198 protein-coding genes, 1 tRNA gene, 20 pseudogenes and 1 riboswitch (2 of these 220 cut by a window edge) are annotated in these 230,686 nt (G+C 40.5%); of the genes and pseudogenes, 112 read left to right on the top strand and 107 right to left on the bottom strand.

Annotated features, from left to right (window positions below; all coding sequences use genetic code 11):
- Window positions 1-1,070: the 5' portion of a tyrosine--tRNA ligase gene (gene tyrS / locus JCM15074_RS01615; RefSeq protein WP_025819554.1), read on the bottom strand. The gene continues 127 nt to the left of window position 1, outside the view; only the first 1,070 of its 1,197 coding nucleotides appear in the window; its start codon is at window positions 1,068-1,070; its stop codon lies beyond the left edge, outside the window.
- 128 nt (window positions 1,071-1,198) lie between these two features.
- On the opposite strand from tyrS, the gene JCM15074_RS01610 reads away from it, so the two are divergent.
- Complete coding sequence (locus JCM15074_RS01610) at window positions 1,199-2,608, top strand: peptidoglycan DD-metalloendopeptidase family protein (protein WP_025819553.1); 1,410 nt, start codon at window positions 1,199-1,201, stop codon at window positions 2,606-2,608.
- Complete coding sequence (locus JCM15074_RS01605; RefSeq protein ID WP_025819552.1) at window positions 2,608-3,717, top strand: anhydro-N-acetylmuramic acid kinase; 1,110 nt, start codon at window positions 2,608-2,610, stop codon at window positions 3,715-3,717. The genes JCM15074_RS01610 and JCM15074_RS01605 overlap by 1 nt, the downstream gene beginning before the upstream one ends.
- Window positions 3,718-3,720: 3 nt before the next feature.
- On the opposite strand, the gene JCM15074_RS01600 is transcribed toward JCM15074_RS01605, so the two are convergent.
- The gene (locus tag JCM15074_RS01600) at window positions 3,721-5,868 is read right to left on the bottom strand and encodes a winged helix-turn-helix domain-containing protein (protein ID WP_234400136.1); all 2,148 of its coding nucleotides are present in this window, start codon (window positions 5,866-5,868) and stop codon (window positions 3,721-3,723) included.
- A gap of 260 nt (window positions 5,869-6,128) precedes the next feature.
- Between JCM15074_RS01600 and JCM15074_RS01595 the strand changes: the two genes are divergently transcribed.
- From JCM15074_RS01595 to aqpZ, 3 genes are all read left to right on the top strand, one after another.
- The gene (locus JCM15074_RS01595) at window positions 6,129-8,882 is read left to right on the top strand and encodes a TonB-dependent receptor plug domain-containing protein (RefSeq protein WP_234400135.1); all 2,754 of its coding nucleotides are present in this window, start codon (window positions 6,129-6,131) and stop codon (window positions 8,880-8,882) included.
- A 67-nt stretch (window positions 8,883-8,949) separates the two neighbouring features.
- The gene (locus tag JCM15074_RS01590) at window positions 8,950-10,251 is read left to right on the top strand and encodes an alkaline phosphatase (RefSeq protein ID WP_037468813.1); all 1,302 of its coding nucleotides are present in this window, start codon (window positions 8,950-8,952) and stop codon (window positions 10,249-10,251) included.
- A gap of 150 nt (window positions 10,252-10,401) precedes the next feature.
- Window positions 10,402-11,094 (top strand): aquaporin Z, encoded by a 693-nt coding sequence (aqpZ, locus tag JCM15074_RS01585; protein WP_025819548.1) that lies wholly within the window; start codon window positions 10,402-10,404, stop codon window positions 11,092-11,094.
- Window positions 11,095-11,174: 80 nt separating this feature from the next.
- Here the strand turns inward: aqpZ and JCM15074_RS25370 are convergent, their stop codons facing one another.
- A complete protein-coding gene (locus JCM15074_RS25370; RefSeq protein WP_025819547.1) occupies window positions 11,175-11,645 on the bottom strand; it encodes a type II secretion system protein in 471 nt (156 codons plus the stop codon).
- 415 nt (window positions 11,646-12,060) lie between these two features.
- On the opposite strand from JCM15074_RS25370, the gene clcA reads away from it, so the two are divergent.
- From clcA to JCM15074_RS01560, 3 genes are all read left to right on the top strand, one after another.
- Window positions 12,061-13,515, top strand: a complete 1,455-nt coding sequence (clcA, locus tag JCM15074_RS01570; protein ID WP_148300709.1) for a H(+)/Cl(-) exchange transporter ClcA — start codon at window positions 12,061-12,063, stop codon at window positions 13,513-13,515.
- Between the two features lie 123 nt (window positions 13,516-13,638).
- The gene (locus JCM15074_RS01565) at window positions 13,639-14,019 is read left to right on the top strand and encodes a DUF2750 domain-containing protein (protein ID WP_025819544.1); all 381 of its coding nucleotides are present in this window, start codon (window positions 13,639-13,641) and stop codon (window positions 14,017-14,019) included.
- 19 nt (window positions 14,020-14,038) lie between these two features.
- The gene (locus tag JCM15074_RS01560; protein WP_025819543.1) at window positions 14,039-14,446 is read left to right on the top strand and encodes a hypothetical protein; all 408 of its coding nucleotides are present in this window, start codon (window positions 14,039-14,041) and stop codon (window positions 14,444-14,446) included.
- A gap of 90 nt (window positions 14,447-14,536) precedes the next feature.
- Here JCM15074_RS01560 and erpA read toward each other — a convergent pair.
- Window positions 14,537-14,886 (bottom strand): annotated as a pseudogene (erpA, locus tag JCM15074_RS20435) (iron-sulfur cluster insertion protein ErpA).
- A gap of 56 nt (window positions 14,887-14,942) precedes the next feature.
- On the bottom strand, window positions 14,943-15,659 hold the full coding sequence (locus JCM15074_RS01550; protein ID WP_025819542.1) for a DUF6776 family protein: 717 nt from the start codon (window positions 15,657-15,659) through the stop codon (window positions 14,943-14,945).
- An 81-nt stretch (window positions 15,660-15,740) separates the two neighbouring features.
- Here JCM15074_RS01550 and JCM15074_RS01545 point away from each other — a divergent pair, with 81 nt between their 5' ends.
- Together JCM15074_RS01545 and hemL are read left to right on the top strand one after the other, a co-directional pair.
- A complete protein-coding gene (locus JCM15074_RS01545) occupies window positions 15,741-17,450 on the top strand; it encodes a chloride channel protein (protein ID WP_025819541.1) in 1,710 nt (569 codons plus the stop codon).
- Between the two features lie 303 nt (window positions 17,451-17,753).
- Window positions 17,754-19,037: a glutamate-1-semialdehyde 2,1-aminomutase gene (gene hemL, locus JCM15074_RS01540; RefSeq protein ID WP_025819539.1), complete on the top strand. Its 1,284-nt coding sequence runs from the start codon at window positions 17,754-17,756 to the stop codon at window positions 19,035-19,037.
- A 55-nt stretch (window positions 19,038-19,092) separates the two neighbouring features.
- Here the strand turns inward: hemL and JCM15074_RS01535 are convergent, their stop codons facing one another.
- Both JCM15074_RS01535 and JCM15074_RS20430 read right to left on the bottom strand, forming a co-directional pair.
- On the bottom strand, window positions 19,093-19,971 hold the full coding sequence (locus JCM15074_RS01535) for a general secretion pathway protein GspB (protein WP_025819537.1): 879 nt from the start codon (window positions 19,969-19,971) through the stop codon (window positions 19,093-19,095).
- A pseudogene (locus JCM15074_RS20430) lies at window positions 19,971-21,556 on the bottom strand (ExeA family protein). The gene JCM15074_RS01535 and the pseudogene JCM15074_RS20430 overlap by 1 nt, the downstream one beginning before the upstream one ends.
- A 121-nt stretch (window positions 21,557-21,677) precedes the next feature.
- On the opposite strand from JCM15074_RS20430, the gene JCM15074_RS01525 reads away from it, so the two are divergent.
- From JCM15074_RS01525 to JCM15074_RS25545, 3 genes and pseudogenes are all read left to right on the top strand, one after another.
- Window positions 21,678-22,907: a multifunctional CCA addition/repair protein gene (locus JCM15074_RS01525; protein WP_025819536.1), complete on the top strand. Its 1,230-nt coding sequence runs from the start codon at window positions 21,678-21,680 to the stop codon at window positions 22,905-22,907.
- Window positions 22,908-23,075: 168 nt separating this feature from the next.
- Window positions 23,076-23,342, top strand: coding sequence for an Lpp/OprI family alanine-zipper lipoprotein (locus tag JCM15074_RS01520; RefSeq protein WP_025819535.1), 267 nt, complete (start codon window positions 23,076-23,078; stop codon window positions 23,340-23,342).
- Between the two features lie 285 nt (window positions 23,343-23,627).
- A pseudogene (locus JCM15074_RS25545) lies at window positions 23,628-24,867 on the top strand (Nramp family divalent metal transporter).
- A 44-nt stretch (window positions 24,868-24,911) separates the two neighbouring features.
- On the opposite strand, the gene JCM15074_RS01510 reads toward JCM15074_RS25545, so the two are convergent.
- From JCM15074_RS01510 to folB, 8 genes and pseudogenes are all read right to left on the bottom strand, one after another.
- A complete protein-coding gene (locus JCM15074_RS01510; RefSeq protein ID WP_025819533.1) occupies window positions 24,912-25,346 on the bottom strand; it encodes a hypothetical protein in 435 nt (144 codons plus the stop codon).
- Window positions 25,347-25,584: 238 nt separating this feature from the next.
- Window positions 25,585-25,710 (bottom strand): annotated as a pseudogene (locus tag JCM15074_RS23905) (type IV pilin protein); the annotation flags it as partial.
- A gap of 156 nt (window positions 25,711-25,866) precedes the next feature.
- Window positions 25,867-26,931, bottom strand: a complete 1,065-nt coding sequence (locus tag JCM15074_RS01500) for a preprotein translocase subunit SecY (RefSeq protein ID WP_051536799.1) — start codon at window positions 26,929-26,931, stop codon at window positions 25,867-25,869.
- Window positions 26,932-27,145: 214 nt separating this feature from the next.
- On the bottom strand, window positions 27,146-28,042 hold the full coding sequence (locus tag JCM15074_RS01495) for a L,D-transpeptidase family protein (protein WP_025819531.1): 897 nt from the start codon (window positions 28,040-28,042) through the stop codon (window positions 27,146-27,148).
- Window positions 28,043-28,065: 23 nt separating this feature from the next.
- On the bottom strand, window positions 28,066-28,899 hold the full coding sequence (locus tag JCM15074_RS01490) for a putative RNA methyltransferase (RefSeq protein WP_025819530.1): 834 nt from the start codon (window positions 28,897-28,899) through the stop codon (window positions 28,066-28,068).
- Between the two features lie 37 nt (window positions 28,900-28,936).
- A complete protein-coding gene (locus JCM15074_RS01485; protein ID WP_025819528.1) occupies window positions 28,937-29,737 on the bottom strand; it encodes an undecaprenyl-diphosphate phosphatase in 801 nt (266 codons plus the stop codon).
- Window positions 29,738-29,757: 20 nt separating this feature from the next.
- Window positions 29,758-30,255 (bottom strand): 2-amino-4-hydroxy-6-hydroxymethyldihydropteridine diphosphokinase, encoded by a 498-nt coding sequence (gene folK / locus JCM15074_RS01480; RefSeq protein ID WP_025819527.1) that lies wholly within the window; start codon window positions 30,253-30,255, stop codon window positions 29,758-29,760.
- A 2-nt stretch (window positions 30,256-30,257) separates the two neighbouring features.
- Entirely contained in the window at window positions 30,258-30,611 is a 354-nt protein-coding gene (gene folB / locus JCM15074_RS01475) for a dihydroneopterin aldolase (protein ID WP_025819525.1), read from the bottom strand.
- Window positions 30,612-30,884: 273 nt separating this feature from the next.
- Between folB and plsY the strand changes: the two genes are divergently transcribed.
- A complete protein-coding gene (plsY, locus tag JCM15074_RS01470) occupies window positions 30,885-31,466 on the top strand; it encodes a glycerol-3-phosphate 1-O-acyltransferase PlsY (protein WP_373278863.1) in 582 nt (193 codons plus the stop codon).
- 63 nt (window positions 31,467-31,529) lie between these two features.
- Here plsY and tsaD read toward each other — a convergent pair.
- A pseudogene (gene tsaD, locus JCM15074_RS20420) lies at window positions 31,530-32,545 on the bottom strand (tRNA (adenosine(37)-N6)-threonylcarbamoyltransferase complex transferase subunit TsaD).
- Between the two features lie 328 nt (window positions 32,546-32,873).
- On the opposite strand from tsaD, the gene rpsU reads away from it, so the two are divergent.
- The 5 genes from rpsU (at window position 32,874) to JCM15074_RS01440 (ending at window position 39,355) form a co-directional block, all read left to right on the top strand.
- Entirely contained in the window at window positions 32,874-33,089 is a 216-nt protein-coding gene (rpsU, locus tag JCM15074_RS01460; protein WP_006080725.1) for a 30S ribosomal protein S21, read from the top strand.
- A gap of 6 nt (window positions 33,090-33,095) precedes the next feature.
- Window positions 33,096-33,539 carry a GatB/YqeY domain-containing protein gene (locus JCM15074_RS01455; RefSeq protein ID WP_025819517.1) on the top strand — a complete coding sequence of 148 codons (444 nt, stop codon included), beginning with the start codon at window positions 33,096-33,098 and terminating at the stop codon, window positions 33,537-33,539.
- Window positions 33,540-33,625: 86 nt separating this feature from the next.
- Complete coding sequence (dnaG, locus tag JCM15074_RS01450; RefSeq protein ID WP_025819515.1) at window positions 33,626-35,362, top strand: DNA primase; 1,737 nt, start codon at window positions 33,626-33,628, stop codon at window positions 35,360-35,362.
- Between the two features lie 135 nt (window positions 35,363-35,497).
- Window positions 35,498-37,339 carry an RNA polymerase sigma factor RpoD gene (gene rpoD / locus JCM15074_RS01445; RefSeq protein ID WP_148300708.1) on the top strand — a complete coding sequence of 614 codons (1,842 nt, stop codon included), beginning with the start codon at window positions 35,498-35,500 and terminating at the stop codon, window positions 37,337-37,339.
- A gap of 546 nt (window positions 37,340-37,885) precedes the next feature.
- Window positions 37,886-39,355: an MFS transporter gene (locus JCM15074_RS01440; protein WP_199899763.1), complete on the top strand. Its 1,470-nt coding sequence runs from the start codon at window positions 37,886-37,888 to the stop codon at window positions 39,353-39,355.
- 56 nt (window positions 39,356-39,411) lie between these two features.
- Here the strand turns inward: JCM15074_RS01440 and JCM15074_RS01435 are convergent, their stop codons facing one another.
- Complete coding sequence (locus JCM15074_RS01435) at window positions 39,412-39,807, bottom strand: cupin domain-containing protein (protein WP_025819511.1); 396 nt, start codon at window positions 39,805-39,807, stop codon at window positions 39,412-39,414.
- Window positions 39,808-39,819: 12 nt separating this feature from the next.
- The gene (gene tpx / locus JCM15074_RS01430; RefSeq protein WP_025819510.1) at window positions 39,820-40,326 is read right to left on the bottom strand and encodes a thiol peroxidase; all 507 of its coding nucleotides are present in this window, start codon (window positions 40,324-40,326) and stop codon (window positions 39,820-39,822) included.
- A 269-nt stretch (window positions 40,327-40,595) separates the two neighbouring features.
- Here tpx and JCM15074_RS01425 point away from each other — a divergent pair.
- Both JCM15074_RS01425 and tsaA read left to right on the top strand, forming a co-directional pair.
- Window positions 40,596-40,672 (top strand) — tRNA-Ile (locus tag JCM15074_RS01425).
- 147 nt (window positions 40,673-40,819) lie between these two features.
- Window positions 40,820-41,293: a tRNA (N6-threonylcarbamoyladenosine(37)-N6)-methyltransferase TrmO gene (gene tsaA, locus JCM15074_RS01420; RefSeq protein WP_051536798.1), complete on the top strand. Its 474-nt coding sequence runs from the start codon at window positions 40,820-40,822 to the stop codon at window positions 41,291-41,293.
- Window positions 41,294-41,356: 63 nt separating this feature from the next.
- Here the strand turns inward: tsaA and JCM15074_RS25540 are convergent, their stop codons facing one another.
- The 3 genes and pseudogenes from JCM15074_RS25540 to JCM15074_RS01405 form a co-directional block, all read right to left on the bottom strand.
- Window positions 41,357-41,554, bottom strand: coding sequence for a cytochrome c3 family protein (locus JCM15074_RS25540; protein ID WP_373278860.1), 198 nt, complete (start codon window positions 41,552-41,554; stop codon window positions 41,357-41,359).
- A 207-nt stretch (window positions 41,555-41,761) separates the two neighbouring features.
- Window positions 41,762-43,407: pseudogene (locus JCM15074_RS20410) on the bottom strand (HAL/PAL/TAL family ammonia-lyase).
- Between the two features lie 20 nt (window positions 43,408-43,427).
- Complete coding sequence (locus JCM15074_RS01405) at window positions 43,428-44,981, bottom strand: flavocytochrome c (RefSeq protein ID WP_025819508.1); 1,554 nt, start codon at window positions 44,979-44,981, stop codon at window positions 43,428-43,430.
- Window positions 44,982-45,139: 158 nt separating this feature from the next.
- Here JCM15074_RS01405 and JCM15074_RS01400 point away from each other — a divergent pair, with 158 nt between their 5' ends.
- The 7 genes from JCM15074_RS01400 (at window position 45,140) to JCM15074_RS01370 (ending at window position 53,496) form a co-directional block, all read left to right on the top strand.
- Entirely contained in the window at window positions 45,140-46,660 is a 1,521-nt protein-coding gene (locus JCM15074_RS01400; protein WP_025819507.1) for a sigma-54-dependent Fis family transcriptional regulator, read from the top strand.
- 226 nt (window positions 46,661-46,886) lie between these two features.
- Window positions 46,887-47,549: a spondin domain-containing protein gene (locus JCM15074_RS01395; protein ID WP_025819506.1), complete on the top strand. Its 663-nt coding sequence runs from the start codon at window positions 46,887-46,889 to the stop codon at window positions 47,547-47,549.
- 425 nt (window positions 47,550-47,974) lie between these two features.
- Complete coding sequence (locus JCM15074_RS20405) at window positions 47,975-48,826, top strand: ABC transporter substrate-binding protein (RefSeq protein WP_051536796.1); 852 nt, start codon at window positions 47,975-47,977, stop codon at window positions 48,824-48,826.
- Complete coding sequence (locus JCM15074_RS01385) at window positions 48,823-49,830, top strand: FecCD family ABC transporter permease (protein WP_025819505.1); 1,008 nt, start codon at window positions 48,823-48,825, stop codon at window positions 49,828-49,830. Before JCM15074_RS20405 ends, JCM15074_RS01385 begins: the two co-directional genes overlap by 4 nt.
- A complete protein-coding gene (locus JCM15074_RS01380; RefSeq protein ID WP_025819504.1) occupies window positions 49,830-50,612 on the top strand; it encodes an ABC transporter ATP-binding protein in 783 nt (260 codons plus the stop codon). Before JCM15074_RS01385 ends, JCM15074_RS01380 begins: the two co-directional genes overlap by 1 nt.
- Complete coding sequence (locus JCM15074_RS01375; RefSeq protein WP_025819503.1) at window positions 50,609-51,418, top strand: class I SAM-dependent methyltransferase; 810 nt, start codon at window positions 50,609-50,611, stop codon at window positions 51,416-51,418. Before JCM15074_RS01380 ends, JCM15074_RS01375 begins: the two co-directional genes overlap by 4 nt.
- 50 nt (window positions 51,419-51,468) lie before the next feature.
- The gene (locus JCM15074_RS01370; protein ID WP_025819502.1) at window positions 51,469-53,496 is read left to right on the top strand and encodes a TonB-dependent receptor plug domain-containing protein; all 2,028 of its coding nucleotides are present in this window, start codon (window positions 51,469-51,471) and stop codon (window positions 53,494-53,496) included.
- An 85-nt stretch (window positions 53,497-53,581) separates the two neighbouring features.
- On the opposite strand, the gene JCM15074_RS01365 is transcribed toward JCM15074_RS01370, so the two are convergent.
- Window positions 53,582-54,625 carry a GMP reductase gene (locus tag JCM15074_RS01365; protein WP_025819501.1) on the bottom strand — a complete coding sequence of 348 codons (1,044 nt, stop codon included), beginning with the start codon at window positions 54,623-54,625 and terminating at the stop codon, window positions 53,582-53,584.
- A gap of 433 nt (window positions 54,626-55,058) precedes the next feature.
- Between JCM15074_RS01365 and JCM15074_RS01360 the strand changes: the two genes are divergently transcribed.
- From JCM15074_RS01360 to JCM15074_RS01345, 4 genes are all read left to right on the top strand, one after another.
- Window positions 55,059-55,475: a hypothetical protein gene (locus tag JCM15074_RS01360; RefSeq protein WP_025819500.1), complete on the top strand. Its 417-nt coding sequence runs from the start codon at window positions 55,059-55,061 to the stop codon at window positions 55,473-55,475.
- Window positions 55,476-55,621: 146 nt separating this feature from the next.
- Window positions 55,622-55,915, top strand: coding sequence for a DUF1707 domain-containing protein (locus JCM15074_RS23375; protein WP_051536795.1), 294 nt, complete (start codon window positions 55,622-55,624; stop codon window positions 55,913-55,915).
- 14 nt (window positions 55,916-55,929) lie between these two features.
- Window positions 55,930-56,292, top strand: a complete 363-nt coding sequence (locus tag JCM15074_RS23370) for a hypothetical protein (RefSeq protein WP_148300707.1) — start codon at window positions 55,930-55,932, stop codon at window positions 56,290-56,292.
- A 131-nt stretch (window positions 56,293-56,423) separates the two neighbouring features.
- Window positions 56,424-56,930, top strand: coding sequence for a type II secretion system protein (locus JCM15074_RS01345; RefSeq protein ID WP_025819499.1), 507 nt, complete (start codon window positions 56,424-56,426; stop codon window positions 56,928-56,930).
- On the opposite strand, the gene JCM15074_RS01340 is transcribed toward JCM15074_RS01345, so the two are convergent.
- Window positions 56,927-57,799, bottom strand: a complete 873-nt coding sequence (locus JCM15074_RS01340) for a hypothetical protein (RefSeq protein ID WP_025819498.1) — start codon at window positions 57,797-57,799, stop codon at window positions 56,927-56,929. The two genes, JCM15074_RS01345 and JCM15074_RS01340, sit on opposite strands and share 4 nt — an antisense overlap.
- Window positions 57,800-58,306: 507 nt before the next feature.
- Between JCM15074_RS01340 and JCM15074_RS01335 the strand changes: the two genes are divergently transcribed.
- The 5 genes from JCM15074_RS01335 (at window position 58,307) to JCM15074_RS01315 (ending at window position 62,569) form a co-directional block, all read left to right on the top strand.
- Window positions 58,307-59,527 carry a putative porin gene (locus tag JCM15074_RS01335; RefSeq protein WP_051536793.1) on the top strand — a complete coding sequence of 407 codons (1,221 nt, stop codon included), beginning with the start codon at window positions 58,307-58,309 and terminating at the stop codon, window positions 59,525-59,527.
- Window positions 59,528-59,727: 200 nt separating this feature from the next.
- Window positions 59,728-60,759: a cation diffusion facilitator family transporter gene (locus tag JCM15074_RS01330; protein WP_025819496.1), complete on the top strand. Its 1,032-nt coding sequence runs from the start codon at window positions 59,728-59,730 to the stop codon at window positions 60,757-60,759.
- Window positions 60,756-61,178, top strand: coding sequence for a MarR family winged helix-turn-helix transcriptional regulator (locus JCM15074_RS01325; protein ID WP_199899762.1), 423 nt, complete (start codon window positions 60,756-60,758; stop codon window positions 61,176-61,178). Before JCM15074_RS01330 ends, JCM15074_RS01325 begins: the two co-directional genes overlap by 4 nt.
- A 228-nt stretch (window positions 61,179-61,406) precedes the next feature.
- A complete protein-coding gene (locus JCM15074_RS01320) occupies window positions 61,407-62,015 on the top strand; it encodes a PGAP1-like alpha/beta domain-containing protein (protein WP_025819494.1) in 609 nt (202 codons plus the stop codon).
- A gap of 86 nt (window positions 62,016-62,101) precedes the next feature.
- Window positions 62,102-62,569 (top strand): carbohydrate-binding protein, encoded by a 468-nt coding sequence (locus JCM15074_RS01315; protein ID WP_025819493.1) that lies wholly within the window; start codon window positions 62,102-62,104, stop codon window positions 62,567-62,569.
- A gap of 56 nt (window positions 62,570-62,625) precedes the next feature.
- Here JCM15074_RS01315 and JCM15074_RS25355 read toward each other — a convergent pair whose 3' ends face one another.
- The 8 genes and pseudogenes from JCM15074_RS25355 to JCM15074_RS01285 all read right to left on the bottom strand — a co-directional run bounded on the left by JCM15074_RS25355 (window position 62,626) and on the right by JCM15074_RS01285 (window position 67,941).
- Window positions 62,626-63,138, bottom strand: coding sequence for a prepilin-type N-terminal cleavage/methylation domain-containing protein (locus tag JCM15074_RS25355; protein ID WP_025819492.1), 513 nt, complete (start codon window positions 63,136-63,138; stop codon window positions 62,626-62,628).
- A 173-nt stretch (window positions 63,139-63,311) separates the two neighbouring features.
- Window positions 63,312-63,572 carry a hypothetical protein gene (locus tag JCM15074_RS01305; protein ID WP_025819491.1) on the bottom strand — a complete coding sequence of 87 codons (261 nt, stop codon included), beginning with the start codon at window positions 63,570-63,572 and terminating at the stop codon, window positions 63,312-63,314.
- Window positions 63,573-63,669: 97 nt separating this feature from the next.
- The gene (gene gfa, locus JCM15074_RS24505; protein WP_234400138.1) at window positions 63,670-64,236 is read right to left on the bottom strand and encodes an S-(hydroxymethyl)glutathione synthase; all 567 of its coding nucleotides are present in this window, start codon (window positions 64,234-64,236) and stop codon (window positions 63,670-63,672) included.
- Window positions 64,222-65,334 (bottom strand): annotated as a pseudogene (gfa, locus tag JCM15074_RS25535) (S-(hydroxymethyl)glutathione synthase); the annotation flags it as partial. The gene gfa (JCM15074_RS24505) and the pseudogene gfa (JCM15074_RS25535), both read right to left, overlap by 15 nt.
- Window positions 65,320-65,916, bottom strand: a pseudogene (gene gfa / locus JCM15074_RS25530) (S-(hydroxymethyl)glutathione synthase); the annotation flags it as partial. The pseudogenes gfa (JCM15074_RS25535) and gfa (JCM15074_RS25530), both read right to left, overlap by 15 nt.
- A gap of 178 nt (window positions 65,917-66,094) precedes the next feature.
- A complete protein-coding gene (gene gfa, locus JCM15074_RS01295) occupies window positions 66,095-66,658 on the bottom strand; it encodes an S-(hydroxymethyl)glutathione synthase (protein WP_025819489.1) in 564 nt (187 codons plus the stop codon).
- 414 nt (window positions 66,659-67,072) lie between these two features.
- Window positions 67,073-67,564 (bottom strand): type II secretion system protein, encoded by a 492-nt coding sequence (locus JCM15074_RS23365; RefSeq protein WP_025819488.1) that lies wholly within the window; start codon window positions 67,562-67,564, stop codon window positions 67,073-67,075.
- A gap of 128 nt (window positions 67,565-67,692) precedes the next feature.
- A complete protein-coding gene (locus JCM15074_RS01285) occupies window positions 67,693-67,941 on the bottom strand; it encodes a GlsB/YeaQ/YmgE family stress response membrane protein (RefSeq protein ID WP_025819487.1) in 249 nt (82 codons plus the stop codon).
- Window positions 67,942-68,426: 485 nt separating this feature from the next.
- Here JCM15074_RS01285 and JCM15074_RS01280 point away from each other — a divergent pair, with 485 nt between their 5' ends.
- On the top strand, window positions 68,427-69,686 hold the full coding sequence (locus JCM15074_RS01280; protein WP_025819486.1) for an L-lactate MFS transporter: 1,260 nt from the start codon (window positions 68,427-68,429) through the stop codon (window positions 69,684-69,686).
- Window positions 69,687-69,767: 81 nt separating this feature from the next.
- Here the strand turns inward: JCM15074_RS01280 and JCM15074_RS01275 are convergent, their stop codons facing one another.
- Window positions 69,768-70,463 (bottom strand): toxin-antitoxin system YwqK family antitoxin, encoded by a 696-nt coding sequence (locus JCM15074_RS01275; protein WP_025819485.1) that lies wholly within the window; start codon window positions 70,461-70,463, stop codon window positions 69,768-69,770.
- A gap of 158 nt (window positions 70,464-70,621) precedes the next feature.
- Here JCM15074_RS01275 and JCM15074_RS01270 point away from each other — a divergent pair, with 158 nt between their 5' ends.
- Window positions 70,622-71,704, top strand: a complete 1,083-nt coding sequence (locus tag JCM15074_RS01270) for a TonB family protein (protein ID WP_051536792.1) — start codon at window positions 70,622-70,624, stop codon at window positions 71,702-71,704.
- Between the two features lie 94 nt (window positions 71,705-71,798).
- Entirely contained in the window at window positions 71,799-72,137 is a 339-nt protein-coding gene (locus JCM15074_RS01265; protein WP_025819483.1) for a DUF1904 domain-containing protein, read from the top strand.
- A 65-nt stretch (window positions 72,138-72,202) separates the two neighbouring features.
- Here JCM15074_RS01265 and JCM15074_RS01260 read toward each other — a convergent pair whose 3' ends face one another.
- The 3 genes from JCM15074_RS01260 to JCM15074_RS01250 form a co-directional block, all read right to left on the bottom strand.
- Window positions 72,203-72,544: a zinc ribbon domain-containing protein YjdM gene (locus JCM15074_RS01260; protein ID WP_025819482.1), complete on the bottom strand. Its 342-nt coding sequence runs from the start codon at window positions 72,542-72,544 to the stop codon at window positions 72,203-72,205.
- A gap of 195 nt (window positions 72,545-72,739) precedes the next feature.
- The gene (locus JCM15074_RS01255; protein WP_025819481.1) at window positions 72,740-73,966 is read right to left on the bottom strand and encodes a dicarboxylate/amino acid:cation symporter; all 1,227 of its coding nucleotides are present in this window, start codon (window positions 73,964-73,966) and stop codon (window positions 72,740-72,742) included.
- A 366-nt stretch (window positions 73,967-74,332) separates the two neighbouring features.
- A complete protein-coding gene (locus JCM15074_RS01250) occupies window positions 74,333-75,781 on the bottom strand; it encodes an NAD-dependent succinate-semialdehyde dehydrogenase (protein ID WP_025819480.1) in 1,449 nt (482 codons plus the stop codon).
- A 149-nt stretch (window positions 75,782-75,930) separates the two neighbouring features.
- On the opposite strand from JCM15074_RS01250, the pseudogene JCM15074_RS20370 reads away from it, so the two are divergent.
- Window positions 75,931-76,274, top strand: a pseudogene (locus JCM15074_RS20370) (DUF3634 family protein).
- 180 nt (window positions 76,275-76,454) lie between these two features.
- Here the strand turns inward: JCM15074_RS20370 and JCM15074_RS01240 are convergent.
- From JCM15074_RS01240 to JCM15074_RS01190, 11 genes and pseudogenes are all read right to left on the bottom strand, one after another.
- Window positions 76,455-77,000: a DUF3833 domain-containing protein gene (locus tag JCM15074_RS01240; protein WP_025819479.1), complete on the bottom strand. Its 546-nt coding sequence runs from the start codon at window positions 76,998-77,000 to the stop codon at window positions 76,455-76,457.
- Complete coding sequence (locus tag JCM15074_RS20365) at window positions 77,000-77,506, bottom strand: chalcone isomerase family protein (protein WP_025819478.1); 507 nt, start codon at window positions 77,504-77,506, stop codon at window positions 77,000-77,002. Before JCM15074_RS20365 ends, JCM15074_RS01240 begins: the two co-directional genes overlap by 1 nt.
- Window positions 77,499-77,999 (bottom strand): DUF2878 domain-containing protein, encoded by a 501-nt coding sequence (locus JCM15074_RS01230; RefSeq protein ID WP_025819477.1) that lies wholly within the window; start codon window positions 77,997-77,999, stop codon window positions 77,499-77,501. Before JCM15074_RS01230 ends, JCM15074_RS20365 begins: the two co-directional genes overlap by 8 nt.
- 3 nt (window positions 78,000-78,002) lie before the next feature.
- A pseudogene (locus tag JCM15074_RS20360) lies at window positions 78,003-79,231 on the bottom strand (class I SAM-dependent methyltransferase).
- 3 nt (window positions 79,232-79,234) lie between these two features.
- A complete protein-coding gene (locus tag JCM15074_RS01220; RefSeq protein ID WP_025819475.1) occupies window positions 79,235-79,978 on the bottom strand; it encodes a DUF1365 domain-containing protein in 744 nt (247 codons plus the stop codon).
- A complete protein-coding gene (locus tag JCM15074_RS01215) occupies window positions 79,975-81,228 on the bottom strand; it encodes an NAD(P)/FAD-dependent oxidoreductase (RefSeq protein WP_025819474.1) in 1,254 nt (417 codons plus the stop codon). Before JCM15074_RS01215 ends, JCM15074_RS01220 begins: the two co-directional genes overlap by 4 nt.
- Window positions 81,225-81,995, bottom strand: coding sequence for an SDR family NAD(P)-dependent oxidoreductase (locus tag JCM15074_RS01210; RefSeq protein WP_025819473.1), 771 nt, complete (start codon window positions 81,993-81,995; stop codon window positions 81,225-81,227). The genes JCM15074_RS01215 and JCM15074_RS01210 overlap by 4 nt, the downstream gene beginning before the upstream one ends.
- Window positions 81,992-82,447 carry a nuclear transport factor 2 family protein gene (locus JCM15074_RS01205; protein ID WP_025819472.1) on the bottom strand — a complete coding sequence of 152 codons (456 nt, stop codon included), beginning with the start codon at window positions 82,445-82,447 and terminating at the stop codon, window positions 81,992-81,994. The genes JCM15074_RS01210 and JCM15074_RS01205 overlap by 4 nt, the downstream gene beginning before the upstream one ends.
- A 24-nt stretch (window positions 82,448-82,471) precedes the next feature.
- Window positions 82,472-83,908 carry a deoxyribodipyrimidine photo-lyase gene (gene phrB, locus JCM15074_RS01200; RefSeq protein ID WP_025819470.1) on the bottom strand — a complete coding sequence of 479 codons (1,437 nt, stop codon included), beginning with the start codon at window positions 83,906-83,908 and terminating at the stop codon, window positions 82,472-82,474.
- 2 nt (window positions 83,909-83,910) lie between these two features.
- A pseudogene (locus JCM15074_RS23360) lies at window positions 83,911-84,776 on the bottom strand (MerR family transcriptional regulator).
- Complete coding sequence (locus JCM15074_RS01190; protein WP_037468801.1) at window positions 84,766-85,731, bottom strand: YbgA family protein; 966 nt, start codon at window positions 85,729-85,731, stop codon at window positions 84,766-84,768. The pseudogene JCM15074_RS23360 and the gene JCM15074_RS01190 overlap by 11 nt, the downstream one beginning before the upstream one ends.
- A 209-nt stretch (window positions 85,732-85,940) precedes the next feature.
- On the opposite strand from JCM15074_RS01190, the gene lplA reads away from it, so the two are divergent.
- Entirely contained in the window at window positions 85,941-86,957 is a 1,017-nt protein-coding gene (lplA, locus tag JCM15074_RS01185; RefSeq protein ID WP_025819468.1) for a lipoate--protein ligase, read from the top strand.
- 88 nt (window positions 86,958-87,045) lie between these two features.
- Here the strand turns inward: lplA and JCM15074_RS01180 are convergent, their stop codons facing one another.
- On the bottom strand, window positions 87,046-87,972 hold the full coding sequence (locus tag JCM15074_RS01180) for a polyprenyl-phosphate transporter (protein ID WP_025819467.1): 927 nt from the start codon (window positions 87,970-87,972) through the stop codon (window positions 87,046-87,048).
- Window positions 87,973-88,164: 192 nt separating this feature from the next.
- Here JCM15074_RS01180 and JCM15074_RS23355 point away from each other — a divergent pair, with 192 nt between their 5' ends.
- From JCM15074_RS23355 to JCM15074_RS01150, 6 genes are all read left to right on the top strand, one after another.
- Window positions 88,165-88,791: a DUF418 domain-containing protein gene (locus tag JCM15074_RS23355; protein WP_051536789.1), complete on the top strand. Its 627-nt coding sequence runs from the start codon at window positions 88,165-88,167 to the stop codon at window positions 88,789-88,791.
- Between the two features lie 29 nt (window positions 88,792-88,820).
- Window positions 88,821-89,273, top strand: a complete 453-nt coding sequence (locus JCM15074_RS23350) for a DUF418 domain-containing protein (protein WP_159105267.1) — start codon at window positions 88,821-88,823, stop codon at window positions 89,271-89,273.
- Window positions 89,274-89,313: 40 nt separating this feature from the next.
- Window positions 89,314-89,679: a cold shock domain-containing protein gene (locus JCM15074_RS24645; RefSeq protein ID WP_025819466.1), complete on the top strand. Its 366-nt coding sequence runs from the start codon at window positions 89,314-89,316 to the stop codon at window positions 89,677-89,679.
- On the top strand, window positions 89,604-89,912 hold the full coding sequence (locus JCM15074_RS01165) for a DUF1294 domain-containing protein (protein ID WP_025819465.1): 309 nt from the start codon (window positions 89,604-89,606) through the stop codon (window positions 89,910-89,912). Before JCM15074_RS24645 ends, JCM15074_RS01165 begins: the two co-directional genes overlap by 76 nt.
- 37 nt (window positions 89,913-89,949) lie before the next feature.
- Window positions 89,950-90,423: a BamJ family beta-barrel-assembly machinery protein gene (bamJ, locus tag JCM15074_RS01160; RefSeq protein WP_025819464.1), complete on the top strand. Its 474-nt coding sequence runs from the start codon at window positions 89,950-89,952 to the stop codon at window positions 90,421-90,423.
- A gap of 316 nt (window positions 90,424-90,739) precedes the next feature.
- A complete protein-coding gene (locus JCM15074_RS01150; RefSeq protein ID WP_025819463.1) occupies window positions 90,740-93,601 on the top strand; it encodes a TonB-dependent receptor domain-containing protein in 2,862 nt (953 codons plus the stop codon).
- A 58-nt stretch (window positions 93,602-93,659) separates the two neighbouring features.
- Here JCM15074_RS01150 and JCM15074_RS01145 read toward each other — a convergent pair whose 3' ends face one another.
- Window positions 93,660-94,880 carry a M24 family metallopeptidase gene (locus JCM15074_RS01145; RefSeq protein ID WP_025819462.1) on the bottom strand — a complete coding sequence of 407 codons (1,221 nt, stop codon included), beginning with the start codon at window positions 94,878-94,880 and terminating at the stop codon, window positions 93,660-93,662.
- A gap of 161 nt (window positions 94,881-95,041) precedes the next feature.
- Here JCM15074_RS01145 and JCM15074_RS01140 point away from each other — a divergent pair, with 161 nt between their 5' ends.
- Entirely contained in the window at window positions 95,042-96,829 is a 1,788-nt protein-coding gene (locus JCM15074_RS01140; RefSeq protein ID WP_025819461.1) for an aminopeptidase P family protein, read from the top strand.
- An 81-nt stretch (window positions 96,830-96,910) separates the two neighbouring features.
- On the opposite strand, the gene JCM15074_RS20345 is transcribed toward JCM15074_RS01140, so the two are convergent.
- Entirely contained in the window at window positions 96,911-98,443 is a 1,533-nt protein-coding gene (locus tag JCM15074_RS20345; protein ID WP_199899761.1) for a peptidoglycan-binding domain-containing protein, read from the bottom strand.
- 360 nt (window positions 98,444-98,803) lie between these two features.
- Between JCM15074_RS20345 and JCM15074_RS01130 the strand changes: the two genes are divergently transcribed.
- Together JCM15074_RS01130 and JCM15074_RS01125 are read left to right on the top strand one after the other, a co-directional pair.
- On the top strand, window positions 98,804-100,099 hold the full coding sequence (locus JCM15074_RS01130) for a DEAD/DEAH box helicase (protein WP_025819459.1): 1,296 nt from the start codon (window positions 98,804-98,806) through the stop codon (window positions 100,097-100,099).
- A gap of 75 nt (window positions 100,100-100,174) precedes the next feature.
- Window positions 100,175-100,807 (top strand): DUF2913 family protein, encoded by a 633-nt coding sequence (locus JCM15074_RS01125; RefSeq protein WP_025819457.1) that lies wholly within the window; start codon window positions 100,175-100,177, stop codon window positions 100,805-100,807.
- Window positions 100,808-100,816: 9 nt separating this feature from the next.
- Here JCM15074_RS01125 and JCM15074_RS01120 read toward each other — a convergent pair whose 3' ends face one another.
- The gene (locus JCM15074_RS01120) at window positions 100,817-101,440 is read right to left on the bottom strand and encodes an OB-fold-containig protein (RefSeq protein ID WP_084266924.1); all 624 of its coding nucleotides are present in this window, start codon (window positions 101,438-101,440) and stop codon (window positions 100,817-100,819) included.
- Window positions 101,441-101,579: 139 nt separating this feature from the next.
- On the opposite strand from JCM15074_RS01120, the gene JCM15074_RS01115 reads away from it, so the two are divergent.
- The 4 genes from JCM15074_RS01115 (at window position 101,580) to JCM15074_RS01100 (ending at window position 104,462) form a co-directional block, all read left to right on the top strand.
- The gene (locus tag JCM15074_RS01115) at window positions 101,580-103,058 is read left to right on the top strand and encodes a carboxypeptidase M32 (RefSeq protein WP_025819455.1); all 1,479 of its coding nucleotides are present in this window, start codon (window positions 101,580-101,582) and stop codon (window positions 103,056-103,058) included.
- 76 nt (window positions 103,059-103,134) lie between these two features.
- The gene (locus tag JCM15074_RS01110; RefSeq protein ID WP_025819454.1) at window positions 103,135-103,626 is read left to right on the top strand and encodes a GNAT family N-acetyltransferase; all 492 of its coding nucleotides are present in this window, start codon (window positions 103,135-103,137) and stop codon (window positions 103,624-103,626) included.
- A 46-nt stretch (window positions 103,627-103,672) separates the two neighbouring features.
- Window positions 103,673-103,924 carry a DUF2960 domain-containing protein gene (locus tag JCM15074_RS01105; RefSeq protein WP_025819453.1) on the top strand — a complete coding sequence of 84 codons (252 nt, stop codon included), beginning with the start codon at window positions 103,673-103,675 and terminating at the stop codon, window positions 103,922-103,924.
- Window positions 103,925-103,952: 28 nt separating this feature from the next.
- Window positions 103,953-104,462 (top strand): RDD family protein, encoded by a 510-nt coding sequence (locus JCM15074_RS01100; protein WP_025819452.1) that lies wholly within the window; start codon window positions 103,953-103,955, stop codon window positions 104,460-104,462.
- A 75-nt stretch (window positions 104,463-104,537) separates the two neighbouring features.
- On the opposite strand, the gene lptG is transcribed toward JCM15074_RS01100, so the two are convergent.
- Both lptG and lptF read right to left on the bottom strand, forming a co-directional pair.
- Window positions 104,538-105,596 (bottom strand): LPS export ABC transporter permease LptG, encoded by a 1,059-nt coding sequence (lptG, locus tag JCM15074_RS01095; protein WP_025819451.1) that lies wholly within the window; start codon window positions 105,594-105,596, stop codon window positions 104,538-104,540.
- Window positions 105,593-106,705 (bottom strand): LPS export ABC transporter permease LptF, encoded by a 1,113-nt coding sequence (gene lptF / locus JCM15074_RS01090; RefSeq protein ID WP_025819450.1) that lies wholly within the window; start codon window positions 106,703-106,705, stop codon window positions 105,593-105,595. Before lptF ends, lptG begins: the two co-directional genes overlap by 4 nt.
- Before the next feature lie 233 nt (window positions 106,706-106,938).
- Between lptF and pepA the strand changes: the two genes are divergently transcribed.
- The 4 genes from pepA to JCM15074_RS01070 all read left to right on the top strand — a co-directional run bounded on the left by pepA (window position 106,939) and on the right by JCM15074_RS01070 (window position 113,207).
- Window positions 106,939-108,447 carry a leucyl aminopeptidase gene (gene pepA, locus JCM15074_RS01085; protein WP_025819449.1) on the top strand — a complete coding sequence of 503 codons (1,509 nt, stop codon included), beginning with the start codon at window positions 106,939-106,941 and terminating at the stop codon, window positions 108,445-108,447.
- 146 nt (window positions 108,448-108,593) lie between these two features.
- Complete coding sequence (locus JCM15074_RS01080; protein ID WP_025819448.1) at window positions 108,594-109,058, top strand: DNA polymerase III subunit chi; 465 nt, start codon at window positions 108,594-108,596, stop codon at window positions 109,056-109,058.
- A 14-nt stretch (window positions 109,059-109,072) separates the two neighbouring features.
- Window positions 109,073-111,934 (top strand): valine--tRNA ligase, encoded by a 2,862-nt coding sequence (locus tag JCM15074_RS01075; RefSeq protein WP_025819447.1) that lies wholly within the window; start codon window positions 109,073-109,075, stop codon window positions 111,932-111,934.
- 100 nt (window positions 111,935-112,034) lie between these two features.
- A riboswitch (purine riboswitch) is annotated at window positions 112,035-112,134 on the top strand.
- A gap of 68 nt (window positions 112,135-112,202) precedes the next feature.
- Entirely contained in the window at window positions 112,203-113,207 is a 1,005-nt protein-coding gene (locus JCM15074_RS01070; RefSeq protein WP_025819446.1) for an adenosine deaminase, read from the top strand.
- 66 nt (window positions 113,208-113,273) lie between these two features.
- On the opposite strand, the gene JCM15074_RS01065 is transcribed toward JCM15074_RS01070, so the two are convergent.
- Window positions 113,274-113,576 (bottom strand): hypothetical protein, encoded by a 303-nt coding sequence (locus tag JCM15074_RS01065; protein ID WP_025819445.1) that lies wholly within the window; start codon window positions 113,574-113,576, stop codon window positions 113,274-113,276.
- 294 nt (window positions 113,577-113,870) lie between these two features.
- Here JCM15074_RS01065 and JCM15074_RS01055 point away from each other — a divergent pair, with 294 nt between their 5' ends.
- The 6 genes from JCM15074_RS01055 (at window position 113,871) to JCM15074_RS01030 (ending at window position 124,102) form a co-directional block, all read left to right on the top strand.
- Entirely contained in the window at window positions 113,871-115,169 is a 1,299-nt protein-coding gene (locus JCM15074_RS01055; protein ID WP_025819444.1) for an NAD(P)/FAD-dependent oxidoreductase, read from the top strand.
- A 256-nt stretch (window positions 115,170-115,425) separates the two neighbouring features.
- Entirely contained in the window at window positions 115,426-116,838 is a 1,413-nt protein-coding gene (locus tag JCM15074_RS01050) for a cytochrome c peroxidase (protein ID WP_199899760.1), read from the top strand.
- A 328-nt stretch (window positions 116,839-117,166) separates the two neighbouring features.
- Entirely contained in the window at window positions 117,167-119,074 is a 1,908-nt protein-coding gene (locus tag JCM15074_RS01045) for a BCCT family transporter (RefSeq protein WP_025819442.1), read from the top strand.
- 110 nt (window positions 119,075-119,184) lie between these two features.
- Window positions 119,185-119,730: a YbhB/YbcL family Raf kinase inhibitor-like protein gene (locus tag JCM15074_RS01040; protein ID WP_037468790.1), complete on the top strand. Its 546-nt coding sequence runs from the start codon at window positions 119,185-119,187 to the stop codon at window positions 119,728-119,730.
- Between the two features lie 371 nt (window positions 119,731-120,101).
- Window positions 120,102-122,339, top strand: a complete 2,238-nt coding sequence (locus JCM15074_RS01035) for a TonB-dependent hemoglobin/transferrin/lactoferrin family receptor (RefSeq protein ID WP_025819440.1) — start codon at window positions 120,102-120,104, stop codon at window positions 122,337-122,339.
- 212 nt (window positions 122,340-122,551) lie between these two features.
- Window positions 122,552-124,102, top strand: a complete 1,551-nt coding sequence (locus JCM15074_RS01030) for an MFS transporter (protein ID WP_025819439.1) — start codon at window positions 122,552-122,554, stop codon at window positions 124,100-124,102.
- A gap of 40 nt (window positions 124,103-124,142) precedes the next feature.
- Here the strand turns inward: JCM15074_RS01030 and JCM15074_RS01025 are convergent, their stop codons facing one another.
- Together JCM15074_RS01025 and JCM15074_RS01020 are read right to left on the bottom strand one after the other, a co-directional pair.
- On the bottom strand, window positions 124,143-124,853 hold the full coding sequence (locus JCM15074_RS01025) for a pseudouridine synthase (RefSeq protein WP_025819438.1): 711 nt from the start codon (window positions 124,851-124,853) through the stop codon (window positions 124,143-124,145).
- 5 nt (window positions 124,854-124,858) lie between these two features.
- On the bottom strand, window positions 124,859-125,479 hold the full coding sequence (locus tag JCM15074_RS01020) for a helix-turn-helix transcriptional regulator (protein WP_025819437.1): 621 nt from the start codon (window positions 125,477-125,479) through the stop codon (window positions 124,859-124,861).
- 141 nt (window positions 125,480-125,620) lie between these two features.
- On the opposite strand from JCM15074_RS01020, the gene JCM15074_RS01015 reads away from it, so the two are divergent.
- The 7 genes from JCM15074_RS01015 to JCM15074_RS00985 all read left to right on the top strand — a co-directional run bounded on the left by JCM15074_RS01015 (window position 125,621) and on the right by JCM15074_RS00985 (window position 130,860).
- On the top strand, window positions 125,621-126,211 hold the full coding sequence (locus JCM15074_RS01015) for an NADPH-dependent FMN reductase (protein ID WP_025819436.1): 591 nt from the start codon (window positions 125,621-125,623) through the stop codon (window positions 126,209-126,211).
- A 10-nt stretch (window positions 126,212-126,221) separates the two neighbouring features.
- Window positions 126,222-126,641: a VOC family protein gene (locus tag JCM15074_RS01010; RefSeq protein WP_025819435.1), complete on the top strand. Its 420-nt coding sequence runs from the start codon at window positions 126,222-126,224 to the stop codon at window positions 126,639-126,641.
- Window positions 126,642-126,808: 167 nt separating this feature from the next.
- The gene (locus JCM15074_RS20340) at window positions 126,809-127,528 is read left to right on the top strand and encodes a phosphatase PAP2 family protein (protein ID WP_025819434.1); all 720 of its coding nucleotides are present in this window, start codon (window positions 126,809-126,811) and stop codon (window positions 127,526-127,528) included.
- A gap of 70 nt (window positions 127,529-127,598) precedes the next feature.
- On the top strand, window positions 127,599-128,441 hold the full coding sequence (locus tag JCM15074_RS01000) for a MipA/OmpV family protein (protein WP_025819433.1): 843 nt from the start codon (window positions 127,599-127,601) through the stop codon (window positions 128,439-128,441).
- Entirely contained in the window at window positions 128,441-128,872 is a 432-nt protein-coding gene (locus JCM15074_RS25525; RefSeq protein WP_025819432.1) for a DUF3019 domain-containing protein, read from the top strand. Before JCM15074_RS01000 ends, JCM15074_RS25525 begins: the two co-directional genes overlap by 1 nt.
- Window positions 128,872-129,585, top strand: coding sequence for a response regulator (locus JCM15074_RS00990; RefSeq protein ID WP_025819431.1), 714 nt, complete (start codon window positions 128,872-128,874; stop codon window positions 129,583-129,585). Before JCM15074_RS25525 ends, JCM15074_RS00990 begins: the two co-directional genes overlap by 1 nt.
- 15 nt (window positions 129,586-129,600) lie before the next feature.
- Window positions 129,601-130,860 carry an ATP-binding protein gene (locus JCM15074_RS00985; protein WP_025819430.1) on the top strand — a complete coding sequence of 420 codons (1,260 nt, stop codon included), beginning with the start codon at window positions 129,601-129,603 and terminating at the stop codon, window positions 130,858-130,860.
- Here the strand turns inward: JCM15074_RS00985 and JCM15074_RS00980 are convergent.
- Window positions 130,857-131,159, bottom strand: coding sequence for a DUF1289 domain-containing protein (locus JCM15074_RS00980; protein WP_025819429.1), 303 nt, complete (start codon window positions 131,157-131,159; stop codon window positions 130,857-130,859). The genes JCM15074_RS00985 and JCM15074_RS00980 overlap by 4 nt on opposite strands.
- Before the next feature lie 114 nt (window positions 131,160-131,273).
- Here JCM15074_RS00980 and JCM15074_RS00975 point away from each other — a divergent pair, with 114 nt between their 5' ends.
- The gene (locus JCM15074_RS00975) at window positions 131,274-131,711 is read left to right on the top strand and encodes a DUF4136 domain-containing protein (protein WP_025819427.1); all 438 of its coding nucleotides are present in this window, start codon (window positions 131,274-131,276) and stop codon (window positions 131,709-131,711) included.
- 32 nt (window positions 131,712-131,743) lie between these two features.
- Here the strand turns inward: JCM15074_RS00975 and JCM15074_RS20335 are convergent.
- The 5 genes and pseudogenes from JCM15074_RS20335 to JCM15074_RS20325 form a co-directional block, all read right to left on the bottom strand.
- Window positions 131,744-132,705, bottom strand: a pseudogene (locus JCM15074_RS20335) (D-2-hydroxyacid dehydrogenase).
- 15 nt (window positions 132,706-132,720) lie between these two features.
- Window positions 132,721-133,362: an outer membrane beta-barrel protein gene (locus tag JCM15074_RS00965; protein ID WP_025819426.1), complete on the bottom strand. Its 642-nt coding sequence runs from the start codon at window positions 133,360-133,362 to the stop codon at window positions 132,721-132,723.
- A 110-nt stretch (window positions 133,363-133,472) separates the two neighbouring features.
- Window positions 133,473-134,252, bottom strand: a complete 780-nt coding sequence (gene djlA, locus JCM15074_RS00960) for a co-chaperone DjlA (RefSeq protein WP_025819425.1) — start codon at window positions 134,250-134,252, stop codon at window positions 133,473-133,475.
- Between the two features lie 17 nt (window positions 134,253-134,269).
- Window positions 134,270-134,940: pseudogene (gene murU / locus JCM15074_RS20330) on the bottom strand (N-acetylmuramate alpha-1-phosphate uridylyltransferase MurU).
- Window position 134,941: 1 nt separating this feature from the next.
- Window positions 134,942-135,940 (bottom strand): aminoglycoside phosphotransferase family protein, encoded by a 999-nt coding sequence (locus tag JCM15074_RS20325; RefSeq protein WP_037468783.1) that lies wholly within the window; start codon window positions 135,938-135,940, stop codon window positions 134,942-134,944.
- 143 nt (window positions 135,941-136,083) lie between these two features.
- Between JCM15074_RS20325 and lptD the strand changes: the two genes are divergently transcribed.
- The 6 genes from lptD (at window position 136,084) to JCM15074_RS00920 (ending at window position 142,947) form a co-directional block, all read left to right on the top strand.
- Window positions 136,084-138,426, top strand: a complete 2,343-nt coding sequence (lptD, locus tag JCM15074_RS00945; protein WP_025819424.1) for an LPS assembly protein LptD — start codon at window positions 136,084-136,086, stop codon at window positions 138,424-138,426.
- 91 nt (window positions 138,427-138,517) lie between these two features.
- The gene (surA, locus tag JCM15074_RS00940) at window positions 138,518-139,849 is read left to right on the top strand and encodes a peptidylprolyl isomerase SurA (protein WP_084266922.1); all 1,332 of its coding nucleotides are present in this window, start codon (window positions 138,518-138,520) and stop codon (window positions 139,847-139,849) included.
- 9 nt (window positions 139,850-139,858) lie between these two features.
- A complete protein-coding gene (gene pdxA / locus JCM15074_RS00935; RefSeq protein ID WP_025819422.1) occupies window positions 139,859-140,851 on the top strand; it encodes a 4-hydroxythreonine-4-phosphate dehydrogenase PdxA in 993 nt (330 codons plus the stop codon).
- Window positions 140,852-140,854: 3 nt separating this feature from the next.
- Window positions 140,855-141,661: a 16S rRNA (adenine(1518)-N(6)/adenine(1519)-N(6))-dimethyltransferase RsmA gene (rsmA, locus tag JCM15074_RS00930; protein ID WP_025819421.1), complete on the top strand. Its 807-nt coding sequence runs from the start codon at window positions 140,855-140,857 to the stop codon at window positions 141,659-141,661.
- Window positions 141,662-141,713: 52 nt separating this feature from the next.
- Complete coding sequence (apaG, locus tag JCM15074_RS00925; RefSeq protein ID WP_373278859.1) at window positions 141,714-142,103, top strand: Co2+/Mg2+ efflux facilitator ApaG/CorD; 390 nt, start codon at window positions 141,714-141,716, stop codon at window positions 142,101-142,103.
- 28 nt (window positions 142,104-142,131) lie between these two features.
- Window positions 142,132-142,947 carry a symmetrical bis(5'-nucleosyl)-tetraphosphatase gene (locus tag JCM15074_RS00920; RefSeq protein ID WP_025819419.1) on the top strand — a complete coding sequence of 272 codons (816 nt, stop codon included), beginning with the start codon at window positions 142,132-142,134 and terminating at the stop codon, window positions 142,945-142,947.
- 64 nt (window positions 142,948-143,011) lie between these two features.
- Here the strand turns inward: JCM15074_RS00920 and folA are convergent, their stop codons facing one another.
- From folA to rplU, 4 genes are all read right to left on the bottom strand, one after another.
- On the bottom strand, window positions 143,012-143,491 hold the full coding sequence (gene folA, locus JCM15074_RS00915) for a type 3 dihydrofolate reductase (RefSeq protein WP_025819418.1): 480 nt from the start codon (window positions 143,489-143,491) through the stop codon (window positions 143,012-143,014).
- A gap of 66 nt (window positions 143,492-143,557) precedes the next feature.
- Entirely contained in the window at window positions 143,558-144,733 is a 1,176-nt protein-coding gene (gene cgtA, locus JCM15074_RS00910) for an Obg family GTPase CgtA (protein ID WP_025819416.1), read from the bottom strand.
- Window positions 144,734-144,922: 189 nt separating this feature from the next.
- Window positions 144,923-145,177 carry a 50S ribosomal protein L27 gene (gene rpmA, locus JCM15074_RS00905; protein ID WP_025819415.1) on the bottom strand — a complete coding sequence of 85 codons (255 nt, stop codon included), beginning with the start codon at window positions 145,175-145,177 and terminating at the stop codon, window positions 144,923-144,925.
- A 14-nt stretch (window positions 145,178-145,191) separates the two neighbouring features.
- The gene (gene rplU / locus JCM15074_RS00900) at window positions 145,192-145,503 is read right to left on the bottom strand and encodes a 50S ribosomal protein L21 (RefSeq protein ID WP_025819413.1); all 312 of its coding nucleotides are present in this window, start codon (window positions 145,501-145,503) and stop codon (window positions 145,192-145,194) included.
- A gap of 293 nt (window positions 145,504-145,796) precedes the next feature.
- On the opposite strand from rplU, the gene ispB reads away from it, so the two are divergent.
- Window positions 145,797-146,768, top strand: a complete 972-nt coding sequence (ispB, locus tag JCM15074_RS00895; RefSeq protein ID WP_025819412.1) for an octaprenyl diphosphate synthase — start codon at window positions 145,797-145,799, stop codon at window positions 146,766-146,768.
- Window positions 146,769-146,829: 61 nt separating this feature from the next.
- Here the strand turns inward: ispB and mdh are convergent, their stop codons facing one another.
- Window positions 146,830-147,765 carry a malate dehydrogenase gene (gene mdh, locus JCM15074_RS00890; RefSeq protein ID WP_025819411.1) on the bottom strand — a complete coding sequence of 312 codons (936 nt, stop codon included), beginning with the start codon at window positions 147,763-147,765 and terminating at the stop codon, window positions 146,830-146,832.
- A 275-nt stretch (window positions 147,766-148,040) separates the two neighbouring features.
- Here mdh and argR point away from each other — a divergent pair, with 275 nt between their 5' ends.
- Complete coding sequence (gene argR / locus JCM15074_RS00885; RefSeq protein WP_037468850.1) at window positions 148,041-148,514, top strand: transcriptional regulator ArgR; 474 nt, start codon at window positions 148,041-148,043, stop codon at window positions 148,512-148,514.
- Window positions 148,515-148,597: 83 nt separating this feature from the next.
- Here argR and JCM15074_RS00880 read toward each other — a convergent pair whose 3' ends face one another.
- From JCM15074_RS00880 to JCM15074_RS00855, 7 genes and pseudogenes are all read right to left on the bottom strand, one after another.
- Complete coding sequence (locus JCM15074_RS00880; protein WP_025819409.1) at window positions 148,598-149,536, bottom strand: Dyp-type peroxidase; 939 nt, start codon at window positions 149,534-149,536, stop codon at window positions 148,598-148,600.
- Window positions 149,537-149,747: 211 nt separating this feature from the next.
- On the bottom strand, window positions 149,748-150,779 hold the full coding sequence (locus JCM15074_RS00875; protein WP_373278862.1) for an ABC transporter ATP-binding protein: 1,032 nt from the start codon (window positions 150,777-150,779) through the stop codon (window positions 149,748-149,750).
- A pseudogene (locus tag JCM15074_RS20320) lies at window positions 150,757-152,401 on the bottom strand (ABC transporter permease). Before JCM15074_RS20320 ends, JCM15074_RS00875 begins: the two are co-directional and overlap by 23 nt.
- Before the next feature lie 8 nt (window positions 152,402-152,409).
- A complete protein-coding gene (locus JCM15074_RS00865; RefSeq protein ID WP_025819407.1) occupies window positions 152,410-153,417 on the bottom strand; it encodes a Fe(3+) ABC transporter substrate-binding protein in 1,008 nt (335 codons plus the stop codon).
- A 146-nt stretch (window positions 153,418-153,563) separates the two neighbouring features.
- Complete coding sequence (locus JCM15074_RS24330) at window positions 153,564-153,806, bottom strand: glutathione S-transferase family protein (protein ID WP_159105265.1); 243 nt, start codon at window positions 153,804-153,806, stop codon at window positions 153,564-153,566.
- Window positions 153,807-153,817: 11 nt separating this feature from the next.
- The gene (locus JCM15074_RS23340; RefSeq protein ID WP_051536785.1) at window positions 153,818-154,159 is read right to left on the bottom strand and encodes a glutathione S-transferase N-terminal domain-containing protein; all 342 of its coding nucleotides are present in this window, start codon (window positions 154,157-154,159) and stop codon (window positions 153,818-153,820) included.
- 9 nt (window positions 154,160-154,168) lie between these two features.
- On the bottom strand, window positions 154,169-154,918 hold the full coding sequence (locus JCM15074_RS00855; protein WP_025819406.1) for a ferredoxin--NADP reductase: 750 nt from the start codon (window positions 154,916-154,918) through the stop codon (window positions 154,169-154,171).
- A 378-nt stretch (window positions 154,919-155,296) separates the two neighbouring features.
- Here JCM15074_RS00855 and JCM15074_RS24485 point away from each other — a divergent pair, with 378 nt between their 5' ends.
- Complete coding sequence (locus JCM15074_RS24485) at window positions 155,297-155,473, top strand: hypothetical protein (protein WP_199899759.1); 177 nt, start codon at window positions 155,297-155,299, stop codon at window positions 155,471-155,473.
- A 67-nt stretch (window positions 155,474-155,540) separates the two neighbouring features.
- Here the strand turns inward: JCM15074_RS24485 and aroG are convergent, their stop codons facing one another.
- Complete coding sequence (aroG, locus tag JCM15074_RS00845; protein WP_025819404.1) at window positions 155,541-156,596, bottom strand: 3-deoxy-7-phosphoheptulonate synthase AroG; 1,056 nt, start codon at window positions 156,594-156,596, stop codon at window positions 155,541-155,543.
- Window positions 156,597-157,227: 631 nt separating this feature from the next.
- Between aroG and JCM15074_RS00840 the strand changes: the two genes are divergently transcribed.
- Window positions 157,228-158,079, top strand: a complete 852-nt coding sequence (locus JCM15074_RS00840; RefSeq protein ID WP_025819403.1) for a lipase family protein — start codon at window positions 157,228-157,230, stop codon at window positions 158,077-158,079.
- Window positions 158,080-158,088: 9 nt separating this feature from the next.
- On the top strand, window positions 158,089-159,345 hold the full coding sequence (locus JCM15074_RS00835) for a DUF4785 domain-containing protein (protein ID WP_025819402.1): 1,257 nt from the start codon (window positions 158,089-158,091) through the stop codon (window positions 159,343-159,345).
- A gap of 47 nt (window positions 159,346-159,392) precedes the next feature.
- Here JCM15074_RS00835 and JCM15074_RS00830 read toward each other — a convergent pair whose 3' ends face one another.
- From JCM15074_RS00830 to nrfA, 4 genes are all read right to left on the bottom strand, one after another.
- A complete protein-coding gene (locus JCM15074_RS00830; RefSeq protein ID WP_025819401.1) occupies window positions 159,393-159,725 on the bottom strand; it encodes a hypothetical protein in 333 nt (110 codons plus the stop codon).
- Between the two features lie 88 nt (window positions 159,726-159,813).
- Window positions 159,814-161,052 (bottom strand): ammonium transporter AmtB, encoded by a 1,239-nt coding sequence (gene amtB / locus JCM15074_RS00825; RefSeq protein ID WP_025819400.1) that lies wholly within the window; start codon window positions 161,050-161,052, stop codon window positions 159,814-159,816.
- A gap of 11 nt (window positions 161,053-161,063) precedes the next feature.
- Window positions 161,064-161,402, bottom strand: coding sequence for a P-II family nitrogen regulator (locus tag JCM15074_RS00820; RefSeq protein WP_025819399.1), 339 nt, complete (start codon window positions 161,400-161,402; stop codon window positions 161,064-161,066).
- A gap of 214 nt (window positions 161,403-161,616) precedes the next feature.
- Entirely contained in the window at window positions 161,617-163,017 is a 1,401-nt protein-coding gene (nrfA, locus tag JCM15074_RS00815) for an ammonia-forming nitrite reductase cytochrome c552 subunit (RefSeq protein WP_025819398.1), read from the bottom strand.
- Window positions 163,018-163,284: 267 nt separating this feature from the next.
- On the opposite strand from nrfA, the gene narQ reads away from it, so the two are divergent.
- The 3 genes from narQ to JCM15074_RS00800 all read left to right on the top strand — a co-directional run bounded on the left by narQ (window position 163,285) and on the right by JCM15074_RS00800 (window position 166,969).
- Entirely contained in the window at window positions 163,285-165,000 is a 1,716-nt protein-coding gene (gene narQ, locus JCM15074_RS00810) for a nitrate/nitrite two-component system sensor histidine kinase NarQ (protein WP_025819397.1), read from the top strand.
- Window positions 164,993-165,616 (top strand): response regulator, encoded by a 624-nt coding sequence (locus JCM15074_RS00805; RefSeq protein WP_025819396.1) that lies wholly within the window; start codon window positions 164,993-164,995, stop codon window positions 165,614-165,616. The genes narQ and JCM15074_RS00805 overlap by 8 nt, the downstream gene beginning before the upstream one ends.
- A gap of 291 nt (window positions 165,617-165,907) precedes the next feature.
- A complete protein-coding gene (locus JCM15074_RS00800) occupies window positions 165,908-166,969 on the top strand; it encodes a DUF4331 family protein (RefSeq protein ID WP_025819395.1) in 1,062 nt (353 codons plus the stop codon).
- On the opposite strand, the gene JCM15074_RS00795 is transcribed toward JCM15074_RS00800, so the two are convergent.
- Both JCM15074_RS00795 and JCM15074_RS00790 read right to left on the bottom strand, forming a co-directional pair.
- On the bottom strand, window positions 166,966-167,838 hold the full coding sequence (locus tag JCM15074_RS00795; RefSeq protein ID WP_148300704.1) for a hypothetical protein: 873 nt from the start codon (window positions 167,836-167,838) through the stop codon (window positions 166,966-166,968). The two genes, JCM15074_RS00800 and JCM15074_RS00795, sit on opposite strands and share 4 nt — an antisense overlap.
- 187 nt (window positions 167,839-168,025) lie before the next feature.
- Complete coding sequence (locus JCM15074_RS00790) at window positions 168,026-168,661, bottom strand: hypothetical protein (protein WP_025819393.1); 636 nt, start codon at window positions 168,659-168,661, stop codon at window positions 168,026-168,028.
- Between the two features lie 341 nt (window positions 168,662-169,002).
- Between JCM15074_RS00790 and JCM15074_RS20310 the strand changes: the two genes are divergently transcribed.
- A complete protein-coding gene (locus tag JCM15074_RS20310) occupies window positions 169,003-169,788 on the top strand; it encodes a DUF364 domain-containing protein (RefSeq protein ID WP_025819392.1) in 786 nt (261 codons plus the stop codon).
- Window positions 169,789-169,904: 116 nt separating this feature from the next.
- On the opposite strand, the gene JCM15074_RS00780 is transcribed toward JCM15074_RS20310, so the two are convergent.
- Complete coding sequence (locus tag JCM15074_RS00780) at window positions 169,905-170,492, bottom strand: isochorismatase family protein (protein WP_025819391.1); 588 nt, start codon at window positions 170,490-170,492, stop codon at window positions 169,905-169,907.
- A gap of 85 nt (window positions 170,493-170,577) precedes the next feature.
- On the opposite strand from JCM15074_RS00780, the gene JCM15074_RS00775 reads away from it, so the two are divergent.
- Window positions 170,578-170,961, top strand: coding sequence for a winged helix-turn-helix transcriptional regulator (locus JCM15074_RS00775; RefSeq protein WP_025819389.1), 384 nt, complete (start codon window positions 170,578-170,580; stop codon window positions 170,959-170,961).
- A gap of 272 nt (window positions 170,962-171,233) precedes the next feature.
- On the opposite strand, the gene JCM15074_RS00770 is transcribed toward JCM15074_RS00775, so the two are convergent.
- Window positions 171,234-171,608 carry a YacL family protein gene (locus JCM15074_RS00770; protein ID WP_025819387.1) on the bottom strand — a complete coding sequence of 125 codons (375 nt, stop codon included), beginning with the start codon at window positions 171,606-171,608 and terminating at the stop codon, window positions 171,234-171,236.
- Between the two features lie 117 nt (window positions 171,609-171,725).
- Between JCM15074_RS00770 and JCM15074_RS00765 the strand changes: the two genes are divergently transcribed.
- The 5 genes from JCM15074_RS00765 to JCM15074_RS00745 all read left to right on the top strand — a co-directional run bounded on the left by JCM15074_RS00765 (window position 171,726) and on the right by JCM15074_RS00745 (window position 179,340).
- Window positions 171,726-172,691, top strand: a complete 966-nt coding sequence (locus JCM15074_RS00765) for a zinc transporter ZntB (RefSeq protein ID WP_025819385.1) — start codon at window positions 171,726-171,728, stop codon at window positions 172,689-172,691.
- A 129-nt stretch (window positions 172,692-172,820) separates the two neighbouring features.
- Window positions 172,821-173,900: an efflux RND transporter periplasmic adaptor subunit gene (locus JCM15074_RS00760; RefSeq protein ID WP_025819383.1), complete on the top strand. Its 1,080-nt coding sequence runs from the start codon at window positions 172,821-172,823 to the stop codon at window positions 173,898-173,900.
- Window positions 173,900-177,028, top strand: a complete 3,129-nt coding sequence (locus JCM15074_RS00755; protein ID WP_025819381.1) for a multidrug efflux RND transporter permease subunit — start codon at window positions 173,900-173,902, stop codon at window positions 177,026-177,028. The genes JCM15074_RS00760 and JCM15074_RS00755 overlap by 1 nt, the downstream gene beginning before the upstream one ends.
- 312 nt (window positions 177,029-177,340) lie before the next feature.
- Window positions 177,341-178,432 carry a PfkB family carbohydrate kinase gene (locus JCM15074_RS00750; RefSeq protein WP_025819380.1) on the top strand — a complete coding sequence of 364 codons (1,092 nt, stop codon included), beginning with the start codon at window positions 177,341-177,343 and terminating at the stop codon, window positions 178,430-178,432.
- Window positions 178,426-179,340, top strand: a complete 915-nt coding sequence (locus JCM15074_RS00745) for a pseudouridine-5'-phosphate glycosidase (protein WP_025819379.1) — start codon at window positions 178,426-178,428, stop codon at window positions 179,338-179,340. Before JCM15074_RS00750 ends, JCM15074_RS00745 begins: the two co-directional genes overlap by 7 nt.
- 46 nt (window positions 179,341-179,386) lie before the next feature.
- Here the strand turns inward: JCM15074_RS00745 and JCM15074_RS00740 are convergent, their stop codons facing one another.
- Together JCM15074_RS00740 and JCM15074_RS00735 are read right to left on the bottom strand one after the other, a co-directional pair.
- On the bottom strand, window positions 179,387-180,397 hold the full coding sequence (locus tag JCM15074_RS00740; RefSeq protein WP_025819378.1) for a DUF2955 domain-containing protein: 1,011 nt from the start codon (window positions 180,395-180,397) through the stop codon (window positions 179,387-179,389).
- An 8-nt stretch (window positions 180,398-180,405) separates the two neighbouring features.
- Window positions 180,406-181,473 (bottom strand): HlyD family secretion protein, encoded by a 1,068-nt coding sequence (locus JCM15074_RS00735; RefSeq protein WP_025819377.1) that lies wholly within the window; start codon window positions 181,471-181,473, stop codon window positions 180,406-180,408.
- 101 nt (window positions 181,474-181,574) lie between these two features.
- Between JCM15074_RS00735 and JCM15074_RS00730 the strand changes: the two genes are divergently transcribed.
- The 5 genes from JCM15074_RS00730 to JCM15074_RS00710 all read left to right on the top strand — a co-directional run bounded on the left by JCM15074_RS00730 (window position 181,575) and on the right by JCM15074_RS00710 (window position 188,155).
- Window positions 181,575-182,441, top strand: coding sequence for a LysR family transcriptional regulator (locus JCM15074_RS00730; protein WP_025819376.1), 867 nt, complete (start codon window positions 181,575-181,577; stop codon window positions 182,439-182,441).
- A 47-nt stretch (window positions 182,442-182,488) separates the two neighbouring features.
- Window positions 182,489-182,962: a LabA-like NYN domain-containing protein gene (locus JCM15074_RS00725; protein ID WP_025819375.1), complete on the top strand. Its 474-nt coding sequence runs from the start codon at window positions 182,489-182,491 to the stop codon at window positions 182,960-182,962.
- A 330-nt stretch (window positions 182,963-183,292) separates the two neighbouring features.
- Window positions 183,293-184,585 carry a cation:proton antiporter gene (locus tag JCM15074_RS00720; protein WP_025819374.1) on the top strand — a complete coding sequence of 431 codons (1,293 nt, stop codon included), beginning with the start codon at window positions 183,293-183,295 and terminating at the stop codon, window positions 184,583-184,585.
- A gap of 348 nt (window positions 184,586-184,933) precedes the next feature.
- On the top strand, window positions 184,934-185,839 hold the full coding sequence (locus tag JCM15074_RS00715; RefSeq protein WP_037468839.1) for a transporter substrate-binding domain-containing protein: 906 nt from the start codon (window positions 184,934-184,936) through the stop codon (window positions 185,837-185,839).
- Window positions 185,840-185,851: 12 nt separating this feature from the next.
- Complete coding sequence (locus tag JCM15074_RS00710) at window positions 185,852-188,155, top strand: putative bifunctional diguanylate cyclase/phosphodiesterase (RefSeq protein ID WP_234400134.1); 2,304 nt, start codon at window positions 185,852-185,854, stop codon at window positions 188,153-188,155.
- Window positions 188,156-188,258: 103 nt separating this feature from the next.
- Here JCM15074_RS00710 and JCM15074_RS00705 read toward each other — a convergent pair whose 3' ends face one another.
- The 4 genes from JCM15074_RS00705 to JCM15074_RS00690 all read right to left on the bottom strand — a co-directional run bounded on the left by JCM15074_RS00705 (window position 188,259) and on the right by JCM15074_RS00690 (window position 192,804).
- Window positions 188,259-189,644: an aminotransferase class V-fold PLP-dependent enzyme gene (locus JCM15074_RS00705; protein ID WP_025819371.1), complete on the bottom strand. Its 1,386-nt coding sequence runs from the start codon at window positions 189,642-189,644 to the stop codon at window positions 188,259-188,261.
- 361 nt (window positions 189,645-190,005) lie between these two features.
- Window positions 190,006-190,431, bottom strand: coding sequence for an OsmC family protein (locus tag JCM15074_RS00700; protein ID WP_025819370.1), 426 nt, complete (start codon window positions 190,429-190,431; stop codon window positions 190,006-190,008).
- 1 nt (window position 190,432) lies between these two features.
- Window positions 190,433-191,935 (bottom strand): putative bifunctional diguanylate cyclase/phosphodiesterase, encoded by a 1,503-nt coding sequence (locus JCM15074_RS00695; protein ID WP_025819369.1) that lies wholly within the window; start codon window positions 191,933-191,935, stop codon window positions 190,433-190,435.
- 29 nt (window positions 191,936-191,964) lie between these two features.
- Complete coding sequence (locus tag JCM15074_RS00690) at window positions 191,965-192,804, bottom strand: HDOD domain-containing protein (RefSeq protein WP_025819368.1); 840 nt, start codon at window positions 192,802-192,804, stop codon at window positions 191,965-191,967.
- 188 nt (window positions 192,805-192,992) lie between these two features.
- On the opposite strand from JCM15074_RS00690, the gene trhP reads away from it, so the two are divergent.
- Entirely contained in the window at window positions 192,993-194,363 is a 1,371-nt protein-coding gene (trhP, locus tag JCM15074_RS00685; protein WP_025819367.1) for a prephenate-dependent tRNA uridine(34) hydroxylase TrhP, read from the top strand.
- A pseudogene (locus JCM15074_RS20305) lies at window positions 194,363-194,610 on the top strand (YfhL family 4Fe-4S dicluster ferredoxin). Before trhP ends, JCM15074_RS20305 begins: the two are co-directional and overlap by 1 nt.
- Before the next feature lie 59 nt (window positions 194,611-194,669).
- On the opposite strand, the gene ubiT reads toward JCM15074_RS20305, so the two are convergent.
- Complete coding sequence (gene ubiT, locus JCM15074_RS00675; RefSeq protein ID WP_025819366.1) at window positions 194,670-195,179, bottom strand: ubiquinone anaerobic biosynthesis accessory factor UbiT; 510 nt, start codon at window positions 195,177-195,179, stop codon at window positions 194,670-194,672.
- 170 nt (window positions 195,180-195,349) lie between these two features.
- Between ubiT and ubiU the strand changes: the two genes are divergently transcribed.
- From ubiU to torD, 7 genes and pseudogenes are all read left to right on the top strand, one after another.
- Window positions 195,350-196,351, top strand: a complete 1,002-nt coding sequence (ubiU, locus tag JCM15074_RS00670; protein WP_025819365.1) for a ubiquinone anaerobic biosynthesis protein UbiU — start codon at window positions 195,350-195,352, stop codon at window positions 196,349-196,351.
- A gap of 11 nt (window positions 196,352-196,362) precedes the next feature.
- Entirely contained in the window at window positions 196,363-197,226 is an 864-nt protein-coding gene (locus JCM15074_RS00665) for a U32 family peptidase (protein WP_025819364.1), read from the top strand.
- A gap of 555 nt (window positions 197,227-197,781) precedes the next feature.
- Entirely contained in the window at window positions 197,782-199,059 is a 1,278-nt protein-coding gene (locus JCM15074_RS00660; protein ID WP_084266929.1) for a YjiH family protein, read from the top strand.
- A gap of 221 nt (window positions 199,060-199,280) precedes the next feature.
- A complete protein-coding gene (locus JCM15074_RS00655) occupies window positions 199,281-199,451 on the top strand; it encodes a nitrate reductase (protein WP_025819362.1) in 171 nt (56 codons plus the stop codon).
- Window positions 199,452-199,490: 39 nt separating this feature from the next.
- Window positions 199,491-200,672 (top strand): pentaheme c-type cytochrome TorC, encoded by a 1,182-nt coding sequence (gene torC / locus JCM15074_RS00650; protein WP_025819361.1) that lies wholly within the window; start codon window positions 199,491-199,493, stop codon window positions 200,670-200,672.
- A gap of 15 nt (window positions 200,673-200,687) precedes the next feature.
- Window positions 200,688-203,188: pseudogene (torA, locus tag JCM15074_RS20300) on the top strand (trimethylamine-N-oxide reductase TorA).
- The gene (torD, locus tag JCM15074_RS00640) at window positions 203,185-203,820 is read left to right on the top strand and encodes a molecular chaperone TorD (protein ID WP_025819359.1); all 636 of its coding nucleotides are present in this window, start codon (window positions 203,185-203,187) and stop codon (window positions 203,818-203,820) included. The pseudogene torA and the gene torD overlap by 4 nt, the downstream one beginning before the upstream one ends.
- A 297-nt stretch (window positions 203,821-204,117) precedes the next feature.
- Here the strand turns inward: torD and torS are convergent, their stop codons facing one another.
- On the bottom strand, window positions 204,118-207,003 hold the full coding sequence (gene torS, locus JCM15074_RS00635; protein ID WP_025819358.1) for a TMAO reductase system sensor histidine kinase/response regulator TorS: 2,886 nt from the start codon (window positions 207,001-207,003) through the stop codon (window positions 204,118-204,120).
- Window positions 207,004-207,079: 76 nt separating this feature from the next.
- On the opposite strand from torS, the gene torT reads away from it, so the two are divergent.
- Both torT and JCM15074_RS24155 read left to right on the top strand, forming a co-directional pair.
- The gene (gene torT, locus JCM15074_RS20295; RefSeq protein WP_159105264.1) at window positions 207,080-207,859 is read left to right on the top strand and encodes a TMAO reductase system periplasmic protein TorT; all 780 of its coding nucleotides are present in this window, start codon (window positions 207,080-207,082) and stop codon (window positions 207,857-207,859) included.
- A 41-nt stretch (window positions 207,860-207,900) separates the two neighbouring features.
- Window positions 207,901-208,164: a hypothetical protein gene (locus tag JCM15074_RS24155; protein ID WP_148300702.1), complete on the top strand. Its 264-nt coding sequence runs from the start codon at window positions 207,901-207,903 to the stop codon at window positions 208,162-208,164.
- Here the strand turns inward: JCM15074_RS24155 and torR are convergent.
- A pseudogene (torR, locus tag JCM15074_RS20290) lies at window positions 208,115-208,824 on the bottom strand (two-component system response regulator TorR). The gene JCM15074_RS24155 and the pseudogene torR overlap by 50 nt on opposite strands.
- Window positions 208,825-208,958: 134 nt before the next feature.
- The gene (gene radA, locus JCM15074_RS00620) at window positions 208,959-210,350 is read right to left on the bottom strand and encodes a DNA repair protein RadA (RefSeq protein ID WP_025819356.1); all 1,392 of its coding nucleotides are present in this window, start codon (window positions 210,348-210,350) and stop codon (window positions 208,959-208,961) included.
- A 275-nt stretch (window positions 210,351-210,625) separates the two neighbouring features.
- On the opposite strand from radA, the gene JCM15074_RS00615 reads away from it, so the two are divergent.
- A complete protein-coding gene (locus JCM15074_RS00615; protein WP_025819355.1) occupies window positions 210,626-212,650 on the top strand; it encodes a PilZ domain-containing protein in 2,025 nt (674 codons plus the stop codon).
- On the opposite strand, the gene JCM15074_RS00610 is transcribed toward JCM15074_RS00615, so the two are convergent.
- Both JCM15074_RS00610 and serB read right to left on the bottom strand, forming a co-directional pair.
- Window positions 212,574-213,512 (bottom strand): alpha/beta fold hydrolase, encoded by a 939-nt coding sequence (locus JCM15074_RS00610; RefSeq protein WP_025819353.1) that lies wholly within the window; start codon window positions 213,510-213,512, stop codon window positions 212,574-212,576. The genes JCM15074_RS00615 and JCM15074_RS00610 overlap by 77 nt on opposite strands.
- 38 nt (window positions 213,513-213,550) lie before the next feature.
- The gene (serB, locus tag JCM15074_RS00605) at window positions 213,551-214,519 is read right to left on the bottom strand and encodes a phosphoserine phosphatase SerB (RefSeq protein WP_025819351.1); all 969 of its coding nucleotides are present in this window, start codon (window positions 214,517-214,519) and stop codon (window positions 213,551-213,553) included.
- A gap of 80 nt (window positions 214,520-214,599) precedes the next feature.
- Between serB and JCM15074_RS00600 the strand changes: the two genes are divergently transcribed.
- On the top strand, window positions 214,600-215,301 hold the full coding sequence (locus JCM15074_RS00600; protein ID WP_025819350.1) for a YtjB family periplasmic protein: 702 nt from the start codon (window positions 214,600-214,602) through the stop codon (window positions 215,299-215,301).
- A 70-nt stretch (window positions 215,302-215,371) separates the two neighbouring features.
- Here JCM15074_RS00600 and deoD read toward each other — a convergent pair whose 3' ends face one another.
- The 13 genes and pseudogenes from deoD to rbfA form a co-directional block, all read right to left on the bottom strand.
- Window positions 215,372-216,082: a purine-nucleoside phosphorylase gene (gene deoD / locus JCM15074_RS00595; protein ID WP_025819348.1), complete on the bottom strand. Its 711-nt coding sequence runs from the start codon at window positions 216,080-216,082 to the stop codon at window positions 215,372-215,374.
- A gap of 99 nt (window positions 216,083-216,181) precedes the next feature.
- Window positions 216,182-217,398, bottom strand: a pseudogene (locus JCM15074_RS20285) (phosphopentomutase).
- A gap of 12 nt (window positions 217,399-217,410) precedes the next feature.
- Window positions 217,411-218,742 carry a thymidine phosphorylase gene (deoA, locus tag JCM15074_RS00585; protein WP_025819346.1) on the bottom strand — a complete coding sequence of 444 codons (1,332 nt, stop codon included), beginning with the start codon at window positions 218,740-218,742 and terminating at the stop codon, window positions 217,411-217,413.
- A gap of 145 nt (window positions 218,743-218,887) precedes the next feature.
- Entirely contained in the window at window positions 218,888-219,661 is a 774-nt protein-coding gene (gene deoC, locus JCM15074_RS00580) for a deoxyribose-phosphate aldolase (RefSeq protein ID WP_025819345.1), read from the bottom strand.
- A gap of 384 nt (window positions 219,662-220,045) precedes the next feature.
- A complete protein-coding gene (locus JCM15074_RS00575) occupies window positions 220,046-220,876 on the bottom strand; it encodes a nucleoside-specific channel-forming Tsx family protein (protein ID WP_025819343.1) in 831 nt (276 codons plus the stop codon).
- A 320-nt stretch (window positions 220,877-221,196) separates the two neighbouring features.
- A pseudogene (locus JCM15074_RS20280) lies at window positions 221,197-222,509 on the bottom strand (NupC/NupG family nucleoside CNT transporter).
- A 537-nt stretch (window positions 222,510-223,046) separates the two neighbouring features.
- Window positions 223,047-223,826: a TatD family hydrolase gene (locus JCM15074_RS00565; protein ID WP_025819342.1), complete on the bottom strand. Its 780-nt coding sequence runs from the start codon at window positions 223,824-223,826 to the stop codon at window positions 223,047-223,049.
- Window positions 223,827-223,907: 81 nt separating this feature from the next.
- Window positions 223,908-225,488 carry a peptide chain release factor 3 gene (prfC, locus tag JCM15074_RS00560; RefSeq protein ID WP_025819341.1) on the bottom strand — a complete coding sequence of 527 codons (1,581 nt, stop codon included), beginning with the start codon at window positions 225,486-225,488 and terminating at the stop codon, window positions 223,908-223,910.
- 83 nt (window positions 225,489-225,571) lie between these two features.
- The gene (nlpI, locus tag JCM15074_RS00555; protein WP_025819340.1) at window positions 225,572-226,489 is read right to left on the bottom strand and encodes a lipoprotein NlpI; all 918 of its coding nucleotides are present in this window, start codon (window positions 226,487-226,489) and stop codon (window positions 225,572-225,574) included.
- A gap of 195 nt (window positions 226,490-226,684) precedes the next feature.
- Window positions 226,685-228,795 (bottom strand): annotated as a pseudogene (pnp, locus tag JCM15074_RS20275) (polyribonucleotide nucleotidyltransferase).
- Between the two features lie 177 nt (window positions 228,796-228,972).
- Entirely contained in the window at window positions 228,973-229,242 is a 270-nt protein-coding gene (gene rpsO / locus JCM15074_RS00545) for a 30S ribosomal protein S15 (protein ID WP_025819339.1), read from the bottom strand.
- A 132-nt stretch (window positions 229,243-229,374) separates the two neighbouring features.
- Window positions 229,375-230,325 carry a tRNA pseudouridine(55) synthase TruB gene (gene truB / locus JCM15074_RS00540; protein WP_025819338.1) on the bottom strand — a complete coding sequence of 317 codons (951 nt, stop codon included), beginning with the start codon at window positions 230,323-230,325 and terminating at the stop codon, window positions 229,375-229,377.
- Window positions 230,325-230,686, bottom strand: partial view of a 30S ribosome-binding factor RbfA gene (gene rbfA / locus JCM15074_RS00535; RefSeq protein WP_025819337.1) — the 3' portion only. 55 nt of this gene lie beyond the right edge of the window; 362 of the gene's 417 nt are visible here — the last part of the coding sequence; the start codon falls outside the window, past its right edge; it ends in the stop codon at window positions 230,325-230,327. The genes truB and rbfA overlap by 1 nt, the downstream gene beginning before the upstream one ends.

Below are 230,686 nucleotides of genomic sequence, written 5' to 3'. Positions count from 1 at the left end.
ATACGCATTGCATCAGAAGTTGAACCTACTAGGCCTGCTTCTTTTAACACGTTGGCAATGGCGATACCTTCACCAGCAGCAATGGTGACTTCTTCGATATCATCAGGAATCGCGCCTTTTTGGAAACGATTGATGAAGTTCTGATGAGCAGTTTCAGCGGCAGCTTCATCATGGAAACGAGCAATGATCTCTTTCGCTAATGCAATTTTCACGTCACGTGGGTTTGAACCGTCAGCAACTTGTTGCTTGAATTCAGCAATTTCAGTCAATGGACGGAATGATAGCAGCTCAAAGTAGCTCCACATCAAGTCATCTGAAATCGACATAATTTTGCCAAACATCTCATCAGTAGGCTCACTCACACCAATATAGTTATGAGCAGACTTTGACATCTTCTTGACGCCATCAAGACCAACCAATAATGGCATCATAATGACAGTTTGCGGCTTTTGACCCGCAGATTTTTGTAATTCACGACCCATCAATAAGTTAAACTTCTGATCGGTACCACCCAGTTCAACGTCTGCTTCTAAAGCAACAGAGTCGTAACCTTGTAATAGTGGATACATAAACTCATGAATCGCGATTGATTGACCTGAGCCATAACGCTTTTTAAAGTCGTCACGTTCCATCATACGCGCTACAGTTTGCTGTGAAGCTAGACGGATCATACCGGCTGCGCCTAAGTCTTCTAACCAACTTGAGTTAAATTCGATACGCGTTTTTGCTGGGTCTAAGATCTTATAAACCTGTTGCTTATAAGTTTCAGCATTGGCTAATACTTGTTCACGCGTTAATGGTGGACGAGTACTATTTTTACCACTTGGATCACCTACCATACCGGTAAAGTCACCAATTAAGAAAATCACTTCATGGCCCAGCTCTTGGAATAAACGCAATTTATTCAAAATTACCGTGTGGCCTAAGTGGATATCTGGTGCTGTAGGATCAGCACCTAGCTTAATTTTTAGAGGACGATTCTCTTTTAATTTTTCCACTAAATCCGATTCAAGTAGAATTTCATCGGTTCCACGTCTAATTTCTGCTAATACTTGGTCTAAATCAGCCATTTCGGCAGCTACTCCTAAGAGCTTTTTCACAATAATAAGTATGTGCTATGTTACTTGTTAGCCAGCACAAATGAAAGTGTGTACACTATGCAGATCTGTAAAGATTTTATAAATTGGTACCGAGGTCAATGGCAAAGCTAATTACAATATTAAAATTGCTGCCAAAAAAACATCAGATACTTTTATTCGGGATTATATTAGTTACCCTAATCATTTTATTGATCCCATCTGATAAGGTAGCAGCATCAAAACAAACAAGGGAACATGCGGCTGAGCCACAAGCATTTGAAGTTCCGCTTGCCTTTCGAACACCTAATCATCCTAACGGGAGTGCTACGGCTAGCCCTGAGCCAGTGATTGACGCCAATGCGTTAACACCGCCTACGGCTGAAAGCGGAGCAGTCGTTCCTCAACCTACGGTTCAAGAAGCACCACCGCCAGCACAGGTTGAAAAATTACATACTGAAGAGTTTGTCGTAAAAAAAGGTGACAGCCTAGCCGCATTATTTGACAGGGCTGGACTTAGCGCCCGCCAAGTTCACTACATCAGCCAACTTAATATGGCCAAACGTTACCTGCTAAAAATTATGCCGGGTGACCAAATTAGTATTATAAAAAATGACAAAAATCAGTTTGTAAAACTGGAATTTGCCATCAATAACATCGAAACCTTAGAAATCAGTAAAATTACTGATGATGACTACAAGCAAACTATCCACAAGAAAACCATTGAGCTAAAAGATAAATACGCGAGTGCCACTATTACCAGTAATTTCTGGAATGCTGCGGTCACGGCTGGCTTAACCCCAAATCAAATTATGCAACTTGCTACAATATTTGGTTGGGATGTGGACTTTGCCTTGGATATTCGTAAAGGTGATAAATTCTCATTGATTTATCAACAAGAATACTCAGATGGTAAATTTATTGGTAACGGCGACATTTTAGCCGCAGAATTTACCAACCAAGGTGAGCAATATACTGCAATTCGATACACCGACGGTAAATACTATTCGAAAGAAGGTCGTAGCATGCGTAAGGCATTCTTACGCTCACCAGTAGACTTTACCCGTGTTAGCTCTAACTTTAACCCACGTCGCCTGCACCCTGTGACCGGTCAAGTAAAAGCACATAGAGGTGTTGATTATGTAGCGCCAATTGGTACGCCGATTAAAGCTGCTGGTAGCGGCCGAGTCATTAAGTCTGCTTATAACCAATACAATGGTAATTACGTTTTTATTAAGCATAACGACACCTACACCACTAAATATCTGCATTTAACCAAACGCATGGTTAAAACAGGCCAGAGTGTTAAACAAGGGCAAGTGATTGGTACCTTAGGTAAAACAGGCCGAGTTACCGGTGCTCATTTACACTATGAGTTTATTGTAAATGGTGTACACCGTAATCCACGAACCATTACCTTACCTAAAGCTAATCCTATTGGCCGTAGCCAGCGTGAAAAATTTGCCGTGATCAGTAAAGAGATGATGGCTGAACTGAACCGTCAACAGTTAACTCAGATGGCGGCTAAGTAATGACTCAATATTATATAGGCTTAATGTCTGGTACCAGCATGGATGGTATTGATGCAGTATTAGTTGATTTTGCCAATGCGCAGCCTCAATTAATCACTCAGCACTCAATCCCATTACCAAAGCAGGTTTTGTCTGGATTACACCGTCTTTGTGCCCCGAGCCAAGATGAAATTAATACACTTGGACAACTCGATAGGCAAATGGGTGAATGCTTTGCACAAGCCGTTAATGAGCTACTCGCTAAAGCCAATATCACCCACCAGCAAGTCATCGCTATCGGCAGCCATGGTCAAACTGTTCGGCATATGCCTAATTTGAACCATGGCTTCACCTTACAAATTGGTGATGCTAATACGATTGCAGTCAACACCAATATTGATGTCATCGCAGACTTTAGACGCAAAGATATTGCACTGGGCGGACAAGGCGCACCACTTGTACCTGCATTTCATCAAGCTATTTTTAGTCATCCACAAATCGATCGTATCATTCTTAATATTGGTGGCATTGCTAATATTACTTATTTACCGAAAGATAAAACGGTGGATGTGATTGGTTTTGATACCGGTCCAGGCAATACTCTAATGGATGCTTGGATGCGCCAAACCATGCAGCAAAGTTATGATAAAGATGGTGCATTAGCTGCCAGTGGTCATACTGATGACCAATTACTCAGACAGATGTTACTGCACCCCTACTTTAGTGAAGCTTTTCCTAAAAGTACTGGTCGAGAGCTGTTTAATCGAGTTTGGTTTGAACAACAGTTATCAGAATACACACAGCGCAGTGATGCTGATATTCAGTCAACGCTTTTAGATTTTACCTGCCATAGTATCGCTAATGATATTAAAAAACTGAGTAACGAAGCTGAAGTCTATGTGTGTGGTGGTGGCGCTTTTAATACCGAATTAATGCGGCGTTTAGCGGAGCTATTACCACAACATAAACTCGCTAATACTGCCAAACTTGGCGTTTCTCCCCAGTGGGTCGAAGCCATGGCCTTTGCTTGGCTCGCGATGCGCTTTAGCACTAAGCAAACGGCTAATCTGCCAGCGGTTACTGGTGCCAGTCGTCCAGCAATTCTAGGCGCACTCTACCCTGCTAATTAATCGCTAATATAAAAGTTTATGCTGTAATCGCATAATATCCCGCTGTGAATAATCCGCGAGCGTCAGCAATAATTGCTGACGCTTTGCCATATAATCGAGCGCACCAATATTACTGATTATTGAGCTAGGTATTTTTAAAATTGGCCTTACAGCTTCGGTCTGTGCATCCCAAAAACTAATGATCTGATACTGACTGGCCATTTGCCGAAAATAAACACCTTTCGCTGTGACCACCCAATTATAATAATCAGTGAATTTTTTACTGCTGATCACTAAACTCAATTGATCGGGAGTGTCTAATGACATTTTCCACAAGCCCTTACGGCCACTCCGACTCAACAGCAGTTCTTTATCATTAATAAACTCTCCATGCCGCACCCTAATATCTCCTAAAAACTGTGCTTGAGAATTATCAAGTCCAAACGAAAATAACCCAGCATCAGTCGATGTTAACACTCGCTTATTATCAAACGACCAAATGAGTCGTCGATGTGACACATAATTAGAGGCTAAAATACTAATATCACCCGTACTAATATCCAGAATATGGATCTTATTTCCTTCATTATTCTCATCTGGTGCTAAAAAAGCGATCATAGTGCCATCAGGAGACCAACGAGGATAAGCGACTCTACGTTTTAGCTGCGTATGTTGACGCCGACTATGACCAAGATCATCAGCTGTCCATATTTCATTATGTCCTGACTCATTGGAAACATAAGCAATTCGTTTCGCTATATCAGAATAATCGGGATTGCGGTGACTAAATTCAGAAACAATTAATGGAAATGGCATACTCGGGATCTGCTCAGCCACTGCAAGCTGAGCAATCTGATAAAGCTTACTGTAGCGAGCATAAACCAACTCAGTACCAGTTAGGTTATAACGGGGATAACTCAAACCATCAATATCAAGTGAAATAATCTCACCACTTACAGTATCAAGTACAAAGCCCTTACGGATCCCTGAGGTCTCTGTACTATATATCAACCGTTGATTATCAGTATGCCAAGTGAGTCCCCTAATATCCTCTAATCCTTGAGTTAATCTACGCTCCTTATTAGTCACTAAATCACGAACGAAAATATCTTCTGAGATATGACCAAATCGACGGGCGATTGCCAATACTTTACCATCTTGGCTAATGGCTAAATCACGGTCGACAAAATCACAATCCGTTTGGCATGATAAACGCTTAGGCTTAGCTTCTTTAGCCGTTAAACTCAGCTGGTAAATACCACTTCGAACAGCACCTTTGGCTCGCCAAATATAGTAAAGATGCTCACCATCAGGGCTAATATCAATCGCCGAATGATCACGATAACATTCGCCAATCACTTTGGTTTTACTACTTGCTAAAGCCAATTGAGTCAATTGGCATTCACCACTGCGGTTTTGCTCACTTGCATAATATAAATAGGCATTATCAGGACTCCAAACAGCACGCATCTCACTACTCGTATTGGCTGTTAAACGCTTACTCAACAAGCTGGAATCTTTCATACTTTGCAAATACAAACTGGTACTTTTACCATCTTTGCGACTGCCATACACCAACCAACGGCCATCAGGAGACACTATCGGGTAACGTTCTGCTCCCGGTAGTCGAGTCAGTTGTTCAATATAAGTTTGCTTTGATCTTTGTTTATCTTGATGGAGGTGCCAGACCGTACCCATCAATAGGATAACCACCAGAAGACTAAATAGCGCGATGCCATATTTCACTCGACTATGAGTTTGATCTAACTGTTGCTGTGTTTGTTCAAGTAATGGCTCAAGCTCATCAATCACTTCATCAAATATAGGTTCAATTAACAGTTGATAGCCCGTTTTCCTTACTGTTTCAATGACCTCTATCTGACTATCAAACAAATTGAATTGCTTACGCAAATGCCAGATGGCATTGGTCAATGCTTTACTGCCTACATAAGTATTACCCTGCCATATATGTTCAATCAACTCTTCTCGAGTCACAACCTCTGGATAACGGGAGGCAAGATAGGCGAGTACATCAATAAATTTAGGTTGTAGAATCGCTTTTTGGCACTCATCGGCTTGCGAATAAGTAATACAGTTTTCATTCGGTATCACCCGATATGAACCTAATTGAAAACTTACGTTTTGAGCGATTCCCACCATATGAACCATCATAATCTCCTGATTATTGCTGGTAACCATTCCAAATTAAACGCACATCCATGCACTTACTATTTAATTATTAACTGCCAAAGTAACAAGTTAACAGATTGTTATCAAATAATTTTTAGATAAATAGACATTTAATAGATATATAAACAACAAAGAAACGACCCTGATTTTATTGCTGTCAATTAACAATTTAATTACAACAAATGTAACCAACTTAAATGCGTTTATCGCAACAAACTAGAACTAAAATTAGGGACGCTATCATGAGAATGAAGTTATCAGCATTGACGCTAGCCATCAGCACCGCCTCACTAACAGCCCCACTCAATATTGCTCAAGCGGCTGAAACTGGCGCGACAGCTGAAATGGAAAAAGTCACAGTAACAGGCTCGCGTATTAAACGAACTGAGATAGAAGGTGTATCACCGATTACAATTATTAGCGCTGATGACATTGCTAACAGTGGCCTAGACTCCCTAACAGAAGTATTGCAAAACTCGATTGCTAATAACGGCTCATCTTTAAACGGTGAATCTGATGGCTATACCGACAGTGCTAGCTCAATTAACTTAAGAGGCATGGGAGCCAATAGGACTTTAGTCTTGATCAATGGTCGTCGTCAGGCATCATTTCCAACGGCATCAGGCGGCACCAGTAATTTTGTCGATATTTCAGATATTCCAACCGCAGCAGTACAAAGAGTAGAAATACTTACTGGTGGAGCCTCCGCAATTTATGGTTCAGATGCCGTTGGCGGTGTTGTAAATATCATCCTAAAAGAGGTATATGAAGGCAGTAAACTAGCTGCAAAATATTATGACCCAACCCAAGGGGGTGGTGAGCAATACGATTTATCATATATCCAAGGTCTTAATACTCAAAATAGTCAAACTATTATCATTGCAGAATACCGTAAAGTAGAAGCAATAAAAACCGAACAACGTGACGACCTATATAGTCCGAGTTATTACCAAAACGAAGAGGGTGATACCTTATGGGGTGCAGGGCCATTTAATGACGCATCACCATCAAGCTGGTCATCAAGAATTACGGACTACAGCAAAGTTTATCATGACAGTAAATATAACTTATTAGATGAAGCACAATGCGAAAATATCTTCGGTAATAAAGGTATTTATACCCCCTCTCGAAAATATGATTGTTATTATGACAAATATGCAGATAGAGGCTTAAAGTCTGCCTACGACAGAGTCAATTTGGTGATCAATAGCACCTACGACATTAATGATGATTGGCAGCTTTATGGCATGATCAATGCCTCATATAAAGAAGCTACAAAATATAAAGATGAGAAAGGCTTTGGTATCAGCATTTATGAAGACGAAGACACAGGCGCTTTTAGTTACGACAAATATGCTTTTGCCGATGACAACCGCTACTACTTAGCGAGACGTATGGAAGAGTTTCCAGGTACTCGAACTTATGAAACACAAAATACTAAAGCCGCATTTTCATTAGGTGCCAATGGTATTGTTGGAGATTATGAACTGGATTTATCTTGGTCTAGTGGCTTTAATATTTACAAAAAACAAAATCAACACATGGTTAATGGCCAAGCTTTATTATCCGTACTAACAATGGATCCCAATAATAGTGATCCCAATAAATGGTATCCACACCATAAGCTCACTTCTGAGCAGGTAAACCTGCTGATGGGGACCTCAAAAAAAGATTCAGATTCAAGTATGCATCAATTCCAAGCTGTATTCACTGGTGATTTAATGAGTCTACCAGCGGGTGAAGTCGCTTTTGCAACAACAGCCGAATGGGCAAGAGAGAGTTATGAAGATACGCTAGATGCGATTACCACTGATGGCGGATTTATTGGTATGGGGGGAACTGGAGGACAAGGAGATAGAGATCGTCTCGCAATTGCAGGTGAACTTCAAATTCCACTACTGAGCAATATTACCGGGGTTCAGCAATTAGATCTATCTGTTGCCTTGCGCTATGACCATTACCTTGACGACTCAGAAGTCTCAGGGGCTACAACCCCTCAATTAGGACTCAGCTACCGCCCAATAGATAATGTTATGGTACGAGCGAATTGGGGACAAAGTTTTAGATCACCTGATATGCATCGTTTATATGCTGGAGAAACAAGAGGTTTTGGTGGCATTGATATACCCCACCCAACTATACCCGATGAAATTTATGAAGATGATTACGTCTCTTATAACTCAGGTAATTTAGACTTAAATGAGGAAGAAGGAAAATTTTGGAATTTAGGTGTCGTTGCCAATATGACTGATGATATCGATCTCACTATCGATTGGTGGAGCATTCGTCTTGATAACGCTGTTAGAACTATTTCAACCTCTGAAATGCTACAAAGTGAGCAATACAATGTAACTAATCAATACAATGATTGCCGTGATATAAAAGGTGTCGGTTATATCAACGAACTCGATGACGATGGTATCACTAATATCGCATGTATAAAAAAAGGCCCAATTAACAGTGCTTATGAAGCATCAGAAGGAATTGATGCTAGCTTTAACTATAAATTACCAGAAACTAACTTTGGTCAATTTAAGCTAAAACTAGCGGCATCATATCTCATAGAAAAAGAATACCAAGAGAATCAATCAAGTCCTGTCGAACAACAAACAAAAACAGATTACGTTCCCCACTGGAAAGGTAATGCGAGTCTAAATTGGCGTTACCAAGACATCAGTGCAACTCTAGCTTATTACTATACGGGTACCGCTACGGGTGAAGATACTTTCGAATCCGTTAACGCAGATGGTGAGAATATCGCATGGCTTGCACAAGATACCTTAGCTGCTTATCAAACATTTAACTTAACAATGACTTACAGAGCACCGTGGCAAGGTAAATTTACTGCTGGTATAAAAAATATTACCAACGAAATGCCCCCTCTATTTAATGAATTAAATGATAAACATAATGACTGGCCATTTTTTGAGGATAGCAACAGCAGTTATTCAATAGAGGGGCGTAACTTATTTTTTGGTTATTCACAAAAATTTTAACTACCTCAATTTATATCAGCACTTAAGCACCTCCAATGAGGTGCTTAAATTTATATGGGATCTATCAATGAAATGGATAATCACAGCATTAATATGCTTAACATCAAGCATCAACTCAATGGCAATTGCAGCTGAAACAAAGCACCCTAATATTATTTATATTATTGGTGATGGCATGGGACCAGCTTATACAACGGCTTATCGTTATTTTGCAGATAACCCCGCCACTAAAACTGTCGAAAGCACTATTTTTGATCAATTACTCACTGGTATGGCGAGCACCTACCCCGATGATGATACCTATGTGACCGATAGCGCCGCGGCAGCAACTGCTCTTGCCACAGGTACAAAAAGTTATAATGGTGCTATCGCTATGGATCATGAAAAGCAGCACTTAACCACCCTATTTGAGCACGCGAAAGCAGCTCATTTTAATACAGGAGTGGTGGTAACCTCGCAAATTAATCATGCTACACCAGCCAGCTTTTTAAGCCACAATGAAAGCCGCCGTAATTATGATGACATCGCTGATAGTTATATCCACAACACAGTTAAAGGACGTCAAATTGCCGACCTTATGTTTGGTGGTGGGCAACAATATTTTATTCGCCCAAATCGCAACCTAGTACAAGAGTTCAATAACTTAGATTACCAGTATCAAAGCGACATAAATGATCTACACAAATTTACCCGTTTACCCGCATTAGGCTTATTTGCGGCAAAAGGTCTACCACCTGCGCTAGGCAGTGAACATCCAACTCGATTAAACCAAATGACCCATAAAGCATTGCAGTTGCTCACTCAAGAAAAAACACCTTTTGTACTGCTCATTGAAGCCAGTCAAATTGATTGGTGTGGCCACAGTAATGATATTAGCTGTGCGATGGCGGAAATGGACGATTTAGCCGCTACTGTCACCCAAGTAAAACAGTATATTGATAAGCATCCAAATACATTAATGGTGATGACGGCTGATCATTCAACCGGAGGATTAACACTCGGTAGCCAAAATAAATATCTATGGCAGGGGCCGATATTAAAACAGGTCAAATTGATGCCAGCAGCGTTAGCAGAGATGATGCAAAAGCAACCTGACCATGCATACCAAATTTGGCACAACAATACTGGCATCAAATTAACCGATATTGCACAGGCAAGCTTAACTAAGCTAAGTGCTGAGCCAGATCCAGAGTTGCTCACTCACTTTATCAAAACAAAAATTGACCAAGCAACTCTCACGGGCTGGACCACAAAAGGTCACACTGCAATTGATGTACAAGTATTTGCTTATGGTGTTGAAGCCGATAAATTCAGCGGTCATATGACCAATAGCGATATTGCTCAACGCCTGTTTAAGCTCGTTCAATAATCAGGCGTAACGTATATTAAACAGTCATATCAACCAGTTTTTAGCGTTAAAACCTATATTTTACTTGTCAAAGGCTATAGTTTTTAGATAAAAAGCGACACTTATCACATAAAGCGCCAATATCTTGACGCACTTCAAAGGATAATTGAAATGAATCTTATGCAAAAAATGCTCGCTGAAGGACTGGGTACTTGTTGGCTAGTATTAGGCGGTTGTGGAAGTGCTGTATTAGCGGCTGCCTATCCACATTTAGGAATTGGCTTTGCTGGCGTAGCGTTAGCATTTGGTTTAACTGTACTTACAATGGCATATGCTATTGGTCATATCTCTGGCTGTCACTTAAACCCAGCAGTATCGTTAGGTGTATGGGTTTCTGGCCGTATGCCAACATCTGAATTACTGCCTTATATGATTGCACAAGTTATTGGTGGCATTATTGGCGCAGGTATTTTATTCGTTATTGCTTCTGGTAACGCTGACTTTTCACTTGCAAATGGCTTTGCCGCTAATGGTTATGGCGCCCACTCTCCAGGAGGATATGACTTAACCTCCGCAGCAGTATGTGAAGTGGTAATGACTATGTTCTTTGTACTGATTATTTTGGGCGCAACAGATGAACGTGCACCAAAGGGATTTGCACCCATCGCAATTGGTTTAGGTCTAACCCTAATTCACTTAATCAGTATTCCTGTGACTAATACTTCAGTTAACCCTGCTCGTAGTACCGCTCCAGCATTATTTGTTGGCGACTGGGCAACATCACAACTATGGTTATTCTGGGTTGGCCCATTTGCTGGTGCCATTCTTGCTGGTCTAATCTACAAAGCGTTTAAAGCTAAATAACGTCCAAAATAAAAGGGAGAGCATTATGCTCTCCCTTGCTGTTAATGGCGCGATTAATTAAACCAAGTTAGCCGATAAACCTAACACTCATCACCTACTTCGACTTTTAAGGTATCACTCAAGTTACATGCCTCGGTAATACGTAAATAACATTTACTTGAATCACTGTCTTTGGGGTACCAAAGAATGCCTCGGCATGTCGCTGTATCGCCTTCCCATTTATAAGCTAAACTACTGTCTTTAGTTATACCAACAGCACTTGATACACTGATCCCTGAATTATAGCCTGTCACCATTGGGAAACCGTTTCTCATGCCCAGTACTGCGCCATCTTCGGTCACAATATTGGCTTCAGTTTGTCCATCAATTTGCCACTTCAAATGAGCTAAATTCGCCATAGATTTTACCGCGCCAGCATAACCTTTTAATACTGCAGCCTGCGCATCACCTTTTATATTTAGAAATTTTGGCGCCGCCACAACGGCCAAAACACCTAAAATAATGATCACTACAACTAACTCTATTAAAGTAAAACCTCGTTGTAACTTCATCAGCATTCCTTTGCTAATTTAAGGGTAATTAACTAATTTTAACGACAACCTCAACAGTAAAATAGAGCATTAGCATGAAATAGTACTAAAGCATTACTTAGCTGCAGTCCAGATTTTATACTACTTGTTTGCTCATTACTGACTAATTAAATTCCATTTAACCTGATACATATCGCAACACCTTTTAAATTTAATGATACAATTAGACATGTTCGAGTCATCTACATACTTTTATATGCAGAGGCTAGCAGCAAGTTCAATTCTTAGCGTATCGATATTGGCATTGTTTTCTCTTTGTTCACCTCGATTCGCCAACGTAATAGTTTGAATATAGTTTATGTTTGCCACAACAGTGATATCAAAAATCAGTGTTGCGAGCATTAATTAATAGCCCAAATATTAGTAGCCAAAATCCATGAATAGTGAAGCCCAAATCACTGAACCGAAACAAACTAAGGTCTCATTTCGTACACAACCGACCCGGATTGTGCGTCGATTCTTATCATTTCATAAGAACCCCGTCATCATCATCTTTTTGTCTGCCCTCATTGGTATTTTAGCTGGATTGTTATGTACCTATTTTGATATTGCCATCTCTTGGGTACTGGATGGACGTAAAGATTTTGTCGCATCGCAAGGTGGAGTGGGCTTTATCACCGTCATTGGTGTCGTTATTTCAAGCTCATTGCTCGCCTGTTTCGGTTTTTATCTGGTGCATCGATTCGCACCGGAAGCTTCTGGCTCTGGTATTCCTGAAATCGAAGGCGCACTAGATGACGTTCGCCCAGTACGCTGGTGGCGCGTTATTCCCGTTAAATTTTTTGGTGGTATTGGTACGATTGGTGCGGGAATGGTACTGGGTCGTGAAGGTCCATCGGTACAAATGGGCGGTAGCGTCGGTAAAATGATCTATGATATTTTCCGCGTTAAAGATAAAGAAGGCCAACACACATTAGTCGCTTCAGGTGCCGCAGCAGGTTTAGCCGCAGCATTTAATGCGCCGCTGGCAGGTATTATGTTTGTGGTTGAAGAGATGCGACCACAATTTAGATATAACTTGGTATCGATAAAAGCCGTGATGATTGCTGCAATTATGGCAACCATCACTTGCCGAGTATTACGTGGCCAAGATGCCATGATTACCGTCCCGATTTATGATGCAGCACCATTATCTTCATTAATACTATTTCTATTATTGGGCATGATTTTTGGCATTATAGGCGTGGCTTTTAATCGTATGGTTGTCATTACCATGGACGCATTTGCCCTATTTCATCGCAACGAACAAAAACGTTTTCTCCAACTAGGAGCCTTACTTGGTGCGTTTTTTGGCTTAATGTTGATGTTATTACCCAAACTCACAGGTGAAGGCGTTAACTTAATCCCTTTAGCCACCCATGGTAGCTTTAGTTTATCGGTTTTATTCTTACTCTTCTTTGCACGATTAGCGACCACTTTAGCCTGCTTTAGCTCCGGAGCACCCGGTGGCGTATTTGCACCAATGCTCGCGCTAGGCACACTCTTTGGAACCTGTTTTGGCACTATTTGTGCTGATCTGTTCCCACAAATGCACCTTGATCCTGGCATGTTTGCTATTGCAGGTATGGGCGCTTTATTTGCAGCGACAGTAAGAGCACCGGTGACGGGTATTTTATTAGTGATGGAACTCACCCATAACTATGATCTTATTTTGCCATTATTAATCACCACCTTGGGTGCAACAATGGCAGCTCAAGCTCTTGGCGGAAAACCTATTTATAGTCAATTATTGGCGAGAACACTTGCTAAACAAAAAGCCCAACAGGCTCAAGTCGAAGCTGACAAAGTTGATGCTCAAATGCAGCAGTCACAACCGCCAGCAGGTAATTAGACACACAAATAATCTGAGATAGCGAACTGCTATCTCAGATTATTAATTGATGGTAAACTGCCCACCAGCAAAACTTAGGTAAGCACTTAAGTCTATTTATTTTGTATCTAGAGATAAAACCCCATGAGCGATTCAGCAAAAATGTTAGCCAAAATCACCGCAATGACTCCAGAAGCACGTTACGACCATATGGTTGAAGAGATCAAAGCCAATAAAGTTATTTGGACACTACAAGATAACGATGGTTGCGTGATGCTAACCACTGAAGATGAAGATTGCATCCCAATGTGGCCAAGCGAAGAAGCTGCTGCATTATGGGCCGTTGATGATTGGCAAGATTGTGAGCCGTTAGCGATTGAGCTAGGCGAATGGCAAGAGCGTTGGGTATCTGGTATGGAAGATGACGAGTTATTCGTTGCAGTATTCCCAGTCCAAGATGACCTAGGCGTTGTTGTTGCCCCATTTGAATTAGATCAGCGCTTAACGCCTAAGACTCGTCACTAATTAAAAAAGGTTATAGTTAATGAGTTCAGACACTAATAAATTACCAAAACGCTTGCTTATATTGGCCATCATTTACTTCGTTATTGCAGTAGCTGGGTTAGCCATGAGTTCAAGTATTTTATTATGGTTATTATTAGCCCTCATTAATATCGCCGTACTTGGCAAACAAAAAGCCGGTCTAATGATGCTAAAGGCACTTGGGGTCGCTCAACTGCTGTTAGTCAGCTTTGTTTCGCTTATTTGGCTTAATCCAAGCAGCTTACAACAAGAGCCTTGGTTTGAGATCCTACAGCAACAAACTTGGCTACATCAGCCATTATTACTGGTTGCGATTATTGCCTTGGCAATTGCCACGTTATGGGTAAGTTTCAGCCATAAAGTCAGCCATTATTGCCAGCCCAATATTAATTTAAATATTATGCAGTAATAAATAATATCAGTGATATAAAAGAATTTGCCAATAAAAAAGCCGTCATAATGACGGCTTTTTTGATGTTGATATTTGCACTTAGCAAAGTTAAATAGAAAAACTCGCACCACAACCACAAGTTGTTGTCGCATTAGGGTTTTTCACAAAGAATCTTGAACCTTCAAGCCCGAAGTGTAATCCACTTCACCGCCCACTAAATACTGTAAGCTCATAGGGTCAACAACGAGTTGCACCCCTTGTTTCTCAACAGTAAAGTCACCTTCGTTAACTTTCTCATCGAAAGTAAAACCATACTGAAAACCAGAACAACCACCGCCTGTTACGTAAACACGCAATTTAAGCGCATCATTCTGTTCTTCTTCTAGCAAGCTTTTAACTTTTTCTGCTGCCGCATCAGTAAAGTGAATTGGCAAAGCATCTTGGGCTTGTTCTGTCATTACTACCTCTATACATCAGTTTATGCCGTGGATTATCTAATACCCGACTAATTTGTTCAAGTATTACGCAGAATATCTGCCACATTAAATACTTGTTCAGTCATGCCGACTTTCTTACCTCGGCCTGCTGGCACCTTGATCACTATCTCAACTTTACTCAATGTAAAATCTGTTGGCAGCACAAACTCCGCCTCAATGTTTTCAAAATACTTAAAACTAAACTTGCTCTTAATCTCAATTAATTCATCAAGTTTATAACGCTTAGCTGCGCTATTTTCAATACCAACCAATACAATTTCAGCATGACCTTTTATGGCCGATTTTTGTTTACTCAGCTGAGTTAAAATCAACTTTAGCTGATATTGATTCGGTAATAATCCTTGAGTTAATTCTACTCCGTGTATTGCCACACCGTTAACAATATTTTCAGGTGCCATAATGCTGCGATAAAAACCGAGTTCATGAGCTAACTGTTGTTGTTTACCAATCTCTTCGGCAAATAATTTTTGCATCTGTTCATTGGCTTGGCGCGATACGCTTAATGCGACTTCTCTTTTAGCCAGTAATTTTCTTAATTGGTCGTTTTCAGCTTCAAAAGGGTTAACCTCAACCACGGTAACTGCTGGCTTAGTTTGTAATTGTTGCCATCCCTTGTACAGCATAATACTGCTTAGGCCACCAATGATCAGTGCCACGGCAAAAAGCCAGCTGTAAGGTTTTAAATATTGGAGATGTACTTGCAGTCGCGCAGTATAACGCTGATAATTTGCCATTATAGCAACAATTCCTTATAACTCATTACTTAGCATTTACATTTAAATTAACGTATCCGCCATGGATTAGGTTGGGCTTAAGTGCAGCAAACAATAACAACAAAAATAGCGAATATAAAAACCTATTTGCGCACCAGACTCAAAGATCAACTTTCGCAATCTAAGATCACCGTCCAATTATGCTTATTGGCAGTGGTCTTTTCGGTGTTGGCTTCAGCGGTGATTGTATTGTTTCGGTTGCTTATCGAATGGGCCAATAACGCCACTCAAACCACAAATCTCGATTTTACGGTGATAAGTTATGACTGGCGAGTGCTACTGCCGCTTTTTGGTGCCTTTTTTATTTGGATTTTTGCAAAACTGGGATCAAAACGTTACAAACGTATGGGCATCGCTTATGTACTACATAAAGTAAAAATTTATTATGGCAAGATCCCACTGGCTTCAATTCCTGCGCAATTCTTTCAAGCCTTCTTCGCATTAGCAGGCAATTTTTCAGTAGGTAAAGAAGGTCCAGCAGTTCACTTAGGTGCAGCTTGTGCCAGTATTCTAGCAGAGCGCTTTCAACTGCCTAATAACAGCGTCCGCATTATGTGTGCCAGTGGTATAGCAGCGGGAATAGCGGCAATATACAATGCTCCATTAGCCGCCGTTATTTTTGTATTTGAAGTGATCCTTCGTGAGTACAAAATCCATTATTTTTTCCCGATTATGATTGCCGCTATTTGTGGCACCTTATCAAGCCGTCTATTTTTTGGTGATGTGCATGAGTTTGAAGCGATTCAAGTTATCCATATCCCATTAGATCATTACCCATTACTCGCTGTTGGTGGCCTTATTTTAGGCTGCGTTGCAGCGGCCTTTAATTACGGTTTACTGTTTGTTACCGCGCGCCATCAGCATAAACCCTTGTACCAACGTTTACTTCTCGCAGGTATCGTAACTACATTAATTGGCTTAATTTACCCACAAGCGCTGGGTTCTAGTGATTTAGCGATTGACCATGTATTAAGTCAAAATCCGGGCTTAATACTATTACTCGGATTACTGGTCGCTAAAGCCATAGCCACCATTGCCGCCATCGGTTTAGGGGTTCCCGGCGGCTTAATTGGCCCACTTTATGGATTGGGTGCGATCATTGGCGCGATTCTGTCGATGGCAATCGCCAGTATTTTCCCCTCTACCGCACCTTTTATCGGTTTATATACCGTAATAGGCATGACCGCAATGATGGGAGTTTGTCTAAGTGCACCACTTGCCGCTTTGGTTGCGCTACTTGAGTTAACCAATGATGCCTCGATTATCTTGCCTGCAATGTTTGTCAGTATTCCTGCTTACTTGCTGGCTTATCAAACCTTTAAAACTAAGCCCATATTTTTACAGCAATTAACCATTATGGGATTGGAATACAAAGTGCCAGTAGTGGAATTAGGACTACAAAAGATAGGTGTTCGTGCCGTGATGAATCGTAATTTTGTGGTGGTGAATCAACAGCCGCAGTTGCTACTTGAAGTGATGAAGCGCGCAGAGGGCCGTCCGGTATTATTTCGCAATAAACAGCATGAAATCGAAATGGTACAACTGGCAATGCACAATAATGATAACGCCTCCTCATTATCACACCATAAAATAGAGGGGGTCAGTGATAATATGACCCTCTGTGAAGTCTATCGCTTACTCGCACCAACTCGCACCGGTGAAGTCTATGTTTATCAAGATTCAACTGATAATATTATTGGGGTGATTGGCTGGCGCGATCTGTATCAGCAAATACGTCAAGCACAGGAATAAGCCATGCTTAAAAGTTGTAAATACAGCTCAATATTAGCCCAAATTTATATTTAAACGTCAAATATAACTAACTGTGAACTGTGACCTTGAAAACAATTTGAACAACTTCACAATAGCGACCAAGAAAAGATTATCGATAGCACGCATATCATTGTACTATCTATCGCTCAAATCAATGTTAACCAAAGCATCTTGCTCGTCTAACCTTGATACCCAATTTTTTTAGATAAGCAGCTCGTCACTGCTTGTTGGATATTTATAAAGTGGGAAGCCATTATCTCCCACCATAATTAAGGATTAACCATGACCCGTTCTGAAGCCTTATTTGAACAAGCTAAGCACTGCATTCCTGGTGGTGTAAACTCACCAGTTCGCGCCTTTAATGGTGTTGGTGGTACGCCTCCATTTATCGAAAAAGCCGATGGTGCTTATATTTTTGATGCTGATGGCAACAAATATATCGATTTTGTTGGCTCATGGGGCCCGATGATCTTAGGTCATAACCACCCTGCTATCCGTGAAGCAGTTCATCAAGCCGTTGAGAATGGTCTTTCTTTTGGTGCGCCAACAGAACTTGAAATTAAGATGGCTGAAAAAGTGATTGAGATGGTGCCATCAATTGAACAAGTGCGTATGGTAAGCTCTGGTACTGAAGCGACTATGAGTGCTATCCGTCTTGCTCGTGGTTTCACTAACCGTGATAAGATTTTAAAGTTTGAAGGTTGCTACCATGGCCACGCCGACTGCTTACTTGTTAAAGCAGGTTCTGGTGCATTAACACTAGGCCAACCAAGCTCTCCAGGTATCCCAGAAGACTTTGCTAAGCATACTCTGACTGCGGTATATAACGATTTAGAGTCTGTTAAAGCCCTATTTGAACAATACCCAGATGCAATCTCTTGCATTATTTTAGAGCCAGTTGCTGGCAACATGAACTGTATTCCACCAATCCCAGGTTTCTTAGAAGGCTTACGTGAGATTTGTGACCAATACGGCGCATTGATGATCATTGACGAAGTGATGACTGGTTTCCGTGTATCTAAGAGCGGCGCACAAGGCCACTACGGTATTACTCCAGACTTAACTACTCTAGGTAAAGTCATTGGTGGCGGTATGCCTGTTGGCGCGTTTGGCGGCCGTAAAGACGTAATGCAATATATTGCACCAACGGGTCCAGTATACCAAGCGGGTACTCTATCTGGTAACCCAATTGCAATGAGCGCAGGTTTAGCGCAAATGGATCAACTATGCCAACCAGGTATTTATGAAGACTTAAGCGCTAAAACAAAGCGTGTAGCTGAAGGCTTTAAAGCTGCGGCTGATAAGCATGGCATCCCGATGGCAATCAACTATGTTGGCGGTATGTTTGGTTTCTTCTTCACTGATGAGCCACAAGTGACCTCATTTGACCAAGTAACTAAGTGCAACATGGATCAATTCCGTGCGTTCTACCACGGCATGCTAAACGAAGGCATCTACTTAGCACCGAGTGCTTATGAAGCTGGCTTCCTATCTATGGCACATGGCGAAGATGAAATTGCAGCAACATTAGCCGCTGCAGATCGCGTGCTAGCAAGCATGAAGTAAATTCGATTTATTCGGATTTTAAAAGGGACCGAATGGTCCCTTTTTGCTATCTTGACTACAACACCGCTGGCACTTTAAATTGATAGCCATCAATCGCTAATACGATATCTCGCGGTCTAATTTCAATAATATCAAGCTTACCGTTAATCTTATCCCCTTGTTGTAACTCTTGACCATCAACATTCAACCAACGTTGACTGGGATCAGAAGCGTAAACATGGGCATTAATATTAAACTCTGGCACCTGTAGCTGTACTCCGGCAGGGAGTTGTCCATAACTTGGAATGGTATCTTTAGGCGTTGCCGGAATAGGATCAAGCGTCGGTTTCGTCACAGGTTTCGCCACTGATTTTTCCGCTTCGACCTCTTTTAACGCCTGCTCAAATGCGGCCAATAAATTATTGTCAGCGCCATGACGGCTCTCAGTTTGCTTTGCTTGAGTTTCAACTTTAGTCACTTCAGTTTTAGTCGATAAGCCGACATCTTTAGCCGCTTGCTGAACCTCATTCTGTAATGACGCTAATAATGCTTTGCCTTGCTCGTTAGCATTCGCGCCTAAAATCACAGGCTCTGCACTATTTTGTGAAGTAGCTTGCATCACAGGCTTAGGCTCTGGCACAGCGGTGATCACTGGCGCGGCCATCATGGCGGGTAACGCAACCGTCTGCGCAAGCTGCACACTATCTTGAGCGAGCCCTTTCACGTTACTGTTTTCATTTACTGTAGGCACAAGTGTTTTACTTTGTTGATAAACAGCTACCCCATAAGCGGTGCCAGCCCCTGCTAACGTTCCAGCAATCAATGCCGCAATCGTCATATAAAAAGGTCGGTAGTTACGCTTAACCGCAGTTTTATATAAGGGTCTTGGTGCACTTAATGGATCTTGATTGTGTTGCTGCTGCGATTTACTGACAGCATCTAATAAAATAGACATTAGTGATGCTCCTGCTTATCAGAAAGTCTTGGCCCTTGTTGACTCAAATATAAATTTAGCTGAATCAAGGTTTGCGCCCCTGCGATGCCATCATCAATTAAGCCATGCTGTCGCTGAAAGCGCTTCACTAATTGCGTTAACGCTACGTCGAACCCAGCTAATGGTCGATGGGGTAACTGATAAACTTGGGCTAATGCATCTGCCAGCCACTGTACTTTAGCCAAACTAGAATTGTGGCCAATCAAGCCTGATGGGGTGCTATCTGCTTTATAAAATAACTCAAAGGTGCCACTAAAATGGTGACTAAACCATGTTCGTTGCACCCAAAATTGTTGTGTTCCTAATTGCAATAACAACTGTTCACCTTTAACAGCCACTAAAGTGGCATAAAAAGGCTGTTCATTATCATCCAACATATAAACCACGGCAGGGTAATTTAATTTAGCTAATGTCAGCCAATTACCTTGCTGTTGATAACATTGCAAACCTTGTAGCATCGCAGACTGGCAGGCGGTTTTAGCTTGGTAAGGCACGGCATGCCATAATCCTAATAATGCTGTTAAAGCGGTGTCAGGTTGATGGTTTGCTGCGATCGCTTGGGTAAAGAATGCATCATCAGCAGTGCTATCATTGTTCACTTCTGAGGCTTCAGAGTTCATCGAGGTCGTCACTCTGGCATCAGTATAATGTTGATTAACAACAAAATAGCTCATGGTAAATGCCACACAAAAGAATATGCCAGCAAGCCAAGGCCAATAGCGAGTACGGTCGGTTTGCGATTGTGTTCCCAGCACCTCATTGGCGGCTAAATCAATCATGTAAGGAGAGATAGAGCTTCCCCTCTACCGTAAGCCGCCATTAATGCCCGTTCACAAAGTAAGTTCACTAAACGCGGTATGCCGCCACTGTATTTATGTAAGGCTTTTATCGCACTGCTGCTAAACAGAGGTTGATGCCGCCCAGCAACTTGTAATCTGTGCTGCACATATAAACCCACTTCCTCTTGGGTTAATGGCATAAGGTGATAACGAGCCGTGATCCGCTGCGCTAACTGTCGTAACTCTTGGCGCTGCAATAATTGTTGTAATTCAGGCTGGCCAATCAGAATAATTTGCAGTAGTTTCTTGGTGTCGGTTTCTAAATTGGTCAGTAATCGCAACTGCTCTAACACTTCAGCCCGCAGGTGCTGTGCTTCATCAATAATTAATAAGGTATGACGTCCCTGCTGATGATTGTTTAATAAAAATTGACTAATAAGATCGGTTAACTGCTTTAGCGTTGGCTTATCACCATATTGGATCCCCAGCTCATCACACAAGGTCGCTAGCAATTCAAGTTCAGTTAACGATGGATTTAGAATAAAGGCAGTATCAGTCGTCTCAGGCAACTGCTTTAATAAACAACGAGATACAGTAGTTTTACCGGTACCCACTTCGCCCGTTAATAATACAAACCCGCCGGTTTCCCCTAACCCGTAGGTTAAGTGGGTTAGCGCTTCTCTGTGTCTATCACTTAAAAATAAAAACTGTGGATTCGGCGCAATTGAAAATGGAATTTCATTTAGGCCAAAAAATGCCTGATACATGTCTCAAGCTATCCTTAAAAAACAATGACGGCTCAAGGTAAAGCCTACAGCTAAAGTTGTCAAAGGCTTTAATAACGGCTTATGGTAAACTAAATTCAATTATTTTGATTTGGATAAGCTCTTGAAAACATACTTAGTTGGCGGCGCAGTACGCGACTCTTTATTACAACTTGAGATAAAAGACAGAGACTATATGGTCGTCGGTGCAACTGTAGAGCAAATGCTTACTGCAGGTTATAGACAAGTCGGTAAAGACTTCCCTGTTTTTTTGCACCCAAAAACCTCGGCAGAATATGCTTTGGCGCGCACTGAGCGCAAAACAGCTGCGGGTTATGGTGGTTTTAGTGTCCATGCCGATAAAGATGTCACCCTTGAACAAGATCTCTTACGCCGAGACTTGACCATTAACGCGATTGCTCAAGATGAGTCGGGACAATTATTCGATCCTTATAACGGCATCGAGGATATCAATAACCGCGTTCTAAGACATGTATCAGACGCCTTTATTGAAGATCCACTTCGAGTCTTACGCGTTGCCCGTTTTGCCGCGCGATTTGCGCATTTAGGCTTTACCATTGCTGATGAAACCATGGCATTAATGCAACAGATTAGCCAAAGCGGTGAATTACAAGCATTAACAGCGGAGCGAGTTTGGCAAGAGCTTGAACGAGCATTAGCCACTGACAGTCCGCATTGTTTTTTTGAAGTACTACGTCAATGCGGTGCACTCAGCATTTTATTGCCTGAATTAAATAACTTATTTGGCGTACCGCAACCTGCGCAATGGCACCCTGAAATCGATACAGGCATCCACACTCTGATGGTATTAACCGCAGCAAGCCAGCTCTCATCACAAACCAAAGTGAGGTTTGCCGCTTTGGTCCACGATCTCGGTAAAGCCGCCACACCAGCAGAACACTGGCCAAAACATCATGGTCATGGCCAACTTGGCATTAAGCTCATTAAACAACTATGTGAACGTTTAAGAATTCCTAATGACTATAAAGAATTAGCAATTCTTGTTAGCGATCTACACCAAAACATCCATAACGCTTATGAATTAAAAGCTGAGACTATTATTAAACTGTTTGATAAAGCCGATATCTGGCGTAAACCGCAACGCTTGCAAGAGATCTTGCTCTGTTGTGAGGCCGATGCCAAGGGGCGCACAGGCTTTGAAAATAGTGACTATCCACAAGCTCACTATATCGAGCAATGTTATCAAGCAGCGCTTACGGTAGTGATAAAAGATATTATTGATGCAGGCTTTACAGGCGCAGCAATCAAGCAAGAATTAGCACAACAAAGAATAGAAAAGGTTAAATTAATAAAAGCTAATTTATGTAATTAACTGCAATAAAAATGAGTAAACATTGACTCAAATGATAAAAAAAACCACACAATTTGAAGGTTTAAGTTATTTTTCGTAGCAAAAAATAATAGCTATGACATAATTAGCGGGGTATCAGCTGCATTAGGTGGCTGGACCTCTATAATCTATTTGTAAGGGATGAACTCCATGAACAAGAAAATGATGATGCTTGCTGGTGTTGCTATGACTGCAATGTTAGGTGGTTGTGCTAACACTTCTGCGCTAGAAGAAAGTGTTGCAAACCTAGGTAACAAAGTTGATCAACTATCAACTCAAGTTGGTGCTCTTAAATCTGAGCAAAGCAACCTATCTGCAGACGTTAAAGACGCAAAAGCTGCAGCTATGGACGCTCAAGCTGAAGCTCAGCGCGCTAACGCACGTATCGACAACATTGCTACTTCTTACAAGAAGTAATATTGTTGATAGAGAATTAGCATTTCTTGACTAATTCTTGAGGCTTGGCTTTCATTGCTTATCGCAGTGGCCAAGCCTTAAATTTATCTGCTTGATTATATTCTTATTAATTAAAGATCATTCGACAACGCCACGCCTCAGTCACACACTTTAACCATTCTTGTTTAATATCGAAATATTAGAACAAGCTAATCGGTGCAGAACATACCACAACATTTTAAATGATATTGATTCTCATTTGCAATTGTAATAATCTGTATCCAGTTCAGTTATTAGGTTATTGCTATGCAAGTGATTACAGCGTCAAATTCAATTGCTCAACCCAAGTTTAAAATCCCATTAAAGCAAAAGTTGATGCTCATCGGCCCCGCATTTATCGCCGCGATTGGTTATATCGATCCGGGTAACTTTGCCACTAATATTGAAGCAGGCGCAAGCTTTGGTTATCAGCTACTGTGGGTGGTACTGTGGGCCAATCTAATGGCGATGCTAATCCAATATCTTTCTGCCAAATTAGGCATTATTACGGGTAAAGATCTTGCAGAACATCTACGAGATCACCTACCCAAATGGGCAATTGTACCTTATTGGTTACAAGCTGAAGTTATTGCAATGGCAACTGATTTAGCAGAATTTATCGGCGCAGCGGTAGGTTTCCAATTACTATTTGGTATCAGCTTAATGCAAGGCGCAGCGATTACCGCCGTTGTCACCATGACCATATTAATGATCAGCAACCGTGGTCAAAAGCCTCTTGAATTAATTATTGCCAGCTTACTTTTATTAGTCGCCGTCATTTATGTGGTTGAACTGTTTATTGCTAGCCCAAATGTCAGTCATATGGCACATGGTATTTTACTACCAACTAAATGATCCTAAGCAAGTCTATTTAGCCGCAGGTATTTTAGGCGCAACCGTCATGCCACATGTGATTTATCTACATTCAGCATTATTTAAAAATAGCTATGGTCTATCAAAACAAGTCCGCTTAAAGTCTACCCGAACAGATGTACTGGTCGCCATGTCGATTGCAGGTTTTGTTAATATCGCCATTATTGCGATGGCCGCTGCAGTATTCCATTACTCAGGCCACCAAACCGTTGCCGAAATAGAAACAGCCTACTTAACCCTAACCCCGCTTGTTGGTCACAGTGCCGCTATCCTATTTGGTGTATCTCTGGTTGCCTCAGGTTTATCATCAACCGTTGTTGGCACCATGGCTGGTCAAGTGGTCATGCAGGGATTTGTGAAGTTTAAAATTCCCATGTTATTAAGGCGTGTATTAACCATGCTACCTGCATTTGTCGTGATTGCGATGGGCATCAATACCACTGAAATATTGGTCATGAGCCAAGTGGTCTTAAGCTTTGGTATTGCACTGGCATTAATTCCATTATTGAAGTTCACTAATGACGTAAAATTAATGGGACAGTTTGCCAATAGCCACTGGGTTAAGTACGCAGGGATTGTAATTGTAGCTTTGGTATTAGCATTGAATGCATATCTACTGGTAACACTTGCCTAATAACCAACAAAGCCCACTCGTTGTGAGCTTTGTTGCATTAAAAATTAGCATCCAGAGTCAATAAGCTCTAGTGAATATTGAGAAGCCATGCCTGCTTGATAACGAATATAACAAGCAGTAGAAGTTATTTCTGCAACTGAACTGGGTTGTTGGCCTACTTTATTTAAAAAGCTGATATACAATGCCCACCATTGACTACCATCACCTAACGGATTGGCTTCTGGCGTATAAAAGACAACGATACCTTGATTTGCAAAATCAGGCATTGAAATAGCTTCTAGCAGTTCAGGAACCCCATTATTATCAGGGTCGTTTGCATAAGGTAAACCGTTTACCGTTGTCACTCCATTAATCACTAGCTCGTTATAAGTATCAAAATTAACGCCATCTATTCGAGCTTGCATCATCATTAAATTGGCCGAGCTAGCAATAGAACCTTTTAATGTTTGTAATACCAACTTGATTAAGAAAGTGATCATTCAGCGGGAGTTCAAGGTACTGTAGACAAGGCGGACATTTGAACGGAATAGTTATTCTATTTTGAAAATGTTCAACGCAGTATACAGTGCCTTGAAACCCGCACGAAGTGAGCTTTTCAGGCCTTTCCATTTCGATGTTGCATTGATTTGAAAGGGAATAGCCATTACTGCATCAATGCGCCTAGAACTGAAAAGGCTGACAAGCTCTGAATAGATCACATCTTTAATCAAATTGGTATAATACACTTCGCTGTGCATCACTGCTCATATTGATAAATTTAGGAGCAGCTACAACCGCTAAAATGCCTAATATAATAATAACAACAACTAATTCAATTAAGGTAAATCCATTTACTCTACGCATTCGTTATCCCATGCTCAATACAGCAGTCATCATGTACACTGTATTATGAATAAATTGCTCTTAAGGCTCAATTAGCCGAAATAACCAAATTTAATCGCTTGTATAAACAAAAGAGCCCACAATAATGTGGGCTCTTTGGTGTTAACAGCTATAAATTTAATTCTCAGCACTCATCTCTGCTTGACCTAACCATTGATAATGTTGATTAGGTTTACGGCTCACAAGACCTTCAGTCTGAAGCTGTTTAAATAGCTTATCAACTTCTTCGGTATTAAGCTTGAATAAGCGTGCAATTGCACGTTTTGAGCAATTAACGCGATTGTCACTTAATGCTTCAATGACTAATTCATAGGTTGATTTTTCAGGTTCTACCTCTGTCGACTGAGGCTCTTGCTGGCTATCCTCAGTCGCAAATTCCGTTTTCATCGGCGCTAATAGACGCTCTGTTGCTTCTGGCGTCATCGGTGTATAGGCATCAAATGTCATTGGTTGATTACGGTAGAACTGGTGTCTAAAACGAACCTCCTCACCAATTAGACCAACAAAGAAGGCCGCGAAAAAATCCAGTAAGACCGCAAGGAATACCACTAATCCTAATTGTGCGGCTTGGCTGGTGATATGCAATGATTGCGCAATACTATCAATTAACCCAATCACAGAACCTTGGCCAACAACAGGTAAACTGTCACGCTCCATCGCTAGCTTTTGTTGCTCTTCGCGTAGCTTAGCATTTTCAACCTGAATACGTTTTACGCCGGTGGCGATACGCTCCATCTCAATATACTTTTCTGCCGCTTCATTATTAAGTGCAATCTGCTTATCAATGGCAGTAATCTGCATATTAAACGCATCGACTTTACTTTGCTGAATATTGACATGCTCTTGCGCTTTATTGGTCGCACTATTGATACCACCAATTGAGCCACCAATCGAAATAGCCGCTAAAATGCCATAAAATACCAATGCCGTTAATGCGCCTGAGTAGTTACCTCTAGAGCGACGCTCACCCACTTCATACCAAGCAAAAAACTTACCGAGTTCAAAAATAACCGCTAATGAACCAAACAGGAACTTCATTAATGGATCATCGTCGATTGACAAGAATAGTAATAATGAAAACACAATTGAGGCAGCAATAGATGCGCCAGTAAAACTATAAACCGTCCACATCGCGAACGGTCCTTTAGGGTATCTAACAGGTATATTTTGATTGTACAGCATAGTAAAGAGATCTATCGTCGAGAGCTAAACGCAATAACTGCAATTATGCAGTCAGAAAAAGGCTTGCAGGATACCTTAAAATTAACTAACTCCCTAAAAAACAGCATAAAAAGCTGACACTTTGCCGATAATATATGCAAATTAACTATTTGAGTTCAATTTTAATACAATAAAAAACCACCCGTAGGTGGCTTTCTTTACATAACCGTATTGCTTAATTAAGTTGCACTTGAGCGGGCAAGCCACTTTGCGCAAGTAAAGCATCTGTCACTTTACGAGAATCTACGTCAGCTTGAGTAGTAAACTTAAGTGCTTGTTGCGAAAGCTTAATCACATTTTGGCTGCCATCAGAGCGAGAAAGTGGCGAGTAAACTTCAAAAATTTTAACGCCATTAGGCTCATTTGAAAATTTAACAGGCTGATTAATAATCCGTACCGGTTCGCCATATTTAACCTTATCAAACAACCATTCAATATCATCAGGGTTTAAGCGAATACAACCGGCACTGACACGCATTCCCACGCCAAAATCTTTGTTGGTACCATGGATCAAATAACTGCCATCACCATAAGCCAACTGCATAGCAAACTTACCTAATGGATTGTCAGGTCCCGCAGGTACGATACGCGGTAACACCTCTCCCCGTTCCTCTAAGTGCTCTTGACGAATACTGGCTGGAGGTGTCCAGCTTGGATTAGGAATTCGGGCTTTAATTTTAGTGGTCATTTCAGGCGTTTCCCGCCCGACACGACCAATACCAATTGGAAATACGTGCACTTCACGTTTATTTTTTGGATAAAAATACAAACGTAATTCAGGTAAATTGATCACGATTCCTTTATACGCGGTATCAGGCAATAACATTTGGGTTGGAATAATCAAATCCAATCCCGGCGTTGGAAGAAATGGGTCCACGCCAGGATTACTTTCCATCAACTCCAAAATACCGACATTATATTGTTTAGCAATCGTTTGAAAATATTCACCCTTTTGCACAATATGATGCTGGATTTCTCCGATTAACCGACTGCCATTAGTCGGCAAAGAATAAACGTTTGCCCACGTACTGGCAGACATTAATAATGCCAATCCCAAAATAATTACGCGCATAAATTGTACCTATTATTATAGTTTTAAGCCTGTTTTACAGCCAAGGTTACCACAAAATCAAACTCTAATTGATTAATGGCATGACTACCGATTTCATGTCTAACCTTATCATTTGCACGCCAAGCGTAAGGCGTTGTATCAAGTAGTGTTAACGCATTTTCACCACTAACATCAACGGTATATCGCACCTCTTTATTAGCAACCAATGACACTGTTTTAGGCAGATTTAAACTAAATGGTTTTTCAGTTAAATCAGGATAAATATGTTGTTTCAGTTGCCATAAATGACGAGGACCAGGTGACACTGTCAATAACAAGCCATTAGGCTTCAATACGCGAACAGCCTCTTTGCCTTTCAATTGCTGATCGATAACCGTCACTAAATCAAGACTATTATCAGCAAAAGGTAAGGTTTTATGACTGACTAAGAAATACTGACTGACACTATCAGTTTTAGTGGCAGCAAATAGTGCATTTTCAGCTTCACTCAAACCCCATTGTTGTAACGCTAACTGCGGTAATTGCAGTGCTAACTGCTCAGCAAGCGCACGAATATAAAAACCATCACCACAATTTAAATCACAATGTAATACTTGCTGATGCTGAGCTAATTGGTCAGCCAATAATGTCGCCATTTGCTCAACAACAGCATCAAACATGCCAGAAGCCAACATGAACTTTTTAGCACGTAAAACTTGTCTTGAGTCGGTATCTACCCGTTTTTTAGGTAAACCAAAGACCCAATAACCCTGCTGATTACGGTCAAAGTGATGTTTATTATCACAATGTAAACCTTGTGATTGCTGATGAATATGCAACGCTTGTTGGCACGTTGGACACTGAAATAAAGCTGACATTAAATAACCTTGTTAACGCCAAAATTGGCATCATTTATTACAGAAAAATAAAACCGCACAGGAATATCCCAAGCGCTAAACGATAAATCACAAATGGCATCATGCCCATCTTGCTAATCACTTTCAAAAACAAGTGAATACAAAGATATGCTGCGGCAAAAGACATCACTACACCAAGCGCTAATGCTTGATAGTCAATAGCAACACCTTCACTGACTAAATCTTTACCCATTAATAATGCCGCGCCTAAAATCACAGGAATCGACATTAAGAATGAAAAACGCGCGGCGGCTTCACGCTTTAGGCCTAACATTAATGCGGCAGTAATAGTTGCACCTGAACGTGAAGTACCAGGAATTAATGCTAACGCTTGCGCAAAACCAATTAATAAAGCCTTACGCCACCCCGTCTGATATTCAGTTAATTCATCACGCGACATTTTATCTGCCAACCATAATAATAAACCAAAAATCACGGTGGTAATCGCAATCACACCGGGACCACGTAAATGGGTTTCAATCATATCCTTAAAGGTGAAGCCCAGAATAACAGCGGGCAATGTCGCTAAGATAATCCACCAAGCAAGTTTGCTGTCATCACTGTGCTGACCTTTAAAAATGCTAGCCAGCCACGCCGTCAACATCGCCCAAATTTCTTGCCTAAAATATAATATTACCGCTAATAACGAACCAATATGTACAGCAACATCAAATGATAAACCTTGATCCTGCCAACCGAATAACTGTGCAGGTAAAATAAGATGTGCCGAGCTTGAAATAGGTAAAAATTCTGTCAATCCCTGAATTAACGCAAGAATAATAACTTGTAAGGTATCCATGTTGTTCCCTGAAAATTGAGTTATTGAGGTGCAACCCAATTAAACTCGATTGGCCATAATTGTTGTTTATTTTTATCGTAAGCTTGCCATAACTCTTGGTAAGTCTGGTGCGTTCCGGGATGACACATTTGCGGTGCAATATCCGCTAATGGCCATAGCACAAAAGCATTTTCAGTCACTTCAGCGCGAGGTAATACTATTGGTAATTGACACACTAAATCGTCATACAATAAAAGATCGATATCGACCGTACGAGAGCTGAACTTTTTAGCCCCTAAAATACGCCCATGACGGCTCTCTATCTGCTTAAACTCAGCAACAGTTTGCTCAATCGTCAATGTTGTTTTAGCAGCCACCACCATATTTAAAAAATTGTCGCCAGCAAAGCCAACAGACTCGCTCTCATACACAGGTGATAACGCGACTATCTCAAACGCGTCCGACAAATCATTTAATGCTAATGTCAAATGATGCTGTGGCTCAATATTACTGCCTAAGCTAATATAAATAAGCGCCATAATTAGCAATGGCCTCGTTCTATTTCAACACCAACTGCTGCCGCAGTTGGTACTGCACCAGGCTTCATTACTTTAACTTTAACCCATGGCACATTAAATTCGGTCATCACACAGCGCGCCACCATCTCAGCAATGGTTTCAATTAATTCAACAGGCTGTTCAGTGAGCAATGCCGTCAGTCTATTTGCCACAGTTTCATAACATAAAGCATGCTCATAATCGTCTTTAACTGCCGCTAAACGATTATCCCAAGCCATATCTAAATCCAGTAATAAGGTTTGATGAATTTGTTTTTCCCACTCATAAACACCAATAACGGTATCTACCCTAAGCTGACGTATAAGTACCTTATCCATCTCTACTCCAATCACAAAAACAATGAGGTCTGACAAGCTAGCGCGTTGAAAAGGGGTACAATAGCGCTAAATGCAAATAATTACAGCCAAACGGTTTCTTACCACGTTATAACACAGTAGGATAGTGCCACAATTGCTAACACCATCAATTTAGTTTGAGTGATTTAATGATAGCAATGACCGTTTCCCAACTGATGGCAATAATTAAGAGCGCGATAATACCCTAAGACGGATAAGGAAACCAATTTGAGCAGCATCGCTGTTACGATTTTAATGATATTGCTCGCATATCTAGCGGGCTCTATTTCAAGTGCTATCGTCGTATGTAAAATATGGCGCTTACCCGATCCTCGCACTCAAGGTTCAGGCAATCCCGGTGCCACCAACGTACTTCGCCTTGGTGGCGCGCTGCCAGCTATCACCGTTCTATTTTTTGATATGTTAAAAGGGGCGGTTCCAACCTATTGCGCTTATTTGATGGGGATCGATGCAGTCTCATTAGGCTTAATTGCAATTGCGGCATGTTTAGGTCATATCTACCCGCTGTTTTTCGGTTTTAAAGGCGGTAAAGGTGTCGCCACAGCATTAGGCGCAATGGCACCTATTGGTGGTGGTTTGGCACTTTGCCTAATTGCCACTTGGTTATTGTCAGTACTGATTACCCGCTATTCATCTGGCGCGGCGATAATTACCTCATTATCTGCGCCTCTTTTTACTTGGTGGCTAGATGATAGATTTACCATTCCAGTAGCGATGCTTTCAACACTGATTATTATTCGTCATAAAGATAATATAAAACGCTTACTGGCAGGTACTGAGCCTAAAGTCACCGATAAAAAATTAAACAAAAAATAGTCTTACTCCATTAGATACAATAAAGGCGCTCATTGAGCGCCTTTATTTATATTTACCTGCAGATTAATCTACAGCTGGTAACGTATCTAATGGCCAACGAGGCTGACCTTTAACGGCTAAATCTTCAAACACACCTGACTTTAATCGTTGCAGACCAGCATAGGCGATCATTGCGCCATTATCGGTACAAAACTCACCACGTGGATAATAAACTTGGCCACCAATGCTTTGCATCAAGTCGGCTAAAGAGGTTTGTAAACGAGTGTTGGCACTTACGCCACCGGCAATCACTAAGCGGGTATACCCCGTTTGCTTAAGCGCACGGCGACACTTAATCGCTAAGGTATCTACCACAGCTTCTTCAAATGCACGGGCAATATTAGCGCGGGTTTGTAAGTCATCAGGTTCTTTGGCAATGGTATTTGCGGCAAACGTTTTCAAACCTGAAAAACTAAAATCCAAACCAGGTCTATCGGTCATCGGACGTGGAAACTTATAACAATTTGGCTCACCTTGTGCAGCCAATTTCGATAAACGCGGACCACCTGGATAATCTAATCCCATTAATTTTGCATCTTATCGAATGACTCACCAGCAGCATCGTCAACCGACTCGCCCATCACTTCATAACGGCCAATGCCTTTGACATCAACTAACATGGTATGACCGCCTGAAACAAGCAGTGCAATAAATGGAAATTCAGGAGGGTTGTCTTCTAGCATAGGGGCTAACAAATGGCCTTCCATATGATGTACACCAACCGCAGGCTTATCCCAAGAAAACGCTAACGCACGCCCCACACAAGCACCTACCAATAACGCCCCAATTAAGCCAGGACCTTTGGTATAAGCAATGCCATCGAGATCTTCAATACGAGTATTGGCATCCGCTAATGCTTGACGAATTAAAGGCACAATTTTGCGCACATGATCACGCGAAGCCAATTCAGGCACCACTCCACCATAATCCGCATGTAACTTTACTTGGCTATATAATGCATGTGACAACAAGCCTTGTTGCTCATCATAAACAGCAATACCTGTCTCATCACAGGATGTCTCAATACCTAAAACCCGCATCGTATCTCGTCTATTTGTGTAAAAACGGTTAATTCTACTCTGTTACTATCAAGCACTTCAAGAGAGCAATTCCCCTTATAACATACAAATATCACTACTTTTAGCGTACTTTCGATAATAAATTAGCAGCTTAAGCATCTAGTCACTTGCGCCCAGATACAAACCAAATTATTATTCGCAATGGATTTGTATGTGACAAAATTCACCCTTGCAAATCACTTTAGGGGTTTACAAGGGGGGTGCAGTCAGTATAAAATTCCGCACCATTTTAAATCATCTTGAGTCAAGTCATTGACTCGCACAACCTACACCTAAGGGGTGATGGCGTATGCCAATTATTAAAGTACGTGAAAACGAACCATTCGACGTAGCACTACGTCGTTTCAAGCGCTCTTGTGAAAAAGCTGGTATCCTAGCTGACGTTCGCGCTCGTGAATTCTACGAGAAGCCAACAACTGCACGTAAGCGCGCTAAAGCGGCTGCAGTTAAGCGTCTTGCTAAGAAGCTTTCTCGCGAAAACGCACGTCGCGTACGTTTATACTAATCCGTTATGAGCCTAATTGATCAGCTAAAAGACCAAATGAAGAAAGCTATGTTAGCCAAAGAAAAGGCTAAATTAGGCACGATTCGTTTGGCATTAGCCGCCATCAAACAGATTGAAGTGGATACCCGCGAAACTCTGACTGATGACCAAGCTATAGCTGTCTTAACCAAAATGGTCAAACAACGCCGTGATTCGATTGCTCAATATGAAGCAGCAAATCGTCCGGAGTTGGCAGCAATTGAAGCAGCAGAGATTCAAGTAATTGAAACTTTCCTGCCTAAACCTCTGTCAGAGGAAGAAGTTGCTGCAATTATTGATGAAACTATCGCACAGGTAGGCGCATCGACTATGGCGGACATGGGCAAAGTAATGGGTGCACTTAAAGTAAAAGTTCAGGGTCGTGCAGATATGGGTGCCATTGGTGCTTTAATCCGTGCAAAACTGAAGTAAAACGCTTTTAGTGTTACAACAAGCCGTGCTTTTGCGCGGCTTGTTTGTTTTTAATCGCTACAAATGGCAGATAACACGATAATTACATGGCAATTCCTCGTGACTTTATCAATGAGCTAATCGCTCGCACTGACATCGTCGAATTAATCGACCATAAAGTGCCACTCAAAAAAGCAGGTAAAAACTACTCTGCTTGTTGCCCTTTTCATAGCGAAAAATCTCCATCATTTACCGTTAGCCAAGACAAACAGTTTTATCATTGTTTTGGTTGTGGTGCACATGGCAATGCCATCGATTTTGTCATGGAGTACGACCGTTTAGAGTTTCTTGATGCCATTGATGAATTGGCAGGCCAACATGGTTTAGAAGTCCCACGCGAGCAAGGCACCGGCACACGCCGTGATGAAGGTCTTAGCCGAGATTTGTATCAGTTAATGGAAGAAGCCAGTCTTTATTTCCAACATCAACTTAAAGCTGATACTGATAAACAAAAAGTGGTCGATTATCTTGAAATGCGTGGTTTAAGTGACGATGTAGTAAAACATTTCGGTATCGGCTTCGCGCCTGATAGTTGGGATGGTTTATTAAGCCGTTACCGCAGTAATCAAGATGCACAAGATAAACTATTAACCGCCGGAATGGTTATTGCCAAAGACAATGGCCGCCGTTATGACCGTTTTCGCGATAGGCTAATGTTCCCTATCCGTGATCGTCGCGGACGCGTTATTGCATTTGGTGGTAGAGTTTTAGGTGATGGTACACCAAAGTACTTGAATTCGCCGGAAACGCCCATATTTCATAAAGGCAATGAACTTTATGGCCTCTACGAGCTAAAGCAAAAGCATCGTGATGTCGATAAGATCTTAATTGTTGAAGGCTATATGGATGTGGTTGCACTGGCTCAATTTGGTGTCGACTATGCAGTTGCCTCTTTAGGTACATCAACAACAGCAGAACAATTACAGTTATTGCTTCGTAATGCTCACCAAGTGGTGTGTTGTTACGATGGTGATAATGCTGGTAAAGATGCTGCATGGCGTGCTTTAGAAACAGCACTACCACTGTTGAAACCGGGTGACCAGATTAAATTCATGTTCTTGCCCCAAGGGGAAGATCCTGATTCTATGGTGCGTAAAATAGGCAAAACCGCCTTTGAAGCATTAATAGAAAGTGCCCAAAATTTAGCTGACTTTTTGTTTGATACCTTGGCGCAAAAATACGGTACAGATAAAGGCAACTTGGCTAAGCAAGCCATTGCCCTCATTGAAAAAGTTCAAGACACTGTACTGCAAAATTTATTGCTCGAAAATCTTGCACATAAGCTCGGCATGAATAGTGGCGAAGATTTAAAAAAGAAAATTGGTTTTAACACCAAGGTCAGTACACAACCCTTAGCTAAAAAAGGCTTAAAAGGACGTGGAACCCCATTAAGACTGGCGATCGCATTACTATTACAAGACCCAAAAGTAGGTTTTGGTTTAGCCGTGCAACCAGCATTAAAACATATCAAAATGGCCGGTGTTGACCTCTTGATAACTTTGCTAGATATAACTCGAACGCAACAGCTTAGCAGCGCGCAACTACTTGAAGAATTCAGAAATAAACCGGAGCACGGTACTCTGAAAAAAATTGCCCAATGGGAGCATCAAGTGGCGGATGCCAACGTGTTACAAGAGTTTAAAAAGTCCCTGATTTGGTTGAACAATCAATATATTGAGCAACGCTATCAGGAATTGAGCCTAAAACAGACTCATACAAAAGAAGAAAAAGTCCAGCTATCTAAGTTGATCTCTATCATAAAAAATGCGCGTAACACAAAATAACTGTGTGAATCAAGCACTATGACTAGTAAAGAACAACCTAAATAGCCTATAATTGACGATTTGTGCGGCAGTTAAATATTACTGAATAATTAACTGACCCGTCGTTTTATCAGCTACCAAAATTGGATGATATCTATGGATCAAACTCCGCAGTCGCAACTCAAGCTGTTGCTCGCCAAAGGTAAAGAGCAAGGGTATTTAACCTATGCAGAAGTGAACGACCACTTACCTGCAGACATGGTCGATTCTGACCAGATCGAAGATATTATCCAGATGATAAATGACATGGGTATTCGAGTGTTTGAAGAAGCACCTGATGCCGATGACATGATGATGTCGGAAGACAACACAGACGAAGACGCTGCTGAAGAAGCCGCTGCCGCACTGGCTACGGTAGAAAGTGAGCTAGGTCGCACTACCGACCCTGTACGTATGTATATGCGTGAAATGGGTACTGTTGAGCTATTGACTCGTGAAGGCGAAATTGTCATCGCTAAGCGAATCGAAGAAGGTATTAATACCGTACAGAGCTCAGTAGCAGAATATCCTCAAGCGATCTCTATGATCCTTGAGCAATACGACCGTTATGAAGCTGACGAGCTGCGCTTGTCTGATATTATCTCTGGATTTATCAATCCTGATGAAGATGATATTGCCCCAACAGCGACCCACATTGGTTCAGAATTATCAGATGAACAACTTGATGATGAAGACGATGATGACGATGATGACGATGATGACGATTCAGATGATGAGGCGAACAAAGGCCCCGATCCTGAAGAAGCCAAAGAACGTTTTGGTCAACTACGTACAGCTTACGAGCACTCTTTAGCGGTTATTGCAGCTAAAGGCCGTGAGCACCCAGAATCTACACGTACCTTATTTGAAATTGGCGAGATCTTTAAAGAATTCCGCCTAATGCCTAAGCAGTTTGATAGCTTAGTTAGAAATATGCGTGAAATGATGGACAAAGTACGTGTTCAAGAACGTTTGATCATGAAGCTTTGTGTTGAACAAGCCAAAATGCCGAAGAAGAACTTCGTCAAATTGTTCAGCAATAATGAAAGCAGTATCGAATGGTTTAATGCTGAAATGTCAGCAGGCAAGCCATATTCAGACGGTTTAAAACTTGTTGCTGATGACGTTGAGCGTAGCCGCTCGAAACTAGAAGCAATTGAAGTTGAAACAGGTCTTGCAATCATTGCAATTAAAGATATCAACCGTCGTATGTCAATCGGTGAAGCAAAAGCTCGTCGTGCGAAGAAAGAGATGGTTGAAGCAAACTTACGTCTAGTAATCTCTATTGCTAAAAAGTATACCAACCGTGGCTTACAGTTCTTGGATCTCATTCAAGAAGGTAACATTGGTCTAATGAAAGCAGTAGATAAGTTTGAATACCGCCGTGGTTATAAGTTCTCTACTTATGCAACATGGTGGATCCGTCAGGCAATTACACGTTCTATTGCAGACCAAGCACGTACCATTCGTATTCCAGTACATATGATTGAAACTATCAACAAGTTGAATCGTATTTCTCGTCAAATGCTACAGGAAATGGGTCGAGAGCCTTCTCCTGAAGAGTTGGCAGAACGTATGATGATGCCTGAAGATAAGATCCGTAAAGTACTTAAGATTGCTAAAGAGCCAATCTCAATGGAAACCCCTATCGGTGATGATGAAGATTCACACTTAGGCGATTTCATTGAAGATACAACGCTTGAGCTACCTTTAGACTCTGCAACTAGTGAGAGCTTAAAGAGCGCAACTCACGAAGTGCTAGCAGGCCTAACAGCTCGTGAAGCTAAAGTATTGCGTATGCGTTTTGGTATCGACATGAACACTGACCATACTCTAGAAGAAGTGGGTAAGCAGTTCGACGTTACCCGTGAGCGTATTCGTCAGATTGAAGCAAAGGCGTTGCGTAAACTACGTCACCCTTCTCGCTCAGAGATCTTAAAATCATTCTTAGACGAATAGTCAGAGTTAAATGATTCAATAAAAGCCTGCCATCGTGCAGGCTTTTTTATTAGTCTGAATAAATGAAAAATACATTGTAGAGATAAATATTCCGTTCACTATTTATAGTAAATATGAAATTTATTGATAAATAACGAATAATAATATAAATAGCATGCAGTTAATATATATAAGCCTAGATATCATTTAATTTAAATTTAAACACATAATGTTATTTAAATTAACTCATTAATTCAATCTAGGTTAAATAGATGATACTTTTAAAAGGTTAAATATAAAAAACAAAGTCAATAAGATGATACCCCCTTACCCCATATAATTGTAAATATAGTTAACAAGATGTATCGATGGAAGTTCTCAAAACAAGGAATTATCTCAAACTACTGTTTTTTATAGAAAAAAAATTAAAACGCATTAGATAACTACTTATTTTAACAATATATAAGCCTTATTAAAACCAGCAACTTTAAAATAAATTCATTGACGAAGTTTAATGATTTACTATTTAATACCGCCATCAAAATAAGCTTATTTCACCTTCTTTATATGATGACAAATCAAGAAAAGATTGATTCCAACTCGGGTAAGAGTATTCAAAACTATATTGATGAAATACCAACCTGGAGTGACGGCACTGCTACTTTCTATGTTCCAATGACTAAAATTCAATGGAGAATTTGGTTACTTGCAACATCAGGAAAATTCTTTGAAGGCATGGTCGTATTTATGATGGGCTTAACACTCCCATTAATTACCATTCAATTTCATCTTTCTTCACTACAAAAAGGGCTTATCAGTTCTTCAATACTCTTTGGTATTTTAATTGGTGCCAGTGCACTTGGCGGATTAGCTGATATATATGGCCGCAAACGTATGTTCATCATCGAGATGTTCATATTCTCGCTATGCTTAATTGGCCTTGCATTAAGTCCATCAGTGTATTGGATTATATTCTTTAACTTCGGTGTGGGACTCGCATTAGGTTGTGACTACCCTACCGCACATTTAATGATCTCAGAAAATATTCCAACGAATAACCGCGGTAAACTAGTACTCGGTGCATTCGCTTTTCAATCAATTGGCGTATTTTTAGGAATTTTGGTAGGCATTGTCGTATTAAGCTACAGTGATGATATCAATGCATGGCGTATCATGTATGCAGTTGCTATTCTACCAGCCATTATTATCACAGTTGCACGCTGCTATATCCCAGAAAGTGCCCATTGGTTACTGAATCAAAATAAAGAAAAAGAAGCCGCACATGCACTGCGCACCTTATTAAAACGCACACCACAATATCCAATTAATATCAAAATAGACCGTACTATTGAAAAACCCGATATTGGTTGGTTGAAAGGTTATAAAAAGCTATTCAACAAAAAATACCGTCCAAAAACGCTATTAGCCTCACTACCTTGGTTTATTCAAGACTTAGGCACCTATGGTATTGGTATTTTCACGCCAGTTATTCTAGCAACCATGCTAACCAAAAATACTGTAGCCGATGACTCATTACACGGCACAATCAGCCAAATTATCTATTCAGCGAAAGGCACAGCATTAATTGATGCATTACTTATTGTTGGTGTAATTTTTGCGATTATATATTCAGATAAAATTGGTCGAATGAAATTGCAGATTTATGGGTTTATCGGTTGTGCAGTTGGTTTACTACTGGCAGTTATCTCAACCTACTCCAGCGATAGTGCTCATATATACCTTTTATTTGCAGGGTTCATGTTGTTTAATTTTATGAATAACTTTGGCCCCAATTCACAAACCTACCTAATTTCAGGGGAAGTATTCCCAGTGAGTATTAGAGCAAAAGGGGCAGGCTTTTCAGCTTCTATAGGTAAACTAGGGGCTATTACAACTGCGTTTTTATTCCCTATACTAATGAATACATTTGGCGTATCCCCCGTGCTTATCGCCCTTATATTTACTTCATTATTAGGCGCATGGGTCACCTATCATTATCGATTTGAAACCAGTGGCCAAAATATCGAAAATATCTAAAAAATAAAAAGGCCATACTGCTAAGGTATGGCCTTTTTATAGCGCAAATAGCTCGATTAAAGGTTTAATTCAACCTCAGTTAAATCAAACTCACCATCATGAATATAAACTAACTTAGTGTCTTCAAGATAACGTACTGAATGCACTTGAGTCGCCTTTAAATAAGCTGTTTCACCAACATGATAAACTTGCTCCTCACCATCATGTTGCCACTGACCATCAACCAATATATGAGGTTGAACAGCCATAATCCCAGCCATAACAATCGTCATATCATCACCAGGGTGAAAATGAGGTGTTTCAATCATTCCCTTATTCCAGTGTTCAATCATTAGCACAGCGCCATTTTCATCTGTAGGTAAACTGCCGCGCATTCTAAAACCGGCTGAACCTTCAGGTAACTCCACTAAATGCTTCCAAACGCCGCTATTAGTGATATCTACTTTTTGCATAACTATGTCCACTTACTGTTGAGTAAAAACAGCTAACGCAGCGTCATAGTTTGGCTCATTAGCTGTTTCAGATACTAACTCGCTATAAACCACATTTTGTTGTTCATCAATACAGATAACAGCACGACTGGTTAATCCGGCAATGGGACCATCAACAATGGCAACCCCATAATCTTTAGCGAAAGTTGGCGAGCGAAATACTGACGCATGTTGCACATTTTTAATTCCCTCTAGCTCACAAAAACGTCCTGCAGCAAAAGGTAAGTCAGCAGATATCGCAAGCACATAGGCATTGTCCATACTTGCTATTTTACTATTGAATGCACGTACACTCTGAGCGCACACACCAGTATCAATACTTGGGAAGATACTCAACACCAATTTTTTACCCGCAAAATCAGCTAAAGAGATAGGCGTAAGCTCTGTCGATGTTAAATTGAAATCCGGTGCTTTATCACCAACTTGAGGGAAATGGCCTAATACAGTAATAGGGGTTCCGCGAAAAGTCACTTGAGACATAAACCTATCCTTATAAATGATTGATACCATCAGTTATATACCTCATCACCAATAATAAACAATTAATTTTAGCCATCATGGTAATCGGAAAACTAAAATCCACATATGGATACTACAAATGCCATTGATTTTGTTATTTTTAAGTAATATTGGCTAACAGATAAGCAAACAAACCATTTTTCACAAATTCTTGCCTTTGCACGGGTGACAAGCGCAAATAAAGTTTATATACTCTTTCACGCTTTCGGTAGTGACGACTATCTTAAGTAGGCCCCTTAGCTCAGTTGGTTAGAGCACACGACTCATAATCGTTAGGTCCACAGTTCAAGTCTGTGAGGGGCCACCATGAATTAAACGAAAAAGCCTGCTTTCGAGCAGGCTTTTTTGTATCTGCAATTCAGGCAAGCTTCTATAAAAATGTGCGACAGTCATAAGTTAATCTTTGTCATTTCAGTTACAGTAATCATTAGATTCCAACTCGATATAAAAAATAATGATTGAATTTACTGCCATTGGTTTTGCTAAAACAGCTTATAAAGATATTAGTGATATGCCGATACAAGGTGCGGGTATTGCTAACAACCTTGCACAAATTGTGATTAATGAAGAGCTGCAAGCTGGACTACAAGATTTAGCTGAATTTTCACATATTTATGTTATTTTCCATTTACATAAAATGGGTCAATCGGCACTAACCGTGATCCCTTTTCTTGATACTAAACCCCACGGAATTTTTGCCACCCGGTCACCCAAAAGACCTAACCCAATTGGGCTATCTATTGCTGAGATCGATCATATTGAAGACAATATTATTTTTGTTAAAGATATCGATCTACTTGATGGCACACCGATCTTAGATATTAAGCCGTATATTCAAGCATTTGATAATATTAAACACACTAAAGATGGTTGGTATGAACAGGGAATGGATCCGAAAACAACCCGCTCGGATGATCGTTTCAAATAAATGATCGACTGTTGAAAATAAAAAGAGCCCATATAAATGGGCTCTTTTTAATAACTATTACAATTAACGCTTCATTTCAGGATAAGTAAATTCATGGCATTGATTACAATAAACTTCACTTTGTTTATGCTCTAAATGACAATAACTGCACGGTAAATCTGTACCATAGTGCAAACTATCATGTGGGTTAGGCTCAACACTATGACCTGCATTAGCAGGACGTTTAGTTGATTCAGCACCTCTTGTGCCGTGCCATGACATGCTTCGCATGCGCTCATCTCTGGAATAGTTTTGCGTTTTTGATCGCCATGACAAACACTGCATTCAACTTTGCCTGACTCATTGGTCATCACCTCTTTATGGTAATCTTTTACCCCAAATGCAGAAGCCGATAATGGCGATAAACTTAACACTAATACAGCACATAATAGATGTTTAAACATATAATTATCCTAGTTTTAATCACTATTATTTATAGTTAGCGATAAATTGAGTTGAAGCCTGAATATCTGGCGTAAATGGACGGTCTTGGCTGACAAATGGCACCACTTGACGATAGGCTTGATATAGCTTTCCAGTGCTATGGCCAATAGCCAATGACTGATCTGCTTGTTTTCTTAAATCAATTGCTTGGCTTGAGTGCAATACTTCTAACCCATAAATCACTTCAGTGTTATCAACAATCTTAATTAAGTTTTCTGATGCTAATGCTAAATTAGTAAAGGTATCTTCAATATTGCCTGCAATCGCAATACCATCAAATGACACTGGTTGAGCCAGCTGTTTGTTGCGCACTTGCATATCAACAAATGCTTTTTGAATCGCACCGAATGCATGCCCTTGGTTGTTAGGTGCACTTAAAAAGCGAGATAGCTGAGTAAAATGACTATCTGATAAATGAATGGTTCGCTGCACGCTATTATGCGCTACATGCGTTAATGCCACACTTAAACTCTGTACCGCTAACGCAACCGGAAGTGGTTCAAAGTTTGTGGTAGGGAACACACCACCTTGCCCTGCCACTAAGTACTGGGCAACCTGTGAATACTGGCTATATTGATCTGAAGCCCCCACCACGACAGCAGGATTATCATCTGAATGGTTAATTTGAATATCAATCACCTGCTTTAAATCAACCAGCGCTTTTTGCGCACTTGCAAGCGTATAACCCGTAGTGCGATAGCTTAGAGGATCTTGCAATGGACGCTTACTATTCGCTTGCCATAAGTAACTGCCATCTAATTGCGCCAGAATATCTGCGGCTGTCGCACCAATGTATGGGAATGGACGAATATCATTAGTTTGCGGTAAAAATGGCGCAATATTGCCATTTAAACCTTCTAAACTCAGGCCAAATACAGTTGGTGAAATCGCCAGTAAATGCTCAGCTTTTTGATAACCTTGCATTGCATAAGCAACTGAAACAGAGTTATTCGATAAAATTGATAACGCATCTTTACCCATCGGCTTTAATGGTTTGATATTGGCATCAGCCATTGCTTCAGCGCTACTCACCACTTTGCCTTTGTAGTTCACTTGCCACTCGCCAATCATGCTAAGCCAACATGGGACGACAACAAAATATCCGCTTCGCCAACGGTGCCTTTTGCAGGAATAACGGGCACTAACCCTTTGTTCAAATATGATTGATAGAGTTCTGCCACAACAGGTTGCACCCCAGTATGGCCAGCCAAAATAGTGTTGAGTCGCACCGCCATTGCTAATCGTGTCAAACGTACAGGCATAGCTTCGCCCACACCCGCACTATGCGCACGTAAGGTGCTGTAATTAAACTTTTGCGACGCTGCTAATACTGACGGGCTTAATTGCCCTGTGCTATCAAATAATTTATGGTCTTTGTTTAACCCAACACCAACGGTTAAACCATATACAGGCTTACCTAAACGTGCTGATTCCATAAGTAAATCATACGCAATTTGCAAGTTTTGGATTGATTTGGGTGCAATCTCAACTTTAGCCCCATCAGCAATGGCCCATGCCTGAGTTTGAGTGAGATTTTTACCATCAAGTAGCACATTGTCCATCGCGAATGCAGCATGTGAACTTACAGATAACGCCATAGTGGCAAGCAGTAATTTACGATTTATTTTCATTTTCATCATTCCAATATTAATTATGCAGTTTTAAGCGCTGCAGCATCAGCTGTACCGCAAATTCGACCAGCATTTCGGCCAGTTACAATACCTTCCGCCACCGCACAAGCCCCCAATCGACTTGCACCATGTACGCCACCAGTAACTTCCCCAGCAGCATACAAACCTGCAATGGCTTTATTGGTGACTAGATGCATCACTTCAGAACGGGTATTTACTTTGACGCCCCCCATGCAATAGTGCACTTTTGGCCACATGCGGACGCCATACCAAGGGCCGCTATCAAGTAAAATAGCCTCTTGCATTGGTCGGCCAAACTCTTCATCTTGCTTATTGGTTACTGCGTTATTCCAGCGTTCAACTTGTGCGATTAATTTGTCTGCAGGCATACCATAAATTGCGGCTAATTCTGCAAGCGTATCGGCTTTCTTAATAACGTTATATTTCATGCCCCACTCTAGCGTTTGCGCTTTAGCTGCGCCTTTCGCATTGGTAAAGCCAATGGGATAAACAGGACGTCCTTGCTCATCTCGACGGGTCATAATGGCATCAGCGCGCGCTTTACGGTCAGCCAGCTCGTTAAAGAATCGCTCGCCACTGCGTGCATCAACTACGATTCCGTGTGGATAAGTCGCAATCGTATTGAACTGAGATGCGGTGCCAAAACCTTTCTCGTCTGGTGAGGCCCAAGGTCCTAATTGAATTTGATCTAAATGAATCGGGTTAGCACCAATCAGCATCATCTGTTTTAATGCTTCTGAGGTTGCCCCAGCGTGGTTGGTTGAGTCTAAATCGGTATTAAGCTCTGGCATCTGCATCATGCGAAACTCAATATCACGAGAAAAACCACCGCTCGCCATAATCACCCCTTTGCGAGCCCCAAGGTGCTTAACTAAACCTGAATTAGGTTTCTTATAGAAATGATTTTCACGTACTTGAAGACCAATCACACGACCATTATCATCAACGATAAACTGCTCCATTTTGACCTGATTACGCATATCCACGCCATTTTGGCGCGCCGCTTTGATTAACGGTCTAATGATGCCAGCGCCCGAGCTCTCTTTGGTCTGCAATACTCGTTGAATTGAATGTCCACCAAAGTGCTGCACAAATGGTTTCCATTGCACTCCATGGGCCATTAGCCAATCACAAGACTCAGAAGTGCCATTGCAGATTAAACGCAACATCTCAACGTCGTTCATACCACGTCCAGCCGCCAACATATCGGCAACCATCACATCAACACTGTCTTGAATACCGGCTTGCTTTTGTAGTGGGCTTCCCGCCACGGCCATTGCGCCGCCGTTAATCGTAGAGTTGCCACCAAATACAGGCATCTTATCGATAACCATCACGCTGGCACCGGCTTCTCTGGCTTGCAAGGCAGCTGCCATACCAGCAAAGCCACTACCAACGACAATGACATCTACCACTTCATCAAACTGGGGTGATTGGGTCGACTCTGAGGCTAATACCGAATTAGAGGTTAAGGTTAAACTCGTTACCGCCAATGCGGCACCACCTTTTAATAAATTACGGCGACTTTTACTTAATAGCGCTTTATCAGTCATGGGGGATCCATCTATTTAATAATTTACGCTTTATATAGCGAATAATATGCCAAGTAATTTATTTATGAATAAAACAGCCATATTTATGAACTCACGCACGGAATCACGAAATATAACGATTTATGATCACGATAATTAACGGCATTAACTAAATATGAATGGAAAAAAATTTATTCTTTGAAGCTAATCAACAGCTATGTAACACATTAGAATTAAATGTGTCACTTAAAAATTATTTTGATCTTATGATTAAATACCTTCCTATGGATGGCATATTCATCAATAAATATCGCCCTCAATATAAAGATATTCAATTTCTAGCTCATGCCAATAAATCAACAGCTGAATTTCTAGAGCAACAGATCCCTTTGCCACAAGAATATATTGATAAACTGCAAGATCCACAGCGACCATTAATTCATATTATTAATGATATAACTCAAGATCCTGTGACTAATTATGTCGCTCCAAAAGTATTTCCCGATATAAAATCAATAATGTTATTACGTATGACTTGTGAACAAACACATTTAGGCGTTGTTGGTTTTTATTCAAAAAAAGCCGCGGCCTTTAACGCTTACCATGCTCAACTCATTGAACCATTTAGTCATACTTTTTCATTTATTAATGCTTTCCATTTAAAAAATCGCAACCAATTACAGCAACATACTTTAGCTGATAACCCGTGTAGCATTACAACTCAAACCGAACTGCAATTTGGTGTTATTGGTGCACATGGTGGCTTAAAACAAGTGATGCAACAAGTAACTGCCGTTGCCCAAGTCAATACCCATGTATTGTTACTCGGTGAGACAGGTTGTGGTAAAGAGGTCATTGCGAATAGTATCCATCAAGCCTCTAATCGTCACGATCGAGCTTTTGTTAAAATTAACTGTGGTGCAATCCCTGAATCATTAATTGATTCAGAACTATTTGGCTATGAAAAAGGGGCATTTACTGGTGCAGAAACCCGTAAAGCAGGTTGTTTTGAACAAGCAAATGGCGGCACTATTTTTCTAGATGAAATAGGCGAGTTACCGCTAAGTGCCCAAGTTAGACTATTGCGCGTATTGCAAAATAACACCATTACTAGAGTGGGTAGTACTGAGTCAGTCCAACTCGATATTCGCGTTATTGCAGCCACTCACCGTGATTTATACACCATGGTGCTCAATGGCGAATTTAGGCAAGATCTTTGGTATCGATTAGCGGTATTTCCAATTGATATTCCTGCATTAAGACAGAGAAAGCAAGATATCCCATTACTGATTCAGTTCTTTTTAGAACAACTGCAAATTAAATTTAATTTGCCATGCTTACCGCAAATTGCAACTGAACAATTAACCCAATTACAGCGATATTCATGGCCCGGTAATGTAAGAGAATTAATCAACGTACTTGAACGAGCAGTCATTCAAGCAGCTAATAAACCGCTTAATTTCGATTTTTTAAATCATTCAACCATACTCGTTAATAAAGTGACTGACACAACAGTTATCGTTGATCCTAGTCATGTCACAAATCAACTTATTCCACTAGATGAAATGACAAAAAAATATATTGAGCATGCTTTAAAAATTACAGGAGGGAAATTATATGGTCCAGCAGGTGCTGCTGAGTTATTAGATATTAATCCCAACACACTACGCAGTAAAATGAAAAAACTTGGAATAAACTAACGCTAGTTGACCATTAATGCTCTAATGGTCAACTACTTAATATCACGTTTTTGTTATTAACATTGACCAATATCACTTAATTAAATTTATATTGGATAATAATGCCTATATATATTTATAAGCTGCTGTGATTAAAAAATAGTTATTCTGTGAGAAATTCGTGACAAACGTTTTTTATAGTCAAAGAGAAATAAATAATCCCTACTATAAATATGAGAACCTTGTTATGAATAATACCATTAAATCAAGTTTATTAATCCTCACTTTAGCGGCATCCGCATCGGCTTTTGCGGATAATCAACGAGTATATGAAGTCACCGTTACCAATTTAACTAAAGGCATTGCCTTCACCCCATTTTTAGGGGCGACCCATAAAAAAGGCATGCAACTATTCAGATTAGGGCATGCGGCATCTGACAATGTTGCCAATGTCGCCGAAGGTGGCGATATCAGCGGCTTAAAAGATGAATTAGATAATACCTATAGCGTTGCCAGCACGGCTGCAAGTGCAGGATTATTAACTCATGGTCAAAGTGTGACTTTTACAATTGATGGCCAAGCTCGATTTAATCATTTGAGCCTGATTTCTATGCTACTGCCCACCAATGACACCATGGTGTCACTGCGCGGCAAAAAACTACCAAAACAGAAAGGCCAAGTGGTGCACTATCGAATGCATGCCTATGATGCCGGCACCGAGGTCAATAGCGAATTATGTAGCGATATTCCCGGCCCACAATGTGGTGGCAACCCATTTTCAGTTCCAGCAGCATCCGATGAAGGCTACGTTTACCCAAGTCCAGGCATTCACGGCGAAGCAGACTTAAGCCGATTTGATTATGGTTGGCAAGCTGCCGTTGCAAAAGTAAAAATCAAGCGAATTAATTAAATCATCCCTCCTCTAGTTAATTAGATTGTTCAATATTAAAGCGGCTATTGGCAATCTAATTAAAGCCTATTTAAGCTTTATTTATGCTAAAACCAAGCTCTTTTTAGCCATTACATTTCAATTACCTTTAAGTCCAAGTTGTTAAAAGTGTGAACTCGGTTGGTTGACTTTTTTTAGGTTCAACGTACTCTATCGCACTCGATATATAACTTAGTATATATCGCTTTAAAATATTGGATAGTGATGATAATGGATAGAAGAGATTTTTTAGCGGGTTGCATCGGTGTTGGGATTTGCTCTCTCCTGCCTAAGCTCGCTTATGCAAAAATCAATCTCAATTAATCCACCAGCTCGGACTTTCACTGCCTCAAGCGAATAAAATACAACGAATCGTCAGCGCCGGTGGCCCTGCAGATTCGCTGTTAATGGCACTCTGCCCGGAAAAACTTTTAGGTTATGCCAACCAAAACCCTGCGGCACTCATTCGCGCTGGACTCACCAACCCTATTTTTGATAAGCCCAAACTAGGACGTTTATCAGGTAAAAATACCTTGCTGTCGTTAGAGTCACTACTCCAGCTACAACCAGACTTAATCGTTGATTGTGGCAATGTATCCAACACGCACTTATCACTCGCGCACCGATTACAACAATTAACGGGTATCAATACCCTATTAATTGACGGTAATTTGCAAGATAGCGCGGCACAACTACAACAACTGGGACAAGTATTAGGGCTAGAGACAAGAGCTAATATCTTGGCTGAAAAAGCTAATAATATTCTTAATAATGCTAACCATTATGCGGCGACACATAGCAGTAAAAGCTTTTATTTTGCTCGCAGTCCTAATGGCCAACAAACAGGTTTATCTGGCTCTATTCATACTCAGGCAATAGAAGTGTTAGGTTTAAAAAATGTTGCTCAAAGCCAACATTTTTATGGTTTAGCACAGGTCTCTATGGAGCAAATTATTCAATGGGATCCTGATGTTATCATCACTCAGGAGCCATTATTTGCGCAACATATTCAACATCACCCAGTATGGCGTTCACTTCGAGCGATTAAAACTAATCAACTCTTAGTATTTAGCAATCAGCCTTTCGGCTGGCTTGATACTCCGCCAGGGATCAATCGATTACTTGGGTTGCAATACTTGCAAAATCGTCTTTTGAATATTTCCCCTCAACAAGTCGAATTAGATGTTCAGCAATTTTTTGAACATTTTTACCAAAGCCAATTATCACTACCACAAGTAAGGCAGCTACTCGCTATATGACCCTAACTCACATCAAATATCCGCTGCTTATTTGTGTCTGCCTCGGTTCATTACTACTGGCTTTCAGTAGTGGTCAATACCCTCTGAGCTTGCAACAACAAGGCATGCTGTTATTGCATTTTTTCAGTCAACACAGTAACGACATCAATGACAGTGCGGCTAATGTATTTTGGCATTTACGTCTACCACGCATTTTAGCCGCGATTATGATTGGTGCAGGTCTTGCTGCTGCTGGAGCCGCTTATCAAGGCATGTTTCGCAATCCGTTAGTTTCACCAGATATTTTAGGGGTTTCTGCGGGAGCTGGACTGGGCGCAGTACTTGGGATCTATCTTGATCAATCTATGTTAATGATCCAACTACTGGCATTTGGTTCCGGTATGTTGATGGTGTTATTAGTCTGCGCTATAGCAAGGCTTAGCCAGCAGCGAGACCCTATGCTATCACTGGTGTTGGTCGGTATTGCTTTAGCAGCACTATGTGGTGCGGGGATCTCATTAATCAAATTATTGGCCGATCCTTATAGTCAATTACCCTCGATTACATTTTGGTTAATGGGCGGATTGTCTGGCATTAGTTTGTCAGACTTACAAGCAACAATGCCTCTCATCTTAATCGGCTTATTACCGCTGTTTTTATTACGTTGGCGCATGAACCTCCTGAGTTTGCCTGATGATGAAGCTAAAACACTTGGCATTAATGTGCGTCAAACTCGATTAATCTTTATTGCTTCTGCAACCCTACTGACCGCCGCTGCGGTATCACTCGCGGGAATTGTTGGTTGGCTAGGATTGGTCGTGCCTCATATAGCCCGATTAATGGCAGGCGCAGACTTTAGACAGCTCCTGCCCACGTCAATGTTAACGGGTGCTGCGCTGCTGTTGTTTACAGATACCTTATCTCGCACTCTCGTCGATATTGAGTTACCGCTAGGCATTTTAACCGCTTGCATTGGCGCACCATTTTTCATTTTTCTGCTCATTCGTGGACAAGGACGACGCTAATGTTACTCGAACTCAAACAAGTAGCCATAGGCTACTCACAGCAGCAGCTTGCAACTGACATTAACATTCAAATAGCAGACGCTGAGATAGTCTGCTTATTGGGGCGAAACGGCAGTGGGAAAACCACCTTATTAAAAACCATATTAAACTTACAAGCCCCATTAACGGGACAAATTTATATTGCGGGAAAACCGTTATCTCAATGGTCAGCACCAGAGTTGGCACAACAGATAGCTTATGTCCCACAAGCACAGCATTACTGTTTTTCATTTAGCGTATTACAAATGGTGCTGATGGGTTGCCAAGCCAGACTCCGTTTGTTTGCGACCCCCTCAACTCAAGACACTCAACGTGCCTATCAAGCATTAGCTATCCTCGGGATTGAACATTTAGCCAAACAACAGATTGATCAAATTAGTGGTGGCGAACGGCAATTAGTATTAATTGCTCGAGCATTAACTCAGTCTCCAAAATTATTAATTATGGATGAGCCCGCTGCTAGCCTTGATTTTGGTAATCAAATAAAACTGCTGAATCAAATTCAACAGTTAAAACAATTAGGTATCGCGGTATTGATGTCAACTCATCATCCTCGACATGCTGAACTCGTGGCCGATAGCGTAGTGATTTTGCATAAACATACCCATGCTATCCAAGGTTTACCCTCAGCATTACTTACCGCGCTTGAATTAGCCAAGCTTTATGGCGTCAGTCAACACTCAATTGAACGCCATCTTTCAGGTGTTACCCCTCCTTTATTTAACACAAAGGTCTTACCATGATAATTGATGAAATCGACTTTAATGCAATGTATCGCGAACATTTACAACGCGCTAATCGTAGCCATAAAACTGCCGATCATTGGGATAATCGAGCAGAGGAGATGGCTCAAGTATGCGCGAATCCTAATGACCCCTACTTACAACAGTTTATCGCTATGATGGACTTTACTGATGCCGAATCATTACTAGATATGGGCTGTGGGCCGGGCTCCATTTGTGTGGCCGTGGCAGATAAATTTAAACAGGTATATGGCTTAGACTACAGCACCAAAATGCTTGCCGTCTGCCGTCGCCGCGCTCAACAGATGGGAGTCAACAATATCACTCTCATCCAACATGCTTGGGAGGATGATTGGAGCAATATTCCTCGCTGTGATATTACCGTCGCGTCTCGCTCTACCTTGGTTGGCGATCTCAAGCAAGCCATGTATCAATTAAATCAACATGCTCGTTTAAGGGTTTACACCACTCACACTATCGCACCAACATTTATTGACCCTGCAATTATTCGTGCCATTGGCCGTGAAGTGGTCACCTTGCCCAATTATCAATATGCAATCAATGTATTAGCGCAACTGGGAATTAATCCCAAGGTCGACTACATCAACAGCCCGAACACTCATCAACAAGCCATTGATTATGACCGCTTTGAACATAGTGTCAGTTGGTCATTAGGGGCATTAACCGAACTTGAAAAACAGCGGTTACAACAGTATTACGCCCAGCACAAACAACAAGGAAAGCCAATTTCTGCCGGTAATCATGGTTGGGCCATGGTTTATTGGGACAAAGTCGATTTAGCCTAACCCACAATTTTATCCCCGCATCATTACGCCTACACATAAAGGAATTAGAAATGAGATTGAACAAGTTATGCTGTTTGTTGCCTGCTATTTTAGCCGCTCAGCCTGCACTTGCTGCTACCGATACCTCTGACCCCATTACAGATAAAAATAACATAACAACTAAACAGATCTTTGACCAAGGTGTGGTGACGGTTTGGGGCAGCCCACTAACCACCAGTCAAGACAGTATTAGTCGCAATACGATTAAAGATCTAAACCTGCATAATGTTGCAGAAGCACTCAATACCATGCCTGGCGTGAGCTTACAAAAGTCCGGTCGTCGTAACGAGTTACAAGTTAAAGTAAGGGGCTTTGATAACCGTCAAGTCCCACTATTTTTTGATGGTATACCCATTTATGTTCCTTATGATGGCACTTTAGATTTAGGGCGTTTTCTCGCATCTGATCTTGCCTCAATTGAAGTTGCAAAAGGCAATGCTTCACTGCTGCAAGGTCCCAATATGATGGGGGGTGCAATTAACTTATCGACTCGGCAGCCTGAACATAAATTAGAGGGACATATTAGTGCAGCTCAAGGCTGGGCCAATGGTAAAGATAATGCTTACAGCGTTGATGCCGCCATTGGTGGTAAAAGCGATTTGGGATTTGTGCAACTCAGCGCTAATAAATTGAACCAAGATTTTTCTGGTTTACCTGATGATGTTAACAATCCAGTCGCAGGCAGTGACGGTCAACGGGCTAACTCAGCTTTTCATGATGATCGCAGCATGGCTAAAATTGGCTTCACCCCAAATGACAGTGATGAGTATATTCTGACTTATATTCATCAAAATGGTGAGAAAAATAGCCCTCCCTATGCAGGTGATGATGCCAAAGCGATTTCAAGCTACTGGCAATGGCCACAATATAATAAAGAAAGCATATATTTCAGTGGTTATACTCAGCTCAGCCAACGGGTGTCGCTGCAAAGTCGTGTATACCATGATAGCTTTCAAAATACCTTACTCATTTATAAATCATTAGCTAATTTACAGCATCAAAAAGGAGCATATAGCCATTATGACGATTTTAGTAATGGTGCTGGATTACAGCTGAGTATTAATATGCGTGACAGCGATATGCTCTCTTTTGCCACTCATTGGAAAGATGATGTACATCGGGAACAAAAAAAAGTGAATGCTGATTATGACCATTATAAAGATCGCACTTGGTCAAGTGCAATGGAATACCAATGGACTGCAACCGATCAGCTTGATGTTGTCAGCGGAGTCAGTTATGACACACGCAAAAGCCTACAAGGTTTTAAATTCAACAAGAATGGCAGTACCACTGTCTATGATGACAATAATCAATCTGCTTTTAACTGGCAATTAATGGCTCGTTATACACTTGAGAATAGCGATCAAATTGAACTGTCTTTTTCTGATAAAAGCCGCTTTCCTACATTAAAAGAGCGCTATACCACTCATCGACCAGCCTATGGTCAAACGGCATTGGTCAATCCATTTTTACAACCAGAACGGGCTAAAAATCTTGAGTTAACTTATAAAGCTGAAATTGCAGATAGCTGGAAGCTGGAAACCAGTGGTTATTACAACCAAATCAGTGACGCAATTTTAATTCACAATATTAGTGCCGATGTTATTCAAAATCGTAATAGTGGCAAGGTCGACTATATGGGCTTTGATGTTGGGCTATATGGTCAAATTACTGATATTGCAGATATTGGTTTTAGTTATAGTTACATTCACAGTGATGTAAAACAATTTGATATCGATGTAACGGGGCTACCGACACAGCAAGCCTACGCATGGGTTAAGTTAGCACTTACTGACACTTTAAATTTTACCGTTATAGAAGAAGTTAGAGGACAATCATTTAGTAACTCAGCAGGGACTCAAGTCGCTAAAGGCTTTGCTGTTACTGGCATTAAATTTGATTACGACTTGCTTAAAGGTTTAAAGCTAAATGCATCGGTCAACAATCTATTTGATAAAAATTATGCATATACAGAAGGTTTTATGGAAGAAGGCCGTAATTACTGGCTAGGAATTGATTATAAATTTCAAGTTAATTAGGTAATAACTAAACAAACTCCCGTCTAATATTCTAGACGGGAGTTTTTTGCTCAGCACAAACAAACTTGCGACTTAACAACAAAGGTTATTCTTTACCGAATACGTTATTTTCTTGCTCTTGTACGCGAATAAAAGTAGTACGCTTGGTCAGCTCTTTTAAGAACGCAGCCCCCACATAAGTACAAGTAGAACGCACGCCGCCCATAATGTCTAAAATGGTATTATCGACACTGCCGCGATAAGGTAATAATACTGTTTTACCTTCAGCTGCACGGTATTTAGCAACGCCACCAGAGTGCTTTGCCATTGCAGATTGTGATGACATACCGTAAAACTTAACCATCTTTTTGCCATCTTGCTCAACGACTTCGCCGCCACTCTCAGTGTGACCAGCTAACATACCGCCTAACATGACAAAATCGGCGCCTCCACCAAATGCCTTTGACACGTCACCAGCACAGCTGCAACCACCGTCACCGATAATTTGACCACCTAGACCATGCGCAGCATCTGCACATTCAATGATGGCCGATAACTGCGGGTAACCCACACCGGTTTTAACGCGAGTAGTACATACTGAACCTGGGCCAATACCCACTTTAACAATATCGGCGCCTGCAAGAATAAGCTCTTCAACCATATCGCCAGTCACTACGTTACCGGCACTGATGACCTTCATAGGGAAGGCTGCACGCACTTTACGCACATAATCCACTAAATGCTCTGAGTAACCGTTAGCAATGTCGATACAGATAAATTGAATATCATTTGAGAACGCTAAAATCTCGCCTAACTTAATAAAGTCAGCATCAGAAGTACCACTTGAAACCATGACATGTTTAAGTACTTCAGCAGGTTGCGATGCAATGAACTCAGCCCACTGCGCCACTGAATAATGCTTATGAACGGCCGTCATTACTTGATGTTTCGCTAGACTCTCCGCCATAGCAAAGCTAGCCACTGAATCCATATTTGCTGCAATAATTGGCACACCTGACCACGTTAGACCACTGTGTTTAAAAGTGAAGTGACGCGTTAAATCAACCTGTGAACGGCTTTTTAACGTTGAACGTTTAGGACGGAAAAGTACATCTTTAAAACCTAACTTCAAATCTTGTTCAATACGCATTACTTCATTCCTCACATCGGATTTTGCGCGCAGCAAAACCGCCGACAAAAGTATAATTTTATCGGCAATATATTAATTTCCTGAGTTTATTTCAGGCACAAAAAAACCGGAGCGTTTATGGGCGCTCCGGTTTTCAGCATTATAGGAACCAATTAAAAACTAGCAAGTTCTCAATTTAGAACACTGAATTCTGCAACATTTTATCCATTCATTTTTCGTAGCTAACGCATTGATATTAGTTTTTTTAGTTTTGTTATTCATCTTTAAAATCATTCAATTAAGAAAATCATAATATTCATTTATAAGACAAACGTCTTATATTGCCTTCACTGATTTATCTGGTTAGCTTGGTCACTGAGACATAAAAATGAAATGGATATTCACTAATAATATGACATCAGTGTCACTTATTAGATAAACAACGGAGCATATTATGCCACCCAAAATGTTGTTAAATGGAGTTGTCAGCGCCGCTATCAGTTTATTGGCACCTAATGTGTGGGCTGAAATGCCTGAACATCATCACCCAACTCAAACTCATGCCAGCAATTTGAACACACAACCCATTAAATTAAATGCTGACAATATGATCCACAGCCAAAGTAAAACTGAAATTACCACCTTGGTTAACCACCGATATCAATCTTTCGAAAGTATTACAGGCCAAGCAGCTTTGGCACAGGGAATAACTAAACAACAACTAACCACGCATGAGTCATGGTATCAAGACAGTAAAGGCCAATATTGGTATGCATGGTATGTTACTGAGCAAGGTAAAAATAAAACGCTCAAAGTGGTCAATCAAGGGTTAGCCAAGCAAGGTAGTATGCAATTTAAGGCACTAGAATGACGTTGGTCAAAACAATTATTATATTGTAAATTTCACTAAAATATTTAATGAATATAACAATCATTCTAGTTAACTTATTGTTTTTATTATACTGGTATAGCTCTTGCTTTAAGCTTATCGTCCATCGAAAATTATAGGGAGCTACCATGCCTGTCAACCTAGAAGATCGCCCAATAGAAACAGTCAGACAACAGGTCATTGATCAACTCATGTTCAATTATAGTCATGGTGAGTTATCTGAAACGGCATTTGAACGCCGTTTGGACCAAGCGATGGACAGTCAGTCCAATCAAGAATTAGTCGACCTTGTTGCAGATTTAGAGTTACAAACGGATAGCCAATATCAAGCCTTAAGACAACAAGCAAGTGCAGTGCAATACAGTACGATAAAAGGTGAGCACCAAAAAAACTTGTTTACCATTTTTCTAGCGAAAAAGTGAGTGGAACTTGGTTAGTGCCAAATAACATCACCATCTATAGTCTATTTGGAGGGAGTGAAATAGATTTCAGCCAAGCAAAATTTCAAAGCCCTAATGTCAACATCAAGATCTATAGTCTGTTTTCTGGCAATGAGTTTTTCTTACCTGAGCAAATAAATGTTAATACCAGTACCGTCAGTATTTTTAGTGGCGTCGAAAATCATACAGCCAGTCACCATAGCCAACATAGTCCTATCCTACATGTGGAAGGTGTAATCCTTTTTAGCGGCTTAAATTTTAAGATCAAAACGCCATTTAAGGAACAGTTTTTTAATCTAGCTAAAAGTATTAGAGCGCTATTTGTTGACTCATCTGATAGCAAATACAAAAATAGTTAACGGCTAAAATCGCGGTATAAATTGCCCCTTAAAGTCACTGCAACTTTAATCTGAAAATCAACTAATGCAGTGACATGTTACGCCTTAATCCCCTATTATCCTTGGTTCTAATATGCTTATAGGGAGATAACATGTTACGCAATAATCTTGGTTTTACGCTGCAAGAAGTCGTGGTGGTTATCACTCTAATGGGGATATTATCCGTTGCAGCTGCACCGCAAATCATCAACCTCAATAGTGATGCAAGAGTCGCAACACTTCATGGCATTCAAGATAGCATTGCAGGGGCTAATAATATTATTTATTCAAAAGCCGCCGCCAATGGTCAACAGCGCCAAACCAACTCGAGTTTAACCATAGGTTCAGGTAACACCAGCAGTCAAATTAATATTGGTCATGGTTATTTAACGGCTGATATCGCCAATTTAGCGAAAGTGTTGGATGCCAATATTGCAGGACATTTAGATTCTGCCATCACACAAGCTAAGGCAGATTGGATCATTACCAGCAATAGCCATAGTGATGACACCTTGATTATCAGGCAAAACGGTGCACCTGAAACTGACTGCCATTTGGTTTATACGCAAGCAACTGCCACCAGCACACCTAATTTCACACTCAATACTAAAGGTTGTTAAGCTGCTTTAGTTGCTTTAGTTTGAGTGGTCATGATAATTTGCCCAGCTTGATCCAGTTTAAGCTGCACCGTTAATGATATAAGTTGGGCAAGACTGTTGATATGAGTACCGCCACATGGCATGCAGATCTCAGTTGCATCAAGATTAATGGTCCAATAACGTGAATCGGTTAAATACGGCCCTTTACACACCATCTTAATTTCAGCTTGAGTGACTAACCAAATCGCCAGCTGTTGATTAACTAGGGCTTCAATCACCGTTAAATTAGTGACGACATCATCACTATTTAAACCACGTTTACGCAAGGTTTTACCTAATCGATAAGTATCAATGCAAGTATCAGGGCTGACAAAACTGGTTTCCTCAGCATAACGATGAAAATGATGATGCCCCAGCTCATCATTGCGATCAGGCTGTTTACGCCAATAATCTTGATGTAGCACTTTGTTCAAAGCTAATGCCGCTAAATGTGCACCGCTATGAGCACGGCTTAAACTGTCTTGATAATCTTTATCGACTCGCAGCATGACGGTTTGTGATGGCCGTAACTCAATTAATGCATCGATTTGATGTACGACCACAAATTGCCAGCCAGCCTCTTCTCGCTTTACTGGAATATCTGCACCAATAAATAACTCACCCGTTCGATCAATTGCGCCAACAACACAATCAGTCACAGTGAATATTTGCTCATCAATAATCAATTCACCACGATCTGCAGGATGATCTGGCCAAATATGAGAAACAGGATGAAATGGAGTCTCTTCAGTCACAATATAAGTGTGATTAAGGTGAGTTTTATACAGCAGCAGTTGACTACTGATATTTATTTCACCATAAGGAAACACCACAACGGTAGGGTTAAGCATAAATAATTCTTCTTAAAATAGGGCTCGGTGGCAGCATAGCAGATCCATTATTTAACTAAAATCAATCCTTCAAACAAACAAAGGTTGAATCCAATTCAATATAGGCCTAATGTAGTATATTGTTAACTAGTTGTTACTAATGAATAATGCTGAAGTTGGCAATACCCAATAATATCCAATTTCAAACTTGATCAATAAAATGGGTCCGCTATACAGAAAGCATGATAAATAGCGACATAAACAGGCCAACTAAATTAGTCGCTATTGATTAATAAACAGAAATAACTAGAGTCAATAATGAGAGTTATTATTTAACCCGTTATTAACAGACTGCTCAACTAAAAAGGTTAATAACACCTTAATGGTGATTCTCTAGAACACGTCTATAAGTTAGATAACGACCAAACGTCGGCGCAGCCCTTAGAGGCAATGCTTAATTATAAAATCTAATTAAGTATTAATAACTTATTTATAAATTAGTTCTGTAAAAATAGAGGGAGACACCCCATGCTACACCGGATGATGATAGGCGCTCTAGCTTGTTTACCTGTGATGGTACAAGCAGCTGAAGATACTGATGCTCGTATTGCGGCGCTAGAAAAAGAACTTAATGCCCTAAAACAAGAAGTACAGCAGGAAGATAAAACTGTTGATAAAAAAATTGAAAGCGCTAAACCTAATATTACAGTAGGCGGTGCGGTACGTTTTCAATATTCATTTGAAGACTATAGTGAAAGTAATCGGGATCGTGGTGGCGATATCGATATGGATGTCTTCAGACTCAATTTAGATGGCTCAATTGGCGATGTTATTTTGTCAGCAGAGTATCGCTGGTACCAATATATGGATGTTATTCATCATGCTTATGTTGGCTATCAATTTAATGACAACTGGCTCGGTAAAATTGGTATCACTCAAGTCCCTTTTGGTAACCTAAAATATAACTCTAATAGTTTCTTTTTTAGTACTAACTTCTATTTAGGCTTAGAAGATGACTATGATGCAGGTATCGTCTTTACTGGTGACTATGGTAAGCACAATATCGATTTAGGTTTCTTCAAAAATGATGAACTAGGCGGTATTGACGGTTGGATGGGGAGTAATAGTCGGACAGATCGATACTCCTATGACATCGTAGGAAAATTTGAGAAAGATCAAGATGGTAATAACGTCTTATTCGCTCTAGCAGAAAGTAATACCTTTAATTTACGTTATACCTATGACTTTGATAATGTCCAGTTGGGTGCTTCAGCCATGTATGGTGAGCTGGAAAACAGTACTGGTGATGCAGGAGATCGCACTGCCTATGCGTTGCATTTAAAAGCCAATATGGGCAAAAACTGGGGCGCATTACTGCAATTTACCGATTATGAGTACAACCTAAACCAGCATCGCGACTTTATTGCCGTGGGTGCCTGGGCATTCTATGACACTATCCCAACCTCAGCACAATCCTATACTGGTAGTTTAACTTACTCAATGGATGTTAAATGGGGACCTATCACTAATCTCAAATTCTATGATGATTTAGGATTCGTCACTAATAAATCTGGCAATGCTGAAGATACGATAATGAACGTGTTTGGTGTAGCGGTTAGCTCTGGTGGTCTTTACACTCAGATTGATTTAATTACAGCGAAGAACCAACCCTTTATTGGTGGTAGCTTAGCTGGTAGCGCCGAGGATTATAACACCCGCATTAATATCAACTTTGGTTATTACTTCTAATAATTAAATGTGTTCAATTTTAATTAGACATAGCTGATACAAGTTATCTCACTCACCACTGCCTTGTGGTCTATAGCAAATATAAGAAGGCAGTCGGTTATATCACTAGCCCATCTTCCTTACCGTATTAAATTTATAGATTGACATCATTCTTGATGTTCAAATAACATGATCATCAAATATTTTGATAATCAAACAATATGCAAGAATCAACTCATCGTAGCTCATCAGCGTTACATTTAAGTCATCAGCACAATTTTAATCGTCACCAACATCAAGGTGAACAACGCACTCTCTATGTCTTAATATTAACCATCGTCATGATGATTGTAGAAATTACAGCGGGTACGATTTATGGCTCAATGGCCTTATTGGCAGATGGCTGGCATATGGGAACCCACGCAGCCGCTTTTAGTATTACTCTGTTTGCTTATTGGTATGCTAAAAAGCACCGATTTAACCCACAATTCTCATTTGGGACAGGTAAAGTCAGTGTATTAGGTGGCTACACTAGTGCCATTGCACTTGGTATTGTCGCCATTATGATGGCAATTGAATCAATCCATCGGTTAGTTAATCCAGATCAAATTCAATTTAATGAAGCCATCTTAGTCGCTATTATTGGTTTAATCGTAAACTTAGTCAGCATGTTGCTCCTGCATAATCATGGTCACCACCACAGCCATGAGCATCATGAACATGAACATGAACATGAACATGAACATGAACATGAACATGAACATGAACATGAACATGAACATGAACATGAACATGAACATGAACATGAACATGAACAGCATGATAAACCACATCAAGATCACAACTTAAAAGCGGCTTATTTACATGTTCTAGCCGATGCTCTTACCTCATTATTAGCGATATTCGCATTAATCATTGGCAAATATTTAGGCTGGACTTGGCTAGATGCAGTCATGGGAATTGTCGGCGCCATTGTTATCACAAAATGGTCCATTGGTTTAATGCAACAAACCAGCCCAATCTTGCTCGATGCCAGTATCAACGAAGATTATAAACAACGAGTTATCCAACAGCTTGAACAAGATGGTAGCAAAGTCATTGACCTACATATTTGGCGCATAAGTGCCGATCATTACTCCGCTGCCATCAGTATATTAGCGCCGTCAAATAAAACTGTAGCAGACTATAAACATCAACTAGAAAAATTTGATAAAATTAATCATCTGACAATTGAACTCAATAAAGCTCAATGAATATCCAACAGCTAAAACAACTCAACCAACTATTGGTAGAATTTTACGATAAGTTATCGTCATGGGAACATTCGGTCGTTAAAGAAACTGGCTATTCATTAGCACAGATCCATACCATTGAAGTACTTGGTTGTCATGGTGCAATGCGCATGAAAGAACTAGCTGAAAAGCTCGGGATCACCACGGGAACATTAACCGTGCAAGTGGAAAAACTGGTAAAAGCAAAGTTACTGACTCGTTCAACACAAGATGATGATCGCCGTGCAATTGTGGTCGACTTGACTGAAACGGGTCTGGCATTACATAAGCATCATAATGAATTACATCTTGCTTTAGTTAAAGAGCTTACGCGCAATATTGAACCAAAGAACGCTGCAATATTGATTGAATCTATGACACTTATTAACCGCGAGTTTTAAAACCAATAACGGGGCTAATTATTAGCCCCTCCACGCTATCCCTCTACCATCACAACCAAGCATTTCAACAATAGTAAAATAAATCAACTTAGATTTGGTTAATAAATATTTTCTTCACCAAACAGCTAAGCTATCGATATAAAGCAAATCACATATTTAAAAATTACTTCGGTACTGTTAAATTAAATCAATAACATAAGCGCTCTATAGCAACATCAAGGAATAACAATGTCCGCCACCCAAAAAGTGATTATTCTGCATGGTTTATATATGTCGGGCTTAGTGATGTGGCCATTAGCAAAATACATTGAGCGACAAGGATTTGAAGTCTTAAATCTGAGTTACAACACTCTCAATCCCAATAAAGAACAAATTTTTGCAACAATAGATGCTTTTATTGATGAACAACCCAGTGTATTTGTGTGTCATTCCATGGGAGGCTTAGTTGCCAGAGCATACCTTGAGGCCGATAGTCATCAATCACAATTTATCAATAAGGTCATCACACTTGGCACGCCGCATCAAGGCTCAAATATAGCTAAACAGATACAGGAACGGGGCCTTCAACGATTACTTAATAATAGTGTTGATTACTTACTCCCCTACCACCAAACTTGGCCCTTTGCTGCCAAGCTCTATAGTATTGCAGGTGATTTCGCTTTAGGGATAATGCCACTTATCCATAAAGATAGTGCGTCTGATGGTACCGTGTTATTAAATGAAACAAAGCTAACAGGTATGACTCAGCATAAAGTGTTTCATTTAAGTCACACAGCTCTGATTTACTCTAAGCAAGTGATGCGATATGTAGTACAAATTTTACGTGACGAGCAATAACTCAATCCATCACTGCTGTATTTAAGATTGTCTTAATTCAATACTGAGATGATCTGCGCATAATACCATTCACTATTTTCACTTTTATGCATAAATTTTCTCTGACGGGGCTGCTGCTTATATCACTTGGTAGCATCACCTTTACCGCTCCTGTCTCCGCCAATACGCCAACAACACTGCCAAGCGAACGTCCATCTGGTTTGGCTAAATGGGATAAGCAAACCATCTATGAAAAAGGCGATACTGCACGCTATTTAGGGCGTCTATGGCGGGCAAAGTGGTGGACTCAAGGTGAGCGACCACAATTTGATCATGAACATGGCCCATGGAAATTAATCAAGCTCACAACTAATAATTCCAAGCCTGAACTATTACCTCATTTTAAAGCGCCACGCTATCGTGCAGGTATTAAGTATCAAGCGGGTGATAAGGTCACGGCCAAAAACGGCCGTATTTATCGCTGTAAAGATTGGCCACAAACACCTTGGTGTGAACTAAAAGCTTACGCACCTGGTGATAGCCAGCATTGGCGTCAAGCTTGGGATAGAATCTAGCTTATAAATGAAAAATGCGCTCATTGAGCGCATTTAATTTACGTATGTACATCGATTTAGCAGCCATTAGTCACTAACGAATAAACTGGAACTTCAAAATTCATTTTATTAAATCCATACGCTAAATAACATTGCGAAGCTTCAATATCTGAAACGTTTGTAGACTCAAATGCTGGAGCGGACTTTGGGGTAAGATAAGCCGTGGCAAATACTCCACCAGTACTTCTGATATTCCAATCCTTTTTACTCACATTTAAGATGCCTCCAACATTCCATGCAGTTCCTAACACATATCCGTAATGAAGGCTTATTTTCTTACCATCAATAATTAACCAATTATCGTAATCATTATGATAATTGCCGTACTCTAATCCTGCCAAACCTTTTAATGATGCTTTGTTATACACTAACGAATTAGCTGATTTTAAACTCGCTTCTATTCCCTTTAAATCTGCAATACGAGCATCTTTTTGCAAGTTAACAAACTTAGGGATAGCAATCACGGCTAAGATCCCAACAATAATGATCACGATAACCAGCTCAATAAGGGTAAAACCTTTCTGCTTCATATGTTGCCAAGATAATAACTAGGTTATTAAATTTTAGCATTAGGTTAAAAGGTTAACAAATTGATCACTCCATACTCTCCGTTCTCACAATGCACAAGCGATACCAATATATTCAACGGCAAGTTGTATTAAAAAAGTAAACTTAGCCAACAAATCAATACACTATAACAACCTTAGTTATTAGCTTGTTTTTTACCAAACCAAGCACCAATCGCAGCAGCAATAAACAGAGATAGCCAGCCCAAACCAATTGCAATCGTTTCTGGCACGCCTAATCCCCAAGCTAAACTAAATGATAGACCTCCCACAGCACTAACAGGGTCAAGCAAACTCACAATATATTCAGTTAACGGCATGCCAGATGGCATACCGGTTAAATTAACAACAGCGACCCAAATTAACGCAAATAAAACGGCAAAAATAAACGATCTCACTTTAGACTCTCTACTCAATTAAAACCTTATTGTTACTAATATTTAGCGATAAAAAAAGCCCCCAATAAATTGGAGGCTATCTAACTTAAAATGACGATTAAGATTGCTTAGCTACATGTGCCGCTATAGCATCCATTAAATCCGCAGAAAGACAATCATACGGCTCTAAACCAAGCTCAAGCAAACGCTCGCGGATTGCAGCCATATCAGCAGGATTAGTGCCTGTTTCAATGATTGATGAAACAAACGCTGCAAATTGTGCAGGTGCCCAACCGCCCTTATCGCTCAGTTCAGTATGAACAAAGTCTAAACCGAAAAATGGATGTGCCTCATTATGAATGCGACCATACATATGTACGCCACATTCCTTACATGCATATCGGTTAATTGCAGCAGCACTATCAACAACAGCTAGCTTGTTTTCATTTGCGGTCACTTTGACATTGTCACGTGAGATAACAGCAACTTGTGAAAACAATGCACCTTCAGGCTTCCAACACTTTGAGCAGCCACAAACATGATTATGCGAGGTTTGTGCAGTTAGCTGTACTTTGACTTTATTACTCTGGCAATGACATGCAAGCTCACCACCATTAAAGCCAGTGATGGCCGGCTTAACGCCATTATCGACTGCTGGATGGATTTTTACTTTACTACTCGCCACATGTGTCGCAATAGCATCCATCAAGTCTTCAGAAAGACAATCATATGGTTCTAAACCAAGCTCAAGTAAACGCTCACGGATTGCCGCCATATCAGCAGGATTAGTGCCGGTTTCAATTATTGATGAAACGAATGCTGCAAATTGTGCTGGCGCCCACCCTTTCTTATTACTTAGTTCAGTATGCACAAAGTCTAAACCGAAAAATGGATGTGCCTCATTATGAATGCGGCCATACATATGAACACCACATTTCTTACAAGCATAACGATGGATAGCAGCACTATCGTCAACGACTTGCAATTTATTGTTATTCGCTGTGACGGTTAAATTTTCACGCCCAATAACGGCAACTTGTGAAAATAGCGCGCCTTCAGGTTTCCAACACTTTGAACAACCACAAACATGGTTATGTGCTGTTTGACCATTCAGTTTTACTTTGACGCGATTTTTATTACAGTGACACTGTAACTCACCACCATTAAAATCAGGTGATGCAGGCTCAATACCATGATCAACTGCCGGGTGAATTTTTACTTTTGCATTGGCAACATGAGTAGCAATAGCATCCATCAAGTCTTCAGAGAGGCTGTCATATGGTTCTAAACCAAGCTCAAGCAAACGTTCGCGGATTGCCGCCATATCAGCAGGATTTGTACCCGTTTCAATAATTGATGAAACAAACGCTGCAAATTGTGCTGGTGCCCAACCGGATTTATCACTTAATTCTGTATGAACAAAGTCTAAACCGAAAAATGGATGCGCTTCGTTATGAATGCGGCCATACATATGCACACCACACTCTTTACATGCATATCGATTAATTGCTGCAGCACTGTCAACAACAGCTAGCTTGTTTTCATTTGCGGTCACTTTGACATTGTCACGTGAGATAACAGCAACTTGTGAAAACAATGCACCTTCAGGCTTCCAACACTTTGAGCAGCCACAAACATGATTATGCGCGGTTTGTGCAGTTAGCTGTACTTTGACTTTATTACTCTGGCAATGACATGCAAGCTCACCACCATTAAAGCCAGTGATGGCCGGCTTAACGCCATTATCGACTGCGGGATGGATTTTTACTTTGCTATTCGCCACATGCGTTGCAATGGCATCCATCAAATCTTCAGAAAGACAATCATATGGCTCTAAACCAAGCTCAAGCAAACGCTCACGGATTGCCGCCATATCAGCAGGATTTGTACCGGTTTCAATAATTGATGAAACGAATGCTGCAAATTGTGCTGGCGCCCAGCCCGATTTATCACTCAGTTCGGTATGAACAAAGTCTAAACCGAAAAATGGATGTGCTTCATTATGAATACGGCCATACATATGTACGCCACATTGACGACATGCGTAACGGTTGATTGTAGCTTTACCATCAACCACGGTTAATTTTGATTCGTTCGCAATAACTTTGACATTATTACGTGAAATAACGGCCACTTGCGAAAATAGTGCGCCTTCAGGTTTCCAGCACTTAGAACAACCACAAACATGGTTGTGTGCAGTTTGCCCTGTTAATTGTACTTTGACTTGATGATCACGACAGTGGCAACTTAATACACCACCTTGAAAGCCAACAGCAGCTGGTTTCATACCAAAATCAATTGCAGGATGTAACAGCACACTTGGTGCTTTGTTTCTTTTAAAGAAATTTAATAGAGTTGAAATCATAATTTATATCAGTAGGTCATGGAGTGGGAATAGGCATATATCCCCAAAAGATGCTGCTATTGCTAGGCGTAACATCATTCAATAAAAAACCCTTAATCAAATGAGATTAAGGGCTTCTTAACGTCTTTAGCTAAATAAATAAAGACTCGAGACAAATAATCAATATATTGCTAAAAGATTACTTAGCTTGATTAGCAATATGAGTTGCAATAGCATCCATTAATGCTGGAGATAAGCAATCATATGGCTTTAAACCAAGTTCATTTAGGCGAGCACGAATCGCAGGCATATCAGCAGGGTTAGTGCCAGTTTCAATTATTGATGAAACAAATGCAGCGAACTCAGCAGCAGCCCAACCTTGTTCTTTACTTAGTTCAGTATGAACAAAGTCTAGACCAAAGAATGGGTGAGATTCGTTAGGAATACGGCCATACATATGTACGCCACATTCTTTACAAGCATAACGATTGATAGCAGCAGCGGTATCAACAATCACTAACTTATCTTCGTTAGCCGTTACTGTTAAATTATCACGAGAAACGACAGCAACTTGTGAAAATAACGCGCCTTCAGGCTTCCAGCACTTTGAACAACCACATACGTGGTTATGAGCAGTTTGGCTAGTTAAACGAACAGTTACTTTATGATCTGCACAGTGACAGCTTAGTTCTCCACCTTGAAAACCAGCGATAGAAGGTTTAACGCCATTATCAACAGCAGGATGGATTAATACTTTAGACATCAGTCTTCCTTAAAACATAAAAACAGATAAAACGAATAAAAAATACACGAGAAGAATTGTTAACTTCATAAATCACACTTCATCAATCATAAGCGCCTCATCACTTATCATCGCGATTACATCCCATTAAAAATGATCAGTCTTTAATGCGTTGAAACCAGTGTGTCTCCAGAAGATGGCGCCAAGTATATGCCTATCAGATAAGATGATAATACGATAGAAAGGTAAAAGATTATTACCATACAGCAACAATCCACAGTTCAATGAAAGTTACAGGTTATTTTAAGAAATAACAAAAGTATTAATAACTCTATGATTATAAAAATCAAAATACAGAGTACATTTAATAAAGATGCATTATTATTACCAAATAATGTAGTAATTAACTATTTAAAGTAATTTTAGCGATAATCACTAACAGCCACTATAATCCATTTCGATTGTTGGTTTACTCATCTCCTGCAATGCTTCTGTATATGAAATGAAACAGCTTTCTTTTTGACGAGTATTTTTTGGATAAATAATAATTTGAGTTTTATCTGCATCTGTAATGGGTAAACGTTCAATATCATATTCTTGTTCATTTAATCCCAGTAAATATGCAATGCCCTGCCCCATATCTCCAATAGGTTCATTTTTGACATGAGGATAACCATTTACGCTATAAACCAATTGCCCTTGAACTTGCGCAGGTTGAGCACCGTCAAGTTTTCCTTGTAGCTGTTGTTTAATATGAAATGTGCGAGTCTGACCAATTAATTTAGCATGCAATTGTTTAACCATTGCAATATGGGCATCAGAGGAGAGATTGATAAATTTCGATGAAATAAATGCCGTCACTATGCCTGAAATAATAATGACCAACACAAGTTCGATTAATGTAAAACCTTTAGCATCCTGCTGCATGCATCATCTCCTTGACGACGTTTATACTTGTATCCTAATGGATGCAATCATAGAGTGCAATCAAGTAATGTCAGTCATAAAAAAGCACTGCATTTTGATACAGTGCTTAGTTTCACAAATAACGTAAATTATGACTTAATCTTACCAATAATAAAGATCAGCAAAACCGCACCAACAGTCGCAGTAATAATAGAGCCTATGAGCCCTGCAGAACTAAAGCCTAGTAATCCAAATACAAAACCACCAATAACTGATCCAACGATACCGATAACAATATTCCCCAACAAACCAAAACTGCCACCGCGCATAATATTACCCGCTAACCACCCTGCGACAGCACCGATAACCAAAAAGATCAATAATGAAGTTAATGTCATAAAATATTCCTTACTCTAAAGTAGTAAAATAAGTATAGATTGAATATAGGAATTTATTATTTTATTTCTAATAAGATAATTTTAAAAATTAAACTTATTATAATAACTCTATATTTAAGATTAATATTAAAATATTCATCATTTCAATTAAATGCTAATAACAAATCACAACACCAACAACAAAACAAACCATTAACAAATATGAGATTAAATTAAACATAGCTGCATACACGACCCGTTTTAGAGAAAGACAACTCTCATAATCCCATATATGAAATTAAAAATAAGGCTATGATTTTATTGTAGATAACATTCAACAGCAGCCAAGCTGTTACATTCTGCCTCATCTGTGTTTTGTTTGTTTAGATTTTACTGATAGACTCGCCGCGTTAAATTACTCGCAATTAAATTACACCTATGACTTATGTTGAGAGTGTAATAAATAAGTGCTCACAAAATAGAGCACACACTATATAAGAGACATTATGAAAATCTTAGACAGAGCTAAACAGATCCTGCTTGCTGGGTTCTGTATCAATTTATGTATTGGTATTTTATTTGCTTATAGTGTTTTTAAAAAAGCACTAGTAACAGATTTAGGTTGGACCAATGCCCAAGCTTCAATGCCATATACCACCGCAATTATTGTGTTCTCAATTGCATTATTACTGGCTGGTATCATTCAAGATAAATTTGGTCCGCGTCGTGTGCTCATTGCAGGCACGATTCTTTCAGGTCTAGGATTAATAGCATCTGGTTTTGCAACCACACCAGATCACCTTATTATCAGTTTTGGTATTCTTGCAGGCGGCGGCATTGGTTTCAGCTACGCTTGTTTAGCACCAGCAGCAATGAAATGGTTCCACCCATCAAAGCGCGGCTTAGTTAACGGTCTAATTGCTGCAGGCTTTGGTCTTGCAGGTGTTTATCTTGCACCATTAATGACTCGCCTCATTGATGCTAATGGCGTTGGCTATACCTTTATTGTACTTGGTGCAGCCTTACTATTAATTGCAGTCCCACTAGCTTGTACCATTAATAACCCTCCAGCAGGCTATGTGCCAGAAGCAGGAGCAAACCATGAAGTTAAAGCATTACCAAAACAAGCTGAGATTAACTGGCGCGGTATGCTAAAAACCAAACAGTTTTATATGATTTGGTTAATGTACCTTGCAGCATCATCTACAGGCCTAATGATTATTGGTAACATCACTTCAATTGCTGCAGCTCAAGCTGATATGACTGACGCTGCGCATCTAGTGGTTATCCTTGCATTATTTAATACTTCTGGCCGTGTTGCGGCAGGTATGCTGTCAGACAAAATTGGTGGCATACGTACACTAGCACTATCATTCGTGCTACAAATTGCCAATATGCTGATGTTCCCACATTACCAAGGTGAATGGGGCATGTTATTAGGCTCTGCACTTGCAGGTGTTAGTTACGGTACCTTGCCAGCAGTATTCCCATCACTTACCGCAGCATTCTATGGTCTAAAAAATTATGGTACTAACTATGGCGTAGTTTATACCTCATGGGGTGTAAGTGGTTTTATTGGTCCTGTCATCGCGGCATTTTCAATGGATCATTATTTAAACTTTGATTTTGCTTACCATGTCTCTGCGGTCATTATGCTAGTGGCATTATTTATCTCGTTTATCACTAAGCCATTAGACCAAGTCTCTGCAAGAATGATTGCAGAAAATAAAGATGATGTTGAACTAGCGCCAGCCGCTAACAACTAATTCTTTAACGCGAGTAACATCATCACAAACAAGGCGCTATTTTAAGCGCCTTGTTTGTTTATGCTGTTGTTTCAAAATAACTTAGGTGTATAACGTCTGCCATTCCTCTTTAATCAGTACCGATTCTGGCGAGAAATAACGAAAATGAGCGAGTCCATGAGCTAAATATTCAATTAATAATTGGATCGTACCATTAGGATAAAAATATTGATGAATACCTCGCTCGATACCCGCTTGGTAGTAGCCTTGAAATATCATCTCACCTTGCGCATTATATCGTTCACATAATCCATTTTTAAGCCCCCAATAATCTTGCTCTATAATGGCACTGTATAGCTTGTTATATTCAGTTACCGTCACCTTATCTAAAGCAAAACTATAGTTCTTTGTATGGGTACCAATATGGCTATCATAATAATCAATATCACTGATTAATTGATTATGCTCTCCTAGCTGAAAAACGACTCTATATTGCTGCGGATCCATATATTCAAATTGAGTAATATTAGCACCAGCTTGATTCTCTATTAAATAGCGCTTAGCAAGGCAGTTATCAATCGTTAAATAACACATTACATCTATCATTTTACCAGCACGATATACTTGCTCAATATACTGATATTTAAAGTCAATATTAGGTATTACCTCAAGTTTTTGAGGACCAATAAGAGCAATAAGCCGTAACTGCTGTTTGGCATCAACAAACACTATCGAAGGCGTAAATATTTTTAAACTGACTCTTTGCAACACATCAAATAAAACCATAACCTTACTCATATTTCACTTGCATTTCTATGCAGTTAAAATAACATCCCCAAAGAATCAAAAAACAAACAACTAAAATTAGCCATGCTAAATATACTGTTTTATTTAGATAATACTGTCGTTATATCTTATCGCATGTAATAAAGAAAATAATAACCCAAGGATGAATTATGCATAAATATATATTAATAATAGCTAGTTATATTTTTGCCCACCAGCCATTAATGGCGCAAGAACATCATGACAAGAACTTTAATGATGCCTACGCAGCATATCAAAAAGCGATTACAGCCGAAGACCCAAGGTTAATAATAAATACTGCAAAACAAGCATTTAATCTGGGTGAAATCAAATTTGGAGAGAGTATAAACACGGCTAATCTGGCTGTTAATTATGCTAATGCGCTGGCCGAACAAACTTATGTTAGTCATGAGCAGCAACAGCAAGTATCAGACTTAAGGCTAGCGCTATATCAACAAGCATTAACCTTATTTGAGCAATATAATGGCCAACAACATCTTAGTTTAATCGATCCCCTTATTGGCCTCGCCACCATAGAAACTAAACAAATAAACGCGAAAAAAGCCAAAAAGCACTTATTACGAGCAGTTGACATTGCCCAGCACCATAATCAACCACAGTTAGAAGCAGATCTATACTTAGAAATATTTGAACAACTTAAACAACCAAAATATATCAGTAAAGCTTATGCTATCCACCAAACATCATTACCTGAAAATAGTTTGGCAAGATTAAAATCGACATTTTATATGGCGAAATATGAGCAAGCTAAAAACAACCCTAAACAAGCCATCACGCTATATAACCAAGTGATTGAACAATTAGAGATACTCGATTTTAGTCACCCCTACTTACTTGCAGGACATGCAGCTTTAGTTAAGTTATATCAAGATGAAGATCAATCTGAGCAAGCAACCGCACATTGTATTGCAATAGGCAAGATGAGTCCTTGGGATGATGAGCAAGAACAAACAGCGCTTTATCGAGTGCCACCTAAGTATCCTTTAGCTTATGCCAAACGCAGTAAAGAAGGTTCTGTGCAACTTAGCTTTACGGTGACTGAACAAGGATTTGTTAAAGATCCCAAAGTGATTAGCGTTAAAGGTGGTGACAGTTTTATCAAACCAAGCTTAGCTGCACTCAAGAATTGGCGTTATGCGCCTAAGTTCGAAAACGGCAAAGCGGTCGCAGCACAATCAACTGTACAATTGGATTATCGCATTAATAAATGAGAGTAAGCTCCAACAATTGTGGATAGATATTGGGTTTTAGCTAAGCAAATGCTATTGTGACAGCGATTTTGAACGGCAGATATTAGGAGTACTTATGCCCCACTTTCGTTTTCGTGCAATCGATGCAGATAAAGTTCAGCAACTATCAAAACCATTAGTAGATGCGTTAGCTGAACTGATGGAAAGCCCACGTGAACATTTCACTATTGAGCATATTCCTGCGAGCTTTTTCTTTGAAGGTGAAGCATTTGCAGCTTACCCATTTGTTGAAGTACTTTACTTTGACCGTGGCCAACAAGTACAAGATGAGATTGCAATCCGAGTCACTCAGATTGTACGTGATGCGTTAGCAAAGCCAGAGCAAGATGTGGCTGTGATCTTCACTAAACTGGATCCTGCTGGCTATTATGATAATGGCAAGCACTACGCTTAAAAATTAAGCATAAAAAAAGCAGCTATTAAGCTGCTTTTTTATTATTCATACTGCAATTTGCAAGATTATACTTTCTTAACAAACTCAGATTTTAATTGCATCGCACCGATACCGTCGATTTTACAATCGATATCGTGGTCACCGTCTACTAGACGAATGTTTTTCACTTTAGTACCCACTTTAACAACAAGTGAAGAACCTTTGATCTTAAGATCTTTGATTACTGTGACAGTATCGCCATCTTGTAAAACATTGCCATTTGAGTCTTTGATTACAGCCTCATCTTCTGCAACTTCTGTTTCTTCGTTTTGAGACCACTCATGTGCACACTCAGGGCATACAAGCATGGTACCGTCGAAGTAAGTATATTCTGAATCGCACTTAGGGCAATGTGGAAGAGCTGACATTTAAAAAACCTCTGTCGTTAGCAAACGCGTAAAGAGAGAATTTTATCGCATGGCTGGCGATAGCGCCAATTTTATCTGCTTAAATAAGCAACAAATTACCTTGCATGTACACTTGCTTTACATCTAGATTACAGACGCACCATTTTACAAACAATAAAGGGAGCCGAAGCTCCCTTTATTGAATAATAATTATTCTTACTGTTGCTTATCAGCACCGATAAACTTGTCCATAACCACTGCACAAACAGCATCACCAGTGATGTTAAGTGAAGTACGGATCATGTCAAAAATACGGTCTAGTGCGAACAATAATGGTAAGCCATCAATTGGAATACCAGCGGCTAATAATACCGCGACCACAAGGAATGATGGACCCGGCACACCTGCTTGACCAATCGCACCTAAGGTAGAAGTAAAGATGATAGCAATATAAGCCGCCATACTTAAATCAATGTGGTACATCTGGGCGAAGAACACTGCCACCAAACCGTAATAGATTGCGTTACCACTCATGTTAATGGTCGCACCTAACGGCAGTACAAATGATGAAGTCGCTTTAGATACTTTAAGGTCTTCTTCACATGTTTCCATCGTCACAGGCAATGTCGCCATTGAAGATGCAGTAGATAATGCCATTACTTGCGGCTTTTTCATTGCTGAAATGAATTTAAGCGCAGGTACATCAGACAGGAACTTGACCATTAGAGGGAAGAAAATAAAGCCGTAAATTAAGATTGCAGCCACAAATACAATCACCAGCTTTAATACAACACCTAATGCATCAAAACCAAAAGTACCGACAGATTGTGCCATCAGACCAAATACACCGATAGGCGCAATAATCATGACGCAGTTGATCATCCATACAAACGCATCAACAACAGTATTAAGACCAGCAAGAATAGGTTTAGCGCCATCGCCTTTAACCTTAGTTAAGGCAATACCGAAGAAAATACAGAACACTAAGATTTGCAGGATATTACCGCCAATTAACGATTCAAATACGTTAGTTGGGATCATACCAATCACAGTATCAACAAAACCAGGAATCGCACCTTGCTCTTGAGTTACCGCAGCAAGACCTGCGCCATGGGCACTAAAGTCAACACCCGCACCAGGTTGGAAGATATTGCCCATCACTAACGCTAAACCAACAGCCAGTGCTGAGGTTGCAATAAAGAAAGCAAAAGTACCCACACCAATTTTACCGGCAGATGGACTGTTACCTAAGCTTGCCGCACCGGCAATGATAGATACCACAACCAATGGGATAACAAGCATTTTAACTAAGTTAATAAAAATGGTACCAAGTGGTGCAAACATAGTTGCACTATCACCCATTAATAAACCGACTACAGCACCAATGATCATTGCGATAACGACTTGGACGCCAATATTCCCCAGTAATTTTCCCTTAAACACGACCTTCTACCCCGTTTGCTGATGACTCAGCTTATAGTTGTATTTTCAAATTAGCGCTAATTTACCACATGGAGCACTAGGCTATCTGTGAAACTTCACTACAATCGTTTAATTTTTAACTAAAACTCAAAAATAACCACTAGCAATTGAATATTTTTCAATATTAATAGGATATTTACATGATCTATTAATTTAAAACCAAAAATTCAATGTTTAATTAAACAATCAATAGAAATGTACAATTAACATACGTTCCATACACTGCATTAGCAACCACTAATCAATTGTATCAGTCAAAAAAATACCCACAATCGTGGGTATTTTTAAAGTGTAATGTCCTATTAGGTCAATCCAGCTAAACGTCGCTTAAATCGCCATACACAGATATTTCATTTCAGTGTATTCCTCAATGCCATATTTAGACCCTTCACGGCCTAATCCAGATGCTTTAATACCGCCAAAAGGTGCCACTTCATTTGAAATAGCACCGGTATTAATACCGACCATGCCATATTCAAGCGCTTCAGCAACTCGCCAAACTCTGCCGATGTCACGGCTATAAAAATAAGCCGCTAAGCCAAACTCGGTATCATTAGCAAAATCAATCACCTGCTGTTCATCACTAAATTTAAACAGCGGTGCAACCGGACCAAATATTTCCTCTTTGGCTAACAGCATTTCAGCGTTCGCTTCAGCAATAATGGTTGGTTGATAAAACGTGCCTCCGAGTTGATGTACTGCCCCGCCGCACAACAGTTTACCGCCATGGTTTACTGCATCAGCCACGAGTGACTCAACCTTATCAAGCGCAGCCTGATTAATTAATGGGCCGGTAGTAACATCTTGATCAGTCCCTTTACCCACAACTAATTGCTTGACCTTGTCGGTTAACTTACGAGCAAACTCATCGTAAACCTTATCCTGTACATAAATACGATTTGCGCAAACACAGGTTTGACCGTTATTTCTAAATTTAGCCAACATAGCGCCATCAACTGCCGCATCAATATCTGCATCTTCAAAAACAATAAATGGCGCATTGCCACCCAATTCTAACGATAATTTTTTTAAGGTTGCAGCTGATTGCTGCATCAATTTAATACCGACACCAGTTGAACCAGTAAATGACAACTTACGCACATCGGGATGCTCACATAAGGTTTGCCCTATTTGAATTGCATCACCAGTAATTACATTAATCACACCGGCAGGAATACCCGCCATTTCAGCTAACTTGGCTAATGCTAATGCTGAAAATGGGGTTTGTGGCGCAGGCTTAATAATCATGGTACAGCCAGCCGCTAACGCTGGTGCGGCTTTGCGAGTGATCATCGCCGCAGGAAAATTCCACGGTGTAATAGCAGCTGTGACCCCAATCGGTTGTTTAACCACCAGCAAACGTTTATCAGCTTGCGGTGCTGGTATGATATCGCCATAAACCCGCTTAGCTTCTTCAGCAAACCATTCAATAAATGATGCTGCATAATTAATTTCGCCAATCGCTTCTGCAAGTGGCTTGCCCTGCTCAGCGGTCATAATCTCCGCGAGTTGTTGTTGATGCTTAAGTATCAATAAATGCCAGCGCTTAAGTAATTGGCTGCGCTCATGACCTGACAATTCACGCCAACTTGGTAATGCCCGTTTAGCGGCATTAATCGCAGCTAATGTATCCACCTTATCCATATAAGGTACATGACCAATCACAATGCCAGTGGCGGGATCGCAAATTGTTTCAGTTTGCTCATTTTGAGCATGGCACCATATCCCACCAATAAAACATTGCTGCTGCCATAATGAATCTGGACTAACTTGCATAAAAAACTCCTACCTAATGGTAACTTGCTGAAAAATCATTCAGACTACTAAAATTAATGATTTAAATTGTTTAAAAATGCGACTAAGGCAAAAGTCTTAACTGCTAACAAACTATAAATTTAGCGTATCTTAGGTAAGGGAGATAGTGAATGACTGTCGATATTTTAAAAATAGTGTTCATCCTAATCGCTGTATTTTTTATTTATAAATTAATATTCAGCAAAAATCAGGCTACACCTTGATGAAAATGCAGTTCAAACAAGGACGATTGGTGAGCCATAAGGGTAAGATCCAAGATAAATTTTTGCGTGAATGTAAAGCGCTGGCAAAAGTAGAAAAAACCACAGGTACATTGCGCGCCTACCGTGATGGCACGGTAAGATTACACATCTCTGCCAGCATCAACGACAGTCTTGCCCAGCGGATGCGCAATATGTTCCCATTTGAATACTATGAACATAAGCAAGTCGATATGTCGAAAAAACGCGGCTAATAATGTAGATGAGTAAGGACTAATCGGTCACTTTTGCATTAAAGGTTTAATCTGTAGTTATAGATTAACTTACTCGTTTATTCAGCTTCTTTGATATCACAAGAAAACGATTTAGTTTAATGAACGGCTAAATCGTTATTCAAAAGCACTTACCTCATTAAATTGCAAAATAGTGAATCACTAAGCTTGCTTATTGATCACTAAGGTCACGCTGGCAACCTTAACCCCAAACTTAATAATATCGCTTTTGTTGATGATGGTATTGTCATCCACAAGGAACATCCAATCATCAAAGCTGACTTGATAATCAGTGCCATCAACATTCAATATCATCTCATATCGCCATTGCAGAGCATTACCCGCAGACACGCCTGTGGCAGTGCCTAGAATATCATTTGCAGTACCAGTGTATTGCCCCGGCGCTTGTCTGGTTATCTGCCAAATGCGCTTTTGTTTTTCGCCGTCATTAAAGATAAAGTCTTCATCAATCACGCCTTGATTACCTTGCCAACTGGCTTGCATCGTCACCGTAAAGGTACGGGTCACTTTGCCTGAAAAATCTTGTACGATACCTGCCGCCGTTAGCTTGCCATTAAAGAAATCCGCTAGCACCAACTTAGGTGTGGTCGCTTGATAGTCGTCAATACTGGCACTGCTACAACTGGTTAGTCCTAACAGACTGACAATAACTAACAGTGACTTAATCGTTCCATTGAATAATCGCATTATTTCTCTCCTATCAACTCTGCTCGCCTTGCTAACTCTGAACTTTGTGGCGATAACCAAATGGCTAAAAATTGCTGGCTAAATTCAGCGCTACTTTGCCAATCAATGGCCTGTTGATTATAAAAAAACTGACCAACACCCTGCTTGTCTACGACAAATGTTAATGAGTCGCCTTCGCTGACATCTGGCCACACTTGTTGTAACTGTGTCAGCCACACTTGCTGTTGCTGGTCATCCACTTGTAGGTGTTGCCATTGTTCTGCGGTAGCCTCAATTAAATGTGCCGCTTCAATGTCTCGCAGATAGGTAATCTCTAATGTCATCGGCCACTTTTGCCATGTAAACTCACCATCTTCGGTCAACAACCTTGCTTGATATAAATCCCAAAACAACCAACTCATTTGGGTGCGTCCTACTTCAATAAGCGGCGTTGGCTTTGCATAAGTGACAGGGGCAACACAAGCAATAAGCAATAGATAAACACCAGGCCACAGTTTATTAGTCATATTGCAGTCTCCTCGTTTGTGCGACGCTCCACAGTAAAAAACAGCCCCAGCACAGCATTAAGATGGCGCTACTCATCTGCCACCCCAGCGGCAAATTCACCGCATTAAAATTGGCTCCGGCTAAATAACTTAAACAGCCAAATACACTGCCAAAAGCAAAGGTAAATACTGGCGAGAAAGCTTTTAAAAACAGTAAACTATGTGGCAGACTCATGGCAAAGCAGAGCCACAACAATGCGAGCCAAATCGGAATTTGAGCAAACTGAAATACCCCTAAAACAGTCAGTATAGTGTCCATAACAATACCGGCAACACTCACTTTACCCATCAATATTAAGTCTGCTTTGCGGGTTGGGCTCAACCAGAGATGTAAAGCCAACATCAGCACTAATAATGGAATGGCAGCGTTTTGCCACAATACCGCGCTCCACCAACAGACTTGGAACATAATGGCATTTATCATAAAAAAATATTGCTTGGTAATATCTGACATAGGCTAACCTTGGTAGTCTCGGCCAACGGCAACATAGTGCACAGTATTCGTGGTACCCGCTAAAAAACCGCCTTCACAATAGCCCAGATAGAACTGCCACATTCGAATAAATTGCTCGTCATAACCTAGGGCTTTGACTTGGGGTAAAGCATGATTAAAGCGCTGTAACCAATCATTTAATGTTCGCGCATAGTCCAAACCAAATTCATCAATTGACCACAGCTTCATTTGAGTTTGTTGAGCAAGATGTTGATTCATCATTGCGACTGAAGCAAACAGCCACCGGGAAAGATATAGCGCTGAATAAAATCGACATTATTACGATAACTTTGATAACGTTCATCATTAATCGTAATGGCTTGGATCAACATGCGACCATCATGCTTTAAATGACGATTCAGTACCGTAAAGTACTCTGCCATATACTCATGCCCAACGGCTTCAATCATCTCAATGGAGACAATACGGTCAAACTCACCGGTTAATTCACGATAGTCTTGTTTTAACAGGGTAATTTTATGCTCTAGGCCAGCCGCAATAATGTGTTGTTTGGCATAATTGTATTGCGCATCAGAAATAGTGGTCGTCGTCACATCAACATCAAAGTGCTTGGCGGCATAAATCGCCAATGCGCCCCACCCCGTGCCGATCTCTAATAAACTCTGCCCCGCTTGCAAGTCTAATCGCTCACAAATCAGCTGCATTTTATTCTCTTGCGCTTGCGCTAAACTACTCTGTTCATCCGCATAAATCGCACTGGAATAAAGCATTAAAGGATCGAGAAATAACTGGTACATCTCGTTACCTAAATCATAATGCGCTAAAATATTACGCTTTGAGCCAGCAGTAGAATTATGTTGGCGCACATGCTTGAATCGGTTAATCATGGTTGATGCCCAAGCAAATCGACGCTCAATTTTGTCTAATAATGTGAGATTCAGCGCAAATAGTTTGATCACATTCGTGACACTTGATGATTGCCAATGTCCATCCATATAAGCTTCACCTGCGCCAATCGAGCCGCCCCACAACACTTGCCGATAAAATTGTGGATTTATCACATGAATGTCAGCACAAAACTCGCCGCGACCAAACTGAAACTGTCCTGTTTTATCAGTGATGGTTAATTTGCCGTGACTCATTTTGCCCAAGGCAGCAAACAATATTGCTCGAGCAATATTATCGTTAATAGACATGCGCCCTTGATGTTGGGTGGCTACTGAATATTCCATAATTTACTCCTTACCTTGTGTGGGATGGACAACAAAGGGCACACGCTTTAACCAAAGCTTTAAAGCTTGCCAATAAATTTTGCTCACAATAGAAAATGTCATTAACGGGAATTGCATCAGCGCTTTAAGCACTTGTTTAGACGAGAAGGCCTGTTGTTGTAGCAACATTGCCGCAGTGAATATTTTGTTAGGATTAAGATTATTAATCATTAACTTAAACTGTTGTTTGGGAGCACTCACGCGCCACTGATATTGCATATCTAGAGTCATAAACGGTGACACATGAAATGCTTTATCTGTTAACTGACTAGACTGCGTCATATCAATTAAATAATAATGTCGCTCATTCCATGGGGTATTACTGACCTCTGCGAGGAGATATTTAAGTTGCTCTCCTTGATAGCAGAAAAAACAGTTAATCGGACTAAAATAGAAACCGAAATGACGTCCCTGTCCGATAAATAACACCCGCTGACAATCTTGACCGCCTAAATGCTTTACCTGCGCTAGCACGCGACTTTTTAAACCATCTAACCGAGCCTGATAAGGTAAATAGTCGGCTTGATAAAAACTTAATGGCGCAAACTTATCGACACTAAAATATCGGCTAATACCGTCAACCAGCTCAAGCTCATCCAAATCCAATGCGAGCATCATTATCGGATAATCAAAGCCGTGTTTAACCGGAGTCAACCTTTGATGATTAACGCGGCCATAATAAAAATGACTGTTAATTAAAGCGCTCATAAGCTCACCCCAAAGCGAGCACACACATCCAGTGCACTTCTCACCCCATCTTCATGAAAACCGTTGTACCAATAAGCGCCGGCAAAATGCGTACTACCGATACCGCAAATTTCATTACGACGTTGCTGGGCCACGATACTGGTATGATTAAAAACGGGATGCGCATAATTAAAACGGCGTAAAATTTTGTTTGGATCAATTTGCTCAGTTTGATTCAAGGTCACGCAAAAAGTGGGCGTACCTGCAGGTAATTGCTGCAAAATATTCATGTTGTAAGTCACACTGGCTGGGTGCTGGTTATTACCATCTAAACGATAATTCCAACTTGCCCATGCGGCCGACTCTGACGGTAATAAAGCGGTATCGGTATGTAATACCACTTCATTATTTTGATATGGCATTGCCGCTAGAATTTGTTGCTCTTTAATGGTGGCATCATCAAGTAAGGCTAATGACTGATCGCTATGGCAGGCCAAAATAACATGATCAAATAAATGCTCATCGCCATTTTGTAGTAGGATTTTGACCCCATCATTACAACGTGAAACTCGACTGACGGCAGCGCTTAGATGAACATTATCTTTAAAGGGGGCAATTAAAGGTTCGATATATTGCCGAGAGCCCCCCTTAAGCACATACCACTGCGGGCGGTCACTGACATTTAATAAACCGTGGTGTTCAAAAAAACGGACAAAAAAAGGTAACGAGAAAGCACGCATATCATCGATGCTTGCAGACCAAATGGCAGCGCCCATTGGCAAAATATAATGCTCTGCAAAGAAATCTGAAAATTTATTAAGCTGTAAAAACTCACCTAGGGTTATCGCCGGGTATTGTTGTTGCTGATAAAGTTGTTTCGCCAATTTATTAAAACGTATAATTTCAGCCAAAAAGCGCCAAAATTGCCAATTAACAAGATTACGTTTTTGCGCAAATAAAGTGGCCAAAGTATGGCCGTTATACTCAAGTCCCGTCTGTTGGTTATGCACACTAAAACTCATTTCTGTCGGCAATGGTGTGACATTAATCCGTGCCAGCAACTTGTTAAAGTTAGGGTAAGTGCGATCATTAAATACGATAAAGCCGGTATCAATCGCATAATCTTTACCATCAACCTCAACATCAACCGTCGCGGTATGTCCGCCAATATAATCATTCGCTTCAAACAATTCGACTTGATGTTGTTGGCTCAATAGATGACCACAAGTCAACCCTGAAATACCGCTACCAATGATTGCAATACGGCTCATGATCCTTGCTCTCCTTCAATTGTTACATCGGCAGACTTACTCGCCATTAATTTTTGCCACCAAGCACGCGGCAACCAAGACACCATTTTTAATAACCAAGTAAATCGTTTAGGAAAATGAATTTGATATTGTTTTTTATGCAAGCCATTAATAATTCGACTCGAAGCTTGCTGTGCGGTAATTCGCATCGGCATATCGAATTGATTTTTATCTGTTAAAGGGGTTTTGACGAAACCTGGACAAATCACACTAACCTCAATATGGTGCGGTGCGAGATCAAGCCGTAGCGTATGACCTAAATAATCGATGGCGACTTTTGATGCCCCGTAAGCTTCAGCTTGTGGGAAGGGTAAATAGATAGCACTTGAACTCATTAATGCTAAATGCCCATAAGCCTTTAACTTGGGTAAAAAGGCCCCTAAGCAATAGCCCATCGAAATAAGGTTAACGTTAATGACTCGGGCAAATAACTCGGCATCAAACTGACGTGCATCAGTGATATATTCGCAGTTACCCGCATTTAAAATAATTAAATCAAACTGTAATTGCCCTAATTTATCTAAATCTTGCTGACACCGATTAGCAGCATCAATCACCTGCTGATTATCTGTGACATCAAATGAATAAAGATAGGCATCGGTTAATTGATTAAGCGCATCAAGATTGCGACCACAAGCAAACACACTCCAGCCTTGTGCCAGATAGTCTTTTGCTAATTGCAACCCAATTCCCGAACTGGCACCGGTAATTAATACTGTTTTGCTCATGAGTTGGCCGCCTTATGCTTAATAAAGCTAATAACATTGCCTATGCAAGGAATGTGCTCATACAACATTTGTCCAACATCAAAATAGTCGCGGTGATAATAAATTTTGTGGTTAAACTTGAGGTGACTGACACCTTCAACCTTAATGGTTTTCCCTTGAGCCAATTTAGGGTGAGTAAAGTACATGCTCCAAAAAATAGATGCTCTACCTTGGCCTTGCTGTACATCGGCAATATCAAACTTGATGCTGTTAATATTTTGATAAAGTTGCTCAAAATATTGGGTAAGCTGTTCGAGTCCCGATAGCTGATGCAAAGGATCAACAAACACCACTTCAGGAGCATAAATATCAGCTAATAAATCCAAGTTATCCTTATGCAACTTTTGGTACATAGCGACAAATTGCTCAATAATCGTGTGTGACATGCTAGTGTCATCAGCCTGAGATAACATGATTAATGCTCCTTAATGAATAATTTAGCTGGCTTTTATTGCCGCCAAGCAAGATAGTGCTCGTTGCCGAGCAAATTGATGTTCTACGATGGGTTCAGGGTAATTAGCTAATAACAAATTGCCGTTTACCTGACTTTTTGCCGAAGATAATGGTTGATGAATAGCGGCTAATGCTTGATGAGTCAGTTCTGGTAAATAATGACGAATAAATTGCGCGTTCGGATCGAACTTCTTACTCTGATTGGTGGGATTAAAAATACGAAAATAAGGTTGAGCATCACAACCTGTTCCAGCAGCCCATTGCCAGCCACCATTGTTATTAGCCAAGTCGCCATCAATCAGTTTCTGTCTGAAATATCGCTCACCCCAACGCCAATCAATTAATAGATGTTTAGTCAAAAAGCTAGCACATACCATACGTAACCGATTATGCATCCACCCCGTCTGATTTAATTGCTGCATTGCAGCATCAACAATGGGATAGCCCGTCTTTCCTTGGGTCCACGCAATAAACTCTTGTCTATTGTTACGCCAGACAATAGCATCGGCTTTATGATTAAAATTTTGCGAACGAGATAATTTGGGAAAAGCCACTAGCAAATGGCGGTAAAATTCACGCCACACGAGTTGATTAAACCAAATGGATGCTGACTCATGGGTGTTTTGCAATAGCTGAGGTGAATGGATTAATAGCAAGGCTAATACTTGCCGCGGACTTAAGATACCCACCGCCAAATAGGGGGATAATAGACTGGTACTCGCTAAAGCGGGGTAATCTCGATCACGACTATAATTATCAATATGTAGCTGCATAAAAGTGATTAACTGTTGTCGAGCATCCATCTCACCAACAGGCCAATGTTCACTGCTTTGTTTACTGCAATTGAAGGTAATTGACTCAAATTTAATGGGTTGAGCCAACGCGGCGGGCATAGGCGCACATACAATTTGTTGTTGCACCACTTGTGACCGCCATGCATTAGCAAAAGGTGTAAATACCTTATACATTTGCCCCGCTTGATTAAGCACCTGACCATGTTCAACAATGCAATCTTGGCTCACTAAGCGTAGATCAATACCAGCGGCGATGATCGCTTTATCACGTTGCTGTTCATTAAACTCGATATCCTTACTGGCAAACATTTGATCGATATTATGCTGCTGCATAAACTGCAACAACAATGACGGCACCTGACTAAAGTCTTCACACTCAAGCAGGGTTAAACTCACCCCGAGCGCGGCCAGTTGTAAACCTAGACGATTTAACTGACGTTCGATAAAGTCTAATTGTATTGGAGCGACATCATGCTTTAGCCATTGTGTTGGCGTAGCAATATAAACGGCAAATAGCTGGCTAGTATTAGCTTGGTTCATCTCAGATTGCACCGCTAACGCAGCTTGCAATAACGCTTGGTTATCATGCAGTCTTAAATCATTCCTAAAACAAAATAACTTATTCATTGTTATTTAGCCTTAATGCCTTTAGGCAAGGTATCAACAAGTGTCGCCAACTCTTCAATGACAACCATTGCGGGTGATGATGGCCCCTCGCCAATATAAAAATACTGACATTCAAGTTGAGATGATAAATGTGCTAACTGCGCTAAAGCCTGCTCATATGAACCCGCAACAACGAGTAGATGAGCAATCTCAGTTCGATTGAGTAACAGCTGTAATTGAGTCGAATTGATATCGCTAAACAACTGCACTTTAACCCCCAGTATCGTCAACTCAATGGCATAAATTAAACTTTGCCATTGGCATATCGGGTCATCATCCCAAATACCAATACAGGCTTGACGCTTAAATTGCGCGTTAAAACGGCGCTGACCTAGACGTAAAAACAGCTCTTGTGTTAGCCATTGCCCTAGCACTTGGCCATCTAATTGTTGAGCTAAACTTTGACTTAGTTGACTAAACCAAGGCCGGTACAAAGACTGCTGCCGGATCCGATACGGGTACTCTTGCTCAAGCTGACTCAATTGCTGCTGTAACTTCTGACTGTTTAAGCTGAATAATGATTGATTTAATGCCGTAATTTGCTGTTGCCAAAACGACCCTGTTTCAGCTTGTATATTCGTTGTAACCTCTGCTTCATTCGATAAAAGTGGTTTCACTTTACTAATGGCAATACCTTTATCTAACCAAGTAGTAATTTGCCTAATATTATCGATATCAGCTTGGCTATATAAACGATGCCCTTTTGCCGTACGTTGTGGCACAACAAGGCATATCTACGTTGCCAAGCTCTTAGTGTTACCGGATTAACACCTGTAATTTGAGCAACATCGCGGATTGGATATAAAGCTTGTTTGTTATCAGTAGGCATAACGTAACCTCAAACTTTCAGGGTGAGGATTTAAATAAACTTGCTGTTCAATATAAGCATTGGGATATTCTTTTAAATAATGATTAATCAAGGTAATAGGCACCAATAAAGGTTGCAGGCCTTGATGATATTTAAGTACAGCTTCCGTTAATTCAGCTTTTTGTTGGGGCGTTAGATACTTTTTAAAATATCCCTGAATGTGTTGTAAGGTCGACGTATGATTTTTTCGGCTCGCTTTGCGCTTTAACGCCGCCATAAATCCAGTAAAATATTGGTTACCGTTATCAGCAATAGCTTGCTCTCTATCCGCTACCAATTGCCCTAATTGACGATATGACACCGGATGATGGGCCATCAGTAAATATTTATAACGAGAATGAAATTGCACTAATTTTTGTATGGTCAATCCAGACTGCTGCATGGTGCTAAAATCATGATAAGCATATACCCGAGTAAAGAAGTTTTCTTTAATCACCAAATCATTAAGGCGACCTTCCTCTTCAACGGGCAATAACGGATATTGTTTCATTAATTCTTGTGCAAAAATGCCAATACCAATCTTGCTGCCTTGATTGGTACCTGATTTATATACCGTTACCCGCTCCATTCCACAAGTAGGAGACTTAGCACATAAAATATAGCCACTTAATTGCTGCAGCTGTGACACTTTTGCTTCACTGAATGCTTGCAGTTGCCCGGTATAATCATGTTGCTCATCACCGGTACGAACAAAAATTCGATGCTGCTCTTGTACAAGCCTAATACTTGCTCTTGGTGTCCCTAATCCAATCGCAACTTCAGGGCATACTGGCACAAAATCAAAAAAATTAGTCAGTTGCTGCTGACAATATTTAGAGTTCTTATGACCGCCATCAAATCTCACTTTTTCACCTAATAGACATGCACTTATACCAATTTTTATCGATTCATTTTCAGATTCATTTATGGTCAACATCTTAAGCACCACCACTTAGTTAGCTAGAATGAAAAATAATAAAAAATGAATTCATTCATTAAGTCTTATATAAAACTTATACAACAAATTTAATTTTGTACAACTTTTTTTATTATTTTATTTAACATCAGTAAAATGTTGTAGTCTCTTTACCTATCTCCTAGCTTCGAGTACATTTGCAGGCATTATTCCCAATCGAAGATCATCAAATGTCACAAATACGTGTGTTGCTATCAGAATCAACCAATCCCCATTTCAACCTAGCAGTAGAAGATACTATTTTTAGAGCGATGGGCACTGAGCAACGAGTGCTATTCCTGTGGCGTAATTTTGATACTGTCGTGATTGGTCGTGGCCAGAATCCGTGGAAAGAATGTAATACTCAAAAAATGGCAGATGATGCGGTAACACTTGCCCGCAGACAAACCGGTGGCGGTGCGGTATTCCATGATTTGGGTAATACCAATTTCACCTTTATGGCGGGCAAACCCGAATACGATAAGACCATTTCGACCCAAATCGTATTAGATGCATTAACATCACTGGGTATTGAGGGAAAAGCGACGGGTCGCAATGACTTAGTGGTAGAAGATGGTGAAGGCGAACGTAAATTTTCAGGCTCTGCTTATCGAGAAACCAAAGACCGCGGTTTTCACCATGGCACTTTACTGTTAAGCGCTAATTTATCGCGCTTAGCTGATTATTTAAATCCAGACCCGAAAAAACTGGCTGCAAAAGGGATCGATTCAGTCCGTTCAAGGGTGACAAACTTAAATTTAATCAAACCAGACATTGACCACCAGCAAGTATGTTATGCCATTATGAATGCCTTTTTTAAGCATTATGGCGAGCAAGTCGAGATTGAGTTCATTTCGCCAGAATCACTACCGGATTTACCCAACTTTGAACAAAAATTTGCTGAACAGCAAAGCTGGCAATGGAACTTTGGCTCAACACCAGAGTTTATGCATACCTTAGATGAGCGTTTTAGCTGGGGTGGAATAGAGATACACCTTGATATTATCAAAGGCAAAATTGAGCGTTGCCAAGTATTTACTGACAGCCTAAACCCGACACCATTTGAAGCGTTAGCCAATGAATTAGTCAATTGTGCTTATCAACCACAAGCCGTGGCAGAAGTGATAGCCCATTTAAGTTTAAAGCATCCGCAACAGCAGCAAGAGTTAGCAGAATTAAGCCAGTGGCTGATAGAGCAAATTGTATAACCATGCAACACTAATAGTATTGAACTCAATACGCTGTTAATCGCCAACAAAAAAGCCCCAAACTGGGGCTTTTTGCTATTTGAAGTGGTTATTCTTCATTAAGTCTGGTTTTTGCAAATTTCTCTAATCCCCAAACCAGCAAGATACCCGCTAGCATTGCTGCAATAGCCCAAGCCATATGAGCGGGTTGTTGCATCACATGCTCAAACTGCCAAGGTGATAGATTATGCTCAGCTAATGGTACTTGTTCACCGGCTGAATTAGTACGCCATGAGATCACTTGTTTCCACGGCCAAATTTTACCTAGCGTGCCTAGCATTAAGCCGGTTAAAAACAAAATGGTCGCATCATGATATTTGCGCAGTAACGCGGATAACACATGACTAAAACTCAAAATACCTGCCATACAACCCAAAGCAAAGGTTGCCATCACAGCCAAATCTAAACTCTTAACGGCACCAAGTACAAAGGTGTATAAACCCAGTAGTAATAGAATAAAACTGCCTGATATACCCGGTAAGATCATGGCACAAATTGCAATCGCACCGCCAAAGAATATATTGATATAACTAGGCTCTAGTGCAATAGGATTCAACATAGTGATCCCCCAAGCAATCACCACGCCAATGGCAAAAAGCGCTAACTTGGCAATACTAAAGCGATTCACCTGCTTTAGCATATGCACCACTGAAATTAAGATTAAGCCAAAGAAAAATGACCATACTGGAATAGGATGAGTCACTAATAACCAAGAAATAAGCTTAGCCAGTGTAATAATGCTAGTTAAAATGCCGGCAAATAATGGCACTAAAAATGGGCCATTAATATGAATAAAAGCCGCCTTAATGCCCTGCTCTTTTATTATAGTGATAAGCGACGGTCTGATACGACGAATACTGTCGAGTAAGGTATCTAAAATACCGGTAATAAATGCAATAGTACCGCCAGACACACCGGGAACAACATCCGCAGCGCCCATAGCCATACCTTTTAGATAAGTCCAAAAGTAATTCAAAAGTTAACCCTTACCATCATAACAAAAGATAAAAAATTGCTCGGATTATACGGTTAAAGTAACAAAAACATCAGTATTTATTAGCAAATATTCTTACCATAAGATTATTGATTTTTCACTTACTGGCTTTAACCCTATTAAAGGCATAGAGTTAAACAATAAAGTCATATTATTAGGGAGTACTCAACCATCATGGTGCAACCAACAACAATATCATCACGAAATTATAATATTGATGCTATTCGAGGGTTAGCCATGTTGGGAATATTGTTCATTAATGTATATGCGTATGCAGGTATATTTGAGCATTATGTCGCTTCCTCTTTTGCTCCATTCTCTGATCGCATCATAGGCTTAATTAAAGTCAGTTTTATCGAAAGTCGATTTATTAGTTTGTTTTGTATGTTGTTTGGTGTCGGGCTTTATATACAACTGCAAAAATATGATGAACTCGAAAGTCCATTGCTAAAAGTTAAATCAAGACTGATCATTTTGATGATTTTTGGTATTTTTCATAGTGTCATCATTTGGTATGGAGACATTTTGCTGACCTATGCCATCGCAGGTATTTTTGTGATGCGTTATATCAATAACGATCAAACTAGCCTATTAAAGTGGAGTAAGATTTTTATAAGTGTTGGTCTAATCGGCTTATTTATTATCTCTTTCATCCCCACTGAACCGATAAGTCATCGCGGCTCGGAACTATTTGCAGAACAAATTGGCATTTTTCAAAGTAGTATTGGCAACATCATTCTTTACCAGCTATTTGTCACATTAACCAATATCTTTACCCTACACTGTGTTTACTCTGGTTAAGCGCCGGCCTTATGCTGTTAGGTGTTTACTTGTATAAACAGGGTGTATTTAGCCAAGGATTAAATAAAACCATATTTAATCAAGCTCTACTCGCCAGTTTAATACTGATAGCGATTCATATGCTCTACCTACACATCTATCCTACTGGCCGCTTTAGCTATTTACTCAGCACCATCAGCGCTATCCCAATGGCACTGCTTTATATCCACTTCATCGTCAAACTGTGCCGAAATCGCGCCAATAAACTCAAACCACTACAAGCGGTGGGCAAAATGGCACTGACTTGCTACTTACTGCAATCCATCGTCGGCGTATTACTGTTTAGATATATTTACCCGCACTGGGTATATGAATTTAATCGTATTGATTATCTACTTTATTTTATTATCGGCAGTGTGTTGCAGTGTCTATTTGCCATGAGCTACCTTTACTTTTTTAAACAAGGACCCATGGAAAAATTGTGGCGCATTTTGGCTAAATAACCTTATGATAGCCATTAAAATCATAACCAAAGCTGTTTAAGTGAAAGTATTACAAGGTAAAGTTGTCAGTTGGGACCAAGCTAAGGGTTTTGGTTTTATTCGTCATCAAGCATATAAAAACGATATTTATATCAATCAGCGCGAACTCAACAATCCATCAAAGCCCCTCCAAATAGGCAGTAAAATCCAATTTGTTTGCATCAGTAAAGGGCAGCAAATATGGGCGGTCGATGCCGCTAAATATAAACAACATCATGCTTATCAACGTAAATTGCTGCTGCAGATTATATTGGCATTAGTCTGGTTAATTGGTTTGATCACTGCAGGATATTGGCATTATCTAAGCCTAATTTCGCGCTTTACTATCTTGCTTGCAGCGGCATCACTTTTATTGCCTATGGCGTAGACAAAAATGCGGCTAAAAAGGGTCGTTGGCGAACCAAAGAAAAAACCTTGCAATTATTAGCATTAATAGGTGGTTGGCCTGGGGCAATTATTGGTCGTCACTGGTTTGCCCATAAAAGACAAAAACTCAGTTTTAGAGTAATATTTTGGCTAGCGGCAATAATCAATATTATCGCTTTTGTGTTTATACTTGAGCCACAATGGTTATTGACTCTTACCCAGTCAATGGCTTAATCAATTTTATTCTCTCATATTATAAGGTTAGTCATTAATGAAAGTATTACTTGCTGTTGTTGTTATCGCCTGTGTAATTTTTTATGCCTACACTACTTTTAACAGTAGCAAGGTTGCAGCTGAAAACATCAAAATTGGCGAACAATTCTTAGCACAAAATAAAGCTGAAGCAGGTGTACACACCACAGCAACAGGCCTGCAATATAAAGTACTTGAGCAAGGTACGGGCACACAACATCCAAGCGCTACAGATAAAGTGACTGTTCATTACACAGGAAAGCTACTTGATGGCACGGTTTTCGATAGCTCAGTTGAACGTGGCCAGCCAATTACTTTCGGCTTAAATCAAGTGATTAAAGGCTGGACTGAAGGTGTACAACTCATGGTTCCAGGTGAAAAAGTCCGCTTTTATATTCCAAGCGCATTAGCTTACGGCAACCGCTCTGCAGGAAAAATTAAACCCGGTTCAACCCTTATTTTTGATGTGGAATTAATCAGTATTGGTCAATAATACCAATCACAATACCGAATCAACCAAGCCCTGCAATGCAGGGCTTTTTATTGTTCATAATAAACGACAAAAGTTAAATGCTAATTTATGAATATGTAATTTATCTTTATTAATCATCATGATACAAATTGTAGCAAGACGATTTAAACACATTTCTACATACTTTTTTGTTTATAAATCAACCTTATAGATTAATATGTAAACACCCCCTTACTTTATCGTATAAAAAATACGCATTGTCAGTTATTTTGCGCAACATTAGTATCATTTGGCTACACCAAAAATAATACTAATAAACGATATGAAGGAATGATGAATGATGCGGGAAAGCAGTATCTCTCGGGCAGTAAAAACCTCCCTTATAGTTGCCTTCGGAGTGAGTGGTTATGCCACAACGACCTCTGCCATGGCAGAAGAAGATCAAAACATAGAACGAATAGAAGTCACTGGTAGCCGAATTATTCGTGAAGGTGCGATTGCACCAACACCGGTAACGGTTATAACAGGTGAAGACTTGCTCAACACGGGTGCGATTAACATTGCAGAAGTCCTTAACGAACTCCCACAACTCGCCAGTACCGATACTTTAGGTAATTCAGGTACCCATATTGGCACCGCGGGTCTTAATATTCTAAACCTACGTGGAATGGGCACCAATAGAACCTTAGTCCTCGTTGATGGTAAGCGCCATGTCTCTTCTGTACCGGGATCAGCAGCTGTTGATATCAATAGTATTCCAACAGAATGGATTGATAGCGTTGAAATCATTACTGGTGGCGCATCGGCAATTTATGGTGCAGATGCGGTAACTGGTGTAGTTAACTTTAAGCTTAAAGAGCGCATTGAAGGCTTTAATGCTCAAGTTAATACCGGTTGGGCTGAAGACAGTGGCTACAACAATCAAAAACTCTCAGTCTCTTACGGTACTAACTTTGCGGAAGATCGCGGTAACGTAGCCGTTTCGGTTGAGCACGCTCAGCAAGCAAGACTTGGTATGACTGAGCGGGATCGCGCAGGTACTTCATGGGTACGATTTGCCAACCCAGATGGGGATACCGTCTATGAACACGTCCCTAATGGCGGCCATTATCGCATTAGTAACGGCGGTACGACCATGATTGGGGATAAATACTATACCTTCAATCCTGATGGCAGTATGCGTGAAGTTAACAAAGGCGATAAATTTGACGGCTCTTACTGCGCAGGTGAATGTGACTATATCAATCTAAAGCAATGGGAAGAGTTACAGCCTGAATTTGATCGCACCACGGCAAACTTTAAATTAAGTTATGACGTTACTGATGAATTAACGGCTTACGGTGAAGCTAAATACTCTGTGACCAATGCCACCACATCAGGTCAACCCGCGTTCTTCTTCTTCAACCCGATCACAACGATCTCACGTGATAATGCTTTCTTATCACAAGAAGTCGCAAACGCAATGGATGCTGCGGGTGAAGACAGTATCACCATTAACCGCTTTATGACGGATATGGGTCCTCGTATCGAAGATGATAAACGTACGACGCAACGTTATGTATTAGGCATTAAAGGCGAAGTTGGCGATGGCTGGGATTTAGATGCCTATACCCTTTATGGTGAAACTGAGCATAAACGCACTAACTATAACAACCTTATCTACTCTAATTTCAAAAACTCGGTAGATGCAGTATTCGATGCTGACGGTAATATTGTTTGTCGTGATGAAGAAGCAAGAGCTAATGGTTGTGTAGCCACTAATCTATTTGGTAACGGCAGTGTATCAGCCGCAGCACGCGACTATATATCAACCACGACGGTCGGTACTTCAACGATTGATCAATTTGTAGCGGGTGTATCATTAGCCAACTCTGCACTATGGGAACTACCAGCAGGTTATGTTGGGGTTGCAACGGGTATTGAATACCGCCGCGAAGCCAGTGAAACTGAAGAAGATCCTTTTATTGCCACTGGCGACACTTTCTTTAATACCCTATTAAGTGAATCGGGCAAATTTAACGTTAAAGAGGTCTTTGCCGAAGTGTCGGTACCTGTTTTAGCGGATTTACCCGGTATTCAAATGTTAACTGTTGATGGTGCGGTGCGTTATGCCGATTACTCATCAATTGGCGATGCCACGAGTTGGAAAGTCGGTTTAGACTGGGCAATATTTGATGATTTACGTATTCGCTCCACCTTAACCACTGCGATTCGCGCACCTAATATCAACGAACTTTACAGTGCTCAATCAGGTAACTTCTACTCAGCCAAAGACTCATGCAAAGTCAGTGAGCTCGATAAATTGGCGCCAGAAGCTCGGGCGATTCGCGCAGCCAACTGTGCAGCTCTAGGTGTTGCAGCTGACTTTGATAGTGATTATGACAGTTCTCGATTACCGGGTGTTTCTGGTGGTAATGACAACCTTGATGCGGAAACCTCTGATTCATTTACAGCAGGTTTTGTATATCAACCAAGCTTTATTGATAATTTAGCGTTAACCGTTGATTACTGGCGCATAGAAATTACTGATGTTATTTCAGCTATTTCAGCACAAACCATCATTAACCGCTGTATTGACTCAAAGACAGGTATTGATAACGAATACTGTAAACTGATCACTCGTGCGACCACCAGCAATCCAGCCGATGGTACTGAAGTCAGTGAAATCACCAATATTCAAGTTCTCCCACAAAACCTGGCTAAATCAGAAACTGAAGGCGTTGATTTCCAATTAACTTACGATATCGAAGTGGGTTCAGGTGATTTAAAAACTAACCTATTAGCAACGTACTTAATTAAAGAAAGATCTTATCCATTCCAAGAAGATAACTCTGATTACCGCGATTATGATGGCTTAATTGGTTCACCTCAATGGCAAGGGCAGTTGCAATTAACCTATAAGATCGAAGATTGGCAATTTAACTGGAAAACAACCTACACTGATGGTGTAGAGCTCTATAGCGACACGACTAAATCACAATATGACAAACCATACTCTAATATTATGAGTTATGGTTCGTATGCAACTACGGATTTATTTGGTACCTACAACTTTGATAATGGTTTAACCCTTGGTTTAGGTGTCGATAATGTCTTTGACCGTGACTTACCACTAATGGCGACAGGCAATGGTGATGGTGAAGGTGCATATGACAATATTGGCCGTTTCTATTACATCTCGGCTAACTTCAAGATGTAATCGCTAACTAATAAAACGCTAACCCCATCGGTTAGCGTTTTTATTTGGATATTTTGTATTATTTTACCGTCACAGCAAATGGATCATCAATGCTATAGGCTGGCTGAGTAAACCAACGCGCACCATCGGCGGTCATATAAAAATGATCCTCATGCCGTACACCAAATTCACCCGGTACGCACAACATAGGTTCATTACTAAAACACATGCCTGCGGCTAACTGAGTCATGTCACTCTTGACTAAATATGGCCACTCATGAATATCTAAGCCAATTCCATGTCCAGTTCTATGTGGTAAACCCGGCACCTTATAATCTGGGCCAAAACCAGCCAGCTCCAATACACTACGAGCAGCCACATCAACACTGCCGCAAGCTACGCCTAACTGCGCCGCTTTAAATCCGGCTAATTGTGCTTGTTGTTCTAATTGCCATAACTGACGTTGACGGACATTAGGCTCACCAAATACATAAGTGCGGGTAATATCTGAATTATAGCCTTGTAGCTTACATCCCGTATCAATCAGCACAATATCATTAGCGGCAAGCGCTTTAGGTGATTTGACGCCATGAGGATAAGCACTGTCTTCGCCAAATAGCACAATACAAAAATATGAACCTGCGGCTGCGCCCACTTTTTTATGGGCAGCATCAATGAAAGCTTCCACCTCTGCAGTGGTAATACCTTCGTATAAAATACCCGCGGCGGCTTGATGCACCACTAGTGTCATATCCATTGCTCGCTGAATTAACGCCAACTCATGTGCAGATTTAATCATCCGACACACCGCAGTAACTGACTTGCTATTAATGTATTGATATTGCGGTGCTAACTTAGCAATACCATCTACCACAAAGAACGCGGTTGATTCATCAATTGCAATCTGTCCCTGCGTAATACCTAATCTTTGTAAGCAATCGACAAATAATTGATATGGACTCTCATCTTCATGCCAAGTATTAACATGACCTTTAATGGTCATAAAACCTTCAAGCGTATCCAATTCAAAAGCGGGCGCAATATACTCAATATCACCGACCGCAGGCAAAATAGCCCCTACCATACGCTCGCTTGCGTACCACTGAGTTCCTGTAAAATAATATAAATTTGTACCCGCATTAAGGTATAAGACTGCAATGCCTTGAGCTTGCATTAATTGCTGTGCTTTCACTATACGCTGTTGATATTCTGCCGCTGCTACTGGCTGAATATCCGTGGTCATATCTTGTAATTTAGCTAATTCAATGGCAGCAGTTGAGCCACCCACACCTATTGTCATTGTAGGATCCTTGATGTTGTTATAATGATAGAGATAGCTTATTGCATACAATATACATTAATAGGCTATTGTAAATAGCCGTTAATGATTGCGATAATCGAACTCATATTTCGCAATCAAATGGTTTCGATTGCACATCGCTTTTTTAGATGGAGTTAACTATGTCTCAACTTATTGCGCAGCGACTTGATGCTGTTCGCCTTGATATGGCTAAAGCAAATATAGATGCTTTTATTATTCCGCGCGCCGATGAATATTTAGGTGAATATGTCCCCGCCTGTAATGAGCGTCTACTGTGGGCGACGGGGTTCACGGGGTCAGCGGGGTTGGCAATTGTATTAAAACAAACAGCCGCAATATTTGTTGATGGCCGTTATACCGTACAAGTACGTCAACAGGTAAGCAGTGAACTATTTAGCTATGAAAGTCTTACCGACACACCGCAAATAGAGTGGTTAATCGACCAACTTCCGCAAGGTGCACGTATCGGCGTTGACGCAAAAGTGCATACGCTTGCTTGGTTTAATCAGGCTCAAAAACTATTACACAAAGCGGGTATGGAATTAGTTGTATTAGAGCACAACCCAATTGATGCAAACTGGCATGACCGCCCTCTCGCACCAACTGATGCCATTAAATTATTTAGCAATACTAGTGCGGGTAAAAGCAGCGCAGAAAAACGTACCGAAATTGGTCAGTTGATTGCTAAAGAAGGCGCTAACGTAGCACTAATTTCAGCACTAGATTCAATTTGTTGGTTACTTAACATCCGTGGTAGCGATATTCCATGTTTACCGGTTGTGCTTGGCTCTGCGCTGCTCAATAGCCAAGGTGAAATGACCTTATTTACCGACTTAAATAAACTTCCTACTGATATTGAACAACATGTTGGAGCCAATGTAACCTTTGCAGCAGAAGCAGAGTTAGCTTCACATCTTATTGCGCTTAGCGAGCAGAAATTATTAGCAGATGCCAATAGCTGTAATGCATGGTCGCAACTCACCGCACAAAATGCTGGTGCAATTTTAATTGACGGTATGGATCCTGTTGCCCTCCCTAAAGCACAAAAAAATACCGCTGAGCTTAATGGCATGCGTGCTTGCCATATTCGTGATGGTGTCGCCGTTAGCCGATTCTTAGCGTGGTTAGATGCTGAAGTTGCCGCTAATCGTTTATACGATGAAGCGCAATTAGCTGAAAAGCTAGAAAGCTTCCGTCTGCAAGATGCGCAATATCAAGAGCCAAGTTTTGATACCATTTCTGCGGCGGGTGCAAACGCGGCAATGTGTCATTACAACCATAACAATGGTACGCCTGCCATGCTAACCATGGATAGCATTTACTTAGTCGACTCTGGCGCACAATATCTTGATGGCACAACTGATGTAACTCGTACCATTGCTATCGGTGATGTGACTGATGAACAGCGTAAAATGGTGACCTTAGTATTAAAAGGTCATATTGCGGTTGATCAAGCTAAATTCCCTGTTGGTACTTCTGGTCAACAGCTTGATAGTTTTGCACGTCAATATTTATGGCAATATGGTTACGATTATGACCATGGTACAGGCCATGGTGTAGGTCACTTTTTAAGTGTCCATGAAGGCCCACAGCGCATTGCTAAAAACAGCAATAATGTCGCCTTAAAACCCGGAATGGTGTTATCAAATGAGCCAGGTTATTACCGCGCAGATGCATTTGGTATTCGTCTTGAGAACCTAGTTGCAGTGCGTCCATGTGAGCAATTACAGGGTATTGAGCGTGAAATGCTTGAATTTGAAGCTTTAACTTTTATTCCTATGGATAAGCGTTTAATTGATAAATCACTACTGACGCAAATGGAAGTGGATTGGTTTAATCAATACCACCAGCAAGTATTTGCTAAGTTATCACCATTGATGGATGGTGATGACCTCGCTTGGTTAACCCAAGCGACAGCAGCTATCTAATCAATTAATTGCATCATCGATATAAAAAGCGGTATTACCTGAGTAATACCGCTTTTTTGTTGCCAATAAAACAAATTAGGGTTATTTAGGCGACACACCTAATTTCTTAATGGTGGCAATATTCAATAACTCATCGACAGGTAAGTCATTATCACGCTGGAATTTATTCACCGCCATCATAGTATCCACACCGACAACACCATCGATTTTACCCGGATTATAACCGCGAGACTGTAGTGCGCGTTGAATATCCATAATGCGGCTACGAGTCATATTGGTTTCACATAAAATTGAACGCCACTCCATATATCCTTCTTTAACTAGCTCCTCAGAAGTGACCGTTTTATATTGAGCAGGAATATCTGTAGTTAACTCTTTAGCTGGCGTCACTAACTTCTGCACTGATACGGTTTTATATGCGGCAGGAATATCTACTGTCTTATAACTTGCCGGTGTCATCACGGTTTTCACATTAACGGTTTTATATTTAGCTGGCACTTCCACTAAACAGATTTCATTACCCGTACGTGAATGTTTCGACAAACTACGGTCATGCACCTCATGCCAGACAAACTCGCCATCACTTAGCTTAACCTGTTTACTTACCGAGCCATATTTAGCCGGAATGGTTGTACGCGTTTCTTTAGGCGCAGCAATCTGCTCTTGTACTTTCACGGTTTTATAAACGGCAGGAATTTCGATTTCACGAGTAGTTGCAGGGGTTTTTAATACTCGTTTGGTAATGGTCTTATAGGTTGCAGGCACATCAACCAAACACATAATTTCGCCTGTTGAGCTATCGATGCGTTGAATCGGCCCCTTACCTTTTTTCCATATTTGATGAGCCGGTTTATCTATTACTTGTTCTGATACCGTTTCAAACTCAGCGGGAATTTCAACTAATCGTGAAGAGGCCTCTTTAACTAACACTCGTTTGTCGACCATTCGATATTTAGCTGGGGTCGTGGTGATAGTTTCACTGGCTTCACTTAATAATACTTGTTCATCTTCATGGCCATATTTAGCCGGTCTAAAATGTTCATGATAACAAGTGCCCGGACGAGTACCATCAAGATTAACACCGTATTGTTGCGCTTTATCTAGCAAGTCTTGACTCGCTTTCGGCGATGTCATATCGGGTCTAATATGCCATGAGCGATGTGATTCAGACACTAAAACTCGCTCCTGTTTAGTCCCATATTTAGCTGGAATAGGAATTAACTTTGATGATGCTTCTGATACTAAGACTTGCTCTTGAACTGTTTCATATTTCGCTGGCAGCACCTCAACATGAGTAGATGCAGACTTAGCTAATACTTGCTCACTTCGAGTTCGGTAAACGGGATCCACCCAAAGCCTTGCGTAACATTCCCCCGGTTTGGCATGAGGGGGTAATAAAGGGGATTCAACGGTTTTGTCGGCGTTAGCAGCATTAGCTGCCGCTTTAGCTTGCTGCTCTGCAAATGCTTTCTCACGCAGCATTAGGTCTTGCTCTTGTTGCTTTAACTGTGCTTTTTCGTGATCAAAATCTGCAGTAGAGGTACATGCGCTAAGCGCCAAAGATGACAGCACGAAGATGCCGACCTTTGTTAACGTTAAGTGACTTTTCATCATACAATTCCTTACTATCAATTTAAAAAACAACTTTAAAATCATTGATGTACTGAACCGTTAAATCATCATTATAGTTAAGGTTCTGATGACGTAAATAACAGTCTTTTATCTATTAGTTCCATAACGCTTACCACAACACGGATGTAAGATTATTAATACTAGTCGGCGATATTAGGCTATTCAAGTTAACGACTTTATATTGTTAATTCTGGCCTTTTACGGATAAAAGCACATAATAAATTCAGCAAATATCAATATCTTTGCTATACTTCCGCGCTCGATTTTTGAGTAGTGGTAAATCACTACAAAATTGACTATCGTTTTTATATTTACTTCATTGGTTTTAGATAGGATCACCTGATGAGATTTGAATCTTTTAGTTTTGCCCCTGAGATTTTACGCGCAGTCTCTGAATGTGGTTACCAAACCATGACACCCATTCAGCAGCAAGCAATACCTGTCGTTCGCCGTGGCCAAGATGTACTGGCTAGCGCGCAAACGGGTACAGGTAAAACAGCTGCATTCTCGCTGCCAATTTTACAAAAAATGTTCGACAATCCGAGCAAGACTGAGAATTCACAAGTACGTGCATTAATTCTTACGCCAACTCGTGAACTTGCTGAGCAAATTGGCGACAACATTAAAGCTTACGCAAAATATACCTCAACTAAAGTATTAACTTTATTTGGCGGTGGCAAAATGGATACCCAAGCGCAAAAGCTTAAGCGTGGCACTGACATTATTGTTGCCACCCCTGGCCGTTTACAAGAACATTTAACCGCTTGTAATTTAAGTCTAGCTAACGTTGAATTTTTAGTGCTAGACGAAGCGGACCGTATGCTTGATATGGGCTTTATTGCTGATATTCAAAAAATTCTTGCTAGCGTAAACAAAAATCGCCAGAACATGATGTTTTCAGCGACCTTCTCAGGGCCTGTACGTAAACTTGCTAATGACATGATGAACAAACCAAAGATCATCAGTGCGGATAAGCAAAACACAACTGCGAATACCGTTAGCCAAGTGGTTTACCCTGTAGAGCAACGCCGTAAACATGAACTATTATCAGAATTGATTGGTAAAAAGAACTGGCAACAAGTGTTAGTCTTTACTGCAACACGAGATGCGGCCGATCAACTCGTAAAAGAGCTTAACCTTGATGGTATCCCAGCTGCTGTAGTACATAGTGAAAAAGCCCAAGGCAGCCGTCGCCGTGCACTACGTGACTTTAAAGAAGGAAAAGTTCGCGCATTGGTTGCAACAGAAGTTGCTGCACGTGGTATCGACATTCAAGATTTAGAGTACGTGGTAAACTACGATTTACCTTTCTTAGCAGAAGATTATGTACACCGTATTGGTCGTACAGGTCGTGCAGGTAAAACCGGTGTTGCCATCTCATTTGTGAGTCGTGAAGAAGAGCGTACACTACGAGATATCGAAAAACTGATTGGTCAAAAGCTAAAGCGTATTGAGCTACCAGGTTACGAAGTGAGTAGTCGTGATCTATTATTAAAGCAACTTCAAAAGCGTCGTAGCTTTGCTAAAAAGCAGCCACGTGAAGACAATGCTGGTGAGCAGGTTACCGCAGAAAGAAATATGGCTGGCCGCCGTGTGACTGTCGGTAAGAAAGGCGTTACCTACAAGAAACTTAAATAATCTAAGCCGATGTTAAGTTATAAAAAGGCGCTACGGCGCCTTTTTTAGTATATCAACACTCAAAGAATAATAATCATGACTGAACTGACTTATAACCAATCTATTCTAAATGTAGCAACTGAAGGCTTAGCAGCACTCAGCGCAGCTCAAACCAAAAATACCGCATTGCAAACACCTACTGCTGAAAGTCATTTCCTTTGCAGCTGGATGGCACAATCTTTAAAAGAGAAGCGCTTTAATAAATCAGTCGCAGACGACCTAACTTTTTGGGTACGCCAAGGCCGCAGCTTAGGCGTTAATGCGAATTTAAAACAACAACTTACTCGTGTACAAAGTCAGTATCAACAACTAGATAACGGCACGGGTTTAGCGGCAAAGTTACAGCAAATGTTAACCGAACTGCAAGCGCAGCAATGGTTAGTTTTTACTGATACTGAACTGACAGGCAAATTAAAATTAGATGGTGATGGGTTAAGTAGCTTAGTGATTAGCTGTGATGAATATCAAGCCGCAATTGACGGTGATGAGTTAGTCAAACCGCTTTACCTATATATTCGCGCCAATGAAGTTGAATTAGCCAATATCGCCTTTAAACATGGTCTAATGTTAGGACAAGGCAATAAAAAAGCCAGCTTAATTAAACATCATAAACGTTACATTATTAAGCCTTATAACCAGTTATTAAAACTGGCCTTATTAGCCGAATAAGGTAATAAATTAAGGTGTCGGTTGCCACTCTACCACCAACCAGACACCTTGATGGCGACTTAATAACAACACTTGTGTCCCTGCTTTTATTTGTTGCAGCTCATCTTCAGGTTCAACTAATAATAGGTGCATCTGATTAAATTTATCTTGCACAACTGCTTCTGATGGTTCACCTCGTTTAGCACAACCAATGGTCGTAGTCGCAATTTCCCCTGCTAACTCATCGACCTCAAAATCAGTCGCCTCAGCTTTAGGCAAAATAGTAGATAGCTGATTACCTAAAAAATGACAGCCATACAAACCAATCAATAAACTCACTAATAGTGATTGCCATAACACCATGCTGTGGTAACTGTGCTCAATGCTTAAAAAGTTAATCATCCAACCAGATAAACCAAAACAGATTAGAAATAGTACCAACCAAATCATCAGGGGCAAACGGGTAATACACAACCAATTAAGCAGAATATATATGCCCTTATTAGGGCGTTTAGGCTGCACCGAGTTGTCTTGGGTTAAAATACTAAACCCAAGTAATATGCCGGCACCTTCGGTTATAGCCAACACGACGACAAGTATCAATGCCATATTGTAGATGCCATTTTGCGGCAAAAGAAAAAATGACTCTAGCATTTACCTTGCCCCCATAATAATCTTACAACCAAAATGCAACATATCAATAGCAACTGTCAATAGCCCATTTGGGATACGTTACATTTAATACTAAGCTCATGATAATATGCTGATATTCTCTTATAGCGAGGCTGTTTAAATGACCCCATACCAACGACTAACAGAACACTTCAAGCGTATCTACCATTTCGAACATTTTAGCGCCCTTGGAGATTGGGATATGGCGACTATGATGCCGGATGGTGGTAGCTCTGGCCGGGCTGATGCGATGGCAACATTAGCAGGTCATATTCATCAACTAAAAACAGCACCACAAATTGCTGACTGGATTGATGCCGCTAAGCAGCAAGAATTAAACATAGAACAAACGGCCAATTTGCGAGAAATTAATTACCATTACCAACAAGCAACAATGATACCTGCAGATCTTGTTGAAGCTAAAACTCAAGCCTGTTTTGCCTGTGAACACGCATGGCGCCAACAAAGACAAGAAAATGATTGGCAAGGTTTTAAACCTAATCTAGAAAATATTATCGAACTCACCAAACAAGAAGCACAAATTCGCAGTGAAGCATTGGGAATAAGTCCATATGATGCGTTATTAAATAAGTTTGAACCAGGAATGGGCACTGCGCAACTTGATGATATTTTTAACCAATTACAAACTTGGTTACCCGACCTAATCCAAACGATAACAGACAAGCAAGCAGGCCTATCACAGCCAGATTTAAGTGGTCATTACCCAGCAGAACAACAATTTGAATTGGCCAAAGCGGTAATGACTCAGCTTGGATTCGACTTTAATCAGGGCCGAGTTGATACCAGCATCCACCCATTTTGTGGTGGCGTTACAGGTGATATTCGGTTAACAACTAAATTTGAACCACAAGATTTCAGCCAAGGCCTGTTGGGGGTTATTCACGAAACGGGTCATGCCTTATATGAACAAGGATTACCAAAAGCTTGGTATGGTCAACCGGCAGGTATGGCGCGTTCAATGGCGGTACATGAAAGCCAAAGTTTATTTTTTGAAATGCAACTAGGTGCGAGTAAAGGTTTATTGAATCAATTTGAACCTTTGATTAATCAGCATCTCAATGTCAACTTTAGTAGCCAAGCACTGCGACAACACTTTACCCGAGTAAAACCAGGACTGATCCGTATTGCCGCTGATGAAGTCTCTTACCCTTGCCATATTATGTTGCGCTTTAGAGCTGAAAAAGCAATGTTAGATGGCAGCCTGCAAGTGGCAGATTTACCCGATTTTTGGGATCAGCAAATGCAACAATTATTGGGGATTTCAACTAAAGGCAACTATAAAGATGGCTGCATGCAGGATATTCATTGGACCTTTGGTGAGCTAGGATATTTCCCCTCTTATTCATTAGGTGCCATGTATGCAGCGCAATTACGTTTTGCCTTAGAACAACAATTAGGTAGTTCAATTGACGATCTATTGGCCAATAATCAATTAGATAAAATTGTCGGTTTCCTACGCGATAACATCTGGTCAAAAGCATCGCTATTTAGCACCGATGAACTACTTACCCAAGCCACGGGACAGACACTTAATAGCGACTTTTTTAAACGTCATTTGACTCAACGTTATATTGACTAGTAACTATTTGAAACAAAGTTACTGCTGCTAATTTGATATAATGGTTAAATAATTCTCTATTTAACCATTATTTTTTATGTTATTGCAACGTCCAATCCAACCACAAGACTGGTCGACCATTTTAGATATCCAAGCGGAGTGCTATCAAGATTTTGAGCCTGAAAGGCTTGAAGTACTACAAAGCAAAGCTAATATTATCGATGATTCCTGCTTTGTAATTGAACATAATCAACAAATTGTTGGTTACTGTTTAGCTCATCCTTGGCAAAGCATGCACCCTCCCGCACTCGATCAGGTCATTATTGCGCATGCGAGTCCTGATTGCCTGTATCTTCACGATATGGCTATTTCAGCCAAAGCAAGAGGGCTAGGCGCAGGCAGTTTTGCAATTCAACACTTATTCCAATTAGCACAACAATTGGGTTATCACAAAATGGCCCTTATCGCAGTACAAGGTGCTGATAAATATTGGCAAAAGTTTGGTTTTGAAATTGTCGCCATTGATAAATGTTTACGCTGTTATACCGATGATGCGGTTTATATGCAGTTAACCCTTACCCAAGCGTAAAAAAAACTTTAGAATAAGCGCCAATTTGCTCAATTAGAGAATCAATATGGCACGCCAAGTTGCATACCAATACAAAGGTAAAGCCAAAGTTATTAACTTTGCCTATGATAAATTCCACGATATGTTTGAAGCTGTTGCAGCAGCGGAAGGGATCGATTTAACGCGCTTTTTAATCATGGAACAACAAGTTGCCATGACATCAAAAGGCAATAAAGCAGTTAAAGATTTCCGCTTTAATGAATTTGCACGAATGGGGTTTAGTAATATCCATTTTGTCCGCGAAGAAGAACAAGAATAACTTAAGATCGATTGAGTAAGGATGCCAAATGATCAATAGCGAACATGCCAACTTTCCTCGAGCAAGTTTTTTAAGGCGTCTAGGCGCCATGATTTATGACTCGTTATTAGCGATTGCGGTCTATATGTTTGCCGGTGCAATCGGCTTTGGCTTATTTACTGCCATGGTAAAATTTGGCTTAATCAATAATCCATATCAAGTTGATATGGCGGTATTATTAAACGACACTGCGTTATATAAAGCCTGTTATCAAGGCTGGATTATGCTGTGTGTTAGCCTCTTTTACATTACTTTTTGGAGTAGAGGTGGGCAAACATTAGGTATGCGTGCTTGGCGTTTAAAGGTGCAACATCCTAATGGCCAAAATTTAAGTTTTGTTACTGCAGCGGCAAGATTGGTGTGGTCACTACTGGGTTTAGGTAATCTACGTATTTTACTTAATGGCGATAAGTTAGCACTACAAGATGATATGACACGTTCTGAAGTGGTGGTGTTATCAGTAGAAGCCAATAAGATGCGCAATTGGCATGGTGCTTAAACTAGCAACACAAATTTTATCTAATAAAAAACCACTGAAATTTCAGTGGTTTTTATTAGATAACAATATCCGCTATCAGCGCCGGATAAAGTAAAGCGCAACCCCAGTAAACAATATACTTGGCATCACCGCTCCAACCGCTGGCGGTAAGTTATATACCATGCTCATCGGCCCAAAGATTTCATTACAAATATAGAAGCTGAAACCCGCAACCACACCTAACAATACGCGCGCACCCATGGTGACTGTACGTAATGGCCCAAACACAAACGATAACGCCACCAACATCATCACAGCAATCGTCACTGGCTGCATAATCTTACGCCACAGTGCTAACTCATAACGACTGGTATCTTGGTTGTTCACTTTCAAATAATCTAGATAGTTAACCAAGCCCGATATAGATAATGCTTCCGGCTTAACCGACACCACATTGAGCTTGTCAGGAGTCAATGTCGTCTGCCAATTAAACTCATTAAGCTTAGTAATATCAATACGTTCAGGGGTGATCTTAGTCTCTTTTACATCATATAAATGCCATAAATTTTGACTAAACTTGGCCTGCTGACCATGAATAACGGCATTTAACTGCAACTCATCATCAAACTGATATAAGGTCACATCGGCAAGGGTATCGTTATTAATCACTTGTCCAATATTAACAAAATATTCGCCATCACGAGCCCATACACCGCGGTGTGAGCTAATCACACTGCCACCATAAACTTGTGTAGCTTTGACTTCATAAGCCTTATGCTCTGCCACAGGGGCAACCCACTCACCTAACGCCATCACCATTAGCATTAATGGAATCGCGGTTTTTAATGCTGATAAGGTAATTTGTAAACGCGATAAACCCGATGCTTGCATTACCACTAATTCAGAATTAGAGGCTAGCATTCCCATCCCAATCAGCGCACCTAACAGCACCGCCATTGGGAAAAACATTTCAATATCACGTGGGACGAGAAACAGTACATAAATACCTGCGTCCATCATGCTATAGCTACCACGACCCACAACTCGCAGCTGATCCACCCACTTAATGATACCTGATAGACCCGTTAAAATAAGCAGGCATAACGCAGATGTGCTCAGCAATACTCGGGCAATATAAAAATCTAAGATCTTCATGCTATTGCCCTCTTTCGTTTAAACAATGCAAAAAACTTGGTTCCTAGCGGTCGACCTTTTGCCAACAAGAAAATACCAATAATGAAGGCTAACGCATGGATCCACCACATGCCTAAATACAGTGGTATCACACCATCTTCTAGCGCTTTGCGCCCTGCCACCATTAAGCCGAAATAGCCTAGGTATAACAAAATAGCAGGGAACATTTTGGCAAATTTACCCTGCCGTACATTAACCCGTGCTAATGGCACAGCAATTAGCGTCATCAATGGAATAGCTAACGGAATCGCTAAACGCCAATTAAATTCAGCCACCGCTTCCGGCGTATTAAGCTTCATCACTTCATGCATTGGCATCGCAGATAATTTGCGACGACGCTCATCCACTTGTTGCTCTTTAATCTGCATTTGATAACCACCAAATTGGATCACTTGGTAGTCTTTATTATCTGGTCCGGTTTGATAGCGCACACCATCATCTAATTGCAATTGTTGACTGCCTGATGCGTTTTCAACCACTTTGCCGCCTTTAGCAACCACAATATTGGTTAAACCAGACTCATGTTCTGGATCAGGAAGTTGTGCTACAAACACCTTTTTTAATTGATTATCTTTGCCAATTCGCTCGACAAATAATACTGCGCGGCCATCAGGACTAGTTTGAAAGCGTCCTTGTACCAGCGCGGCTAAACCCGCTTCAGATTGGGCTTTTTCTAACACCACATTCTGTTGTTCTTCAGCCCATGGTGCCACATAGACTGATAGTACGGCGGTAATCACCATATTGATAACAGCCACCAGTAAGGTGACTCGGGTGACATACCATTCACTGACACCGACACTATGCAATACCACCATTTCGTTTTCGGCATACATGCGGCCATGAGCCAGTAAGATCCCTAAAAACAAACTTAACGGCAGCACTAACACGGTTAATGCAGGTAAATTTAAGCCAAGCAGGGTCATTACCAAAGATGCAGGAAATTCCCCATCAGAAGCATCGGCTAACACCCTAACAAAATGCTGGCTAATAAAAATGGCTAACAACACAAGTAGTACTGCTACTTGAGCTTTTACTACATCTCGAATCAAGTATCTAAAGATAATCACAGGCTGGATCCGGTCTCTAAACTTATCTTTTTGCTGGTATCAGATAAACTTTCATGTAAACTGTCTACTTTTGATAGTTTTCTGACCAGCCACTGGCACTTTTGACGTTTTAAAATAGTCGAAAGCAGTCTACTATATAACTAAATATGGTAGAAACTTTAGCCCATTAATGGACTAAAGCAGACATTATCTAATAAATATAAAACTTTGTCTTTAATAATCTAGGAGTGCTCATGGAGTTTAGTGTAAAGAGCGGCAGCCCTGAGAAACAACGTTCAGCCTGTATTGTCGTTGGCGTCTATGAACCACGTCGTCTTTCGGGAATTGCTGAGCAACTGGATAAAATCAGTGAAGGTTACATCAGTAACTTACTTCGCCGTGGCGATCTAGAAGGCAAATCTGGCCAAATGCTACTGCTACATCATGTACCCAATGTCCTAAGCGAACGCGTTTTGCTTGTTGGTTGTGGTAAGGAACGTGAATTAGACGAGCGTCAATATAAGCAGATCATTGCCAAAACCATCAACACCTTAAATGAAACAGGCTCAATGGAAGCGGTTTGTTTCTTGACAGAATTACATGTCAAAGGTCGTGATACTTACTGGAAAGTTCGTCAAGCAGTCGAAACCACCAATTCAACTCTTTATAGTTTCGATTCTTTAAAAACCCGTAAGGGTGAAACTCGCCGCCCACTGCGCAAACTGGTATTTAATGTACCAACACGTCGTGAGCTGACTGTTGGCGAGCGTGCTATCGAACACGGTAATGCGGTATCAGAAGGCGTATCACTATGTCGTGATGTTGCCAATATGCCACCTAACATTTGTAACCCTGCATATTTAGCGTCACAAGCACGCCAAATGGGCGAGGTTTATGACACGTTAACAGTAACCACTGTTGGCGAAGAGCAGATGGAAAAATTAGGCATGAACAGCTATTTAGCTGTTGGCCGTGGTAGCGCTAACGAATCTATTATGACAGTAATGGATTACAAAGGTGCTGCTGACAGCGCGCAAAAGCCAATTGTGCTGGTTGGTAAAGGTTTGACCTTTGACTCTGGCGGAATTTCATTAAAACCAGGCGAAGCCATGGACGAAATGAAATACGACATGGGCGGCGCAGCTGGCGTTATTGGTGCGATGAAAGCCATCTGTGAAATGAAATTGCCTATCAACGTAGTAGGTGTACTTGCAGGTTGTGAAAACATGCCATCAAGTCACGCTTATCGTCCAGGTGACATTTTAACCACTATGTCTGGTCAAACTGTTGAAGTCTTAAATACTGATGCAGAAGGCCGTTTAGTGCTTTGTGACGTATTAACTTACGTGGAGCGCTTTGACCCTGAACTAGTGATTGATACCGCGACCCTTACTGGTGCTTGTGTGATTGCACTAGGTAAGCACGCTTCAGGTCTATTCTCTTCGCATAACCCATTAGCACATGAAATGCTAAATGCAGGTGAGCAAAGTGGTGACCGAGCATGGCGTCTACCATTATGGGATGAGTATCAAGATCAGTTAGAAAGTCCATTTGCTGACATGACTAACTTAGGCGGTCGCGCCGGTGGTTCAATTACCGCGGCTTGCTTCTTATCACGCTTTACTAAGAAGTATAACTGGGCCCATCTTGATGTGGCTGGTACGGCTTGGTTAAGTGGTGCCAATAAAGGTTCTACTGGTCGTCCAGTACCTTTATTAACTCAGTTTGTCATCAACCGCTCTGGTGTTGAACAAGGCGACTAATTCGCCCTGTTTTAACTCAGCAATTTAATAAGGCGAGTCCAATCGGACTCGCCTTATTTGTTTACTGTCAGCAAGTAAGGAAAATTGGTATAACACTGCCCTGATAGTGTAGAATTGACAGATTGTTCAGTAAACTATCGTTCACAATGAGCCAAGCCGTTTTTTATCTTATGCCGCCAGCCAAGTCGCAGGCTCCCTTAGATGAGGTTTATCATCTTGGTTGCCAATTGGCACAGCAGCACTATGTGCAAGGTCAATGGATCTATATTCATTGCCAAGATAAATCTCAAGCGCTTAATATTGATGAACTTTTATGGCAATTTGAGCCACAATCTTTTGTCCCTCACAACTTAAAAGGTGAAGGACCTCAAGGTGGTGCCCCTGTTGAAATTGGCTTTGATCCACTAGGTGCCAATAAAAATCGCCAATTACTGATTAATCTTGCTGAGCAAACACCGCAATTTGCGGTAAACTTTGCCCACATTATCGATTTTGTTGCAAGCGATGATAGCCACAAAGCTATTGCGCGCTACAGATATCGCCAATATCGAGAATTAAATATCGAATTGACGACCCATGATTTAGTAACAAAGCCCCTTAATTTTGTTTGAGAACCCAGTCTCCCATGGAAAAAACATACAATCCGCAGTCTATTGAACAGAGTCTTTATCAGACCTGGGAAGAAAAAGGCTACTTTAAGCCTCACGGTGATGAATCTAAAGGTAACTATTGCATCATGATCCCGCCACCAAACGTGACGGGTAGCTTGCACATGGGCCATGCCTTCCAAGATACCATTATGGATACCTTAACTCGCTACCAGCGTATGAAGGGTAAAAATACCCTATGGCAAGTGGGTACAGACCATGCGGGTATTGCAACTCAGATGCTAGTCGAGCGTAAGCTTGAAGCTGAAGAAGGCAAAAGTCGCCATGATCTAGGCCGTGACGCCTTTATGGATAAAGTATGGGAATGGAAAAACCAATCTGGTGGCACCATCACAAGTCAGCTACGCCGTATGGGCGCATCAGTTGATTGGGATCGTGAACGTTTCACTATGGATGATGGTTTATCTGACGCGGTACAAGAAGTATTCGTACGTTTATACGATGACGAATTAATCTATCGTGGTAAGCGTCTAGTAAACTGGGATCCAAAATTACACACTGCAATTTCAGATCTAGAAGTTGAAAACAAAGAGAAGCAAGGCCACATGTGGCACTTCCGCTACCCTCTTGCTAACGGCGCATTAACTGCTGATGGCAAAGACTATCTAGAAATTGCAACTACTCGTCCTGAAACCATGTTAGGTGACAGTGCCGTTGCAGTACACCCAGATGACGAACGTTATCAATCATTGATTGGTAAGTTCATTATGCTACCAATCGTCAACCGCCTAATTCCAATCGTGGCTGACGATTATGTGGATATGGACTTCGGTACAGGTTGTGTAAAAATCACGCCTGCGCATGACTTTAACGACTATGAAGTCGGTAAGCGTCATCAATTACCTATGTATAACATCATGACCATGAATGCGGATATCCGTAGCGTGGCAGAAGTTGTAAATACAGATGGTACAGCCAACAACGAATTAGACGGTAGCCTACCTGAGCGTTACGCAGGTATGGAACGTTTTGCTGCGCGTAAAGCGATTGTTGAAGAGCTAGACACATTAGGTCTGCTAGGCAAAATTGATCCACATTCATTAAAAGTACCATACGGCGACCGTAGTGGCGTAGTCATTGAGCCATTACTTACAGACCAATGGTATGTTGCTGTTGCTCCAATGGCGAAAACAGCAATTGAAGCTGTTGAAAACGGTGCCATTAAGTTTGTACCACAGCAGTATGAAAACATGTACTTCTCTTGGATGCGTGATATCCAAGACTGGTGTATCTCGCGCCAATTATGGTGGGGTCACCGTATTCCAGCTTGGTACGATGAAGCAGGCAAAGTCTATGTAGGCCGTAATGAAGCAGAAGTACGTGCTAAGCACAAACTTGCTGATTCAGTGGTATTACAGCAAGACAATGACGTACTAGATACTTGGTTCAGCTCTGCATTATGGACTTTCTCTACGTTAGGTTGGCCACAGCAAACACCAGAACTTAAGATGTTCCACCCAACTGATGTGTTGGTGACTGGTTTTGACATCATCTTCTTCTGGGTTGCACGTATGATCATGATGACCATGCACTTCATCAAAAATGAAGATGGCACTCCACAAGTACCATTTAAGACAGTGTACGTAACCGGTCTAATCCGTGACGAACAAGGTCAGAAAATGTCTAAATCTAAGGGCAACGTGCTTGACCCACTAGATATGATTGATGGTATTGATCTTGAATCTTTAGTGACCAAGCGTACTGGCAACATGATGCAGCCACAGCTTGCCGCTAAGATTGAAAAGAGTACTCGTAAAGAGTTCGCTGAAGGTATTGAAGCACACGGTACTGATGCATTGCGCTTTACCCTTGCTGCAATGGCCTCAACTGGCCGTGACATTAACTGGGATATGAAACGTTTAGACGGTTATCGCAGTTTCTGTAACAAGCTATGGAACGCTTCTCGCTACGTGTTAATGAACACTGAAGAGCAAGATTGCGGTCAAAACGGCGGTGATATGGAATTATCACTGGCTGATCGTTGGATTATTGGTCTGTTCAATCAAACCGTACAAACCTTCGACGAGCATATGGAAGCATACCGTTTCGACCTAGCGGCTAACACGCTATATGAGTTCACTTGGAACCAATTCTGTGACTGGTACTTAGAGCTAACTAAGCCAGTATTACAAAATGGTAGCGAAGCGCAAATGCGCGGTACCCGTCATACTCTAGTGACCGTACTTGAGCAGTTATTACGCTTAATGCACCCAATTATGCCATATATCACTGAGACCATTTGGACTCGTGTTAAGCCATTAGCAGGCGTTGAAGGCGAAACCTTAATGCTCGCTGCATTCCCTGAATATCAAGCTGACAAAGTTGATACTCAAGCGATGGCAGATCTTGAGTGGGTTAAGCAGGTGATTGTTGCTGTACGTAATATTCGTGCCGAGCTAAACATCGCCCCATCTAAGCCATTAAATGCATTGCTACGCAGTGTAAGTGCTGAAGATCAAGCGCGTATTGAAGCTAACCAACCTTTCTTCAAGACCCTAGCAAAACTTGAATCTATGACGATTCTTGCTGACGGTGAAACTGCACCAATGTCGACTACTCAGTTAGTGGGCAATATGGAGCTATTAATTCCAATGGCAGGTCTAATCGATGTTGCTGCTGAAATGGCGCGTATTGATAAGCAGTTAGAAAAGCTATCACTAGATGCTAAGCGCATCGAAGGTAAGTTATCTAATGAAGGTTTTGTGGCTAAAGCACCTGCAGTCGTTATCGACAAAGAGCGTGCTAAGCTAGCTGAGTTTACCCGTGATATGGATAAGCTTAACGAGCAAAAAGCAGAACTTGCTAAATTAGAAGCATAAACTGCATCACAAATCTGTATAAGGGGCTGTCATTGACAGCCCTTTTTGTTGTCTAAAGCACACTACTTGTGTCATATTATTAGCACGCTATTAGTTTTAAACTAATTAGCAAAAGTTTTTTCGTATAACCCCAATGATATGGTTTGGGGGTCTCTACCAGAAACCAATAATTTCTGATTACGAAGAGTTGGCCTACGCCTGTCTCTTTGTATGCAAAATCGATTATCGGCAAAGTAGATGGGCATTAATGGAAAATTAATCGCATACTATGAAAAAATTTATTGAGAACCTACCTAAAGTCGAGCTTCACCTCCACATTGAAGGCAGCCTTGAGCCTGAGTTGATGTTTGAGCTTGCACAACGTAACAATATCGCTATTCCATTCGATTCAGTTGATGCTATCCGCGCCGCTTATCAGTTTGAAAACTTACAATCCTTCCTTGATATATATTATCAAGGTGCCAATGTATTGATCAACGAGCAAGATTTTTATGACTTAACTTGGGCATATCTATTGCGTTGTAAGCAAGACAATGTGATCCATACTGAAATATTCTTTGATCCACAAACTCACACTGACCGAGGTATCGCTTTTGATACGGTAATCAACGGCATTCACCGTGCATTAACTGATGCCCAAAAAGAGCTGAACATTAGTAGCCAGCTTATTATGAGTTTCTTACGCCACTTAGATGAAGATTCAGCGATTGCAACACTAGAGATGGCAAAACCGCATTTAGATAAAATTGCAGCGGTTGGCTTAGACTCATCTGAAGTAGGCAATCCACCAGAAAAATTCGCACGAGTATTTAAACAAGCCATTGAGCTTAGTCTATTGCCCGTTGCCCATGCGGGTGAAGAAGGCCCTGCAGATTATATCCATCAGGCATTAAATCACTTACAAGTGAAACGCATTGACCATGGCGTACGTTGTGTTGATGACGCACAATTAGTGCAACAGTTGATTGAAACAAAGATGCCATTGACGGTATGCCCATTATCAAACATCAAGCTCAAGGTGTTTGAGCAGATGACAGACCATAATATCGTTGAATTACTACGCCAAGGATTACAAGTCACGATTAACTCTGATGATCCAGCTTATTTTGGCGGTTATATGACCGATAACTTTATCGCTGTTGCAGATGCACACCCAGCCACTAAACAAGAGTTAGCTCAATTTACTATAAACGCTATTGAAGCGAGCTTTATTAATGAACAACAAAAGCTTAATTACATTAATCAAGTTAATAATTATTTAGTTAACGCTTAATTTTAATTGCCGCCATTCATCTCGTATGGCGGCCATTAATTAAACAAATTTGATAATAAATAATCATTACATCTGCAAATGGGATATTAACGAGCGATTAATCAATATCGTATCAATTAATTTAGCCACTCTATTAGCCAATAAAATAAGTAATACGAAACTGGCAAGTAACCCTAGCATACTAAATTCTATTTCTAGAAATAGTTGTATAGACTTAAACAGCCCTATCAAGATAATTGCCAATATAAATCTAAGAAAAATTCTTATTCCAAGTGTCTGCTGCTTAGCAACAACTAATAATTCAACTTTGCGGTCATCATCGATATTGATCTGATTAATATCGAAGTTAAGCCATTGGTTATAATTCATACTTACCCCCAGCTAACTCAATTATCTAGTAAATAGCATTACGCTAACCAATCGATATGTAAACTACTTTAAGCGCCATCACTCAAATTAAAAACAAATAACCAACAATAGACAAATAAACAACCCATACAGCCAAATTTATCAACTTTATTAAAACAATGTTTCATCCGATATGATGAATATTAATAATAATTAATGCTAATTAAGCGAATAACCACAATATTTAAATGACATAGATCAATAAAAGGCTCAATATATTTAAAAACTAATATAAATTTATTAGAGTGTGATCAAATGCAAAATATTCCTAAAATTGTAATCATTGGTGGCGGCGCAGGCGGCTTAGAATTAGCGACTCAACTTGGCCACAAACTCGGTAAAAAGCAACGTGCCGAAATCATTTTAATTGATAAGAACCGTAGCCACATATGGAAACCACTACTACACGAAGTAGCAACAGGTAGTATCGATGCCGATCTCGACGGTGTCATCTATTCTGCTCACGGTGTAAAGCATGGTTACCGCTTTGAATTAGGTGAATTTTGCGATCTAAATAGTGAACAGCATACCGTTACTTTAGCAGCAGTAAACGACAACGAAGGTAAATTATTATTACCTGAAAGAACGATATCTTACGACAAACTCGTGCTTGCTATTGGCAGTGTCAGTAATGACTTTAATACCCCTGGCGTGAAGCAATATTGTCACTTTTTAGATTCACACAAACAAGCACAAGAATTTCAACACGAATTACTGAACCACTTCACCCGTCTGCATCAATTAAAATCTGAACAACCGCTACGTATTGCGATTGTTGGTGCCGGTGCTACAGGTGTTGAGCTATCAGCAGAACTATTCCATATTGCCCATATGGCAAAACAGTATGGTTTAGCCAACGGCCATGCAGTACAACTGGAAATTGATTTAATCGAGGCTGGTCCGCGTATTTTACCTGCTCTGCCAGAAAAGCTCAGTGCCACAGCCAGAAATGAGTTAACTCAACTGGGTGTTAATGTGCTTGAAAACACTCGTATTAGTGAAGCGACAGAGCAAGGCTTTATGACCTCTGAAGGTAAGCTAATTGATGCAGATATGATGCTTTGGGCCGCTGGCGTAAAAGCCCCAGACTTCTTAAAAAATATCGATTGTCTGGAACTAAATCGTGCTAATCAAATCTTAGTAAGCGGTGATTTAAAAGCCCGTAACCAAGATGATATCTTTGTATTCGGCGATTGTTGCGCATTTTTGCAAGCAGATGGTAGTTTCGTTCCCCCTAGAGCGCAAGCAGCACACCAGATGGCAAAACTGTTAGCGCATAACGTTGCCAACGATTTAGAGCATCGACCACTTAAGCAATATCATTATGTTGATCGGGGCTCATTAGTTAATTTATCAGGCTATAGCACTGTTGGTAGCTTAATGGGTAACCTCAGTAAAAACGGTATGTTTATCGAAGGTAAAATTGCCCGTTTAATGTATATCTCATTATACCGTATGCACCAAATGGCGATTCATGGTCTCGCTAAAACGGGTGCACTGTTTATTGCAGAAAAGTTACTACGTGTCGTACGTCCAAAAATGAAATTGCATTAAAAAATTATTCAATTTCAGATACAAAGGTGCCTTCGGTACCTTTGTATCAATTTGATCCATATCAACTTAATCTCACGTTTCTGCCAAGTTAATATTTACACTCCCACAACTTAAAAACATCAAACATTTGATTACATTAGAGAATAATTGTTAATTAAATAATGCATCGATTTTACCTGTTAAAACCTTAGATTATTCCGTTTGGACTCGATTTAATAACATAGATATTGTGCGCCCATTAAATTTCTAGGGGATTATGATGCATAAAATAAAGTTATTAGCAGTTGGTGGTATTGTCGTAGGCGTAATCGCCTACTTAACAACGGTATTTTTAGTTGATAAAGAAGATCAACAAACAACTAAAACCAAATTAATGGCAGTACAACTCACAACAGAGCAGCCATTAGCTCGCCAGACTTACCAATTACTTATAAGCAACGGTTGTGAAAACTGCCATAGTCAGCAAGCACAACTGCCATTTTATGCCAAAATGCCTGTTGCAAAACAATTGATTAAACAAGATATGGATATGGGTTTAGCCCATTTCGATATTATGCCGCTTTTAAAAAATCTAGCAAAAAACCAACCAGTATCAGAGGTTGACCTAGCTAAGCTAGAAGTGGTGATCAGTAATAACACGATGCCGCCAGCACGCTATACAGCCCTACACTGGCGCTCAAGCCTATCAGCTGAAAATCGCCAAACATTACTTGACTGGATCAAGCAAGCACGTGCGCGTCACTACCCTCAGCCAGTGAGTGCTCCACAATTCCATAATGAAGCGATTCAACCAATCAGTACCGTATTCAATGTTAATCTTGAAAAAGTCGCACTAGGCTCAGTGTTATATCACGATGTGCGTTTATCTGGTGACGATACAGTGACCTGCGCCAGTTGCCACGGCTTAGATAAAGGCGGGGTTGATGGCTTAAAAACATCAACAGGTATTGGTGGTGCTAAAGGTCCAATTAATGCGCCAACCGTGTTTAATTCAGCGTTTAATATTCACCAATTCTGGGACGGTCGCGCAGAAGATCTACAGGCTCAAGCAGGTGGCCCCGTACTTAACCCGAAAGAAATGGGCTCAACCTCATTTAAGCAAGTCATTACCAAACTTGAAACTGATCCAGTGATCGTTAGCCAATTTGCTAAAGTTTACCCAGATGGTATTACCGAAAAAAATATTACCAATGCCATTGCTGAATTTGAGAAAACATTAACCACTCCAAATAGCCGCTTTGACCAATATTTAAAAGGCAACGACAACGCGCTTAATAGTGAAGAAAAGCAAGGTTATGCGCTATTCAAGAAATATGAGTGTCAAACTTGTCACGTGGGCCAAGCAATGGGTGGTCAATCATTTGAAATCTTAGGTCTGCAAGGTAATTACTTTAAAGATCGTGGTAATACCACAGAAGTTGACCATGGCCGTTATAACTTCACTAAAAATCCGCACGACATGCATAAATTTAAAGTACCAACATTACGTAATATTGCGTTAACGGCACCTTATTTCCATGATGCGAGTGAAGCAACCTTAGAGGGCGCTGTTGCCCAGATGGCAAAATACCAAGTGGGCGTCAATTTATCACAAGATGAAATAGCTAAAATTACCGCCTTCTTAAATACCCTAACCGGCCAATATCAAGGCAAGCAATTAACGCTTTAATCTTGCTAAATAAACCAATTTTAAAGGCTTACTCACTTTATGAGTAAGCCTTTTTTATACCAAGCACTGCTGAAATTTAACGCATTTGTTAACAAATATCAGCCTACCTCAAGCATCTTTGTATCACACTGTTTCAGCCCATTGATTTGAATCACAAAATCATCCAATAGTTTGAATTTACAATCGACATAAAGTTAACAAAATATTAATTTAATGAATAATTAACGTTGCGCATATTTTATGCCATTCGTACATTTTTACTTATTTTATTACCTGTAATCAAACCGTTTCATACTGGATGTTTTACATTCAAGGACTGACAATAATGATAAAAAAAGATTTTGACCTCATCGACAAACCCACCTTTTTTGGTGCGCTTGCGATGCTATTTTCAGTGGTTATTCCACTAATACTATTTCCAACGCAAGGCGCAGAATGGATTGCCGTCGCTAAATCATTTATGACTGATAAGCTCGGTTTTCTCTATTTAGCACTGGGCCTTGCCTCTTTCTTCTTTATGCTTTACATCATCTTCTCTGACATTGGTCAGATCAAGTTAGGTGATGCAGATGAAAAACCTGAGTTTAATACCGCTTCATGGGCGGCAATGTTATTTTGTGGTGGTATTGGTGCCAGTATTCTTTATTGGGGGGTAATTGAATGGGCGTTTTACTTCCAAAACCCACCATTCCAGCTAGAACCAGGCAGTGAAGAAGCTGTACGTTGGGCTGCAACCTATGGTGTATTCCATTGGGGGCCAATTGCGTGGTGTATTTACCTTGTTCCTGCAATTCCAATCGCCTACTTCTTCTATGTTCGTAAACAGCCAGTATTAAAAATCTCTAGTGCATTAATGCCAGTGATTGGTGAAAAGAATAGCCATGGTGCAATGGGTAAAGTCATTGACGTATTGTTTATTTTTGGCTTACTTGGCGGCGGCGCAACCACACTCGGTTTAGCGGCTCCCTTGATCACCGAAGGTATTAATAATTTGTTCGGTGTGCCTAAAACAACAGGTGTACAAATCCTTGTTCTATTAGCTTGTACCTCTATTTTTGCTTACTCAGCATACGCTGGTATGGAAAAAGGCATTAAGGTTCTCAGTAATATCAACTTCTGGGGAGCGATGGGATTATTGGCCTTTGTACTAGTCTGTGGCCCAACTATCTTTATGCTAGAAACGGGGTTAGATTCGTTAGGTCGTATGCTATCTAACTTTTTTGTGATGGCAACATGGGCTGAACCTTTTGGTGGTATGGGTACCTTTACTGATACTCACTTCCCGCAAGATTGGACAATCTTCTACTGGGCATGGTGGTTAGTATTTGCACCGAGTATGGGTCTATTTATTGCTCGTATCTCACGCGGTCGTACTATTCGTCAAATGGTCGCGGGCTCAATCTTCTTTGGTTCATTTGGTTGTTTCCTATTCTTTATGATTTTGGGTAACTTCGGCCTATCGCTACAATTATCCGGTCAACTTGATGTGGTTGGCGTATTAAATGCCGAGGGAGCTACGACAGCAATTTTCGCCGTACTGGGTGAATTACCATTTAGTAAGCTAGTTATCGCAGTATTTACCCTATTATGTTTAATTTTTACCGCAACAACCTTTGACTCTATCTCATACATTTTAGCCTCAGTAGTACAAAAGAACGTTACCGATGATCCACTACGTTGGAACCGTCTATTTTGGGCATTCACGTTATCATTTATGCCTTCAGTACTGTTATTTATGGGTGGTTTAGCAACCCTACAGACCGCAGCTATTGTCGGTGGTCTACCACTATTGGTTATCGCAGTAATGTTGATGGTTTCAGCAGTTAAAGCAGCAACCTTAGACTTAAGCCATCAAGATGATTATGTTGACCCAGTAATCAATATTGAAGAACTACCAGATGTTGATCCTTGGAGTAAAGAAGGTACTGCATTAGCTAAATTTGAACAGCTACGTGACGTTGCCATTGAAGCTGCAGATGCTGAGCGTGAAGCGCTAAACAATATCTGGCTATTGAAAAAGCAGTTACGTAAAGAAGCCCTAGCGCGTGGTGAGTCTGGTGTCGAATTAGGTGATATTCCTGAAGAGATCAAAGATCAACTGCAGCAGCTAACAGATGAAGCTATGCAAGCAAAGGAGCGTAAGATTGAAGCCTCTGAACTTGCCCAAGCAGCCCGTGCTAGCTTTACTGAGTTAATGAAAGAACGTGAATTAAAACAGGATGAGCAACTCGCTTAATAGCCATTTACCTTCACTTTAAAAGGGCGCATTTGCGCCCTTTTTCATAAAAACGATAAGGTGTTTAGATTAGTCTATACTCAAAGGATCACTTCCAACCGAGTCTAATTATGCGCAATATTTTTCTCATCATAAGTCTATTGCTAAGTAGCCCCGCCATTGCAAACTTTACCCTCAGCAGTCCCAGTGTTACCAATGGCCAATCATTTAGTAATGAGCAATTATTTAACCAATGGGGTTGTACGGGTAAAAATATTTCACCTGAGCTTAATTGGACCGATCCACCAGCAGGCACCAAAAGTTTTGCGATAACATTATACGACCCTGATGCACCAACTGGCAGTGGATGGTGGCATTGGCTAGTACTTAATATCGAGCCAACTATACGTACCTTAGCCGCTGACGCTGGTAATTTAAGCCAAAAAAATATCCCCGCAGGCTCGCGTATGATCCGTAATGATTTCGGCTTCTTTGGTTACGGTGGTGCTTGCCCTCCCCCTAACGCTAAGCCGCACCAATATCATCTCACTATTTATGCGCTAGATACTGACAAAATATCTATCCCTAAAGATGCCTCTGGCGCTTTAGCTGGTTATTATATTTTGCAACACAGCTTGGCTAAATCAGTATTAATAGCCCCAACAAATGCCCGTTAAATGCTCAACATGATTCATTAAGTTCATATTAAAGTAGGCCTAGCTTAGACCTACTTTATTTTCTAGTTTTAATGTAAAAATAACCATAAACATTAATCAATATTTTGCAGCTATATTTCCACTGAACGCTGCAATTTCAAATAGCTTTTATATATTATCGATCACTAAATTTAGCCAATATGTGATCAGCACCATCAATTTGCTGCATTTCGTGAAACAATCCTCAATTACCGCAACATAACGATTCCATTTAATCAAATTTAGATCTAGCTAAAGGATCTTATGCCAGAGCTTGATTAGACTTGCCCGCAATATATTCATCCTAAGAATAATTTTCATTATCATTACCAATGATTGAAATAGGAAAAATCATGAAACAGGCGCGTCTTAGTCTACTTACATTAGCGATTAGCTCAGCATTAATAGCCCCAACATTAGCAGAACAACAACCCGAAATTATTGTTGTATCAGGTAATCGTATGGAACAAAAACTTGAGCAAGTAGCAGGTTCTATTGTGGTTATTGATGAAGATGCAATTACACGCAATATGAGCAATGACTTTGGCAGCCTGTTCCAAAATGAATCAGCCATCGGTATCAAAGGCGGTGCGGGTAAACCAACCACAGTGACCATTCGTGGCATCGGTGGCAACCGCGTGATGATGGTAAAAGATGGTGTGCGCGTCAATAATCAGTATGCATCACCACTTGGCCCGGGCGCTGAAGGTACAGGTCGCGGCCTGACTGAAGTACAAAGCTTAAAGCAAGTTGAAGTCGTAAAAGCAGCGGCATCAACTATGTATGGTTCTGATGCTCTAGGCGGCGTAGTCGTGATGCGCACCAAAGATGCAGCAGACTATCTACAAGGTGAAGATCATTATGTTGCTGTCAACGCTGGCTACACCGGTGTTAACGATGAAGCAACCGCAGGTTTCACCGCCGCTAATAAATTAGGTAATTTTGAAAACTTAATCAGTTATCAACATCGCGACGGTGAAGAAGCGCAAAACTTCTCTAATGACTTACCTGATAGTGATATTAATCAAGACAGCATTTTGTTCAAAAGTAAATATCACTTTAATGAACACACCAATGTGCAGTTAAGCCTTGATTATCTCTCTCAAGATCTCACTCGTACCGAAAATGAATACGATAAAAAAGGCCTACTTGAAGATCAGTTAGATACACAACGTGGCACTGAAGTACTCAATGGCAGCATTACTCTTAATTCAAACAAGCCGACGGCATGGCATGATGACTTAAGTGTTGTACTCTATTTTGGCCAAACCAACCAAGATGAAGATCGCCAATACTACAGTTATGATAAAAACCAAGTAGCAAGCTTTGATAAATCTCGTAAATATGAGTTTGAAGATGCCCGTTTAGGTTTAAACAGCACTTTCAATAAATATATTGGCAGTGATACTTATGGCCACAGCATTACTTATGGTCTAGATCTTGAGTTATCAGAAATGCTGCGTCACCGTAGCTATGCTGAACTAGACAAGAAAGGCAACTGGCAAGTGAGCTATCCGTTTACTTTTGCTGACACAGAGAGCCAACGCTTAGGCCTATTCTTCCAAGATGATGTCACCTTAATGGATGGCAAACTTAACCTAATTGCAGGTTTACGTTATGACAGCTTTAAAAATACGCCTGATAAATCGACCTTAACAGCCGAACAAGATCCTGCTAATTTTGATCCAATGAGTGACAATTTCTGGTCGCCAAAATTTGGTGTAATTTACCACCTTGCTGATGAAGTCAGTATTTATGGTCAGTACACTTATGGTTACAAGATGCCAACCCCAGATCAAAAATGGGGTGAATTAGTCGTCCGTGAGCCGGGTATGCCATTTGATGTACTCATTAAGCCTAACTACGATTTACAAGCCGAATACAGCCATACATTTGAAATTGGGGTGCGTGGTAATCACAGCGATACTAACTATGAATTAACTGCTTTTTACAGCCAAGTTAAAGATTATATTGATTGGCAATTCCTAGGCATGGGTGTTATCAATATTCCATTTATTGGTGAGCATACTGATAACCTGCAATATGGTTATTATAATCGCGATAATGTCACCCTATACGGCTTTGAAGCTCAAGTCAGTCAGTGGTTTGGTGATTCATTTGAGGTGTGGGGTAACTTATCTTATACCTACGGCACCGATCAAAATGGTGATTATTTAAATACCATCAGCCCATTTAAAGGCACTGTTGGTGCCAATTACTATACTTCTATCGCGGGCTTTGAAACTGACTTTGCAACCACGGTTCGTTTTGCAGATAAAATGGATCGCACCACGGATATGGACATCGTAATTGATAAAGTCTGCGTGATGGGAATGTGTTTACCGGGTGATAGTTTTAATACCGTTTATAACACACCAGGTTATGCGGTTATAGACCTAACTATGGGCGTTAATTTAACCGATAATTTCACTATGCGTGCAGGTATCTATAATATCTTAGATAAAGAATATATCGATTATGCTGACGTAGCGAGCCAATCAAAATTCCTACTGAACTCATTAGGCACGCCTGATAGCAACTTTACCCAACCGGGACGACATGTTGCGATTACAGCTAACTATCAGTTTTAATTAACTCGTAAACATCCCTAAAGGCCTCAAATGAGGCCTTTTTTAGTTTTCCAGCTCGCAACTTTGGTTATTTTTAAGCCTCAATGATTGGTATTCATGGTTAAATTGGATAAAGTATCCTCTCAATCACAAATTGATATCAATATTGCAACTGAATCAGCATCCAGATCTTCAGCATGCAACATAATAACAACTAAAAATAAAGGTTAACTATGGGTAATCAAAATTCTCATTCAGGTAATGACCTGCGCGAGGTAAAACAACTGGGAATGTGGGCCTCCATTGCCAGCCTTAGCTATGTTTTCTGGCTAGTTGGCGGCATGGAATTGGTCGAACGAATTGCCTATTACGGTGTAAAGGCCAGCGCGGGTTTATATGCCAAAGATCCTGTCTCTGAAGGTGGTTTAGGTATTAGCCTATCAGATTACGGTATCATTATTTCGACTTGGGCAATCATGCAAACCTTTATTCCAGTATTTACCGGCGGTATTTCCGACCGAGTGGGTTATAAAGAAACTATTTTTGCCTCAACCCTAATCAAGATTAGCGGTTACTTAGTGATGGCATTTTTCCCATCATTTTGGGGCTTCTTAGCGGGTGCGATGCTACTTGCAGCAGGTACTGGTATTTTCAAACCCGGTATTCAAGGCACGCTTGTATTATCAACCCATCGAAATAATACCACCATGGCTTGGGGTATTTTCTATCAAGTGGTGAATATTGGTGGCTTCTTGGGGCCACTGGTTGCAGTGCATATGCGTCAGCTATCATGGGATAACGTATTCTATGCGTGTGCGGCCATTATCTCGCTTAACTTCCTGTTCTTATTAACCTATAAAGAACCAGGCAAAGAGGAGCGTTTAGCCCGTAATGCTAAAGTGAAATCAGGCGAGATCCAGCAAGAAGCCCTCTGGAAAGATGCTTGGCATGAATTAAAGAAGCCAGTAGTTATCTACTATATGCTGGTATTCTCAGGCTTTTGGTTCCTGTTTAACTCACTCTTTGACGTATTACCTATCCATATTAGTGAATGGGTTGATACCAGCGTTATCGTTACCACTTTGTTTGGACCAGAAGGAACATCAAACGGTATTTTACAGTTCTGGCTAGGGCTTGATAATGAAGGCACCAAAGTGATGCCTGAAGGCATGTTAAACTTGAATGCCGGTCTGATTATGACCACATGTTTCCTTGTGGCCGCTTTAACCGCTAAGTATCGCATTACAACGGCAATGCTAGCCGGTGCCCTATGTTGTATTGCCGCCTTTATGATTATTGGCGCGACCAATGCAGCTTGGATGATGGTTGCCGCTATCGCCTTATTCTCTTTAGGCGAAATGATGATTAGCCCGAAAAAGAATGAGTTCATGGGTAACATTGCCCCTGAAGGTAAAAAAGCCATGTATCTTGGTTTTGTGATGTTACCGCAAGGTATCGGTTGGGGCTTAGAGGGTTACTTTGGCCCTAAACTGTATGAGATGTATGCCTCAAAAGAGATGTTCTCAAGAGAGTTACTGATTGAACGTGGTATGCCTGCAACTGAAGTAGCCAATATTCCTCAAGGTGAAGCATTTACAACGCTTGTATCTTATACAGGTGAAACCGCCCAACAACTGACCCAATATCTCTATTCTATCCATGATATTGGTATGGCTTGGTACATTATTGGTGCAATTGGCTCTATCTCTGCCGTGGGTATCTATATTTATGGTAAGTGGTTACTAACACTACAACGCCAAGATATGCAAACTCAGGCTGTTTAACCCTATCTACGCTAAGGGAGGCATTCGCCTCCCTTACACTTTATTTAATTAATAATAACTTCTCTTGTTCTGTTAATAATCGACTTTGCCCTACAGCCAAACTTGCATCTAAGGCTAACCCTCCAATCTGATAACGATGCAGCGCCATCACTTGATTTTGGAAACGACCAAACATGCGTTTTATTTGATGATAACGTCCTTCTGTAAGTTCAACTTCAGCTACATAATCACTGAGAATACGTAATACCGCAGGCTGGGTGGTAATGCCTTCATAATCAAAATAAAACCCTTTCGCAAAAGCCTCGATATAGTCTTCAGTTAGTGGCTTAGCCAAGGTTACCCGATAATACTTACTGACTTTATACTCAGGTTCCATAAGCTTTGTTGACCAACGGCCATCATTGGTCAGCAACACCAATCCCGAAGTGTTTAAATCGAGTCGGCCAACAAGATGAAGCTCTGTCTTTTGCGGGTGCTGCAATAAATCTATCACTGTTTGATGTTTATCATCCACAGTGGCACTTACCACACCGACAGGCTTATTGAGCATCATATAAATAGGTTGATTTTGCTGTAATACCTGATCATCAAATACTACATGACTAAACTCATTAACCTGTAAATCGATATCTCGAGCAATAACCCCATCAACAGTGACTCGACCTTGTGCTAACAATAATCTGATATTTTTCTTATTAATACCGGTTCGAACACTGATAAAGCGATCTAATCGCGCGCGTTTTGATTGCATCTGTTCTACTCTAATGGCTCAAATAAATAACAACAGCGGCGAGCCCCCTCAACAATATGCTCAACTCGACTCACTCTCGCCTGTTCAATAAATAGTTGCTGAAAGATATCTAACTCTGATCGACAAAAACTTTGACATACTTTGGCGGCGCTACAAATGGGACAATGATTTTCGATTAACAATAAGTTTTGCTCAGCGATAACCACCTGAGCCATATAACCTTCATCTGTGCGAATTTGCGCCAACTTAGTTAATTTAGTTTGCAGATCACAACAGACTGCTAATTGCTGCTGATACTCTTTAAACATACTCAGCTCACGGCTCTCAATAAGCTTATCTAAGCCTGAGTCACCAAACACTTGCTTAACCGATTCAATTAACTGCAACGTCAATTCGCTATGGCGGTCACCAAAATGGTGCTCACTTTTTTCAGTTAAAAACCAGTAACGCGTTGGACGACCACGCAGGGCTTTTTGGTCTCTAAAATCAACCTCCCCCGATTGTTCCAATGACAGCATATGCTGCCTGACACCCATCGTTGTTAAGGTCAGTGCCTGCGCCAACATTTTTGCGCTCATCTCACCTTCGGTTTTGAGTAGATTTAAAATCTTATTATTGGTTTTCATCGCGCCCTCCTATGACACATTATCAAAGCTCCCCACTAATAAGTAAACTTTTTCATTTATATAAGTATTGACTTATTTAAATAAACATTTTACTTTACTTAACATTAAGTAAACATTTTTATTTATTTAATTGGGAGCGACATGAAATTACTTGTTATCAGTAGTAGTCATCGAACACCGTCACAAAGCTTAAAAGTCGGACAATATATGACTGAGCAAGCCACTATGTTTCAACAGATTAATCATCTGCAATTAAACCAATATGATTTACCTTGGTGGGATGGTGATAGTGAAACGAGTAAAGGAAAACTCTGGCCCTACATTTCAAGCTTATTACAACAAGCGGATGCTTATGTGTTGATTACCCCTGAGTGGAGCGGGATGGCCACGCCGCTGCTCAAAAATTTACTGATGATGTGTGAAAGTGAATTAACAGGTCATAAACCAGTACTACTGGTATCAGTCGTCAGCGGCATAAGCGGTGCCTATCCCATTAGTGAACTACTCATGTCTGCATTTAAAAACAATAAGATGGTGGCAATACCTGATTATTTAATTATTCGTCACGTCGAAACACGACTCAATCACAAAATTAATCAAGCTAATCATCATGACCAATCTATAAGGCAACGAATTCACTACAGTTTGAATATGCTTTCTCACTATAGCCAAGCCTTAATTCAACTAAGACAAAACATCACCCCAACTACACAATACCGTTATGGTATGTAAGGAGCCTACAATGTTTCATTTAGAACACTTAAATCTCGTTGTAAACGATATCGATAGTAGCGTTAAATTTTATCAAGCCGCCTTCCCTCATTGGAACATTCGTGGTGGTGGTAAAGGCAGTTGGTATGGTAAAGCCAGAAATTGGCTCCATTTAGGCGATGATTATCAATACTTAACACTCAATGATGATGCCGATAGTCCGGTAAGAGACATCAAAGGACATCAAGCTGGGGTCGCTCATTTTGCTTTTGTTGTTGACGATATTGATGGCATAACGCAGCGTTTGACCCAAGCTGGATTTACGGTAAGTAATGACGGTGCTAATGAAACTTATAAGCGTAATATCTATTTTACCGATCCTGATGGAATTGAAGTTGAGTTTGTGCAATATCTAACGGACATTCCAGCACAACGAAATCAATACCAATAGCCCATATCTCTGCATACGCTAAATACCCACCTATATCCCCAAATACAAAATGAGTTAAGCCATCCATTTTGTATCTCCCCTACCTTACATATGTAACAAACTGTATATCTAATTCACATGGGCTCTGCTAGTATCTATTCTGGGAACAACATATATAGAACATTTGAATGATATCATCCGTAAAGCAAGCCCACCGCAACGAATTAACTCAATTATTACTCATCCCCAGCTTACTGTTTTTTATTCTAATGTTTATGTTTGAGCATTTTCAGCTCGACTTATATTTTGCAGATTGGTTGTATCAATTAGAAGGAGCAACCTCAGGTTGGCCGCTACGTGATGCTTGGTTCACTCGCCATATAATGCATGATTTGATACATGATATTGTTGTGGCTTTTGCGATATTGCTACTATTTACTATCATTGCCAGCTTTAAAATCAATAGACTAAAAGCAGCAAGAACAGGACTCATCTACCTATTACTGACCATGTTAATCACCACCATTATTGTCGGTATTTTAAAGAAGGTAACCCATGTCAATTGTCCATGGGATCTCATCCGTTATGGTGGTTTACAACCTTATGTCGATACTTTTTCGGCGTTACCAGCCAATGTCAAACCGGGACAATGTTTTCCTGGTGGCCATGCCACCAGTGGCTATGGCTGGATTGGAATATTTTTTATCTGCCGTCTTTATTGGCCTAAATGGCAATACTGGGCATTATCCGCCATTTTGCTATTCGGGTTTAGCTTAGATATTGATCAACAAACGCGCGGAGCACATTTTGCTAGCCACGGATTATGGACACTGGCGATTAGTTGGTGGGTCAGTTGTATTGCTTACCTGTTATTCTTAAAAGCAAAGGTAACAATTAGTAACAAGTGATACCGGCTTGTTTCATCCATGAAAATGCATGATAAACTGACTACATTATCATCAGTATTTAAATGCCATTATGTATAAAAAGATATCATTAACACTGTTACCGATTATTGCCACTGCGTGGCCTGCTCATGCAAAACAGCATTGTAATGCCGATGATGATTGTATTTTGATGAACCAATGGCAAATAGCCTTAGCCGCAGGCTGGGGTCAAAGACAAAATCCCGTAGCAGCATATGACGATATGGATTTATACCTAATCCCTAATATTGCTTATTACGCTGAAAGCTGGTTTTTTGATAATGGTAATTGGGGTTATACCCTGACCGACCAAACCCATTACAGTGCCAATTTAACGACCCTATATACTGCTGACCGATCTTGGTTTGAACGATGGGATCCCGTTAATATTTTTATTCATTTAGGGCAACCATTAACAATATCTGATCCCGATGAATTACAATTAGTAAAACAAAGACAAAATCGTGACTTTACTTATCTAGGTGGTATTGACAACTATTTTTATACTGATTTTGGTCAAATTAAAGCGAGTTTTCACCACGACTTATTTAATGTCCATAATGGTAGCCAAGCTGAATTAAAATGGCGCCAACATTGGCAACTTAACAATATCGTTATTGATCTTGCATTAGCCAGTACTTGGAAAAGTAAAAGACTAATTAATTACTATTACGGCTTTCGTGCCGACGAAAATTTGAACATTCATCAAACTTATCAACAAAAGTCCGGATTCAATCGCTGGATTGAGCTCACAACACGATACCGATTTGATACAAATTTTGATATACTTGGCGCTGTTCGCTATACCAAACTAGCAGAATCAATTGTGGCAAGTCCTTTAATTAATGAGGAATACACCACTACCTACTTTATCGGCGCACTCTATAGGTTTTAATGCAGGTGATGCTTTTAAGAAGAATTATTCCCCCAATAGCATGCATTCTATCTTGCTGTGCTTTTTTCATATCTAACGTTTGGGCAGCCGAAAATCTGCCAAATAGTGAGACCCAGTTACAATTAACACCAAAATTTTGTATAACCTCGTCCACAAAAGATAGCTGTCAGCTTGAAATTACACTAACATGGCAGCTACCTAAGCCAAGTCTAATTTGTATCGAGTCAAGTAGTCCTGATATACCTCGCTGGTGTAGCACTGATCTCACGAACAACTCATTAAAAGTAGCCGTCACCACTAATAAGAATGTTGACTTTACTTTGCTTAGTAAAACAAATAACCAACCGCTGGCAAATGCAATACTCAAGGTAACTTCTGTAACAGAGCCTCAAGTCCGCCGGCGCTATCGAAACCCGTGGAGTTTATTCTAATGACCAACCCGCAAGAGACCCATAGAGTATTATTGGTTGAAGATGATATTCGTCTAGCGAATCTGATTGTAGACTTCTTAAAGTCTAATGGTATGCATGTAGAGGTCGAACGCCGTGGTGACACAGTGTTAACTCGTCTGATCAACTACAAGCCTGATATTATCTTACTGGATATTATGTTGCCTGGAATGGATGGCTTAACTTTATGTGAAAAGTTACCCGATTATTTCCACGGTCCAATCCTATTAATGAGTGCATTAGGTTCAAATGAAGACCAAATTAAAGGTCTTGAACTAGGTGCTGATGATTATATTGTTAAGCCTGTTGACCCAGCATTATTGGTTGCACGTATTAACAACCTATTACGTCGTCATACTCAGCCACCAAAAGCAGAATCACATTGTTTATGCTTTGGTAAATTAAGCATCGATCCGCATAGTCAAACTATTCGTCTTGGTGAAAAAGAAGTTGACCTAACAAGCCATGAATTTGAGCTACTTTGGTTACTTGCTTCGCAAGCTGGCCAAGTACTTAGTCGTCAATTTATTTATCAATACCTACTTAATATTGATTTTGATGGTAAAGACAGAAAGATCGACGTTCGTATTTCGCGCCTAAGAAAGAAATTAGGTGACAACATCGAAACACCGTTCAGAATTAAAACAGTTTGGGGTCAAGGTTACTTATTTGCTCCAGAAGCTTGGAATAACTAATTCTAAGGTTAGAGTGTGAAGCGTCTTTTTATTAGCTTATATCTGTTGCTCAGCCTAAGTTTGTTAGGCATAGGTTGGACTTTAGATAGTATTTGGCAAAAAAGTGTTGATGACAGTCCAGTTATTGATGCTCCGTTTGTTGCACTGGCACAGTTATTAACTCAAATACCTGAGCCGCAAAGGCAAATTTATTTAGACAAGATCAACAAAGATCCGGCTCTACCTTTGCATGTGTACGCCACTAATGAGATTGCGCTTCCGCCTGGTGAAACCTTGATGCCTAACAAGGTTTTCACTACTACGACGGACGATAGTCATCAACTACAATTTATTAAAGTTGGCGATCAAGTATTAGTCGCAGGCCCACAAATCATTGACCCTTATGCAGGTTTACGCAGTGTGCTTACGCTGTTTTTCTACCTATCATTAGCCATGGTCGCGATGATTTGGGTATGGCCGTTATCACGAGATTTACGCACCTTACGTCATGCTACCCAAGCACTTGGGCAAGCCAAATGGGACACTCAGATTGAGTTAGCTAATAGCTCTCAAGTAAAACCATTAGCGATGACATTTAATGAAATGTCGCGTCATATCAGCTCTCTTATCGAGAACCAACGCCATCTTTCCAATGCAGTATCGCATGAGATTAGAACGCCACTGGCACGTCTTAAGTTCGCACTGGCATTACTGCCGATGTATTGTAAGCCGGAAGCAGATAGTGAACGTCGCGATCAAATCATGGATGATATGCAAATTGATATCAAAGAGATGGAAACCTTGCTGCAAGAATTACTAAGCTACGCTAGCTTAGAATCATCGCCATTGCATAATGCTGCACCATGTAATTTAAGTGAAATCGCAAGCCATACTGTTGCTAAGCTGCAACAGCATCAAAGTGTGCCTATTGAGCTAATTGTTGATAATCCAGATATTATGCAACAAGGTGAAGCACCAATGATTGAACGCGCATTGCAGAACTTAATTACCAATGCTCAGCGATTTGCCCAGCATCAAATTAAAGTTCATGTTGGAGAAGATGCAGAACAGCGCTTTATTGAAGTCATTGATGATGGTGAAGGTATCCCTGTTGATGAACAAGATAAAGTCTTTGTTCCCTTTTACCGTAGTCAATCTGCACAAAATGGCAATAAAGGTCATGGTTTAGGTTTGGCTATTATCAAACGTATTATGCAGCGCCATCATGGTGAGGTTCGTCTTACAAGCCGAGCGGGTGAAACAAACTTTACCCTATACTGGCCTAAAAAAGATTAATCTAAACTAAACTCACTTAAATCGAGATCATCATCGCTAGCATCAAAATCGAAAGCGGTATTTTGTTGCTGTCTTTGAACTTGAATTTGTTCTAACTGTGCCTTCCTAATTGCAGCAGCACGGCGTTTACGTCGCTGCTGACATAAACGAATGACATTCTCTTTTTGAATAACACTTAGTTTTTGCCAATGAAAACGTTCATCCCTGCTACGTAAACAGCCCTTACAATAACCACGGCTATCTGATTGGCATACGCCAATACAGGGACTGGGAATATCGAAGAAGGTTAACTGTTCCATATATCCTCTTAGCCAATAGGTATTAAACAAAGTTAATCTAGCAGCGACTTGCGATACTGTACGTTATGGCGCAAAGTTAAAGCATATATCGTTTTCATTGCATGAGTTTTTATTATGTTGTCACGCCTACTGTTCATTATCTTATTATCTTGCTCCAGTGTTACCGCCTTTGCAGCAACGGCGCAGATAGACTATAACCCTGCTAACCATATCGACAAATTAACTAACTTCTTAATCGTACCAACAGGTATAAATGATGATACTAAAGTCACTCAAGCGATTGATTATCAAGTAAGTCGTGTACTAACCCAAGCAGGCTATAACGAATATCAACGTGTACCAGACTTCTTAGTCAACTATAGCTTAGCGCCTAAAAACGGTAAACAAGACTTTATTATTGAAGCTTATGATCCAAGCCGCGTATTACTATGGCGTGGAAGCTTAACCCTTGCAAAATGGCCAACACAATCACTTGCCCAACGCGAAGTATTACAAAAGGCATTGATTAAAATCTTAGCCAAATTCCCACGTAAATTAGATCCACAAGAATAATCAGCTAGCACACAGCGACTAAAAAGGAGAGCTTAGCTCTCCTTTTTATTGACTTGGTTAACCGCATTTCCTTGAATAAATGCCGCTAAATTATCCACTGCAATTTGCAATAACCGCCCACGTGCTTCGAATGTGGCCCAAGCAATATGCGGCGTAATCGTAACATTAGCACAAGATAGCAGTGGATTATCAGCTTGAGGAGGTTCGCTTGATAGCACATCAAGCGCGGCATAAATTTGGCCTTGATTTAAAGCGGCTGCTAACGCAGATTCATCAATTAAACCACCTCGTGCCGTATTGACCAATAACGCCTTGGCTGGCATTAATTTGAGGGTATTAGCATTGATCATCTGCTCTGTTTCACCAGTGAGCGGACAATGCAAACTAACCACATCTGCAGTGGCTAATAATTCTGTTAGAGTAAGCCATTGATAACCTAATTGGCTCACCTTAGTCGGATGACGACTATTAACCAAAACATGCATGCCAAACGCTTGACCAATTTGCGCCACTTGCTGACCTATATCACCTAGCCAACAATGCCGAGCTTTTTACCTTTTAACGAATTAAGCGGCGCTAAGGTAAAACAAAAATCATCCTGCTGTTGCCACTGCCCTGCTTGGACGGCTTGATGATGTAGCGCGACTTGAGAGTAATGATGGAGTATATGGGCAAATACCATTTGTGCTACCGCATCTGGGCCATAGGCGGGCACATTGGTTACGCATATTTGCTTTGCTGTTGCAGCGGCTAAATCGACCATATTGACCCCAGTCGCTAATACACCAATGTATTGAAGCTTGGGTAATTGATTTATCTCATTTGCAGTTAAAGGGGTCTTATTAGTAATAACAATTTCGGCATCTTGACAGCGCGTCACAATATCAACAGCTTGGGTGCGATCAAATACGATTAGCTCACCATATTGTGCTAATCCATGCCAGCTTAAATCTCCAGGATTCAAGCTATAACCATCTAACACCACTATCTTCATTAATCGCACTCTTTTCTAGAAGGTGATCTTAATACCGAGATTAGCTTGTGCTTGCCAAAAAATGTCTGAGCGAATATGCCACTGACACTGATTACCATCACAAAAAATGTCGCTATCATTATTAACAAAGGTCCCCATACCACGAATATCTGCGGTTAACGCAAGATGATCAAATAAATGATAATTGGCCCCCAAGCCAAAACCCATCGAAAAATAAGTTTCGCTGGATAAATTATTATCAGGTCTTAGATGGGTCGCACCAATGCTAACGGTCACAAAAGGTTCAAAACGTCCCTGAGGAAACATTAAGCTGCCGCCAAGGTGTAAATAATCGACATCTACATCAATTAACTTACCTTCGCTTCCTGCTACAGTATTGAATAATGAAGTGGATTGAGTGGAATAGAGCAAATAAACATTACCAGGATCAGGCGTATTAACGCCAACCTGTAAACCATAATGTTGGCTTTCATCTAAATTTGCCCGCTCGATAACGCCGTCACGATTAGTCAGTTCAAATTTACTGGTCGCAAAACTATAGCCACTGTATGGCACAATATAAAAATCTTCGTATTGTTGGGCTAATGCTGCCGATGATGAGCCCATCAGCGTTAATAATAAGCCCGAGTTTATTAACCGCTTTACCTTTGTGTTCATGCCATACTCCTTTAGCATATCCCAAACGGCCTAAACCACTACTTAGTAAAATCGATAGCAATTCAAGCCGCTTAGGTATAAATCCATTACTGACTATATGAGATAGGTTACTAACGCATACCACGTTCCGTTTTAACGCGATCATACGCTTTTTGGATATCTTGGGTCTTTTGCTTAGCCAACTGCATCATCTCTTCAGGTAAGCCTTTGGCAACTAATTTATCAGGATGATTTTCACTCATCAACTTACGGTAAGCACGTTTAATCGTTTGATCACTATCTGCCGCTTGCACACCTAGAATTTGATAAGCATCTGTAATTGAGGTTTGATTAGTCCCCGCTTGCTGATGGAAGCTGTATTCGGCTTGCCAACGTGCTAACAAACCATCCAACTGCGCCTGTGTGAAGCCTAATTGCTTCGCAATAGTAACTAAGATTTGGTATTCATTAGGGTGTAATTCACCATCAACCAGTGCCGCTTGGATCTGAATAGTCAGGAACATCTGCAATAAATCTTTACGCCCCATCGACATGAGTCGAAATGCTTTTAAGCACCCCACAATATCAAACTGACTCTCTTTACCCTCACGAAATGCAGCTTGTGCATCTTTGCGCGCACTGCCACTTAACTGCATTTGATCCATTAACATACTGGCTAATTGAATATCAGCTTGAGTCACTCGCCCAGATGCTTTAGCAATATGCCCCATTACCGCAAAAGTACTATTAAAGAACAATGCCTTACGATTAGTGCCATGTTTAAGCACCGCACTTAACTCACCTTGACGGCGATCATATAAATGCCCTAGCCATAAGCCTAATAATGCACCAAAAAAGCGGCCAAAAATAAAGCCAATAATACCGCCAAACAGCTTGCCCCAAATCCGCATAATACCTACTACCTAACCTATTTCACTATATTTTGTTGTTGACGATCATTTAATGCTTCAAGTCGTTCCATGGTGCCTACATCACACCAGAATCCCTCAAATAAACTGCCTTGCACTCGACCTTGCTGCATATGTTGACGCATCAATGGTGCTAAAGGAAATGCACCATCAGTACAATCATTAAAGAAGTCGGGATGGAAAATCGCCATCCCCGAATAAGTATGGCAATCATCGCCACTCGCCTGTAGCTGACCTTCACAAAGTGCAAAATCACCCAACGGATGCTGCGGTGGATTAGCCACCAACACAAATGGGCTAAATTATTGGGCGCTAATTGCGGCAAGGTTAATTCACCTTCAATAAAAACATCACCATTAAGCACTAAAAACGGATCATGGCCCAATAAAGCTAAGGCTTGTTTAATTCCACCGCCAGTTTCAAGCGCTATAGATTCCGCACTGTATTGAATCTTAACACCATAACGCTGACCATCACCTAAAAAAGCAACCAGCTTATCGCCTAACCAAGCATGATTGATGACAATATCAGTGATCCCCATCTTAGCGAGACGCTTAATATGGTAGACAATCAAAGGCTGTTTATTAACCTCAACCATAGGCTTAGGCACAGTATCGGTTAGCGGTCTAAGTCTTTCGCCACGTCCAGCGGCTAAAATCATCGCTTTCATATTAACTCTCAAAACGGGGTAAAAGTACGTCTGCCACCCACTTAGATAATGCTTTTAACTCATCATATTGTGATGCGATATCAACGATATAAGACAATGTAAGCGGAATGTCTCGCAAATAAGCTGTTTTACCATCACGGTGGTTTAAGCGAGCAAAAATACCAGCAGCTTTTAAATGACGCTGAATCCCCATCAAGTCAAACCAGTGACTGTATTGGCTATAAGGTACTTCAGCAGCCAATAAACCATGCTCGATACATAATTGGTAATGATACTGTTTAAGCTGTTCAACTTGTGTGGCTGGCCAACGGATATAACAATCACGCAGTAACGATACGGCATCATAGGTTATTGGACCAATCACAGCATCTTGATAATCAATGACCCAAAGTTGTTGCTGCTTAACCATCAAATTACGACTATGAAAATCTCGATGCATACCCACTTTAGGTTGCTGAGCTGCATTATTAATTAACGTAGTGAAGACCTGATCAAACATGACTTGTGTGTCACAATCTAAACAGATTTGACAATGCACGCCAAGTAACCAATCTTTAAAGATATTAAGCTCTCGCAACACAAACTCACCATCATAGGTAGGTAACGGTTGCTGCTGACAATCTTGTACCTGCGCGATCACGGGCAGTAATTGCAGTGCTTGTTGGTATTGGCTGACAATATTGTCTTCGCTCAATACCGTTAATAACTGTGTATCGCCCAAATCAGATAACAGCATAAAACCATTTTCTTCATCAAAATCAATCACTGTTGGCACATTTAAGCCAGCTTCAAGATAACGTTCAGATAAACGCACAAAAGGAATGTTATTCACCAGAGCCGGAGGAGAATCAACTACAATATAACTTTTAGCTTGAACTTCAACCCGAAAATAGCGTCGAAAACTAGCATCACCAGAGATCAGGCTTGGCTCAACCGCCATGCCAAAATAATTCGCTAAATAGCGACATAAACAAATAAATCTGGGTTCACAATGGGTCATTGCATGGCTCTTAGTGGAAAATTGTTTTATTATAACGGCAATTTGTATGCACTTATTACATATTTATTGGAGAGCAGCCATTTTAATTGCTGTTTTCTTATTCCTTATAGCTCAGACGAAGAATTCATAAATTAATTATTAACATGCAGATCCGTTATTTTGTGGCTTTAAGCCTACTACCCCAGCTAGTCTTAGCAGACGAATCCGCAGTGGTCACAGCACCTCAATCCCCGTGCTCTTCGCAAGCTGAGTGTGTGATCACTCCGCCAGTACCACGCTACATTCCGCAGCCCGATGCTGACGGAAAAATCGATCTTGAGCAAATCAGAATTGCTTCTGATAGCACCCATGCCCAATTAAATGACAAAGCAGAATTTAATGGCGATGTTGCTATCACCCAAGGCGAACGCCGTATTATGGCTGACCAAGCGATTTTAAATCAAAAAGCCCAGCAGCTTGACGCTAAAGGTCACTTAGTATTTCAAGACCCACAATTTACCATTACCGCTGATTCATTGGTCGCACAAATGCACAATAACAGTGCAGTATTAGATGGCGCCAAATATTGGTTAACTGGTCAACAAGTTCATGGTGATGCTAAGCAACTTGAGATTACCCCTGACAATAACTTAGTCTTGACCGACACCGATTTTACCACCTGTCCAGCCGATAACCCGTCATGGTTATTGCAAGCTGGTAAGATCAAAATCGACAGTAAAGAGGAATGGGGTGAAGTTTGGGATGCCAAACTTCGACTAGGCGGTATTCCTGTGTTTTATGTGCCTTATATGACCATTCCAGTGTCAGATAAGCGTAAAACCGGCTTTTTATTCCCAAGCTTTAGTACCAGTAGCAGTAACGGCGTTGAAATATCAACTCCTTACTATTGGAACATTGCACCAGAATATGATTTGACTTTTAACCCAACCATTATGACTAATCGCGGTTTATTCCTAAAAACCGAGTTTCGTTACTTAGCAGGTGAAGATCAGTCAGGTCAACTTAACCTTGAATACCTCGGTAAAGATCGTACCTTAACGGGTCGTCCAGACCGTTATTTGTACCACTGGCAACAACAGGGGTCTATCGATCAGCATTGGCGAGTGTTAGCTAATTATACTGATGTTTCAGATAATAATTATTTTAACGATTTCAATTCAGATATTAACCAATCTACGGATAACCAACTCAACCGAGTTGGTGAAATGAGCTATCTGGATACCAACTGGAACGTGAGCGCCCGCGTCCAAGATATTAAAGTACTTGGTGAAGATGAAACTCCTTACCAAGTCATGCCACAAGTTAATTTTAACTACTGGGCGCCAGCAACATGGCACGACCTAGACTTTAAGTTTAACTCTGAAATGACGCGTTTTAATAACACTGATTACCGCCCTGACTCAGCAACGACTACAGGCGCTAAAACAGCAACGCGTTTGCATATGGAACCGAGTATCACTTTACCGCTTTATGGCCCCGCAGGCTCATTAACCAGTGAAGTGAAGTTAATGCAAACCAACTACTGGCAAGATGATGCACCAGAACATTTAGGGCTTAAAAAGCATGTGAGCCGTACCATTCCTGAAGTACGTATTCACGGCAAGATTAACTTTGAGCGTTCACTCAATCTATTTAGTGAAAACTATAAGCAGACCTTAGAACCGCAAGCGCAGTACTTATATGTCGGTTATCAAGACCAATCTGATATTGGTTTATATGACACGGCATTACTTCAAGATGACTACTATGGTCTATTCCGTGATCGTCGTTTCTCAGGTCTTGATCGTATTGCCGATGCTAACCAAGTAAGCTTAGGTTTAACGACCCGACTTCTTGATGATCATAACCAAGAGCAATTTAAATTCAGCTTTGGTCAAATTTTCTATATCAAAAATAGCCGGGTTAGCTTATTTGATGATGTTGAGCAAGATAAGCCATCATCATCTGTACTTGCTGCAGAATTAGATGCCAAAGTCACTCAAGACTGGTACATCAGCAGTTCAGTACAATATGACACAAAATTCAGAACCACTAAGAAAAGTGAAGCAACATTAGATTTCCGTCCAAGTACCAATAAATTGGTGCAGTTCAGTTATCGCTATGTGCCCGATTTGCTTAATACTAACACCAACGATCGCGTCAATATTTCACAAGCAGGTTTTAGAACCGCTTGGCCAATTACAGACAACGTCTACTTTGTGGGTAACTGGTATTATGACCTGAACGAGAGTCGTAATATTGAGATTTATACTGGCCTGCAATATGAATCATGCTGTTACGCAGTACGCTTAAGTTATCATCATAATATTAAGACTAACTATGACGATATCATTAGCCCAAGTATTGAAGCGCGCGAGCAATTTGATAGTGGTTTTTATCTTAACTTTGTCATTAAAGGTCTAGGTGGCTCAGGTCCATTAGGAGTCACAGATATGCTAAATGACGGTTTATTTAATTACCGTAAACCGCTTTATTTGAGGAATTAAGCAATAATTGTGTTAAATTGCTGAACCTCCATATAGTGATATAGTCCAACCTAGGATAAAAGAGCCTGCATCTTAACGTGCGGTATCAATAATGAAAGAAGCAAGGATTTTGTGGATGAAAGTCTGTAACAGATTGATTTTAGGTTTTTTAGCCCTAGTGCTAAGCCATAGTGCATTAGCGATTCCACAGCAACTTGACCGAGTTGCAGTGCAAGTTAATGACGGCATTATTTTACAAAGCGAAGTCAACAACATGGTGGCAAGCGTAAAAGCCAACGCTAAAGCTGCAGGACAAAAATTACCGTCAGATAAAGCGTTAACTACGCAGGTTATTGACCGTCTAATTCTGACTCGCCTTCAACTGCAAATGGCACAGCGTATTGGTTTACATGTCGGTGACATGCAACTCGATCAGGCTATTGATAATATTGCTAAAGAACAAAAATTAACTGTACCTCAAATGCGTAGCCAAATTGAAAAATCTGGTATGAGCTGGGGACAATATCGTGAGCAACTACGTGAAGAGATCACCTTAGGTGAAATCCAACGTATTCAGGTGCAACGTCGTATTCAAGTATCACCACAAGAGATTTCAAGTTTAGCTAAATTGATCAAAGATCAAGGCATGAAGAACGTGGAATATCAAATTGGTCATATTTTAATTGAAGTACCAAATAACCCAACTAGCGAGCAATTAGCCGCTGCAACTAAGCGTGCCGACATCGTACTTAAGCGTCTAAAAGATGGTGCAGACTTCCGTCAAACCGCTATTGCATCTTCTGCTGGCCCTAAGGCGCTAGAAGGCGGTGTTTGGGATTATATGAACATCAACGAAATGCCGACTTTATTTGCCGAAGTACTGACTAACGCAAAGAAAGGCGACATTATTGGCCCGATTAAAAGTGGTGCTGGTTTCCATATCATCAAAGTATTAGGTGTGAGAGGCCAAGAAACAAAAGAAGTTGAAGAAGTCAAATCTCGTCACATTCTATTAAAGCCATCACCAATTTTATCCGAAGATCGTGCTAAAGCGATGCTTGAGCAGTTCAGAACTGAGATTCTAGATCACAAAGCCACTTTTGCTGAGTTAGCGAAAAAGTACTCTGAAGATCCAGGTTCCGCAGCGAAAGGCGGTGAACTCGGTTGGGCTGAACCAAGTATTTATGTACCAGCGTTTGCAAATGAGTTGAATACATTAAAAGTTGGCCAAATTAGCCAACCATTCCGTTCAAGCCACGGCTGGCACATTGTACAGTTAGAAGCTAAACGCAAAACAGATGCCACTGAACAGTTTAATACTAACCGTGCGCACCAATTAATTTTCCGTCGTAAGTTCAATGAAGAACTACAAAACTGGTTAGATGAATTACGTTCAGATGCATATATCCATGTAATGGAACCAACTTCATCAAACCGAGGTTAATCGTATTTTATGACTAAACGTATCGCTATCACTCCCGGCGATCCCGCCGGGATTGGTCCAGATTTAGTTGTACAACTAGCTCAGCAGGCTTGGCCTGCTGAGCTAGTTGTTTGTGCTGATCCTGGGATGTTAGCCACACGAGCCAAATTATTAGGATTACCACTCAACTTGCGACCGTACCAACCTTCGTTGGCGCCAAAGCCGCAAGAAGCTGGTACCTTAACCATAGTGCCATTTAACGTTAATGCACCAGTGCACTGTGGCAAATTAGATGAGTCAAATGCAGCTTATGTGGTCGAAACCTTGCGTTATGCAGGTGAAAAAAACATGAGCGGCGAGTTTGATGCAGTGGTCACTGGCCCTGTACATAAAGGCATTATTAATCAATCCGGTATTCCATTTAGTGGGCATACTGAATTTTTTGCCCATCAAGCAGGTTGTAATGATGTTGTGATGATGCTGTCAGCACCTAAACTGCAAGTTGCATTAGTCACGACACATATTCCTCTAGCCTATGTGTCAAAAGCCATTACTAGAGAAAGACTGCACCAAATCATCCGTATTTTACATGATGATTTAATCAATAAATTTGCAATCGAAGCACCCAAAATCTATGTCTGTGGCTTAAACCCACATGCGGGCGAAGATGGCCATCTCGGTCGTGAAGAAATTGACACTATTATTCCCGCGCTGGCAGAACTGCGCCAAGAGAATATTAATGTCATCGGTCCTCTGCCAGCCGATACTTTATTCCAGCCAAAATATCTTGATGACGCTGATGTTGTATTAGCTATGTATCATGACCAAGGGTTGCCCGTTTTAAAATCATTTGGCTTTGGTCATTCGGTTAATATAACGCTAGGTCTACCTTATATCCGCACATCAGTGGATCATGGCACCGCGCTGGATTTAGCGGGTACAGGCAAGGCTGACAAAGGTAGTTTTGTTTGTGCTCTTAATAAAGCCATTGAGTTGGCTGAGAGAACTAAAGTTAGTAAGTGATTAATGAGTAGCAATAAAGTCCATTTAGGCCATACGGCCAGAAAACGTTTCGGTCAAAACTTTTTGACTGACAACAATGTAATTAACCGCATTGTTGGTGCAATTGCACCTGACAATGAGCATGTGATGGTTGAAATTGGTCCGGGCCTAGCAGCACTTACCGAACCCGTTGCAGAAGCCATTGATAACCTCACCGTGGTTGAGCTAGACAAAGACTTAGTTGAACGTCTAAAAACTCATCCATTTTTAAAGGACAAACTGACCATCTATCAAGGTGACGCATTACAGTTTGACTTTAATCAGGTGATGGTTGCTGGCAAGAAAATGAAAGTATTCGGTAACTTACCTTATAACATTTCAACGCCATTAATGTTCCACCTATTCACTTTTGCAGAGCATATTGAAACGATGCACTTTATGCTGCAAAAAGAAGTGGTACTGCGTTTATCAGCAAGCCCTGGCTGTAAAGCCTACGGTCGCTTAACGGTAATGGCACAATATTTCTGCCAAGTGGTCCCTGTACTTGAAGTACCACCAACAAGCTTTACACCACCACCAAAAGTTGATTCAGCAGTAGTACGTTTGCTACCTTATGAAAATAAGCCTTGGCCATGTAAAGATGTTGATACTTTAAGACATTTAGTTACAACCGCATTTAATATGCGCCGTAAAACACTGCGTAATAACCTTAAGCAATTATTATCAGATGATGATTTTGCTGCATTGGGTATTGACGCAAGTTTACGTCCAGAGCAAATATCGGTTCCACAATATGTAGCAATGGCAAACTTATTGTGTGAAAAAGCATAAAAATCGGGCGCTATTGCGCCCCTTTTTTTAACTCATAAAATAGGTTCTATTTATGCGCCAGCTGACTGAATTAACGGACTCAATCAAGATTTGCGTAGAAACTGAATATATCGAACAACAATCAGATCCTGATGATGGTAAATATCTGTTTACCTATACAGTCACCATTAGCAATTACGGTAATGATGCCGCAACATTAGCCAGTCGCCATTGGATTATCACCGATGCTAACGGCCATCGTTCAGAGATTCAGGGCAAAGGCGTCGTCGGTGAAACCCCAACCATAGAACCTAACACTAGCTTCCAATATACCAGCGGCACAGTCTTAGAAACGCCATTGGGTATAATGCAAGGCTGTTACCAGATGGAATCAGTTTCAGGTACTAAATTTGATGCGCCAATCAAACCATTTAGATTAGCCGTGCCAGGATTGATTCATTAATTTTCTAATGTGGATGTAAGGGAATTTTGTGGCACATTATTTTGTCGGTGATATTCAAGGCTGCTTCAACGAACTACAACGCTTATTACAACAAGTCGACTTTAATCCTTCTAAAGATCAATTATGGGCAGTAGGTGATTTAATCGCTCGAGGTCCAGACTCATTAGCAACCCTGCGATTTTTTGCGGAATTAGAAGATGCAGCAAAAACGGTGCTTGGTAATCATGACCTACACTTGCTTGCAACTCATGCAGGCTTAAAACGAGTCAAACCTAATGATAAACTTGGCGCGTTGTTGGCTGCTGATGATATAGACAAGTTAATCAATTATATTCGTCAACAACCTCTCTATCGAGAGCTACCGCAACATCAGCTGATGATGACTCATGCAGGTATTCCGCCACAGTGGGACTTTGCTACAGTAAAACGTGAAGCTGATGCAGTGAGTGCAATATTAAAATCAGATGACTATATCGAAGCCATCATTAGTAAAATGTACAACGACAGCGCAGAACAATGGTCAGAGCAACTCACGGGCAGTGACCGCTTGCGTTATTGTATTAATGCCCTCACTCGTATGCGCTACCTGCACCAAGATGGCAGCTTAGACTTTGCCTGCAAAACGCCACCAAGTGAATCAAATTCTGATCTGATGCCATGGTTTGAGTTCCCGCAAACTCAACTTAAAGCAGAGCAAACGATTGTCTTTGGTCATTGGGCGGCATTAATGGGCGAAACTAACAAGCCCAATATAAAAGCCCTTGATACCGGTTGCTGTTGGGGTGAATATATGACGCTTTGGCATCTTGAAAGCAATGAGTATCTGACTCAAAACGCTTTATAACCCTCAAGTACTTTGTCAACAAAAAAGCCGATGTAATAACATCGGCTTTGCGCTATAAGCAGGTTTATTTTCGTACCCAAGTATCAAAGCTATAATGCATACCAGCATCATTTTGATGATCTTCGCTGCTTGCTAATAACCAACTACCGTCATCCCATGCGGGGAAATGAGTATCACCATCCACATCCACATCAATTTGAGTCAAATAAAGCTTATCAGCTTGAGGTAATAGCATTTTGTATAGCTGACCACCGCCCATAATAATTAATTCAGCGCAATCACCTGCCGCCATTTTAGCTTGCTCAAAACTGGTAACGACAGTCACACCATTAATCAATAAATCAGCTTGACGGCTAATAACTATGTTTTTACGTCCAGGAAGGGGCCTACCAATCGACTCATAGGTTTTTCTCCCCATGACAATGGGTTTGCCTAGAGTCATAGCTTTGAAGTGTTTTAGGTCTTCTGGTAGATGCCAAGGCATTTTGTTATCTAACCCTATCACACGGTTATTTGCCATTGCCGCAATCATCGCTATTTTCATCGTTTTTCCTTGTGATAAAAAAATAGGAGCCACTAAAGTGCTCCTATCTTCATTGATGCTAAATGGTTAACGTTGGTAAATCACTTCAACATCATAGTCATCGTCGTCGTAATCATCGTCGTCATCAAAATCATCGCCTTCATAATCTTCATTAAGATCATCCATATTGGCCTTATGATAATTATCCCACTTAAATTCAACATCATCACCCGCTTTAGTTTCCTCTTCTTCTGGAGGCAAGCTAGTAATGTAATCAAGTAATTTAAGCGCGATAGCATCAGTACCATCACGGCTATAAGCTGACATGGTTAATACTTCACCCTGCCAGTCTAAACGACTCACGATATCGTCAATGCGAGCTTGTAACTCTTCTTCAAGAAGTAAGTCAGTTTTGTTGAATACTAACCAACGAGGCTTACTTGCAAGCTTAGGTGAATACTTCTCTAATTCAGCCACAATCGCATTAGCCGCTTCAACTGGATCACTACCATCAATAGGTTCGATATCCAAAATATGCAGTAATACACGGCAACGTTCTAAATGCTTTAAGAAACGAATACCAAGACCTGCACCATCTGCAGCGCCTTCGATTAGACCTGGAATGTCCGCAATCACAAAACTTTGACCAGGGCGAGGGTTAACCACACCTAGGTTTGGTACTAGTGTCGTAAACGGATAATCAGCCACTTTTGGACGTGCACGAGAAACAGCACGAATAAAGGTCGATTTACCCGCATTAGGCATGCCTAATAAGCCAACATCAGCAAGCAACATTAACTCTAATTTTAGGCTACGAACTTCACCCGGAGTACCTAATGTCTTTTGACGAGGTGCACGGTTAGTACTGCTCTTAAAACGTGTGTTACCTAAACCGTGGAAACCACCTTTAGCAACTAACATTTTTTGGCCATTAGCCGTTAAGTCACCTAATAATTCTTCAGTGTCTTGATCAATAACACGAGTACCTACAGGCACTTTAAGAATAAGGTCTTCACCACCGTGTCCAGTACAATCACGACTGCGACCATTTTTGCCACGTTCAGCCATGTGAAAACGTTCAAACTGGAACTCAATCAGGGTATTTAGGTTTTCATCAGCTTGTAAGAATACATTGCCGCCGTCACCACCATCACCACCGTCAGGACCACCATCAGGAACATACTTTTCACGTCTAAAACTAACGCAACCACTACCGCCGTCACCCGCTTCTACGCGGATCACTGCTTCGTCGACAAACTTCATACTTACTCCAGCTCGACAGATTAAGGTAATTATACCTTGTTACTGCCATACAGCCAAAAAACTCATTATTGGTATTGCAAGATATTCGATCTTAGCAACAAGGTTACCAATAATCGAGCTCTTATCTACAAAAAACAGAAAGCCCCACCATAGGCGGGGCTTTACAAATTTTAGCTTCAGTATTGAAGATTAGTCTTCGATGCTAACGAACTTACGGTTGTTAGGACCTTTAACTTCAAACTTAACTTTACCGTCTGTTAATGCAAACAGAGTATGGTCGCGACCAAGACCCACGTTTACACCAGCGTGGAATTTAGTACCACGTTGACGAACGATAATGTTACCAGCTAGAACTGATTCACCGCCAAAGCGCTTAACACCAAGACGTTTACTTTCTGAATCGCGGCCGTTACGAGTAGAACCGCCAGCTTTTTTATGTGCCATTAGTCAGACTCCTATTAAGCGTTGATAGCTGTGATTTTAACTTCAGTGAACCACTGACGGTGGCCCATCTTCTTGTCGTGGTGCTTACGGCGACGGAACTTAACGATCGTCACTTTCTCACCACGGCCATGGCTAACAACTTCAGCTACAACTTTACCGCCTGCAACTAAAGGAGCACCAACGTGTACTGTTTCGCCATCAGCGATCAAAAGAACTTGATCAAATTCGATAGTTTCACCAGTAGCAACTTCTAACTTTTCTAAACGTAATGTATGGCCTTCAGCAACACGGTGTTGCTTACCACCACTTTGAAAAACAGCGTACATAGCTATTTTACTCCGATATTCTGACATGCTGGCTCACATATTTTAGAGGCGCAGGATGTCACAAAAACTTTATTAACAATGGGCGCGGAGTTTACGCTAAGAATTGGGAGCTGGCAAGAGCTATTTAGGAAAGAATAAAAAAAGTTGAGCTTTTACTATCTATTTGCAATCTATTACTGTCTTGTTTGATAAATTTAGGTAAAATTCAAATCAATCTCGTATATCAGCTCTTTAGCTATAATGTAGCGTTAAAGAGCGCCTAGTATACTAAGCTTAACCAACCAGAGTCTATTATGGATTTAAACGCCATTCGTCAGTTGGCTGACACTGATATGCAAGCAGTAAACAAATTAATATATAAGCAGCTTGAATCTGACGTTGCACTGATTAATCAACTTGGTTTTTACATTATTAATGGTGGTGGTAAGCGTCTACGTCCACTACTTTCTGTATTAGCCGCAAGAGCCATTGGTTTTAAAGGTGAAAGTCAGCTGAAACTTGCTGCGATTATTGAATTTATCCATACCGCATCACTATTACATGATGACGTTGTCGATGAATCAACACTCCGTAGAGGCCGTAAAACAGCCAATGCTTTATTTGGTAATAGCGCTAGCGTGTTAGTCGGAGACTTTCTGTACACTCGCTCATTCCAAATGATGACAGAACTTAATAGCATGGAAGTACTTTCTGTATTGGCAGACACGACCAATGTGTTATCCGAAGGTGAAGTTTTACAGTTAATGAATTGTAACGACCCAAAGACCACCGAAGAAAGCTATTTACGTGTTATCTACTGTAAAACAGCTAAATTATTTGAAGCAGCGACCCAACTGGTTGCAGTAATTGCAGACGCTCCAGCTGAGCAACAACAAGCACTAGCAGACTACGGTAAATATTTAGGTACTGCATTCCAGCTAACGGATGATCTACTTGACTACACTGCAGATGCAGAAGAATTAGGTAAGAACATTGGTGATGACTTAGCGGAAGGCAAACCGACCCTACCGTTAATATATGCAATTAATAATGCGAGTGAAACTGAGCGCGAATTAATTAAAACAGCGATTGAGCAAGGTGACGGCACCAATAATATTGAGGCTATTATCAAAGCATTAAATGACTGTGGCGCACTCGCGTACACAGAAAATAAAGCGAACCAAGAAGCTGATAAAGCGATTGCTGCGCTTGCTATCATTCCTGACAGTGAATACAAACAAGCATTGATTTCGCTTGCTAAAATTGCAGTTAACCGTAGTAATTAAGATATGCTCGCAAATGGCATCAAAAAAGGCGCTTAACGCGCCTTTTTTATTTTCGGTCAAATTATTTTACAAACTCAACACCTAAATCAATATCAGCAATTAATGTCGCTAACATTTCATCTCTCGCTTGAGTTTCAAACGCGCTCAGCTCACCATAAGGTAAAACCTGTTCGACACCATTTTTACCTAACAATACAGGTTGAGCAAAGAACTTAGCATGCTCACTACCACCATCGACATAAGCACATTCAACCACATTCGCTTCGCCTTGCAGACCGCGTACTAACGACAGTCCAAAACGACATGCGGCTTGTCCCATTGAAAGCGTTGCACTACCTCCGCCCGCTTTTGCTTCGACAACTTCAGTACCTGCATTTTGAATTCTATCGGTTAATGCCACAACTTCAGCCGAGCTAAATTCGACACTGTCAACCTGACTTAATAATGGCAATATTGTCACGCCGCTGTGACCGCCAATAACATTGACTTTAACTTGATCAACGTTCAGTCCTTTGGCTTCCGCTACAAAAGTTTCTGAACGGATAACATCTAAAGTTGTTACTCCAAACAAACGATTTTTATCGTATACACCTGCTTTCTTGAGGACTTCTGCCGCAATGGCTACCGTTGTATTAACAGGGTTGGTAATCACGCCAATAAGCGCTTTAGGACACGTCTGCGCGCATTTGCCAACCAGGTTAGCAACAATGCCTGCATTGATATTGAATAAATCTGAACGATCCATGCCGGGTTTACGTGCAACACCAGCAGAGATAAGTACTACATCCGCCCCTTCTAACGCAAGGGTTGGGTCCTCACCCGCAAAACCTTTTACTTCTACATCTGTAGGAATATGGCTTAAATCCACAGCTACACCAGGCGTTACAGGAGCAATATCATATAATGATAGCTTTGCACCTGATGGTAATTGTGTCTTCAATAATAAAGCTAATGCTTGACCTATTCCACCCGCTGCACCTAATACAGTTACTTTCATATTAATCTCCGTTAACGTCAGGTCAATTTGTGAGGTATATCAACTTCCTTTGATATCGACAGATTACTTCATTAGCATAAAAACTTCAATTATCAAGCATTCGATTAACAATTATTTTACAGCCTTATTTATTCTAATTCATCATAATAAATGCTAATAAACTGTTATATTACCTAAGTGTTACATCGCATTTTTATTCACAAAAAATGGGTATAATTTGACAATTTTATTAATATATGCAGAATGGATCTGTTTTAATGAATAAGACTAAGCTCATGACGCAAACATCAAAAAATCCAGAAGACTTAACTCGTGTTTTTAAGTCTGTCTTAAAAGAAGAAAGATTTGGCTCCCAAAGTGAGATAGTTACAGCATTACAAGCAGAAGGTTTTGGTAATATTAACCAATCAAAAGTTTCTCGCATGTTGAGCAAATTTGGGGCAGTTCGAACTCGCAATGCAAAACAAGAAATGGTGTACTGTTTACCCGCTGAATTAGGTGTTCCTACAGCAGGCAGTCCATTAAAAAATCTCGTCATCGATGTCGACCATAATCAGGCAATGATTGTGGTTCGTACCAGTCCAGGCGCTGCGCAGTTAATTGCGCGTTTACTGGATTCAATGGGGAAACCTGAAGGTATTTTAGGAACCATTGCCGGCGATGATACGATTTTCATTTCTCCCGCTAATATCAAAAATATTGATGAAACGCTTGAAACGGTAAAATCGCTATTTAATTTTGCTGAGTAGTTTCTCAAATAAAAAGAGCCACAAATTTAGTGGCTCTTTTTTATGTCTGAAATTTACAATATAAGCTTCATTAAACGATAAAGTTAAGCTTCATTAAACGATAATAAGAAATCTAATGACGGTGCAAAGAATGCGCTACCAGTCTGAGCATCAGTAAAATGCAACAGGTGATCATGATGACCTTCACCATCGCCATGGATCATACTTTTTAGCATTTCAGTAAAATGTACCGGCGTACGGCACATAGAAATAAACATCAAGCCTTGATGTTTCACTGAACCAATCGGCATACTTTGGCGCAAGATCTCCATTGAGTTACCTTGCTCATCCTTTAAGTTAACTCGCTTAATATGGCAAGTTAACGGCTTTAAAGCTGATTCATATTCAATATTATCTTGCTTAGTACGACCAATAACATCCTCTTGATGTTTAACGGCTAAGCGATTCCATTTTGATAGGTTGTGGTGATATTTTTGCACGTGTACATAACTACCACCACGGAAGTTAATGTCTTCTTCACCCACTAATGCAACATCTTGACGGTGACGACCTTTTGGATTTTCGGTACCATCCACAAAGCCAGTAAAATCACGGCTATCTAAGTATCTAAAACCACGCTCTTCTTCTGCTAGCTCAAGCAAACCATCAAACATTTGACATACTTCATTAGCCACTAAATGCAGGATATCAACCCGATCACAACGAAGCTGTACAAATAGATCAAACTCGGTTGCAGGAGCAACACGATTTTTTTGATTCATCATCGGGAAAGGTGTCAATTGCGCAGGTCGTGCGCTAGCAAAAAGTGTATCCCAATAGCTTGCGCCAATGGCTACAAAAGCATTGAATGCACTATCAGCATACTGATCTGATAATTCAAATAAATAATGAGCAACATTGGCTAAACAAGGACGCAATTGCGCTTCAATGCCATCGACAGCATGAAACATCAAATAAACACTATGCAAATTCCCTTCAGCGCAAATCCCTAGCTGGTCGCGTGGCATAACTTGGATATCCATTATTTTTTAATTAACCTTCTTAATCAATACTATGTCGGCATATTAATGTATCGCTATAGCCGTATCTTTCAATACAAAGCGTTACCAATGCAACAAACGAAACAACTAGTATACCTTTTACAACCTAAAAATGCGTACTCAAGTTGTAGTTAGCTTGTTAAAAATTACCAAAAAAAGTGAAATAAGGAACTGATTTATGACAGATTACTATTCAAAAAACAACCAATGAATGCGCTTTCATTTGTAACTTAACTCTTTGACCCAATTGCCACTGGGTCTGCTCACTATGGACTTGCAAACGATATTGCAAAATATCAACCACATAATGACAATGATTACCTAAAAAACGTCGCTCACTTATCACTGCATCACTATTATCATCACCCAATAACTCAAACTGCTGCGGTCTTAATAGCAACTCACCAGCATAACTTATCGGCTTATTTAATGCTGTACGACTACTTAACCTTCCTATAGGCGTATCCACTTGATAATTATCATATATTGATGCAGGAAGATAATTTACGCTACCTAAAAACTCTGCCACATAACGATCATTAGGCAATTCATATAAGGTTTCAGGGCGACCGCACTGTACAATTTTACCCGCCTTAAATAAGGCTAATTGATCAGCAAAAGCAAAAGCTTCGTCCTTACTGTGGGTAACAAAAATGGCACTGATATTGAGTTGTTTGAGGATCTGCCTAATTTCGCAAATAAGCTGACCTCTAACCTGTGCATCAATATTTGAAAACGGTTCATCTAATAGCAATAATTGGGGACGATATGCTAATGCCCGAGCAATTGATACTCGTTGCTGTTGGCCGCCTGATAATTGATGCGGGAATCGTTCAGCTAAACCCTGCAACCGCACTAACGCTAGCATCTCCTGTAATCGTTGTGCGCGTAAATCAGGATTCTTTTCAGAGACGCCAAACAAAATATTTTGCGCCACAGTTAAGTGAGGAAACAGAGCATAATCTTGAAAAATCATACCTACATGACGTTGCTCACTTGGCACTAAAACGCCATCATCATTACACAATGTATTAGCAATACTAATTTGACCATGACTGGTTGGTTGTAGGCCTGCAATAGCACGTAATAGTGTGGTTTTACCGCAGCCACTAGGCCCTAATAAGGCAAGAATATCGCCCTCGGCAAGACTTAAATCAACCCCTTGTAGGACGACTTGACCTTGATATGCACTATGTAAATTATTAATGGTTAACATCGGCATAATTTTGCTCTATAGATTTGTTTAGATAAATTAATGGAAATAAACCAACTAACACAATTACGATTGCTGCAAGCGCGCCCTGCTCTAGTTGTTCATCAGAGACATATTGAAAAACATAAGTCGCTAGATTTTCAAAACCTATCGGTTTTAATAATAAAGCGGCGGGTAACTCTTTCATGCTTTCAATAAAAACCAACAAGGCGCCAACAAACATCGCTTTGCGTAATAAGGGCAAATGAATACGGTAAAACAACTGCCACGGTTTTTGTGCCATCGTCATTGCCGCCATATCATATGAAGGTGACATGGTTTTATAACGATTCTCAATACTACCAATGGCAATAGCTGCAAATCTCACGGTAAAGGCAATCACTAACGCCGCTAAACTCCCGGTAAATAATAAGCCGGGACCTTTCATCCCCAACCATTGATAAATATCATTAATTGCAAAATCAATATATGTCAGCGGCGCTAGCACTCCAATCGCCAATACTGTGCCAGGCAATGCATATCCCGTACTGACCAAGCGTGATGGCAATAAATCTTGTCGGTATGGGCTCACACGCTTAACAAACATCAGCAGTAATGCCAGTAATACACAAGTAATACTCACGATGGTGGCAACCATTAAGCTATTAATGCTTAACTGCCAAAACTCGTCATGCCAACTCTGTTCAAAATAGTGATAGCTATAATTCACTAATATTAAAAATGGGATTAAAAAACCAGTGGCTAACAACATAGTGCAATAGCTAAATACAGCCCATTTACGCCAGCCTTTTAGTTGATATTTAAATTGCCCCGCATCTTGTACACCTTGTTGATACAAAGCCTGTTTGCGCCTAGCAAAACGCTCAACGCCGACCATAGTAAATACCACCAGTAGGATTAACACCGACAATTTAGCAGCAGCTGACAAACTGCCATAGCCAAGCCATGTGTCATATACCGCGGTTGTTAAGGTTGGCACCGCAAAATAATCTACGGTTGCAAAATCTGCGACAGTTTCCATTGCAACTAATGCGACGCCAACGGCTAACGCAGGCCTTGCCATAGGCAATGCCAATCTAAAAAAACTTTGCCAAGCACTACTGCCCATTAATTGGGCCGCTTGAAAAAGATTATGTGACTGTTCCATAAAGCACTACGCGCCAATAGATAAATATAGGGAAACAATACCAGCGCCAACATTACGGCGGCTCCGCCTAATGTGCGAACTTCAGGAAAGTAATAATCATGTGGCGATTGCCAACCAAAAGCGGATCGTAATGAGGTTTGAATCGGGCCTGCATAATCAAATAAATCGGTATAAACATAAGCCACTATGTAAGCAGGCATAGCAAGAGGTAATAGTAATGCCCATTGAAAAAATCGACTTAAAGGAAACTGGCAACGAGCAATAAACCAAGCAGCTGGGACACCAATAGCCAAACTGAGCAACGACACCAATAACATCAGTAATAAGCTATTAGCGATGTAAGTAGGTAATACACTCTCGATTAATTGACTAAACAACTCACCATGCTAGCAAATGATTGCAACACGATGGCGAATAAAGGTAAAGCAAGCAGTATGGCTAAGCAATAACTCAACCATGACCACCATTTAGATAACCCTAAAATCATAATAGTTCTTAAAGATCAAATTTGACCTTATCAAGTAATGCAACTGCAGCTTGATGATTCTGCGCTAGCTGATAAATGGGAAGCTTATCTGCACTAAATTCGCCCCAAGACGCCACGAGTTCTGAAGCTGGAACATCAGCTTTTACTGGATATTCCATATTCATCGTTGCATAAGCTTGCTGCGCTGGCGTTGACGATAAAAATTCCATCAGTTTAATCGCTTCAACTTGATGCGGTGAATGCTTGGCTAAAGCCATGCCAGAAACATTAACATGAGCGCCACGATCTTGTTGATTAGGGAAGTTAATTTCTACCGCATCAGCCCAAGGCTTTTGCTTAGGATCCACCAACATTTTGCCAAAGTAGTAACTGTTACCTAAAGCAATGTCACATAAGCCCTCTTTAACCGCTTTAACTTGCGCACGATCATTACCTTGGGGTTTACGTGCAAGATTGGCTTTGACACCTTGTAACCACAACTCTGTTTTAGCTTCGCCATGATGGGCAATCATAGATGCCACTAATGCCACATTGTATGGATGCTTACCGCTACGGGTACAAATTTTGCCTTTAAATTTAGGATCAGCCAAATCCTCATAGGTAATATCTAATTTACCGAGGTGAGCTTTTGAAGAATAAATATTACGAACCCGCTGAGTTAACGCAAACCAATTACCGTCAGGATCTCTAAAACTTGCAGGAATATTTTGATTGAGGTGTTGGTTATTGACAGGCGTGACTAATCCCTTATCAACCAATTCCATTAAACGCGAAAAATCAGAGGTTAATACCACATCAGCAGGTGATAAACGCCCCTCACGACTCATTCGCTCGGCAATCCCTTTTTTTGAAAAAACCACTTCAACCTCAATTCCGGTCTGCTTGGTAAAGTCAGCTAAAATAGGATCAATTAAAAAAGGTTGGCGATAAGAATAGATAGTTAATTTGTCAGCAGCTAATGAGGAAAAACTGGAGAGCATCACACCCCATAACAGCAAATGTTGAATTAATTTCATGCTTAAAGCCCTTAAATGCAAATGATAATGGTTTTTACTTGCGATAAGGTAGATAATATTTAGCTAATAATCAACACTATTTTACTTAAGCAATACATTTGCTACTAAACTGAAAACTAACAGAATAACAATATTTGAGCAGGTGATTAATGAGAGCTTGGCTGCGTTTCAATATAACAAGAGTCACCATTATGCTGATGTAACCATTTACAGCAATTAGGGGCTAACTGCCGCCAGTTAAGTTGTTGATGCCGAAAATCAAGATACTCAAGCAGGCAAACCAATAACATTTTACTCGCGGGCATTAGCGATTCAAACGTGGATAATTTGGCTTCAATAACAGGCATACTTCTTAAAATCGCCTGTTCAAATCTCTGCTTAAAAAACAAGGACTCAACACCTAATTCAGCCTCATTTGCTCTTGTCTAAGTTGCACTGCAATATCTAAGCAGCCTTTTAATAAAGCAAAAAACTGTTGCTGTGACCAGTATGGTTCAGCCGTAAATAATCGACTATGGGCAAACTCTTGATCAAGATAGCGAGCAATAACCTCGCTATCAAAAAGTGCTTGTTGATTGGGTAACACAAGGCAAGGGACTTTCGCCAAGGGATTAACTTGTAAAAAGTCACTATCATTATCAAATGGATTTATTTCCAGCTCATCAACCGCAATATTAAATTGTCGAATAATAATCCTCATCAATCTTGAATAAGGTGAAGCCACTGAAAAATAAAGTTTCATAACGAGTCCTTACCAATATTTTTCTAAGGTTATTTGCCCCGGAGCACGGCGTAAATTTTTAACTAAACCTTTATCATTTAATACAGTTACTGCGCCGCTCACCATATCAGGATTACCACAAATCATCACTTGCGAATGCGCTGCACTAAAGTTTACACCAGCAATGTCTTCTAATACGCCAGTAGCTATCGCATCCGGAATACGCTGGCGAATACCACCATTATAATCTTCCCGGGTCACGGAAAGAATTAGGCTAAATTGCTCAGGATATTGCTGTTCCAGCATTTCAAGTTGTGCCAAATAGGCGAGATCAACAGCATGCCTAACGCCATAAACAACAATGATTTTCTCAAATTGTTGCCAAGGCTCTTTGGTTGCAAGCATTGAAAGAAAAGGACCAATCGCAGTACCAGTGGCTAGTAGCCATAACTGTGACTGACTATAATCTTGTTCAGGCAATTCATCCAAAACCATAAAACCCGCAGCTTTAGTCGAGATATCAACACTATCGCCAACAGTTAAATCCTGTAACTGTGGTGATAATTGACCGTCTTCGACTGCAATCGCGAGAATTTCTAAATAACGAGCATCAGGCGCGTTAACTAATGAATAAGCTCGTGCAATACGTTTATCTTCAAGTGCTAATGCCAGCTTAATAAATTGTCCTGCTGTAAATGGCGCAATCTCAGCGTCTAACTTCAAACTAAATAACTTATCATTCCAATCGATACGTTCTACAACTTTGGCTTGAGTCCACATTTTTGCAATACCTCCTCAGACAGATACCTGTTAATGTCGCATATTGGGCTACAAATGCAATCCATAAAATCAGATAGCCTCTACCGATAATATACACAGCAACAATTCTTAATTGAGTAAAATTTTCTTTACTGTCAAAATACTGCCGCACAAAAAATAAACACTTCAAAAACATCAACATAAAAATATTAAACAGTGCTAATGTAAACAAAAGCCTCTAAATACGTCAGATTCAGCGTCAATTTTTCAACGAAAAGTACTACCACTTTACAAAGCCTTAGTGTATAAAAGTGTGCAATTATTGACGCGGTATTTAGGCTCAAACAAAATTAACAAGCTTAAATGACTTCACCACCAATGAATGTAGAAGGACGTTTTATGGCCCCTCAATCTGCTACTGAGTATCCACCAATGGCATTAATCAAAACTTGGGTATGGATGATGATTGAATCGACTAATCCTGAAATTCAAGAGAAAGGCAAAAATAATCTAATCTCAGCGTTTGGCAGTCTTGCAAAAGCAAATAATTATATTGCCTCATTAAGTCAAAATTAATAATAACGACTACTTAATGACTGAACAGAAAAAGGCGCTTACAGCGCCTTTTTGTATTTTTCAAATGTCACATTTTCCGACGTTCAAGTACTGCATTAGCAAGCGTCGCTAATACCTGCTCCGTATCCTGCCAACCAATACAAGCATCCGTAATACTTTGTCCATAAACTAATGGTGTATTAGGTTGTGGATCTTGACGACCTGCCACTAAATGGCTTTCAATCATCACCCCAAAAATACTCTGGTTACCTTGGCTTATTTGGGTTGCCACATCTTGTGCCACTAACATCTGCTTTTGATAGTCCTTACTGCTATTAGCATGGCTAAAATCAATCATAATATTGGTTGGCAATTGTGCATCAACCAGTTGCTGTTCAATTAAAGCGACATCTTCACGACTATAATTCGGGGCTTTTCCACCACGTAAAATAATATGACAATCATCATTACCTTTAGTCGATACAATCGCCGAATGACCAAACTTAGTCACAGATAAAAAATGATGCGGTGAACTCGCAGCCCCTATCGCATCAATTGCCACTTTAATGGTGCCGTCAGTGCCATTTTTAAATCCAACTGGACATGACAAGCCAGATGCCAATTCACGATGAACTTGTGACTCTGTCGTTCTGGCACCAATTGCGCCCCAACACATCAAATCAGCGACATATTGCGGTGTAATCATATCTAAAAACTCACCCGCGGTCGGTAACCCCAAATCATTCAAATCCAGCAGTAATTTACGTGCGGTACGCAAGCCATCATTTAACTTAAAACTATTGTCCATATAAGGATCATTAATTAATCCTTTCCAACCCACAGTGGTACGGGGCTTTTCAAAATAAACTCGCATCACTATTTCAAGTTGATATTGATATTGCTCACGTAAGGCCACCAGCTTACGGCCATACTCCAATGCAGCTTCAGGATCATGAATTGAACAGGGACCAATAACCACCAATAATTTATCGTCTTGTTTGCGTAGAATACGATGAATATTATTTCTCGCGTTAAATACGGTATTTGCAACAATTTCAGTTGCAGGAAATCGCTCTAAAATGGCAATTGGCGGCAGTAGCTCTTTAACCTCATTAATTCTCACATCGTCGTTTTTATAAGCCATTTTATAATTATCTCTCCTGCTTTTATTTTTATTGTACGATTTATCATCTGAATTTAGCGATTATCAAACATATATTCAACAAATTTAACGCACAATCTAAAATATATATCTAACCAACTGATTTAGAACTATTATTTTTTATGAAAAAAAAAGAACAGAGCAAACAAGAACAAAATAAATTTATGTTAAATATTTTCCACATTAGAAAATATTTTTTTCAAACAAAGGTGACCTGCAAATTTCAAATAAAGATAATTAAATCAAAACAATAAAAGACTCTTACTTATGTTTAAAACAGAAATCATAGATTAACCATAATTAGCCCATATTTAGTACTCAGTTTGACTTGAAATCATCATACGAGATACGTAGGTTGAAGCCATCTATTACGACGTTAGTGCTATTCCCCCTCCGCCGAGATTGAAGTTGCTATAACATGTTTTACGAGGGAAAAATTAAAATAGCTGCCCTACCGGTATACAATTTTTTTGTACGATGATAGTGACTCAACGATGCAGGCAAGCAGTTATACCAATTACATTAAAAAAAATGACAGGTTCTGAATAGACCACATCTTTAATCAATTGGTATTAGATCTTCATTAACATACCGCCCTTGATGAGACTTCAATATGAAACCATATCAACGACTATTGTTATTGCTAACTTTATTACTAAGCAGTACATCCGCCTTTGCGACTAAAGGCGTAGCTTTTATCCACGGTACTGGACAACAAACAGATGCATTAAATGATTATTGGACCAGTGATTTTGTTAATTCAGTGAAGCAAAATAATGGCAAATATATCGTCATTAATTGCGATTTTGACCAATATATGTGGCATACGGATGCCGCCCAATGTCTAGCAAACCAGTTAACCACATTTATTAGAGGAGAAGGTATTCGTAAACTGACCCTCGTCACCCACTCCAATGGTGCCAATGTCGTACGCTGGATATTTTCAAATCCTACCGCCCATCGTAAATTCCCCCGCATCATCAAACGCACCCAAAAAATTATTGCACTGGCGCCATCAAGTGCAGGCACCCCATTAGCGGATGCAGTCATGCAAGGCAATTCATTTGAAACCACACTAGGCTGGCTACTTGGTTATCAATCTGATGCGGTGAAGCAACAACAAGTGGCAGAAATGGCCTACTACAACAGCACACTGTTACACGGTACAGATGGTCGGCCGAGTTTAGCAAAACCACTCTATTCAGTAGTAGGTTCAGATGTTGAATCTGCAATATGGGACAGTGACAGTTATTGCGGCGGTTACACCAACCAAGTTGCCTTAGAATTTACTCAAAATTGGTTAGATGATTGTTCTGATGGATTTTTAGAGTGTAGTTCACAAGCTGCCGCGGGTTCAGTGTGGTTTATCGATAAAGATAAAACTGCAGGAAGTGAACCCTTGAGCCACCAGCAAAGTCGACGAGCTTGTTTCAATTTAGATACGTTTATTCGCGATTTTATTTAAGGGGTTATTATGAACAGTCAATTAAAACCACTATTGATCGCGCTATCAAGCCTTGCTCTTTTAGCTTGTAATGATGAATCTCAAGTTGAACCAACAGCACAAACTCAAGCAGTAACACTCAACATCCAACCGATTGGTACAAGCTTAGATAGCCAGACAATTGACCCGATCATCACCAGCCAAGATTACGTGAGCTTTATAACGCCTCTTTCAGGCCAGTATCAAGCACCGAAGATACAAACTCAGCAACAGCAAAACAGTGACCAATATTGGTTCACAGTAACAGGTAAAGCGTTAAACCAGGGCATACAACTACCAATAAGCCAAACGAATGCAAGTGTACGAATTAGCCCTAAGCAGAATAAACAGCAATCATTGACAACGACTAGCATTGATAGCCAGCAAATTAGTTTTATGCCCGTCAATGCACCTGCAAGCAACAAAACGTCTCAGTATATGGAAAATATACTTAATGCCGACAAATTAGCGACCGCAGGTATTTTTGCTCATTCTTCAGGCTTTACCTTGCGAAATTCTGCGCCTATTGGCTTATACCAAATGCTGGTGAAACAAACCTTGCCTGAAAATGCACAATATATCATTAACGTGAAAGAAAAAAATAGTCCTAAGCAGCTAAGCCTAACGGCACCATTAGCTACAAGCCAAACAGATAATTTAACCCTTTCATTAACGCTCGCCAATCAAGCATTACGTCATTCGCCTACAGCAATGCTGTTTGATAATCATGGCAACAGTTATCCACTTTCCGTGACGAAACAAGATCAACAATGGCAACTTACTCTTGCTAACGGCGCTGAACTCCCTACCAGCCAACATTTGATGGCACTGGAAATAAACACTAATGAGATAATAGCGGGTCAGCTGATAAAACGCAGTATCCGAACCGCCATTAAACGCTATAGTCACAGTGCCAATATAGACCAGCAACTGCAAGTTGATTGGCAGCAGCAGTTGCCACAGCAACTCAGCTTTAACTTAGATATTGCCAGTGCCAGCCGTTTTGATGTCAGCGCCGTAATCACAGGTGCAGATCAACAGGGGCAAGAGGTGAGTATCATGCGAACCCAAGCTGCACAGTGGTTTGAAACGGGTAAACAAACACTTACCTTACCCATTGATCAAGCCCTTATCAGCCAAATGCAGCTCACAGCACCTTTCCGTGTGAGAGAACTAACCCTCACAGATCAAGGCCAATTAGCCCGTTTAAGCTATCAAGCCTACGCCAGTGAGTTGCGCTTACATTAATCATAAAAACAAAAGCGCTCATTTGAGCGCTTTTTATTGATAAAGACTTACCGCTCAGCAGGCGGTGGCTCAGGTATTTGGATATAAACATCTTGCTGCTGATGCCGATAAGGACGATAAAAATGATCGCCACATGCAAAATATTTATATGGCCACAATATCGCACGGCAATTATTCGGCAGTAACGATAAGATGGTTAATTGCTGCTGTAACCGAATTTGCTCTTGCCACTCATGCTGCTTTAATAATTGATCTCGAATTGCAAAGGCATCAACGTCGACTTCATCACTGCTCTTACGCACAACAACTGGCCCTGCCACGGCTTGACTCAAACTTGCACTTAATAGCAGCATTAGCGCCATCTTATAAATTACTCTCATTACCTCACTCCTATGAATCCAACTCGAGTAGTTTGGGTATATATGTAGTAAAGCAAACTGACACGTGAGCAGCAATTAGCACTAAGCATTAATTGTTAACAAACTCTGGGTAAGCATCAACGCCACAATCTGCAATATCCATCCCTTGATATTCATCCTCCTCACTCACGCGTATTCCAACAGTCGTTTTAATAGCAAACCATACCAGTAATGAGGCACTAAATACCCAAGCAAATATAATGACAATTCCCAATAATTGGCCTAATAAACTCGCGTCGGTATTAGAAATTGGCACTAATAACAAACCTAAAATGCCTGCTATGCCATGCACAGAAATCGCGCCAACGGGATCATCTATTTTAATGCGATCGAACATCACAATAGAACCAATCACGACTGCGCCAGCAATCACCCCGGTCATCACAGCAGTTAACAGTGCTGGCGATAATGGATCCGCAGTAATAGCCACTAAACCTGCCAAAGCTCCATTTAAAATCATGGTGAGATCAACTTTACCCCATACCAATTTACACACTAATAATGCAGTCACAGCACCAGCGGCGGCAGCCGAATTGGTATTAACAAATATCTTCGCTACCGCGGTTGCGTTGGCGGTATCAGATAACATTAATTGAGAGCCACCATTAAAACCAAACCAGCCCATCCACAAAATAAAGGTACCCAAGGTTGCCAGTGGTAAATTGGAACCTGGAATGGGGTTAATCTGCCCCTGCTTACCATACTTACCTCTACGCGCTCCCAGTAATATCACGCCAGCTAATGCAGCAGCTGCACCAGCCATATGCACAATGCCACTACCAGCAAAATCAACAAATCCCGCATCACTCAAAAAGCCACCGCCCCAAGTCCAATAGCCTTCAATAGGATAGATAAAGCCCGTTAATACGACGGTAAACAATAGAAACGACCATAACTTCATACGCTCTGCAACCGCGCCAGAAACAATCGACATTGCTGTTGCCACAAATACCACTTGGAAAAAGAAATCAGACTCCAAAGCATGGTCTGCATCTTGGCTCGTACTGCCAATCAAGCCGCCAAAACTGGGTAACCAACCACCCGCAAGGTTATCGACATACATAATGTGATAACCCACTAGCAGATACATCACACATGCAATCGAATATAAACAAATGTTTTTAGTTAAAATTTCAGTGGTATTTTTAGAGCGTACTAAGCCAGCTTCTAACATGGCAAAACCCGCCGCCATCCACATCACCAGTACACCTGAAATAAGAAAGTAAAAGGTATCGAGGGCAAATTTTAATTGCGAAACCGTTAAATTTAATTCTGTTAACTCCTGCACAATATCGCTCCTTATAATGCCTCGTTATCTAATTCACCAGTACGGATCCTCAAGGTTTGCTCTAAATCAACCACAAAGATTTTGCCATCCCCTATCTTGCCAGTACGGACTGCGGCAACAATCGCTTCAATTAGGGTCTCCACATTTTCAGTTCGAGTGGCAATTTCTACTTTCACTTTAGGTAAAAAATCCACTTGGTATTCTGCGCCGCGGTATAATTCAGTGTGTCCCTTTTGACGACCAAAGCCTTTAACTTCAGTAACCGTCATCCCTTCAATGCCAAGTTGCGCAATGGCTTCTCTTAAATCATCCAATTTAAAAGGTTTAATAATGGCGGTGACTAATTTCATTGATTGGTCCTCTTTTTAATCTTGTATGCTATCAATACAAACATTAGGCCAAAAATTAATCACTATAGTTATCAATCAATTAGCTTTTCAACAAATATTCTCTTACTGGAATTTCCCGATATTTGTGCAATCAACTTGATCACTGCACAAAAAAAGCGCAAAAAAAAGCCCCCAACCTAAGTTGAGGGCCTTTCATATTATTTATCAGTAACGATTATTGCTTAGCTTCACGCTCTAGTGCTGATTGCTCCCACACTGGAACCACTTCTTCAATGAACTTCTTCTTATCCGCGTTCATTTTTTCCATGTTCATGCCAAGTACCGCTTGTGCTTTCGCTTTAGTTGACACATCAGGCATTGCAATCGGCTGTTTAACACCTTTAGTTGCAAGTAACTGCGCTAACTTAACGCGTGCATCAGCCGCCTTATTTAATGACGTACCTAATACTCGTAATGCTTCTTCTGGTGCATGCGCAGCTACACCGTGTGATGCAATTGCGTAATCCCAGCGCCATTGTGAATGACGGATATCAGTTAAAATTGGCTTCATTTCAGCTTCAGTTGCGCCGGCTTCCCACGCTGCTGCAGCTTCGAAGTGTGCCTTAACTAATTGCTGCTCTGCATCTAACTGTAACTGCTTAACTTTCTGTTGACGATCTTTAGTAATGCCTTCTAAGAAAGCCTTATCTTGAACGTGACAGCTACCACAAGTCTCTTCGAAACGGTCAAATGGGTTGCCCACTTTATGGTCGGTAAACTTACGGCCCTTATCATTAGTCACTTTCGGCATATGACAGTCAGTACAGCTTACGTTGTTCTTACCGTGTACACCTAGCTTCCATGTTTCATAACCTGGGTGCTGTGCTTTTAGCATTGGCGTCTTAGATAACTGGTGAGTCCAATCGGTGAACTCAATCGCGTCATAATAAGCTTCCATCTGCTCTGCAGTAGTACCGTTATCCCATGGGAATTTCACATAGCCTTTTTGATCAGGAGTCTTTTCAAAGTAGTATTCTACATGACACTGACCACATACCATTGACTGCTTGTCTTTACGAGATGCTTCATCAAATGGTGTATCAATCGCTTCAAATGCGCGCTCTGCATATGGACGTGAAATACGTAATTTTGGCGAACCTTTTTCATGGCAATCACCACAACCAATGCTATTTACAATCTGGTCGCCGCCTTTTGCCCACTTACCTTTGAAGTAGCCATCTTCACCTTGCTCTTCAATCATACGAGGTACGTCAGGGCTCTTACAGCTCCAACATGCCATAGGCATTGGGCCTTCAGTTGCAGTCATTGGTGCACCTGTACGTAAAGTATTACGTAAATCAGTTACTGCATAGATATGACCACGAGCTTTGTTATAGTCTTTAGCGAATCCATAACCCGCCCATAAAATCACTAAATTAGGGTCTTCGGCTAGCGCATCAACAATTTGATCACTTTCACTAGTTTGATGCCAAGAATTGTATTGATTCTTAAAACGATCTTTATACACTTCGTTGCGTGATTCAGTTTCACTCGCTGCCATTGCAGAATTTGCTAAACAGCAAGCTAAAAATAAACTTGTTAAGGTAAAACCTTTATTCATCTTCTTAATCATCATGTGCCCCCACATTTATAATTCTTTATGTTTATAAGCACACAGTAATAATCTATTAAAAGATTAAATATACCTCTAAGGGGGTATTCAAAAATTAACATGATCCAGATCAACAATGACAAGTGACCTATATCACATTTTAATAACATTTAGATTTTACTAATTTAATTTTTACTTACAGCGATTGTTTGATCACAATTCAAACATCACTAACTGTTAAAATGAGTCATTAATTTAATGCAGATAAAAATAAGCAAAAATAAAATAAATATGTGTAAAAAGGGTCATAAAACCAGTTTAACGACTACCATTTTAGGATTAATGCTCGTGCTAGTGATGCTATCTACTGGCTTAGCTATTTTTGCAATTATCAATCTGTCATACAGCGTCGGGGATGCAAAGGCCATTAATGCATCCGGCTCACTACGTATGCAAAGCTACCGACTCATGTTTTATGCCAATTCAGGTAGCGACAATCTTGAAAAAATGATTAAAACGTTTGAGGATACGTTGCACTCAAAAGCCCTTATTCGTTCAATGAGCCACTCAAGTCCACAAGCGCAAACAGAGCTCTACCAAAGGGTAGTAACTGAGTGGCAAGTTCGTAAACAATACTTACAAGAGCGTAATACCCGCGCTTATGCAGCTTCATTAAAACCATTTGTCGCCACCATAGATCACTATGTTAATGAGCTTGAAGAGCAAGCCGCTTTCAAACTCAAATTACTTGTTGTCAGCCAAATTATCGGCCTTAGCATCATGCTATTTATTACCATTATTGCCGTGCGTTATACCCGAACTAAAGTAGTTGAACCATTAAAACAATTAATGCTAAGCGCTAATAGTATTTCTAAAGGTAATTTTAATATTAAAATGCCTAAAACAGATTATTATGAATTATCTGCACTCACAAATGCGATAGAATCAACTGCGGCTGAATTATCTGAACTTTATGATGGTTTGGAATTACAAGTAAAACAAAAAACAGATGCATTAATTAAATCAAAACAAGAAATAGAATTACTTTACGAAAGTTTACTGATTTTACATTCAGATAAACTTGAAATTAATTCGCTACAAAATACATTGGATAAATTACAAAGTGATTTAGGTTTTTCATTCGTAGAATTAACGATAAATCATGATAAACAACATCCAATTAATATTTTTGCCAAACAAAATATTGATACATCAGTATCAACTGTAAAATTCCCACTCATATTTAATAAAACGCAACTCGGCTATATGAGAATTGCAGGCAGCCAATCACAGCATCTCGCATTATTAAATAACTTTAGCATCATGATTGCCCGTTCAATCGTGATCCATCAAGCATCTGAATCACGTCAACAATTAGCTCTTATGGAAGAGCGCGCCGTGATTGCAAGAGAGCTACACGATTCTTTAGGGCAGTTACTGACCTTTAGTAAAATTCAGATCAGTCTATTAAACAAACAACTAAAACCATTAGAAAATCAGAAAATTGATGATGCATTAGCAGAGCTAAAACAAGGGATTGACTCTGCATATAGCCAGTTACGTGAACTGTTAGCCACATTCAGATTAACCATAGACGATCCTAATTTTGAAGTCGCTATTGGCCATATGCTGTCTAAATTACAACAGCAATCTACGGCACCAATCCATCTTAATTTTAATATTAATGGCTACCTATTAAGTCCGCATCAACAAGTACATATTTTGCATATTGTGCGCGAAGCAACCCTAAACGCAATTAAACACGCCCAAGCAAAACAGATAAATATCCAATTTAACAACATGGAAAATAATCAAATCGAAGTGATTATTTCTGATGATGGAATAGGTATTGATGCGGTCAAACATAAACAACAACATTTTGGTTTAAGCATTATGAATGAGCGTACTAAATATCTAGCTGGCACGCTTAATATTGCCGCCAATCAATTTGGAGGAACCAGCATTGAATTTCATTTTCCAATTAATGAGGAACGCTTAAATGGCTAAGCCATACTCAGTATTAATTATTGATGATCACCCTCTTTTGCGACGTGGCCTGTGCCAGTTACTGCTATCAGATGATGACTTCATATTATTTGATGAAGCCGGGAGCGGAGAACAAGCACTGGCATTATTAACCGATGAAGAGCCAGACTTAATTCTACTCGATCTCAATATGCAAGGAATGAGTGGCCTCGATACTTTACAAGCCCTCAGATTAGAGCAGATAAGTTCACGTATTATCGTATTAACTGTCTCTGATAATAAACAAGATGTGATCCGTCTGATGCAAGCGGGAGCCGATGGTTATTTATTAAAAGATACCGATCCAGACCAATTGCTTGAATTGCTCAAACAAGCAATGCAAGGTCAGCAAGTTATCAGTCAAAGTATCAGTGATTACCTCAGCCCAAGCGAACCCAATACTGATAATCACTGGCAAGAACAGCTAACACCAAGAGAAATCGAGATAGTCGAATCCCTTGTCCAAGGACTCACTAACCGAGCCATTGCCGACAAGCTATTTATTAGTGAAGGGACAGTCAAAGTGCATATGAAAAACCTGCTACGTAAAGCAGGCGCAAAATCACGAACAGAAATTGCAGTCCAGTATTTGAATTAGTTATTCCGCCTCTATGACATAACGCTATTTTGAGATAAAAACAGCGTTATGTCAGTCATCAGCTAACAGCATATCCCCTACCTCATACGTCGCTAACTAAACCAATTGCGTCGCTTTTTAATCTATCACAACAATTAATGCTATTTAGAATGGATGCTCAAGCCAAACGGCTTTCATTCAAATTAAACACGTCCTAATTCACAAGCAAATCAATTTATACATACTCAAACAGCGGCTTAAACATTCAGCCATCATCGAATGAAAACTCACATCCATCTAAATGGAGATAAAATGTACTCTATATCCACACGGCTTAAAACAAGCTTGCAGCTTGGCATTGTCAGCTGCCTTTTATTCATCAGTCCTACAACCATAGCGAGTCATCACTTTGAAAGTATGCTTGCTCAACAAAATCCACAATTCGATCTTACCGATCTATTTGTATTCGAGTCAGAAAAAGCTGGCTATACCAGCTTTATGATCGATATCAATCCCACCACCAGCAATAATGGTAAAGCACTCTTTGCTGAAAATGGGGTTTATAACATCCATATTGCCAAAGATAGGCAACTGCAAAATGGCGGTTTAACGATTACCGCTTACGTTAAAGGTGATGCGCTTATATTTGGTATTATTGCTGATGCAAACCCTGCTGTTGGCAGTAAAGGAAAGCAGATTGGTCGTGCCACTATCGGACAAACGGTAACGTTTAAAGATGGCATTAGAGTCTGGTCTGGTGCCGCCCGCGATCCATTTGTGGGTAACTCCGCAGGGATTATTGCCTTTAGAGAAAAATTAGCACAGGGCAAATTAGATCTAAGCAGTTTTAAAGAAGGGGTCGATCTCTTTGCGAGTTTACACTCCAGTATTATTGTGGTTGAAGTGCCTAATAGCATGCTGCCTAAGCAAATGTACGTTTATGCGAGCAGTGCCATGTACTTAGTTGATAAGTGGGTGCAAGTTAATCGACTCGCCAACCCATTGATGACCCATCTATTTATGGCCAATAATCCAATGGAAATAGCTGAACATGTCGGCCATCGTCCCGACATGGATTTAAACCGCTCCTATGCGGTATCAGCCATGGTATTAAGAGCGATTACACTTGATAAACAACAACCAGACCCCGTTAAATATGCAGATCAGGTTGCTGCACAATTATTGCCAGATATGATCCCATATCAAGCTGGTACCAAAGCAATATATTCATTTGAAGTTATCAATGGCCGCAAGCCCAGTGATGATGCAATGGATGCCGTATTAAGTATTTTTATGGGGCGAAAAGTCACAGATAATGCCAATACCTTTGATCGCCACCCTAAAAAATTTCCTTACGTTGTACCAGTAAACTAACCTTCACATACAAATGCAAGCCTGCTATTAAGGTAGCTCATACGCGTTATCTTACCTTGGCAAAATTCACTTAAATCAAGCCATTGACGGGCTTTTTTAGCCGTCAATTGCTGCTGATAAACGATATTATCTTTAGCGAAAATAATATGAGTTTCATCCAACCAAGCATAATCTTGAATATCTGCTGGTAGTGTAAAATGATAATGAATTTGCGGCACGCTGGAATAGGGTTCAAATGTAGCAAACCAATTTTGCTGCTCATGCTCTAAGGTAAACCCAAATTGTTGTAATTGAGGTTGGTAAGTTAATGTGCGGCCAATATCGGTTGCGATCACTTGCGGGGTTTGCTGCTCAATTAACATATATTGCAATGTATGTGGTTCACCTAAAATAAACATCACCACATCATTTTTGCTGCCCCAAGCATGATAACCCACAGGTTCAACATCATATACGATACGGCTTGGTGCAATATGGGGATGAAATGGGTATCGCCACAGTTTCTGTTTGCCATCAGCTTCTACTACGACACTCGATAAGCCACTTTTATCTGGCAATAATGTAGGAGAATATTCGCTAACAGATGAACGAGTTAAATTGATGGCTTTTTTCTGTTCAAAATCATACCAGAGCAACTCAGTTTGTGAGTTAGTTGCATCTGCACTATCAACAGCAAAAGACTGGCTAAAATATACCCCCGAATCGGTCAACAAAGGTTGATTAACATAATCAAGCAGATCAGTAATCGCATGGGTTTCGCTTGCTTTATCTTGCTCAACTTGGGTTAACCAAATCTGATTTGCTGCCATAGCATTGCCACTCAGAATTAAACTACCAATCACCAAACACTGGATTAATTGCCGCATCATTTGCATCCTGCTATTGATTACCTATGCCATCAACATAGCATAATAATGTTCTCACTTATCATGATTGCTAGCGTTCAAACTTAATAATTTCATGCATAATTTGATGAAATTACCACACCCTATTAATACCAGTGGTAAGAACAAACACCCCGAAACTATATCCCTTCGATTATTTCCCCAAGGGTTGTCAACCCACAATAAACTTTTTAAGTAACTCAATCCAAATATCATCCCATGCACGACTCATCTTTGACTCAGTAATAGATAACTTTTGTGCTTTTTTTACATCATTTTCAATCCCTTTTAACTTATAAGGAAAGTTAAATTCAAATATGAGTGTATGTTTTCCTACGATATTGGGGTTATCAAGTAATTTCTCAAACTCGTAAAAAAATGCCTCGGTATCTTCAATTAAACTTAATGACGATAATTGTAACTTGGTAAAAACAGGCACCCATGAAACATCCGGAACTAGCATTGCGATAGATAGCTCCCAATCATATAACGCCCTTAATGCTGCAATAAGTTTTGAACATGCGACTTCTATATTTTCCCGTTGTCCTGGTTTACCATCCCCCCCCCATGAATCATTAAGATCTCTTTCATATATATCTGTTATATACTCCATCCATCCTTGCAATGAATCAATTTTTGATATTAAAAATGATAAACACTCTTGTGAAGATAGCTTTTCATGTGCTTTCATTCTTATGAGAAACAAATCAGAATATTCACGCTTCAAAGATGAAATTCCAGCAAGCATTAGTTCTATAGCTAGTCTGTATTTCCATGATTCTCTACAGTCATCCACTATGTCTTTCATTTTCTTATTCCTACCTGCATAGTCATTCTCACCAACTCTGAAATCAGTATTAACTAGAAGGAAATTAAATCGCTATTTATTTAAGTCTTAGAGAAATCTAGCAACAATAAACTGCGTTTACAAACCTCAACCCTTTAGTAAAATGGAAACTTGAATATACCTAAATGCGACTCATCAAATATAGCTAAGTAGACGACATAGTGTAGTATCCAAATACATAGCACTTCATAATGTTACGAACACTCTCTATTACGATATAAAATATGTTACTTTGCTCGCAGAAACTAAACGTTATAGTGCCTAAGCTGCACTCAGTTTTATGAATTATTTAGGTTATTCTGATGCCCAATTTATATCAGCATATTTTAACTGCTGCCCAAACCTACACCTTACCTGCCATTCGCCAAGTTTACATTGCAGATGCTAATGATAGCGCCAATAAAAATGCTAAGTTTGGCGGCATATTACTTGAGGATGGTACCTTTGGTTTAACGTATACCAAGTTGGGTGATGCCTTTACTCAGCTACAATTGCCGCAACACAGCACAGATTGGTGCCAGCATACACTGCTTGAAGTCGCCGCATTATATTTAGGTGAGCAAGATTGGCAGCGGGTATTGGGTATGGCGGCGTTGAATGCCATTAGCCAATTTATCATGAAGCAGCAACAAATCAGTTTACCCAAAGCAATTGATACCTTTGAGTTAATGGATCTGCAAGCGGGTGATCATGTGGGCATGGTCGGTTACTTCCCACCGTTAATTGAAACCCTTAACCAACAACAGATCAAAACGACCGTCATTGAGTTAAAACCAGAGTTGGTCGGCCAACAAGGCAACTTAACGGTGACGCTTGATCCTAGCGCACTACGTCAATGTAATAAAATTTTGCTCAGTGGAACGACGATTATTAACCATACCCTCGAATCACTACTTGAATACACCAAACAAGCTGATGAAGTGGTATTAATTGGCCCAAGTGTCGGCTTATTACCTAGCGCATTATTTGAACTGGGGATTACTGCATTTGGTGGACGAGTGATTTTAGACAGTGAACTGTTTATTAGCCGCTGGCAACAAGGTGAGAAATGGCAAAAATCAGCATTAAGATATGCGCTACATCGTTGAAATTGCAGCTTACAATAGTAAATTAGTAACTGTTAACCATCCTATAATTAGTTTCTGTCATTCATAGTATCTAACATGGATGACAGAAACATAAAATCTAAAAGCTCATTCTCTAACTACATTTTAGAAATAATATCTTGGTAAAGGATCCCCACTAACTTCTCCCCATCTTCGCTACTCCAGTCTTGCGCCAGCTCGGCAATAAGTTGATTGGTTGTCGTTAACGTCACACCTGCTTTCGCCATTCGCTGCAGTGCGATTTGATCCGCAATAGCTGAAGGCGATCCACAAGCATCTACAATCACTTGTACATCATAACCGTTTTCTATCGCCGTCAGTGCTGGATAAACAACGCATACATCAGTTGTAATTCCCGCCATAAGCAATTTTTTCCGTCCAGTACTTCCAACAGCAGTTGCAAACTCGTCATCCATCATACAATCAACGATTCCTGCTCTTTGAATTCGATTGGCATACTCTTCAGGTACAGCCTTTTGCAAATCGTCAAATAATAGACCTTGCGCTTGATCTTCTTGGCTAGATGTTAGAATCAAAGGCATATCTATAGCCTTAGCTGCTTTTGCTAAAACGAGAGTATTCACCTCTATCAAACTTAATTCAGCCGAACGTACCCATCCCATTGTACCGACTTGATGATCGATTAATAACATAGCAGCATTTTTTCCACTAAATACATTTTTCATTCCCGTCTCCAAATTGAAATAATTAGCTCTCTCGTATAATTTATATGCACAATAAAAACTTACAAGTAGGCACTTTCTGGTAACTATGAAAAAAAGTAATTTAAATAAAGTAGATCAAGAATGTGATAATACCAGTTGCATGGTGCACGATGGCTTACAGATTATTGGTGGCAAATGGAAAAGTATGATTATGTATGCCTTAATGCAGCATAAATTTATTCGCTTTAATCAATTAAAATCCATGATCCCAAATGTATCTCAGAAAATGTTGACACAGAAATTAAAGGAATTAGAGCGGGATGGTTTAATCGAAAGAAAGGTTTATCCAGAAGTCCCACCTCATGTCGAATATTCTCTGACAGAATTAGGATTAAGTATCGGTCACATATACAGATCTATTCACCTATGGCAACAAACACATATAAAATCAATTGAAGAATGCCGGAAACATTATGATTCCATTCAATAACACGCTAATACTTTAGCTTTAAGCAACACACTACATCGTTGAAATTACAAGCTCAATCAGAAGTTATCAACAGATATAAACATCTTGTACACAAAATTTGTGGATAAAAAATTATAAAGGTCATTCATCACGTGAATGACCTTTATATCAGTAAACCTGTAATTAAGATATCTATAACTTACTGAATAAAAACAGTAAAACATATCTAAAAGGATTAGTTAATAAGTTTTCAAACAACTGCCTCTGTGGATAATAAATCGAAATATTGTTGTTTATTTCGACTCATTCACAAATTCATGCCAACTCATTAATGCCTGCTCAAAATCTTCTAATCCGCAAAATGATTCTGACTCGGCATCGTAATAATCCATCTGTTCATCAAACTCATGTTCTTCATCCATGCCAAGCACATTGGCAAACACTCTCACTTGTTCATTATCTAATTCAATAGAAAGATCACTGCCGATATGTCGCCATTGGTTCATTTGACCCTTACTGATCTTAGCTATAGCATCAATAAGTTCTTGAAAAAATGTATCGTTATCCCCTAACTCTTCCGCAAACCAGCGCCCTAATACTTCATGATCCATGCTAAAATTAGCCAATAATGTGCCCGTTAGCGTATTACGGCGAAATTCGTATTCCATAGTCAAACTCGTTTATTTTTACCTTCGTTGTTTCAATTTTAACTCAAGCTGAAACAACTTGCGTATTAACTTGAGTTAACCGCTGTTATATACAGCAGAATCAATTAAGGATGGTCCATGAGTCAGTGCTTTATTTATGAATATTTACTTAATGGTCAACAAGCCTGTTCATCTCTGTCAGAAGATCAGCTTTCTAAATGGAAAAAAACAGATGGCTTAATCTGGATCCATCTTAATTACACTAATGACGAAGCCAAGCAATGGATTTTAAATAGTGACTTAGCAGATATTGAAAAAAGTGCCCTATTAGCAAAAGATGTAAGACCGAGAGTTAATCAAACTAAAGATGGCCTATTTATGGCACTGCGAGGGATTAACCTAAACCCTGAAGATAAGCCTGAAGATATGGTGTCCGTTCGCTGCTATATTGAAAAAAATCGCATTATCACCACGGCCAATCGAACTTTTGCCTCGCTTGATACCATTGCAGATCATATTGAACAAGGTTTTGGGCCGGATTCAATTGGTAGCTTTGTGGTCAGCCTTTGCGATCACCTCACCGCTCATAAAAGCGATATCATCGAAACCTTAGATGATAAACTGGCGCAACTTGAAGATGCGGTTGAGTTTAATACCGATGCAAAACTGCGTAATGATATTGCAGTCTTACGCCGCCAAACGGTTTCACTACGTCGTTATTTATTACCGCAGCGCGAAGCATTTTCCAAATTAGTCACAGACAGCAGCCCACTATTATCCATTTCTGATAGACAAAAATTGCATGAAGTGAATGATAAACTGATCCGCGTACTTGAGGATTTAGATTCCATTCGCGAACGCGCCCATGTGACCCAAGAAGAGTTGATGAGCCTACAATCTGAATCTCTCAACCAACGGCTTTATTTTTTAGCCTTAATCACCACTATTTTCTTACCATTAGGATTTCTAACAGGCTTATTTGGCGTCAACCTTGCTGGCATCCCAGGATCTAATTATCCATCAGCCTTTATTGTGTTTTGTGGCTTACTGATCCTACTCGCCCTTTTACAACTGGTACTGTTTTATCGGCGCAAATGGTTATAAACAAGGCAGTGAAAACGAGTTACAGCTCACACTTTTAACATATAACTTGTTAATATTTACATTGATTTACTTTCAGTTAATGTTTGCTTATCTAGAATAGCGGTTATTCACCACTATTGTAGATAAGCGATGATAACTGTCAGCAGAAAAAAGATTTTATATACCCTATTACTGAGCGCGTTATGTGTCGCAAATGTAAGCCATGCAAGACCTGGAGCAGGTAAAGGCAACCCAGATAAGCTTATTCCGGTAATGAGCGAAGTGGTTGAGCAACATCAAATTGCCCAATCAGTAGCCTTAGTGGGTAAATTAAAAGCCAAAGAATCTGTTGAAGTCAGTCCACAGGTCAGTGGCATGGTGACTCATATTGCAGTGAGTGCTAACCAACATGTTAAAACGGGCCAATTACTGCTGACGCTAGATGATAATAAAGCAAAAGCAATAGTGGCTGAGGCTAACGCTTATCTAAGTGATGAGCAACGCAAACTGACCGATCTACATAAGCTAATTAAACAAAATGCGATTACCCAAAGTGAATTAGATGCGCAAATCGCTAAAGTCGATATTGCTAAAGCACGTCTACAAGCTGCTAATGCCGATCTTAACTATCACCATTTACGAGCCCCTTTTAGTGGCACGCTAGGTTTTATCGACTTTAGTGTCGGCAAAATGGTCAATAATAGCGACCAACTGCTGCACCTAGATGACCTTAATAAGATGGAAATGGATCTTCAAGTTCCTGAACGTTATCTTGCCTATTTACAAACAGGCATGACGGTCACCGCCACCAGCCAAGCTTGGTTAAATACCACCTTTAATGGCCATATTATTGGCATCGATCCGCGCATTAATCCGGAAACGCTCAATCTACGTATTCGCGTCGCGTTTGATAACCCTAAATTACAGTTAAAACCAGGGATGTTAATGGCAGCCAAATTAACTTTCCCGCCAGTGACCGCACCCGTCATTCCAGTTCAAGCATTGGAGTATTCAGGTTCTAAACGTTTTGTTTATGTGATCAATAAACAAAAAGTGACCCGCACTGAAATTGAACTTGGCACCCGAATTGATGATCGAGTCATCGTTAATCAAGGACTGAATATTGGTGACAGCATTGTGGTACAAGGGCTAGTCAATATGCGCGACGGCGTTAAAGTTAACGATTTAAGCAAAACTGCTCATATCGCCAATGCTGAGGAGATCCATTAATGTGGTTATCTGATGTATCGGTAAAACGACCGATTGTCGCCATTGTATTAAGCCTGTTGCTGTGTGTATTTGGCGTTGTGTCATTCAGCAAAATGGCAGTACGTGAAATGCCTGATGTTGAAAAACCAGTTGTGACAGTTATGACCCGTTATGACGGCGCATCCGCCACCATTATGGAAAGCCAAATCACCCAAACCATTGAAGACCAGCTTTCAGGCATCAGTGGTATTGATGAGATGACCTCGATTACTCGTAATGGTATGTCACGTATCTCGATCACCTTCGATATGGATTGGGATCTGACTGAAGGGGTTAGTGATGTACGTGATGCAGTGGCAAAAGCGCAGCACCGTCTCCCAGATGAAGCTGATAACCCTATCGTGTCAAAAGATAATGGCTCGGGCGAGCCTTCTGTTTACGTTAACTTAATTTCGTCGGTAATGGATCGAACTCAGTTAACCGACTACAGCAAACGTGTATTAGAAGACCGCTTTGGTTTAATCTCAGGCGTAAGTTCCATCAGTATTTCTGGTGGTCTCAACAAGGTCATGTACGTTGAACTTAACCCTGAATTAATGGCAGGTCGCGGTGTTACCACGAGTGATATTCGTAATGCTTTGCGCGCTGAAAACTTAGAAACACCAGCGGGTACTATTCGCAATGACACCACAGTCATGTCAGTACGAACTAAACGTTTGTACCAAAGTGCTGATGATTTTGCATATCTGCAAATTCGTACCGCCGCAGATGGCAGCCCTATCTACCTCAAAGATGTAGCACATATTGAAATTGGTGCAGAAAACGAAAACTCCAGCTTTAAACGTGATGGTGAGGTTAACTTAAGCTTAGGCATTATTGCTCAATCAGATGCTAACCCATTAGCGGTCGCTAAAGCTGTCCATAAAGAAGTAGAACAGATCCAAAAATTCTTACCGAAAGGCACAGAATTAGTGGTCAGTTATGACTCCACCGTATTTATCGACAGATCAATTGATGAAGTTTACAGCACCCTGTTTGTGACTGGCGCATTAGTGGTTCTCGTGCTGTATATCTTTATCGGTCAAGCACGAGCAACGCTTATTCCAGCAGTTACCGTGCCCGTATCATTAGTTGCTGCATTTATTGCTGCTTATGCGATGGGATTTTCGATTAATCTACTGACCCTAATGGCACTCGTTTTATCGATTGGTTTGGTGGTGGATGATGCCATTGTGGTGGTTGAGAATATTTATCATCACATTGAAAAAGGCAGCCATCCATTAGTAGCGGCATATCAAGGCACCCGAGAAGTGGGCTTTGCGGTTATCGCCACAACATTAGTATTAGTGATGGTATTCCTACCAATCTCTTTTATGGAAGGCATGGTCGGCAAACTGTTTACCGAATTCTCAGTGATGCTGGCAATGGCGGTGATTTTCTCCTCACTCATCGCCCTTACCCTCACCCCTGTTATGAGCAGCAAATTGTTAAAAGCTAACGTTAAACATAGCCGCTTTAACATTGCAGTTGATCGTGGCTTTAACCGTTTAGAAAATGGCTATCGCCGCTGGGTAACAGTCGCATTACGCTTTAAATATGCAGCACCGCTGATCATTATTGCTTGTATTGCGGGCTCTTGGGGCTTAGCCAAGATAGTGCCATCGCAATTAGCACCGCAAGAAGATCGTGGCGTCATCTTTGCCTTTATTAAAGGCGCAGAAGGCACCAGTTATAACCGCATGAATGCCAACATGGACATTGTTGAGTCTCGGCTAATGCCATTGCTTGGCCAAGGCGTATTAAAGTCATTTAGCACTCAAGCACCTGCTTTTGGTGGCCGCGCGGGCGATCAAACGGGCTTTGTGATTATGCTACTTGAAAACTGGGAAGACAGAGATGTTAGCGCTAAAGAAGCATTAGCAATGATCTCATCTAAGTTACAAAATATTCCAGATGTTAAAGTTTACCCAATGCTACCGGGCTTTAGAGGCGGTTCAAGTGAACCTGTGCAATTTGTACTGGGGGGCGCGGATTATCAAGAGCTATTTAAATGGGCGACAGAGCTTAAATTATTAGCGGAACAAAATCCGATGATAACAGGTGTTGATTTAGACTACGCTGAAACCACACCTGAGCTACAAGTTAGTGTCGACAAACAACGCGCCGCTGAACTGGGTATTAGTGTTGCCGAAGTCTCATCAACCCTAGAAGTCATGCTAGGCGGCCGCACAGAAACCACCTTTGTTGATCGGGGTGAAGAATACGATGTTTACCTACGAGGTGACGAAAATAGCTTTAATAATATGGCTGATTTAAGCCAGATCTATTTACGTACTAAAACCGGCCAATTAGTCACCCTTGATACCATTACCCGTATTGATGAAATTGCGTCGGCACAAAAGTTGAGCCACCAAAATAAACAGAAGTCGATCACCTTAAAAGCCAGCTTAATGCCCGGCTATACCTTAGGTGAGGCGCTAGATTATTTAGATGCCCAAGCGATTGAACGTTTACCGAGTGATATTTCCATTAACTACAGTGGTGAATCAAAAGATTTCAAAGAAAACCAAAGCAGTATTTTGTTGGTATTTGGATTAGCACTGTTGGTTGCTTACTTAGTATTAGCGGCTCAGTTTGAGAGCTTTATTAATCCTATGGTGGTGATGTTTACCGTACCTATGGGTGTGTTTGGTGGCTTCTTAGGTTTATTATTAACCTCACAAGGACTCAACTTATACTCACAAATTGGCATGATTATGTTAATTGGTATGGTGACCAAAAATGGTATTTTGATTGTTGAATTTGCTAACCAATTACGTGACCGTGGTATTGAATTTGAACAAGCGATTATTGATGCTTCGGCGCGTCGTTTGCGACCTATTCTGATGACCGCATTCACAACCTTGATTGGTGCTATTCCATTAATCATCTCTACCGGAGCAGGCGCTGAAAGTCGTATTGCTGTCGGTACAGTGGTGTTCTTTGGTATGGCCTTTGCGACTTTAGTGACACTATTTGTCATTCCAGCCATGTACCGCTTGCTGTCAGTGCATACCCATTCGCCGGGATTTGTGGAAGCACAGTTAACCGCCGCTATGCAGCAACAAGCGGAAAATGGCAATGCAGGATTAAAACCTCAGCATGAATAGCTAACCTAACAACCCATCACCATTTTCATCAAAATGCCACCTTGTTTCATACTGGGTGGCATTTTTGTTTCACAACTTAACGTCTACCCTATAGAGACAACAAAGCAGCAAACAATCCAGCAATATACTCAATTCAAAATAAGTGTTTTCTCAAAATTAAAACAATCAAGAGACAGTTATCACAATTAACAAAACACACTTACATTTCACTTGTGCTGATTACTTTAGCGTATTATCTTGCAAACAAATGTTTGACAACCAAACTTTTGTTTAAACGACTTTTTACCATTAATTAATAATAAAGGTCTGAAAATGACAGATCGTGAACAGCAAATTCTGGCTCTACTCAAACAAGATCCATTAATCAGTCAGCAAAGTCTGGCTGACATCGTAGGCATTAGTCGCTCAGCAGTTGCTGGTCATATTATGAATATGACCAACAAAGGCATTATTCAAGGCAAGGGCTATATCCTCGCAGACAGTGACTATGCCGTCGTCGTTGGCGGTGCCAATATGGATATTCTAGGTCGTCCTAATAATAATTTTCTTCAAGGCGATTCTAACCCTGGCACAGTTTCCTGCTCGGCAGGCGGCGTTGGTCGTAATATTGCCGAGAACTTAGCACGTTTAGGTTCTGACACTCGGCTGATTTCTGCCATTGGTAAAGACACTTATGGCCAAGATATCTTACGCCAGTGTCGTCAAGCTAATATCGATATGCAAGCCACCTTGCAGCTCAGCGATGCTAATACTTCAACTTATCTATCAGTACTTGATGGTGACAACGATATGCATGTTGCCATTGCCGATATGGCAATTTTAGAAAGACTGACACCTGAAGTATTACTGCAACAACATGCCATCTTACAACGCGCCAATTTAATTATTGTCGACGCCAATTTAAGTGATGATGCGTTGCAGTATCTGTTTAGCAATTATGCTGACAAGCCACTGTTTGTCGATACGGTTTCCAGTGCTAAAGCGAAAAAAATCTTACCCTATTTAAGTGCTATTCATACCCTCAAACCCAACATTAAAGAAGCCCAAGAATTATCAGGTATTAGCTACCACAATCATGATGATTTACCACGTCTTGCAGCGTGGTTCCATGAGCAAGGTGTAAACCGAATCTTCTTAAGCTTGGGCGCTGAAGGGGTGTTCTTTAGTGACCATGGTCACCAAGGTTTAATGGCACCAGTAAAAGTTGAAATTCTAAATGCAAATGGCGCAGGCGATGCCTTTTTAGCCGGTCTTGCGCACAGCTACCTTAAGCAATGGTCAATTGAACAAGCGACTCAATTTGCTATAGCAGCTGCGGCAATCGCCCTTAACCATGTTGCCACTATAAATCCAAATATGTCTGAAATATCAGTTAACCGTATCCTTAAGGAGTCTGTATGTTAGAGCAGTATCTTGATATCAACCCTGAAGTTAAAGCCGCACTTGAAGCAGGCAAGCCAGTTGTTGCCCTAGAGTCGACCATTATTTCTCACGGTATGCCTTTTCCTCAGAACGTTGAAACTGCACTAAAAGTAGAGCAGATCATTCGTGATAACGGCGCAGTACCTGCAACTATCGCTATCTTAAATGGTCGCCTAAAAGTGGGTATGACTCATGAAGAGATCGAATATTTAGGCAAAAAAGGGCTAGAAGTCATTAAAACTAGTCGCCGTGATATTCCATTTATTGTGGCTAAACAAGCTGATGGTGCAACCACGGTTGCATCAACCATGATCCTTGCTGATATGGCGGGTATTAAGGTATTTGCAACAGGCGGTATTGGTGGTGTTCACCGTGGCGCACAGCAAACTTTTGACATCTCTGCAGACTTACAAGAACTGGCAAACACTAACGTAGCGGTTATCTGTGCTGGCGCTAAGTCAATTCTAGATATCGGTTTAACTCTAGAGTACTTAGAGACTCAAGGTGTACCTGTTGTGGGTTACCAAACTGCGACCCTACCGGCATTCTACACTCGTGAAAGTGAGTTTGGTGTTGATTATCAGCTTGATACTCCTGAGCAGATTGCAACGGCAATGAAAGCTAAATGGGATATGGGTCTAAAAGGCGGCATGGTTATCGCAAACCCAATTCCAGAGCAGTATGCAATGAACAGCATTGAGATCACTGAAGTGATTAACGCGGCTGTGGCTGAAATGGAACAAAAAGGCATCTTTGGTAAGGAATCTACCCCATTCCTACTAGCTAAAGTTGCTGAAAAAACGGCCGGTAGCAGCTTAACGTCAAATATTGAATTAGTATTCAATAACGCTAAGTTAGCAGCACAAATCGCAGTCAACTACGCTAAGTAATTTAGCTTGCTAATTTAGCGAATACACCCCAAGAATAAAGAGCGGCTTAGACCGCTCTTTTCATTTGCTTCAGTTTTAGACACCTCAAAATCACCGCATCTAATAACCAGATCAATACTGCAGTAAATATCACCGCAACTACAATCGAGCTAATTCGATACAAAATGGCGAATAAAGCATCATGCTGTTCAGGTTGAAATGAGTTAACCAAAGGTACGACTAAACCTGACATTGCCGAAAATCCTAAGGCTGTATTTAAACCACCCGCCATAAAAATTCGACTTAAAAAACCTAAAGCGATAACGAAGGCTAAAAAATAGAGTATTGGATTATTCGCGAGCGTATAAAGCCCAAGCTGGATCACTAATGCACAACCACATCCTATTAAGGTGCCTTTAATCCGTATTTTTGCCATGGTTTTTGAACCCACTAATGACATTGGCGACAATACAATCAGCATACTGGCTTGTGCTGATAATGAATCATTTAGGTTCAAACACTGAAACAACACAAAGATAATCATCACGGTTAAGGTACCCAAAGCCACTTGCGTAAAATCTGCTGATTGTTTGACTGAAGCAACACTCTGCGCAGCAGGCACCGCTACGGTATTGGCTTCAGGGAAAAGCCAAAACGCAAGCGCACAAAGAGGCACGGCTAAACAAGCAGCAATCACAATACCGATAATAAAATTGCTCAAATCGAAACTATTATAACTGCCAAAATTAAGCAAAATAGAGCCAATTAATATGCCTGAATAACCAAATAAAGCACTGCTTGGAAACTGCATTGCATAGCATTTATAACTCATCAACATCAGCACGGCGATGAACATCAACACAGGACTAGTTTGTAAAAAACCGATTATCAAACTGACTTCAATACCGATCGCAACAACACCTTTAAGCATCTGTTTAAAGGGACCCCACTGCCAACGATCGATAGAAGATAGAATCAACACGGGTAGCAATATGCAAAACATGCCATTGCTCCAACCCATCAACATACTGATTGCTAAACCAAGCGAAGTCGCAAACCAAATTCTAAATAGCTTCATTGCAATCCTTAGTAAATAAAGTGCAACCAACTAATCAGATGAATAGTTATCTTGCCAAAAAAGGCCATTAACGGTTGTTGTTCGTTGTAGATCACCACGGTCGCTTTAGAACCAATAAACAGCTGCTTTGGCATCGGCTTATCTAAGGTTAAATTCACCCTAACCCGCTGTGCATCTCGTACCCACCGATTGCTGACCACCACTTGGCTTAATTGGCCATTAGCCGTTTGCTGCGCAGAGGCAACGCCGTAATCACGGCTCGCTACCGTCGCCTTAAATACCTGACCAGGCAGCGCATCAAAGCTAATACCAGCTTGCATACCTTGATGCATTAAGCTGGTTGCTTTTTCACGATAATCGGCGGCAATCCACATTGAATCTAATGGAATAAAGGTCAGCAGTGGTTGCTGTGCATGGGCAAAACTGCCCTGATATAACTGCACATTCGTCACCACCCCATTAACAGGTGCAGCCACATGGGTATAAGAAAGGTTTAATTTCGCTTGCTGCAATTTATTTTCAGCTTGTTTAACACCATTACTCTGACCATGACCTTGGCCCAGCGTCAATTTTAATGATTGCAATTTTTGCTGAGCCGCTAATAAATTAGCCTGACTTTCTTGATATTTGGTTTGCGTAAGATCAAGCTGAGATTGCGATACACTGCCCGTTTTAGACAGTTTAAATAAACGCGAATATTCACGCTGACTATTATCTTTAGCAACGCTCGCTTGAGTCACATTCGCCTGCGCTGCTGCCACTTGTGCGGCCAATGATGATTCTTGTGCTTTAGCTTGTAATAAGCCAATCCGAGCCTGCTGCAGGGCTAATTTGTATTGACTGTCATCAATAGTAAAAAGTAACTCTCCCGCGTTTACGGTTTGATTATTTTTGATATGAACCGCAGTAATAAGCCCTGACACTTGCGGTGCAATTTGAACCACTTTTCCTTGTACCTGACTTTCTGTAGTCAATGGCGCTAACCTGTCTGCAAAACCAAGGTAGACTGCGACAACTATAAATAGGACAATAAGAAATTGCATCCAACGGCTAAACTTGGCTTGAGCGGCTTGCATATATGGCTCCTGAAATAAGTGGAGCCGTATTATATTTTGCGAATACTTATAAAAGTAGAGACTAATATAGGCCATATATGACCTATTTATAGGACAATAATATGAATAACCTTAATGACCTTTATCTATTTACCATGGTCGTTCGCCATCAAGGTATCAGCGCTGCGGCTAAAGCATGTAATATGCCGCGTTCAAAAGTCAGTCGCCGTATCCAAGAACTTGAAGCAAGCTTAGGTCAGGCATTATTAATCCGAACCACCCGCACCATCGAATTAACCGAAAAAGGCCAATGGTTATATCAACAAATTAATCAGTCGCTCACCACCGCAAATGAGGCTGCAACCAATTTAAAACAGCAACAAGGATTGCCTCAAGGAAAACTCAGCATCGCCATTCAACCCGCGTTTGGTACGGCGCCGCTATTTTCTGATGTGGTGGCTGAATATGTAATGCATTATCCTGATGTGGTATTAGATATTGTCCATCATCAAGGACCTATCGACCTGCGCCGCAATAATATCGACCTACAAATTTTACCCGATTATCAAGCCAATCCTTTTGATGATTATGTACAACAACAACTGCTCAAAGTTAATTATTGTATTGTCGCGTCACCACAATACTTACAACAATATGGCGAACCTAATAATATCAACGAACTGTTAAATCATCGTTTATTAGTCAACCGTTACGCCAAAACCGTATTACCAGAGCAGATCAATTTTCATCTCTATAGCGATGACATCTTGCTATTAAAAAAGCTGACCATTGCTCACCAAGGAATAAGCCTATTACCTCGGTTAGTGGTACAAGAGTTTATTGAGCAGCAACAACTGCAAGTTATCTTGCCAACACTCAACTTGAGTCATATTAATTTGTACTTGGTTTATCCATCATTACCCTATCTAAGTGAAAAAACTCGATTATTTATCAAACTATTAAGACAATACTTTAGCCAATTAAGTTGATCGCTTATGTTATAGTGGCCACTTAAGTACAGCAAAAGAGAACACTTATGCAAAAAGTTGGCGTATTTGTCGATGTACAAAATATTTACTACACCTGCAGACAAGCCTATGGTCGACAATTTAATTATCGTAAATTGATGCAGCAATTAACTTATCAATATGATGTGGAAGTGGCTTATGCCTATGCTATTGCTAGCCAAGACAATGGTCAGATAAAATTTCAAGATGCGCTGCGCCATATGGGATTTGAAGTAAAATTAAAGCCTTTTATTCAGCGTAGCGATGGCAGTGCCAAGGGCGATTGGGATGTCGGTATTACTGTCGACATTATGAGTCAAAGTCCTCATTTAGATAAAGTTATCTTATTATCTGGTGACGGTGACTTTGATCGATTACTGAGCCATATCCACCAGCATGATAATACTGACACCGTCGTTTATGGTGTCCCCAGCTTAACCGCACAATCTTTAATAAAATCATGCCAGCACTATATTGCGATTGACCCAGAACAATTGCTCTGAATATCGCCAAGTTGGATTAAATTTTATTTAACTAAGCACCTAACAACCTCAAGTTAATAACGAAAGTGATATAGTTCACATCATCAGCCAAACTGTGAACTATTCTATAAAAGATACAGTTTGAACTGTTATACCCAAATCACTTGAAATTGCACCTATTTATAAAGGAATGTCATTCCTGCATAAATGCACTTAACATTAAACTGACTTAAGTGCTTCTAAAAGTAGCAACTTCAAATAGTTTAGGTATCTATCTGTCCCGATTATTCTGAAACCATAATTCAGAATAATAGGGATAAATCACCTATCCACTTAACATGAGGTTGACGCATGTCAGTCTACAATATTATTTGTTTTCTTGCCGCTGCTGCTGTTTTTATCGGTTTTATCAATAGCAAATTCATCAAGATGCAAACTACTATCGCAATTACTGCTGGTGCGTTAATTGTTTCACTGGTTGTGGCTATTGCTGGTCATAATGGTTTACTCGCATTTGAAGCTGAAACCATTAAAGTCATCAACGAGATCGACTTCCAGAGCTTCTTACTGCAAGGCATATTAGGGTTCTTGTTATTTGCAGGTGGTTTAGGCATCAAGCTGCCACATATGAAAGATCAGAAGTGGGAAATTACTGTATTAGCATTATTTGCGACCCTATTTTCAACCTTCTTTATCGGTTTTGCTTTCTACTTTATTTGTGACCTTATCCATTTAAAATTGGATCTGATTTATTGCTTATTATTCGGTGCGCTTATTTCACCAACCGATCCGATTGCTGTACTCGCTATTGTTAAAAAGCTACACGCACCACAACGCATCTCCACTCAAATTGAGGGTGAATCACTGTTTAACGATGGTTTTGGTCTGGTTATCTTCGTGACCATTTTTACCATTGCCTTTGGTACAGAGACTCCCACCGTCATGAGTGTGACCACCTTATTCTTGCAAGAAGCGATTGGTGGCATCGTTTATGGTGCAATATTAGGTGTGGTTTTCCATTACTTAATTTGCGCCTCTAAAGATCAATCAATGGAGCAGTTACTCACACTATTAATTCCATCTGCAGGTTATGCCCTTGCTGAGGTATTACATGTATCAGGCCCACTTGCAATGGTGGTTGTCGGTATCATGATTGGTAACTGGACTCGTCAAAAAGGCTTTAGCAAAGAGAGTGAGCAGAACATTAGCCATTTTTGGGAGCTCGTCGATGAATTCTTAAATGGTATTTTATTCCTGCTTATCGGGTTAGTGATGCTGACCTTTAGCTTCCACGCTGAAGACTGGATTTTAATGGCAATTGCCATTCCACTGGTATTAGCAGGCCGTTACGCTAGCGTATTTGTCTCTTACATTGGCTTTAACCGTTTCCGTCGTTACAACCCAATGTCGATCAAAATTCTAACTTGGGGCGGATTACGCGGCGCATTAGCCATTGCGATGGCATTATCTGTGCCCGCAGGTGTGATGATTATTCCTGAAAAGAATATTGATGTACGCGAAATATTACTGGTAATGACCTACTCAGTAGTGGTGTTCTCTATTCTTATCCAAGGCTCAACCATTACCCCAATGATTGAGAAAGCGAAAAGAATAGAAGCAGAAACAGCGCAACAATCTAAATAATCGACATTGATATGTGAGTAATATTAAAAGGCAGCAAATAGCTGCCTTTTTTAGTGAATTATGCTAACCAAGTAAAAACTCGCGTGGGGACATGATGACAAGTTCAATGTCATAATTAGATCTACCGCATATATTTATCGTTATCATCAGTCGAATTTGTGACGCTCATAACGCTTCTATTTTGTCTAGCTTTTAATCGCTTTTGCTAAAATACCGTTACACTTATCAAATTATGACACCAATCTCATTGTACGCATGCATGACAAATGTATACTTCAAACCCTATGTATCTATATGACACCTTGACCTGAGACTACCTTAATGGCTTTTATCAAGCGGCTACACTCTGTGCAAAAATCGATATTGATTTTATTATGTACATTGTTCGCGATTCCGGCATTTGCTCGAGATTTAGCAGATATTCAGGCTGAAGGAGTTTTACGTCATATAGGCGTACCGTACGCAAACTTTGTGACGCAATACTCTGAAGGTAATAAGGTCATTAATAGCGGTCTTGATATTGAGTTAATGCAAAACTTTGCCCGCTATATCGGCGTACGCTATCAATTTGTTCCCGCCACTTGGAGTACAGTGTTTGGCAAGTTAACTGGCCGAAGTGCATTATTTGAAAATAACCAAGTCGTTTATGGCGCAGCTCAACCGATTGAAGGTGATGTGATGGCACATGGTGTCACAGTCTTTGATTGGCGCAGTCAGATTGTCGACTTTTCAGATTATTACTTCCCTTCTGCTGTTTGGTTAATCGCCCGTGCGGAATCACCAATCAAGCCAATTAATCCTAGCGGTTCAATGGTCAAAGATATTATTGAAGTTAAACGCTTAATGCGAGGCTTAGATGTCCTTGCGATGAGTCAGTCTTGCTTAGATCCACACCTTTATAATCTGTATGAGACTGGCGCTAATATCATCTTACCAACCAAACAATTGCAGCTGAATGAGATGGTACCTGCCATTTTAAATAATGAAGCACAAACCACATTATTAGACGTTGCCGATTCACTTATCGCACTAGAAAAATGGTCTAACGAAATTAAGGTTATTGGTCCGATTTCTGAAGATCAGCAAATGGCGGTAGGCTTTCGTAAAGACTCGCCGCATTTGCGCCAAGCATTTAATGAATATCTTAGAAAAATCAAACAAGATGGTAGTTTCAATCAACTCGTAACTAAATACTATCCAAGTATTTTCCATTACTACCAAGATTATTTTACTCAACCGCCAATTACACATTAACTTATGAATATTATGAAATGGTTTAATAGTCGAACTGCCATTATCATTGCAGGTATCTTACTGACGGGATATCTGATTTTAATTCTTGCGGTCACTAACCTAGGGCAAAGTAAATTAGAAGCATCACATAATGATGCACTTGATCTTAAAGTAAAAAATTACACAGATAACCTCAGTTTCTTTTTTGATGTTAGCCAAGAAAATATTAATAATCTCACCAAAAATAGAGCGGTGAATACTTATTTCTCTAACCTTGCATCAGGCATGTCAATCCAATATGGATTAGGATCAAGCCTCTATAATTTAAAACAGAAACTGGCCAAATTTGAACACAGTAATCAAATTGATGACGCACCGATATTCAATCGTCTAACCATTGTCGGTATGGGGCAAACCATTATTGCGGATACAGATCCATCAAAACCTTTCAATATCACCAAAATCCCATTGAAACAGATGGAACATCAACAATCTAAAATTCTCACCCTAGCAGGTCATGATGGCCCCACCATTAAGTTACTGCATACCATCTACTTCCAACAAAAACCGGTAGCGGTGTTGATTGCCGAGGTAAATAATCATGTCCTCATTCATCAGCTATCAACCCAAGAGCATGCAGGAAATAAAAGCTGCTTAAAATTGATCACTCCGGTCAGTGACATTTTGGTGTGGGATTCACTACGCACGGCTCACGATTTATCTTTAACAGGCCGACAGCCAATACGAACACCAAGCAATGCCATCTACCTAGAGAAATCAGTCTCAGGTACGCCATTTAAACTGGTGAGCTGGTTCCAACCAGTGACTGAACAAGATATTTTTACTTCAACTTGGTTTATTGCGGGGATCTCCCTATTAGCACTGCCTGTATTACTGGGGCTGTTCTATTTAATGCGAGTTAATAATGCCAACTTGGTTCTGCAAACCCAAGTGGCCGTTTCAGCCGAGCAGCAACTAAAACTAACCACTCAAAATGAGTTGTTACATGATGAAATTCAAAAGCGCAAAGCATCGGAACAAAAATTAGCTTACCAAGCCAGCCATGATGAACTCACCGGATTATCTAACCGCACCTACAGTATTGAGCGATTAAGGCAGGCCATTGCGCAATCGCAATTAAATCACACTCAAATTCTGGTGATGTTTCTTGATTTAGATAACTTTAAACAAATAAATGACACGCTTGGTCATCATGCTGGTGATACATTGTTGCAAAAAACTGGGGAAAGATTGCTTAAATCGGTACGTAAAACCGATACTGTGGCTCGACTTGGTGGCGATGAGTTTTTAATTATCATCCCTGAGTTACCAAATCAAAGTACTGCCGAAATGTTGGCGGACTCGATCTTGAGTATTTTTGAAACCCCATTTGAAGCTGAGCAGCAAGAGTTTTTTGTTTCAACCAGTATTGGTATGTCTATCTACCCACAAGATGGTCATAGTGCAGAGGAATTGCTTAAGAAAGCGGATACAGCACTCTATCGCGCTAAAGATGCTGGACGTAATGGCTTTAGTTTTTATGATGCCAGCATGAATCATGATGTATTGCGTAAACTTGAACTTAATGTGCGTTTACATCAGGCCATCAATCAAGATCAGTTTGAAGTTTATTATCAACCTATCTTGGATTTGAAATCAGGCAAAATTGTGGCAGCTGAAGCCTTATTACGCTGGAATGATAGTGAACTGGGTTTTGTACCACCGGATCAGTTTATTCCCATTGCAGAAAAAAATGGCCTGATTCACCGCCTCGGCGATATCGTGCTACATAAAGCCTGTACCCAAGCTGCTCACTGGCAAAGTATTAGTCCAATCAAAATTGCGATTAACTTCTCAAGTGTACAGTTCCGTTATTGTGAGCAATTACAACTACGCATTGTCGAAGTGCTTGCTGCAACAGGCTTACCCGCAAATAAATTGGATATGGAAGTCACTGAGAGTCTGTTAATCGAGCAAGATAATAGCCTACGCGATATGCTCGCTTATTTAAAACAGCTCGGGATTGAACTGTCCATCGATGATTTCGGGACAGGTTATTCCGCATTAAGTTATTTACAACGTTTTGCATTTTCAAAACTGAAAATTGACCGTGCTTTTATCAATAATATGATGAGCAATGAAGCCGATAGAACTCTTGTCAAAGCGATTCTGGCCATGGCGAAATCATTGCAATTGCAGGTCGTTGCCGAGGGGATTGAATGCCAACAGCAGATGGACTTTTTAATCCAACATGGCTGTGAGTTTGGTCAAGGTTATCTATTTAGCCGCCCGGTTCCAGCAGCAGAGTTTACTCAGTTATTGAGCCAACAAGCTTAATCATGCCAATCACATTAACGCTGTGATTTAATCGGAGCTTGTGAGTGTCATGCATATAAAAAAAGCCTTAACTTTCGTTAAGGCTTTTTTGTATCAAATCAATTTATACCATATTACGATATAAACGCTTCATTGATTTCACTAAGCCTTCAACATCATCTTCATTGTGGAATAGGTGCGTTGAAATACGAATAGCGTGGCTCTTCACCGTGTCATCAGGTTTTGCATAGAATGACGTAGTACGAACAATATAACCATACTCTTCACGTAGACGATCACGGAAAATCGTTAATAGCTCAAGATCGGTTTGATCATCAAATGGGTTAAATGTTGTCAAACCACTTGAAAGTTCACGAATATTAGGAGCATAGAATTTTGCAAACGGGAAACGTTCAGCCAGTTCTTCTTTACACTCTTCACTTAAATCAAGAATGTATTCTTCAATACGCTGACGACCAATCATATCCCACATCTGGCAGCAATCAGCGAGTGCTTGCTTAGCAGGGAAGTTATCTTGACCCACATACTGCATTCTTGCTTGCAGATCGCTCGATGGTGATGATGAGTTGACTAACCAAAGAGGATTTGGACGATCATTCCAGAATTCAGCTAAGCGGCTTGCGTTATCACGCACATATAAAATACCTGTAGAACCTGGGCCACACTGCCATTTATGACCAGAACCAGCATAGAAATCACAATCAATATCATGGAAGTCTAGGTTAAGCATACCAGGAGTATGTGCACCATCGATTAAGGTAGGAATACGGTTTGGAATTGCCACTTCATGACATATACGCTTAGCAGGTAATTTAATACCCGTTGTATAAGGAATATGAGAGAAAGTAATTAAACGAACGCGTGAACCATATTCAGCTACTGCATCAGCAAAAACACGTACAAAGTCATCTTCGCAAATGTCTTCTTCACCGGTAAACACTGGTAAAGCTAACTCAACGACTTCAACATTGTAACGCTCTGCAATGCCTTTTAATGGGATAACCGCACCTACGTGCTCATGGTTAGTGGTTAATACCACATCGCCAGCTTCAAACTGTAAACCATGAATGATTGAACACATACCATCTGTGGTATTTCGAGTTAGCACGAGTTCATAGTCAAATGCACCAAAACCAGATGCAACTTGCTGAGCTAAATCGATTGTTGGAGTTTGTGTACCCCAAGGGTTTTTAGAAATCATCTCATTGTTACGCTTATAATTACGTAACACATGCTCAGGAATAGATCCCGTAGTACCAACGTTCATATAAGTCGTGCGCTTATTTAGCACAAACTCTTTACGAACTTTTCGCCAAAAACGTTCTTCAGAATGATTACCACGAAGAAACTCTAGATGATGCTCGTGATCATCAGCAAGGGCCACTCCAGGAAACATCGCAGTGCCAGCACCCGCAAGTGCTAAACCTGTTGATGTTTTTAAAAAACGTCGACGATTCAAGCCTGTTACCACGTTATTATTGTTATCCATGATTTATCTCAAATAGTATGATTATTAGATGAATTGACGCTAATTAAATCGCTTCAAATCAACGTCTATATTCTCACGCCATTTATGGCGTCCTAAATATACCGATATCTACTGAGTTAATATCAAGAAAACCTTAGATTCGTGACAGCAAGCACAATTAATTATTATTGTGGTGTGATGAGCGCATTTTTATGAATGAACATATAGAACAAACTTAAAACAATTTAAATATATTCATCATTAAAGGATATATATTTCAAATATTGATAAAATAAACCACATATTTTTAATATTTAGTTGATAATGACCTATAAATAAATTTATTTAATAGGTCATTTAAGTATAAATTTAAATATAAAAATTACTTTAGCGAGTGATTAACTAAAGCAACATTGATTAAATTATCGTGAATTGGACAACGGTGACACACTAAATCAATAAAGGCTTTTTTCTTATCTGCTGATAAATCAACATCAACTGAAATCGTTAAATTGATTTGCTTAAAACCGATAGGTTCTGCAGTTTCCTGCCCTAATAAACCAGCAGTATCTAATATACCTTGAATTTTAACGTCACATTTTTTTAGATCTATTTTCTGTTCACGTGCAACCATTCTAGCGATCGACGAAATACAGCCGCCTAATGAAAATAAAAATGTTTCTAGGGGATTTGCACCTGCTTCATCAACACCGGGCTGATCAATAACAAGTTCATGCCCACGTACATTCGCCGTCACTTTCCAACCATCAGTCATATGAGTCATGACTTCTACTACTTTTTGTACCATCTCAACTACCTTTCATTAATGAGCTCGATGAGGATAATTGTGGCCATAATCTAACAATTTCAGAGGCAAGCAGTGGTTTTGAATAAACATCACCTTGAACGCTATCAACGCCCATCTCTATGACTTGTTCTAGCAGCTTATGGCTCTCAACACCTTCAATCGTCACTCGCATTCCCAAACCTTTGCCTAGCGTAATACTAGATAACAATAAATGCTGTGATCTAGGGTCAACATCAATATCCTCAAGAAACTCACGATCAATTTTGACTTCATCGACAGGTAGTTTTTTTAAATAAGATAATGACGAATGACCGGTGCCAAAATCATCAATTGCAAGACTTACCCCTAAGGCTTTTAATCCTAATAATACTGCGATTGTTTGCTCAAAATTGATGATTAATAGTCCTTCGGTTATTTCAATTTCAAATAATCTAGCAGGAAGTTGATATTGTGCGAGTTTCTGTTCAAATAACTCAACTAATGCCATATCATTCAAATCTTGGCTAGAAAAGTTAATTGCCGTCTGTACTTCAACTCCTTGCAATTGCCATTGTTGCTGTTGTTTAAATACTTGCTCTAATGCCCATAATGTCACTAAATCGATCGTACCAGCATATTCCGCCAATGGAATAAACTCCGCTGGCGATATTAACCCCAACTCATTATCCTGCCATCTAATTAATGCTTCTACTTGTAAACAACGCCCACTAATAACGTCAAGCTTCGGTTGATAAACCATATGCAATGCATCAGTCGATAATGCCTTAGCTAATTTATTAATAATCTGTAATTGTCGCATTTGATGACGTTCATCATCTTCATTGTAATAAGCTAATGCTGAACGATTTAATTTCGCTTTTTTAAGAGCACAATCAAGATGTTTAAAGGTAAGACTAACGTCAGTAATTAATTGATGAATATCAACACATCCTAATTTAACTTTTAAACTGACTGGCTGTGATTGAATATAAAAAGCTTGTTGGAGTTGCATTTGTAATTCAACTAATTGCGACTGTGTCAGTCCCTTAGGGAAATACATTAAAAATTCATCTTGCTTCATGCGGGTCAGTAATTGTGGCTTGCAGTCTAATTGCTGTAAGCGCATGGCAAATTGTTGTAATAATTGATCGCCAAAATGAAAACCAAATAGATCATTCACCAATCTAAACCGGCACATATCAACTAACACTAAACTGCCGCTATCTATCTTAAGATGTTGAGTCACCGCATGCCTAAAACCTTCGCGATTGAGTAGACCCGTTAACTTATCATGTCCCTGCTCTACTGGCAGATATAATAAAAGATCATTTAATGTTTGGTAAAAACGGCCAAAAAAAATCGGCACATAGCCCACTTTAAGGGGTTTTCTTGATTGTTTTTGCGACTGCATCTGCTTGGTTAGTTTATTGATAAAGCCATAAACGATACGGCTGCGAAAATAAAACAACAGCATGACAATGAAGAGTAAAACAATAAGAATTAAAATAATGGCCGATTCTTCCATTTAAGGTTATCCGATCAAAATATATAGGCTTATTGGTAGCATAACCTAATCGCATGATAATTATCCAAAAAACTCTGTTTTTGCCAATCATCAATACTGACAGCTAAGCCACGTTGATGATAATAATATAAGCGCTCTGCCTTGGCCTCGCCAGCGTTAAGTAAACCACTATAAAATGCCGCAGCTCGAATAAAATCAATATAGCTTACCTCATCAGGCATATACGATATATCCGCCCACTTTTGGATACCATTAACCACTGCTGAAGGTAACGATATCCTTGCTAAAACAGCATTACTCATCGGTTGCTGCAACTTTCGCATCATTTCATATAACTGTGGCTCATCATTAAACAAATTAGTCGCGGCTTCCACTTCAGCCAAAATAGGTAAGCTGCCGATATTGTGTAGCAATCCGATTAACATCAGTTCACTTAATGACAATTCAGTCTGGTGTCGATGTTGATAATCAATCATTAGTGCGCCAGCCTGCGCCGTTAAGGTAATCGCATTTTGCCAAATATCATCCATGATTGACCAAACACGCTCATGGGTAGAGATAAAGCTATGCTCAATCGATGCTGCCAAAACTAAATTATAACAATGTGACTCACCGGCTCCCGCTACAGCTTGTTCGAGCGTAGATACAGTTCCTTGCGGCACTAAAAACAAACCACTGTTAACAATGGTAATTAAACGGTGACCAATACAAGCATCTTGCTCAAGTAAATCAACTAAAGCTTGCTGTGGAAAGCCTAAAGTCGCTTGTGCCAGAATTTGTTCGGTAATTTCAGGTAAGTGAGGTAACACCAAATCTTGTTGCTGTATTTTTTTTAGAAATAACACGAGTAACTGGTGTTGGTTAAACATTGACAAGCTGCTCCTTGCAATAAATCGGTCTAATATTAAGGTTATCGGCTACAACTTTTATTTCTACAATTCAATTAGTGACAACTAAAATAGACAAATATTGGCTATAAATTTGATAAGCCACGACGCATTGAGTAAAATGCCGCCCCCACCCTGTGTGTAATCTTGATTGTTAGTTGAGAGTAATTATGTTTAAACCTGAGCTATTGTCTCCTGCGGGGACATTGAAAAATATGCGCTATGCTTTTGCATACGGCGCAGATGCTGTCTATGCTGGTCAGCCAAGATACAGCTTAAGAGTTCGTAACAACGACTTTAAGATGGAAAATCTTGCAGCTGGTATTGAAGAAGCCCATAGCTTAGGTAAAAAGCTGTATGTGGTAAGTAACATTGCACCGCATAACGCAAAACTCAAAACCTATATCAAAGATATGGAGCCTGTGATTGCGATGAAGCCTGATGCTGTCATCATGTCAGATCCAGGTCTTATCATGATGGTGCGTGAAGCATTCCCTGATCAAGTCGTGCACTTATCAGTTCAAGCCAACGCCATTAACTGGGCATCAGTTAAATTCTGGCAGTCACAAGGTATTAAGCGCGTTATTTTATCTCGTGAATTGTCACTTGATGAAATTGAAGAGATCCGTCAACGTTGCCCAGATATCGAGCTTGAAGTATTTGTTCACGGTGCATTATGCATGGCTTACTCAGGTCGTTGCCTACTGTCTGGTTATATCAACAAGCGTGATCCTAACCAAGGTACTTGTACCAATGCTTGCCGCTGGAAGTACGATGTACATGAAGCCAAGCAAACAGAAAGTGGCGATATCATTCCTGTTGAACCACAACTGTTTGACCCAACATTAGGTCAAGGTGCGCCATCAAACGAAATCGTATTGCTGCAAGAAGCCAATCGTCCTGGCGAATATATGCCTGCATTCGAAGATGAGCATGGTACTTACATCATGAACTCAAAAGATCTGCGCGCTATTCAGCACGTTGAACGTTTGACTAAGATGGGTATTGATTCATTAAAGATTGAAGGCCGTACTAAGTCATTCTTCTACGTTGCAAGAACCGCTCAGTTATACCGCCAAGCAATTGATGATGCAGTTAAAGGCAAATCATTTGATCGCAACCTAATGCGTCAACTCGAAGGCATGGCTCACCGTGGTTTCACTGAAGGTTTCCTACGTCGTCACGTTCATGATGAATACCAAAATTATGATTATGGTTATTCAGTCAGTGATACTCAACAATTTGTGGGTGAACTAAGCGGCGAACGTAATCCAGCTGGCATGGCTGAGATTGATGTTAAAAACAAATTCTCTGTGGGCGACAGCGTTGAATTAATGACGCCGCAAGGCAATATCAATTTAACCATCGATCATCTAGAAAACCGTAAAGGCGAAAACGTTGAGGCAGGGTTAGGTTCAGGTCATAAAGTATTCTTACCCGTACCTGCAGATGTTGATGTGAGTAAAGCTATTTTGCTACGTAATCTGCCACAAGGCCAAGATACACGTAATCCACATGCGGATATCCAAGAGAGCAAATAATGGCATTATTAATTGATGATAGCTGTATCAACTGCGATATGTGCGAACCGGAATGTCCGAACCAAGCAATTGCAATGGGTGATGAGATCTATGAGATCAACCCTGAACGTTGTACAGAATGTGTCGGCCATTATGATAAACCACTTGTGTGTCGGTTTGTCCTATCGATTGTATCGATCCCGATCCAGCCCATGTTGAAAGCCAAGATGAGTTATTAGTGAAGTTTTATCAAATCACTCAAGGCTGATATAACAAAAATATCATCAACAAAAAACGGAACCTTTGGGTTCCGTTTTGTTATACAAATCAGCAAACAACCGCTTTTTGCTGCAATAACATCAGTGATTCTGCCAACTTGCTGACACTAAATTTAATCATGTTAGGTAATTTATCAAACTCAACGCTTAACAATAGATTCTTAACTTCTAAACCCAGTTCAGTATCGCCTTCAATGGTTAACTTACGTTGAAAAAATAAGGTATCAGGATCTTCTTTAGCCGCAGCAATCAAAATCAACTCTGCTGAATTGGCAGTAAATGTCACTTGAGCAAACTGATGTTGTCGTACTAGCCATTTATGGTGTTGATAGCTGACCTCAAATGCTAATTGTAAATCAGCAATATTTACCGCCACCCACTTATTATTTAAAAAATCACACTCTTCATCTTCAGCCTGCTCAGCAAAAAGCTGTTTAAGTAGGCGACTAATCACTTCTGCTTTTACTGAAAAAGGCACAATAGCTAATGGTAATTTAACCATTTTTGGGGCAATGCTCATGGCACTGTTGGCGGCCTTAGCAATATATTGCTCAATCATACTCAGATTCCATTTATGTACTTAGACGATTTAAGTAGCATACATTCAAATGTTAACAATTTGATCGATTTTACCCCAGTTAATTAACAATAAACCTGTCTTATATCAAACCTTGAATATTCAATAACAATTAATATTTCATCATAGTATTGATAACAGGGAATCAACAAATGGAGCTATTGTGTCCTGCGGGTAATATTGCATCATTAAAAGTGGCACTAAATGCGGGTGCAGATGCAATTTATCTTGGGCTAAAAGATGATACCAATGCTCGTTCTTTTGCTGGGCTAAACTTTAGTCCCAAAAAGCTACAACAAGCGGTTGAATATACTAAACACGCTGGCAAGAAAATCTATCTCACATTAAATACCTTTGCTCGACCAAGTGAAGAGCATCGTTGGTATCAAGCAATTGATATGGCGGCAGACTTGGGTGTTGATGCCTTGATTGTTGCCGATATTTCTTTATTAGATTACGCCCATAGTCGCTACCCATGGCTAGATTTACATCTATCAGTACAAGCCAGCGCTTCTAATCTTGCCGCCTTGACACTTTATCAACAAGAGTTTGATATTAAACGTGCGGTACTACCGCGGGTCCTAACAATCAAACAAATCAATACACTAGCAAAAGTGAGTCCGGTTGATTTAGAAGTGTTCGCGTTTGGTAGTCTTTGTATTATGGCCGAGGGCCGTTGCCACCTTTCGTCATACGTGACAGGTCAATCTCCCAATACAGGGGGGTCTTGTTCACCCGCTAAATTTGTACGCTGGCAAGAACAAGGCAACCGCCGCCTAACACGGCTCAATGACGTGCTATTAGATCAATCATCACTCGATGAACAGATGGGCTACCCTGTCGTCTGTAAAGGCCGTTACCTCAACGAATTTAATCAAGTTGGTCAACATGCTTTAGAAGCACCAACCAGTTTAAACACCTTAAGTTTATTACCACAACTGGCTCAAGCAGGTATTGTCTCTTTAAAAATTGAAGGTCGTCAGCGCAGCCCAGCCTATGTTGAGCAGGTCACTAAAATTTGGCGTCAAGCGATAGATACTTATCTTGAAAATCCAACCTTGTATCAAGTAAAAGAACAATGGAATCAAGGATTAGCCAAAGTGTCAGAAGGCCAAGTCACCACCTTAGGCGCTTATGAGCGTGACTGGCAATAGAGGAAATTATCATGCAAATTTCATTAGGTCCGTTAGCCTATTGTTGGCCAAAAGCTGAAGTAGAGGCTTTTTACCAACAAGTCGCCAACAGCGAGATTCCACTGGTTTATTTAGGTGAAACTGTTTGCAGTCGCCGCCGTGAGATTAAATTTGCTGATTATATGGCAATCGGCAAGATGCTAAGCGCCACAGGCAAACAAGTCGTTTTGTCCTCATTAGCATTAATCGATGAACCCTCTATTATTAATGAGCTAAAAAAGTTAGTTGATAATGGTGAATTTATGATTGAAGCCAATGATATGGGCGTAGTCGCTTTAGCTAAACAAGCTAAACTGCCCTTTATTTGCGGCCCGACCATCAATAACTATAATCTAGCCACCTTAAATAAACTCCACAGTTGGGGAATGCAGCGGTTTGTGATGCCTATTGAGCTTTCACAAGATTGGTTGCAGCAAATTATTAGCGATCCGAAAAAAGCAGATTTCGAAGTTGAAGTGTTTGCCAGAGGCTATATGCCATTAGCTCACTCAGCACGTTGTTTTACCGCCAAACAACTTAAATTAACCAAAGATAATTGTGATACTGCCTGTATTAATTACCCTAAGGGTATTCTCACTCAAACCCTTGAACAACAAGAGTTACTCAGAATAAATGGCATTCAAACTCAATCAGCTAAATACATTGATTTAAGCCAACACTATCTGCAAATGCAGCAGATGGGTATTGATTATTTTAGGGTGTCACCCTTTAGTTCAGCATGTGTTAATTATGCAAATTCTTTAGTTGATTTTAATCAAACTAATATCGAAACAAATAACCTAAGTTGTAATGGTTACTGGCTTAATCAAGCCGGTATGCAACAAATAAACAGCTAATTCCCACCACTAGCGCGTTATTGAGACACTAATTAATCAATGACGCGCTATCAAAAAGTTATTATTGAATAATTTACTCAGTAGATTAAAAACACTAATTTAAATTCAATAACCTCAATTTTGCATCATTAACAATCCAATATCCGTTACAAAAGCGACTTTTTTAGTTTGACCTAAACTAAACACTCATATACGTTAACTTTTTGGCAACACAAAAACCTTGTTAATCATACAACTAAAGCGTAAATATTTACCATTTTTATATGGATATTTATGCAGTTTATTCGTTACAATGTGAAAATGCATTCTCAGGCGGTAAATATTCTAACAGCAACCAAATCTGTGAGTATTTATTGTACAAGAAGTGTTTTTTTACAAAACATTTTATGAATTATAATGCTAAAAATATGAATGAAAATGCAAAGCATATTCAAGGTTAATTTAGTTGCAACACCATAAGTTAGGAACAACACTGTGGAACAACCAAAACAAAAATATAGCTTAAAGACGATACTGACCTTTATCGTCCCTTCTCTGATTGGTTTATTACTGTTTATGACGCCAATCAGTTATGAAGATAAACTGACCATCCCAATTGCCGTTATCGCTAAAAGCCTACAGTATCTATTAGCTGATACCGCTACTGCGGTAGTAACAGCAGTTGTTGTATTAATGGCACTAGCAACGCTATTAACAAAAATCATTAAACCTGCTTTTGTCACCTCAAGCCGATTTTTAAATATGTTGCTCAATATTAGCCCTGTGTGGTTTGCAGTGCGTATGCTTGGCGCAATTTTTATCGTCATGACCTTTTTTGGTATTGGCCCCGAGGCCGTACGTTCTAGTGGCACAGGTGGATTAGTATTAAACGACCTATTACCCGTACTATTTTCAGTATTTATTTTTGCTGGCATGTTACTACCATTACTACTGAACTACGGTTTACTGGAGCTGTTTGGTACCTTGCTAACTAAGATTATGCGACCTGTATTTAATCTACCTGGTCGTAGTGCAATTGACTGTTTAGCGTCTTGGTTAGGTGACGGTAGTGTGGGTATTTTGCTGACCAGTAAACAGTATGAAGATAAGTTCTATACTCAACGTGAAGCTGCTGTTATTGGTACCACTTTCTCTGCAGTATCAATTACTTTCAGCTTAGTCGTGATTTCACAAGTACAGTTAGAGAGCTACTTTGTGCCTTTCTATTTGACTGTATGTTTAGCAGGATTTTTAGCAGCAATTATTGTCCCTAAACTACCACCACTTTGCTGGAAAAAAGATATCTTTATCGATGATACTAAACGCGATCCTGAAGATGAAAAAATCCCAGCAGGTCATAATATCTTTAGTTTAGGCTTAGAGCGTGCATTAGCTAAGGCAGATAATGCAGGCGGCGTTAAATCGTTACTGACTGAAGGTGTTGAAAACGCGATTGATATGGTGTTTGGCATCATTCCAGTGGTAATGGCAATTGGTACGGTGGCATTAATGCTAGCCGAATATACTCAAGTATTTACCTACTTAGGTATGCCATTTATTCCGCTACTAGAGCTGTTACATATTCCTGAAGCTGAAATGGCCTCAAAAACCATTGTTGTTGGTTTTGCAGATATGTTTTTGCCATCAATTTTAGCGAGCTCAATTGAAAGTGATATGACTCGTTTTGTGATTGCAGCCATGTCAGTCACTCAATTAATTTATATGAGTGAAGTTGGTGCATTGCTAATCGGCAGTAAAATCCCAGTTAATTTCTTTGAACTATTTGCAATCTTTATATTAAGAACTTTGGTGACATTACCGATCATTGCAGGTGTTGCACACTTAATTTTTTAATTATTTCTCATCAATAAAAAGAGCGGTTTAACCGCTCTTTTTTGATCCATCCAATTTAGTTTCATATCAATATTTTTCAATCAGTTAGCATATTTTTTTGAACACAAAAACTGTTCATAAATTTACACAATTTGACAAATCCTGTTCATTCATCTCGCTTACATTATTCACAACATTTATCTATAGTAGAACTATCGAATATTTTATGAGGTGGATGTGTCATGGAAAATAACGCTAAATCAGCAGATGACAGCAATACAAAGTCAAAAGAACTTAAAGCGATGGGCTTTATCACAATTGTGCTATTTCCTATTTTAGGCGCGACATTTATCGGTGCTTATAGCTTTGTTAACTGGCTAATTCAAACTTTCTCTGGTGTTGTTGGCCATTAGTAACTCCATCCCATCTAATTACATTTAAAGGAAATTAATATGAAATGGTTGATTAGCTTATGGCGAACTCTGACCACTCCAGCTAAGTACCTATCTTTAGGTACCATCGGTATTTCTGCATTTATCATGGGTATTATCTTTTGGGGTGGATTTAACACTGCTATTGATAAAACCAGTACTCAAGAATTCTGTATTAGCTGCCACAGTATGGAAGCTAATCCATATAAAGATTTACAAAAGACAGTTCACTTTTCAAATGCTTCAGGCGTAACAGCAACTTGTCATGATTGTCATATTCCACATAACTGGTCTGACAAAATGGTACGTAAGCTAGAAGCTGTAAGTGATATTTACGGCTGGGCATTTGGTGTGGTTGATACACCAGAAAAATATGCCTCTAAAAAGCTAGAGATGGCAAGTCGTGAATGGAAGCGTTTTGACGCTAACAAATCAGCTAACTGTAAGAGTTGTCACCAATACAAATCAATGAAGTGGGACAAGATGTCACCGCTTGCTGTTAAGCAGATGAAACGTGCTGCTGAAACAGACCAAAGCTGTATTGATTGCCACAAAGGTATTGCTCATACCCTACCTGATATGGGTACTGCACGTGCACCAGAATTAATTGCAAACGTAGGTTCAGGCGTATCATCACTCGCAGTAGGCTCTGATTACTACAGCGCATTAACTAAGCCATTATTTGAAGACGCAACCACTAAGACTGAAGCTGGCACACTGAACGTAGCAACTAAAGTTCGCGTGTTAGAAACTAAAGACAACCGCGTTAAAATTGCGATTGACGGCTGGCGTAAGAAGATTGGTGCAGGTCGCGTAATTTACTATGACTTTGGCGTTAACATTTTATCAGCACAATTAACTAAACACGCTGCACTAATTCCAGGTGTGATTAAAACTTTCGAAGAGAAAGAAGACCCAATGACAGGTCTAATCTGGCAGAAAGTTGAAGCACAAATTTGGACTGACAAAGACTACTTATTAACTGAGCTGCAACCACTTTGGAGTTATGCATCAGACACTTACAACACTGCTTGTAGTGTATGTCATACCCAACCAGCTCCTGCGCACTTTGATGCCAACACTTGGCCTGGAATGTTCCAAGGTATGCTAGCGTTCGTTAACATGGACCAAGATACCCAAGCGTTAGTACAAAAGTACTTACAAGAACACTCATCGACTTTCGATAAGTCAGCAGCGCACTAGTAAAGGATTTTTATAATGCAAAGAAGAGACTTTTTAAAAGGCTTACTATCTGTATCTTGTATTGCCATGACCAGTGCTTCAGTGCTAACGCCTTTAAAAGCGTTAGCTGAAACTGGCGCAAAAGATAACGATGGTTGGTTAACTACCGGTTCACACTGGGGTGCCTTTAGAATTAAGCGTAAAAACGGCGTAATTGATCAAGTTGCACCATTCGATTTGGATAAATATCCAAGCGACATGATCAATGGTATTCGTGGTTTGGTATACAACCCATCTCGCGTTCGTTACCCAATGGTTCGCCTTGATTACTTATTAAAAGGCTTCCAAAGTGATACCACAACTCGCGGTGACTTCCGCTTTGTACGTGTCACTTGGGATAAAGCATTAAAGCTATTTATCTCATCATTAAACGAAGTACAAACTACCTATGGTCCATCTGGACTTCACGCTGGCCAAACTGGCTGGCGTGCAGTTGGCCAGTTACATTCATGTACTAGCCATATGCAACGTGCGGTAAGCATGCATGGTACTTCGTTAAAAAAGTGGGCGACTACTCAACTGGTGCAGGTCAGGTTATTCTGCCTTACATCTTAGGGTCGACAGAAGTATATGCTCAAGGTACCTCTTGGCCATTAATTCTAGAGCACACTGACACTATTATTATGTGGTCAAATGACCCATATAAGAACCTACAAGTAGGTTGGAACAGTGAAACTCACCAATCATTTGGCTACCTTGCGCAGCTAAAAGAAAAAGTGGAACAAGGTAAGATCCGTGTTATTAGCATTGACCCTGTGGTCAGTAAAACACAGAAATACCTAGGCAGTGAACACCAGTACATCAACCCACAAACTGACGTACCGTTCATGCTTGCTATTGCCCATGAAATGATTAAGAACAACACCCTTGATAAGCAGTTTATCGATGGTTATAGCTTAGGCTTTAATGAGTTCTTACCATACGTTACTGGCGAATCAGACGGCGTAGCTAAAACCCCTGAGTGGGCAAGTGAAATCTGTGGTATCTCACCAGAGAAGATCCGTGAAATTGCTGCAATTATGACGAAAGGTCGTGTGCAGATCATGATGGGTTGGTGTATTCAGCGTCAACAACATGGTGAACAACCATATTGGATGGCTGCAGTACTAGCAACGATGATTGGTCAAATCGGTCTGCCAGGCGGCGGTATCAGCTATGGTCACCATTACTCAGGTATCGGCGTTCCAGCAACAGGCGCAGCAGCACCTGGTGCGTTCCCGCGTAACCTTGATGAAGGCATGGTACAGCTTTACCCAAGCAATGACTTTAAAGGTGCGAGCAGCGTAATCCCTGTGGCACGTTGGATCGACTCAATTCTTGAGCCGGGTAAAGTGATTGATGCTAACGGTTCAAAAGTTAAGTACCCAGACATCAAGATGATGGTGTTCTCAGGTAATAACCCATGGAACCATCATCAAGATCGTAACCGCATGAAAGAAGCGTTCCACAAGCTTAAGTGTATCGTTAACATTGAAACCAACTGGACTGCAGCTTGTCGTTTCTCTGATATCGTATTACCTGCTTGTACTACGTTTGAGCGTAACGATATCGATATCTACGGCGCATACTGTGCTCGTGGCGTATTAGCAATGCAGAAGATGGTTGAGCCACTATATGAAAGCTTATCTGACTTCGAAATCTTTACCCGCTTTGCTTACCACTTAGGTGGCCGTGATGCAGAGAAGCGTTACACCCGTGGTATGGATGAAATGGCATGGTTAGAGTTCTTATATAACGATTGTCGCGATGCCAACAAAGCTAAGTTCCCAATGCCAGACTTTAATACATTCTGGAAAGACGGTTACGTTGACTTTGGTGAAGGTCATAACTTTGTCCGTCACGCGGCATTCCGTGAAGACCCTGAAATCAACCCACTTGGAACTCCATCTGGCTTGATTGAAATCTTCAGCCGTAAGATTGCGCACTACAACTACGATGACTGTAAAGGTCACCCAACTTGGATGGAAAAAGTTGAGCGTAGTCATGGTGGTCCAGGTTCAAAACAGCACCCAATTTGGTTGCAGTCTTGCCACCCAGACAAGCGTTTACATTCACAAATGTGTGAATCACAAGAGTTCCGTGAAACTTATACCGTACAAGGTCGTGAACCTTGTTATATCAACGCGGCAGATGCTAAAAAGCGTGGTATTAAGAGCGGTGATATTATTCGCGTATTTAACGACCGTGGTCAGTTACTTGCTGGTGCAGTTATTTCAGCAGACTTCCCTGAAGGCGTAATTCGTATTCAGGAAGGTGCTTGGTATAGCCCAGTAGGTAAAGATGGTAGCAAGCAAGGCGGTTATGAAATTGGCGCATTAGATAGCTATGGTGATCCAAACACGCTAACGCTTGATATTGGTACTTCTAAACTAGCACAAGCATGTTCTGCATATACTTGTTTAGTTGACTATGAGAAGTATCAGGGTAAAGTACCTGCAGTTAGCGGCTTTGATGGACCAATTGAGATCAAACTATGAACCAAAATCAACTAAATCAAGCTCGTGGTATGGTGTACCAACTATTGTCATCTCTGTTTGCAAAAGAGATTGATGATACATTACTGGCGCAACTTACCTCTGCAGACGCACTTAATTTTTGGGCGAACCTCGGCAACGACCCTAAGTTGGAGGACGATGTAAAACAGATCGTCGCGACTCTAACCTCAATCAAGTCTGAAAATGACTTACTTGAATTAGCGGCCGATTATTGCAGCTTATTTTTAGTTGGAGGTAAGCATAGTGCGAACCCATACGCGAGTTTGTATTTAACTGATGAAGATGCTGACAAGGTCAATGTTTTTGGCGAGCAGCATCATCTTATGAGTCAGTTTTTAAAGCAAAGCAAGCTAGAAGTTAAAAGTGACTTCCCAGAGCCCGCTGACCATATCGCCGTCATTTTGTCATATGTTAATACACTATGTACAAGTAGCGATCAGGCTAAGCAACTTGAGTTTATTCAAAACTTATTAGGCACTTGGGTCGATCATTTCGCTCAACGCGTAGCTGCAAAAGACCAAGGTAAATTCTATACCCATTTGAGCCACCTTACCCAAAATTGGATTGCGGGTGATCTTGATTGGTTACAAGAGGAAACTAAGCAAAGCGCTTAATTTCAAATACCGATAAAAAAATCAGGCTTAATGCCTGATTTTTTTGGGGATGATTTTAGCAAATAACAAAGCCTATAAACTTTTCAATCAGCACTTCACTAATAATGTGATCTTTCAGCGGAAATGAAGCCCTGTAGACAAGGTCAACATTTGCTCCTCGATAACGGCTCCTGCGTTATTCTGCCTCCTATATCCATATCACCGTGCAATACAGACATTCACTACATCCATGTGCCTTCACTAATAGTGATTTTCGGCCCTGACATCCTGCTTGTATTTACTTAAAAGGGAACGCCCCTAACGCTTCAAATATGCTTCTAGAGCACTGATTGAAGCTTGCTGCAGTTGATGTAATGAATCAATGTCTTCATCCGTCAACGCTTTATGCTCTAATAACTTACAACGCTCAGCTAATGCACTCAATCCCATGCTACCGCTACTCCCTTTTAAAGCATGCAGCACTTTAGCAGAGTCACCATTATGTTCGAGCAGTGATTGCAAATGCACTTGGCTAGAGGTGATGTATAACTGCAGCATATCGATGACGGCTTGTTCACCTAAAATATCCTTGTCCTGATTTATCTGGTTTAAATCAAGTAATGCAGCAGGATCCATCAGCTCAATCACAGGTTCTTGATTTACATCTTCTCGCACCGCACTGCCTAACCAAGTGGTAAGTGATTCCATTGATAAGGGCTTCGCCAATACTTGATCAAAACCAACATCTTGGTATTCATGGATATTCTCAGACTGAATTTGGGCGGTAAACGCAGCAAATTGAATCGACTTTTGATATATAGCTGACTTCAATTTCAGCTGCCTCAACAACTCAATACCAGAACCATCTCCTAATTGAATATCAAGCATTACTGCGTCTAATCGTGCAATCAATTCTGGGGTAAATAATGATAATGCCTGCTCACAACTATTGGCTAAAACAGATTCATGACCTATATACGCCAAGAATCCCTGCGCAACCATGGCATTAATTTGGTTATCTTCTACCACCAGCACTAATTTAGATGGTACCAGCTCTCGCAATTGATTATGCGCCGCGGTAATTGGAGCACACTCCTCTATTGGCAAACAAAAACTAAAGCAACTCCCCAAGCCCTCTTCGCTTTCTAATTGAATAGTCTTGCTGGTATCGGGATTCATCAATTCAACCAACTGCTTACAAATAGCTAGCCCTAAGCCTGTACCACGAGCTCGCCCCTGATTTGGCTGTGTACTATAGGCTTTAAATAACTGTTTTTGTGCTTCTTCATTGATACCAACACCCGTATCAATCACTTCAAAATGTAACCAATCTTGTTGCGGGTAAATGCGCAGTGTCACTTCGCCCTCTGGTGTAAATTTAATCGCATTACCAATCAAATTAAACAAAATTTGTCGTAATTTCGGGCCATCAATACGCAACCATTTAGGCACATTTTTATTTTGTAAGGTCAGCTTCAGGCCACTTAAATTCGCCCCTGCAACCATAACCGCAATCACTTCATTAATCAGTTCGACCATATCAACCGGGCGAGGCTCATTATTAAGTTTGCCTTGTTCAAGACGCGAGAAATCTAAAATATCATTCAATACGGTTTGCAGTAAGGTGCCGCTATAACGTGATAACGCTAACATTTGTTGCTGGGCTGGCGGCAGTGATGAATGTCCCAGTAAAGTAAGAGTACCTAATAAACCATTTAACGGTGTGCGGATCTCATGGCTCATGGTGGCTAAGAACAGTGATTTAGCTTGGTTTGCCTGCTCTGCAATCGCGCGCGCTTGTTCGTGCTCTTTAGCGGCGGTATCAAGCTTTTCATTCGCCAGCGCCAGCTCACTAGTACGCTCTACGACCTTACGTTCTAACACCCGCTTATGTTCGGTTAGTTCAGCAGCGCTTTGTCTTAATTGCGACTGTAGCTTTTGGTTATGAATAGTTTTGATTTTAAAGGCTTCAAGCGCATTTGCCATGACCGCAAGTTCATCATCACCATAGTGATTAATACTCACATCTGTGTCACCTAGACTCAGTTTCGATAAAGCAGTCGCGGCTTGATTTAAACGAATAGCAATACCTTGATAGATCACTTTATAGACTACAAATAGGATCACAATCAGCATCATACCACCCGTTAACCAAAGGCCTAACTTAGCCCACAGTAACCGATTTAAATAATCATTACGTGCTTGCTCTGCCTGATGTTGCTGGGCATTAAGTGCCTGCTCTACCGCGGCATTTAGGCCATATAATTTATCGGATAAATTTTGTAGCTGCTGGCGTTGATCTTGTAATTTATCGTTGTACTGACGCTGCAGTTCAATCCCTTTTACCACTGTTAATAAAATCGCTATTTGCTTACTTAAAGCTTGTGAGCGAGCAGGATCACGAATTAACTTATCTACCGTTAATAGCGGTTTGACATCAATGGCTTCAACTAGCCCAAGTCTTGATAAATCAACGGTTTTATCGGTCGTCATCGCATTGAGTAATTGTGAATCTTTGGTGGGCGACTGGAACATTTGACTTAATAGCGCGATACTGTGTATCTGCTTTAAAGCGCGAGTTAACTGGCTCTGGGTATCAATCTCTTGCTCAATAACATCATCAAGTAACTCAGCCGTTTTTTTATCACCAACTTGCTGCGGGTAAGCCAAACTTAACTTAGACACAATAGTGGCATTAACAATCGCCAATTCACCTTGTAATAATTCACTTGATTGACTAGCGGCATTGGATAACGTTCGGCCTAATTGCGCTAACTCAGACTCCATCTTTAAGCGCTGACCAACTAAATTGCCCAAACTAACCAGCTCAGCAATAATATTTTCTGAGCGTTGTTGTAAGCTAAGATTAGTATCAACATTGAGTTTATTGAGCGTATCAATCGCACTCAGCATATTTGAGCTATCGATCGCTAATTTACGCCCGACAAACTGACGCTGTACTTCTTCTGTCAGTTGCCCTAGCTGTTTCGCATTCTCAGACAGCGCGGTAGATGAATGTGCAAGCTGTCTTGCAGCTTGTGAGGCTGGCAATGCTTGCTCATAGAGATATTGGTCAGCTTGTTTAACCCAGTACAAACTTAGGTTGCCTAAACTCACCTGAATAAGCAGTAATAAACCTAAGAGGCTAAATGCCAGCATTAATCGACCGATTAAACTGGTGCCCGAGAAAGATAATGGGATCACGCTTATTCCTTAAAACTGTTACAATCTGGTATTAATAGCTTGGCTATCATTTTTTTACATTCACTAGGTGTATATTGTGACACGAACTCTGTCTGCATTTATATGTACTTTACTTAGCTTGGCCAGTTTCAGTAGCCTCGCGGACAACCATTGGAACGTTCAACAGCGTTTACCGATGGGCGCGCAAATTCAAACTAATCATAATCAACAATATCAACCTCTTAAGCACGCCCAAAAACCGTGGAAGATCTGTGCACTTATTCCACACTTAAAAGATACCTATTGGATTGGCATTGATTATGGGCTGGTTCAACACAGTAAACAACTGGGTATTAACCTTGATCTATTTGAAGCAGGAAGCTATTACAACGAAAACAAGCAACTAGACCAGCTTGATTACTGCATGAAACAACCCTATGACGCAATTATTTTAGGTGCAGTTTCACCGGAGATCCTAAACCATTATCAAGCTAAGACCCACAAGCCAATCATAGGGTTAGTTAACCGTATTGAAAGCAAGCAAGTCGTTAATCAAGTCGGAGTAAATTGGTATCAAATGGGCTACTTTGCAGGGCAATATGTTAGCCAGCACGCTCAAAATCCGAGTACACTTGCGTTACTTACTGGTCCCAAAAGTGTAGGTGGCTCTGATTGGGTTGAGCAAGGAATGCGAGCAGCGCTTGAGCATAGTGAAGTTAAAATTACTGACATTCGCCATCAAGATAATAACCGTGCACTATATCGTGAACAACTAACGTTATTACTCGATAAACAACATCCAAACTATATTGTTGGTAGTGCAGTTGCCATTGAGGCCGCCGTCAGTGCACTAAAGATATTCGTCATCCTAAAATAAGCCTGATTAGTACTTATCTATCACCGAGTATTTTACGTGGTATGCAACGAGGCCGAATTGCACATAGCAATGACGATCAAGTCGTATTACAAGGTAAGCTTGCGGTAGATGTCGCAGTAAAACAACTGCAAACCAATCAAGTTTATGGTGATATTGGCCCCAAAATTCTAGAGTGGAGTATGCCCGCTAAATCACAAAATCAGCTGAAGACCAGTTTAGCTCCCGCTGATTTTTATCCAATTTATCGCGTTACGGCTAATCCTGCACCGCAGCAGAAAACAGATAGCCTTCACCGTGCACAGTAACAAACAGATCAGGCGAGAGCTTATTCCGTAATCGCCTGATAATCACATCAATGGTGCGATCATTAACGTCTTGGTTACGATGACTGGTTTGTTGCATTAAACGATCACGGCTTAATACTTGTTGTGGATGCAATACAAATGCAGTCAACAATTCAAACTCAGCTTTAGTCAGCTTAATGGTTTCTTGATCGCGGCTAAGTTTACGGCTATTAAGCTCTAATCGATAGTTATCAAAGATAATCAGATCATCAGGTTGTGATAACTGATCTACCACGGCTATCTCTGCTTTCTTAACTAATGACATACGCCATAGTAAATTCTTAACTCGAACTAATAACTCACGCAGTTCAAACGGCTTAGTCACATAATCATCGGCGCCCATCTCAAGCCCGATAATCTTATCGATCGCTTCATCTCGGCCTGTCACCAAGATAATGCTACATCTGAACGACTACGAAGTTCACGAGTTAAACTTAATCCGTCAACGCCAGGCAAGTTAATATCAAGCATGACTAAATCAATCTGTTGTCGATTAAACTCATACCACATCTGCTCACCATCAAGTGCTTCTATCACTCGATAGCCTTCTTTTTCAAAATAGCCTTTTAAGCGAGCTCTTATGACCGCTTCATCATCTACTACTAAAACAGTGTATGCCATGCTCTATTGGTTCCACGACAGTTAAAAGTCACATCTTGAGGTATAGTATCAGCAATCCAGATCACAATCTGCAAATGAATTGCTGAATTTAAGTTTTATTTAACAATCTACTGAATCATTGAGCTTAGACAGAATTAATTGATAAGTTCTATCAATTCATGAATCGTTTTTACTGGAGTAATCTTAGCTCCAAGCCCTTCCATCGACTTATGATAATTTCTAAATGGAATAAAAATCTCAGTAAAACCATGCTGGGCTGCTTCTTTAACACGAGGCACACCACTATCAATTGGTCTCACATCACCATTAAGGCTCAACTCTCCCATAATGCAGGTTGTTCTTGGCACCACAAACTCATTTAAACTGCTGAGTAATGCCGTCACTAATGCTAAATCAATACAAGTTTCAGATTCATCGATTTTCAAACCACCAACAATATTAAAAAAAGTGTCATGAAATATCTTAGTCTTGGCATGCTTACGTAAAATACCAGTCAGCATTTTAATCCGGTTCATATTTAGCCCCACGCACACCCGCTGCGGAAACTCGCCTTCTGTTTCAGTGGTTAAGCATTGAATTTCGAGTAATAAATTACGATTACCTTTACGAATACAGGTAATCGCAGATCCTGACGATTCAGTGGTTGAACCTGATAAAAATATCTCACTTGGATTATCGACACTGTTCATACCGCGCTCGGTCATTCTAAAAATACCGACGGTATCAACATCACCAAAACGGTTTTTATTGGCGCGCAAGGTTCTGATTTGACCGTCGTTGGTATCAATATGCAATAACGCGTCAACAATATGTACTAAGGTCTGTGGGCCTGCAATTTCATTGTTTTTATTCACATGTGCGATCAAAAACATGGTGACATTATTTTGTTTACAGTATTGCGTTAAGGCTTGAGCTGCAGTCTTTACTTGTGATGGAGAACCAGGGCTACCATTAGCCAGTTCTGTTGATACCGCTTGAATTGAGTCAATCACCGCAAATTTAATCTTTTTCGCATCAAGCTCTGCAATAATCGCTTCTACACTGGTTTCAGCCATTAAATACAGGTTGTCTTCGTTATAGTTCAGTTTTAAACGATTCACTCGGTTTTTAAACTGAGATAAAGATTCTTCAGCCGTACAGTATAATGACGGCATTAGCTGTGACATACGAGCGACTAAATCAGAAAGTAAGGTTGTCTTACCTGCACCAGGATCACCTGAAATAATATTCACTGAACCTGTCGTTAATCCACCACAGAGTACTCGATCAAGTTCACCTATTTGTGTCAGCATTTTTTCAGCTTCAACAGACTCGACTTCACGCATCTTTTTAGAGCCTGCCGTGACGAGTCCTGCATAGCCTGCACTGCCTGAACGCGCTAACGTAGTGACCGCATTTGTCGCTTTAGGAATCGCAAATTCACTGATCGTATTCCACGCTTTACAACCCGAGCATTGCCCTTGCCAACGCGCAAAATCCATACCGCATTCACTGCATAGATATGCCACTTTTGGAGCTTTAGCCATCTGTATTTAAAATTCCTTATCGATTCAATTTTTGGCAAACTTTACTCTCTAATTTTAGACCTATTTTAGCCACTCTAAAATCAATCTTAATCAAGCCAATAATAAAGATTTAACCATAAAAGCCGATAGTAAAGTCATAGAAAGTGATGTCACAATAGGCTAGCGACCATAGCATTATATTTTCTCGGATTGAAATTAACTGCTATTAGCCGACTAGCGCTATTTTTATATGCTAGCAATATAACACGGATATTAATGACTAAAGGCCTCAAGGAATGATTAATTTAGAACATAAAAATGCCTTAATTGCACAACTCACCCCTTCACTTTTAGCTGAAGATTTTGAGGATATTTTTCAATCTACAACATTTGAAGAAACCAGTGCAGATCGTTTTATTATTCGCTTGGAGCTATTACGACTTGGTCAGCCATGTTACCGCATTATCGACTTAAGAAATGACTCTGACTTGCCTTGTGAGGAGTTTACTCACGCTGAACTCACTCATTTTCTAGACGAACATGCACAAACTGAGTTTGAACAATGCTTAGAGCGATACAGTGACACCTATACTCTTGGAGTATATGAAAGCGTTATTCTTGAACATATGCAGCGTAAACTTGGTAATAACCCCGTTAAAAAGAAGCGCATTAGTAATCATTTTATTCAACCACTGATTTTTGGTAATAAGCCTACCTCAGATGCTAAAGAGTTAACTGAGAAGCTAATCTTTGAAGATCTGCATTTAAACCATACTCCGCAATTGCCACTTTTTGTCAGCCATGACCGCTATTATTCAGTCTCACATATTTTACAAAATGAAACTAATCGCCATTTAGAACATTACTTTTTAGACAAGCATGGCGTCTCACAAATCAACGCGTTTATGAACCATAATCGTTTACAAACCATGATTGATAACCCTGATAATCATGCCGCTCGATTATTTTTATGCTTTACCCATACCACTAGCAAAAACTGTTATTTCTACTCTGCTTCATTGACCGAGTTAGCTAATGACCAGTTGCTGGATCTATTTATGGCGTTTGCCAGTCATAAACACAGCTTTAAAATGATCCGAGTTCATTGTCGCAATATTGATCATGATAAAAGTTATAACGATGCTTTATTACAAGGTCAAAAAGAGACCTATTCAAAAGATACCATTGCCACAATTAACAAATTTAGCCGGTTAGTTACGCTCACAGATATTACCCCAAATAGTCAGTGGTATACCGAAGCAGCAATTAATACCTCTGGTAACGCTAACGACCTCAAACGCTATGCTCAAAACCATATTGCAGCGCAAGAATTACATCAAGGTTATATCAATATCAATGAGCGCCGCCATGAGGCTCGCTATGCATTTAAAACTCAAGTTACTATGCATATTGGCGATCAAGATATTGAAGCACAAACCATTGATATTTCGAGCAAGGGCTTACAACTATTAAGTGATGAAGCGATACAAACCGATCAGCATCAAATTCAAATTAGCTTCCCCGAACTACAACCTCTTGCAGGTAAGGCTTCACTTGATGCACAAGAGTATTTGATTAAACAAATATCTCGTAAAGGTAAGATTTTACATCTTGCTGCAGTAAACAATGTTTCAGAAGACCATCAAGCCTCTAGCTTTTTAAAAAGATTGATCGCGCATAACCAAGATAAACTGTCACGCCTCACAAATCATCAATCAGGTAAAGAGCAGTTAATTGATAGCGCCAAACATCTATTAATGCGTCAACTCAATACGTTACCTTTATTCTTCTCAGGCTCTGCACTTAGAGTGGCTTACGGCGCAACTAACAGTAATCAAAATGCAATTGCGCAACTGTTTAATCGTCGTGTAAATGATGCTCAAAAATTTGAGATGTCAGCATTAACCAACTTACCTAATTGGCAAGCACGGTTAGAAGCACTAACCACCACGCCTGATATTGAACCCTGTATTATTTTTATTAGCCAAGATCAACAAACAGGGATCTTAAACTGTTGCTGGGCCGATCAATTAAATAGTTATCAAGACAAATTAGACTGCATCAGTGAATATCAGCAACAGGGTCAGTTTTACGCCCTGCAACTACGCTGTAATCGTTTATCACATCATGAAATTGAAGATGTTTATGAGGAACAAGCCCAGCGCAATAAAAATAGCATTGAAAACTTAGCAATAATGAAAGAACAAATGGGTCATATATCCGCCCATGGTCTTTTAATTGATATCAGTCATGAAGTGTTACTACTGTTTCCGACGTTAACAAGCTCGAATGGGCCTGATACCAAGACAACAGCTCAATAAAATGATCGGTGGCCGCGTCGGCATGCGTCAATATGCCGGCGTGGTCATAGTCATGTTTATAGCCATGTTGTTTGGCTAATAAAATAAATTCGGCATCTGCTAGGCCACACTCTAACATCGTCCGCTTAACATCATTTTGATGCCCCAATACAGGATCATTCTGCGCAGCATAAAAACGGGCTATCGGCCAATTGACACGCTCACTCTGCCGTAAATAGTCAAAACCATCTTCACTATCAACCCAATCCCCACTTACCCAATCAATACTTTGCAGTAAACAAGCCAGACTTTCATTATCCATACCAAGCTTATAATGCTTGGCGGCAAAGTAATTATGCTTTTTGGCTAATCTAGGTGCGACTTTATTCCAGACGACATCAACCATAAACCATTTTTTTAGTGACCGAGTATAAATACGGCGTTTAGTGGCAAATGTCACTATTGATGCAATATCTGTGGTAATTGCTGGCTGACGCAGTATGGCACTCAGTAACATCACTCCCCCCCATGAATGACCACACCAATGCATTTTTTGCTGAGGATGTCGATGTTGAATAAATTGTTGCACTAGCGGTAAGTGAAATTTAATCACATCTGTTTGAGATGGGTTGTGCCCATCAGCGAGAGCTGGCTTACTTAAGCCTCGTCCTGCACTATCAAGTACATATACGCAAAAGCCAGCCTGTGCTAAGAAGCAAGCTAAACCTTTGCCTGAATCACTATAAAAAACACGCCCATTAGACATACTGCCATGTAACATCAAAATGGGCTCAGCATATAATGCGGTAACTGGTTTGATGAGCCTTAAATGTAACTCATCAATACCACTTTTTATAAACAGTGAGTGCTGCTCAATATCCATATTCGCCCCTGTCACAGTTTGTTATTTATCAGTGCTAGCTAGTTAACAAGCAAATAAGGTAATGCCCGTAAATCAAGTCGTGCAATATGAATACTTGCCGCATTGGCAAGTTTTGGTTTGGCATGATAAGCGATACCTAATCCCGCCGCTTGTACCATAGGTATATCATTAGCCCCATCACCAATGGCAACCGTTTGTGAGTGAGGCAATTGATACTGCATCGCTAATTCTTTCACCACTTGCGCTTTAAACTGCGCGTCAACCACTTGGCCACTGACGGTGCCGAGTAATTTTTGTTGTTCTATATCTAAATGATTAGCAAAGGCATGCTCTAAATTAAGCTTATCTTTTAGATAATTAACAAATGGTGTAAAGCCCCCTGATGCTAATCCGATTTTCCAACCATGTTGTTGTAACTCAGCAACCATGCTGGTTAAACCAGGCATGAGCGGTAAGTCATCGCACACTTGTTGAATAATCTTGGCATCACAGCCTTTAAGCATTGCCACTCTAGCACGTAAACTTTGCTCAAAATCCAATTCACCTTGCATCGCTGTTTCAGTAATGGCGGCAACTTTATCACCCACACCAGCAAGGGCCGCGAGTTCATCAATACATTCAATTTGAATAGCGGTCGAATCCATATCCATCACCAATAATCCCGCTTGCGATAATCGCGGTAAACCTTGATTAATAAAGAACAGTTCAGTTTGTGCTATTAATGAGGCTTGTTGTGTCTGAGATATCGCACTTGAAGTGACCAACTCACAGCACAGTAGGTCTTGATTACGCTCTATGACAGCAATCCCTTGTAAGTTATCAAGGGTCAAAATTAGGTTCTGTAAAGGTAAATTGCATTGCTCTGGTGTCAATAACACACGATAACGATATAACTCAGCTAATGTTTGTTGTTCTTGATAACGACAAATATCGACCAACATATCACTGTAATGTGAACAAGTTTGAGTAAATAGCCAATTAAACAGTGGACTTAGTTGCGACAACATTGTTAATTCATCTCCATCTTTCGGCTTTACCAATAATCAATTATGATTAGATAAATGCATATTATTATTTTGGGTATCAGGTGTTATTGTTAAAAGGGTTAAGAACTCGACAAAAAGTGATTCGAATCTTACAAGTCGGCATTGCAATTGCCCTACTTGTAGGTTTAATCCAGCTTTGGCAAACCAGCCTACTACAAGGTAGCCAGCTTCTAAAGTCCCAAACGCAAAAGATGGCAAGATTATTGGTGCAGCAAACTGCTTATGGCGCTGCACCTGCAATGCAATTGCAAAATGATGAACAATTACAGTGGTTAGCTAACGCATTAGTACGCGATCCCAAAGTAATGGCCGCTATGTTTTATAGCGACAAGGGCCAGCGACTCGCCTTTGCGCAAGATGTTTCTGATGATGATTTAGAAGCGGAATCAGATGAATTAAAGCAACAACTCGCGCCCTACCAAACCTTGGTTGAACCTATTATGCAAGATGGTAAAAACCTAGGCTTTGTTGAAGTAAGACTGGATCCGAAACTGTTCTTTAATGAGATTAAAGAAGCCCACAATATTAATATGCGCCAGCAACAAGTGATGTTGGTTATTGCAGGGTTAATCGGTATGTTGTTATCGCGTTCATTATCATTTAAACGCGCTCACTTTGACCGTCGTAAAGCCAAAATCAAACGTGGCCGCAAAATTCTCGCAAAAGCAGAGAAAGCAGAGAAAGCAGAGAAAGCAGAGAAAGCAGAGAAAGCAGAGAAAGCAGAGAAAGCAGAGAAAAAATAACCGCTTACATAATGACGATATAACAAAAACGGGCCGATTGGCCCGTTTTATTTTAGTCGCAACAATTAACTTATAGTGTAATTGCAGCTTCTAGTGTCATTTCAATCATTTCGTTGAATGTAGTTTGACGCTCATCAGAAGTGGTCTTTTCACCAGTACGGATATGGTCAGATACAGTAACAACACATAATGCTTTAGCACCGTATTCTTTAGCTACGCCATAAAGACCAGCAGCTTCCATTTCAACGCCTAGTACGTCCATTCTTTCCATTACGTCAAACATTTCAGCGTCTGGCGTGTAGAAAAGATCTGCAGAGTAAACGTTACCTACACGGATTTTAGTACCGCGAGCTTTAGCAGAATCAACCACTGCGCTTAATAGGTCATAGTCAGCGATAGCTGCAAAGTCATGGCCTTTGAAACGAGTACGGTTAACGACTGAATCAGTACAAGCACCCATACCAATAATTACGTCACGTACTTTAACGTCAGTGCTGATTGCACCACAAGTACCAACGCGGATTAGGTTCTTAACACCGTAGTCTTTGATTAACTCTGTTGCATAGATAGAGCAAGATGGGATACCCATGCCTGAACCCATAACAGAGATACGAGTACCTTTGTAAGTACCAGTGTAACCTAGCATGTTACGAACATCAGTTACCTGCTCAACATTCTCCAGGAACGTTTCAGCAATGTATTTTGCACGTAGTGGATCACCTGGGAATAGCACTGTATCAGCAAATGCGCCATCAACTGCATTAATGTGTGGTGTAGCCATCGAATAAACCCCTGTATATTTTTATATATTGTTAATCTGAGCTTGAGTTTGTTCAAACTCAGATTATTTGTAGCGGCTAAAAATGCCGCCAAAATTCAATTATTTTAAGAACGACTCGCCATAATCCATCGGACTAAGATCAAAATAATGTGCGATAGATTGTCCCATATCGGCAAACGATGAACGCTTACCTAAAGAACCTGCCGCCAAACCTGCACCAAATGCTAATACAGGTACATGTTCACGAGTATGATCACTGCCAGGCCAAGTTGGGTCACAACCATGATCTGCCGTTAAAATTAATAAATCATTATCGTCTAACAAAGCTAGCAACTCTGGTAGTCGAGCATCAAAATACTCTAACCCTTTAGCGTAACCAGCAACATCACGGCGATGACCATAATGAGAGTCGAAATCAACAAAGTTAGTGAATACGATTGTATTATCACCCGCTTGCTTAATTTCAGCTAAGGTTGCATCAAATAACGCTTGTAAACCTGTCGCCTTCACCTTCTTAGTGATACCACAGTGCGCATAAATATCAGAGATTTTACCCACACTGACCACTTGTCCACCGGCATCAGATAATTTTTCTAATACTGTTTTTGCTGGCGGCTCAACGGCGTAGTCACGACGGTTACCTGTACGCTCAAATGATTTAGCATCAGCGCCTACAAATGGACGCGCAATCACACGACCAATATTATAAGGCTCTAACTCTTCACGAGCGATTTCACATAAACGATATAGGTTTTCTAGCCCAAAAGTCTCTTCATGACAAGCAATTTGGAACACAGAGTCTGCAGATGTATAAAAAATCGGCATTCCGCTGCGCATATGCTCTTCACCAAGCTCTTCAAGGATAACCGTACCCGATGAGTGACAGTTACCTAAGAAGCCCGATAAGTTTGCACGCGCTAAAATTTTATCCGTTAACTCTTTAGGGAATGAGTTGGTTTTATCACTGAAATAGCCCCACTCAAATAACACAGGGACACCAGCCATTTCCCAGTGACCACTTGGAGTATCTTTACCAGAACTTAATTCAGCTGCGTGACCATAAGCACCAATAACATCAATATCACCATTAAAGCCAGCAGCAAAACTACCAGTACTTTCTTGCGCAGCGTGAGCTAAACCCAAACTAGCTAAATGCGGGATATTTAAAGGACCTTGACGGCCAATATCAGCTTTACCTTCAGCACATGCTTTCGCAATGCTACCAAAAGTATCAGCACCTACGTCACCAAACTTAACGGCATCATGCTTGCGCCGATACCGAAAGAATCTAGCATTAAAATAATGGTACGTTTCATATCTATACTCCCCTAGAGATCTTGCTCGCGAATATAACGATAAATCTCAGGTGTTTTCTCAGACTTGATATCATCAATCACAATGGCAGATTTAACTGCACGTGCTGCTTCTTCAAATCCTGCTTCAGTTTGCGCATGAATATATGCTAATGGTGTATCAGGCGTAATCTGATCGCCTAGCGCACACACTTTAGATAGACCCACACTATAATCTAATGGATCGCCCGGTTTACGGCGGCCACCACCTAAGGTAACCACGGCTAAACCTAGTTGGCGAGTATCCATGCTATGGGCGAAACCTGTTTGTTCTGCAAATACAGGTCTTACAATTTTAGCTTCTGGTAAATATAAACCATAATTTTCAACAAAATCTGTTGGGCCACCTAGGCCTGCAACCATTTTACCAAAAATTTCAGCTGCGCGGCCGTTATCGAGTACCTGATTAAGCTTATTTCTAGCATCGCTTTCATTCGTGGCTAAGCCACCTAATACTAGCATTTCAGCGCAAAGTCCCATGGTCACTTCGTACAAACGAGGATTTCGGTATGCGCCAGTTAAAAAGTCAATCGCCTCTTTAACTTCAATACCATTACCTGCACATGAGGCAAGTACCTGATTCATATCTGTCAATAATGCGGTAGTTTTAGTTCCTGCACCATTTGCAACTGCGGTAATACTACGAGCTAATTGTTCTGATGCATCGTAAGTAGGCATAAATGCACCACTACCCACTTTCACATCCATCACTAGCGCATCAAGACCTGCTGCTAATTTTTTAGAAAGAATAGAAGCGGTAATCAGTGGGATTGATTCAACTGTAGCAGTATTATCACGGATGGAATAAAAACGTTTGTCAGCAGGAACAAGATCGCCCGTTTGACCAATAATGGCAACACCGACCTCTTTTACAACTTTACGAAACAGTTCGCTTGAAGGCTCTGTTTGATAGCCTGGAATAGCATCAAACTTATCAAGTGTGCCACCAGTGTGGCCCAAGCCACGGCCTGAAATCATTGGCACATAACCACCACAAGCGGCAGCCATAGGGCCTAACATTAAGCTAATAACATCACCAACACCGCCAGTACTATGCTTGTCAATCACCGGGCCATTTAAGTCAAGTGATTGCCAATTTAACACAGTACCTGAATCACGCATTGCAGTTGTCAGTGCAATCCGCTCATCCATGTTCATATCATTAAAAAAAACCGCCATACCAAATGCTGCAATCTGTCCTTCAGATACACTTTGGTCTGTAATGCCTTTAACAAAGAATTGGATTTCTTGTTCAGATAACGCTAAACCATCGCGTTTTTTACGGATGATCTCTTGTGCTAGAAACATGATAACGCCTCCAATCATAGACACTGATAATAATTTGTCAGTGTCTATTTTTGTAGTGAAACATCAGAACTGATGTAATATTTTTACCTATACTAGACAAGTTCTGCTGTAATCAAATTGATCAGGTTCACAAATATGGGCTAAATTAGTAACCTTGGCTGGCTGCTGGAGCGTCACTTAATTCCAGAGTGTGTAATAAACTTGCAAGTAGGCTAGAAGCACCGAAACGGAAAGTGCGTTGGCTAACCCAATCGTCACCTAAAATACGCTCAGCGGTATTTAAAAATAGTGCTGCTTGCTCAGCATCACGTACGCCGCCAGCTGGCTTAAAACCTACTTCGCGATTCTTTTCGCTGATCACTGTCATCATGATTTCAGCCGCTTCAATGGTTGCATTAACAGGTACTTTACCTGTTGAAGTCTTAATAAAGTCTGCACCCGCATCAATGGCAATTTCAGATGCACGGCGAATTAATGCCGCATCTTTTAGCTCGCCTGATTCGATGATTACTTTTAATAATACGTCAGCACCACACTCTTCTTTACATGCTTTAACTAACTCGAAACCAACAGTTTCATTGCCAGCCATTAACGCACGGTATGGGAATACCACGTCAACTTCGTCTGCGCCATAAGCAACAGCTGCACGAGTTTCTAATACTGCAATCGCAATATCATCATTACCATGTGGGAAGTTAGTTACTGTTGCGATCTTAATATCGTCACAGCCCATCTCTTCCAATGTTTTACGTGCAATAGGAATAAAGCGTGGATAAATACAGATAGCTGCAGTGTGACCAGCGGCAGTATTCGCTTTGTGGCAAAGCTCAATCACTTTTTGATCTGTATCGTCATCATTTAAGGTGGTTAAATCCATTAAATTGATTGCGCGTTGTGCAGCTTGTTTTAAATCACTCATAGTTCTCTCCGAGACATCATTAATTTAATCAAAAATATGTCGTTAGCAGCACCGGTTAGCAGGCGTGAATTATGATAATTATTGTGGCCGGGCCTTCTGGATAATGCCATCTCTGATTGAGTAGATATGGTGCTACTCAAACAAGATTTCAAGTATCACGACTTGAATCCTTGAAGACCGGAAAGGAAATGCAAAAGCATCGACCTTACCGCGAAAAATCCTTTTTAGCGCGAGGTTGTCATCAATCAAGACGACAGCTGTAAACAATTAACTAAACTGGCTAATTAGAACCAACTTAACTAATGATTTAGGGTTATATCTTATATCTGACCAAAACACAAAGAGCAACGATAATTCGTTGCTCTTTTATCACACTCTTACAAATTAGAACTTGTAAGTAGCTGCGAAGTAGTGGCTGATACCTGAAGATTCTAGGCCTGTAGCACCATCATCTTTAAGTAGGTATACATCTTTGTATGCCTTCAGACCATAACCAAGCGCGAAACGCTGAGTGTGCCAGTAAAGACCTGCGAATGCAGCGCCACCGTTAGCAGTCTTAACTTGCTCACCAGTATCAGTGTAGATTGCGTCTGCACCGAACTGCCAATCAACATAACCTTGGAACGATAGGAATGAACCATTATCGAAGTTATAGAATGGCTTGAACCAGTTAGCAGAGAACTGGTAACCGTTCCACTCTTTAGTGTTTAGGTCATATAAACCGTAGATGTTCATACCAGTCTTACCTAACCAAGGCACTTCAACATCAGCACCCACACCCCAGAAAGAGTTGTTTACATCGTCAGAACCACCGCTCCAGTTAAATAGAGTAGAGAAGTAAACTTCTTTAACTGGGCCGAAAGATAAGTCTTTACCTGTTAACGCATCGATAGAGATACGTGGCGCAAACTTCATAAACATTTTAGGAGCGCCTTTCTTATCGCTCGAATCACGCTCAGATGGGTTGAATACGTCTACATAACCGTATAGATCGAAAATGCCAGAACGACCGCCAAATTCCATCTCTAAGTAGTCATGACCACTACGAGCATCAGCTGGGCGAGGTAGCTCTTTTAACGCATACATGTAGTTGAAGTTAATCCACTTGTAATCACCAGCATGGATATCATCACCGCGATCAGCTGCGAATGCAGGTGCAGACATAGTTGCTGCAATAGCTGTAGCAGCTAGAGCGAAAGTTTTAACATTTTTCATCATCAACCCCGTTGTAGGTATTGTTACTGTTTGCATATTTGTAAACAGCGTTTTTTAATTTCGAGCGCATTTTACCTATTCTTTTTAAAATCTCAAGAATTTTAGATAAAAGTGTGATCGACTATAATTAATTTTGAAAATGGTCTAAATATCAATACAAAACACTTACTTAGCGAATTTTGGAAAAACAAAACCCTAGCAGATCCAACTCAGTATCCGCTAACTAAACACTCTGTAATACAACGATATAACTATGGGAAAACGGCTGATTTAACCAAAGCTTGCTGCTACATAGTAGCAACAAGCTTTGTCACACATTATTACGCTAGTGCTAAGAATAGACCAGCTAGTGTTGCGCTCATCAAGTTAGCTAAAGAACCGGCGATAACCGCACGGATACCAAGCTTAGCAAGATCTGAACGACGGTTCGGTGCCATTGCACCTAGACCACCAAGCAGAATCGCAATAGATGATAAGTTAGCAAAACCACAAAGTGCGAATGAAATGATTGCTTGAGTACGTGCTGACATTGGTAAGCCAGTTTCAGCTACACATAACGGCAGAGTATCTTTAACCACTTTAGCCACATCAGTAGTACATGCAGAAACTGCACCTTCAACTACAGGGTGGATATATGGTGCAAAGTTTAAGTAAGCAACGAATTCGTTAACAACGATCTTCTGACCGATGAAAGAACCTGCTACTAAAGCTTCATTCCAAGGTACACCGATTAAATATGCTAATGGCATAAATAGGTAACCTAGAATTAATTCTAGTGTGATATGAGGGTAACCTACCCAACCACCGATACCACCAATGATACCGTTTACCATGGCGATTAAGCTACGAATGCAAGAAGCATTGCACCAACGTTAAGTGCTAGGTGCATACCAGATGAAGCACCAGCTGCCGCTGCGTCTAATACGTTAGCAGGCTTTTCTGGATCTTCTGGCAACTCATCCATATCGTTCTTAGCAGCTTCAGTTTCAGGGTGCATCAGTTTAGCCATTAATAGACCACCTGGTGCTGCCATGAATGATGCGGCAACTAAGTACTCAATAGGTACACCCATCTGCGCATAACCCGCTAGTACAGAACCAGCGATAGATGCTAAACCACCCACCATGATAGCGAATAGCTCAGATTGAGTCATAGTAGGAATAAATGGACGTACTACTAGAGGCGCCTCAGTTTGACCTACGAAGATGTTTGCTGTTGCAGACATTGACTCTGTACGGCTTGTGCCAAGTGCTTTTTGTAGACCACCGCCAATAATGCGGATAACCCACTGCATCACACCTAGATAATACAGAACTGCGATTAGAGAAGAGAAGAAAACGATAACAGGCAGTACGTTTACGGCAAAAATAAAGCCAACTTTGAAGTTAGCTAAATCACCGAATACGAAACTAATACCATTTTGCGCATAACCAATGACACTTGATACGCCATCAGACACACTCTTTAGAATGTCTTTACCGACTGGCACATATAAAACGAAGCCACCAAAAGCAGCCTGAATTGCAAGTGCACCGCCTACCGTACGAATGCTAATTGCTTTTTTGTTATTTGATAACAAGAAACCAATCGCAAGCAGGGTAACCACCCCCACTAAACTCATTACAATTTCCATTAACCATCACCCTATTGTTAACGTTTTTTATTTATGTTGTTAACCAACCTTTTTTCCGCAGCAGATTATACCTTAGGGTCAGATGAAAATCGCTACCTTGATCGACATTTTGAGTACTAGCTAACAAACAAAAATTAAATATTAATAATAGGTTTTTATACGTTCTAACTAAATATCTTAATAGACAGTGTGTTGCACCAACAATAATCAATACTGTTTTATTTTAAGGACAATTAAAAATGATGTAATTTAACTAAAAAAGTTTCATTTTTAGAGAAAAATAGTATTTATAGGAAGCTAAACCACTGTAAGTTAGTCGCATATGCTATCAATTTTGTTATGAATACAGTCCAAATTACAAAATTGCAATATTCACAACGTGTTCAAAAAACGATCACAATACGCCATTAATTTGGCTTCTACTGAGTGTTAAATAACAATTTAACGACTAACCAAGTGATTTAGAGGAAATAAACTTATAGATGTTAAATAAATATTAACTATATTATTTAATGAGCGAGTATTGGAGCTTAATAATTAGATTAAATCTATCGAAAATAACATACGACAGTTCTTCATTAATTGCCGGCTAACGGCTAAGACAGTTTCTTGTCGTAATTGTGCAATCTCATCAATCACAGTCACTAACGTCATTGGCGTATTACGATCATAACCTAACTGTTTGGGGGTCATTGCTGGTGAATCAGTTTCCATGACAAAACTGGTTAATGGAAGCTCTTGCACACAGTGCCTTAATTTCTTTGCATTAGCTTCGCAAACTAAGCCACCAATACCTAACTTAAAGCCAAGCTTAATGTATTGTCTTGCCACCTCAATACTGCCACTAAAGCCGTGAATCACACCAGCTTGAGGTAAATTTGCCTCAGTTAATATTGCAATCATATCTGCATGAGCTCTCACACAATGCAAAATAATGGGTAGCTGCAGCTGTTTCGCCAGCACTATTTGTGCCGTTAAATATTGTAATTGCAGCTGATAATTAGTTTGCGATAACTTATCTAATCCCGCTTCACCAATAGCAATAAAATAGCGATTATCTCGCTCCAATTGACATATCTCTGTTAGCGCAGCTAATGCTTGAGATAAATCATCAGGACAAAACCAAGGATGAATACCTAACGCAAAATATTGCTGATATTGCTTGGCAACGGCTAATTGCTTAAGCCAATGACGAGGCGATACTGCGGGCAGCAGACAACCGCTAATACCATGTTGCTGCATTTGCAGTAATAACTCTGCTCTATCAATATCAAACTCTGTAAAATCAAGGTGAGCATGGGTATCAAATAGTTTCATGGTATTCACTTATTATAAGCAATAAAAAAGGCGGAAAATCCGCCTTTAATCATAATCTGCTGAAGCGCTTAAACCAAGAGCTTAGTTTTCACGAGTCTTAGCAAACTGAACTTCTGGATAACGTTCCATGGATAAATTCAGGTTGACATAAGTTGGTGCAATATACGTTAAATTATCGCCACCATCTAATGCTAAATTAGTACTGCACTTACGGCGGAAATCTTCTAATTTACGTTCGTCATCACAGTATACCCAACGGGCAGTTGCTACGTTTACATGTTCATAAATCGCTTCAACGTTATATTCAGACTTTAAACGACCTACAACCACTTCAAACTGCAGTACACCTACGGCACCCACAATAAGATCGTTGTTATCTAATGGTCTAAATAACTGCACCGCACCTTCTTCTGAAAGCTGAACTAAGCCTTTAAGCAACTGTTTTTGCTTTAATGGATCTTTCAAACGAATACGACGGAACATTTCTGGTGCGAAGTTAGGGATACCACTAAAGCGTAACTTCTCACCTTGAGTGAAGGTATCACCAATACGAATGGTACCGTGATTATGTAAACCAATAATATCGCCCGGATATGCAGCTTCTGCACGATTACGATCACCCGCCATAAAGGTTAAAGCGTCACTAACGTTAACGTCTTTACCAATACGTACGTGATGCATTTTCATGCCTTGCTCATAACGACCAGAACAAATTCGCATAAAAGCAACACGGTCACGGTGTTTAGGATCCATATTTGCTTGGATCTTAAATACAAAACCAGTGAATTTAGGCTCTTCAGGCTCAACCACTCGGGTTTCTGTTTCACGTGCTTGTGGTTTTGGCGCCCACTCAACAACCCCATCAAGAATATGATCAACACCAAAGTTACCTAGCGCGGTACCGAAAAACACAGGCGTTAATTCACCGCTAAGGAACTGCTCAAGATTAAACTCATGCGCTGCGCCAACTACTAATTCCATCTCGTCACGTAGGTCAGCTGCATAGCTACCAATCGCATCATCTAACTCAGGGTTATCTAAGCCCTTAATGATACGAGAATCTTGAATTGTATGACCCATACCACCTTGATAAAGGATCACTTCATCACGCAGCAAATGGTACACACCTTTAAACTCTTTACCCGCACCAATAGGCCAAGTAATCGGAGCACAGGCAATGTTTAATACTTCTTCAACTTCATCCATTAACTCAATTGGATCACGAATATCGCGGTCTAATTTGTTCATAAAAGTCACGATTGGCGTATCACGCAAACGTGTCACTTCCATCAACTTAATCGTACGATCTTCTACACCTTTAGCGGAGTCGATTACCATTAGACATGAGTCAACTGCCGTTAATGTACGATAAGTATCTTCAGAGAAGTCTTCGTGACCAGGTGTATCCAATAGGTTGACTAAAGCGTCATGATATGGAAATTGCATTACCGAGGTAGTAATAGAAATACCACGATCTTTTTCCATTTCCATCCAGTCAGATTTCGCATGTTGGCCTGACTTTTTACCCTTTACCGTACCCGCTTTTTGTAGCGCGTTTCCGAATAATAATACTTTTTCGGTAATGGTAGTTTTACCCGCATCGGGGTGAGATATGATGGCAAACGTTCTGCGCTTGTCTACCTCTGGTTTGTAACCTGACATGGCTTACCTGTATACACTTATCGCATTAAAAAAGGCGCAAATTATAGCGCCTATCCACCAACATAGCTAGGCTATCTAACGCACTACTGCTTTATCTCTGTATTTAATGCGGTAGATGCTGATTGACTCTGCTCGTTTAATAGCTGCTTTAATTCAAGACTGGCGTAGCGATGTTCGACATAATCATAAATATTGGTCGCTAATGCTAAACGATAGTAAGTCTCAGCTTGTGATATTTGACCTTGTTGCTGCACCTGTTTAGCCATATAAAAATAGGCCTCACATAAACGTTCTGCATATTGCTCAGGATATTCCAAATCTTGCTTAGCAAGCGCAATAAGTTCCCCTGCGGTAAGGTGCCCTAAACTGTAATCGACTAAATCCGTAGGCCATTGATTCGCTTTTAGCTTAGTACGATTAAACTGCAATCTTAGGCTGGCTTCTGCGGGGGATAATTTCTCTTCTGCAAAATAGAGCCATAATGCACGATAGCCATCTTCAGGCGCGAGCAAATAAAATTGCTCTAAATCCTGTACTGCTAACTGATAACGCTCACCGTAGTAAAGCGCAATACCGCGGTTTAAATAACCGTATGAATAATCAGGAGCTAATTCAAGCACGGCATCAAATGCTTCATAAGCACGCTCATATTCACCAGCTTGAGTATCATAAATACCTAAATAGTTATAAACATCAGCAATTTTAGGATCGAGTTTAAGCGCTTGATGAAAATCAATACGACTCAACGTCGTTAATCCAAATCTGTCATAAATCACACCACGGTCATAATGAAAACGAGCCCGCTGCTCATCTTTAAGCTCCATGCTCGATAAGATTTGATCTAACTTGGCTAAGGTAATTTCAAGCTTTTGTGAAGGGACTAATGGTGCCACTAGAATTTTGCCATCAACAACTTGTTGTTCCGCTGTAGAGACACACGCAGTATTTAATAGGCCAGAACCTACTAATAATAACGATATCGCAAACTTCTTTTTTATCATTCGTGGTCAAATCCTTATTTATCTACAACATAGCGTGGCTGGCATTTATCACCACAATATATTAACGATAGCATCCACTATCGATTCTGTATAGCTTACTAATTTTAATAACTAAATATTTAAGCTATCGGTAAATAAATGATACAAAAAAGGAGACCTAAGGTCTCCTTTCAATAACGCAATTAAGCGGACAAATTATTCAGCAGCTGGTGCTGACTCTTCTGCTTTAGGTTGTGCTTCTTTAATAGAAAGACGCACACGACCTTGACGATCCACTTCCATTACCTTAACGGTAACTTCTTGGTTAAGTTGTAGATGATCAGATACGTTAGCAACACGCTCATCACTGATTTGAGAGATATGAACTAGACCATCTTTACCTGGTAGGATATTAACGAATGCGCCGAAATCAACGATACGCATAACCTTACCAGTGTAGATACGACCCACTTCAACTTCTGCAGTGATCTCTTCGATACGACGGATAGCTTCTTTAGTTGCTTCAGCGCTTGCAGAAGCAATCTTAACAGTACCGTCATCTTCAAGTTCGATAGTAGTGCCAGTCTCTTCAGTAAGTGCACGAATTGTAGCACCACCTTTACCAATCACATCACGGATCTTCTCAGGGTTGATCTTCATGGTTGTGATACGAGGAGCATGGTCAGAGATATCGTCACGGTGTGCGCCGATAGCAGAATCCATTACGTTAAGGATATGAACGCGCGCGCCATATGCTTGTTGTAATGCAATTTCCATAATCTCTTTAGTGATACCTTCGATCTTGATATCCATCTGCAATGCAGTAATACCGTCGCGAGTACCAGCAACTTTAAAGTCCATATCACCTAAGTGATCTTCATCACCTAGAATGTCTGAAAGAACAACGAAGTCGTTACCTTCTTTAACAAGACCCATTGCGATACCAGCAACAGAAGTCTTGATTGGTACACCCGCATCCATAAGTGCTAGTGAAGTACCACAAACAGAAGCCATTGAGCTTGAACCGTTTGATTCAGTAATTTCAGATACTACACGTACAGAATATGGGAATCTTCAGCAGAAGGCATAACTGCGTTAATACCGCGCCATGCTAACTTACCGTGACCAATTTCACGACGCTTAGGTGAACCCACCATACCAGTTTCACCTACTGAGTATGGAGGGAAGTTGTAGTGAAGCATAAAGCGGTTAGTACGCTCGCCCATGATGCTGTCAACTTTCTGTGCATCACGCTCAGTACCTAGAGTACAAGTCACTAACGCTTGAGTCTCACCACGAGTAAATAGTGCGCTACCATGAGTACGTGGTAATACGCCAGCCATTACGTTTAATGCACGGATCATATCTGGTTCACGACCATCGATACGTGGCATACCAGCAATAATACGATTACGTACTACGCTCTTTTCTAAGCTACCAATTAACTTATCAATTTCACGTAAATCTAATTCACCGTTTGCTTCAACTAGTTTAGCGATTGTCGCCTTCTTTAGTTCAACAACAGCGTCACGACGTTCATGTTTTGCTGTAATTTGGTAAGCTTCTGTGAAACCCGCTTCTGCAAGATCTTTGATTTGAGCAACTAGATCTTGATCTTTAACTGGAGCAGTCCAATCCCAAGTAGGCTTGCCAGCTTCAGCTTTAAATTCAGCAATAGCATTTACAACTACTTGCTGTTGCTCATGACCATAAACTACCGCGCCTAGCATCACTTCTTCTGGAAGCGCTTTTGCTTCTGACTCTACCATTAATACAGCAGCTTCAGTACCAGCAACAACTAGGTCTAATGTGCTATCAACTAACTGGTCAACAGTTGGGTTTAATGCATATTCGCCGTTGATATAACCAACACGAGCAGCACCTAGTGGACCATTGAATGGAATACCAGAAATTGCTAACGCAGCAGAAGTACCAATCATAGAAACGATATCTGGCTCGATTTGCGGATCAACAGATACTACAGTGATGATAACTTGAACTTCGTTAGTGAAGCCGTTCGGGAATAATGGACGGATTGGACGGTCAATTAAACGTGCGATTAATGTTTCGCCTTCAGAAGGACGACCTTCACGCTTAAAGAAACCACCTGGGATTTTACCGGCAGCGTAAGTTTTTTCCTGATAGTTCACAGTCAGAGGGAAAAAGTCACGTGTCACGTCTGCTTCTTTTTTACCTACAACTGTAACTAATACGGTTGTATCGCCCATGCTTGCTAGAACTGCAGCATCAGCTTGACGCGCAATGACACCCGTTTCTAGAGTGACTGTATGTTGACCATACTCAAAACTTTTTACTATTGGATTCACGTGACCCATTCCTTAATTAATGACCTTGAATTTTCGCAGTAAGTATACTGCATTTGGCTAGTCAAATTAAAGAGAAGAGCACGCTCGCTCACATAAATTTCATAAATTCGATATTTATAATGAGTTAAAAACGAAAAAAGGAGGCAAAAGCCTCCTTTTCAAAAACCAAATTTGCTATTAACGGCGTAGGCCTAGCTTTTGGATTAGCGCAGTGTAGCGAACTACTTCTGTACGCTTTAGATAAGCAAGAAGCTTACGACGTGAGCTAACCATGCGTAGAAGACCACGACGTGAGTGGTGATCGTGCTTGTGCTCTTTGAAGTGACCTTGTAGGTGGTTGATTTGTGCAGTTAACAATGCAACCTGAACTTCTGTTGAACCAGTGTCGTTTTCACAACGGCCGAATTCAGCCAAGATCTGTGCTTTTACTTCAGTACTTAGTGACATACTTATCTCCAAAAAATTAAATTAACCTTTAGCCGATCACTAACTCAGCCAAAGAGGCGCGACATTCTAACTATTTTGAGCTAGAACCGCAATGCTAACAGCTAACAAAATTAACCTTGAGGTTAATTAACCTTATGCTGCTGGCTCATCATGTAATACCACTAAGCGTTTTGGTGCTAATAACCCATTGTCATTCATCATGCCAATACCAACAAACTTGTGTGAGTCACCTAGAGTGATACGCACAAGTTGGTCGGGTACAAGGCCTGGTGCTTGCAATGCTTGACCTTGCATCAATGCAGTCGTCATCGCATCAGGTAAGTTAACCTCAGGAAAATCTGCCACAGCAGTATCCATTGGTAACAATAACGGGTCTAGCAATTCACGCGGTGGCACTTCATCACGATGTGCTTGTTCAAGTAAGGCTTCAAGTTGCGCCAGTGTCACCATTTTTTCATATGGATAAACAGCAACTTGAGTTCGGCGTAACATGATCACATGTGCACCACAACCTAACATTTCACCTAAATCGTCAATAATAGAACGAATATAAGTGCCTTTTGAACAATGAATATCAAGTGTCAGTTCATCACCTTCTAAACCGATATAATTCAGTTCAAAAACAGTGATAGGACGTGCTTCACGAGGAACTTCAATACCTTCACGCGCATATTTGTATAAAGGCTGACCTTGATACTTTAACGCAGAAAACATTGATGGCACTTGCATGGTATCACCACGAAAATGCTCTAGTGCGGTTTGCAGCTGTTCATCAGTAAAGGTTAACGGCCGAGTTTGTACCACTTCGCCATCAGAGTCACTAGTATCAGTACGAACTCCAAGTTTAGCCGTCACTAAGTAACGTTTATCAGCATCAAGTAGATGCTGCGAAAACTTAGTCGCTTCGCCTAAACAGACAGGTAACATACCGGTTGCTAATGGATCTAATGCGCCAGTGTGGCCTGCTTTAGCTGCGTTATAAATTCGCTTTACTCGTTGTAGAGCAAAGTTAGAACTCATACCCGTGTCTTTATCAAGCAACACGATACCATCAATCAAACGACCTTTTGGACGACGAGCCATTACTCATCACCCTCTTTTTTGTCATCGCTATCAGCAACACCAAACTGCTTCTGTTTTGCTTCATCGTTGCTAATCACTTGACTTACAAGGTTAGACATACGCATACCTTCAGCCAACGAGCTGTCATAAACAAAACGCAATTCAGGCATTACACGTAACTTCATACGACCAGCCACTAATGTACGAACATAAGGTGCTGCAATTTCTAATGCTGCAAGCTTCTGTTTTAGTAGTTCAGGTTGATCTTCAAAGAAGGTTACGAAAACTTTGGCATAACTTAAATCACGAGAAACTTCTACGTCATTTACCGTTACCATGCCGATACGAGGATCTTTAATATCACGTTGTAATACCTGAGCCA

Source organism: Shewanella marina JCM 15074, assembly GCF_000614975.1.
Classification (GTDB): Bacteria; Pseudomonadota; Gammaproteobacteria; order Enterobacterales; family Shewanellaceae; genus Shewanella; species Shewanella marina.
The sequence above is the reverse complement of the archived record's forward strand: the minus strand, read 5'-3'. Positions and strand labels throughout refer to the sequence as shown.

Coding starts and splice junctions, on each gene's coding strand:
- lplA (WP_025819468.1), top strand. CDS start 85,941: ATGTCACAAATACGTGTGTTGCTATCAGAATCAACCAATCCCCATTTC.
- JCM15074_RS01115 (WP_025819455.1), top strand. CDS start 101,580: ATGACCCCATACCAACGACTAACAGAACACTTCAAGCGTATCTACCAT.
- ubiT (WP_025819366.1), bottom strand. CDS start 195,179: ATGATTGAGCAATATATTGCTAAGGCCGCCAACAGTGCCATGAGCATT.
- JCM15074_RS01495 (WP_025819531.1), bottom strand. CDS start 28,042: ATGCGCGTAATTATTTTGGGATTGGCATTATTAATGTCTGCCAGTACG.
- JCM15074_RS24155 (WP_148300702.1), top strand. CDS start 207,901: ATGCAACGAGGCCGAATTGCACATAGCAATGACGATCAAGTCGTATTA.
- phrB (WP_025819470.1), bottom strand. CDS start 83,908: ATGAATAAGTTATTTTGTTTTAGGAATGATTTAAGACTGCATGATAAC.
- JCM15074_RS00750 (WP_025819380.1), top strand. CDS start 177,341: ATGACAGATCGTGAACAGCAAATTCTGGCTCTACTCAAACAAGATCCA.
- JCM15074_RS01375 (WP_025819503.1), top strand. CDS start 50,609: ATGATAATTGATGAAATCGACTTTAATGCAATGTATCGCGAACATTTA.
- JCM15074_RS01020 (WP_025819437.1), bottom strand. CDS start 125,479: ATGAAAACCAATAATAAGATTTTAAATCTACTCAAAACCGAAGGTGAG.
- JCM15074_RS25525 (WP_025819432.1), top strand. CDS start 128,441: ATGCAGGTGATGCTTTTAAGAAGAATTATTCCCCCAATAGCATGCATT.
- apaG (WP_373278859.1), top strand. CDS start 141,714: ATGCGCCAGCTGACTGAATTAACGGACTCAATCAAGATTTGCGTAGAA.
- JCM15074_RS01030 (WP_025819439.1), top strand. CDS start 122,552: ATGGGTAATCAAAATTCTCATTCAGGTAATGACCTGCGCGAGGTAAAA.
- JCM15074_RS01070 (WP_025819446.1), top strand. CDS start 112,203: ATGAAAAAATTTATTGAGAACCTACCTAAAGTCGAGCTTCACCTCCAC.
- JCM15074_RS01110 (WP_025819454.1), top strand. CDS start 103,135: ATGTTATTGCAACGTCCAATCCAACCACAAGACTGGTCGACCATTTTA.
- JCM15074_RS01215 (WP_025819474.1), bottom strand. CDS start 81,228: ATGAGCCGTATTGCAATCATTGGTAGCGGTATTTCAGGGTTGACTTGT.
- JCM15074_RS00965 (WP_025819426.1), bottom strand. CDS start 133,362: ATGAACACAAAGGTAAAGCGGTTAATAAACTCGGGCTTATTATTAACG.
- JCM15074_RS01560 (WP_025819543.1), top strand. CDS start 14,039: ATGAGTTCAGACACTAATAAATTACCAAAACGCTTGCTTATATTGGCC.
- JCM15074_RS01605 (WP_025819552.1), top strand. CDS start 2,608: ATGACTCAATATTATATAGGCTTAATGTCTGGTACCAGCATGGATGGT.
- JCM15074_RS00565 (WP_025819342.1), bottom strand. CDS start 223,826: ATGAAACTATTTGATACCCATGCTCACCTTGATTTTACAGAGTTTGAT.
- JCM15074_RS01150 (WP_025819463.1), top strand. CDS start 90,740: ATGATGCGGGAAAGCAGTATCTCTCGGGCAGTAAAAACCTCCCTTATA.
- JCM15074_RS00755 (WP_025819381.1), top strand. CDS start 173,900: ATGTGGTTATCTGATGTATCGGTAAAACGACCGATTGTCGCCATTGTA.
- JCM15074_RS01535 (WP_025819537.1), bottom strand. CDS start 19,971: ATGTCTATTTTATTAGATGCTGTCAGTAAATCGCAGCAGCAACACAAT.
- JCM15074_RS01050 (WP_199899760.1), top strand. CDS start 115,426: ATGATGCATAAAATAAAGTTATTAGCAGTTGGTGGTATTGTCGTAGGC.
- JCM15074_RS00805 (WP_025819396.1), top strand. CDS start 164,993: ATGGCTAAGCCATACTCAGTATTAATTATTGATGATCACCCTCTTTTG.
- JCM15074_RS00615 (WP_025819355.1), top strand. CDS start 210,626: ATGATTAATTTAGAACATAAAAATGCCTTAATTGCACAACTCACCCCT.
- JCM15074_RS00835 (WP_025819402.1), top strand. CDS start 158,089: ATGAACAGTCAATTAAAACCACTATTGATCGCGCTATCAAGCCTTGCT.
- deoA (WP_025819346.1), bottom strand. CDS start 218,742: ATGTTTCTAGCACAAGAGATCATCCGTAAAAAACGCGATGGTTTAGCG.
- JCM15074_RS00695 (WP_025819369.1), bottom strand. CDS start 191,935: ATGGAAGAATCGGCCATTATTTTAATTCTTATTGTTTTACTCTTCATT.
- pepA (WP_025819449.1), top strand. CDS start 106,939: ATGGAGTTTAGTGTAAAGAGCGGCAGCCCTGAGAAACAACGTTCAGCC.
- narQ (WP_025819397.1), top strand. CDS start 163,285: ATGTGTAAAAAGGGTCATAAAACCAGTTTAACGACTACCATTTTAGGA.
- JCM15074_RS00575 (WP_025819343.1), bottom strand. CDS start 220,876: ATGAAAAATGTTAAAACTTTCGCTCTAGCTGCTACAGCTATTGCAGCA.
- JCM15074_RS00800 (WP_025819395.1), top strand. CDS start 165,908: ATGTACTCTATATCCACACGGCTTAAAACAAGCTTGCAGCTTGGCATT.
- JCM15074_RS20340 (WP_025819434.1), top strand. CDS start 126,809: ATGATATCATCCGTAAAGCAAGCCCACCGCAACGAATTAACTCAATTA.
- JCM15074_RS20405 (WP_051536796.1), top strand. CDS start 47,975: ATGGCACTCTGCCCGGAAAAACTTTTAGGTTATGCCAACCAAAACCCT.
- JCM15074_RS00690 (WP_025819368.1), bottom strand. CDS start 192,804: ATGTTTAACCAACACCAGTTACTCGTGTTATTTCTAAAAAAAATACAG.
- JCM15074_RS01120 (WP_084266924.1), bottom strand. CDS start 101,440: ATGCTAGAGTCATTTTTTCTTTTGCCGCAAAATGGCATCTACAATATG.
- JCM15074_RS01400 (WP_025819507.1), top strand. CDS start 45,140: ATGGAAAAAAATTTATTCTTTGAAGCTAATCAACAGCTATGTAACACA.
- rsmA (WP_025819421.1), top strand. CDS start 140,855: ATGAGTAGCAATAAAGTCCATTTAGGCCATACGGCCAGAAAACGTTTC.
- JCM15074_RS00980 (WP_025819429.1), bottom strand. CDS start 131,159: ATGGAACAGTTAACCTTCTTCGATATTCCCAGTCCCTGTATTGGCGTA.
- JCM15074_RS00660 (WP_084266929.1), top strand. CDS start 197,782: ATGACGCCAATCAGTTATGAAGATAAACTGACCATCCCAATTGCCGTT.
- JCM15074_RS00795 (WP_148300704.1), bottom strand. CDS start 167,838: ATGATGCGGCAATTAATCCAGTGTTTGGTGATTGGTAGTTTAATTCTG.
- JCM15074_RS01405 (WP_025819508.1), bottom strand. CDS start 44,981: ATGACTGATAAAGCGCTATTAAGTAAAAGTCGCCGTAATTTATTAAAA.
- folA (WP_025819418.1), bottom strand. CDS start 143,491: ATGAAAATAGCGATGATTGCGGCAATGGCAAATAACCGTGTGATAGGG.
- JCM15074_RS24485 (WP_199899759.1), top strand. CDS start 155,297: ATGGCCCCTCAATCTGCTACTGAGTATCCACCAATGGCATTAATCAAA.
- JCM15074_RS01010 (WP_025819435.1), top strand. CDS start 126,222: ATGTTTCATTTAGAACACTTAAATCTCGTTGTAAACGATATCGATAGT.
- JCM15074_RS01145 (WP_025819462.1), bottom strand. CDS start 94,880: ATGACAATAGGTGTGGGTGGCTCAACTGCTGCCATTGAATTAGCTAAA.
- JCM15074_RS01490 (WP_025819530.1), bottom strand. CDS start 28,899: ATGTCAGCTTTATTTCAGTGTCCAACGTGCCAACAAGCGTTGCATATT.
- JCM15074_RS00880 (WP_025819409.1), bottom strand. CDS start 149,536: ATGGATATCCAAGTTATGCCACGCGACCAGCTAGGGATTTGCGCTGAA.
- JCM15074_RS01190 (WP_037468801.1), bottom strand. CDS start 85,731: ATGTTGACCATAAATGAATCTGAAAATGAATCGATAAAAATTGGTATA.
- JCM15074_RS01280 (WP_025819486.1), top strand. CDS start 68,427: ATGAAAATCTTAGACAGAGCTAAACAGATCCTGCTTGCTGGGTTCTGT.
- JCM15074_RS00760 (WP_025819383.1), top strand. CDS start 172,821: ATGATAACTGTCAGCAGAAAAAAGATTTTATATACCCTATTACTGAGC.
- folK (WP_025819527.1), bottom strand. CDS start 30,255: ATGGCGCTTATTTATATTAGCTTAGGCAGTAATATTGAGCCACAGCAT.
- JCM15074_RS01590 (WP_037468813.1), top strand. CDS start 8,950: ATGAAATGGATAATCACAGCATTAATATGCTTAACATCAAGCATCAAC.
- JCM15074_RS00865 (WP_025819407.1), bottom strand. CDS start 153,417: ATGAAATTAATTCAACATTTGCTGTTATGGGGTGTGATGCTCTCCAGT.
- deoC (WP_025819345.1), bottom strand. CDS start 219,661: ATGAGTGATTTAAAACAAGCTGCACAACGCGCAATCAATTTAATGGAT.
- JCM15074_RS01600 (WP_234400136.1), bottom strand. CDS start 5,868: ATGATGGTTCATATGGTGGGAATCGCTCAAAACGTAAGTTTTCAATTA.
- radA (WP_025819356.1), bottom strand. CDS start 210,350: ATGGCTAAAGCTCCAAAAGTGGCATATCTATGCAGTGAATGCGGTATG.
- JCM15074_RS00820 (WP_025819399.1), bottom strand. CDS start 161,402: ATGAAATTAGTCACCGCCATTATTAAACCTTTTAAATTGGATGATTTA.
- JCM15074_RS01130 (WP_025819459.1), top strand. CDS start 98,804: ATGAGATTTGAATCTTTTAGTTTTGCCCCTGAGATTTTACGCGCAGTC.
- JCM15074_RS01035 (WP_025819440.1), top strand. CDS start 120,102: ATGAAACAGGCGCGTCTTAGTCTACTTACATTAGCGATTAGCTCAGCA.
- JCM15074_RS23365 (WP_025819488.1), bottom strand. CDS start 67,564: ATGCAGCAGGATGCTAAAGGTTTTACATTAATCGAACTTGTGTTGGTC.
- argR (WP_037468850.1), top strand. CDS start 148,041: ATGACGCAAACATCAAAAAATCCAGAAGACTTAACTCGTGTTTTTAAG.
- JCM15074_RS01230 (WP_025819477.1), bottom strand. CDS start 77,999: ATGTCAGATATTACCAAGCAATATTTTTTTATGATAAATGCCATTATG.
- JCM15074_RS25370 (WP_025819547.1), bottom strand. CDS start 11,645: ATGAAGTTACAACGAGGTTTTACTTTAATAGAGTTAGTTGTAGTGATC.
- JCM15074_RS00745 (WP_025819379.1), top strand. CDS start 178,426: ATGTTAGAGCAGTATCTTGATATCAACCCTGAAGTTAAAGCCGCACTT.
- JCM15074_RS01240 (WP_025819479.1), bottom strand. CDS start 77,000: ATGCGATTATTCAATGGAACGATTAAGTCACTGTTAGTTATTGTCAGT.
- JCM15074_RS01395 (WP_025819506.1), top strand. CDS start 46,887: ATGAATAATACCATTAAATCAAGTTTATTAATCCTCACTTTAGCGGCA.
- JCM15074_RS01595 (WP_234400135.1), top strand. CDS start 6,129: ATGAGAATGAAGTTATCAGCATTGACGCTAGCCATCAGCACCGCCTCA.
- JCM15074_RS01080 (WP_025819448.1), top strand. CDS start 108,594: ATGAGCCAAGCCGTTTTTTATCTTATGCCGCCAGCCAAGTCGCAGGCT.
- JCM15074_RS00725 (WP_025819375.1), top strand. CDS start 182,489: ATGCAAAAAGTTGGCGTATTTGTCGATGTACAAAATATTTACTACACC.
- JCM15074_RS01040 (WP_037468790.1), top strand. CDS start 119,185: ATGCGCAATATTTTTCTCATCATAAGTCTATTGCTAAGTAGCCCCGCC.
- JCM15074_RS00990 (WP_025819431.1), top strand. CDS start 128,872: ATGACCAACCCGCAAGAGACCCATAGAGTATTATTGGTTGAAGATGAT.
- JCM15074_RS01380 (WP_025819504.1), top strand. CDS start 49,830: ATGTTACTCGAACTCAAACAAGTAGCCATAGGCTACTCACAGCAGCAG.
- JCM15074_RS01370 (WP_025819502.1), top strand. CDS start 51,469: ATGAGATTGAACAAGTTATGCTGTTTGTTGCCTGCTATTTTAGCCGCT.
- cgtA (WP_025819416.1), bottom strand. CDS start 144,733: ATGAAGTTTGTCGACGAAGCAGTGATCCGCGTAGAAGCGGGTGACGGC.
- rpoD (WP_148300708.1), top strand. CDS start 35,498: ATGGATCAAACTCCGCAGTCGCAACTCAAGCTGTTGCTCGCCAAAGGT.
- JCM15074_RS01500 (WP_051536799.1), bottom strand. CDS start 26,931: ATGCTGTACAATCAAAATATACCTGTTAGATACCCTAAAGGACCGTTC.
- JCM15074_RS01315 (WP_025819493.1), top strand. CDS start 62,102: ATGCATAAATTTTCTCTGACGGGGCTGCTGCTTATATCACTTGGTAGC.
- JCM15074_RS20310 (WP_025819392.1), top strand. CDS start 169,003: ATGCCCAATTTATATCAGCATATTTTAACTGCTGCCCAAACCTACACC.
- nlpI (WP_025819340.1), bottom strand. CDS start 226,489: ATGATAAAAAAGAAGTTTGCGATATCGTTATTATTAGTAGGTTCTGGC.
- truB (WP_025819338.1), bottom strand. CDS start 230,325: ATGGCTCGTCGTCCAAAAGGTCGTTTGATTGATGGTATCGTGTTGCTT.
- JCM15074_RS01075 (WP_025819447.1), top strand. CDS start 109,073: ATGGAAAAAACATACAATCCGCAGTCTATTGAACAGAGTCTTTATCAG.
- pdxA (WP_025819422.1), top strand. CDS start 139,859: ATGACTAAACGTATCGCTATCACTCCCGGCGATCCCGCCGGGATTGGT.
- JCM15074_RS01100 (WP_025819452.1), top strand. CDS start 103,953: ATGATCAATAGCGAACATGCCAACTTTCCTCGAGCAAGTTTTTTAAGG.
- JCM15074_RS00730 (WP_025819376.1), top strand. CDS start 181,575: ATGAATAACCTTAATGACCTTTATCTATTTACCATGGTCGTTCGCCAT.
- aqpZ (WP_025819548.1), top strand. CDS start 10,402: ATGAATCTTATGCAAAAAATGCTCGCTGAAGGACTGGGTACTTGTTGG.
- JCM15074_RS01335 (WP_051536793.1), top strand. CDS start 58,307: ATGCTACACCGGATGATGATAGGCGCTCTAGCTTGTTTACCTGTGATG.
- JCM15074_RS01330 (WP_025819496.1), top strand. CDS start 59,728: ATGCAAGAATCAACTCATCGTAGCTCATCAGCGTTACATTTAAGTCAT.
- JCM15074_RS01275 (WP_025819485.1), bottom strand. CDS start 70,463: ATGAGTAAGGTTATGGTTTTATTTGATGTGTTGCAAAGAGTCAGTTTA.
- JCM15074_RS01015 (WP_025819436.1), top strand. CDS start 125,621: ATGAAATTACTTGTTATCAGTAGTAGTCATCGAACACCGTCACAAAGC.
- JCM15074_RS01365 (WP_025819501.1), bottom strand. CDS start 54,625: ATGCGTATTGAACAAGATTTGAAGTTAGGTTTTAAAGATGTACTTTTC.
- JCM15074_RS01265 (WP_025819483.1), top strand. CDS start 71,799: ATGCCCCACTTTCGTTTTCGTGCAATCGATGCAGATAAAGTTCAGCAA.
- JCM15074_RS01140 (WP_025819461.1), top strand. CDS start 95,042: ATGTCTCAACTTATTGCGCAGCGACTTGATGCTGTTCGCCTTGATATG.
- tsaA (WP_051536798.1), top strand. CDS start 40,820: ATGATTGAATTTACTGCCATTGGTTTTGCTAAAACAGCTTATAAAGAT.
- JCM15074_RS00735 (WP_025819377.1), bottom strand. CDS start 181,473: ATGCAAGCCGCTCAAGCCAAGTTTAGCCGTTGGATGCAATTTCTTATT.
- aroG (WP_025819404.1), bottom strand. CDS start 156,596: ATGGCTTATAAAAACGACGATGTGAGAATTAATGAGGTTAAAGAGCTA.
- JCM15074_RS01360 (WP_025819500.1), top strand. CDS start 55,059: ATGCCACCCAAAATGTTGTTAAATGGAGTTGTCAGCGCCGCTATCAGT.
- JCM15074_RS25540 (WP_373278860.1), bottom strand. CDS start 41,554: ATGTCATGGCACGGCACAAGAGGTGCTGAATCAACTAAACGTCCTGCT.
- gfa (WP_025819489.1), bottom strand. CDS start 66,658: ATGTCTAAAGTATTAATCCATCCTGCTGTTGATAATGGCGTTAAACCT.
- JCM15074_RS01285 (WP_025819487.1), bottom strand. CDS start 67,941: ATGACATTAACTTCATTATTGATCTTTTTGGTTATCGGTGCTGTCGCA.
- JCM15074_RS01385 (WP_025819505.1), top strand. CDS start 48,823: ATGACCCTAACTCACATCAAATATCCGCTGCTTATTTGTGTCTGCCTC.
- JCM15074_RS00770 (WP_025819387.1), bottom strand. CDS start 171,608: ATGGAATACGAATTTCGCCGTAATACGCTAACGGGCACATTATTGGCT.
- JCM15074_RS20365 (WP_025819478.1), bottom strand. CDS start 77,506: ATGACTAATAAACTGTGGCCTGGTGTTTATCTATTGCTTATTGCTTGT.
- lptG (WP_025819451.1), bottom strand. CDS start 105,596: ATGAAGATCTTAGATTTTTATATTGCCCGAGTATTGCTGAGCACATCT.
- rplU (WP_025819413.1), bottom strand. CDS start 145,503: ATGTACGCTGTTTTTCAAAGTGGTGGTAAGCAACACCGTGTTGCTGAA.
- JCM15074_RS00790 (WP_025819393.1), bottom strand. CDS start 168,661: ATGAAAGACATAGTGGATGACTGTAGAGAATCATGGAAATACAGACTA.
- JCM15074_RS01520 (WP_025819535.1), top strand. CDS start 23,076: ATGAACAAGAAAATGATGATGCTTGCTGGTGTTGCTATGACTGCAATG.
- nrfA (WP_025819398.1), bottom strand. CDS start 163,017: ATGATGATTAAGAAGATGAATAAAGGTTTTACCTTAACAAGTTTATTT.
- JCM15074_RS20345 (WP_199899761.1), bottom strand. CDS start 98,443: ATGATGAAAAGTCACTTAACGTTAACAAAGGTCGGCATCTTCGTGCTG.
- serB (WP_025819351.1), bottom strand. CDS start 214,519: ATGTTGTCGCAACTAAGTCCACTGTTTAATTGGCTATTTACTCAAACT.
- clcA (WP_148300709.1), top strand. CDS start 12,061: ATGAATAGTGAAGCCCAAATCACTGAACCGAAACAAACTAAGGTCTCA.
- JCM15074_RS00720 (WP_025819374.1), top strand. CDS start 183,293: ATGTCAGTCTACAATATTATTTGTTTTCTTGCCGCTGCTGCTGTTTTT.
- JCM15074_RS01105 (WP_025819453.1), top strand. CDS start 103,673: ATGGCACGCCAAGTTGCATACCAATACAAAGGTAAAGCCAAAGTTATT.
- JCM15074_RS00665 (WP_025819364.1), top strand. CDS start 196,363: ATGCAAATTTCATTAGGTCCGTTAGCCTATTGTTGGCCAAAAGCTGAA.
- JCM15074_RS23375 (WP_051536795.1), top strand. CDS start 55,622: ATGCCTGTCAACCTAGAAGATCGCCCAATAGAAACAGTCAGACAACAG.
- JCM15074_RS00975 (WP_025819427.1), top strand. CDS start 131,274: ATGTTGTCACGCCTACTGTTCATTATCTTATTATCTTGCTCCAGTGTT.
- JCM15074_RS00780 (WP_025819391.1), bottom strand. CDS start 170,492: ATGAAAAATGTATTTAGTGGAAAAAATGCTGCTATGTTATTAATCGAT.
- JCM15074_RS01435 (WP_025819511.1), bottom strand. CDS start 39,807: ATGCAAAAAGTAGATATCACTAATAGCGGCGTTTGGAAGCATTTAGTG.
- JCM15074_RS00700 (WP_025819370.1), bottom strand. CDS start 190,431: ATGGTACAAAAAGTAGTAGAAGTCATGACTCATATGACTGATGGTTGG.
- JCM15074_RS25355 (WP_025819492.1), bottom strand. CDS start 63,138: ATGAAGCAGAAAGGTTTTACCCTTATTGAGCTGGTTATCGTGATCATT.
- JCM15074_RS00840 (WP_025819403.1), top strand. CDS start 157,228: ATGAAACCATATCAACGACTATTGTTATTGCTAACTTTATTACTAAGC.
- JCM15074_RS01550 (WP_025819542.1), bottom strand. CDS start 15,659: ATGGCAAATTATCAGCGTTATACTGCGCGACTGCAAGTACATCTCCAA.
- JCM15074_RS01000 (WP_025819433.1), top strand. CDS start 127,599: ATGTATAAAAAGATATCATTAACACTGTTACCGATTATTGCCACTGCG.
- JCM15074_RS01345 (WP_025819499.1), top strand. CDS start 56,424: ATGTTACGCAATAATCTTGGTTTTACGCTGCAAGAAGTCGTGGTGGTT.
- hemL (WP_025819539.1), top strand. CDS start 17,754: ATGACCCGTTCTGAAGCCTTATTTGAACAAGCTAAGCACTGCATTCCT.
- JCM15074_RS00775 (WP_025819389.1), top strand. CDS start 170,578: ATGAAAAAAAGTAATTTAAATAAAGTAGATCAAGAATGTGATAATACC.
- JCM15074_RS01510 (WP_025819533.1), bottom strand. CDS start 25,346: ATGATCACTTTCTTAATCAAGTTGGTATTACAAACATTAAAAGGTTCT.
- JCM15074_RS00765 (WP_025819385.1), top strand. CDS start 171,726: ATGAGTCAGTGCTTTATTTATGAATATTTACTTAATGGTCAACAAGCC.
- JCM15074_RS01065 (WP_025819445.1), bottom strand. CDS start 113,576: ATGAATTATAACCAATGGCTTAACTTCGATATTAATCAGATCAATATC.
- surA (WP_084266922.1), top strand. CDS start 138,518: ATGAAAGAAGCAAGGATTTTGTGGATGAAAGTCTGTAACAGATTGATT.
- mdh (WP_025819411.1), bottom strand. CDS start 147,765: ATGAAAGTAACTGTATTAGGTGCAGCGGGTGGAATAGGTCAAGCATTA.
- rpsO (WP_025819339.1), bottom strand. CDS start 229,242: ATGTCACTAAGTACTGAAGTAAAAGCACAGATCTTGGCTGAATTCGGC.
- bamJ (WP_025819464.1), top strand. CDS start 89,950: ATGAAAGTATTACTTGCTGTTGTTGTTATCGCCTGTGTAATTTTTTAT.
- JCM15074_RS20325 (WP_037468783.1), bottom strand. CDS start 135,940: ATGACCCATTGTGAACCCAGATTTATTTGTTTATGTCGCTATTTAGCG.
- tpx (WP_025819510.1), bottom strand. CDS start 40,326: ATGTCTCAAGTGACTTTTCGCGGAACCCCTATTACTGTATTAGGCCAT.
- djlA (WP_025819425.1), bottom strand. CDS start 134,252: ATGCGGATTTGGGGCAAGCTGTTTGGCGGTATTATTGGCTTTATTTTT.
- JCM15074_RS00610 (WP_025819353.1), bottom strand. CDS start 213,512: ATGGATATTGAGCAGCACTCACTGTTTATAAAAAGTGGTATTGATGAG.
- JCM15074_RS01325 (WP_199899762.1), top strand. CDS start 60,756: ATGAATATCCAACAGCTAAAACAACTCAACCAACTATTGGTAGAATTT.
- JCM15074_RS01320 (WP_025819494.1), top strand. CDS start 61,407: ATGTCCGCCACCCAAAAAGTGATTATTCTGCATGGTTTATATATGTCG.
- rpsU (WP_006080725.1), top strand. CDS start 32,874: ATGCCAATTATTAAAGTACGTGAAAACGAACCATTCGACGTAGCACTA.
- JCM15074_RS00740 (WP_025819378.1), bottom strand. CDS start 180,397: ATGAAGCTATTTAGAATTTGGTTTGCGACTTCGCTTGGTTTAGCAATC.
- ispB (WP_025819412.1), top strand. CDS start 145,797: ATGGATTTAAACGCCATTCGTCAGTTGGCTGACACTGATATGCAAGCA.
- JCM15074_RS23355 (WP_051536789.1), top strand. CDS start 88,165: ATGGTGCAACCAACAACAATATCATCACGAAATTATAATATTGATGCT.
- folB (WP_025819525.1), bottom strand. CDS start 30,611: ATGGATAAGGTACTTATACGTCAGCTTAGGGTAGATACCGTTATTGGT.
- JCM15074_RS01565 (WP_025819544.1), top strand. CDS start 13,639: ATGAGCGATTCAGCAAAAATGTTAGCCAAAATCACCGCAATGACTCCA.
- torD (WP_025819359.1), top strand. CDS start 203,185: ATGAACCAAAATCAACTAAATCAAGCTCGTGGTATGGTGTACCAACTA.
- JCM15074_RS00710 (WP_234400134.1), top strand. CDS start 185,852: ATGAAATGGTTTAATAGTCGAACTGCCATTATCATTGCAGGTATCTTA.
- JCM15074_RS01250 (WP_025819480.1), bottom strand. CDS start 75,781: ATGCAAGTTAGTCCAGATTCATTATGGCAGCAGCAATGTTTTATTGGT.
- JCM15074_RS01455 (WP_025819517.1), top strand. CDS start 33,096: ATGAGCCTAATTGATCAGCTAAAAGACCAAATGAAGAAAGCTATGTTA.
- JCM15074_RS01270 (WP_051536792.1), top strand. CDS start 70,622: ATGCATAAATATATATTAATAATAGCTAGTTATATTTTTGCCCACCAG.
- rpmA (WP_025819415.1), bottom strand. CDS start 145,177: ATGGCACATAAAAAAGCTGGCGGTTCTACTCGTAACGGCCGCGATTCA.
- JCM15074_RS01340 (WP_025819498.1), bottom strand. CDS start 57,799: ATGCTTAACCCTACCGTTGTGGTGTTTCCTTATGGTGAAATAAATATC.
- torC (WP_025819361.1), top strand. CDS start 199,491: ATGAAATGGTTGATTAGCTTATGGCGAACTCTGACCACTCCAGCTAAG.
- JCM15074_RS01055 (WP_025819444.1), top strand. CDS start 113,871: ATGCAAAATATTCCTAAAATTGTAATCATTGGTGGCGGCGCAGGCGGC.
- JCM15074_RS01220 (WP_025819475.1), bottom strand. CDS start 79,978: ATGAGCGCTTTAATTAACAGTCATTTTTATTATGGCCGCGTTAATCAT.
- JCM15074_RS01125 (WP_025819457.1), top strand. CDS start 100,175: ATGACTGAACTGACTTATAACCAATCTATTCTAAATGTAGCAACTGAA.
- deoD (WP_025819348.1), bottom strand. CDS start 216,082: ATGGCTACACCACACATTAATGCAGTTGATGGCGCATTTGCTGATACA.
- JCM15074_RS01260 (WP_025819482.1), bottom strand. CDS start 72,544: ATGTCAGCTCTTCCACATTGCCCTAAGTGCGATTCAGAATATACTTAC.
- JCM15074_RS00655 (WP_025819362.1), top strand. CDS start 199,281: ATGGAAAATAACGCTAAATCAGCAGATGACAGCAATACAAAGTCAAAA.
- JCM15074_RS01610 (WP_025819553.1), top strand. CDS start 1,199: ATGGCAAAGCTAATTACAATATTAAAATTGCTGCCAAAAAAACATCAG.
- JCM15074_RS01210 (WP_025819473.1), bottom strand. CDS start 81,995: ATGAGCAAAACAGTATTAATTACCGGTGCCAGTTCGGGAATTGGGTTG.
- JCM15074_RS00705 (WP_025819371.1), bottom strand. CDS start 189,644: ATGGATAACAATAATAACGTGGTAACAGGCTTGAATCGTCGACGTTTT.
- dnaG (WP_025819515.1), top strand. CDS start 33,626: ATGGCAATTCCTCGTGACTTTATCAATGAGCTAATCGCTCGCACTGAC.
- JCM15074_RS01440 (WP_199899763.1), top strand. CDS start 37,886: ATGATGACAAATCAAGAAAAGATTGATTCCAACTCGGGTAAGAGTATT.
- JCM15074_RS01205 (WP_025819472.1), bottom strand. CDS start 82,447: ATGTTATCTCAGGCTGATGACACTAGCATGTCACACACGATTATTGAG.
- lptD (WP_025819424.1), top strand. CDS start 136,084: ATGCAGATCCGTTATTTTGTGGCTTTAAGCCTACTACCCCAGCTAGTC.
- JCM15074_RS23340 (WP_051536785.1), bottom strand. CDS start 154,159: ATGAAACTTTATTTTTCAGTGGCTTCACCTTATTCAAGATTGATGAGG.
- plsY (WP_373278863.1), top strand. CDS start 30,885: ATGATATTGCTCGCATATCTAGCGGGCTCTATTTCAAGTGCTATCGTC.
- trhP (WP_025819367.1), top strand. CDS start 192,993: ATGTTTAAACCTGAGCTATTGTCTCCTGCGGGGACATTGAAAAATATG.
- JCM15074_RS00855 (WP_025819406.1), bottom strand. CDS start 154,918: ATGTGGACTCAAGCCAAAGTTGTAGAACGTATCGATTGGAATGATAAG.
- ubiU (WP_025819365.1), top strand. CDS start 195,350: ATGGAGCTATTGTGTCCTGCGGGTAATATTGCATCATTAAAAGTGGCA.
- JCM15074_RS01025 (WP_025819438.1), bottom strand. CDS start 124,853: ATGCAATCAAAACGCGCGCGATTAGATCGCTTTATCAGTGTTCGAACC.
- prfC (WP_025819341.1), bottom strand. CDS start 225,488: ATGTCAGGTTACAAACCAGAGGTAGACAAGCGCAGAACGTTTGCCATC.
- JCM15074_RS01485 (WP_025819528.1), bottom strand. CDS start 29,737: ATGGATACCTTACAAGTTATTATTCTTGCGTTAATTCAGGGATTGACA.
- JCM15074_RS00830 (WP_025819401.1), bottom strand. CDS start 159,725: ATGAGAGTAATTTATAAGATGGCGCTAATGCTGCTATTAAGTGCAAGT.